Consider the following 177,298-nt stretch of genomic DNA (forward strand, 5'->3'; position numbering starts at 1 on the left):
ATAAAAAGCGGATGCAAGCGCTCGGCGGTGAAGTTTATACAAATTTAAAGGAAGAATCTTTACTCGTTTCAGTAAATGGACGTAATGTCTATGGTGTTCAAACAGCCGATGGAAAAGAGTGGCATGCTAATCATACTATGCTTGCTGTCTTTCTTCATGCTGCCAAAAAATTGCTGAAATCCTCTTTTCCCAGCCATGAAAGCTTCCAATCCATGTTTGCATTGCCAACCATGGATGCTGTCACCTTTCAAATTGACATGAAAACACCGCTCATGGAAAAAGATATCACAACGTTTGGTCCTGGCACCTGTTTAGCGAGTTTTACAGAACAATCACGAACAACTTTTCAACAGGCAAAGGGAAGACTGTCTATCATTATGACGCCGTCTGAGCGTTTTACTGCTTTGTCGGAAAACGAAATTCTTGACATCGTTCTTCAAATAAGGCTTCCATTAGATAAAGAAAATGTCGTAAAGTATCGTAAAATCGTTCACTTTCATGATTTTTATCATTTGGGTCCCGGACATCACATTATGAGACCTTCGCAAAAAACACCGATTCGAGGACTAACTCTTGCGTGATTACACGATGCAGCCTTTTTTGCAACAATGGAAGGGACTGTTTATTCAGGGAAAGCTGCGGCAGAACTCGTTCTTCACGAAGGCCAATCATAATTTCGTATTACGTCTCCTCTATTTGGGGGTACTTGCTAAGAGTTTCACATCCGTTTTTTGTCACAACAAAACTCTCACTAATTTCCACGCCCATTTCTTCAAGCCAAATGCCTGGTATTAAATGAAATGCCATGTTCGGACGAAGAACTGTTTTATCTCCTGGGCGCAGCGAAGCTGTGTGTTCTCCCCAGTCAGGCGGATAATTGATCCCGATTGAATAACCAATGCGAGAGTCTTTACAAAATCCATACCTGGCGATGACACTTTGCCACTTTTGTTCTACTTCTTCACAAGTAACACCAGGTTTAATATAATCAAGGACCGTTTCCACACCTTCAATCACAGCAGCCGATAACCGCTTGAATTCAGGCTCAGGTTTACCTGCGGTTACTGTGCGGGCTAAAGGAGCGTGATACCTGCTGCAGCAGCCGGCCAATTCAATGATAAGCGGATCCCCCGCTTTAATTTTTTCATCTGTCCATGTTACATGAGGAGCATAGGTAAGTGCTCCAGCTGGTATCAACGGTACAATCGACGGATAATCTCCTCCGAATTGATCTGTTCCTCGTATCTGAGCTTGTGAAACAGCTGCTGCTACATCACAAACCCTCGCACCCTCTTTCACAGCGTTTACCCCGGCCTCCATTGCAAGCGCCGCAATTTGTCCAGCCTTTTTCATATACCCTATTTCATTTTTAGATTTTATTAAACGGATTTCATTTACAAGTAAATTCGCATCAATAAATGTTATTCCTTTACACCCGGATTCTAAGCGTTCCAAAGCGCGAGGAGAAAAATAGTAAGCCTCCATCTCTACTCCAGCCCTTTTGACATTCTTTTTATGCTGAGTTAACCAAGCTGCTAGCACTTCCATTGGGTGTTTCGTAGTGGAATGTACATATTCATCACTATAGGAAAGCAGCCGGCACGGTGACAGCCAAGAAGTTGCCCGTGCCCCATTTACATCTTGGGCTCTGCCAAACCAATACGGTTCTTCATCCTCTAGAAAAATAATAACCATCTGGGGAACATAAAAGGACCAGCCATCATACCCGGTAAGATAATTCATATTTGCGGGGTCACTTAAAAAAAGAACGTCTATTCCGTTTTCGGCCATCTTATCTTTTACCTTTTTTAGTCTGCCCGCATACTCTTCTTTCGGAAACACCGTCAATGACCGCATAGTTCGAGCCTCCTTTATAATTATCTTACCTGGCAAGGCTGCTTGCGTTTTTTGTCCCTGACAAAAAGCTTTACGAATTAATTGGTAAACAGTTTAGCATGTTTGATAATATTATTCGGAAAATAGCATAGCGCCGCCACTGCCATCGCCTTTCAAAAGTAACAATTTTTTTACAAGGCGGAAAACTAGATTTTTCTAACAATAAAATGGATCGGCGTGCGTACAAATAATGGTAGACAATGGTTTTTTATCAATTTATTCTAACCATGAAGGAGTTCATAACCAGAAATTTTAACTTTTTATTGGGAAGCTGAAGACAGCAAGGAGGGGAAACCATGAAACAAATAACCGTGAAAGACATTTGGAAAGCCAAAAAAAGAATACGAACAACTGTCCAGCCTACACCGCTGATTTATTCAAAAACCCTTTCTCAACAAACGGGAGTACCTGTTTATTTAAAACTTGAGCAGCTGCAGCCTACAGGTTCTTTTAAACTTCGCGGAGCTTCCAATATGATCGCTTCTCTTACAAAAGATGAACAGCAAAATGGAGTTGTTACTTTTTCCACGGGAAATCACGGATTTGCGGTTGCCTATGCTGCTATTAATATGGGAATTAAGGCCGTAGTATGTGTTTCAAAAAATGTACCTCGGGAGAAAATAAACGCTTTACAGGAAAGTGGAGCTGAACTTCACATTGAAGGAGAAAGTCAAGACGAAGCGGCAGATGTGTGTTTGCGTCTTCAAGAAGAGAAAGGATTCACTCTTATCCCTCCATTTGACCACCCCGACATCATTACCGGTCAGGGAACAATTGGATTAGAAATACTCGAAGACCTTCCTGAAGTAGAGACCGTGTTAAGCGGATTATCAGGGGGCGGATTGCTATCAGGAATTGGTCTTGCCTTAAAAGAAACAGATCCTTCCATCCAAGTAATAGGCTTGTCTGTAGAAAAAGGCGCTGCTATGGACGACAGTATTAAAGCTGGAAAACCAGTCGCTGTTCCTGAGCACCCAACTTATGCAGACAGCTTGCTCGGAGGGATAGGAATGCAAAATCGGTATACCCTTCCAATGATCTCTCGTTACATTGATCAGCGTTTTCGTCTAACAGAAGAGGAAATTGCACGTGGAATGGCGTTTTTATATGAACATCATCGTTTTATCGTAGAAGGTGCAGCAGCAGTAGGAGCCGCAGCGTTACTTGAGAAACATATAAAGCCTAAGGGGCCGGCAGTGGTAGTTGTAACCGGGAATAGTATTGGTGCTTCTTCCCACTATAAAGCCGTTAAACCGTACTTGAAAGGCAGTTAGAAAAGACTCATTTTTTATTAAAAAACGTTACACCTATTGTATTAGTTTTGTTGGATTGACAGGGGTTTCAAGGTATGAAACATGCGAGAAGAGTGGTTAGTACAGCCAAGCGGCGAATGAGTCTCATTCCAAATTTGGAAAATTATGTTATAATAGAATAGCATGGCTTGTACATCCGCAGGGTGGGCGGTTGAGCCTCCAAAAAAGGGGGTGATGCCGTAATGATTACTACAGAGATAGCCGAAGTAATGATCGGTTTTGGAAGCTTTTTATTGGCTCTAATAATGACTGTAATCGCTATTGTGACTTTAAAACAGTAGACCACCCTGGACGTTTTTGGCGAACTTTCGAGGGTAGTCTACTCTCTTAACCTGCCAGCCGCTCCTCGTGTGGGCAACTGTGCGACGCTGGTGTTTCTACACCAGCGTCCTCTATTATAAAACATATTTTGTTTTTACTCAACATTCCTATTTTAACAAAAATAGGATTTTTTATACTTTAAGAAAGTTTAACATCATTAAAGGGTTAAAGTATAAGAAAAAATAAGGCTTTCGCCATTAAGGACTTGGCGACAAGCCAAGTTTTCCAATGTTTAGTTTATTAAGAAAATTGTTTAATAAACTGCTTGTCCATGCGTTTTTTTAGCTTCCAGGATGATTTATCTAACGAATATTTGCCGCCTTTAATATATAATCCTTTTTTATGCCCAAGATTTAACACTAATTCCCTTTTCTTTGGCGGCGTAAATGTTTTTAATTTCTTTTTTCCCTTTAATGTTTTAATAATATTGTCTTCCAGCACGGAAGCTTCTTTTCGCATATAAGAATTATTTTTAAGCATATCTGGATAATCGCTTAATGTAACACAAGCACCACTCGCAAAAATGGACGAATCATCAAGAGATTGCAGCGAAGAAGATACTAGCAAAAAGCCTTTCTCATCAACCGCAAGCTTCGCGTATTGAAAAATGAGAGGAGGAGTCGGACCTGTTATCCATAATACTTCTCCATAAGGAATGACATGATTTTCTGTGTAAAGAACGTCTTGATCGATGCGCTCTACTGATATATTTTCATAAATCATTATTCCCCGTTCATCCAATAATGTTAATACATTGTCTCGGATCTCTTCTTTTTCATTCTCTAAAACAGGACCATTGCTGATTAAGGTGACAGGAGTTTTCATGTGATGTTTTTTTCTCCACTCTTGAAGAGACAGCGCAATCTCTACTCCCTTATAATCTCCTCCTCTAATTACCGGGTATTCGGTTTGCTGCAGTTTCTCAGCAGCGGAAGGAAATTGCCCATTTGGTTCTAAAAATAGTGCATAATCTTTAACTCCTGGAACGTTAGGTTTTTCGTGAGTTGAGCCAATATTTGCAGAAAGAATGTCATAGGATAACGACTTACCGCTATCCGTTAGAACGTTCTTCTGTCGTTTATCAACCGCTGTCACTTTCCCCTTTAAAAACCGTCCTCCGTTTTCTTTACAGAATGACTTTAAGTCTATTCTTATATCTTCTATGCTGTAACGTCCTTCTGTATACCCGGAAAACATACCAGAATAATACTGATAACGAGAAGGAGAAACCAACGTCCAGGTGGTGTCTTTTAATTTTCTTTTTTTCCAGTTCTTCAAAACCGATAAATTACTATCACCCGCTCCTACAAAAACAACATGCTGGCTCAATGTCATTACCCTCCTTTGATTTTCACGAAGTATTTTTCTTCGCAGCTACTTTCTATTTTCCTTTTATTACGTAACTACAAACATAATAAAAGCGCAAGCGCCCTTGTCAGCCTCGACAGGTAAATGTTCTCCAGGCAATAAAGGCGCTCTTACTTCCACAGGATGTGGTGACTTCTGCGTTGCACACAGGACGTGTGCGTATTTAGCAGAAGGGTCCTTAAGGATGTTCGACTAAAAACGTCACGTCCTGTGACAACGTCGAACTGGCTTGCACAGGAGTGCTGACTTTTGCGCCCGGAACACGATGTTCGCGAATCTAGCAAAAGTTCCTTAAACCATCTAGGGCCCCGAGAGGCTGGGTGCTGAAGCTAGACATCTAAGCACAAAATTTTATACTCCCCTATCTTATTAGAAAAACTCGACTTGCCGCCGAGTCCTATGGCGGAAATCGTTGTTTTGCTTATACTTTGATCCTTTAATAAAATTAAACTTTCCTAAAGCACAAAAATATCTCGTGACTAGGCGGGGTCGTTCACCCTTTTACCAACGCAGAGAATGGAGAACTTCTAGTGCCGTCGATTTTTTCTCATCACTAATATCCCACGTTTTCACTTCCTCTTTCAGATCCTTAAAAGATCCCTTTCCTCTCACAAAACCATTCAAACGGGCCGTCATTGTTCCATTGATCAACTCATCATGAGTGGAATAAAGTTTTCCCAGTGAGGCTATTACATTTTTATAACGTTTTAACAAATATTTTTGGTGATAATTTTCTGCAATATAGAAAGCAGAATACGGTTGAAATTCTGTATAAATCGGTTTTTCTATATTGGCTTCCCATTTCTCTTTAGATCTGAGTGCTTTTTCCCTTTGGAAATGATTATAGTAAACAAGCAGAGACATGTATTGGCGATCACGATAAAAAAGCTTTTGTGACGGATTATGATTCCTCCAGAAGACATCTAATAATTGTTCATAAGATATCGTTTCTGGATCATAATCAATTTGAATAGATTCGGTATGATCTCCCATGTTTCGATACGTAGGATTTTCTGTTGTACCGCCTGTATAGCCAACACGGGTGCTGATAACTCCTTTTAACTGCCCAAACTGGGCGTCCGGTCCCCAAAATCATCCCATTCCAAATACAGCGGTTTCTGTTTTTTCCATTGTTTTTCACCATCCTCTCTTTTCTTCATAGTAGCTTGTCAGTTTTTTGTAAACAACTGTTTTCGCCTTTATATAATGTATTTTTTTTCTTGCTTTTGGTTTAAAAGCTAAAAAATATACCCAAAATGTAGAAAAAAGGTATTTCTCTTTTCGAAGGGGAGGTGAACAAGATGGATACAGTTATAAAAAGAAATCAAAAAACGAAAAAGCCCGGCTGGTTTCGGCTTTTTATAAGAGCTGCTCTTTTAGCCGGAATTCTGGGTTCTGGCGGAGCATTAACTATAATTACCAGTGCCCTTATCTTAGAACCTCCCCCGATTCAAGTTCAGCAATCTACTGTTTTTTATGGAGCGGATCATTCTGTTATTGGTGAACATCATAATGGCCAAAAGCGATATTGGAAAGAACTTGATGAAATTTCTCCAGAAATAATTAATGCTGTAATTGCCGTAGAAGACCGGGAATTCTATCAACATAATGGCTTTGATCTCCCAAGAATTGCTTCTGCTGTTGCTGCAAATATTAAATCTGGTTCAAAAGCACAGGGTGCGAGTACAATTACCCAGCAGTATGCCCGCAATTTATTTTTAACGCATGATAAAACGTGGTCTCGAAAATTGGAAGAAGCTTTCTATGCTCTGCGATTAGAATCTCATTATGAGAAAGAAGAAATCATAGAAGGCTATATAAATACAATATACTTTGGCCATGGCGCTTACGGTATTGAAGCAGCTTCCCGTTTGTATTTTGATAAATCTTCCAGTGACTTGTCTCTAGCTGAGGCATCCTTGCTCGCTGGTGTGCCGAAAGGACCTTCTTATTATTCTCCTTTTTCCTATCCCGAAAGAGCGAAGGACCGGCAGCAAATTGTGCTGGCAGCGATGGAGACAACAGGAATGATTACTTCTGAAGAACGTCAAGAAGCTAAAAATGCCTCCCTTTCTATTCAACCTCCTGGCCAGCTTGCAGATGACAGAATAGGGCCTTATTTTCAAGATTATATTGAACATATTCTGCAAGAAAATGAGGGAATTGATCCACAGTTAATAGATTATGGAGGATTGCATGTTTATACTACGCTCGACCCTGAACTTCAAGAAAAAGCAGAAAAATGGGTTAGACTTGAAATTCCAAAAGACTCTGAACTTCAGGGAGCCCTTGCAGCAATCGATCCTCACAGTGGCGACGTTCGAGCGCTCGTCGGAGGAAAGGATTATGATGAAAGTACCTTTAACCGGGTTACAAATGCTGCAAGACAACCAGGATCGGTGCTAAAACCGTTTTTATATTATGCAGCACTTGAAGATGGTTTTACGCCCCTTACTTCTTTTCGAAGTGAACCAACTGAATTTGAAACAGGGGAAAACGGAAAGACATATTCTCCAGGAAACTACGGGGATATCTATGCTGATGACTTTATAAATATGGCAGAAGCTCTTGCTGTTTCCGATAATATATTTGCTGTTAAAACCCACCTTTTTCTAGGACCAGACGCTCTGGTGGAAACTGTCAAAAAAGCAGGGATTCAAGCAAACCTGGACCCTATCCCCTCCCTTGCGTTAGGTACCCAAAACGTAAGAATTCTTGATCTTGCTGCTGGGTACAGTACCTTTGCCAATGGAGGCCAGGCCGTTGAACCACGGTTTATTCAAAAGATTACAGATGCAGAAGGAAATGTATTAATGGAACAGGAACAGGAAAAAAACCAAGTGTTTGACCCCCAAAAATCATACGTTATTACGGATATGATGAAAGGGATGTTTGATCTGTCATTGGATAGTTATACCTCTGTTACAGGCCGATCTATTTCACACTTAATCGACAGACCTCTTGCTGGGAAAAGCGGCTCTACGGATTACGACAGCTGGATGGTCGGATCTGCTCCTCAGCTGACAACAGCTGTTTGGGTTGGTTATGATGATAATAGAGAGATGGATCATTCAAACGAAGGGCAGATTTCAAAACGTATTTGGGCACAATTTATGAGTGAAGGATTGGAGAATGAATTAAAAATGGCCTTTCCTCCGCCCGAAGGTATTGTGAAAACGGAAATCGATCCTGAAACTGGTTTACTTGGTTCAGAAGAATGCGGTCCGGCAAGGACTGTTGCTTTTGAAAAAGGAACCGAACCTAAACGGTCATGTACTGATGAATTAGAAGAAGAGGCAAAAGACTCTAACACACGGGAAGATCAGAAAGAAGACGAACTTCCTGAACAAAAAGAAAAATTCTTCGATCGTTTAAAAAAATGGTTTCAATAGAAAAGCGTAAGCGCCCTTTGGCTACTGAATCTAAAAGCCATCTAAACCAAAACGTGCAAGAGGCTGTTTAGCACTCTTGCACGTTTTGGTGTCCTAGTTATGTGTGTGTATCTCTAGTGTATTGATATTTTTATTCAAGAACAATACGTCTACACATTGTTCAAAAATCGTTCATAATTTGTTTCATTTTCCATGCACATCTTCTATTCGTCTTCTATATTTAAAGCCTGATGCAATTCCTCGCTTGAGTTTTCCCACATTTCTTCATTGAAACCTTTTAAAAAGGCGCCAAGTATCTTTTTAGAGTGATCGTCCATATTATTAACCACGATACGGCCTTTTAGGGATTTATCCATATTGTTCACATGCTCTGGCATGCTTTTATAACCTTTACGAATTCGTTTTTCTCCTCTTTCAATGAGCATTTTACAAGCGGTAACTCCCGTATAAAAAGGCTTGCCTCCTTCTTTATGATCAACAGTAACCCAAACCATCCAATACAGCCTGCCATCTGGGACATCTTCCTTATTTTGAGAAAACTTCACCCGTTTTTCTACTTCTGAGCGAGCGTGCAAAGCTCCCATGTCTACATATGCATCATTATTTTCTGGGTCCACAATGATAGGCGACATATTGTCTAAACTTAATGCCCCGACACCGTAACCTCCATGGCCATCTGTTGAATCACCGCTTAATATGTTAAAACCGCCGCCTTTTCTTTTATTATCGCCTTTGTCAAAAAGATCCATTTGAATCGTCTCCTTTGAAAATAATCTCTAATTTTATCATACGTTTTTATTGCTTGTGTTTCAAAGAATCTATAAAACTCCAAGCTTCCTCAATGTCTGATTCGGAGTAATTCTGGCTTTTTTTCAAAGTAAATACTTTGTTTTTTACCTCGGCTTTTGGTAATTCGTCAAAGTAAAGCATAGTAGATACTAATTCAAGAAACTTAGAACTATGCTCATTTAGTTTCTTAACCAATCCAAGTGCATCCTCTTGCGGCCAGTCCATTGGAAACTTTTCTAAAAACGTTTTTCCATCATCAGTCACTTTATAACGATATTGGTAATATCCAGACTTCTTTTCTTTTAATTCGGTGACAAAGCCGAGACTGCAAAGTTCTTCTACTCTTAATGTTAACTCTTCTGAATATGGCCCGTACATATGAAACGTATATTTTTCTTGAAGAGGTAAATTCATTTTCTTGCCTATATATACAATCTTTTGTAATTTTTTTCGTCCGACTATTTCTTCAGCGTCGTTCAGCAAAGTCATAATTTTAGCATGATCCGGCAACACTGCTAGTCCTCCTTCACCTGAAACAATCCCCGTTTGTTTTATGTATTTCTTTTTATTTATTTCTCTATTTCTCTTTTCCCTTCATGGGCTTGCAATATGTCTCTAATTTGCTTTTTTTCACTTTCATTTCCAGGAGTATCGAGCCATTCTTTTGGATAATACAACTTGTGGTCCGTTCGCTTTTTCCCAGAAATAGCCTCTACAATATCCGATTCTCGCGATAGTTCACGCAATTTTTTATCTGGCATTAACAAGTGAATCGGCATTCGTTCTTCTTCCTCTTCACCTGGTCGATAAAAATCATACGGGAGATCAGAAGAAGAATCAATAACCAAATAATATTCAGGATCAATTTCCGCTTTTCTAAACAGTTCTTGCAATTTCATCCAGTCATTCATTACAAAATTCTGGTCAAATTCTACATATTTAAACAGACGGCGGTTCATAAAACGTTGACACAGATCTCTTAAAATACGGTCTTCTTCCTGCTGCCATATTTGAAAATAGTATAATATAACTGCTTCATCGAGCTGGAGATATTCTTCTAAGGGAAGTTCCCCTTTAAAAAAACCTTGAAAATGAAAAGGCTGTTGTTTAAATGAATACCCGCTTTCTTGGAGTGCTTTCACCCGCTGGAGAATCTTGCTTAATATAACTTCTGCACTTCTAGTAACAGGGTGAAAATATACTTGCCAATACATTTGATAACGGCTCATAATATAATCTTCGACGGCATGCATACCAGTATTTTTAATAACTACCTGGTCTTCTGTAGGCCGCATAACCCGTAAAATTCGTTCCATATCAAAGTGACCGTAGCTGACCCCTGTATAAAACGCATCACGCTGTAAATAATCCATTCTATCTGCATCTATTTGACTTGATATCATGCTTATTACAAGCTTATTTGGATATGTTTTCTCAATAACATCCGCAACTTTTTGAGGAAAATCCTCCCCCATACGGCGAAGTACTTGATTGACTTCTGTGTCTCCTGCAATGATTTTTCTCGTCCACCATTCGTGATCGGTTTGAAACACTTTTTCAAATGAATGAGAAAAAGGACCGTGCCCAATATCGTGCAATAGTGCTGCACTTAAACAGAGCAAGCGTTCTTTTTCCTGCCAATGCGGTTTGCCTTCAAAAACTTCAATAATCCGCCGCATTATTTCATATACGCCTAGTGAATGGTTAAATCGAGTGTGCTCGGCTCCATGAAAGGTTAAGAAAGTAGTACCAAGCTGGCGGATACGACGAAGACGCTGAAATTCTTTTGTTCCGATTAAGTCCCATATAAGTTCATCACGAACGTGAATATAACGATGTACCGGATCTTTAAATACTTTTTCCTCCTGCAGCTTGCGATTGCCTGTTTTCATGCCAGCTTTCGCTCCCTTTTGTCGTCCTCTTTCTATTTCGTCTATTTCTCTTTCTCCATTATACCAATCTGTTTGATTATTAATCAAAACGATTTGAAAAATCCCGAAGCTGTAAATCAGCCTCGGGATATGACATTATGTTGTTTCAGCTGCTTCATTTTTCTTCTGCTCCGAACGATCAACAATATAGGCACAGGTGGCATCACCCGTAATATTTAAAGCGGTTCTAAGCATATCCAGCAACCGGTCCACACCGAGAATTAATGCGATCCCTTCAACGGGAAGTCCAACTTGCTGCAATACCATAGAAAGCATGATTAACCCAACTCCAGGTACACCTGCTGTACCAATACTTGCAAGGGTTGCCGTTAAGACAACCATAACCAGCTGTGAAAAGGAAAGATCCATACCATAGACTTGAGCGATAAATACTGTCGCGACAGCCTGCATAATAGCCGTACCGTCCATATTTATCGTAGCTCCAAGCGGCTGCACAAAACTGCTGACTGATTTACTTATACCAAGCCGTTCCTGGGCAGTTCTCATAGAAACAGGAAGCGTTCCGCTAGAACTTGACGTACTGAATGCAACGGTCATAGCCGGGAAGAAATTTTTATAAAAGTGTATAGGACTTGCTTTTCCTATGCCTTTTATTGCAATGCTGTACGTGATGAGGGCATGAAATAAAAGTGCCAGAATGATGGTGATCATGTACATCAGCATTTGTTGAAGACCTTCTACCCCAGCATCTCCAATAGCAGAAGCAATTAAGGCAAATGCTCCGTATGGAGCAGTATACATGACTACATTGACAAGAAACATCATTACTTCATTTCCCTGTTCGAGAAGCTTATAGAGACCTGCGGTTTTATCACCGAGTTTAGCAAGAGCGATGCCAAAGAAAATGGCTATTGCAATAATTTGCAGCATATCAGCATTCGCCATAGCGCTGACTGGGTTATCCGGTATGATGTTTAGAAGCGTGTCCATAATAGGCGGTGCTTCCTCTGCTTCATAGTTTGCACTTTCTGTATTAAATGCCCCTTCTTGGCCCGGCTGAATCAAATAAGCAAGTCCAAGTCCGATCACAAGGGCAATAGTAGTGGTAATCAAATAAAACCCAATTGTTTTACCACCAATTCTTCCAAGCTGCACAGGATCTTTTAAACTAGCCGTCCCAAGTGCTATGGAAATAAAAACGATAGGTACAACAAGCATCGTTATAAGATTGAGAAAAATTTGACCTATAGGATTTAGAAAATACGTATCAAGTGCACCAAAGACATTATCTGGTACAAAATTTAAAATAAGACCAACAATTACCCCTAATACAAGAGCTATAAGTATTTTTTTCGTTAAATTTTGCATAAATGGCTGCTCCTCTCCGATGTTGTCTCAGCTGTTATGGAAAGCTCCCCTCCTTTTTTAAGATAACTTGGTTTATCGCCAAATCCTTATGGCAATATACTTTAAATCCTTTAACAAAGTTAAACATTCCGAAAGTACAAGAAAACAAAACCGCGTTCTTTGGCAACGGCGGCATAAGTTCGCCCTATACGGTTAATATAGTTTATACTTTTTTACTTTAAGCAAACGTTCTCATTCATTAGATTCCCTCTATGTTTATTTATATAAACCGCTAATTTTCTAAATTTTTTAACAGGTTTACTTGTTTACAAACAAAAACCGTTCAGTATTTGAACGGACTTCAAACCCTATATATATATAAAATTCTCACACAATTATTAACGTTGTAATCTTCGTTCCACTTTATTCATTAACTGATCTTCGTCGAATGCTGCAAGCGGGCGATTATTCACAAACACAAACACTTTTTTTCGTCCAGGGCCGCAATAAGACTGACATCCAATGTTAACAGCAGCGTGCGGATCCATATTCTCTAACTTAGGAAGCAGTGTTTTTAAATTGGTAGCCTGGCAATCATCACAAACACGAAATTCATTAGCCATGATTTGCGCCGTCCTTTTCCAGTTTCTTCTTTTCTTAACGAGCAAAAGCTGCTTTTAACGCATTTTACAGTATAACATATGATCGGAAGAACGCAACATTAGAAAGGGCTGTCCCATAAGTCAAATCGGCTAAGTATTTTAATTAACTTCAGCTGAAATACATTAAACCTACCTAAAAAAGGTGGTCATTTTTTCCCTATTTGGTTTCGTGCTATAATCATATAAGCTTCTTAAAATGGAATTTTATAAAAAGATCGGGGAAATGAAGATGAATGCAAAAGACATGCTGGCAAATAAAACATGGAGATGGCTGGACCAATCAAGTTCAGGCCTGCATTTCAATCCACTCCAATCCTTTGCACTTGATGATACACTATGTACAAGTGTTGGAGAAGGTTCTTCTGTCCCAGTTATGCGTGCTTGGGTACATTCTCCAACTGCAGTACTAGGTATTCAAGACAGCCGTCTTCCTTATGTCCAGGATGGTATACATTACTTAAAAGATAATGGCTATCACGTAATTGTTCGAAATTCAGGAGGGTTAGCGGTCCTTCTGGACAAAGGTATTTTTAACCTCTCATTCATTTTCAAGGAGAATAAAACATTTTCTATAAACGATGGCTACAATTTTATGTGGAACATCATCAAAATCATTTTCGATGATGCCCCTGGGTTAATAGAGGCTTACGAAATAAAGGGTTCGTATTGTCCTGGCAGCTATGATTTAAGTATAAACGGAAAAAAATTCGCCGGTATCTCGCAGCGCCGTATTCGCGGAGGAGCAGCTGTACAGATTTACCTGGCAGTTTCAGAAAGCGGTGCAGCTCGAGCTGAACTGCTTAAACAGTTTTACGAAAGAGCTGCCCGCGGTGAACCTGCCCGGTTTGAATGGCCCCGAATACAGCCTGATGTTATGGCGTCATTGACAGAGCTTTACGATCAACCCATTAACATAAACGATATTCTTCTTCGCCTGCTTACTTCTGTAAAAGAAAAAGGCGCCCTCATTCAACCGTCTTCTCTTACAAATGAAGAGCTCCACCGCTTCGATTATCTTTACCAGCGCGTGGTCGAGCGAAATAATAAAGCTTTACAAGTAGAACTAAAGTCATAAAAATGATTTAGAAATCCTTCTTGGAAAAATATGACAAAAACCGATCAGAACTGATCCGATCGGTTTTTTCTAGCTGTTTTTATGAATTAATGAGTTGAGTTTTTTTTTCAATAATTGCTTGTTTGGCTGTAATTAAGGCAAGCTTGTAGACATCGTCTGTGCTGCAGCCGCGTGATAAATCATTTACTGGCTTGTTCAACCCTTGCAGTATCGGCCCAATTGCATCGTACCCTCCGAGACGTTGAGCAATTTTATAACCAAGGTTTCCTGATTCTAGACTTGGAAAAATAAAAACGTTAGCTTCGCCATGCAGCGGAGAATCTGGAGCTTTTTTTTCAGCCACAGCCGGAACAAATGCAGCATCAAATTGGAACTCTCCATCTATAACAAGATCCGGACGGTTTTGTTGTGCTGATTTAGTTGCTTCCGACACTTTTTGTGTTTCCATGGATGAAGCTGATCCTTTTGTTGAAAAGCTCAACATAGCTACTTTTGGATCAATATCAAACGCTTTTGCTGTTTCTGCTGTAGAAATAGCTATTTCAGCTAATTCTTCTGCATTCGGAGAAATGTTGATCGCACAGTCTGCAAATACAAATTTCTTTTCTTCCTTTACCATAATGAAAACACCAGATGTTTTTTGAATGCCTGGTTTTGTTTTAATAATTTGTAGAGCTGGTCTAACGGTATCTCCCGTAGAATGAGCTGCCCCGCTAACTAAACCGTCTGCATAATCTAGATACACCAGCATTGTTCCAAAATAATTTGGATCTTGTAATTTTTCTTTCGCACTTTCCTCTGTCTCTTTTCCTTTTCTTCGCTCCACAAAAGCAGCAACGAGTTTATCAAAGTTTTTATAAGAAGAAGGATCATAAATGTCCACGTCTTCAAAAGAAACACCTAAAGAGTTTGCTTTTTCCTGCACCTTGTCTTTGTTTCCAACAACAATAGGTTTAAGCACTTTATCCTGTGACAGCTTGGCCGCTGCTTTTAAAATTCTATCATCTTCCCCTTCTGCAAAAACAATGGAAGGATAGTCTGCTTTTACCTGACCTTTAATTGTTTCAAATAGGTCGCTCACCGTAATTCCTCCTTGAAAATACTTCCTATATCATAAAGCGGGCTCATCAATTATTTCCATAAGTTCATGACCACTCAAACATTCGCCTATACGTTTATTTATACTTAGTACTTATTTTACCCCAAATAAAGCTGTATTTATCTATTTTGTAGAATATCGCATTTTTTCATAACTAAGGATACTCCTCTTTTCTAAAAAAATAAACCAACTTGTATAAAATAATAAAAATAGAAATTTTCTAAACGGTATTCGCTTACACAAGCCCATCACTTAAAGCGTTTACAATACAATGTATATTGATCAAGAATTTAGAAAAAAATATATAAATATAATATTTTCGCCGTTTCACGTGAAACATTTTTACTATTAACGACATTTTTTTATGAAGTCATTTTAAAAAGAAGGACTTGAAGGGTATGTATACCTAACAAATGTTTATGCTAGTAAAAAGTTTAAGCTCCGACAGTAATATCGAAATTTGTATTAGAAAAACTTGGCTTATCGCCAAGTTCTTATGGCGGAAGTCTTAAGTAAAAAATAGCAAGTGTCACAAGGGGGGTATTTTATGAATTATGAACATCTCTTTTCTCCAATCACCTTAAGAGATACAACATTTGAAACACGCATTTTTATGGATTCCATGCTTGACCATCCAACAGAAAAAGATTTGGAGAAATATACGGATCATTATGTACAAAAATGCATAGAAGGTATTGGTTTAATAATTATTGGAAGAGCTGCAGTTACTATGGAAGAAAGCAGTGGTTCCAATTTTATGTCTATCGCAGAAGAGAAAAATGTAGAGAATTTCAAAAAATTGATAGAGTCTGTCCATGAATCAGGTGGAAAAATTGCTCTTCAGCTTTTTCAACCAGGTCCTTCCCAAAGCATTGGTCAATATCAAATAATGCCTGAAAAAGATATATATCAAATGATAGAAGCATTTGCTGAAGGGGCAAGACGGACAAAAGAAGCAGGCTTTGATGCTGTAGAAATAGCAGGTTCAGACGGTTACCTTATCAATCAATTTTTATCTTCCTTATCGAACAAACGGAAGGATAAATGGGGAAGAACCTTTGAAAACCGGATGCATTTTCCTTTAGCAGTAGCTAGGCATGTAAGATCATACGTTGGCGAACATTTTCCAGTTATCTACCGAATCCCTGGCTTCACCCTTAGCAATGACAGCACAACAGAAAAAGATATCCTTCATCTTGCTAAACAACTTAAGTATTCAGGAACAGATCTATTAAATATTGGTATTGGATGGAATGAAAAAAACTTGGAAAAGTCCATCGAAGTGCCTGAACGTAAATTTTTACACCTTGCCGAGCAAATCAAATCTTATGTATCAATTTCTATTGGAATTACAAAACAAATGACTTCCATGAAATCTGCAGAAGAAGCGGCAGCGAAGGGAATCACTGACATGACATATTTGCCGAAATCGTTTACTAATCAACAAAAATCTAATGTCGGCGAAAGAAAGTCAAACAAGAATTCTTAAAATGTACAGGAAAAACCGTGGTTAATGGTGTATATTACTTATTAACAAACGTTTATGAGATTATTTCTTGTTTATGGACCTAGACTTGTATCAAGTTACCGGCCGGTTGCATTTTAATGTTTTCTTAACAGTTCGAGAAAGGAGTTAAATGATATGAAGCAAGAAACAGTATTATATGAAAAAGAAGAGAGTATTGCTCGTATTATTTTAAATAGACCACAAGTGAAAAACGCTTTAAACCTCCAAATGCACGAAGAATTGTTTGACTGTTTTAATGAGGCAAATAATGACGAGAGTGTAAATGTCATTATACTGCAAGGCGCTGGAGATGCTTTTTGTGCAGGTGCCGATTTGAAAAGCGTTGCGGTTAATGATAATGATGCAGAACATTTTGATTATGGTTTGTATTTAAGGGAAACGTATAATCGTTTAATTTTATTTATTGCAGATATTCAAAAGCCTGTTATAGCCTATTTAAATGGCATTGCTGTAGGAGCCGGGCTCAGCATTGCTCTAGCGTGTGATTTTCGAATAGCCGAGTATGACACAAAAATGGCATTAAGTTTTTTAAAAATAGGTCTCGTTCCTGACGCAGGAGCTTCTTATTTTCTTCCCCGCCTTGTCGGTCTAAGTAAAGCAATGGAGTTAGCACTCGGAGAAACGATTTCCGCAGAAGAAGCTTACCGAATTAATTTGATTACTAAAATTGGAAAACCAGATGAATTTGCACGTTCTCTTGCTTTTGTTCCGCCTCAAGCTTATGGACTCATGACACAAAACATGAAAGAAGGGTTTGAAAAAAGTCTTGCTGATGTACTTGAAATGGAAGTTGCGGCACAAAGTCAGGCTGGAGCTACAGAAGAACACAAACAAGCTTTAAAACAATTTTTACGTTAGATAGATTTGACCTTCAGCAAAAACATTATTTGCGGCATAGAATAATTTAATGTTTTCCAAATGAATAAAACAAGGATATCAGCCGCAGTCAGCTTTCTTTCAGTCGAAATAATGAATATGGTATAGTGGGTAACGAAGAGAAAGGTTTATTTAAAGGAGTGGTACATAGTGGGAGAAGCATCTCAAACACTTGATGGTTGGTTCTGTCTCCATGACTTGCGAAAAATAGACTGGGCTTCTTGGAAAAAAGTTCCCAGTGAAGAACGGCAAAGTATGATTCATGAGTTTTTAAACATGCTTGAATCCTGGCAGACCGTGGAAGATAATAAAACGGGCAGCCACGCTTTGTATACGATTGTTGGCCAAAAAGCTGATATTATTATGATGGTTCTTCGGCCTAATATGCAAGAATTAAATGATGTTGAAACAGCCTTTAACAAATTAAAACTTGCAGATTATACGATCCCTTCCTATTCTTACGTTTCCGTTGTAGAGCTTGGTAACTATATGCCGCCAAAAGACGGAAGCGATCCATTAGACAGCCCTGAAATTCGCGAACGTATTTTTCCTATTTTGCCAAAGTGGAACCATATTTGTTTTTACCCCATGGATAAAAAGCGTGAAGGCAGCGACAATTGGTATTCCCTTCCAATGAAAGAACGGCGTGAATTAATGAGAGCACATGGCATGACAGGGCGAAAGTATGCAGGTAAAATAAAGCAGATTATTACAGGCTCTACTGGTCTTGATGATTGGGAATGGGGTGTAACTCTGTTTGCACACGAAGCGCTTCAATTTAAAAAGCTAATTTATGAAATGCGCTTTGATGAAGTTTCAGCAAAATATGGAGATTTTGGCCAATTTTTCGTAGGTAATATTTTACCTCCTGAAAAAGTGGAAGCCTTCTTACATGTATAAACACCTCTATTTGATATGAAGAGTTGATTTTCAAACGAAAATCAGCTCTTTTTTTATAGCATATGCACCAATCGAGTGACATACATTGAAATAGTGTGAACCGCATTTAGTTAAGGCGGGTGATTGTATGGCCATAGTTCAAGCTTACACCTATGATAAATCAGCTTTTTGCTCTTTAATAAAAGCAGAAGCGAAAGGAGTCTTTTTTTACTGATTGATTATGTGAAACTTTATTGGTAAAAATAAGTAAATATGAAGGAGGATAAGTATGTATAGTTACTATCCATGGTATGGTTATCCAGTTCAAGGTTACGAAACTCCCTCCCCTTATGACATGATGCGGCAAGGAAACGGCAATGGCATGTACGGATATGGGATGAATGGCATGAATGGGATGAATGGCATGAACGGCATGAACGGCATGAATGGCATGAATGGGATGAATGGCACGAACGGCATGAATGGCATGAATGGTGCGGATATGCTTCCAATTGAACAATCTTACATCGAAAACATTTTGCGGCTGAATCGCGGGAAACCTGCAACAGTTTATATGACATTTGAAAATAATCCAGAATGGCAAGCAAGGGTTTTCCATGGAATTATAGATGAAGCCGGCCGAGACCATATTATATTAAGAGATGAACGAAATAATAAATGGTATTTACTATTAATGGTGTATTTAGACTATATCGTTTTTGATGAAGAAATTGAATACCAGTATCCATTTGAAGACGGCCCTGGTGCTTTTCAAGAATAACCTCACCTTGATCAATTTTATTAATGTTTATTTTTTTCCTCATTTAGGTTATTAGAAAATATAATGCAAGTTGTAAGAAGCAGCGTATCCCCCGTGGCGGCGCTGCTTTTTCGTTTATCCTAAAAATTTGATCATATCTCTTGAAAGTCAAAAAAGGTCAATGTATAATACAACTACAAGGTCAAAGATAGTCAAAGTCAAAGCAAATGATTTGATCTTTTTTGATTGTAGAAGTTATGATACCCATCCAAAGGATCTAAGAAAAGCGCAAACGCCCTTGTCAGCCTCGACAGGTAAATGTTCTCCAGGCAATGAAGGCGCTTTTTGCCTTTAATAACTGGAGGTTATTTAACCCCGAGAGGCTGGGAGCTGAAGCTAGACATCAAGCGCATACTTTCCTAACAGTGTAAAACAACAAAGAATTATTCTTTCTTTATAAAAATATTTACGTAAAAGTAAAGGAGGTACACGTATTATGAGACGATGTGAAAACTGCAAACAGCGTCAGGCACGCATTGAACTAAATATGAACGTTAATGGCCATCATCAAAAAATGCATCTATGCGACATTTGTTACCGTGAAGTCCGCAATGATATGAAACAGCCTTCTGGTTTCGGCGGCTTTGGAGGACAATCGTCCCCATTTGACCAAATGTTTAATGACATGATGAATTCTCAAATGGGTGTCATGCAGGGCAGTGAAGGACAAGCCCAACAAGGAAATGGACAAGGTGGAGGTTTATTGGATGACCTTGGCAAAAATTTGTCTGATGCAGCCCGTGCAGGAATGATTGATCCAGTTATCGGACGAGAAAAAGAAGTAGAACGAGTTATTGAAACATTAAATCGCCGTAATAAAAATAATCCAGTTCTTATCGGTGAACCTGGTGTAGGTAAAACTGCAATTGCTGAAGGGCTTGCGCTGCGGATTTCAGAAGGAAATGTCCCAAACAAACTCAAAAATAAGGACATTTACTTGCTTGATGTTTCTTCCTTAGTTGCAAACACCGGCGTTCGCGGTCAATTTGAAGAACGAATGAAGCAGCTTCTAAAAGAATTGCAAGAGCGTAAAAACGTAATCGTATTTATCGATGAAGTTCACCAGATTGTTGGAGCTGGATCAGCTGAAGGTTCTTCTGACGCCGGTAACATTATGAAACCAGCTCTTGCACGTGGAGAAATCCAAGTAATCGGTGCAACGACTCTTGCTGAATACCGCAAAATTGAAAAAGATGCGGCACTTGAACGCAGATTTCAACCGGTGATGGTGGATGAACCAAATCTTGAAGATGCTGTTGCCATCCTTCAAGGCCTGCAAGAAAACTACGAAAAATACCATCAAGTTTCTTTTACTGAGGATGCGTTAAATGCTTGTGTTCAGCTTTCTAATCGTTATATCCAGGATCGCTTTCTCCCCGATAAAGCCATTGATTTAATGGATGAAGCAGGTTCCAAAATCAACCTGGCTCATAGTGAGGACGACGAACACGAAGTGCAAAGCCGCCTCGAACAGATTGCAGTAGAAAAAGAAAAAGCCACACAGCAAGAAGATTATGAACGAGCAGCAAAACTGCGCGACGAAGAAGCAAAACTTCAGAAACAGCTGGAAGACTCCACACAAAACAGTGAGAAATCAAACGAAAAAGCAATAGTTGACGTAGAAACGATTGAAAAAATAGTTGAAAACAAAACAGGCATTCCTGTACGCCGACTTCAAAAAGATGAACAACAAAAAATGAAAGATCTTCCTGATCGCCTTCGAGCAAGCGTTATAGGTCAAGACGAAGCTGTCAGCAAAGTAGCACGCTCGATTCGCAGAAACCGTGCTGGTCTTAGAAAAGGAACCCGGCCTATTGGCTCCTTCCTCTTTATAGGTCCAACAGGGGTCGGAAAAACCGAGCTTTCCAAATCTCTAGCAGAAGAAATGTTTGGAGACAGTGAAGCAATGATACGTCTTGATATGAGTGAATATATGGAAAAACACTCTGTATCAAAACTAATCGGTTCCCCGCCAGGATATGTCGGACATGACGAAGCCGGACAGCTGACAGAACGAGTGCGTCGTAAGCCATACAGCATTATCCTTTTGGATGAAATTGAAAAAGCCCACCCTGATGTGCAGCATATGTTCCTGCAAATCATGGAAGACGGACGTTTAACAGACAGTCAAGGACGTACGGTAAGCTTTAAAGACACGGTATTAATTATGACTTCTAATGCAGGCTCAAGCATTAAGAAAGTAACCGTTGGCTTTGGTAATAAGGAAGATGTAGAGCCAAAAATTACAGAATCTCTGTCTGATTACTTCAAGCCAGAATTCTTGAACCGCTTTGACAGCATCGTTCCTTTCAATGAACTTGGAAAAGAAGACCTTGTAACTATCGTTGACCTTATGCTCTCTGAAATTATCGATGCAGCAGCAGAACAAAGTATGCATGTTACAGTGACAGACGAAGCTAAAGCACTACTAGCTGAACAAGGCTATGACCCTGCATTTGGTGCTAGACCGCTGCGCCGTGTTATTGAAGAAAAAGTAGAAGACGGTATTGCAGATCTTATGTTAGAAGAGGACAATCTCAAAGAAATAAAAGTAAGCGTTGAAAACAATACTATTGCTGTTGTTAAAGCGTAATAAAGAAAAGCAGAAGGGTGTCCCATAGACAAACGGGACACCCTCTTTTGTTTGCTTTTTTTTGCGTTTAAAGTTTCACCATGACCATTTAAAACGTCATAAAACGTACATTGTTGTCTATCACCTCGCATGCTATGCTATATGTTGTAATTAAAATATAAAGAGATATCTTAGATAAGACGATGAGGTGATGAAAGCCGTGATGTCTTCTGCCATAGGAAAATTACGGGTAATCGGCATGTTAGAGGGTATATCTTTTTTGCTTCTATTGTTTTTAGCGATGCCGCTTAAATACGGTTCGGGAATGGATATGGCCGTTACTATTGCCGGGTCGGTTCATGGAGCTTTGTTTATTTTATATATTGCAGCTGTTATTTTCGTCTGGATTCAGCGGCGCTGGACTTTTTTGAGAGCTATTATCGCAATGACTGTGTCTGTTATTCCATTTGGTCCGTTTGTGTTTGATAAAAGTTTGCGTCGTGAACAAGAAACAGGAATAGCTTCTGATTCTGTTACAGGGTAAAGAAAAGAAGTTATGGATAAAGACTGGTCAGTAAGAGGTATTGATCAGTCTTTTTTATACTGTTTAGAAAAACTCGGCATGCCGCCGGCTCCTCTGGCGAAAAACGCAGTTTTGCTTATACTTTGATCCTTTAGCAAGTTTAAACCAATTTATAAAAAATGATCGTAAATAGCACAGGCTGATGCTATTTTCCGTCCCAAGTTTTTCTAATAGCATACCTTGTCCTATGCTGCATATAAATCTGGTAAGATGAAAAATGAACAAACCATGCAAATAAGATCTATTAAAGATACTAAAGGTGATACTTAATGATGGAATGGAAAAATATTTTTAGAGGGATAGCAATGGGAGCGAGCGATCTTATCCCAGGAGTCAGCGGAGGTACGATTGCGTTAGTCCTTGGTATTTATCATCGCTTAATCGCAGCTATCAATAATTTTTTTAGCAGAAAATGGAAAGATCAGCTTGGTTTTTTTATTCCTCTTGGCATTGGCATAGGAATTGCTGTATTAAGTTTAAGTAATTTACTGGAGTGGCTGCTTTCCGTTCACCCTCAGCCAACTTATTTCTTTTTTATGGGACTTATTTTAGGAACAATTCCTTTGTTACTAAAAGAAGCCGACTACAAACAAAAGTTTAAACCTTATCATTTTTTTATTGTTGCTATTGCTGCTGTACTTATTATTTTATCAGGGGTTTATAAAGGAGAAGAAACAGGAGAAGTGGTCCATACATTAACTTCATCTGACTATATATATTTGTTTTTCTCTGGATGGCTGGCAAGCTCTGCAATGATATTGCCAGGGGTAAGCGGTTCGTTTATCCTTTTAATTCTTGGTGTTTATGAAACAATTATTAATGCCGTTACCTCTTTACAATTCCCCGTCATTTTCACTGTAGGGCTGGGCATTTTTATAGGCATTACTATTATGAGCAAATTTTTGCATTATCTTCTACGCCAGCATCGAACGGGGACCTACGCTGTTATGAGCGGACTATTGATAGGATCTTTATTTGTGATATTCCCTGGTTTAGGGACTAGCTGGCTTGTTACAGCAATCAGCCTATTAACCTTTCTATCAGGCTGGATCCTGACTATTATACTCGGAAAACTAGAAAGCACTTAAAATGCGTAAACAGTAAGAACAAAGTACAAAGTCTAGGCAGCTTTATACCTTCTTCACTAATGTTGCCAATGCCTCAGGACGTGGCATTTTTGGCACACGTCGTGTAAAAGTACGTCCTGTAGGTGTTGGAATTTCTTTAGCGGTGTTAAACTTTATAGAAGTATAAGAAAGAGGCGGAACCATTTAATTTGGAGCCGCCTTTTAGATATTTTTTATATTTTTAATACTGAAATAACAAGCATAATCCAGCCGGCAATGAATGCTGTCCCTCCTATCGGAGTAATAGCTCCAAGCCATGTCATCCCGGTAAAAGCCATGGTGTACAAGCTTCCGGAAAAAATAACAATTCCTGCAAACAAAAGCCAGCCAGCCCAGGATAAAGACGCAGAACTTCCTGCATAAGCAGCTGCTAAACCAATTGCGAGCAATCCTAAGGCGTGCATAATATGGTATTGAACTCCTGTTTGATAAACTTCCATCAGCTTGTCCGATAATTTTCCTTCCAAGCCGTGTGCTCCAAACGCTCCAAATCCTACCGCTGCAGCTGCATTAAGAGCACCTAATACAATAAATATTTTCCACACCGTTTTCACCCTCCATTTTAAGAAGACAATTAAAATTCAAGTAAATTTCCATCTGATGATGGTATCTCGCTTGTCGTTCTAGCAGCAGAGGATGAAGAAACTTGTTTTGTTTCTATGGAAGACTGTTTTATACCAGCAGTTTTAGAAGAAATCTTAGCTGTCTTCACGGTGTCTATGTTTCTTTTTCTTTTGCTTTCATCAGAGGCTAGTATAATATCGCAATAAGCCTTTAACACCCGAGCGTGTTCCTTAACCACTGCTTCTTCTTTTCGGTCCACTTGTTCAGCAAGCTGCATTAATTCCTCTTCCATTTTTTCCACAACTGTTCGAGCGGAAATATTCATCCCGTTCACCTGCTTTAATAAATTTTATTCTCCCGCATTATACCACAGCATGCCATTATGCTTCTAACCTTCCCTATACTAAGAAAAGCGCAAGCGCCCTTGTTTTAAATGACGTTCGGCTAAGTTCCTCACGTCCTGTAAGAACGCAGAACTGGCTTGCCCTGGATGGGCTGACTTCTGCGTTGCGAATTCGTCGCCAAAAACGTCACGTCCTGTGGCATTGGCGACATTAGTACGTCCTGTACGTTGACGTTCGCGATCTTAGCAGAAAGATCCTTCAATTTGCGAATCTAGCAAAAGTTCCTTAAACCATCTCGGGCCTCCGAGAGGCTGGGCGCTGAAGCTAGACATCAAAGCGCAAAATTTTATACTTTCCTTATAATAAAGACCAGGGCCATTTCTATCACAGCCCTGGCTTTCTTCTTTTCAATTGTTTATCACTTAATTATCGTGTAACCATATGCTTCAATTTTAGGATAATTCTCTTCATCTATAATCCAAAAATCTCCTTGATCGTCTTTTACAATTAATTCTTTATTTACAGCTTCTTCTTTGGCTTCTTTTTCTTTGTCAAACTTTTTGGCTGGAATTTGCATATCATCAACAATGATGAATGCCATACCTAACACCTCCATTTACCGAAAAATGTACCCGGCAGCATGGAAGTTTAAACAGGGGTGCGATCATTTGTCACAAAATTGTAAACAGAAGGCTCAGCCTTCTGTTTCGTTAAGGTACATTCGTAACTTTTTCATATCCTTCCTGTTTACGACACTTTTAGCAGATTGTACTTCTGATTCGGCCAATTGTTTTCTCGCTGATAGAACTGTTTTTACGCCTGCTATATTTAAACCTTGATCAATCAATTCTTTGATTTCTGCGCACCGGTCAATATCTTCTAAAGAAAACAGACGCTGATTACCTTCGTTTCGTTTCGGATGTATTAAACCTTGCTGTTCATAATATCGAATCTGACGAGCACTTAACGATGTTAATTCCTGTACAACACTTATGGGAAAACACGCTGTACGGCGAGGGATATGGTCTTTCACCTCACTCTCCTCCTTTTCCTTATCGCTGCTGTTGATTTAGATAAACATACACATCTTGCAACGTTTCATAACCTCGTTTCATTACTTCCTTTACAGAACAATTCCACAGCTCCGCAGCCATGATAGCATCTGCCAGCGCATGATGACGTTCATTAACCGGGATGTCATAATATCCACAGCAAGCTTCGAGTTCCGAAGAATTATATTCTGGAGCTGCAATTTGAAATAAAAAAGAGGTATCAAGCAATCGATGCTGAAATTGAATTCCCGTAGCTTGATAGGTGGCATGCTGAAGAAACCTTTGTTCGTGGCGAGCATGATGTGCCACCAAAATATCAGTCTGGATGAAAGCATAAAACTGTTGAAGTACTTCTGCTAAGGGGGGTGCAGCTTCTAATTCTTCTTTCTTCAGCCCGGTTAATTCAGAGACTTCCGGAGACAAAGACTCTGGCTCACTAACAGCAGTATAAAAGGATTCTTCTTTTTTTAGCTCGCCATTTTTTATTTTTACTGCCCCTACTGATAGTATTTTATCTCCCCCATCTGGATAAAACCCCGATGTTTCTAAATCAAGTACGGTAACATTCAATGAATCTAATGGTTTTTGGAGAGGCTCTTCTGCCTTTAAGTCTTTTTGAAGCTGTCGTAAAAAAGAAAGATGGTGCGGGTTGCTTTGATCCATAGAAGAAACAAAGGGGACACCTATTTTACCGGATACTTGACGTACCCATTGATACATTTGGTTCATTACCATAACCCTTCACCTGATTCCACTAATTTTCTCGTTTGTTGAAATAAATGTTTTCCCTCTTTAACTGCTGCTTTTAATGTTTTTTTCTGATCTTTTGTAAGTCGGTCCACTGGCACATAATGAACATCTTCATACGTTTGGTGGTACTTCCAAAAGGAAGCACGAAGATCAAGTAATGCTTTAAAATATTCGATTTTTCCATTCACAAATGAATATTTATCCACAGTTTTTTCCATTCTCTGGAGGGTAGAAGTATCATGCAGCCCTTCTTTAATAGCTAATAAACGCATAGCATGGACGTATGGAAAAAAACCAACATCTTTAATGTGAAGAGAACCAGTATAAGGCCCTTTTTCTTCCGGCAATAACTTGCCAAAGGCATTCGTCCCCTGATGTAAATAAGAAGTATTTTCTGCAAGTCGTTCTAACAAACGAGGATCACTGGAAACTTTAAGAAAGACATGCTCTTTAATATCAGCCAGTAGTTTTTCTTCTCCTATTAACACTCGTGAATCAATAAAGGTAAGCAAATGTCGAAATGTCTCCCATTTGTCTTTTTCTAACCATTCGTCCACTTGCTGCCTCCATTCATTAATACCGTGACACCAGCGTGGATGGGATGCCATTACTTTACCCTCGCAGCGAGGATAACCAACAATAGCCATTCCTTCACGAATTTCTTCACCGAGGCTTAAAAAATAATCTTGATACGATTCGTCTTTTCCATTGAAAATAATGCCATGATCCTGGTCGCTCCATAAGGCTTGTTCTTTTCTCCCAGAACTGCCCATAACAAAGAAAGTAAAGTGAGCAGGGACCTGCCCCCGCTCACTTTCTAAACGGTGTACAGCAAGAGCAGTAGTTTCCAGCACCCATCTATCATGTGCTTCATTTAATTGCTCAGGATCTTCTGCCACCTGGTTTGTTTCATTCTCTCTTGCTTTTTTAATCGCTTGATAACTATCAAAGGAAGGAGGGAGGAGAGCTCCCTCTTCAAAAGATGGTGAAAATTTCATGTCATCACGCACCTGTATTTACATTATTAGACTGGGTTTGAACGTTTTCTGGGTAACCATAGCTGCCATGTTCACTAATATCCAGTCCCATAATTTCTTCTTCCTCGGATACGCGAAGTCCTCCAATTAATGATTTAGTAATAAGCAGCAATACATAAGAAGCGATAAACGCGAACACACCGCAAGCTACAACACTTATCAACTGAACACCTAATTGTGCAAATCCACCGCCATAGAACAAGCCAGCTTGACCTCCATTCATCTCCGCAAGCCCTGGTGTAGCAAAGAAACCAGTAGAAAGAGTTCCCCATACACCGGCAGCGCCGTGGACAGATAAAGCGAATATTGGATCGTCAATACCCATCTTTTCAAAAAACTTCATGCTGTAAAATACGAGAAGTCCGCCAACAATACCAATCACAACTGCAGCCCATGGCTCAACGAATGCGCAAGATGCTGTGATGGCAACAAGCCCAGCAAGTGCTCCATTTAACATCGTCGGGACATCTGCTTTTCCAAGAGACGCCCAAGCTATAAGTAATGCAGCCACTGCCCCTGCTGCTGCAGCAAGCTGCGTGTTTAATGCGACAAAACCAAAGAATGCATCGGCTACTCCAAAAGTACTTCCGGCGTTAAAACCAAACCAGCCTACCCAAAGAAGTAATACACCAAGAGCTGTGAAAACCTGGTTATGCCCCGCTAACTCATTCGGTGAACCGTCTTTATTGTATTTACCAATACGAGGCTTTAACAGCAGTGTCGCTGCCATTGCAGCCATTGCACCTGTTAAGTGAACTACCGTTGAACCAGCGAAATCCTGTTTTCCAAGTTCGCCAATCCAGCCGCTTCCCCAAATCCAGTGAGCAACTACAGGGTAAACAAAAGCCGAAAATAATACTGCAAACACAATGTAAGCTGACAATTTAGCACGTTCTGCAAAACCTCCAAAAGCAACGGTTAGAGCAATAGCAGCAAATGCCAGCTGGAAAATAAAGTCGACAGAACCTGCAAGACCATCAAACATAGTCGTGAAATCACCAAAGAAAAAATCAGATAAACCTATAAATCCTCCTGCACTTTCTCCGTAAATAAATCCATAACCTACAGCCCAGAAAACGAGCGAAACAATTCCTAATGTGAAGATTGTTTTACCGGCTATATGGCCGGCGTTTTTCATCCGGGTTGACCCGGCCTCCAATAGAATAAATCCACCTTGCATAAGAATAACTAGAATAAATGCGATCATGATCCAAAGATTATTCATTAAAAATATCGGATCCATAATAAATTTCTCCCCTTCCTTTATATTAGGTGTAAACTTAGTTAACATCTTTCGTTAGTTTATATTTTACACATTATATTTCTCCTGCCCACCTTATTGTGAGAAAACCTAACATTGTTTTTAAAAGAAGAAAAAAAGCAGAACGATACTTGAGTATCATGTTCTGCTTTATGGCTTTAAGAAGATGATTCAATTAAGTAAATACGTGCTTCATAAGGATTTAATATGAGGCTTTCTTTTTGCTTGTTAAAAAGGCCCTGGTAATTGTTTAAGAGAAGTTGATGACTAGAATGGAGGATTCCAGCTCCATTCCACTTTGCTTCTTTTGCACTAAGATTTGTAACGATGAGAGCGTTTTGATTGTCTCCTTCTCTTAAATAAGCGTAGATTTGACTGTCTTCTTCATTTAGTAACGTATATTGGCCATAAGTGAAAAGATCATACTGCTTTTTTAGCTTTATCATCGTTTTATAATAGTTTAGGATAGAAAAGCTGTCTTTTAGCTGCTTTTCTACATTAACTTTCTTGTAATTTGGATTGATTTTTAACCAAGGTTCAGCGGTGGAAAAGCCTGCATTTTTTTCATCTGACCATTGCATAGGGGTACGGCTATTATCTCTTGAAGTTTGCCCTAGCAAGTCCAATATCTCTTTTTCTGGTACGTCTTGTGCCTTCTTTTCCCTATATAAATTTTTTGCTGCTACATCGTCATATTCTTCTATGGAAGAAAATCGAGCGTTTGTCATTCCAATCTCCTGGCCTTGATATATAAAAGGAGTGCCCTGCATGAAGAAGTACATGGTTGCTATAGCCGTAGCACTTTCCTTCCAATACTCTTTATCATCTCCCCACGTCGAAACAACTCTTGCTAAATCATGATTTTCAACAAATAATGCATTCCAGCCATTCTTTTCTAATCCTTTTTGCCAACGCGTTAATACTTTCTTTAAACCTCTCACATCTAAAGAATCTTTTGTCCCAGCATCCCATAAGTCAAGATGTTCAAATTGAAATATCATATTCATTTTTCCTTTGCTTCCTACCCAAAGGTCCGCTTCCTCGACATTTACACCGTTTGCTTCTCCAACAGTTACGACGTCATAATTTCCAAAGGTCTCCTCTTTAAACTCCTGCAAAAATTTGTGAATACCAGGTTGATTCATGTGCATATCAAATGAAGATACATATTTTTTCTTTTTCGAATTCGGCATATCTGGTAGTCCAGGGCACTTTTTAATGTGACTAATCGCATCAATCCTAAACCCGTCAATACCTTTATCAAGCCACCAATTTACGGTTTCATACAAAGCAGAACGTACTTCAGGATTTTCCCAATTTAAATCGGGCTGTTTTTTTGAAAAAACATGAAGAAAATATTGATCGGTGTTTTCATCATATTTCCATGCGGAGCCTCCAAAAATACTTTCCCAGTTGTTAGGTTCTTGTCCATTTTTACCGTCTCTCCAAATATACCAATTACGCTTCTCGCTTTCTTTTGAAGAACGAGATTCAATAAACCATGGATGCTCATCACTAGTATGGTTTAACACGAGATCAATGATTAATTTCATCCCGCGCTCGTGCACTTTTTGCAGTAGCTCATCAAAGTCTTTCATCGTACCAAACTCTTCAAGTATAGCTTTGTAGTCTGAAATATCGTACCCATTATCATCTTGAGGGGATTGATACATCGGACAAATCCAAATTAAATCAATTCCTAGATCCTGTAAGTAATCTAAGCGCTGAATCAGCCCCTGAATATCCCCAATACCATCACCGTTTGAATCTTGAAAGCTGCGGGGGTAGACTTGATAGCCTACTGCCTCTTTCCACCACACTCTTTCCATATAGACACCTCGACTTTCATGTTTATGTTGAGTTTCTTCTCATTCTAATTGAACATCTACACCAAAATGATCAGAAATGATTGGCTCGTTTTTGCCGTTACATATAATACGAGAATGAGAAACAACGGGTTTCCAGCTGGTAAAAATGTGGTCAATTTTTAATCCTTCTACATTTTCTTCCCAGCCTGCTATATTTCCTTTTATCGTCACGTCATTTCTATGCAGATGTGTATCAAATAAACCTTGTTTAATGACATAATCATATCCTTCTTCTTTAAACGTATCGGCTGCATTAAAATCGCCAAGAAGAACAAAAGGATGTTGATGATTGACTCCTTTGATTAGACGTTCTACTTGCTGCTCGTAAGGCTCTTCTTTATCCCCCCACCAACCAAGATGACAAGAATAAAAAGAAAAAGGAGAACCGTTGACAAGAAGAGTCCCCCCTGCAATTTTACGAGCTTTCCAATTGTCTTTCGATTTAGACTTGCTTACATAAAAGGAGTATTCTTTTTTCACTGGATGACGCGTTAGAAGAGCCAGCCCCTCCTCATACTCATCGTATCCATAGTGAGATACATCCCATAGTAATTGATATTGAGTGTTTCCTAGCTTTTGTAATTCTTGAATAACAAGAAGAGCATAATTATCTTTACGTATATTTTTATAGACGAGAGATGAATCGATGTGCTGGCTTACCTCTTGCAAAGCTATAACATCATAGTCGTTTCCCTGGATAACTCGGGCCAGCGTTTTAATTTTATCGAGCTGATCCTCTTCTTGCCAGGAATGAACATTAAGCGTTAATAGTCTCATGAAGGCTATGCTCCTAACCGGTCTTGTATTTCAGATTTTAGTACATCTGCTTTTGGACCATACACAGCTTGTACCCCTTTATCTTTTACAATCAAGCCCATAGCCCCGTTTTTCTTCCATTCTTCCTCACCTGAGACAGCTTCTAAGTCTTTCACTGTAACACGAAGTCTTGTCATGCAAGCATCTACCTCTGAGATATTTCCTCTACCTCCTAATAGTTCAATAACTTGAGAGGCTTGCGAGTCATCCTCTATCTGGCTGGTGCTTTCACTATTAGAAGGTATGTCACTTGTGTTGTTTTCAATATAATTTCCTTTACGCCCAGGCGTAGGCAGTTTGAACTTTTTAATCATAAAATGAGCAATTCCAAAATTCATTGTAAAAAATGCCAGACTAACAAATGCAAAATTCAATAAGTCCCGTCCAATTCCGGCATTTATCATGAGCGGAGTACGAGTTGCCAGCTCGATGATACCGAAAGAATGAACACGTAAATCAATGAAATCAACGACTGCAAAAGCTGCTCCAGTCATGATTGCATATACAACGTACAAAAGAGGTGCTGCAAACATAAACATAAACTCAATTGGCTCTGTAACACCAGTCAGAAACACAGCCAGTGCTGCGGATAAAAAGACAGACTTATAAATATGCTTTTTATCAGGGTCGACGTTACGATACATGGCTAATGCAATCCCAATAAGAGCAGCTGTTGAAGTAATAACTTGTCCAGCTTTAAATCTTGCTGGAGTGACTTCTTCTTTTAATTCCTCATAGGTTTCCATATCTCCTTGAGTAATGGAATTATATAAGTCAGTTGCCCATGCAAGCCAAAGAGGGTCTTGCCCGGCAACCGTCTGGCCAATGCTGCCTCCTGTTTGAATAACATACGTACCGCCAAGTTCCGTGTAGTTGATTGGTACGGTCAACATATGATGTAAGCCAAAGGGGAGCATCAATCGTTCCATCATCCCGAAAACAAAAGGGGCCACAACTGGAGCACTTTCACGAGAGGTAGCAATCCATTCTCCAAAATTGTTTAATACGGTCTGGATCGAAGGCCATACCAATGCAAGAGCCAATGAAACGACCACTGATCCAGCCATAACAGTAAATGGTACAAACCGTTTTCCATTGAAAAAAGATAATACTTCAGGGAGTTTATTAAAACTGTTATATTTATTAAATAAGCTGGCTCCAAGAAAACCAGAAATGATTCCGACAAAAACTCCCATATTTAAAGCGGGTGCCCCTAGTACACTAATAAAATAATCACTTACTGCAATTTCAGCACCTGTTAATGTTTGAACAGATGCCCCTCCTTCTTCAAGCATCCCCGAGTTAACCCCGAAGATCGAACCGGTTATACGGTTAATAAATATAAAAGCTAATAATGCTGCGAATGCCCCGCCAGCCCGTTCTTTAGCCCATGATCCTCCAATAGCCACTGCAAACAAAATATGCAGGTTTTCAATAACTGCCCACCCGATGCCTTCTATCATTTGCGCAACCGATTGCAAAAATGGGTAATCAGAAACCATCATCTCAAATGCTTTTCCTAATGAAATCATAATACCGGCCACGGGCATAACAGCCACAACTACCATTAAAGCTTTTCCGAATTTTTGCCAAAAATCAAAAGAAAACATTGGAAGTTTTTTTAGCATACTCATTTTTTCAACCACCTTTTTAAACGATTGGAATGTTAGCGATTTCATGTAAAAGAAAAATGCGCAATCGTTTTCATGATTTGTTTGTTAAAACATATACTACCGATTCAAGAGAAAATATACAATACTATGGTATAAAGTCAAAATATTCAGTCAACAAATAGCCTTAATCATAGGATGAGCAGGGAAACAATTTAATTCCCCTGCTCAGCAGCTCTTTTTAATAAATTAATACAAAACGGCAAAAAAATAAATAATGCAATCACCCGAATAATATGTAAGCTCGCAACAAGGGTAGGCTCCAAATGTAAAGCCATCGCTGTTGAACTCATTTCAGCTGCTCCTGCCGGAACCGTACTAAGTAAACTAGTCATATAAGGGAGACCGGTCATCCACTCAAAAATAGCCGCAAGTGTCAGACTAAATAAAAAGTAAATAGCAAGCAATACAGCACTTGGTTTTCCAATATCTTTTAACTTAAAAAAAGTCGGACGGTCAAAACGGATGCCAACCATCACTCCGATAAGCGCCTGTCCGATCCCTCCGATATAAGATGGCAGCGAAGCAGAACCAGCGAATACCCATTCACTTATAATAAATCCTGTAAATATTCCATAAAACAAGGTTCCAGCCGGCACTTTCCATAACCGAAACAATAATATAGTAACCAAAATTGCCGTAAAAAGTCCCGCTAATACCGATAACTCCATACCTTCTAAAGCGAAACCAGCAGACTTTCCTTGCAGTTCATCCGGGTAGAAAAACCCAGCTAAAAATGGAATCGTTAAAACAAAAAATGTGATTCTTGCTGTGTGAAATGCAGCAACTACCCGGTTGTCTGCTCCGTAATCCCCGCTCAATGCAATCACTTCAGATGCACCCCCGGGGACACAGCAAAAATAAGCGGTTAACGGATCTAGGTTAGTCCAGTGGTTCATTAACCAGCCAATGCCGACACCAGCCGCCAATGTTAAGGTAAGCGAGAGAAGGAGCGGTACAAAGTATTGAGCAATTAATTGAAATATTTCCGTTTGCATCATAAATCCGACATTTACTCCTACTAGAGCAAGCACAATCCGAAACGGCCAGCCTTCAAACGCAAGCCGTTTGATAAACAATCCATACCCAATCCCGGTTAAAAGCCCGCCCAAAAGCCATCCAGCCGGTATACGCAGGAAGGCAAGAATACATCCCAGCAGTAATGCAACGCCCACACAAATTACTTTTTCCCTTAACATATTCATTTACCTTCTTTCTTTGCTGCTCTTAATATTATACCATTTCTAGAAGAATGGACGGGGAAGTAGACAACTTGATATATTGATAGAAAAGACAATGGTATGACGGTCATCGTGATGAAAAAATATGTTTTTATCATTTTTCTCACCACTTTTTTTCTTGTATTTATGTATATAGGTTGGACGGGATACAATATTTGGTCTTTCAGCGGGAAAAATCAGCTTGAAAAAACAGATGCCGCGATTGTGTTGGGTGCTGCTGTACAAGATAGTGAACCTTCAGTGGTTTTCAAGAAAAGAATCGAACATGCCACTCCAGCTTTATGAAAACGACAAAGCAGCCAAACTGATATTTACTAGTGGTAAAGAGGAAAACATGAAGGAAGCTGAATCAGAAGTTGCCCGGAAGTATGCGTTGGAAAATGGAGCAAAACGAGAAGATATATTCATAGAAACCAAATCACATATTACAGAAGAAAACATTCGGTACGCCAAAGATATAATGCAGCAAAACAATATCGACAACGCAACGATTGTGAGTGAACCTTTGCATATGAAACGAGCCATGATGATTGCTGAAGATCAGGGTGTAAACGTTTATTCCTCCCCTGCTGCAGACACAGCATATCAAAGTCTATCTAAAGAGAGCTGTTTTACTATAGCAGCTATCAGCTTCTTTCACCCTTTCGATCATAATATACACGTCCAATGAAAGAAATGTATCCGTGGACAGCATCTGATTTCTAAATGGGTTTAGATATTATAGGTCGTGGATTAGGTCTCCATTGTAGGCCTAATTAAAAGGCTGCCTCGCTGTCATTCAGCGGCAAGCAGCCTTTTTTTCGACCTATTACATTTTATCATACGGGAAATCATCCGGATGATAACCATAACGCTGATTTTCGTTCATGCCGTCAATAGCCTGAATGTCTTCTGTATCGAGGGCAAAATCAAACACATCAGCATTTGATTTTATTCTCTCTGGCGTAACTGATTTAGGAATGGTAACCACTTTATTTTCCAAGCACCAGCGGATCAATACTTGAGCAGGCGTTTTTGCGTGCTTTTCTGCAATTCGTTTCACTACGTCCACTCCAAGCAGATCTCCTTTTCCAAGCGGCCGCCATGCCTCTAATTGAATATTATGGCTTTGACAATATTCTAGCAAGCCTTTTTGAAATAATCTTGGATGAAATTCTACTTGATTAACCATTGGCTTTACTTTTGCCTCTTTCATCAAGTTTTCCAGATGCTCTTCTGTAAAGTTGCTGACACCTATTGCTCGTACTTTTCCTTCTTCATATAACTTTTCTAGAGCACCCCATGTTTCTTTATATTTTCCTGGCACCGGCCAGTGAATTAAGTAAAGATCAATTTTATCCACACCGAGTTTTTGACGAGAGCGTTCAAATGCTTCTAATGTTTCATTAAAGCCTTGCTCATCATTCCAGACTTTTGTCGTTATAAATATATCTTCTTCCGCCACATTACTTTCTTTAATAGCTTCTCCAACACTTTCTTCATTATAATAAAACGATGCTGTATCAATGCTTCGATACCCGTTTTCCAGAGCAGTTTTCACTGCCTGTTTTACTTCTTCTCCAGCTTCTGCTTGATATACACCAAGGCCAACCCAAGGCATTTCTACCCCATTGTTTAATGTTATAGATGTTTCGATACTCATTAATTACTGCCTCCTTTAATATAATTAAGAAAGTACCAGATTTGGCATGTATTATTCTTTTTTGTTAGAAGAAATACTCCAATCAATCTCTGGCCGCCCAGCATTCCTTAAGAACTCGTTCGTTCGTGAAAATGGTCTGCTGCCAAAAAAACCTCTATGAGCAGAGAAGGGACTGGGATGGGGCGATTTAATTACCAAATGATGAGCCGAAGTAATTAATTCTTCTTTGGCCTGTGCGTTTTTTCCCCATAAAATAAATACTACGGGGTCTTCTTTTTCATTAACTTGTCTAATTACTTCATGTGTAAATTGTTCCCAGCCTATTCCCCGGTGTGAATTAGGCTGCCCGTTTCTTACCGTTAAGACAGCATTTAATAACAGGACACCTTCTTCTGCCCATTTTGTGAGACAACCGTGTTCAGGCATTTCATACCCAAGATCATCATAAAGTTCTTTAAATATGTTTTGCAATGATGGAGGCATTTTCACCTCTGGCTGAACAGAAAAACTTAATCCATGAGCTTGATTTGGGCCATGGTATGGATCTTGTCCAAGTATTACTGCTTTTGTATTTTCATACGTAGTATGATGCAAAGCATTAAAAATATCATACATATCTGGGTAAATGGTCGTTTCCCGATATTCTCTTTTTAAATACTCTCTTAGTTTTACATAATAGTCTTTTTGAAATTCTTGATCTAATCTAGGAGCCCAGTCATTCGTCAATATACTCAAAGTTTCCCCCTCCTCTCCATTGATTTTTCTCTTACACATGTTTTTCTTAGATGATGTAGAGCTATGATACAATGACTGACTTAGAAAGAGGTGAACTTGCATGGAAAAGGAAAGTATGTATAAAACCAGAAAATGAGCCTGCAACAGTAAATGGGAAAGCCATCACCTCCTTAGTTCTGAATTGTTTCTCTGGTGATGACATTTCTATTTGTTATTATAAGTCCTATCCTGGCTATTCGGCTATTCTCGGACTAATATTTGGTGTCTTAGGATTAAAAGAAATAAAACCATCTGGGCAAGGAGGACGCGGGTTGGCGATTGCTGGAAATACTTGCAGTGTCATCGGATTAATCATTTCTGTCATCTTCATTATTTTTCTTGTTATTGGAATAGTTACATTTATGCAAATGGATCACAGCCCGCCAATGTAAAGCTTCCGCAGGCATCAAGCAATGAGATTCCTGCTTATGTATTCCCTGTTCTAATACTTCAAAACCTTCCTTTTTGTTTCACGTGAAACATTAGTTGTTACCGCTTAATTAGTTCCTTTAATGTATTAAATAAATAAGGATTCGCTCCTAGAACGTACAGTCCTTTTTCTTCTTCACGCACGATCGTTTTTCCTCCTGCTTCTTCTACAAGAATTAAACCTGCTTCTACATCCCATGCATTTAATTTTATCTCCCAATATGCGTCCATTCTGCCGCAAGCAACTTGAGCAAGGTCGAGCGCTGCACTTCCTAGTCGCCGAATACCACCTATCCGGGGGACTAATTCTTGTACATAGGCAAGATTGTTATCTTCATCCGTTCCTTTATCATAAGGAAAACCAGTTCCTATAACGGCTTTATTCAACTGTGATGTCTCAGATACCTGGATAGGATGACCGTTTAAATAAGCTCCTTCTCCCTTAATCGCTTCATACGTTTCCTTTAGTTTTGGAGCATGTAATAAACCTGCTACCGTTTCCCCTTTATACCTAATACCAATAGATATGCAAAAAAACGGGATTCCCCGTGCATAATTGACCGTTCCGTCAATTGGATCAATAACCCATTCATAGTCCGAATCTCCTTCATGAAAGCCGCTTTCTTCTGTTCTCATTACGTGGCCAGGATAGTTTTCTTGAATTTTTCCTGTTAAAAATTTTTCTGTCCACACATCTAACTCTGTTACAAGATCAATAGGTGAAGATTTACTATCCATTTCCATCGGTCCTTCTACTCTTTTAACTTGTAACTCTCCAGCTTCTTTTGCCCAGCTTTTTGCTGAGGAAAGCATATTTTTCCATTCTTTCATAACGGACACAACCTTTCTGTTAACTTTATGATATCCAAGATTATTCTTTAACACAAAAATTTTGAATAGAAGCTTCTATATCCTGTATTGCCCGTGAAATTATGGTAAATTGTTAGTAACAAGGCGAAAAGCCTTTGTATACAACAAGGAGTTAGTTTATGCTGACATTTTTATTAGATACACTCGAACAACTTGGTATTATCGGCTTGTTTTTAGGAGTAGCCGTGGAAGCCATCTCTATACCGTTTCCTGCAGCTATTGTCATGCTGGTATATGGTTATATAATGGATCCTTCCAGTTTAGAGTGGGTGCTGCTTAGTTTTGGAGCTGCAGCTGTTTATACGGCCATTAGTTATATCCCTTATTGGCTTTCTCTTCGTTATGACCACCTTTTACAAAACCGTGTAAACAAATCAAGTTCCAAGCAAATGCTGAAATTCATGGACAAATACAGAGAATGGACAATATCCGCAGGAAGAGTACTTGGTATGGGGTACATTGTATACTTAGCTGCTTTTTATAAAATAACTCCTTTTCGTTACGGATTCTTTACCTTCCTTGGTATACTGCCTGTTGCTTTCCTTATGTTCTATTTAGGAAGCCTAGGAAATATTGAAGTAGTGTATACGTGGTTTCAAAACGTACAATACGGTATAGTAGTTTTGATTATTGTAGCGATTGGCTGGTATATCTTTTACCGTATGAAAACGAGAAAAAAATACCAACGAAAACAACAGTCGTGATTAGAAAACAATATAACTTCCTGGTCAGCAAGAAAGCATCAATTTGTAATGCTTTCTTTATTTATGATATGGAGATCATACCATAAGTAAATGAGGTTTTTGAAAAGGGTAAATTTATCAAATGATAATCTATAAAATAGTATGATCATATAATTGATTTAAACCGATAGCCCATTGACAAAACAAGAAAACAAAAGATACATTTTACTGTTTGTTTCTAGTAGGAAAATTGTAAGCGAACTAGCAATTTCTCCAATAGATCCCCAAAAACAATATCCATTGACCAATAACTTTTTTCAGTTATTGGTCAATGGATATTGTTTAGTATTTACTCTTAATCCAAATTCTCTTTAGGTTTTTCTATATGTTTTCTATTTTTAACCTCATTAAATATGTCATCTGACACATTTGTTTGAGTTATTGTGGTTTCATTAGGAGGGTTAGATTGATTTAATTCAATTATCGATTTCAGCATTTTAATATCTTCTTTAGTAGCGTATTGTTTATCGGGTTTTAACATATACCCTAACTGACCGTTCGATTCTATTGTAGCCCATTGTAAATCACTAAAACTTCTAATGTTTTGTTGTCTTAACCGTACCTCTAACATATCGACTGTTAACCGCAGCTTTTTTAAATTGCTTTTATTAATTTGGCCATTTTCGACTACTATAAGTGATTTTCCATAAATAAAAGTCTCAATAGCATTCGATTTTAAAACGATATACTCAATAAAAAGAAGTGTAATTACCATTAAAAATGTAATTATCATAGTAATCCAAATGTTCCTGTCGCCAACAGGTTGAATGATTAATGAACCAACAGCTATCATCATGACAGTCTGAGCAACCGTAAGCTGTGAGATTGATTTTCTTCCAGCTAACCGCAAGATAAGTACTCCTCCAAGGACAATGACAATAGCTTTCCATGTGAAGTGTAAATCCAAAAATATTCCCCCTTTTAAAAAAAATATTATGTTGCTGTACTAAAAATATATTTACGGTTGACATCTTCAATTTATTTATGGATTTCACCCTAATTATGGAATGCCTTTTATTTATTTATTATTGTAAATTATATCGTTCACTTTATTCTCTATTCTTTAAAAGATAACCATATTACGTTCATATTAGAAGATGGAATTAAATTTAGACATATACAATGTAATGATAAAAATTCTGATTCATTATTTTAAAATATAGTAAATTTTTAGTTAATTTCCTTTATATAAAGAGAGCAATTTTACGAAATAAAATGGCAGGGATATTTCCAATTTTTGTATTTGACTTTCTAAGGCTTTTTCTTTTTTTCATTAGCTGGGGGCTGGAAATGATCAAATAGGAGACGGTGAGATAGACGATAAGTAAATGTATGGTAAAAAGGTTTAGTAAAAGACTTATGTAGATGAAACCTGCCAACATCCTTAAAACACTTTAGGTTCCTCGCATAAATTCAAGATATTATTTTTTGGATTTTTTTAACCTGATTTAGGATATGATATATGGTTAATCCCTGGTTGATAAATATTCCCTAAATTATTTATTTAAAAATACAATAACTGCTAAATAAGTAGAAATGAGGTCACTAAGGTCGAGAAATTGACAATAGAGTGACCTTATTTGTTATAACGAAACAGAGTATTGTCTAGATAATCATTTACTAGTGAAATCTTAAATCTTTTTATTCTTTTCAACGTTTTCAATGGTTTCAGCGTTTCCTATATAATATAACCTGCTTTTGGGTTCATATATTTGTTGTGAAGGCCATAGTCCATGGTGACCTGAAAAGATATAACTAACGAGACAAGCAACAAAAAAGTACTCCAATCCTTTTCCATCAAACATCTCCATTGCTAATAGAAAAGCTGCTATAGGGGTGTTCGCACCACCACTAAAAGTAGCAATTAATCCTAATGCTGCGAGAAATGATATAGGTAAATCTATGAATGTGTGTAAGCTATTTCCTAATGTTGCTCCCATAAAAAATAAAGGGATGGCCTCTCCCCCAACAAAGCCAGTTCCAAGAGTTACCGCCGTAAACACTAGCTTTCCTAGAAAAGCAAAGGGGGGAACGTCTTCTGTGAAAGATTGCTCTAGCATTTGTAAGCCTCGGCCGTTGTAATCTTGTGAACCTATAATTAACGTTAATGCTGCAATGATTAATCCTCCAACAAAGGCTCTTTTCATATGGTTTTTATTAAAAAGCTTCTCAGAGAAATTTTGTATACAATGTCTCAACTGACAGTATAAAACACTTAATAGGCTAAAAATAACAGATATAATAATAACTTTTGTAAATGTAATAAAAGATAGTTCTGGTATATTTTGTATAATAAATTCTTCGTGTTTATGTCCCAAAACTGCTGTCGTCATAAAGTGACCAACAAAGCTTGCCACAAGACAAGGGACGAGTGCTTCAAATTTCATTTTCCCTAAAGCGGTCATTTCCATTCCAAAAACAGCACCTGTTATAGGTGCTCCAAAGGCAGCACCAAAGCCAGCACTTATGCCGCTCATGATCAAAATTTTTGTGTCGAGTAGGTTTACTTTAAAGAGCCTGTTTACTGCTTCAGCTACACTTCCCCCCATTTGGACAGCTGCACCTTCTCTTCCTGTAGAACCGCCGAAAAAGACTGTTAGAAAGGTTCCAAAATAGACAATAGGACCCATTCTTATTGGAATTTTCTTTTTCCCATGAACTGTGTCTATTACTAAATTATTTAGTTCAGCCGTGTCATTTAAAATATTATTTGAAAATACCTTGCCGTAATTCATATATATGTATCCCAAGAGAATTCCTACAAGAGGAAGAAGACCTATAAGCCATCCATTTTTTTCTCGCACATCCCCTAGGTAATCGTTTGTCTCTAAAAGGAAAGTCGTTGTAGAACCGACTACTATACCAATTACGCTTCCTAAAATAACCCATTTACCAAGAACTGAAAAAAAGTTTTTGTACTTTCGTTTTATATCCATATAGTAGTTCCCCTCATTTCAAAGGTTCGATATATATATTGCTAAAAATATTTATAAATATTCATGGGTTGTCCCATTTTCTTGACTAGATAAATAAAACAACAACCACACTAAGTTTTTCAAGCTATACGAAAGAATTAAAATATGGCTGCTTAATATAAAGATTTAATGAAAGGATTGGGATTTTTAATGGATTTTTGAAAAAATAAGGACGATGGGCTTGATTCTTTTTACCTTTACTCATAGAATGTTTAGTTAGGTTTTAAAAAATCCAACTGGAATTGGAGAGCGGAAATAACAAAAAGAGGTAAAGGAAGTGGTTGCCAAATTGTAAAAAACTGGGAACTCTCTGCTAAAGATTAAAGGAGAATTATTTACTCTTGATTCATTCTGAGCCCACGACGGATAGGGGTTCGAAATGATTCTAAAAAAACGCCACTTATATTTGAGCTCTTACCGATTGTCATATAAGAAAATAGTTAATTTTGAAAATATAGTGATTATAACCATATAACCCCCTTACAATATTGTAAGAGCTGATTACTCAACTAAAACAACAGATTGTAAATATATATTTACAATCTGTTTTTCATATAGTAAAATTTATTGTACTAGGTAAACATTTTAACCGATAACGCATATGATTAATTAGGAAAAATACCTATATGACTTTCAGTAAATTTTTTTGATCAAAAAGTTTCCCTAAGGAAAAATAAATGTATTTAGGAAAAAATGACTTGAGGAGAAAAGGTAAATGAAAATAATACAAAATGTAAGATTGTTTCCCTCTCTTATTGTTTTAATACGTGTTCTCTTTGGGATAGGTTGGTTATTGGCAGGCGTAACCAAAATTACAGAAAAATTATGGTTTAAAGAACCAGGAATATTTTTAAAGGGCTATTTAATAAATTCATTACAAAATTCCAATACCTCTACCTTTTATAAGACTTTCATAGAGAATATAGCTTTAGAACATTTGATGGTTTTAAACTATGTTATTCCAATTGTCCAAGTTTTACTTGGCCTATTTCTGATAGTAGGTTTATTAACCATACCTTCAATCTTAGTTTGTCTCTTTATGCACATTAATTTTATCCTTTCTGGAAATATGAATCTAATTAGTCTTATTCTTTATACAAGTGCATTTTCGTTATTGATTTTCAGGTCAAATATATATCATTTCAGTCTCGATAAATACTTTAATTTAGATATCCTTTTGGCAAGAAGGAATAGCAAAAGAAAAACAGGTAATTGCATGCCATTAAATAAAGGAAATTTATTTGGTAAGTCTTAAATAAATTATTTTATTATGTCTTTTACCATTGTAATAATCCAATAGATTAACCCTAAAATATTAAATAATACAAAAACGTATAAAAAAATTCTTGTAACCTTCAAATTTCATTCCCCTTTTACTTATTTGAGTTAAAGGTAACTATTGATAATTATATTCTAATTTTTCTTTTTAAATTTATTGTTAAAAACCATCATTATTATTGATGGTTTTTTATTGCTCTTCAAAACTTTGTACTATTTATGATACGGTGAACCACGATTAATTTGAAAAGCTCGATACAATTGCTCCATTAACATGACTCGCATCAGCTGGTGAGGAAAAGTTAGTTTAGAAAAAGACCATAAAAAATCTGCTCGCTGTAAAACGCTTTGATCTAATCCTAAAGAGCCTCCGATGATAAAAGCTAGTTTACTTTTTCCATGCAGTGCTAAATAACCCATTTTTTCAGCAGTTTTTTCCGAAGAAATCATTTCCCCCCGCGGATCCAGTGCAATCACATACATGTTGTCATGTAATTTTTTTAAAATTCTCTCCCCTTCTTTTTGTTTTGTTTGAAGCATTTCCTTTTCACTAGCCTGCTCCGGAGTTTTTTCATCAGGTAGTTCTATTATTGAAATGTTAGCCAAATTTTTCATTCGTTTTTCGTATTCCGCCACTGCTTGTTTTAAATATTTTTCTTTTAACTTTCCTACTGCTATGATGGAGATATTCACAAGTACCATTCCTCCCCTCCAAGTTATCCACAAATTTAATCCACATATTAACACCCTGCACCATCGCATTTATTCCACTTTATACACAGCTTTCTTTTCACAATATGAACAAGTTGTGGATAATGCATCATTTTCCATTTTTTCCATACGCGGCGGGTGTCCATCCTGTTCAATAGCATCTTCAATAGCACGGTCACTATGAGATTCACAAAAATAAATCACTGAATTTTTCCTCCTTTTCTTCCATATTGTATCGTTTTAAAACATAGTTATCCACAAGATATTAACAACGATGCATGTTTTTTTATCCACATTCAAAAAGAAAACCTTCGAAGGAGTATCTCCTCTTTCGAAGGTTTTCTTTTTTTTTAAAAGTCTTGTTGTGCATTTAATGTTAACTCGGTGGTTTGCTGCTCGCCTTCTCGGTAGAACGTAATTTCAATTGTATTTCCTATCTCGGCCTCTGTGTATAAATATTTACGTAAATCATGACCGTCTGTTATTTCTTCTCCATCTACGGAAGTAATCACATCGTATTCTTGCAATCCTGCTTCCTGTGCAGGTGTTCCTTGAGCTACATTAGTCACAAACACCCCGCTGTCTATATCAGAAGGAAGCTTTAACGTTTCCTGCCAGTGGTAACTCGGAATTTCAGAAAGGGATCTGATTCCGATGCCCATTTGCGGTCGTTCTACTTCTCCTTTTGTTTCAAGGTCTTCAATAACAGGAATCGCTACTGCTGATGGAATGGCAAAACCAATGCCTTCTACTGTAGATTGAGCAATTTTCATGGAATTGATCCCTATTAACTGGCCGCTAATATTAATGAGCGCTCCACCACTATTACCTGGATTGATAGCAGCATCCGTCTGCATGACTTCTGCGTTCCAATCAGGTTGTCCATTACCTGTTAAATCTACAGGAATACTTCGTTCCGTCGCACTTATAATTCCTTGTGTTACTGTTCGTGAAAGGTTCGTGCCAAGTGGATTACCAATAGCTATTGCAGGTTCTCCCACATTTAAGTTTTCCGAGTTGCCAAATTCAGCAACAGTATCTACACCTTCTGCATCGATTTGAAGAACAGCAAGATCTGTTAATACATCTGATCCGACCAGTTCTGCTTCTACTCTTTGTTCATCTGATAAACTGACTTCTACTTGACTGGCTCCTTCGATAACATGATGGTTTGTTACAATAAAAGCGGAATCTCCTTCTACTTTATATATAACACCCGAACCAGTCCCTTGGTTTTGTCCGCCTTCCTCTTCCTGCCAAAACTCCGACCTTTGAAGATTAAAGACCCCAACTACAGCATCGGAAACATTATTTACTGCTTCTGTAATATCAGAGTTCACGGATAAATTAACATTTTGCTGTTGTTCCGTAAAAATATCATCTTCAGAGGAATCATTTTCTGATGTAACAGATGAATCTTCCTGTCCTCCTGCCGACCCCGGCAAAAGGCCTGCTCCAGAAAGCAGCGGCATCGAAAAGACGACAAGCAGTGCGCCTATAACAGCACCGATAAAACCTGCCATTCCTGTTCTTTGCCGATTCTTTTTAGATCTTTTGTTTTCATCATCCATATGATTATTATAATAACCCATAACCTCCGACACCTTCCTGTTCATTAAAGTTCTGTGAAACAAAACAAGCTTCTCGCCCGATGGCGAAGTCATGGTTTTTTAACCGCAGTATCCTCTCCTCTTACCTTTTAGGTATTTTTCCCCAAGTAACAAGAAATTAAGCATGATTATGGTTGTATTCTTATTTTATTTATAACCTTGTAAATTCGTCCAGAAAGAAGCTTTGTTTTATATAATTTTCCACAATTTCGCTTTTAGAGTGTCCTAGTTAATAAGTTTTTAAACATCTTTACCGTTCGTATAGAAGGAGTCCATTCTCATTATAATGTGACTAATGACGTAGCTTTGTTTGGGTCCGTATCATAAAGGTAAAAATCATAACCAATTCCGCAGTCATTTTCTTCTAAAATCTGCTTTACTGTCATTCGAGCTAAATCTTTCATATTGTTATCTTGACTTAAATGAGCTAAATAAATACGTTTTGTCTTTTCACCTACCACTTCTGCTAAAGCAGAAGCAGCGTCTTCATTAGAAACATGACCGGTATCCCCTAAAATTCTCCGTTTAATATTCCAAGGATAGCGGCACATCCGCAGCATGTTCATGTCATGATTCGATTCAAATATAAACATATCAGCATTTTGTATAATACCCTTTGTATGTTCACTGACATAACCCATATCTGTAGCAAGGGCTAGTTTTTTTCCTTCATTATGAAAAACGAAAAACATAGGGTCAGCTGCATCATGAGAAACGCCAAACGATTCCACCTCAAGATCTCCAAACGTTTGATAGCAGCCGCGTTCAAAAATAAATTTTTGCTCCGAATGAATGGCACCTATGCTGTTTTCCATTGCCTGCCATGTTTTTTCATTCGCATAAATCGGTAAGTTATATTTTCTCGCTAAAATCCCTACACCTTTAATATGGTCACTATGTTCATGAGTAACTAGAATACCATCTAAATCTTTTGGGCTTCGTGACACTTGTTGAAACAGCCCTTCTAATTTTTTCCCACTTAATCCTGCATCAATGAGCAGGCGTTTTTCCTCTGTTTCTAAATAGACAGCATTTCCCGTGCTGCCGCTTGCTAGTACGCTAAAAGATAAAGCCATCTATTGTTTCACTCCACGTTATTAATCTCCCTCGGATTCTCCTGAATCTGTTTCATTCCCATCGTTTTGACTATTATCAGAATTTCCCGCTAATTCTTGGATTGAGCCGTCTATAGCATGCACAAGATAATTTTTATCTTCATTTATTTCTATTTGATACATTGGTGCAAAGACCTGTACCTCTCCTTCTGGACTAAAAAGGCTATGGTACCCTAATTCCACTTTATTAACTTGATCATTAAAAGAGATAATGCCATCGTTTAATAACACTTCAATAGCTTTATAAGGATCGAGCATATCCTTTTCTTTTCCTTCTTCCTCAAAATTAAGATAGCTCTGCACATAACTTTCTATTTCGTTGTCTTCATTAAAAAACAACACCAGCTGATCTTCTTCATAAGTGACAACTGTTTTTTCTTCATACGTTTGGTTAAAATACATCTGTCGATCATTGCTGTTCCAACTTTCATACCTGTACTCATCTGCATTCCAAACATTCTGGTCTAAAAAATTCGAAATAGATTCTTCCACATCAGAGGTAACTTCGTATGGTTCCTCTAACGTCACTTCTACAAACCTATTGTTTAAAATATTGACATTATCTTCTCCAACCTTGTTTATAACTTCCTCTTCCATTTGCACGGGCTGGCCGACAATGTGGTTAATTTCACTTCTTTCTTCTGGCAGCTCTTCTGTAATATGGATATTCATATCAGCTAATCGCTCCCTGACTGTTGCTTGAGCTCTTACATCAATCTCACTTGCGTTTTTCTTTTCTAGTAACTGGTAAAGTAAAAAAGCATTGAGGAGAAGAAATGTGATAATAAAAATCGTTTTTGTCCTATTCCAATCCACTTTCTTCCTCCCCCTCTTCTGTTACACCAGGATCTATAGGATACCATGCATCATCATATTTCACATACCAACTCGGTTCAAAACGAATGACGACATTGTCTGTTTTTTCCATTTTGTAGCCAACTCGAATGTTTTCAATTCGCTCTGGATCAAACTGCTCTTCCGCGAATTCTATAACGTCTTCTCCAGCTGGAAGTTCAATCGAACCTCTTGCGTCAATCGGACTCTCATCTAGATTAAACAAAGGGCGTGAGTATTGAGAAACTTGTCCACCCACTCGTGAAACGTTAATGGACGCAAGATCTAATCCTTGTGATTCAAATACAGGCAGACCTGAAACAATCATTCGATACGTAGCATTTTCTTCTTGGCTGCGTCGCTTCCAGTCATAGAGGCGGTAGGTATCAGTCCACCCCCCGCGAGAATTGATAAAATCAAAAGAAGCTTCCACCACATGGTGTTGAGAATCTGGAACGTTCTCACTATAAACCGGATTAACATAATTCAAATAATCTCCGTTATCTTCTAAGCTCATCATGCGGTTCCCATCCGTGAAGGATGCTTCCCGATTGTCTTGATGATACTGTTTTACGTAATCAGAATCATTAAATAACAACCTTAAGAAAGCATTGTAATTAATTTCTGAAGACGTATCAGAAAGAGTACTATACATAACAGGCTCTTCTGGTAAATAAATTGTTTTTGGTAAAACAGAACCGTTGTCCACCTCATAGGAGAAAACAGATGTAAATTCATCCATTTGACGAATATACTGCTCTCTAAAATCAGACATACTGAAGTTTGTCTCCCCTTCTAGAACGACTGGATCCTCATAGGACACAAACTTTACTTTCAGATTTTCACTATCGACTCCTTCATCGATCAGTAAAACTCGATCCACTGAATCAATAGATAAGTATGGAATATCGTCTTCAAAATTGAGTATCTCATCTAATATATCTCCAGGTATGGGAGCTGGAAATATCAATTCTGCTATTCTCTGGCCTTCGTATAACTCATCTACGTCAAAATCTTGATTTAACGTAATATTTTCAAAACGAGCTTCTAAAAGAGTATTGTAAAATCTCGAAAAAACTCGTTCGGTACCATTTAATGCAACTTGGCGCTCGCCATTACGAAAAACTAACTGATCCGGCCAGATTACATCTTGCAGGTCTAATTCTTCCCCAAAATTTTCACTAGGAAGGTAATCGGATTCATCTAAATAGGCCAAATCCGGCTGAAAGGTCCAAAGCTGCCACGTTAGTATAACGCTAAGAGCAACTAATATCGTTAAGGTCCAAGATTTTATGCGTTCCATCATTCAAAAACACCCGCTTTTTTATTAACGGTATAAGGAAGCGTTACCGATATCGTCGTCCCTTTTCTCCACTCACTATTAACAGTAATATATCCACCATGGGACTGAACCAGCTCTTTGGCAATAGCAAGTCCTAAACCTGTGCCGCCAAGATTACGAGCTCTTGCCTTATCGACTCTGTAGAAACGGTCAAAAATTTTAGCTTGATTTTCCTTTGGTATACCTACGCCTTCATCCGTAATTTCAATATCTACAGCTTTTGAACGAGTAATCATTTGAATGGTTATCATGCCGCCATCTGGTGAATATTTTACGGCGTTTGAAATAATATTATCGAAAACTTGGGTCATTTTATCTTTGTCCATATTTACATAAACAGAATGCATCGGGATTTCTTTAGAAAACTCTATGTTTTTATCCTTTGTTATCATTTCAAAACGTTCTGCTATCTGCCGTAAGAGCTCCCCAATATCTGTTGTTTCAAATGTGAGTTGAAGATCATTGCTATCCATTTTGGACAATTGCAGTAAATCGTTTACAAGCCGGATCATGCGCTCGGTTTCATTTTGCGTCACTTTTAAAAAGCGGGGTCCTAAATTTTCATCTTCCATTGCCCCGTCTTCTAATGCTTCTAGATAACTTCTCATCGTAGTTAACGGGGTACGAAGTTCATGAGAAACATTGGCTACAAATTCGCGCCGTTCTCTTTCTATTTTCTCCTGTTCGGTAACGTCGTGAAGCACCGTAATAAGACCATTTACTGGACCTTCTTCATTGCGAATAACAGAAAAATTAGCTTCTAGTATAAATTCTTCATTGTCCTCACTGAAATCAAGCAGGATGGAATCAGAATAATCATATAAATCACTTGGTGTTATGGTTTCAGATAGCCGCAGAACTTCTGGGAGCGACGTGCCCATGATGTGCTTGTTATCTACATTCAACAGCTGTTCCGCACGATTATTCATTAATATAATGCGTCCGAGCTCATCTGTTGCGATAACACCATCTGTCATGTGAGCTAAAACAGAACTTAATTTTTTCCGCTCACCTTCTGTAGTAGCCCTAGCATCTTTTAAACTGAGTGTAAGTGTATTAAAAGATTCAGCAAGCTGGCCAATTTCATCTTGTCCATACACTCGTACACGCCGGGAAAAATCACCTTCCCCCATCACTTTAGCTTGTTTTCTCATATCCACAATCGGTCGGGTTAATGTTTGTGACAGCAGTATTCCTAGCACTGCTGTGATAACCAAAGCTATAATCGTTCCATTGAAAAAGATGCCATTGATTTCTTCCATCTCTTGATAGATATTTTCCATGGAAGCCTCAATATAAATGGCACCTATAATTTCTCCATCAGCTTCAACCGGCTGAGAAATCACCTGGATTCTATCTCCGGTTTCCGGGTCTCTTAAAATGGGGCTGTCTTCTGTACCAATTAGAGCTCTTTTCACTCTAACTTCTGTACTTTGCTGTCCCACAATATTTTGATCATTCCAATTTGATGTCCCTAATACTTCCTGATTCGGACCAATAACCTGTACTTCCGAATCCTCTATAGAAAAAAACTCTTGTAAAAGATCTTCTATATCATCTTCAAGTGGTTCTTCTTCACTATCACGATCTCTTGTCATTTCTTGTCTAACATTATATTCGAGCAAATCAGCCCGCTCCACTAACATATCATAATGATTATCTTCAAGCTGCGATTCTAATTCTCTCGTAAAGTAAACACCAATCACCTGCATGGCAATAAATATCAGCAGCATAAAGATTACAATCATTTTGACATGAATCGATTTAAAAAAATCGATAATTTTCATTTTTACTTCTCCTGTTCAGGGTGTTTTAAATAATAGCCGACTCCTCGTCTTGTTACAATCCACATCGGATAACTTGGATTATCTTCCACTTTTTCACGAAGACGGCGTACAGTCACGTCTACGGTGCGGACATCACCAAAATAGTCATAACCCCATACGGCTTGGAGTAAATGTTCACGCGTCATGACTTGTCCAATGTGGCGTGCTAAATAATGAATAAGTTCAAACTCCCGGTGTGTTAAATCTACTGGATCTCCACGTTTAGAAACAAGATATGCATCGGGATCAATCGTTAAATCCCCAACTTCAATTTGTTTTTGTTTCGATTGGTTTTCTTCTGGAACAACCTGCAGTCTTCTTAAATTAGCTTTTACTCGTGCAATAAGTTCTCTCGTACTGAAAGGCTTTGTCACATAGTCATCCGCCCCCAGTTCCAAACCAAGCACCTTATCTATTTCTGCGTCTTTTGCGGTTAACATGATAATAGGCATATCAAAATATTTTCGGATTTCACGGCAAACTTCCATTCCATCTTTATGAGGGAGCATAATATCAAGCAGAACAATATCGGGTTTGAATTGGTGTACTTTTTCAATTGCTTCATTCCCGTCATAAGCTACCTCTACTTGAAACCCTTCTTTTTTTAAATTGAAGTCTAAAATATCAGCGATTGGCTGTTCATCATCAACCACTAAAATCTTTTCGTCCATCCAATACCCGCTCCATTTCTTTCATAGAATAAGTTGCTAGGATTACAATAAACTCACTAATTACATCCACAGGGTGGTTTTCACCTGTTTTTTTAATAGCCGTTAATAGTAAAAATAAGTATACTAGATTATTATCTTTAACAAACATGTTACCTGTTTTAACAGTATTAGAACAATTTATCTTTCCGTCAAGTTCTAATGGTAAGGGCGGAAGTCTTAGTCTTTTCTTGTACTATATTCCTTTAATAAAGTTACATTTTCTTAAAGTTTGAGAAAAAACTGCAACACAGTCCTCTTATATTGTAACATAGCCTGAAAGGGACAAGTTACAACGTTTATATGTAACATTTTGTATTTTAATGGTATACAAAAAACGCCTGGAATGTAATCCAGGCGTGTATTATCATTTTTTTAAATGGTGGCTCGAGACGGAATCGAACCGCCGACACGAGGATTTTCAGTCCACTGCTCTACCGACTGAGCTATCGAGCCATTTTAAACAAGTAGTTCTTCTTTTTATTTTTTCTTCTTGCTTTCTTATTTCCTCTGTCCCTTACTCTTGTAGCGTTGCTTCGAGGGGGAACTAGAGGTTTTTCGATGATTTTTTTCTCGTTTCTCCGAGCTTTTATTCTTGGTGCAATCTATCGTATGTAAGTAGTAGTAAATGGCGGGCCTGACGGGAATCGAACCCGCGATCTCCTGCGTGACAGGCAGGCATGTTAACCGCTACACCACAGGCCCTTTTTTGAATAATAATCTGCGAATCTCTTCGTCAGCTGCTCTCGTTCTGTCAGTCACGTACTAAGGTACGCTCCTTCCTTCTCTCCCTTGCTTCCTCGACCTTCTTGATTCTTATTCAAAAAAGACGATTCTTTTCAAGACGAATCTCTTCGTCAGCTGCTCTCGTTCTGTCAGTCACGTACTAATTGTACGCTTCTTCCTTCTCTCCTCCCCGGCCTTTTAAAAAGGCGGTTGGATTAAGAGGAAAAAAGTTGTACTTAACTGTAATAAATAATATGGTGACCCGTAGGGGATTCGAACCCCTGTTACCGCCGTGAAAGGGCGGTGTCTTAACCACTTGACCAACGGGCCGTTTTTAAATGGTGAGCCATGGAGGATTCGAACCTCCGACCCTCTGATTAAAAGTCAGATGCTCTACCAACTGAGCTAATGGCTCTTATTTATAAATGGTGTCATTTACTATACATACCTTTTGTTTATGAACCGCTTTTTATTTTTGTCCCTCACTTCGTGAAGAACCAAAATAAACATAGTTGATGCATTCGTCGATGTTTTGTGCTCGTCGCGTCATGCTTCGCATCACTGCTCCTCGCAAACCTGCATTGTTGATTACTCAGTGGGGTTTACGGTTCGCTAATGGCTCTTATTTATAAATGGTGCTCCTTTATTATGCATACCTTTTGTTTATGAGCCGTTTTTTATTTTTGTCCCTCACTGTGTAAAGAACTAAAATAAACATGGTTGTTGCTGTTTCCTTGACAGCGACAAGAATAATATTACCATGTTGATTTTTTATTTTCAAGGAGTTTTAAAAAAAATTTTCCCCGTCTGCTTTTCCATGTAAGAAGCTTGAAAAGCAGACGAAGAAAGAGGGATTATAAAGTGTTTTACACACCCCACACGCCCCTGACCATATTCGTTTGATTGCGATCCGGACCAACAGAGAAAATGCTAACAGGAATATTCGTCAGCTGCGAAACCCGCTCCAAATAATGGCGAGCGTTCTCAGGAAGATCTTCCAATGATTTTACTTCCGTGATGTTTTCGTTCCATCCAGGCATCTCTTCATAAACAGGCTCACATTCAGCTAGTACCTTGAGACTAGCTGGAAATTCTTCAATAATTTCTCCACGGTATTTATACGCCGTACAAATTTTCACCTTATCTATTCCAGTGAGAACATCAATAGAATTAAGAGATAAGTCAGTTATCCCGCTGACTCTTCGTGCATGACGCACAACTACGCTGTCAAACCAGCCTACTCGACGTGGCCGCCCCGTAGTCGTTCCATATTCATTACCTACTTCACGAATTTTGTCCCCTATTTCATCTGTAAGTTCAGTAGGAAACGGACCATCTCCTACTCGTGTGGTATAAGCTTTTGATACACCTACAACATGGTGGATTTTAGATGGACCCACACCAGACCCAATGGTCACTCCGCCTGCGATAGGATTAGAAGATGTAACAAACGGATATGTACCTTGATCGATGTCTAGCATAACCCCTTGTGCTCCTTCAAAAAGAACCCGGCGTCCTGCGTCAATGGCGTTATTTAACACCACGGACGTATCACAAACATAGTCAGCAAAAAACTGGCTATATTCATAATATTCGTCAAGAATATCTTCTTTTTTGAACCCTTCTACTTCGTATATTTTTTCAAGTAGACGATTTTTTTCTTGCAACGTTCTTTCTAATTTTTCACCAAATTCTTCTTTATCTAGTAAATCTGATATACGGATCCCTGTTCTAGCTGCTTTATCCATATAAGCAGGTCCAATTCCTTTTCGGGTTGTCCCGATTTTATTCGACCCCTTACTTTCTTCTTCAACAGCATCTAGTTTCACATGGTATGGCAAAATGACATGAGCACGGTTACTAATCCGTAAGTTGCTAGTATCCACACCGCGTTCATGCAAATATTTCAACTCTTCTACCAATGCTTTCGGATCAATTACCATGCCGTTTCCAATGACACAGGTCTTGTTATCATAAAAAATACCTGATGGAATAAGGTGCAGCTTATACTTTTTACCATTAAAAACAATGGTATGTCCTGCGTTATTTCCACCTTGATACCTTGCCACGACTTCTGCATTTTCTGAAAGATAATCCGTGATTTTTCCTTTTCCTTCGTCTCCCCACTGCGAACCAACAATTACTACTGACGACAAACCGTCCACCTCCGGCACCTGTTTTGACAGGCTACTTTGATAATTCATTATCTTTTATATGTAGTTAGTTACAATCAGAATAAAACCCTCAAATAGTGTATCAATTCTACGGAAAGAAGTCAATCAAACACGAACGTTATATATATAAATCCACCAATACGTTCGTGATACCTAGAATTATTGATTTTTATATATTTAAGATGCTATGAAAAAACCGAATTGGAATGTAACCAATCCGGGTTTTATTCATGCACCAGGCGGCGCTTGACTTTCATCATGGCGCCTGTCCAAATTCACAAATTTATTATACTCTTTTATAAAAGCAAGCTCTACGTTACCTACCGGGCCGTTACGCTGTTTGGCAATGATTATCTCGATGATATTTTGATTTTCTGCTTCTTGATCATAGTAGTCTTCTCGGTAAAGAAAAGAAACAATGTCAGCATCCTGTTCGATACTTCCAGATTCACGAAGATCCGACATCATAGGACGTTTATCTTGTCTGGATTCTACTCCACGTGAAAGCTGAGACAGGGCGATTACAGGAACATCAAGTTCACGAGCAATTCCTTTCAGGCTTCTTGAAATCTCTGAGACTTCTTGTTGACGATTCTCTCCGCTTTTTGAACCGGATCCTTGGATTAGCTGCAAATAATCAATCAAGATCATTCCGAGACCGCGCTCTTGTTTAAGTCGCCGGCATTTAGCTTGTATATCATTAACTTTAATCCCCGGAGAGTCATCAATGTATATGCCTGCCGAAGACAGACTGCCCATTGCCATTGTAAGTTTTTCCCAATCCTCTTCTTCCAGCGCTCCGGTTCTCATTTTGGTCGCATCAATATTGCCTTCTGCACAAAGCATCCGTTGGACAAGCTGTGATGCTCCCATTTCCAAACTAAATATAGCTACATTTTCCGAGGTTTTCGTGGCTACATTTTGAGCAATGTTTAAAGCAAAAGCTGTCTTCCCCATAGAAGGCCTTGCAGCTACTATAATTAAATCGCTCCGTTGAAAACCAGCTGTCATATGATCAAGCTCAGCAAACCCGCTTGATATACCAGTAATATCATTTTCGCGGTTTTGAAGCATTTCAATATTATCATAGGTTTCTATTAAAACATCTTTAATAGATACAAATGCTCCGGAACTTCGCTGCTGTGCAACTTCTAAAATAGACCGTTCGGCATCATTTAAAATATCTTCTACTTCTTCTTCGCTTTCATAACCTTCTGATGCAATATCAGTTGCAGCACGAATGAGCCGGCGCAGTATTGATTTTTCTTGAACAATTTTACTGTAGTATTCTACGTTTGCCGCAGTGGGCACGGCGTTAGTAAGATCCGTTAAGTAAGAGATACCTCCTACTTCTTCTAACCATTGATAATCTTGAAGAGCAGATGTGACTGTGACAAGGTCTACCGGACTTCCTTTCTCACCGATTTCAACCATTACACGGAAAATTCGCTGATGAGAGACACGATAAAAATCTTCAGGTGTGAGACGCTCTGTCGCTGTAACGAGTGCTTCTCCTTCAAGAAAAACAGCCCCTATAACGGCTTGCTCCGCTTCGATGTTTTGAGGCGGCTTCCGGTCTGTTAACACATCACTCATGACTGCCCCTCCTGCCTTTCATTTACTCTTCTTTGACGTGAACATCTACCGTTGCAGTTACCTGCGGATGAATTTTAATGGGAACCTTTGTGACTCCCAGAGTACGGATTGGATTATCAAGCTCAATTTTTCGTTTATCTACTTTCAAATTCATGCTTTTTAATGTCTCTGCAATTTGTTTTGTTGATACTGCCCCAAACAAGCGGCCGCCATCTCCAGCTTTTGCTTTTATTTCTACTTTGGTCTTTTCTAGTTTTTCTTTATATTCTTTTGCTTCTTCAAGCTGCTGCTGCGCTTTTTTATTTTCACTTTCCTGCTTGGCTTCTAGATTTTTAAGGTTTCCTTTAGTTGCTTCTACAGCCAGATTATTTGGAAACAAGTAATTTCTCGCATAACCCTCAGATACGTTTTTTACTTCCCCTTTTTTCCCTTTTCCTTTTACATCTTGATTAAAAATTACTTTCATTCTTTTGTTCCTCCTTCCAAGTAATCATCTATAGCTTGCATTAATTTGTCTTCTGCTTCTTCGATAGATACACCCTCAAATTGGGTAGCTGCATTGGTTAGATGGCCGCCGCCATCTAATGCTTCCATAATTAGCTGCACATTCACTTCCCCTAAAGAACGTGCACTGATACTTGTTTTTCCATCTTGTCTTTTAGAAATCACAAAAGATCCTTTTACATCATTCATCGTAAGAAGGGTGTCTGCTGCCTGAGCAATAAGTATTTGATCATACGTTTCTTCTCTAGAGGCTTTTGCAATCGCCATACCATCGCGATAAATGGATGCCTTTTCGATTAACCTTGAGCGTCTCACATATTGTTCAATATCTTCTTTTAGAAGCATTTGTACTAATGTTGTGTCTGCTCCATGTGACTTTAAGAACGAAGCAGCATCGAAAGTCCGCGAGCCTGTGCGAATCGCAAAACTTTTCGTATCCACGATAATACCAGCAAGCATAGCCGTTGCTTCTAACACATCCATGTTCAATTTCTGAGGCTGATATTCTAATAGTTCCGTTACTAATTCAGCAGTAGAAGAAGCATAGGGTTCCATGTATACCAGTACCGGGTCTTTTATAAATTCTTCTCCTCTGCGGTGATGATCGAGTACAACAACCCGGTCGACCGCATCAACTAACCGCGGTTCAATAACAAGAGATGGTTTATGCGTATCTACAACGACCAGCAAGGTATGGCGGGTCAGTTCATCTAATGCTTCATCCGGTGTAATAAATTGAGACCAAAGATGCTCATGTTCTCCCACTTCTTCCATGAGTTTTTGCACATCAGGATTTATATCATTAGGGTCAACGACAACATAAGCATCTGTATTATTAACGTCTGCAATCTTTAACACACCAATTGCTGCCCCGATCGCATCCATATCTGGATTTTTGTGTCCCATAATAATCACTTGATCGCTTTCTAAAACGAAATCACGAAGAGCATGTGAAATGACACGGGCACGTACACGGGTTCTTTTTTCCATGGCATTAGATTTCCCGCCGTAAAAACGGACTTTCCCATTTGTATCTTTAATTGCTACTTGATCTCCGCCTCTTCCAAGAGCAAGATCAAGACTCGATTGAGCAAGGTTTCCTAATTCTCTTAACGAAGATTCTCCACTGCCTACTCCAATGCTTAAAGTAATGGGAACTTTTTCTTTACCTGTTACTTCTCTAACTTCATCAAGCAGCTCAAACCTTGTTTTTTCAAGCTCATCTAACGCCTTTTTATTCATAACTGCTATAAAACGGTCTGAAGCAATGCTTCTAAGCAGAATTTGATACTCATTGGCCCAGTAATTTAATGACGATGTTACGTGACTCATTAGTTTACTGCGTATCTGGTCATCCATTCCTTGTGTTACTTCATCATAATTATCTAAATAAATAAGCCCAATCACTGTTTGCTCGTCTTGATACAGTGATCTTGTTTCTGCTGTGTCTGTCATATCAAAGAAGTACAAAAGGCGTTCCTCTTGCCTTATATAGACAAAGTAATGCCTTTCATTTAGGGTCAGTTCTGTTTCATAATCTCCTTTTTTGATCGCCGGAATAAGCCCGTCGGAAACCTTTTCCAGTGATTCTCCTAAGAACTCCCGCGACAGGAAATTCATCATAAACGGATTAGCCCATTGTACTTCATACTCTTCATTAAACAATAAAATCCCTATCGGAAGTTCTGTCACCGCTTCTTCCCCAGCTTTATTCACTCGGTGAGTAAGCGTTGATATATATTTCTCCAAGTCTTTTTCAAATGATTTTCTAGCCTGAATGATATATATCACTAAGAGGCTTAGCAAAAAGTAACCGAGTAAGCCAAGCTGCCATTGGTAAAAAGTCAAAATAGCGATAAAAAGCACTGCTACAAAAAACAGAGACACCACATGATAACCGTGCCACCGCCTCAATAAAAACCTAGGCATAATGTCAACCCCTACTTCGTGTCAGGTTTCAGACGTTTTTTCAATTGAAATCCTAAATCAATTATACCCAAAATACGAGCAAGAAGAAGAACAAAGGGTAAAAATAATCCAGAAATAAGCAATATTATAGGAAAAACTTTATGAATAGACTTAACATAACAATAATAAAACACAACCGTAAACCCCTGCAAAGCCATTGCTGTTTCCAATAACGGGAATAGGTTCCACATAACTACATATAACGCTGTTCCTTCTTCGGTTCCTATGAAAAAAATAATAGAAGTAATTAGATAATACCATAGCAAGGAACGTGGGAAATTCCACTCTCTAAGAGGAGGGAAAGGCTCTACATTCATTTTGAGCCGCTGCAAAACCATATGGGCAGCTAATTGTGTAATTAATCCATATATAACACCTGTAAATACAATCAATACCGGGCCCAGATACCCTATTTGATTAATCATATCCTCCCAAATTTCCAGGTTTTCAGAAGGCTCTTGGCCAAGTGCACCTAGCATAGATTCGGCCTGCTGTGTTGATTGCCGCATGACATCTTGCATGGCATTTATAGGATCTATATCTAATATAAGAATTGACCCGGCATACAGCAGTACAAGTACACCTATATAAGCAATACTGCTTCCTGCCAGCACCAATAAAGCTTCTTTCTGACGACGTATAAGTTCACCAGCAGTTAACCCGCCCGCTCCAGCTAGTAAAGCATGAGGCAAACCTATTACTCCTCCAATAATCCCTGAAAGTAAAATAGTTACTGCAAACATGATAAATCCAGATTTTAACCCATGCCGCGCCGCAAAAACGATAAATGGAAGAGGTAAAAACCACATCAAAATAGTAATAAGGAAAGGCACAAAAATAGAAAGAAGCAGCATAACAATAAACACACCACTTAATACTGCGCCTTCCGTTAGTCCTCTTGTTTGCCGCAACACCGTCACCTCATCTATATTTTCCGTAATTAACTTAAGAGACACTTTTTAATATAAATCCATTCGTCTATTGTAATTGATTCTTTTTAAAAAAGAAAGATAATATGAAATTGCTTAAGTACTCTGGTAAAAATACTGACTATGGACAGACTAGAAATACTTGGCTTGTCGGCCGAATCCTTATAGTATTAGAAAAACTCGTCTTACCGCCGAGTCCTTATGGCGGAAGACATAGTTTTGCTTATACCTTGATCTTTTAACAAATGTAAACTTTCTAAAGTACAAAAAACCCGAATCACAGACGACCATTTTTGCGTCTATCATTCGGGCTGATGCCGTTTTCTTTATAAATTTTTGCAATAATCAAACTTTTCATTTCGCAGTAGGAAGTTTAAAACTAAAGAATGTTGCAGGAAAAACCGAACGATCAAAATCTGCTTTTTCCTTCTCCTCTTTCTTTTTCAGCTCTTCTAATTGATCATTAATGCGAGTGATATATTCTTTTACATCCATTTTTCTCTTCCTCCTTAACAATGAAATTATATTATGAAGAAATAAACTATGTTTTTGTTAAATGTTTTGCTGTTATTCATATTCCTACCCATTACCCGCACTTCCTCAAACTTCTCCGCTGATAAATAAGACAAAAGGACTACCGCTGCCAGACAACAAAACCCTAAGTTTTTTACGCTTTCTTTAAGCATAGTTAAACTCCTAAAGTATTTAGAAAAACTTGGCTTTCCGCTTCCAAATGGAAGAAGTCGTAGTTTTGCTTATGCTTATACTTTGATCCTTTAACAATTCACACTTTCCTAAAGTACAAAAAACGTTCCCCAGAAGACGGCCGGGGAACGCTGAAAAGATTTACTGCTCTTTAACGTAAGGGAGCAGTGCTACATGACGAGAACGCTTAATTGCTTTTGTCAATTGACGTTGATACTTAGCGGAAGTACCAGTTACACGACGCGGCAAAATTTTACCACGTTCAGAAATAAATTTCTTCAACAAATCTACATCTTTATAGTCAATTTTTTCAATTTTATTGACTGTAAAGTAACAGACTTTTCTGCGCTTTCCTCTACGACGTGCCATCGTTTCAACCTCCTTTAAGAAAGATTATTATTTATAGACGCGGGAGAACGTTTCCTAGAATGGTAAATCGTCATCAGATATATCAATAGGCTGGCCATCGTTAGCAAAAGGATCATCATTAAGGTTAGAGGAGCCTCCTCCTTGGTTCTGTTGACCGTACCCTTGATTTCCTCCGCCTTGAGCACCTGCATAATCATTACGAGGGCCTCCGGTGCCGCCAGAAGCGTTGCGTGGTTCTAGAAATTGTACACTTTCCGCCTGAACTTCTACAACGTTTACACGACGGCCTTCCTGATTTTCATATCTGCGGCTTTGCAGTCGGCCATCAATACCGGCTAGGCTGCCTTTTTTCAAGTAATTTGCAACGTTTTCCGCCTGTTTTCTCCAAACGACACAGTTAAAAAAGTCAGCTTCTCTTTCCCCCTGCTGGTTTGTAAACGGACGGTTGACGGCAATCCCGAAATTTGCAACAGCCACACCATTTGGTGTATACCTTAATTCGGGGTCGCGGGTCAGACGGCCAACCAAAACGACACGATTTATCATCGGAACCCCTCCCATTTTAGGTCATTATTCTTCATCTTTTACAACAATATGACGGATGATATTGTCATCCATTTTCACGAGACGATCGAATTCGTTTGTAGCTTCCGGGCCGGCTTTTGTGTATACCACAACGTAATAACCGTCTTTCAAATCATTGATTTCATAAGCAAGACGGCGCTTTCCCATTTCTTCGACTTTCTCGATTTCAGCTCCATTGTTTGTTAAAACGTTGTTGTAACGTTCAATGGTTTCTTTTACACCATTTTCGTCAACGCTTGGAGCAATGATATAAAGCACTTCATATTTACGCATGCTGCGTCACCTCCTTTTGGTCTTACGGCTCTTTTTCAGAAAAGAGCAAGGAGCAAAATACGGTTAATGAATTTTACTCACAATTAATGATTATAGCAGAACGAGTATCCCATGACAATAATGGATAAGAAAAACTCTGCTTGCCGCCGAGTCCTATGGCGGAAGACGTAGTTTAACTTATACTTTGATCCTTTAACAAAGTTAAACATTCCTATAGTATAAAAGAAAAAGCTGGACATAACACTCGTTACCGTCCAGCTTATGGATACATATTATACATTAAATCGGAAATGAACTACATCTCCGTCTTTCACGATATAGTCTTTACCTTCTAACCGTACTTTACCTGCTTCTTTTGCAGCATTCATATTACCAGCAGCAACAAGGTCTTCGTAGCTTACTACCTCTGCACGAATAAATCCTCTTTCAAAGTCCGTATGAATCACACCAGCAGCCTGAGGTGCCTTTGTTCCACTGCGAATGGTCCACGCTCGTACTTCTTGTTCACCGGCAGTAAAATACGTTTCTAACCCAAGAAGAGTGTAGGCCGCTCTAATTAATTGATCTAATCCTGCTTCTTCTATACCGAGCTCCTCAAGAAATTCTTGTTTTTCCTCCCCTTCAAGTTCAGCAATTTCCGATTCTATTTTTGCGCAGACTGTTATTACCTCAGAACCTTCTTTAGAAGCATAATCTTTTACAGCTTTTAAATATTCATTGTCTTCATCACTGAGTAAGTCCTCTTCGCTCACGTTAGCTGCATATAGGACAGGCTTCATCGTAAGCAGCTGGAACCCATGCACAATTTTCTTTTCTTCCTCTGTTAAATCAAGGCTTCTGGCAGGTTTTTCTTCTTCGAAAGCAGCAATCAGCTTTTGCAGCACTTCATGTTCAGCTATAGCATCTTTATCTTTTGACTTAGCAAGCTTAGCTACTTTAGCTGCTCGTTTTTCTACTGTCTCCAAATCAGCAAGTATAAGTTCGAGATTAATAACTTCTATATCACGAATCGGGTCCACACTTCCCGAGACATGAGTAATACCCCCATCATTAAAACAACGGACAACATGAGAGATTGCATCTACTTGGCGTATATGAGATAAAAATTTATTTCCTAAACCTTCTCCTTTGCTGGCTCCTTCTACAATTCCTGCAATGTCGGTAAATTCAAACGCTGTTGGAACCGTCTTTTTAGGATTAACAAGTTCTGTTAGTTTTTGAAGACGATAATCAGGCACTTCCACAATACCGACATTAGGATCTATCGTACAAAACGGGTAGTTGGCAGATTCAGCCCCCGCTTGGGTAATGGCATTAAATAATGTAGACTTTCCGACATTTGGAAGGCCTACAATCCCTGTTGTTAAAGCCATATAAAGTCACTTCCTTTTCCATTACATTAACCAAAAATTGGTTTATTATAAAGACCGCTCTGTTCATTTTTATTGTGTTTATCCTTCCCAATTATAGAAAGAACTTTATAAAAAGACAAGGATATATCTTTTACTCCTTATGTAAGAAGGAGCAAGTCTTTTTAGACTGCTCCCTGCTGCATCATTTCTTATACATTTTTCTCTGCGCTCTCTAAGACTTTTTTTATCTTTTTTCTGAACTCTCGGCGGGGAAGCATGACACTATGGCCGCACCCCTGGCATTTGATTCGGATATCAGCGCCCATGCGAATAATTTTCCACCGGTTTTCACCGCATGGATGCGGTTTTTTCATTTCTACAATATCATTTAATGAAAACGGAATATCCGGCATTTCCGTCACCTCATTTCTACATACCTTCCTTTTCAATTAACCAGTACAAACTTCTGTAAAACCTGCAAAGGCAGAAGTTCCATGTCTATTTATTATCCTATCCTATCTCTTAAAAAGAAACAATCATTCCATTAGAAAAACTTGGCTTGCCGCCAAATCCAAATGGCGGAAGTCGTAGTTTTGCTTAATACTTTGATCCTTTAGCAAAGTTAAACAACTAAAGTATAAAATATAAATCATTTCCCAGGTAATTAGAACCCTCATATCGAAATGTACCCTTATATTTCTAAAAAATATTAAAAATAGGTTTAAGATCTTTTTTTTAGGTAAAAAGGATGAATTAAGACAACAATAAGCAAGTATAAATTTACAAAACCGTATAATGGATATAAAAATGCAATTAAACTTGAAAAACCAATTCGAGTCACTGGAATCATTAAACATAAAAGCACAAGAGCCAGTGCCCAAACAGGAAGACGGATAACAGAATGAAGCCTGCTTGATAATCCAAATAACCCCGAGGCTGCGGTTGTAAAGATTGCTGTCCACAAAAGAACGGCCATAAAGGCTGTCATATAATCTGGGTAAGATTTCAATAAAGCAAACAAAGGTATTTCATACAACATGATGTCTTCTGCTGCTGCAATTAATGACTCATTATATAGAAATGATATTCCTCCTAGAGTTACTCCGCTTCCAACACTAGCTATCCATATCTCACCATGATGCTTTATTTGTTTACCTGTAGCTGATAATACAGCAACAAGCGGAAGTAAGTTCAAAGAAGTAAAGGTAAATGCAGCTGGCCAATTATGTTGTGTTTTCCAATCTATTCCTTCAAAGTTAGCATTAAACCAAAAGAAGGATAAAAGTGTAACTGTTAAACTAATAATTAACACAGGCATCAAAAAACTATTAACCCCTGTCAATCCTTTAACACCACGAACAGCTACAATTAGAAGCAGCACACACATAAATATCACTCCGGCTGAAAAGGGAACATGGAAAAATTCAAGAGCTGCTCCACCTCCTGCTATCATGATGCCCGTCGTTGTAAATAAATAAAATACAATAATAACATCATATCCCTTTGAAAAACGTGGTCCCATCAATTCTAAGAGTACTTCTGCATAATCATCGGTTTGATGACGAAAACTTATGCTTAATACAACATGGCAGCTTGTAACAAAAAGAAGAGTAAATAAAATAATAGCCAGTCCACTTTCATGACCAAAAAATTGCCATATTTCACGTCCTGAAGCATATCCTGCACCAATAGTTGTACCAATAATTAAAAACATCCATTTTAATCCATTGACTATCATCTGCTCTCTCCCTTTGTCTAGGCTCACCTTCTACAGAGGCGAACGTATAGAAATTGAAAAAGGTCCCTATACTGGGACTAATATGAAAAAGGAGAGACCAATATGCTTGGAAAAAAACCCGCTTCCACTCGAATTCCCTTTTCTTATCAAGTTCATTCAGAAGAAACCGGGGCAGCTTCTAGTCTAGCTTCCCAGTTAGCAGAACAACTGGATAAGGTTCCATCCTACCGTGATATTGTTGTTGTTTGTATTGGGACGGATCGATCAACTGGTGATTCTTTAGGGCCTATTATCGGTTCTTCTTTAGAAAAAAGTTCTCTTAAACGGCTTTGTGTGTATGGAACATTAGCCAAACCTGTTCATGCAGTTAATTTAGAGGAAACCATAGAAATGATTCAACGTTATCATCACCGTCCATTCATAGTAGCTATTGACGCTTGTCTCGGCCGAGTTAAAAATGTTGGGAAAATAAATTTTTCCGAAGGTCCAGTCATCCCTGGAGCAGCTATGAAAAAGAAGCTTCCACACGTAGGAGAAATGCACGTGACAGGTATTGTCAATGTCAGTGGAATGATGGAATATTTTGTTTTACAAAATACTAGGTTATATACAGTAATGGCAATAGCAGATTGTATATCCCAAGGATTCATATTAGCTGATAATAAATTAAAATTTCCTTCTAGCTCTATTACAAAAAATAATGTTTCCCAAACACCAGTCCACACAAAAGGACTATCCAAAACAGAGTCAGCTTTTTCACTTCAGCAAATTCATCATAAAGAAAGCCCGCCAATTGACGAGTCTTAAGCATGAAAACAGAGGGGGGTAGCTATCCTTATACTGCCTTTAAAAATCACTTAAAATTCTGACTAATTATAATTTGCAAACCATAGATACTGCTGTCACTACTTCATTCACCTCTCCTGCCGACGACAGCAGATTTCAATCTATTTCATCAAGCCCCCCTCGCAAACATTGCATGGCAGCAGCAGAGATAAGCAAAAAAACAATCGAATTTACCCTGTTTAAAGATTTTGAACCTCTTCCACTACTAGCACTTATTGTCCTATTTGTTTTTGACGCAATTAGAAGAACTTGACTTGCCGCCATGTTTAACGGAGACCGCGAATATCTACTAAAAACTTACACAAAGCATTAGAAAAACTTGGCTTACCGCCAAGTCCAAATGGCGGAAGTCGTAGTTTTGCTTATACTTTGATCCTTTAACAAAGTTAAACAATCCTAATGTACCTTTTTGTGGGACTTAGCTATTGTTAGACAGAAAAATATTATTTTTTCTCTTCTTGCTCTAATAATTCAAGAATTCTTTCTAAATCATCCTCTGTTATAAATTCAATTTCAATTTTTCCTTTTCTCTTTCCTTTTTTTATAGAAACAGATGTCCCGAAATAAGAACGTAATTCTTCTTCTTTCGATTTGATAAATATGGAGGTATTGTCAGACGTTTTAACTTCTTTTTGTTTTGTTTCACGTGAAACATTATTTATTTGTTGAACTAATTCTTCCGTTTGACGGACATTTAAAGATTGTTTTTCGATTTTATATAATACTTCACTAGCCTTCGTTTTATCATTTAACCCTAAAAGCGTTCTGCCGTGCCCCATTGAAATTGTTTTATTTGCAAGTTTATGCTGGACATCTTTAGGAAGCTGCATTAAACGTAGATGATTCGCAATGTGAGGTCTGCTTTTTCCTAGTCTCTTCGATAATTCCTCTTGTGTAACCCCTAAATATTTCATTAACTTCTCATAAGCTCTAGCTTCTTCTAATGGGTTTAAATTTTCTCTTTGCAAATTTTCAATGAGAGCTACTTCCATCATTTTTTCGTCTGAGAATTCTTTTTCTACAGCTGGCACCGTCTTTAACCCTGCTGCACGAGCCGCTCTATACCTTCGTTCGCCGGCTACTATTTCGTACCCTTTAATACTTTTTCGGACAATAAGCGGTTGAAGTACCCCATGCTCTTCAATCGATTCTTTTAGCTCTGAGATTGCTTCTTCAGTGAAAGATTGTCGAGGCTGATAAGGGTTAGGACGCAAATCCTTTATTTTTACGTCTTTAACAACGTTATCTTGTCCCTTCGTTTCGTCAGGAAAAAAAGCATTTAATCCTCTGCCAAGTCCTTTACCCACCGGCCACCACTTCCTTTGCTAGATCTAAATATACTTCTGCTCCTCTTGATTTTACGTCATACAAAATAATCGGGAGTCCGTGACTAGGTGCTTCTCCTAAACGTACATTTCTTGGAATAATAGTATTAAACACTTTTTCTCTGAAGTATTTCTTCACTTCCTCAATCACTTGCAAACCTAAGTTGGTGCGTGCATCTAGCATTGTCAACACTACTCCTTCAATAGCAAGGTCTGTATTCAAGTGCTTCTGTACTAAACGAACGGTGTTTAGAAGTTGACTTAATCCTTCGAGGGCGTAGTATTCACATTGGACAGGAATTAACACAGAGTCTGAAGCTGTTAATGCGTTTATCGTCAATAAACCAAGCGACGGGGGACAATCTATAATCATATAATCATACTCCCCATCTACTTCACTCAGTGCTTTTTTTAAGCGAATTTCCCTGGAAATAGTCGGCACTAATTCTATTTCTGCTCCTGAGAGTTGAATAGTAGATGGAACAACATGCAAGTTTTCTACACTTGATTGTTTGATGACTTGATTAATTTTTGCATCCTCTACTAAAAGGTTATAAACACATTCATCAACATCCCCTTTTTCAATACCTGCACCGCTCGTTGCATTACCTTGCGGATCAATATCTACGAGAAGTACTTTTTTTCCTATGTATGCCAGGCATGCACTTATGTTTACGGCAGTTGTAGTCTTCCCTACTCCGCCTTTTTGGTTTGCGATAGCAACTACTTTTGCCATCGGGACACCTACTTTCCTTTCTAGCTGCTTATCTTTTTCACTTGATAATTTCATTAGCGTCAAGAAAATAATTATTTTTATTCATTGTCTTTTATTTTATCATGTTTTCTGAATAATTTCGCAAAGGTTTTTTCGACAACTTTTCCGGTTTATTTTTGAAAAAGTTCGATCAAAAATGGACGTGAAGTTCATAGCGTGATTTTAGTAAAAAATAATCTACCATTTACTTTGGTAGATTATTTCTTCGGGATTCGTATCGTAAATTGATAATATTCCTCGTTTTCTTCTTCATCCGTCTCAATATTCATTCCGCTTTTAGTCACCATATCTACTGATTGCCTTATGGTATTCATTGCAAGACGTGTATCTTTGGAATAATGTTTCCTAGTTGGTTTTTTCTTTTTAGGTTTTTGTTCTTTTCCTTGAAAGTTTTTTATTAGCTCTTCTGTTTGTTTAACATTTAATTCATTATTAATAATTTCTTTTAATATTTTTTCTTGTTTTTCTGCATCCTTAATAGGCAGGAGTGCCCGAGCATGTCTTTCGGTTATTTCTCTTTCTTTCAATGCGTTTTGGACGTTATCCGTTAGATGCAGAAGCCTTAGTTTATTTGCAACAGTAGACTGGCCTTTACCGAGGCGCTGTGCCAGACTTTCCTGTGTTAATCCGTGTAAATCCAGAAGCTTGGCGTATGCAGCAGCTTCTTCAATAGCAGTTAATTCTTCTCGTTGGAGATTTTCAATAAGAGCAACAGAAGCCGTCTGCGTATCATTAAAATCTTTAATTATTGCGGGAATCTCTTCCATGCCAATGCTTATTGCTGCACGCCACCGACGTTCTCCTGCTATTATTTCATAACGGCTTTCCCGCTGTCGTACAGTTATTGGCTGTAACAACCCATGAGTGCGAATCGATTGTGCAAGCTCCGCAATCTTTTCCTCTTGAAAAATCGTACGCGGCTGAAATGGATTGGCAATAATATTATCAACAGGAAGGTATTTCACTTCCTCTTGCGGACGTTCTTCTTGTTCCACTTTTTCTTCCTTGCCATCATCTTGGTCTCCAAGGCCAAACCACTTTTGAAGCGATTGCTTCATTGCCTGACACCACCTTACTAGAAACTACAATGTATCATTTTCGCCGCTGCCGTGCGAAAACCCTTCTTTTAACCTTCGACCTTTTCTGCATATATATTTTACCATGCTTGAATCCTTTGTCTACCATGTTAAGTGGCAGACATAACTTTAAACTAGCGGTTTTTTTGATGGCGTTCCAGGTTTTCGCGGATAAGTTTTAGGGGTAGAATCAATTTTTTCCATCCGAAGAATATATCTCTCGCTCTTTTCATTTGGAAGTTGTAACGAATAGGAATCCAGCCATTTTCCGCCAAGTGTCCGGCATGCTTTACCAGCTTCTTCTTTTTCCTCTAATCCAGTTGATCCTTTCATAGCCAAAAGTGTGCCGCCTCTTCTTACAAATGGGAGACAAAGTTCTGTTAGTACAGACATCCTCGCTACTGCACGAGCAATCGCGACGTCATACTTTTCACGGTGTGCAGGATTGTGTGCTAATTCTTCGGCACGTCCATGCAATAAATCAACATTTTGCAGTTGTAGTTCGCCTGCAAGTTGTTCGAGAAATCTCGTTCTTTTTTGCAGTGAATCGACAATAACGACTTTAAGGTGAGGGAAGCATATTTTTATTGGTATACTCGGAAAACCAGCACCTGCGCCAATGTCCACCATACCATTTACGTTATGGAAATTATGGGAGAATACAGCAGTTAATGAGTCATAAAAATGTTTTTCGTATACTTCATCTTCTTCTGTAATCCCGGTCAAATTCATCTTTTGGTTCCAATCTACCAGCATACGGTAATATACTTCAAATTGTTTCTCCTGCTTCTCTGTCAGTTGTATTCCTTCTTTTTGCAGCCAGCTTCCAAATTGATGCTTACTCATTAAAATAAGCCACCTTTACCTGTTAAAGTATAAAAGTCTCCATATTTCCCTTAGATTGTTGAAATTTTTATGTAAGATAAATAACTCCAGCGCCAACCCAAACTTTAAAGTAAATAGGGGCGCTGGAGCTGCTATTACGCTTCAGCTGTTTTTGCCAATCTTCCCTGCTCCAAATATACAAGTAAAATCGAGATGTCAGATGGATTCACACCTGAAACTCTAGAAGCCTGACCTACCGAAATAGGACGAACTTCAGCAAGTTTTTGCCTTGCTTCTGTTGCAATTCCAGAGATTTGTTCGTAATCCAGGTTTTCTGGAATTTTCTTTTTCTCCATCTTTTTCATACGCTCTACTTGTTCTAATTGTTTCGTGATATATCCTTCATATTTTGTCTGAATTTCTACCTGTTCAGCGACATCTGGAGAAACATTTTCTTCTCCTGAAGCAAACGGAATAATATCTTCATATCCAAGTTCCGGACGTTTAAGCAAATGAGCAGCTGATACTGCTTCCTTCATTGGTGAAGACTGTTTTTCTTCAAGTAATTGCTGCAATTCGTCACTTGGTTTAACAATCGTTTTTTCCAATCTAGCTTTTTCTTTTGCAATCGATTCTTTTTTATTGTTGAAGCGTTCATAACGCTCTTTTGGAATTAGACCAATATGATAACCAATATCCGTTAGACGAAGATCAGCATTATCATGACGCAATAGCAGACGATATTCTGCTCTTGATGTTAACAAACGATACGGTTCATTTGTTCCTTTTGTAACCAAGTCATCAATCAAGACGCCAATGTAAGCATCTGAACGATCTAGAATAACTTCATCTTTACCTTGCGCTTTGCAAGCTGCATTTATTCCTGCCATAATGCCTTGGCCGGCTGCTTCTTCATATCCGGAAGTGCCATTAATCTGTCCTGCTGTAAACAAATTTTCTACTTTTTTCGTTTCAAGAGTCGGCCAGAGCTGTGTCGGCACAATGGCATCATACTCAATTGCATACCCTGGACGCATCATTCTAACGTTTTCAAGCCCAGGAATTGTTTTTAACATTTTAAATTGTACATCCTCAGGTAAGCTGGTTGAAAGTCCTTGTACATATACTTCAGACGTATTTCTTCCTTCTGGCTCGAGGAAGATTTGATGCTTTGGTTTATCATGAAAACGAACTATTTTATCCTCAATCGAAGGACAATAGCGTGGTCCTGTGCCTTCAATCATACCACTATACATCGGGGAGCGTGTAAGATTTTCGTTAATAATAGAATGTGTTGTTTCGCCTGTATACGTTAACCAGCAAGGCAGCTGATCCGTAATATATTTTGTCGTTTCATAGGAAAAGGCACGCGGTTTGTCGTCTCCAGGTTGAATTTCTGTTTTATCATAATCAATACTGCTTCCATTTACACGAGGAGGGGTTCCTGTTTTAAATCTCACCATCTCAAAACCTAGCGATTTTAAACTATGAGAAAGGTTGACAGATGGCTGCATATTATTCGGTCCGCTTTCATAAGCTAAATCACCGAGAATAATTTTACCGCGCAAATACGTTCCTGTTGTAACGATAACCGTTTTCGCATAATAAGAGGCACCAGTATTGGTAATGACTCCCTTACAAACTCCATCTTCAACAATAAGTTCTTCTACAAGACCTTGCCGAAGAAGAAGGTTTTCTTCCTCTTCCAATGTTTTTTTCATTTCATGTTGATATAAAAATTTATCGGCCTGAGCACGTAATGCCCGCACAGCCGGACCTTTTCCTGTATTAAGCATTCTCATTTGAATATGAGTTTTATCTATATTTTTTGCCATTTCACCGCCTAGCGCATCAATTTCGCGCACGACAATACCTTTAGCCGGTCCGCCAACGGAAGGGTTACATGGCATAAACGCTACGGCGTCCAAGTTCAGTGTAAGCATTAAGGTCATTGAACCCATTCTAGCAGCAGCAAGACCAGCTTCTACCCCTGCATGGCCTGCACCGATAACAATGACATCAAATTCGCCGCCTTCATAATGCATTCTTATTACCTCCTTTTAAATTTTATATATTCTTATTTTCCTAAACAAAACTGTGAAAACAGCTGGTCGATAAGGCTGTCATGAACATTATCTCCTACAATTTCACCTAACTGTTCCCACGCTCTCGTAATATCTATCTGCACCATGTCTACCGGAACTTCCATATCTGCCGCTTCTAATGCTTCATCAATCGACCTTTTTGCTTGATTTAACAATCCAATATGGCGAGCATTTGAAATATAACTTAAATCCGCCGTTTCAACCCCTTCTTCAAAGAACATTTTTGAAATAGCTTGTTCTAACTCTTCAATTCCTTCATCTTTTAATAAGGAAGCAGCAATAATCGGCCTGCCAGATGCTAATTCTCGAACTTTGTCTTCATCGATTTTTTTATCGAGATCTGTTTTATTCATAATAACGACTGCATTTAAACCTTGAATCGCTTGAAAGAGAGCTTTGTCTTCTTCTGTCAGATCTTCTGCGCTGTTAATTACTAATAAAATAAGATCTGCTTCCGTCAAAACTTGCCTGGAACGCTCGACCCCAATTTTTTCAACAATATCCTCAGTCTCGCGAATACCAGCTGTATCAATAAGTCGAAGGGGCACACCGCGCACATTGACATACTCTTCTAGTACATCACGTGTAGTACCGGGTACATCCGTAACGATCGCTTTATTTTCATGGACCAGGCTGTTCATTAAAGACGACTTACCAACGTTTGGACGCCCTATAATGGCAGTGGCAAGCCCTTCACGTAATATTTTGCCTTGTTTGGCCGTTGCCAGAAGCTGATCTATTTCGTCACGTACTTCTACAGCGTGTGCCTTCAACCTTTCAAGAGTGACAGATTCTGCGTCATACTCTGGATAATCTATATTGACTTCAACATTTGCCACGGTTTCAAGGAGCTTCTGACGAAGACGTCTCACTTTATCAGATAAGCGTCCATTTACTTGTTTTAAGGCAACATTCATAGCACGATCCGTCTTGGCGCGGATAAGATCCATGACTCCCTCTGCTTGAGATAGGTCAATACGGCCATTTAAAAACGCACGCTTTGTGAATTCGCCTGGTTCAGCTAATCTTGCTCCATGACTAAGAACCAAATCCAGCACTTTATTTACAGATACTAGTCCGCCATGACAGTTTATTTCTACGACATCTTCTCTTGTGAATGTCTTAGGGGCCCGAAGGACGGATACCATCACTTCTTCTACTGCTTCCTCGATTTCAGGGTCAAAGAGATGCCCATAATGAATAGTGTGAGTCTGTGCTTCTATTAATCGACTCTTTCCTTTATATAATTTATCTGCAATTGCCAAGGCATCCTCTCCGCTTAATCGTACGATAGCGATAGCTCCTTCTCCTGATGGTGTCGAAATGGCAGCAATCGTATCAAATTCCATCCTTCTTCACCTCCTTTAATTTTATACTTTAGGAATAGTTAACTTTGATAAAGGATCAAAGTATAAGCAAATCTACGTCTTCCGCCATTTAGACTTGGCGGCAAGCCAAGGTTTTCTAATCGTTTAACAGTATACGAAAACCACTTTTTTCCTTGAATGCGGCTCTATGCATTCTAGCTTAATACTATATATTTAACAGTATGAACAATATTGGAATAATTTTATAATACAAAGGGATCTAATATATCCCCAACTTAATAGAATACCATATCGCAGCCATTTGAAAAAGACAAATAGTATCCACATGTGGATAACTTATTTTATAGCTTTTTGTCGCTTTTATCAACAGGCAGAAGAAAAAAGAAGTACTTTAGAAAAGGAAACTCTCCGCGTAGCCGTGACAGGTTTTGCAAAACATAGGATGTGTGATTTTGAGCCCGTTGTTTTTTCGTATTTAATAAAGTTCTATACTTTCTTAATTAAAAAAATGGGCTTACCGGCAAATCCAAATGCGAAAGGTCTTGGTATTTTTTATATCTTATTCCTTTAGCAATTTTAAAAAGAATAAAAAAAGCATTCGCTACTGGTATTAACCAGATGGCGAATGCTTTTATACATGTTATATCAGTAAAATTCGGGAAAATAATGTAACTAAGAAAGAGGAGTTATTACTACATGCCGACGAGGTTCTTTACCATCTGAGTGAGTCTCCACTCCTTCTTTTTCTTGAAGAGCAGCGTGAATGATTTTCCGCTCTCTGGCATTCATTGGTTCGAGTACTACTTTTTCACCAGTTCTAAAAGCTTTTGCAGCCAGACGTTCCGCAAGCTGCTCCAGTGCTTCCTGTCTTCGTTCTCTGTAGTTTTCTGCGTCTAATACAATTCGCGCATACCGATCAGAATGTCGATTTGCTACCAAATTTACTAGATATTGAAGAGAATCCAATGTTTTTCCGCGCTTTCCAATCATGACTCCAAGATCTTCTCCTATTAGTGAAAGTTCCGTTTCCCGGCCGCGCTTTTTCACTTCCACATCTACATTTACTTGCATATCTTGGATAACTTTTTGTAGAAACTGTATCGATTCATCAATCGGGTCGGGTTTTAACCACGCTTCTAATACTGCTGGTTTCGTCCCGATAAAACCTAAAAAGCCTTTAGAAGGTTCCTCAATTACTTTATAATCAATTTCATCTTTATTAGCTGCTTCAAGCTGCTCTAAAGCCTCATTTAATGCTTCCTCTATTGTTTTTCCCGAAACTTTTACTGTTTTCACTTTTTCTTCGCTCCCCCCGCTTTAGCTTCTGCTTTTTCATCTGCTCGTTTTCTTGCCCCAGGTCCAGTAATAAAGTAGGTTTGAGCAATCATAAACAAGTTACCAATTACCCAATACAAGGCCAGGGCAGAAGGGAAAAAGAAAGCAAATCCTGTAATCATAAAGGGCATCATATACATGAGAATTTTCATTTGGGGATTATCTGTAACCATCATCATTTTTTGTTGAATAAACGTGGTCACCCCGGCAATTAAAGGAAGAATATAATCCGGCTGCCCTAATTCAAACCATAAGAAAACGTGTCCTTCTATTTCCCTTGTCCGCATGATTGCATGATAAAAAGCAATTAATATCGGCATTTGTATGAATATAGGAAAACATCCGGCTAACGGATTAATACTTTGTTCCTGGAATAGCTTCATTGTTTCCTGCTGCAGTTTTTGCTGGGTTTGCTGATCCTTTGCACTGTACTTTTCTCTTAACTTCTGCATTTCCGGCTGAAGTTCCTGCATAGCACGGGCACTTTTTGTCTGTTTAATCATTAATGGCAAAATGATAATTCGCAATATTATAGTAACAACAACAATAGAAAGTCCATAATTTTCCCCAGCTGATTCTGCTACTTTGACAATCAACCAGTGAAGAGGATAAACAAAAAACGAATTCCAAATTCCTTCACTATCCTCAGTTATTGGGTCGTCAATATCTAGACAGCCCGTCAATAACGTCATTAGAAAAATCAGCATTACTGTCAGACCTATTTTCTTGTACACAAGAGTTTCCTCCTTGGCAATATTAGCAACCGAAAAAAGCGCATGATAGCGCTGACATTGGTTACACAAATTTTACTTTAACCACATTACATTTTATCGGAGAATAGACAAGAAATAAAGAAAACAATTGTAATTCTGCATAAGATAAGAGCGTTGAAAAAGTCCAAGCGTTGATGTTTTTACTTTTTATATGGTTTATTAATTACGCCAGCTACACCCATCACGTGCCGTAGACTTTTTTTAATTTCTTCATAGGACATATCAATAACTGGTTTTCTTGCAATAATAATATAGTCTTTTTCCTCTTTTAATTGATCTCCTATTTCTCTCAACGCTTCTCTTAAAAGTCGTTTAATTCGATTTCTTGTTACAGCATTCCCCATCTTCTTACTAACAGTCAACCCCGCTCTAAAATGAGGCTGGTCCTCTTTATTTAGCACATAAACGACAAATTGACGGTTCGCAAATGAGGTGCCTTTTTCAAAAACACGACTGAATTCGTGGTTTTTTTTAATTCTATACCCCTTTTTCAATCTTCTTGCCCCTCCGTTATCAAAAAATCTTTTATGTAAACCGCTCTAATAGTGGAAAAAAGACCACTGTAAAATCAGTGGTCTTAAGCGGATAATACTTTTCTTCCTTTACGGCGGCGGTTCTTAAGAACATGACGACCGTTTTTTGTACTCATACGAGCGCGAAAGCCATGGACTTTTTTACGCTTACGATTATTAGGCTTAAAAGTTGGTTTACCCATTTTATTTTTGCACCTCCCTGAGGACATTCAACTATTTATGACATTCCCGTAAATTATATAGATGTTTACTTCTTATTGTCAAGGTTCCGTTTAAAAATGAAATTATTACTCCGAGTTTCACTTTAAGTCATAATTCTCCTCTAATACACTTGTGGATAAATATAAACCCCCGAACAGTCATTTTTCGACAAGATTATCTACAACTTACACACATAATATAGTGGTGTGGAAAAAACTGATACACAAGTTATTGATTATGTGGATAACCTGTCCAAATGCCGTTGTCACTAGATTTTATTTTTGGTATGATGTATTTGTTTTTATTCTGGATAACTAATTATCACTCATCGCTTTTCCACAGCTGTTAATAACTATGTGGATAATTTTCCACACCCTTTGGACTGGTTTATCCACACGTTTGTTAATAATGTGCATACTCCGTAATTCTACTATATTATAAATAATTAGATAGTTATGCAGGATGCTGGGGATAAGTATGGAGTGTTCCCCTCTTAATTTCCTAACAGTGTAAAACATTTACTTAACCCGTAAATAGCTCATGAAGGCTTCCTTCTTCCCATCTAGAAAGAATTGGAGGCCTTTCTTGCCCTTTTAAGAGAAATAGGGGATCACAAATATAAAGAAAAGGAGGGTGCCGTTTATGGAGAATATTAAAGATTTATGGGATCAAACGTTAGAAGTTATTAGAAAAAAAGTTAGTAAACCTAGCTTTGAAACGTGGTTAAAGTCAACAAAAGCTTCAGAACTTCACGAAGATACCATAATCATTACAGCTCCTAATGAGTTTGCAAGAGATTGGCTGGAAAACCGTTATTCCAGTCTAATTTCAGATACATTGCAAGATATTACCGGAGCTGAGCTGCAAGTGAAATTTATTATCCCTGACACTGGAGAAGAAAACGACATTTCGATAGAGCAAGAAGTTAAAAAAATGCCAGCTGGATCTGATCCTCAAACAGATGAAATTCCAAAAAGCATGCTAAATGATAAATATACTTTTAATACGTTTGTTATTGGTTCAGGAAACCGTTTTGCTCATGCAGCATCGCTTGCTGTTGCAGAAGCACCAGCTAAAGCATATAACCCTCTATTCATTTATGGAGGGGTTGGACTAGGAAAGACCCATTTAATGCACGCTATCGGACATTATGTAATTGATCATAACCCTGAAGCCCGTGTCGTTTACCTATCTTCAGAGAAATTTACGAATGAATTCATTAATTCTATTAGAGATAATAAAGCTGTAAATTTTCGAAATAAATATCGCAGTGTTGATGTGCTTTTGATAGATGATATTCAATTTTTAGCTGGAAAAGAACAAACACAAGAAGAATTTTTCCACACATTTAATGCTCTCCACGAAGAAAGTAAGCAGATTGTCATCTCAAGCGACAGACCGCCAAAAGAAATACCAACATTAGAAGATAGACTGCGTTCTCGTTTTGAATGGGGATTAATTACAGATATTACTCCTCCAGATTTAGAAACAAGGATTGCTATATTACGGAAAAAAGCAAAAGCAGAAAAACTTGATATCCCAAATGAAGTGATGCTTTATATTGCAAATCAAATCGATACGAACATCAGGGAGCTAGAAGGAGCATTAATCAGGGTAGTAGCTTATTCGTCTCTTATTAATCAAGATATGAACGCTGACCTTGCCGCTGAAGCGTTAAAAGATATTATTCCTAGTTCCAAACCAAAAAAAATTACCATCCCTGATATTCAGGAAACAGTGGCAGAGCAATTCACCATTCAAGTTCAAGAACTAAAAGCAAAAAAACGCACCAAGACGATTGCTTTTCCTCGTCAGATCGCAATGTATTTATCAAGAGAAATGACAGAATCATCTTTGCCAAAAATTGGTGAAGAATTTGGCGGGCGCGATCATACCACTGTTATTCATGCTCATGAAAAAATATCAAAATTGCTGCAGGCTGATACCGAGCTGCAAAAAAGTCTACAGGAAATTATCGACAAGTTAAAAACATGATGTGTAAAAATACCACTAATTATACACAGTTTATCCACATGTTAATAAGTCTGCTGAACAGCAGATATTGTCAATTATCCACATAGTGCACAACCTCTATTACTATTACGACTATTATTTATTAATTATATATAAAGGGAGATGTAGTATGCATTTTGTCATTCAGCGTGAACATTTTGTTCATAGTGTACAGCACGTTAATAAAGCTGTATCTTCCAGAACAACCATTCCAATCCTTACAGGAATAAAAATAGAAGCTGCATCAGAAGGAGTGACACTGACAGGAAGTGACTCCGATATATCTATTGAATCGTTTATCCCGTCTGCTGATGAAGAAAGAGAATACGTAGAAATAAAAAAAGAGGGCAGTATTGTTTTACAAGCTCGATTTTTTGTTGATATTGTTAAAAAACTTCCTGGCAATGAAATCGAAATCATTGTCCAAGATCAATTTGCCACCACATTGCGTTCTGGCAGTGTTGTATTTAATTTAAATGGATTAGACCCAGAAGAATATCCACATCTTCCTAAGCTAGATGAAAATCGAACGTTCAGTCTGCCGCAAAATTTATTAAAAGATATGATTAAACAAACGGTATTTGCGGTGTCCACTCAGGAAACACGTCCAGTGTTGACAGGTGTAAACCTTGAGGGAGAAAACGGACAACTAACCTGTACTGCAACAGACAGTCATCGTTTAGCTATGCGAAAAGCTTTCATGGAAACGAACTCGGCAGATCTGGAACTTTCTAATATAGTGATTCCTGGAAAAAGTTTAAATGAATTAAGCAAAATTTTAGAAGACACAGATGAACTGGTAGAGGTTGTTGTGACAGACAGCCAGGTACTGTTTAAATTTAAATACTTGCTTTTCTTTTCCAGACTGCTAGATGGAAAATATCCAGTAACTAAAAATATGATTCCAGAGCAATCTAAAACACAAATGGAAATCCCTGCAAAAGAGTTGCTGCAATCTCTTGAAAGAGCATTGCTCCTTTCAAAAGAAGCGAAAAACAATGTCATTAACCTGAAAACATTAGAGGGAGAAGTGTTAGAAATCACGTCGATTTCATCAGAGGTAGGAAAAGTAACCGAAAAAATAAATTGCCGCAGTCTAGAAGGTGAAGAATTACGTATATCTTTTAACGGTAAAAACATTATAGACGCATTAAAAGTTATCGACAGCGAAATGGTTCACATTATGTTCACCGGTGCTATGAGTCCGTTTATTCTTCGTCCGACAGATCACGACCAAATGCTTCACTTGTTTTCACCCGTCCGCACCTATTAAACCTAAGCAGTCCCTGGGAATTCCTGGGGACTTTCTTACTCTTCTTAACAGGAATTTGATGGTACTTCACGTTTTCTTCTTTGTTCCTATTGGCGTTAGGCTTATATTTTAGTAAAATATATAATGTATTCATGTGTCGTTCGAATGGTATTATTTATTTTTAAAATGAGGAACGGAAATGAGCGTCGATGTAGTAAGCAAGCACAGGAGGGATAACATGAGTCAATCAATTGAGATAGAAACGGAGTATATTACATTAGGACAGTTTCTAAAAGAAGCAGGTGTTATTGATACTGGCGGTATGGCGAAATGGTTTTTGTCAGAGTATGAAGTCCTTGTAAATCAAGAAGTGGAACAACGGCGAGGAAAAAAGCTATACAGCGGTGATGAAATCAAAGTTGAAGGAGCCGGCACTTTCGTGGTTTCTTCCACTCAAAAGTAAGAGGGATTTTCTTGCATATTAATTCACTCTACCTTAAACAATTTCGCAATTACAGTCATATTGAACTAAATGCAGAGAACAAAGTAAATGTCATTCTTGGAGAAAATGCTCAAGGCAAAACAAATCTAATGGAAGCTATCTATGTGCTTGCTTTTGCTAAATCACATCGAACGTCCAAAGATAAAGAATTAATACAGTGGAATGAAGATTTTGCTCGTTTAGAAGCAGATATTTCCCGTAAAAATAGTTCTCTATCCTTAGAAGTCATTGTTTCTTCTAGAGGGAAAAAAACAAAGGTTAACGAACTGGAACAAAGAAAATTGAGCGAATTTGTTGGTTCTTGTAACGTGGTAATGTTTGCTCCTGAGGATCTAAGTCTTGTGAAAGGCGGACCGCGTATGCGGCGCCGCTTTATTGACATGGAATTAGGTCAGATTAGCACTGTATACCTTCATGACCTTACCATTTACCAGCGTATCTTAAAACAAAGAAATCAGCTGCTTAAAAGTATGTTTCCTGTTCCGGACCAAGAACAGGAAGTTATGCTCGATGTTTTGACAGATCAACTGTCTCAAGCTGCAGCTAAAGTGATAAAAAAAAGATTCTCTTTTCTGGAAATGCTCCAAACATGGGCTAAAGATATCCATTCACAAATTACAAGGGAAAAAGAAAACCTCATTCTCACGTATGTTCCTGCTGCACAGGTATCAGAAGACATGGATTTGTCGAAGATAGAAGAGAGAGTTAAATATAAATTAAAAGAGGATAAACAAAATGAAATTCGTCGAGGAATGACATTGAGCGGGCCTCATAGAGACGAATTATCACTTTTGATTAACAATAAAGAAGTGCAGACTTTTGGTTCTCAAGGACAACAGCGAACAGCAGCGCTATCTTTGAAACTTGCAGAGATCGAATTAATAAACGATAACATCGGGGAATACCCGATTTTATTATTGGATGACGTACTTTCTGAATTAGATCATTATAGACAGTCTCATTTGTTAAACACTATACAAGGGAAAGTCCAAACATTTGTAACTACGACCAGCGTAGATGGAATAGAACACGAAACATTAAAACAAGCCTCCACATTTTATGCAGAGGCAGGAACAGTGAAACAAATGAAATAATGAAATGAGGTGGAATCGATGTTTATTCATTTAGGCGGAGATACGGTTATACGGTCTAAAGACGTCGTAGCTATTCTAGATCAAGATACACATGACTCTTCAAGTATCACGAAACAATTTCTATCTTCGCATAAAAACCGGGATGTAATAGAAATTTCAAAAGAGCTTACAAAGTCCGTAGTTGTGACGATCGACAGAGTATATTTATCTCCCATTTCTTCTTTAACATTAAGACGTCGTGCTCAAGTGGTTTCAGAGTTTGACGATTATAGTGAAGATGTTGGGGAAAGTTCTCAGTCTTAACATGCTTTAAGATATTATGAATGAAGAAAATGAAATCTTGGTTTCTGCTCTTTTAGAAAAACTTTGCTTGCCGCTATGTTAAAGGAAACCGCTAAAAACGCCACGTCCTGTCGCAACGGCGGCATTAGTACGTCCCTGTATGTTGGAAGCCTTAGTCTTTACTTGTACTTTATTCTAGAAAGACAGCATCTATGGATTGGCCAAGGTACCTGTACTTTTAAAATGCAGATTCGGCGAAATGTCTAAGTCTTTCCAATACTGATAGGAAATTATTAAATATAATCTGTAAAAAATACAAGACAAACTACTTTCGCCTGATGACTCGGCGAAACGTCAGTTTGCCTAATAGTTTTGTTTATGTTCAAACGAACATGTATGGAAGTGAAGGTGAATAGAATTGTCAATAGAACAGCATTCATACGATGAAAGCCAAATCCAAGTACTTGAAGGTTTAGAAGCAGTGCGCAAGAGACCGGGAATGTATATCGGTTCAACAAGCGGACGGGGCCTTCATCACTTGGTTTGGGAAATCGTAGACAATAGCATTGACGAGGCCATGGGCGGTTATTGCGATCATATTTATATAACGGTTGAAAAAGATAACAGCATTACGGTTCAAGATAATGGCCGCGGTATCCCTGTCGGTATGCATGAGAAAATGGGAAGACCAGCTTTAGAGGTTATAATGACCGTATTACATGCTGGCGGTAAATTTGGCGGCGGAGGTTATAAAGTTTCCGGTGGTCTTCATGGTGTAGGGGCTTCTGTAGTAAACGCTCTATCACAAATGTTAGAAGTAGAAGTGCATAGGGATGGAGAAGTATACTATCAGAATTTTAAACGAGGAGTACCTCAACAAGATCTCCAGGTTATCGGAAAAACAGAGAAACACGGAACAAAGATTCATTTCAAACCAGACACCGAGATTTTTAAGGAAACAGGTGAATTTGATTACGATACACTTGCCACTCGTCTAAGAGAACTTGCTTTCTTAAATAAGGGATTACACATCGTATTTGAAGATAAACGTGATGAAGAAGTAGAGCCAGTCAAATATTATTACGAAGGCGGTATTGCTTCTTTTGTTGAGTATTTGAATCGTCAAAAAGAAGCTCTTCACGAGCCGCCGATATTTATTGAAAGTGAAAAAGACGAAATTCAAGTAGAAATAGCGGTGCAGTACAATTCCAGTTATACGAGCAATATATACTCCTTTGCTAATAATATTAATACGCATGAAGGCGGAACCCATGAATCTGGTTTCAAGACCGGATTAACACGTGCTATTAATGATTACGCTAGAAAGCATAATTTATTCAAAGAAAATGATCCTAATTTAGTTGGGGATGACGTGCGTGAAGGATTAACCGCTATTATTTCTGTGAAAATTCCGGATCCGCAATTTGAGGGTCAGACTAAAACGAAACTTGGAAATAGTGAAGCAAGAACAATAACAGACTCTTTATTCAGTGAAAACTTTTCAAGGTTTTTAGCAGAAAACCCTGATACGGCTAAAAATATTGTTGAAAAAGGTCTTATGGCTTCACGAGCAAGAGAAGCGGCAAAAAAAGCAAGAGAACTTACTCGCCGGAAAAATGCATTAGAAGTCAGTTCGCTGCCAGGGAAGCTAGCTGATTGTTCTTCAAGAGATGCTTCTATTAGTGAAATATATATTGTGGAGGGAGATTCTGCTGGAGGATCTGCTAAACAGGGAAGAGACCGGCACTTCCAAGCTATACTGCCGCTTAGAGGAAAAATTATCAACGTCGAAAAAGCAAGGTTGGATAAGATTCTCGCTAACAACGAAATTCGTTCCATCATTACCGCTTTAGGATCGGGTATTGGAGATGAATTTGATATAGCTAAAGCAAGGTACCATAAAATTATTATTATGACCGATGCAGATGTGGACGGGGCTCATATCCGCACATTGATTTTAACCTTCTTCTATCGGTATATGCGTCCATTGATCGAAAAAGGATATATTTATATTGCCCAGCCTCCTTTATATAAAATTCAGCAAGGCAAGTCGGTGCGTTATGCGTATGTAGAAAAGGATCTAGAAAAGGTTCTCGCAGAACTTCCTTCTCAGCCAAAACCCGGCTACCAGCGATATAAAGGGCTTGGAGAAATGAACCCTTCGCAGCTTTGGGAAACAACGATGAACCCGGAGACACGATCTGTCCTGCAGGTGACACTTGAAGATGCGATGAAAGCTGATGAGATCTTTGAAACGTTAATGGGAGACCGTGTAGAACCACGAAGAGATTTTATTCAAGAGAATGCTCACTACGTAAAGAATTTAGATGTTTAAGCAAGCAGGCGCCTGTAATAGCCATTCAGGGCGCTTGTCCTTTGCTTAAGAAGTATTGAAATGTAGATTACAGCGCGAGCCCCCGGTCGTTTAGAGGCCGAAAAGCGTACGGTTAATGATCAGCATCGAATGTTATTTTTAGGGCGCTTGCGCTTTTCTAATCAGATAAGAAAGTATAAAATTTTGCGCTTTGATGTCTAGCTTCAGCGCCCAGCCTCTCGGGGTTAAATAACCTCCAGTCATTAAAGGCAAAGAGCGCCTTTATTGCCTGGAGAACATTTACCTGTCGAGGCTGACAAGGGCGCGTGCGCTTTTCTTATCACAGCTCCAAAATTTTGGGAGGTTGCAGGAATGGCAGAGAACGAATCAAGAGTAACAGAAATAAATATTGGCCAGGAAATGCGGACATCTTTTTTAGACTATGCTATGAGTGTTATTGTCAGCCGTGCACTTCCGGATGTAAGAGATGGCCTTAAACCCGTCCACCGCCGCATATTATATGCGATGAATGAACTAGGTATGACACCGGATAAGCCATACCGAAAATCTGCTCGTATCGTCGGTGACGTGATTGGTAAGTATCACCCGCATGGTGATTCTGCCGTGTATGAAACGATGGTCAGAATGGCACAAGATTTTAGTTATCGTAACATGTTAGTGGATGGTCACGGAAATTTTGGTTCAGTTGATGGTGATGCAGCTGCAGCAATGCGTTATACTGAAGCGAAATTGGCCAAAATTTCCATGGAAATGGTACGTGACATTAATAAAGATACGATTGACTATCAAGACAACTATGACGGAAATGAAAAAGAACCGATTGTCCTTCCAGCCAGGTTTCCAAATTTACTTGTTAATGGTGCAGCAGGGATTGCTGTTGGGATGGCTACTAATATTCCCCCGCACCAGCTTGGTGAAGTTATTGATGGAGTGCTGGCACTCAGTAAAAATCCTGATATTACTGTACCTGAATTAATGGAATATATACCTGGACCTGATTTTCCAACCGGTGCTTCCATTCTTGGACGCTCTGGTATTAAAAAGGCGTACCAAACAGGCAGAGGCTCGATTATTATTCGAGCAAACGCTTATATTGACGAACAAAAGAGCGGTAAGCAATCGATTATTGTGGATGAATTACCGTACCAAGTCAATAAAGCGCGATTAATAGAAAAAATTGCTGAACTAGTAAGAGATAAAAAAATTGAAGGTATCACGGATTTGCGTGATGAATCGGACAGAAATGGAATGCGGATCGTTATTGAAGTCCGAAAAGACGCCAATGCAAATGTATTGTTGAATAATTTGTATAAGCAAACGGCCCTTCAAACAAGCTTCGGAATTAATATGCTTGCATTAGTAGACGGCCGTCCGCAAGTATTGAACCTAAAAGAGTGTTTGAGTTACTATCTTGAACACCAAAAAGAGGTAATTAAGCGCCGTACTGCTTTTGAATTAAGAAAAGCAGAAGCAAGAGCCCATATTTTAGAAGGTTTGCGAGTAGCTTTAGATCACTTGGATGAAGTAATTGAACTAATCCGCAGCTCGGAAACGACAGACATTGCACGAAACGGATTAATGGAGAAATTTTCTCTCAGTCACGATCAGGCCCAGGCTATTTTAGACATGCGTCTGCAGCGTTTGACAGGTTTAGAGAGAGATAAAATTGAACAAGAATACAAAGATCTTTTGGAAAAAATTAAAGAATTAAAAGCTATTTTAGCAAGTGAAGAACGTGTGCTCGAAATTATTCGAGATGAAATAGCTGACTTAAGAGAAAGGTTCAATGACGAACGCAGAACTGTCATTACCGCAGGGGAAAACCAAATTGAAGATGAGGACTTAATTCCTCGTCAAAATGTTGTTATTACAATTTCTCATTATGGTTATTTAAAACGTATGCCTATTGATACGTATCGCAGTCAAAGACGCGGCGGCCGCGGTATCCAAGGGATGGGAACAAACGACGATGATTTTGTCGAACATTTATTTACAACAAGTTCTCATCAAACGATTCTCTTTTTCACTAATAAGGGGAAAGTGTATCGGTTGAAAGGTTATGAAATTCCTGAATTAAAACGAACAGCTAAAGGGATTCCGATTATTAATCTCTTACAAATAGATAAAGATGAAGAAATTAGTACAGTGATTCCGGTTGAAGAGTACTCAGATGAAGCATATCTATTTTTCTTAACCAAAAAAGGGATCGCTAAACGGACGGCACTGTCTGCTTTTTCGAACATCCGCAAAGGCGGTTTATTTGCAATCAATGTCAGAGAGAACGATGAACTTCACGGTGTCCGTTTGACAAGGGGGAATGAAAACCTCATTATCGGGACAAAACTCGGTATGGCTATCCATTTTAATGAAAAAGACGTAAGGTTCATGGGGCGTACGGCGACTGGTGTTAAAGCTATTTCCTTAGTTCAAGATGATGAAGTAGTTGGCATGGATATTTCTTCTGAAGATAAAGACGTATTAATGGTTACAAACAAAGGGTATGGAAAACGAACTCCGATCGATGAATTTAAGATACAAAATCGTGGCGGAAAAGGTCTTAAAGCATGTAATTTGACAGAACGTAACGGTGATCTTGTTTCCATGAGATGTATATCAGAAGATCATGATATTATGGTTATGACTATTCATGGTGTTTTAATACGTATGGAAACCCAAGAAATTTCTCGACTTGGCCGTTATGCCCAAGGAGTAAAATTAATCCGTCTTGCTGATGGCGAAGAAGTCTCTACCGTGGCACCAGTTGAAACTCCCGAAGAAGAACCAACCGAACCAAGCGAAACAAACAGTCAAGAAACATTAAAAAATCAAACAGAAGAAGAATCGACTACTTCTTCTACAGATGAAACCAGTAATTCTAACGAATAAGAACAACCTTCGGCTCATAGCCGAGGGTTTTTTACGTTTTTAATAAAAGTTATTGGTTAAGCAAAACGACAGTATTTAACACAAATGAAGTTAAAATATCTTTCTAACACGACAAGAAAGATGTACTTTTTTTTAAACAAAGAAAGATTTAAAAAGAGAAGGAACTTTTTCACCAGCAATGGTTAAATATGTTTTAATCATGGGGAAATCCTCTGAAAACTGCTGTGAAATCACCTCTCCCCACCATTCTCCTTCATACCTGCAAATCATGCTTAAGTTATATAACAGTAAGTAATGTATACATAACTCAGGTAGATAGCAGTATTTAGATGGAAATGACGGTGGCAGGTAGAATTGATCATTGTGCTTTAAAAGAAGAGATTTTTGATCATTATTGATTGATTTCACTTTAAAAGTAATAGATGAATCACTTACGTTAGTGACGTGTTCGGTGGGTATGTTTATGTTTTCAAGCGCTTTAGAAAAGGATTCAACATCTTCTCTTTGAATTTGTTTGCTTGTTTGTATAGTGAAAAATGAATCTTGTACATACACTTCATACAAATCCTCTGTTCCCCTCACTTTAAAATAGAGGGAGGCCATACCTTCAATGAGCAAAAGCAATTCCTTCATTTTCCATTTTTCTCCTGGTGAATGTTCCACGTGAAACAGATAATTTGAAAAATGAGGGAAAAACCCTCTTTTTTGAATTTTGATTTCATCATCCATAAAGGTATACCCTTTCCTTTTTCTTTTTCTTGCCGTAACTCCATGCGCTAATACTTCAACAGATGCAGGGTAACAAGGATCTTCTATTAAAACAAGGCCTTTTAACAGGTGAGTAAGTCCATAAAAAAGAAGAAGAGGTTTTATCAATAAAGAAGAATTGATACCTTCCATCCAATAATTTCTTCCAATCAGCCATTCATAATGAAAAACAGAGGTATTTTGGTAACTCCAAGTATAGGCTTCCTCTTTAAAAGCAGGCCGAAGCTGATAGCTATGTAATAGCCAGCGGCGCAGTACTTCTTGTGATTCGAAAGGAGAGTAATAAGAAAAAAAATCTGTATGCATGGTTGTTTTAAATCCTCCTTTTATTGGCAAGTCTCTCCTTCCCAAGTATTTTTGTATTACAACATTCAAAGGATTGTTGGTTGCGTTTTCATTACTGTTATGATAATTGTTATGTTCCTTAATAAGCATTTTTGAATCTCATCATATTCCCTTCAGTTAATTTTTCGGAATGTTTAAACTTATTTCTTTTACTCGTGCCATCCCAAAAAAAATGATAAGATATTAGAAAATATCAGGAATAAAGACACACTAATTGTTTAAATTAAAAATCTTAAATAGTTATCATTTATTTTAGTTTGAACAACAGATGAGTTATTTATGACGGGTGGTTTTCTAGAAAAAAGCGCTTAGTCACGTACACCTATTCTGTCTAAGAAAACATAAAAGAAAGGATGAAATAACTGTGAGAGAAGACAAGTTTACTAAAGAAGGCTTGACGTTTGATGATGTACTGTTGGTTCCGGACCGTTCAGATATTCACCCGCGTGACGTATCAGTGAAAACCTCTCTTTCTGAGAAATTAAATTTGAATATCCCTATTATTAGTGCCGGGATGGATACCGTTACAGAAGCTTCATTAGCTATCGCGATTGCTCGAGAAGGTGGATTGGGTATTATTCATAAAAATATGTCTATTGAAGAGCAAGCTGAGATGGTAGATCAGGTAAAACGTTCGGAAAGCGGTGTAATTACAGATCCTTTCTTTTTAACACCAGAACGGCAAGTATTTGATGCAGAACATTTAATGGGTAAATACCGTATTTCAGGGGTACCTATTGTCAATGAAGATCAAAAACTAGTTGGTATTTTGACAAATCGAGACTTGCGTTTTATTGAAGATTATTCCATTAAAATAGAAGATGTCATGACAAGTTCCAATCTTGTCACAGCACCTGTTGGCACCACTTTAGAGGAAGCAGAAAAAATTCTTCAGGAACACAAAATAGAGAAACTTCCTCTTGTAGAAAAAGACCAAACGTTAAAAGGTCTTATTACTATTAAAGATATTGAAAAAGTTATTGAATTTCCTCATTCCGCAAAAGATGACCAAGGCCGTTTATTAGCAGGGGCAGCTGTCGGTGTAACGAATGACGCGTTAAAGCGTGTGGAAGCTCTAGTTACCGCAGAAGTTGATGTTATTGTCATTGATACAGCACACGGTCATTCGCAAGGCGTTTTAAATAAAGTGAAAGAAATTAGAGAAGCATATCCCAGCTTAACCATTATTGCAGGAAACGTAGCCACTGCAGAAGGAACGCAAGACCTTATTGAAGCAGGTGTTGATGTGGTGAAAGTTGGAATCGGTCCTGGTTCCATTTGTACTACACGTGTTGTAGCAGGCGTAGGAGTGCCGCAGATCACTGCTGTGTATGATTGCGCTCGTGAAGCGAGTAAATATGATACGCCAATCATCGCGGACGGCGGTATTAAATACTCTGGAGATATTGTTAAAGCATTGGCAGCGGGAGGCCATGCAGTGATGCTTGGCAGTATACTGGCTGGTGTAACGGAAAGCCCGGGGGAAACAGAAATTTATCAAGGCAGACAGTTTAAAGTGTATCGCGGCATGGGTTCTATGGGAGCGATGGAACAAGGGAGCAAAGATCGCTATTTCCAAGAGAATAATCAAAAATTAGTGCCTGAAGGTATTGAAGGGAGAATCCCTTATAAAGGGCCATTGTCTGATACCTTGCACCAATTAATTGGAGGTATCCGCGCGGGTATGGGTTACTGCGGAACTGAAACCCTAAATGATCTCAGAGAGAATGCTCGTTTTACCCGCATTACCAATGCTGGTTTAAGGGAAAGTCACCCCCACGATGTTCAAATAACTAAGGAAGCTCCTAACTATAACTTATAAGACCTGCCTATAATTAGTTGCTGCCTCAAAAAGATATTTCTGAATAACGAAATTGTTGTCTTTCTTAAAGAGAGAAAACTCCTCAGAAATATCTTCTTTTGAGGCAGTTTTTTTCTTTTCCCGGGAAATATTGGCGTAAGCAGGAAATAGGTCTCATGTCTATCTATTTTTTTACTTTTACCTATGATAAAATATCGTTTGTGCAAGAAGACCGTGGGGGTGCAAGATTTTGAAAAGAATGAATTGGATAAAAAAAAGTGTTATTTTTTCTGTATGTATAAGTATTCTATTTGATTCAGGGCATACAGTTTCAGCTGCAGAGCCTGAATTAGAAGCAGATTCAGCTATTTTAGTAGAAGCAGAAACTGGAAAAATTGTTTATCAAAACGATATAGATTTGGTTTTGCCGCCAGCGAGTATGACTAAAATTATGTCAGAGTATTTAGTACATGAAGCGGTTAATAATGGAGAAATTTCTTGGGATGAAGAAGTTGACATCAGCGATAAAGTACGGCAGCTGTCACTGGATACGGCACTTTCTAACGTTCCTTTGCGGCAGGATGAAACATATACAGTCCAAGAGTTATATGAAGCAATGGCCATTTATTCTGCGAATGGGGCTACGGTAGCTTTAGCTGAACACATTGCCGGTTCAGAAAGCAATTTTGTAAATACGATGAATGAAAAAGCAGAAGAATTAGATTTAGAAGAATATGAGTTCGTTAATTCAACTGGACTTAATAATAGATCAATGAACGGAGCTCATCCAGACGGGACAGAAGCTGATGCTGAAAATATGCTGTCTGCAAGAGCTACCGCCATCCTTACGTACCATTTATTAAATGATTACCCAGAAGTGCTGGACACGGTAAGTATTGTGGAAAAAACATTTAAAGAAGGTACAGAAGATTACATAGAAATGCAAAATTGGAATTGGATGCTTCCAGAGGGGCCGATGCCATACGAAGGTGTAGACGGGTTAAAAACTGGTTTTACTGACCTGGCTGGTAACGCTTTTACTGGAACGGCTGAAAGAAATGGACTTCGCTTTATATCTGTAGTGATGCGAACCGAATCAAGAGAAGCACGTTTTGAAGAAACGGCTAAATTACTTGATTATGGTTTTGATGATTTCACGTTTGAAGAGGTTGTGGCAGAAGGAGACCAGTTTGAAGAACAAGAAACAGTTCCTGTTACAAAAGGAAAAGAAGATGAAGTTACCGTGTCTGCAGGTGAATCTTTGTCTGTTTTAGTTGAAGAGGGAGAAACAGAAAACGTGAATACTGTAGTGTCATTAGATGAAGAATTACTCAATGAAGAGGGGCAGTTAGAAGCACCCATTGAGTCTGGGACAGTTATTGGCACTGTTACGGTGGAGGAAGAAGGAAATAATTACTTGAAAGATAACATGGCAGACAACAACCAAGTACCATTAGTCGCTGAAGAAGATGTTGAAAAAGCAGGATGGATAGCATTGACCTTTCGCGGTATTGGCAGTTTTTTTGGAAGTGTGTGGAGTAATGCAGCCAGTTTTGTCAGAGGTTTATTTTAATAATAAAGATTGGGTGACAGAATAACAGCAAAAACCGGAAAGAAGAGGATAGTACTTTATTCTCTGAAAAGGTAGTGTTACAATAATTATCATAATAAAATCGAATCTGTATGCTTGTGATTTATTGGTAAACAATACTAAATAAATATATTTTTCGATTATGCGGGAGGAATGAAAGATGGCAGATAGAGGTACAGATAGAGTTAAACGTGGAATGGCAGAAATGCAAAAAGGCGGCGTCATCATGGACGTTGTAAACGCTGAACAAGCAAAAATTGCAGAAGAAGCTGGAGCTGTAGCGGTTATGGCTTTAGAGCGGGTACCAGCAGATATTCGTGCTGCTGGAGGAGTAGCTCGTATGGCTGATCCTACAATCGTAGAAGAAGTGATGAGTGCTGTATCTATTCCAGTAATGGCTAAGGCACGCATTGGTCATATTGTTGAGGCGAGAGTTTTAGAAGCTCTTGGGGCAGATTATATTGATGAAAGTGAAGTATTAACTCCCGCCGATGAGGTATATCATCTAGATAAAAGCGAATATACTGTACCTTTCGTGTGCGGTGCCCGTGATTTAGGCGAAGCTCTTCGACGTGTCGGGGAAGGTGCTTCCATGCTTAGAACAAAAGGCGAGCCAGGGACAGGAAACATTGTAGAAGCTGTACGCCATATGAGAATGGTGCAGTCTCAAGTGAAAAAAGTTACTGGTTTATCAAAGGATGAATTAATGACAGAAGCGAAAAACTTGGGAGCTCCTTATGAATTGCTTTTGGAAATTAAAGAAAACGGAAGGCTGCCTGTTGTAAACTTTGCAGCTGGCGGTGTGGCTACTCCGTCAGATGCTGCGTTGATGATGCAGTTAGGAGCAGACGGTGTATTTGTTGGCTCCGGTATTTTTAAATCAGACCAGCCTGATAAATTTGCACGAGCTATCGTAGAAGCAACAACTCATTATGAAGATTATGAATTGATCGGACGTCTGTCTAAAGGTCTTGGAACGGCAATGAAAGGAATGGAGATTTCTAATCTTGAGCCTTCCGAACGTATGCAGGACCGCGGCTGGTAAATCCGCCCTCAATAAACAAATTTAACATGAAGGAGGGTTAACCATGTTAAAAATAGGAGTACTCGCGTTACAGGGTGCTGTTCGTGAACATGTTAACTGTTTACATGCACCTGATGTGGAAGTGAAGATAGTAAAACGTGTGGAAGAGCTGGAAAAACTTGATGGTTTAGTATTTCCCGGCGGAGAGAGTACAACTATGCGCCGTTTAGTTGATAAATATGGTTTTTTTGAACCGCTTCGACAGTTTTCCGAAGCGGGAAAACCGATTTTTGGTACTTGTGCAGGTTTAATTTTAATGGCTGAAGATATTAAAGATGAAACACAAAGCCACCTTCAATTAATGGATATGGAAGTGCAAAGAAATGCTTTTGGCCGGCAGCGGGAAAGTTTTGAAACAAAGATTTCTGTCAAAGATGTAGGGGTAGATGTCGAAGCAGTATTTATTCGTGCTCCACTTATTACCGGAGTAGGAAAAGAAGTAGAAATTCTTTCCGAGTTTGAAGGAGAAATTGTTGCTGCCAGACAGAATCATTTATTGGCTTGTTCGTTTCATCCTGAATTAACAGAGGACGCACGATTTCATCAATACTTTGTACAAATGGTAAGAGAATCAAAAGAAGCAGCTGCTGATTCAATGGCATTGACATAAAAAGCGTTGAGGGGCAATAGTAATTGCATTTCTGACACCCAGAGAGCCGGTGGTTGGTGCGAACCGGCTGCAGAATGTAATGAATCCTGCTCTGAGCGAGAGAGTGAAAATAAGTAGTTCTCTCCGTTTCATCCGCGTTACAGGATCCAAAGAGGCAGAGATTTTTCTTTGCAAATTGGGTGGTAACGCGGGTAATTCCCGTCCCTGCAAGAAAAGGGACGGGTTTTTTTTATACCTTAGGAAAGTTTAACTTTGTTAAAGGATCAAGGTATAAGCAAAACTACTGCTTCCGCCATTTGGACTTGGCAGTAAGCCGAGTTTTTTAATGCAACTATAGATAAAAGGAGGAACTTCCTATGCTTGATGTTAAAAGACTTCGTAATAACTTTAACGAGGTAAAACAAAAGCTGGATAAACGGGGAGAAAATATTAGTGAAATTGATAAATTTCAAGAACTAGATGAAAAACGAAGAACGCTTATCCAAAAAACAGAAGAGTTAAAACAGCGGAGAAATACAGTTTCACAGCAAGTAGCTCAGCTAAAAAGAGAAAAGAAAGACGCTGATCATTTGATAAAGGAAACAAAAAAAGTTTCAGCTGATATTAAAGCATTAGATGAAGAATTAAAGCAAGTTGAAGAAATGCTGAACCATCTCATGCTTCGTGTTCCAAATGTTCCTCATGAAAGTGTTCCATACGGGGAAGATGAGACAGATAATGAAGAAATTCGACAATGGGGTAAAGTCCCTTCCTTCCCGTTTGAAGCGAAAGCCCATTGGGAACTTGCAGATGAATTGCAAATGATGGATTTTGAAAGAGCTTCTAAAGTAACAGGAAGCAGATTTGTGTTTTATAAGGGCGCTGGAGCAAAATTAGAACGTGGATTAATTAACTTTATGATGGACTTACATGAGGAAGAGCACGAATATGAAGAATTGCTCCCTCCTTACTTGGTTAATCGTGATAGTATGACAGGTACGGGGCAGCTTCCAAAATTTGAAGAAGATGCATTTCAGATTAAAGAAGAAGATTACTTTTTAATACCTACAGCGGAAGTGCCAGTAACAAATTTGTATCGTGATGAAATTTTACAAGCAGATGATTTACCGATTGCATACGCTGCTTACAGCGCTTGTTTTCGCTCCGAAGCAGGTTCTGCAGGAAGAGATACGCGTGGTTTAATTCGTCAACATCAATTCAATAAAGTGGAGCTTGTTCGTTTCGTAAAACCAGAAGATTCGTATGAAGAATTAGAAACATTAACAGGCCATGCAGAAAAAGTTCTTCAGCTTCTAGAACTTCCATACCGTGTTATGAATATGTGCAGCGGAGATCTTGGTTTTACTGCAGCTAAAAAGTATGATATCGAAGTGTGGCTTCCAAGCTATGAAGACTTTAAAGAAATTTCTTCTTGCAGTAATTTTGAAGACTTTCAAGCGCGTCGTGCTAATATACGTTTTAAACGAGATCAAAAGTCTAAAACAGAATTTGTCCATACATTGAACGGTTCTGGTCTTGCCATTGGAAGAACAGTTGCAGCTATTATGGAAAATTATCAGCAAGAAGATGGCAGTATAAAAATTCCTCAAGTTTTGCGATCATATATGGGCGGCAAAGAATTTATCAAAAAGCAATAAAACGAACGAAAAAGAAGGCGGGTGTGTATAACAGCCTTCTTTTTATTTTTCCTGTACGTAAAGTATTTATAAACTTCAAGGGCACCCGATTTTGTGTAATAGGTTGAAATGATAGAATTCAATGGCAAAATATAAAGTATATAAAATAAAGATTCGAAAAAAACTGAAAACTGTATTGCAATATTTATTATAATTACTTATAATAACTTTGATTGCAGGTAATGTACGAATTTATTAACAAACAGATTAAGTATTTATTGTTTTCGTAAAGAACGAAAAGAGATTCTTTTAAAATAGTAAGGAAATGAAGTGAGGTATATGAAAACTTTAGACCAAACTGATCTCTTAATTCTAGGTTACCTTCAAGAAAATGGGAAACGTTCTTATAGTGAAATAGCTCGTTTTCTTGACGTTAGTGAAGGGACTGTGCGCTCACGTATAAATAAAATGTTGAAAAACAATGTGTTTGAATTTATTATCCATACAAATCCAAACAAAGTTGGACTGAAAGTTCAAGCGATTATAGGCTTATCGACAAAACTAGGAAAGCAAGAAGATATAGCTGAATACCTGAATTCCTATTCAGAAGTTCGATTTATTGGTGCTTTTTCAGGAAAACATGATTTAATTATACAAGCTTACTTCCGAAATAATGAGGATTTAGTCAAATTTGTCAATACGGAACTATCGCAGATTGACGGGATTTTAAATGCGGATGTAAATGTTGAATTAAAACAGTACAAAGATTCGTTTTCGTATATACTCCCCTAGAAAAGTGTGCGAAAACAGGAAACGATAAATATGCGGGGTGTGTATATGAGCAATGAGCCACGGCTTGAAGTGAATGGATTAAAAACATATATTACATTTGAAAACAAGAAACAAGCGAAAGCGGTCGATGGAGTGGACTTTGTCATACATAAAGGAGAAACAACAGCCTTAGTCGGAGAATCAGGAAGTGGAAAAAGTATGACTTCTATGTCGATTATACGACTTATTCCAGAACCGTCTGGCAAAATTATAGAAGGCTCCATTAAGCTTGAGGGAAAAGATTTACTTAAGCTTTCCGATAAGCAAATGGAAAAAGTGCGAGGGAACGAGATTGGAATGATATTTCAAGACCCTCATTCTTCTTTGAATCCTGTGTTTACAGTAGGTATGCAAATAGCTGAACCGTTAAGAAAACATAAAAAAATGAAGAAAAAAGAAGCATACAATAAAGCTGTCGATTTATTAGTAATGGCAGGTCTGCCCGATGCAGCCCAAATAGTAAATATGTATCCCCATCAATTATCAGGAGGAATGGTACAAAGGGTAGTCATTGCTATCGCTATGTCTTGTGATCCAAAACTGATTATTGCAGATGAACCGACAACTGCTCTAGATGTTACCATTCAATCCCAAATTCTTGATTTGATGAAAGACCTGAAGGATCAAACAAATTCGGCCGTTCTTATGATTACCCACGATCTTGGAGTCGTTTCCGAAGCGGCAGATAAAGTCATGGTGATGTATGGCGGCCAAATCGTAGAAAAAGCTTCAGTGAAAGAGTTGTTCTGTAATCCAAAGCATCCTTACACGATTGGACTTTTAGCAAGTATACCTAGGATAGAAGATGAAAAAAAAAGACTAGAATCTATTCAAGGAACGGTACCGCCTTCCCATGCTTTTCCGGAAGGGTGCCGATTTGCACCAAGGTGTAAGCATGCTATAGAAGCTTGTACAAAAACAGTACCAGAACTAATTGAAACTAACAATGATCATGAGGTTCGGTGTATTCTGTATAGAGGGGAGGAGACTAAGCCCCGTGACAATCATGAACAGCGAAACACAAACTAATTCTCTTACACCATCAGAGACAAAAGAAAAATTAGTAGAGGTAAAAAATCTCAAAAAATATTTTCCTGTGAAAGGCGGCATTTTAAAAAGAACAATTGGGCACGTAAAGGCAGTAGAAAACGTAACTTTAAGCATTTATCAAGGTGAAACGCTTGGTCTCGTTGGAGAGTCAGGATCTGGAAAGTCAACACTTGGTCACTTAATTTTAAAACTGCTTGATCCTACGGAAGGCAAAATAATTTTTAATGGCAAGGATATTACAAGCTATTCTCAACGAAAAATCCGTCCTTATCGAAAGAACATGCAAATGATATTTCAAGATCCATATAGTTCACTCAATCCTAGAATGAGCGTAGGAGATTTAATTGAAGAGCCGCTCATTCTGCATGATAGATTGACAAAAAAGGAACGACAAAACCGGATCATTGAGCTTCTGCACACTGTAGGGCTAGATGAAGAAACTCGGTTTAAATACCCGCATGAGTTTTCCGGAGGACAGCTCCAGAGAATTGGAATTGCCCGTGCCCTCTCCTCTCGCCCTTCATTAGTTATTGGAGATGAACCTGTCTCACTACTAGATGTTTCTGTACAGTCGCAAGTTCTTCATTTAATGAGTGATTTGCAAATAAAGTTTAACCTTACATATTTATTTATTTCTCATGATCTAAGTGTTGTAAAACACATGTGTGACAGGATAGCAGTCATGTATTTAGGCAGAATTGCAGAGGTTGCTCCTAAGCATTCATTGTACAAAGAGCCGCTTCATCCTTATACAAAAGCACTTATTGCAAGTGTCCCAGGTGTAGATAGAAAGCGAGAAAAGGTAAAGCTTGAAGGAAATATGCCTAGCCCGTCAAATCATCCTGCTGGCTGTCCTTTTCATACTAGATGTCCGGAATCACATAATCGTTGTACAGTAGAACGGCCTGAATTAATAAATATGGGCAATGATCATTATGTTGCCTGTCACCTATATACAGAATAAGACCAAAACGTTCAGCAATGAAACAGGAAAATCTTACGTCAAAAAGGGAGAAAAAGCCAAGTTCTTCTAATGAAAAGATTAAGGGGGGAATAAAATGAAAAAGCAAAGTTTGCAGTTAATTTTCATTGCACTGATTTCCTTTGGATTTATCCTTGCAGCTTGCAGCAGGGAAGATGAACCAATCGAAGAAGAAGTGACAGGTGCAGGCGAAGATCCGACAGAAATAAAAGAAGAAACGGTGGAAGAACCAACCGGGGAGCCCCAACAAGGCGGAACGATTACAGCCGCTATGTATTCAGCGCCAGGCGGACAATTTAATCCAATTTTTTATGAAGATGCATATGAAAATAATATATTGTCTTTTACACATGATTTTTTAGTAGCTCAGGACGAGAACCTGGAATTCACCCCAGAATTAGCTCATGATTGGAAGTTTAATGAGGATCAGACGGAAATTACTTATTTTCTTGAAGAAGACGTAACCTGGCATGATGGAGAACAATTTACCGCAGATGATGTCGTATTTACTTTTACCTCTATGGCAGACCCCGAGTACATTAATTCGGGCGGATTACGAACAGAATTTGTAAATAAGCTTGTAGGATATGAAGAATACGCAGCTGGCGAAGCTGATGAATTAGAAGGCGTTCAAGCCGAAGATGATTATACGGTCACCTTTACATTTAAAGAACCGAATGTAACTGCACTGTATAACACAAGTTTTCCGATTATTCCTGAACATGTTTTCTCTGATATAGCAGTCGAAGATATGGCTGAACATCCTGCCTCCACGGATGCTGGTGAAGTGATAGGTACAGGACCATTTAAATTGACCGAGATGCAGGATGGAGAGCAGTACATTTTAGAAAAACATGAGGAGTATTGGAAAGGAGAACCGTATCTTGATAGGATACAGTGGCAGGTAATTGATCAAGAAATTATGACTGGTATGCTTGAAAATGGAGAGCTTGACTTAGTGAAAGATCCTGGCGGTGTGCCAAAAGCAGACATAGAAACAGTAAAACAAATGGAACATATTACAATGTTTGAACAGCAAGACTTAGGGTATCAATATCTTGGCTTTCGACATCACCGTGGACCAAATGATTCTGTAACAGATAAAAGTACATGGGAACCAAACGAAAAAGTGCAGGATAAAGAACTTCGCCAAGCTATCGCACATGCCATTAATCGGGAAGGCATCATTGAAGGTTTGTTGTATGGAAGCGGTCAAGTTTTGAATGCTCCTTTCCCTGAAGCATCCTGGGCTTATGATCCGGAGGCTGTACATCAATATGAATACAGTGAAGACAAAGCAAATGAACTTCTTGATAATGCAGGATATAAAGACACAAACGATGACGGATTCCGTGAAAATCCGGAGGGAGAAGAGTTTGTATTAAACCTTGATTATCCTACGGGCAACAAAGTGCGTGAAGATGCTGCTCCGATAATTAAAGACAACCTGGAAAGTGTAGGATTAAAGGTTGACCTGCGCCACCCCCGTGATGCGTCTGCTCACTTTGTAGAGCTGGAAAAAAACAATACCGATTGGGACATGTATTTGGCAGGATGGGGGCTTGCTTCTGGTGATCCGGATCCAGATCCTCTTCATGGATCCGAATCAGCTTATAATTATTTACGTTGGGATAACGAAGAAAGCGATAAACTTATTCAAGAAGCAAAACAGGCACCTGAAGCTTTCGATTTGGAGTTTAGAGAAAAAAAGTACGCAGAATGGGCTGCGTTATTTTCTGAAGAGCTTCCAGAAATCCCGCTTTATTCCGAAAACAATGTATTTGCTCACAACAGCAGTTTACACGGTATTACAAAAAAACCTCACACGATCGTGGATAATTCCCACGAATGGTGGTTGGAACAATAATTTAAAACAAGGGGGGGTATGGCTGAAATGTGGCCATACGCCTATTACAAACAGCATATCTATGTGCTCAAAGAGGAGGAAAAGAAATTATGTATATCTATGTTATACGCAGGATCCTTCTTTTTATTCCTATGTTGATTGCTGTTTCATTTATTGTGTTCATGCTTGCTTTTATTGCCCCAGGTGATCCGCTCACAGGAGAACGTATAGACCCATCGGTGGATACTGAAGTGCTGGATCAACGACGTGAAGCTTTAGGGATAAATGATCCCTTTTATGTGCAATACTTTCATTGGCTCGGTTCTGTGGCAAAAGGGGAATTAGGAAACTCTATAAACTATAATGGCCGCACCGTAGAAGGGCTGATTCTATCTAGGATAGATAACACTCTATACTTATCTGTCTTTTCTTTACTTTTTACTATAATTGTTGCATTGCCTATCGGTATCTACTCGGCTAGAAAACCACATTCTCTTTTAGACTATGGAGCTACTGCATTTGCATTTTTAGGACTTGCGATACCTAATTTTTTTGCTGGTCTCCTACTTATCTATGTTTTTGCTTTTCAACTAGGGTGGTTTCCATCGCAGGGCTCTGTCTCAACGGCGGGATTGTCAGGATTTGATTATTTTTTTGATAAAATAAGACATTTAATTCTGCCTGGTACTACGCTTGGATTAGCCAGTACGGCTGTTTATATGAGGTACATACGAAGTGAAATGATGGATGTGATGACGAGCCATTTTATTCGAGCAGTAAAAGCTAAAGGAATGGGAAATAAAAGTGTATTGTACAAGCATACGCTCCGTAATGCCCTTATCCCTGTGATTACCCTGCTCGGATTTGAATTTGGCATGCTATTAAGCGGAGCAGTTATTACTGAAGCTGTATTTAATTATCCTGGTCTTGGTACATTGTTTCTAGATTCAATCATTAATCGGGACTATCCTGTCATCATGGGAATAAATCTTATTCTCTCGGTAACCATTTTAGTCGGAAATCTTCTAGCTGATATCTGTTATGCCGTGGTTGATCCGAGAATTCGGTACGATTAGGAGGGAGTTTATGGAACATACACAATCAACTGCTTCTTATAAATTGCAAAAGGGACACAGCCTGCTTACATTGGCCATGAAACGGTTCTTAAAAAATAAACTTGCTCTTACAGGTATTATTATTCTTGTTTTTTTTACATTCATTGCAATTTTCGCTCCGTTTTTAACGACACATGATCCTACGAAACATGATTTATTAAATGTAATGGCTCGGCCTAGTGCAGAAAATTGGTTAGGTACGGATGGTTCAGGAAGAGATAATTTTGCAAGGTTCGTTTACGGCTCACGCGTTACCCTTCTTATCGGTTTTTTGTCCATGCTCTGTGTCATTATTGTTGGGGTGATTCTAGGGTCGCTTGCTGGATACTATGGTGGAATAGTAGACGGAATTATTATGCGTACGGCAGATATTGTTTTAACTCTTCCTTTTCTATTATTTGTGTTAACCATCATTGCAATCATTCAAAATATAACGATCCCACTATTTGTACTGGTTATCGCTGCAACTAATTGGCCGAATATAACGAGAATATTACGTGGAACGTTTTTATCATTAAGGGAAAAGGAATTTATTTTAAGTGCACGAGCAGCTGGATGTTCAGATTGGCGCATCATTATGAAACACTTTTTACCAAACGCGATTGGTCCCATTATTGTTAACGCAACGATAATGATGGCTTCTATGATAATACTTGAATCAGCACTAAGCTTCGTTGGTTTTGGAATACCGCAGCCTACACCTACTTGGGGAAATATGATTAATGAAGCAAGGAGCATGAGAGTATTAACAGGCGCTCCGGAGGCATGGGTACCTCCAGGTCTGGCTATTTTATTGACTGTGCTGGCTATTAACTTTATTGGTGATGGTCTTCGTGATGCATTTGACCCGAAAAGCAGTAAATAATAAAATGGCAGCAGGGTTAACTTGTACTTTAGGAAAGTTTAACTTTGTAAAAGGGTCAAATTATAAGCAAAACTACGACTTCCTCCATTTGGACTTGGCGGTAAGCCAAGTTTTTCTTTGCTGCCTGAAAAATTTCTTGATTTTTTTTAAAAAGATACTTGCTTCGTTATGGGGGTTGTGCTATTATAGTCTTTGTCAGCGAAAAAATACATATTTCACACGGAGGAGTACCCAAGTCTGGCTGAAGGGAGCGGTCTTGAAAACCGCCAGGGGCTTCACGGCCCGCGGGGGTTCGAATCCCTCCTCCTCCGCCATACATATTATTCGGTAAACTTAATTTTCCAACATAAATCGATATGCAACACAGTTATGTATAAACGATCTCAGTCCCTCCTAGGAAATCTAGGAGGTTTTTTGTGTCGAGCTTGAGTACCCAGCCGCTTCGGGGCAGACTGTAAAGGATTTTTTCAAAACGTAAACGTCCTGTTTTTATCAAAAATCAGCACATCAGTGCAATCCAGTTTGTCATTGTCCAAGTGTACTAGATATCAAAGTACAGATTTTTGTTCTAAGCGGGACTTTTTTATACTTTAAGAAAGTCTAACTTCATTAAAGGATAAAAAAATAAGGCTTTCGCCATTAAGGACTTGGCGACAAGCCAAGTTTTTCTAAAGGTTTCATTAAGTAAAATGCTCTCATTTTTTTGTGAAAAGCAATATAATGGTGGAAGAGACATTTTATCGGTAGTTAGGAAGGTGCTTTGATGAAGATAAGTTATTATATTATGCTTCTTGGGGTTATTTTTGTTTTATGTGCTTGTGCTCCTACTGGTTTTCAAGACTCTAGCAAGGACTCAGCGGAAGAATTACATGTGGCTGCGGCTTCTGACTTGTATGATGCATTTACTGAAATGGGAGAAAAATTCAAAGGAGCAACCGGAATAGAAGTCACATTTAGTTTCGGTTCAACAGGGCAAATGACTCAGCAAATTGAACAGGGGGCATCCTCATATGATGTATTTGCTGCAGCTCATGAGTCATACATAGATCGTCTCATTAAAAACGATGTAATGAATAAAGAAACAAAAAAGAGGTATGCAACAGGAAGAATTGGATTAATGTATGATAGAGATACATATGAAGCGTTGACGCCAGAAGATTTGCTGGAAGACAAGGTACAGCGAATTGCGATCGCGAATCCGGATCACGCACCCTATGGAAAGGCTGCTAAACAAGCTCTTGAAACATGGGGTATTTGGGAAGAGGTCGAAGAAAAATTGGTCTTTGGAGAAAATATTCAACAAACGCTGCAATATGTCGAATCAGAGAATGTGGATGTTGGGTTTATTGCCTTATCGTTATCTAAGCAGTCCTCTCTTGCTTTTAAACCGATTAAGGCTGAAGACCATGAACCTATTTTACAGGCGTTAGGTATTCCGGATAGAAGTAACCAAAAAGCAGAAGCGAAACAGTTTATTGATTACATTTATTCAGATGAGGGACAAGCTGTTATGAATGAGTATGGTTTTTCACTCCCGGAGGAAGAGTGAATGTTAGAAGTGATTGGCTTTCCTCTTTTACTATCCTTGCAAGTAGCTGTAATTGCGACAAGTACGTCCTTTGTTTTTGGTATTATTTTGGCATGGATATTTACAGTCTACCATAATAAGTGGACGGAGCTTTTATCTTTAATGATGATGCTGCCGTTAGTACTTCCTCCTACCGTTTTAGGTTATTATATAATGCTTTTGCTTGGAAGCAACAGTTGGATTGGCAGATTTATTGAAGCAGTTTCAGGCAGTACAGTACTGTTTACTTGGCAAGCAGCTGTTATAGCAGCTGCTATTGCAGCCCTTCCGTTAATTATTCGTCCGATGCAAGCTGCATTTGAATCCATCAATACAAATACCTTAGAGGCTGCCCAGTTAGACGGAGCGAGTAAATGGCAAATCTTTATTCGAATTATGACTCCGCTTTCCTACAAAGGAATGATTGCTGGAGTGGTGCTAGGGTTTGCCCGGGCCATAGGAGAATTTGGTGCAACCTTAATGGTGGCAGGTAATATTCCTGGTAAAACGCAAACATTATCTATTGCTATTTACGATTCAGTTCAAGCAAATCGCATGAATGAAGCGCACCTTATGGTTATGGTGCTGAGTATCACTACTATTTTAATTTTATTGGTAACGACAAAGTTTTTAAAGCAATAATACAAAGTCAAATAGATGATTTTATTTCCGGGGTGACAAAATGATGGAGACTTCTCATGAAAAATGGATGCAGCTTGCAGTGGAACAAGCATACAAGGCTCAAGAAAAAGAGGAAGTCCCTATTGGCTGCGTCATTGTTCATGATGGAACTGTAATTGGGGCGGGATATAACCAAAGAGAAACGAAACAGCAGTCAGCAGCGCATGCGGAATTGATAGCTATTCAACAAGCATGTGAATACATAGGGAGCTGGCGTCTTGAAAATTGTACGCTGTACGTAACACTAGAACCATGTCCTATGTGTGCAGGGGCTATTGTTCAGTCGCGAATTCCACATGTTGTGTTCGGTGCTGCAGACCCAAAAGCAGGCTGCGCTGGTACCTTAATGAACTTACTAGAAGAAGAGCGTTTTAATCACCGTGCTGAAGTAACTCATGGAATATTAGATGAGGTATGTTCAAACCTTTTAACCAATTTCTTTCGACAAATACGTAAAAATAAAAAAAATAAACGACATAAAATGTTTAACCAAGAATAAACCTAGTGGATTGGATTCCTCCTTCGCCCATGATATATTGAATATAGTAATGTTAATAGTGGGAGGGGAAAACGTGCGTCCAAATCAATTTTCTGCTGAAACAGCTCAGAAACTGGCTGAAAAGCTGAATATGCCCATAGAACACATCGTTCATACACCACCTCATGTGATCATGGAAAAAATTGCTGAACTTGAAAAAAAAGAACAACAGCAAGAGCAAACTGCAGATAAAAAATAGGATGTGACATATACATCAGTCATATTTATGTTCTTTAGTTACAGAGACGGATAAGTAAAGCAAGATTTATAAATTTACTATTGCATTCTTTGTCCATAAAAGATATAATGAAAAGTGCGCTGAAAAAAGCGCCTTAAAAAGTTATCGAATTTGCCGTGCTAAGTGGGGAGGTAGCGGTGCCCTGTACTCGCAATCCGCTATAGCGGGACCGAATCCCTTCTTTAGGCTTTGTTTCCGTGAGGTCTGCCCTGAGTAAGTGGTGTAGACGTCCGGGTTCTGCGCAACGAAAACCCGTGAACCCTGTCAGGTCCGGAAGGAAGCAGCAGTAAGCGGACTCTTTCGTGTGCCGCAGAGTCGCCTGGGCCGAGCTAACTGCTCGGGTAACGCTCATGGAAGCATTGCCGACAGAAGGTGCACGGCTTTATACATACAATGATGAAGGACGGCTCCAGCTGGGGCTGTTCTTTTTTTACTCTCACAACATGTAATCCATATAAAATATGGACAGGGAGAATACTTTGTGCTTTGAAAAGTCACCGTTTAATCGGTATAATTAAGAATGAAAAAGCAAAGGAAGGAGGTCCCGGGAGTGAGCTATAAAGCACTTTATAGAGTGTGGAGACCCCGATTCCTGCAAGATGTGGTAGGACAAGAACATATAACGAAAACACTTCAAAATGCTCTAGAACAGCAAAAGTTTTCTCATGCATACTTATTCAGTGGTCCAAGAGGAACGGGGAAAACCAGCGCTGCAAAAATCATTGCTAAAGCTATAAATTGCGAACAAGCGCCTGTCAGAGAGCCTTGCAATGAATGCCGGGCTTGTCGGGGAATTGCAGATGGTTCTGTAGTAGACGTGATTGAAATTGATGCTGCTTCTAATAATGGTGTAGATGAGATAAGGTATATCCGTGAAAATGTAATGGCTGCTCCTAGGGACATTCAATATAAAGTATACATTATAGATGAAGTTCATATGCTCTCCACAGGTGCATTTAACGCTCTCTTAAAAACATTAGAAGAACCGCCAAAGCATGCCGTTTTTATTCTGGCCACCACGGAACCTCACAAGATACCATTGACCATCATTTCCCGTTGTCAACGTTTTGATTTCAAAAGAATTACCGCAAGAGATTTAGTTATGAGAATGAAATACATTATGCAAGAGCAAGGATGGGAAGCAGATGAAGAGGCTTTACATTTAATTGCTCGTTCAGCAGAAGGCGGTATGCGAGATGCTTTAAGTCTGCTCGATCAAGCTGTCTCTTTTTCAAAAGAAAAGGTAACAGCAGAAAATGTTTTAGCCATCACCGGAACCGTTTCACAGCAATTTTTAACGAAAGTGGTTTATTCTTTAAAAGAAAAAGATACGGCACCTGCTGTAGAAGCAGCCAATACACTGATCCAGGAAGGAAAAGATCCTCTTCAGTTTATGGAAGATTTGATATACTATTTTCGGGACATGCTTTTGTATAAAACCGCCCCTCGTCTTGATGAAGTTATGGACCGCGTTTCGGTTGATGAATCTTTTAAGGATTTAGCAGCTAACACTGAAATGTCATGGTTGTATGATGTGATCAACGGCTTAAATGAGTACCATCAAGAGATGAAGTGGGCAAGCCATCCTAAAATTTTTCTTGAGATGGCTCTAATTAATATATGTCATACGCCGAAAAGTTCATCTTCTGAAATTGCTGAAGACTCGGGAGAAGTGGTTGATCTTAGAGAGAAAATTGCTCAATTAGAGCGAGAGGTGAAAAAATGGCAACAGTCTCCGCCGGCTCAAGAGAGTACAGCTGCTACCGAGACGATTCAAAAGAGTAAAGCCGCACGTGAACAAACATCAAAAACGATAGCAACCGGGCTTGAAGGAGAAGGGAAAGTAAAAGCTATTCTTGAAGGGGCAACAAAGCAAGAACTTCAATTTGTTACTAGCAGCTGGCCTGACGTGATGAAACGAGTGAAACAGCAAAGTGTGCCAGCTCATGCGTGGTTAAGTGACGCAAAGCCTGTGGTCTCAGATGGAGAAACCGTCTTATTGTCCTTTCAAAATGAAATGCATAGAAATATGGTGGACACAAAGTTCCGATCTTTAGTACAAGAAGCTTTAGAAGGAGTATGTGGAAAAACGTTACAGCCTTTAACCATTATTTCTGGGCAGTGGGAGAAAATAAAAGAAGGCTTTAAGAAAAAACAGCAATCAACAGAGGAAACTTCTTCATCTGAGGAAGAAAGCAAAGACCCTGTTATCGATGAAGCCATTAAATTAGTCGGTCCTGAATTAGTGGAAATAAAAGAAAAGTAGTAATAAAGTGTAATTAATTCAAAATTGGAGGCTCTTAAAATGAAAAACATGGGTAATATGATGAAGCAAATGCAGAAAATGCAAAAGCAGATGCAAAAAGCACAGGAAGAATTAAAAGAAAAAACGGTTGAAGCTACAGCAGGTGGCGGTGCTGTTAAAGTTACAGCAGCTGGAGATAAACGTATTGTTGACATTGAAATTGATGAAGACGTAGTAGACCCAGAAGACGTGGAAATGCTCCAAGATCTTATTCTTGCTGCAACGAATGAAGCGTTGAAGAAAGTGGATGAGCTCGCAGAACAAGATTTAGGTAAGTTCACCAAAGGAATGAACATCCCAGGAATGTTTTAGGAGGAGGATACGGTGCAATATCCAACGCCTATATCAAAGTTAATAGAAGGATTTATGAAATTGCCGGGTATTGGCCCCAAAACGGCGAGCCGCCTGGCTTTTTACGTTCTTGATATGAAAGAAGAGGACGTTTTAGATTTTGCTAAATCACTAGTGAATGCTAAACGGGATTTAACATATTGTTCTATGTGTCATCATATAACAGACATTGATCCTTGCAGAATTTGTGAAGATCAACAGCGGGATCAGTCCGTGGTTTGTGTCGTACAGGACTCAAAAGATGTTATAGCTATGGAAAAAATGCGTGAATACTCTGGTTTATATCACGTACTGCATGGTGCTATATCACCAATGGATGGCGTTGGACCGGAAGATATTAAAATTCCTGAGTTAATTAAACGCCTTCAGAATGATGAGATTCAAGAAGTAATCGTTGCGACCAATCCTACGATTGATGGAGAAGCAACGGCCATGTACATTTCCCGTTTGATTAAACCCACCGGTATTAAAGTAACCCGTATAGCGCATGGTCTCCCAATTGGGGGAGATTTAGAGTATGCAGATGAAGTGACGCTCTCAAAAGCTATTGAGGGGAGAAGAGAACTTTAGGGTGGTGGAATAACTTGCTTTTTCGAAAAAAAACGATACAAAAGGCAGAAAACGAGCGATTGGCTCAAATTATTCATGCAGTAAAACAAGAACTCGACCGTTATGAATACATCGTAGCTAATAGTGTAGAGCCCTCACAAGAAATTCAAGCGGATTTAAAAAAGAAGAGGGCGAAATATATGTTTTTATTAAAAGAGGCTCGTTACCGCAAATTAAATAGTGAACAAAATACGTAATGGTTCAAGCTGCTTCGGAGATTCCGTAAGCAGTTTTTTTCTTAAGGATAAATTTTCAGCTTGTACATATATATGTGAGGAAAACAAATATTTAGTCTTAATCATGATGCAGGAGGGAAAACATGGATCCTATACTTTACATCTCAATAGCAGGTATCGGCGTTTGTTTGTTTTTGTTGCTAGGTGGCGGGGTGAAGGCGTTTAGATGGACCGGTGGAATTTTTGTTCGCTTAATTATAGGAGCGTTGGCTTTGTTTTTTCTAAATGCTTTTGGAAGTGCTGTTGGTTATCATCTTCCTATCAATGCCTTTACAGTAATGGTTTCAGGATTGCTTGGTATTCCAGGGGTAGTCATGCTTGTTGCCGTAGACCTTTTCATTCTTATGTGAAGTTCTATTATGAAAATTGTTATTGACATTTACCGTAAAGAAGTTACAATAGGAAATCCGTGATTATAAATAAACAAAAAACAAAAGCAATTATTTTTATTTTTTTTGTACTTTAGGAAAGTTTAAACTTGCTAAAGGATCCAAAGTATAAGCAAAACTACGACTTCCTCCATATGGATTTGGCGGTAAGCCAAGTTTTTATAAAATAAACTATTGCATTTTTTTATCACGGGTGTTATATTATTATTTGTCGCTTAAACAAGCGAAGAGATTCTAAAAAAACTTATAAAAAAATATCATGAAGTTGTTGACATCATTTTGGTAACTTGTTATGATATTACTTGTCGCTTTGAAAGAGAGCGCTAAGTTGTCCTTTGAAAATTGAATGAAAGTCAAGCGTCTGTTAATTTCTTTAATTGTTATGTCAGATACAGCTTGTATCAGACGAACCAATTTATTCGAGAGTTTGATCCTGGCTCAGGACGAACGCTGGCGGCGTGCCTAATACATGCAAGTCGAGCGCGGGAAGCAAGCAGATCCCTTCGGGGTGACGCATGTGGAACGAGCGGCGGACGGGTGAGTAACACGTGGGCAACCTGCCTTGCAGACTGGGATACCCCCGGGAAACCGGGGCTAATACCGGATGATCAGCCAAATCGCATGATTTGATTGTAAAAGTAGGGACTTGTTCCTTACACTGCAAGATGGGCCCGCGGCGCATCAGCTAGTTGGTGAGGTAAGAGCTTACCAAGGCAACGATGCGTAGCCGACCTGAGAGGGTGATCGGCCACACTGGGACTGAGCCACGGCCCAGACTCCCACGGGAGGCAGCAGTAGGGAATCATCCGCAATGGGCGAAAGCCTGACGGTGCCACGCCGCGTGAGTGAAGAAGGTTGTCGGATGGTAAAGCTCTGTTATCGGGGAAGAACAAGTACCGGTCGAAGAGGCCGGTACCTTGACGGTACCCGAGCAGAAAGCCCCGGCTAACTACGTGCCAGCAGCCGCGGTAATACGTAGGGGGCAAGCGTTGTCCGGAATTATTGGGCGTAAAGGGCGCGCAGGCGGTTTCCGAAGTCTGATGTGAAAGCCCACGGCTCAACCGTGGAGGGTCATTGGAAACTGGGGAACTTGAGTACAGGAGAGGAGAGCGGAATCCCACGTGTAGCGGTGAAATGCGTAGAGATGTGGAGGAACACCAGTGGCGAAGGCGGCTCTCTGGCCTGTAACTGACGCTGAGGCGCGAAAGCGTGGGGAGCGAACAGGATTAGATACCCTGGTAGTCCACGCCGTAAACGTTGAGTGCTAGGTGTTAGGGGGTTCGACGCCCTTAGTGCCGCAGCAAACGCATTAAGCACTCCGCCTGGGGAGTACGACCGCAAGGTTGAAACTCAAAGGAATTGACGGGGGCCCGCACAAGCGGTGGAGCATGTGGTTTAATTCGACGCAACGCGAAGAACCTTACCAGGTCTTGACATCTTCTGCCACTTCCAGAGATGGAAGGTTCCCCTTCGGGGGACAGAATGACAGGTGGTGCAGGGTTGTCGTCAGCTCGTGTCGGGAGATGTTGGGTGAAGTCCCGCAACGAGCGCAACCCTTAACCTTAGTTGCCAGCATTCAGTTGGGCACTCTAGGGTGACTGCCGGTGACAAACCGGAGGAAGGTGGGGATGACGGCAAATCATCATGCCCCTTATGACCTGGGCTACACACGTGCTACAATGGATGGTACAGAGGGACGCGATGCCGCGAGGTGAAGCGAATCTCAAAAAGCCATTCTCAGTTCGGATTGCAGGCTGCAACTCGCCTGCATGAAGCCGGAATCGCTAGTAATCGCGGATCAGCATGCCGCGGTGAATACGTTCCCGGGCCTTGTACACACCGCCCGTCACACCGCGAGCGCTTGCAACACCCGAAGTCGGTGAGGTAACCCTATGGGAGCCAGCCGCCGAAGGTGGGGCAGGTGATTGGGGTGAAGTCGTAACACGGTATCCCTACCGGAAGGTGGGGATGGATCACCTCCTTTCTACGGAGTATTTTCCGAGTCGAGCTCCACTGGAGCTCTTGATCCAGGGAGCGGACGCTGTGACTTTCATTCAATTTTGAGAGGAGAACTCTCAATGAATGATCTTCGGCTAAGTACGTCACGTCCTGTGACAACGCCGAAGGCAGGACATCCTGTCCGTTGTTCCTTGAAAACTGGATAACGAATGCAAGAGCCAAAGAATACACCGGAGTTTCATCAAGGTGGTCAGTACATGACCATGATTATGAGACTTTCGAGGCGTGTTTTAGAATAATACAACTACCTTTGTAAGGTTAAGCTAGAAAGGGCGCACGGTGAATGCCTTGGCACTAGGAGCCGAAGAAGGACGCGACGAACGGCGAAACGCCCCGTGAAGCTGTAAGTAAGCTTTGATCCGGGGATATCCGAATGGGGAAACCCACCATCCATAATGGGATGGTATCCGCACCTGAATCTATAGGGTGGGAGAAGGCAGACGCGGGGAACTGAAACATCTTAGTACCCGGAGGAAGAGAAAGCAAATGCGATTTCCTGAGGAGCGGCGAGCGAAACGGAATCAGCCCAAACCAGGGTGCTTGCACCCTGGGGTTGTAGGACACTCCATCGGAGGGACGAAGAAACAGCGTAGGCGAAGCGGCCTGGAACGGCCCGCGAGACACGGTAAGAGCCCGGTAGTCGAAACGCTGTTTCCTCCGGAGTGGATCCTGAGTACGGCGGGGCACGGGAACCCCCGCCGGAATCCGGGAGGACCATCTCCCAAGGCTAAATACTCCCTAGTGACCGATGGCGGGCCAGTACCGTGAGGGAAAGGTGAAAAGCACCCCGGAAGGGGGGTGAAAGAGATCCTGAAACCGTGTGCCTACAAGTAGTCGAAGCCCGTTTATGGGTGACGGCGTGCCTTTTGTATAATGAACCGGCGAGTTGCGCTCGTATGCAAGGTTAAGCGGAAGACGCGGAGCCGAAGCGAAAGCGAGTCTGAACAGGGCGTACAGGATGCGGTCGCAGACCCGCAACCGTGTGATCTACCCATGTCCAGGGTGAAGGCAGGGGAACAACTGCTGGAGGCCCGAACCCACGCAAGTTGAAAATTGCGGGGATGAGGTGTGGGTAGTGGTGAAATGCCAATCGAACTCGGAGATAGCTGGTTCGCACCGAAATAGCTTTAGGGCTAGCCTCGGATAAAAGAGTCCTGGAGGTAGAGCACTGATTGGACTAGGGGTCCCTACAGGATTACCGAATTCAGTCAAACTCCGAATGCCAGCGACTTGTTATCCGGGAGTCAGACTGCGAGTGCTAAGATCCGTAGTCGAGAGGGAAACAGCCCAGACCACCAGCTAAGGTCCCTAAGTATACGTTAAGTGGAAAAGGATGTGGAGGTGCTTAGACAACTAGGATGTCGGCTTAGAAGGAGCCATCATTGAAAGAGTGCGTAATAGCGCACTAGCCGAGTGACTCTGCGCCGAAAATGTACCGGGGCTAAACGTATCACCGAAGCTGTGGATGCACACCATCGGGTGTGCGTGGGAGGGGAGCGGTCGAAGGGCGGAGAAGCCGGATCGTGAGGACCGGTGGAGCGCTGTGAAGTGAGAATGCCGGTATGAGTAACGAGAAGACGGGTGAGAATCCCTTCCGTCGAAAACCCAAGGTTTCCTGAGGAAGGTTCGTCCGCTCAGGGTTAGTCGGGCCCTAAGCCGAGGCCGAAAGGCGTAGGCGATGGAAAACAGGGTGAAATTCCTGTACCACCTCCTTCCCGTTTGAGTGACGGGGGGACGCAGGAAGGTAGGGTAAGCGCGCTGCTGGAATAGCGCGTCCAAACCGTAAGGCCGATGAACAGGCAAATCCGTTCATCATTAGGCGAAGCGGTGATGGCGAAGGAAAGAATAGTACCGAAGTTCCTGATCCTACACTGCCAAGAAAAGCCTCTAGCAAGGGAAGAGGTGCCCGTACCGCACACCGACACCGGTAGGTGGGATGAGACTTCTAAGACGCTCGGGCGAACTCTCGTTAAGGAACTCGGCAAACTGACCCCGTAACTTCGGGAGCAGGGGTGCTCTCTAGGGTGAAGAGCCTTGGAGAGCCGCAGTGAATAGGCCCAAGCGACTGTTTATCAAAAACACAGGTCTCTGCGAAGCCGCAAGGCGAAGTATAGGGGCTGACACCTGCCCGGTGCTGGAAGGTTCAGAGGAGGGGTTATCCCTTTTGGGAGAAGCTCCGAATTGCAGCCCCAGTAAACGGCGGCCGTAACTATAACGGTCCTAAGGTAGCGAAATTCCTTGTCGGGTAAGTTCCGACCCGCACGAAAGGTGCAACGACTTGGGCACTGTCTCAACGAGAGACCCGGTGAAATTATAATACCTGTGAAGATGCAGGTTACCCGCGACAGGACGGAAAGACCCCATGGAGCGTTACTGCAGCTTGATATTGGATTTTGGTACAGCGTGTACAGGATAGGTAGGAGCCTTGGAAACCGGACCGCCAGGTTCGGTGAAGGCGTCGGTGGGATACTACCCTCGCTGTACGGAAATTCTAACCTCGGACCGTAACCCGGTCCAGGGACAGTGTCAGGTAGGCAGTTTGACTGGGGCGGTCGCCTCCCAAACAGTAACGGCGGCGCCCAAAGGTTCCCTCAGAATGGTTGGAAATCATTCGCAGAGTGCAAAGGCAAAAGGGAGCTTGACTGCGAGACCTACAAGTCGAGCAGGGACGAAAGTCGGGCTTAGTGATCCGGCGGTACCGTATGGGAGGGCCGTCGCTCAACGGATAAAAGCTACCCTGGGGATAACAGGCTTATCTCCCCCAAGAGTCCACATCGACGGGGAGGCTTGGCACCTCGATGTCGGCTCGTCGCATCCTGGGGCTGAAGTAGGTCCCAAGGGTTGGGCTGTTCGCCCATTAAAGCGGCACGCGAGCTGGGTTCAGAACGTCGTGAGACAGTTCGGTCCCTATCCGTCGCGGGCGCAGGAAATTTGAGAGGAGCTGTCCTTAGGACGAGAGGACCGGGATGGAGACACCGCTGGTGTACCAGTTGTTCCGCCAGGAGCATGGCTGGGTAGCTACGTGTGGCCGGGATAAGTGCTGAAAGCACCTAAGCATGAAGCCCCCCTCAAGATGAGATTTCCCATAGCGCCAAGCTAGTAAGACCCCTTGCAGATGACAAGGTTGATAGGTCTGAGGTGGAAGCGTGGTGACACGTGGAGCTGACAGATACTAATCGGTCGAGGGCTTATCCACAACAAAGGTAAGCGCCTCGTAGAACGGTTCAAATATTCGTTATGCAGTTTTGAGGGAGCAATTCCCTATCAAGAAAAGGATCGTTAAGATGTTGTCTCCTATGACGATGATCAAACGATTCCATCCAAAGTCTGGTGACGATAGCGAAGAGGTTCCACCCGTTCCCATGCCGAACACGGAAGTTAAGCTCTTCAGCGCCGATGATAATGAAGGGGCAACCCTTTGTGAAAGTAGGACGCTGCCAGGCCATAACGAAAGCTGTCAGAATAGAATTCTGGCAGCTTTTTTGCGTTAAGAAAATAAGTTCAAGGAAATAAAATACAGGATTTTTGATAGAGGTCTGCATTACGTACAAGATGTACATCAGTTGAGGTTTCATTTCTAGACGATATACGAGAAAATATTTTATGTTTATAAATAGAAACGTGGATAAAATCTCATAATTTAGGAGAAACTAAGATTCATAGGAGGTGTGTATGTTGACTTTTAAAAAGAAGGACAAATCATGGCGTGAACCTTGTATTCTATGTGAACGAGAAAAACAACATGGAATACACATTCTAGACTCATTTTTATGCAAAGAATGTGAAAGGGAAATAATACACTTAGAACCAGAGAATCCGGCCTATGAAGAAAAGGTTAAAAAATTAAGAAAATTAAAAGGTCAAACATTACTTTCATAGATAAATTGCAAGAAACAGATCAATACGTCATAATTCTAATAGAATGTATAAACGATGCATGATGAAAGATGTAGAATCTTATATGTCGAAATCGCTAAACTCCTGTTTTAACCTGATAATCAACACCTTATTGAGTGCGGGGCGATGAAATATGGAAGGTTTTTTGATGAACAAGTTTCCTATTTTTTTCTTCCGTAAGCCTTGCTCCGATAAAAGGCGATTCATTTTCTCATCACTCATTGGATTGCTCCCTTAACTTAAGAAAGAAACATTTTCGCCTTAAAACGATAAAAGAGGTACTAAGATGGACCAACAATCAATGCCTCTAGTAGAGGCTTTACTAAAACATGTAGATAAACAACCTGTTTCTTTTCATGTGCCAGGACATAAAAATGGCAGTGTTATGTCTTCTGGGATAAAAAATATATTTGCTTCTGTTTTACCATTTGATCTAACAGAGCTTACAAATTTAGATGATTTACATGACGCAGAAGGAGTTATTGCGTCAGCTCAAAAGTTAGCAGCTGAGCTTTATGGTGCCTCAGAGACATTGTTTCTTGTGGGTGGGTCCACGTCTGGAAATTTAGCAATGATTCTTGGTGCATTTAACCAAGGAGATATTGTATTGGTGCAGCGGGATTCCCACAAGTCTGTTATAAATGGCATAAGGCTTGCAGGGTTGAAGCCGGTCTTTCTATTTCCTGAATATGATGGTGAATCTCAGTTATCAGCAGGAATTTCGTTATCCACAGTAGAAAAAGCGTTTGCTATTTATCCAGAAGCTAAAGGTCTTATCCTAACATCTCCAACCTATTATGGCTGGGCTCCTCGTCTTGAGCCGATTGTTAGGCTTGCTCATACTAGAGGAGCAGCTGTGGTAGTTGATGAAGCACATGGTGCCCATTTTATGGCGGGCTCTATGTTTCCAGATTCTGCACTTGAGCAAGGTGCTGATGCCGTTGTTCATTCTGCTCATAAGACTTTGCCTGCATTGACTATGGGGGCTTTTTTACATTTAGGGAAAAATAGCAGCCTGTCCGCCGATGTTCTAAAACAAACAGCTTCTATGGTTCAATCAAGCAGCCCTTCTTATCCTGTAATGGCTTCCTTAGATGGGGCTAGGAAGTATCTTTTTGATATGAAGCAAAAAAGCGGCGAAGCTTTAACAAACCATTTCATTACGGTTAGAGACAAAATACAAAAAGCATCTGGCCTTTCTCTTGTTACTCCTAGAGGAATTTCGCATGATTTATTGAAATGTATAGTAAAAGCTCCAGAAGGTTATAGTGGCTGGGACCTGCAGGTTTATTTAGAAAACGAAAATATTTTCGTTGAATTAGCAGATCATAAACACGTTTTATTAGTACTGCCGCTTGCAGAAAAACCTCTTCCCACCGCAGTTTATGAAAAACTCCATTCTTCGGTAGAGAGGATGAAAGCTGAAGGAAAAGCTGACAAAAGCAAAATTCCATTTAACATGCCATCTTTTCACTCTAAAATAATACACACAGAAGAAGGAAAATCATTGTTTCATGTGAAACAATGGAAGGAGTCAATAGAAAAAGCCAATGGAAAAAAAGCCGGCACAGACATCATTCCTTATCCTCCAGGTGTTCCATTATTTTTAAAAGGGGAGATAATAAAGGGGGAGCGCTATATCTATTTACTGGATTGGTTAAAAAATGGAGGACGTGTACAAGGAGCAGAGTACTATCACCATGATTGGTACATAAGCATACAGGAAAAGGATGAAGAATAAATGAGAGCAGATAGCGGAGTATTTATTACGTTCGAAGGATGTGAAGGAGCAGGCAAATCCACAGTAATTGAACATATTTTAAATATATTAGATAGTGAGGGAAGACGGGTAATAAAAACTAGGGAGCCCGGGGGAATTGATATAGCAGAAAAAATAAGAACAATAATTCTGAACCCTGAACATATAAAGATGGAAGAACGAACCGAAGCGCTATTATACGCGGCTGCAAGAAGACAGCATCTAATGGAAAAGGTTGTGCCTGCCTTAGAACAAGGCTATATTGTTCTTTGTGATCGTTTTATCGACAGCAGCCTAGCATATCAAGGTTATGCACGCGGCATTGGTATGGAGGAGGTATATAATATTAATGAGTTTGCTATTGGAGAATATATGCCAGATAGAACGATTTATTTAGACATTGTACCTGAACGAGGGCTGTCACGTATTCACCAGAATAAGGAGCGGGAATTTAACCGGCTCGATCAAGAAACGATTGAATTTCATAAAAAGGTTTTCGAAGCCTATCATTTATTACTGGAAAGATTTCCAAACCGAATGTTTAAAATAGACGCAGATCAATCCGTAGAGCTAGTTGTCGATGAAGCTGTTACACATATTCAATCTCTGTTTAACGACTAATCAACAGTTTGCATCCTATCAACAATCCAAGGATAATACGGCATTTATCATAAGGAATATTTAATTAATATAAATTCAGTAGGATAATAAAAAACTCCGGGCAATACGAAAAGAAAGAGGGGGGTTTTGATGAAGCTTATTGTTGCTGTAGTCCAAGATAAGGACAGCAATCGTTTATCTAATGCATTGGTAGACCAAGACTATCGTGCCACAAAACTTGCAAGTACTGGCGGTTTTTTAAGAGCAGGAAATACAACGTTTTTAATAGGTGTGGAAGATGAGCATGTCAACAAAGTATTAGACATTATCCAAAATAACTGTAAATCAAGGGAGCAGCTCGTAGCCCCTGTTTCTCCTATGGGTGGAAATGCCGATTCTTATGTTCCTTATCCGGTAGAAGTACAAGTTGGCGGGGCTACTGTTTTTATTATGCAGGTAGAACAGTTTGAACAGTTTTAAAATTGAGGGATGGACATGAATTGGGAAGAATTAAAAAATGATCAGCCTACTGTAATGACAATGCTTGAAAGAAGTATGGAAAAAGAAAGGCTGGCTCATGCTTATATATTTGAAGGCATGAGAGGGGCAGGCAAGAAAGCAGCAGCTGTACTTCTCGCTAAAAGCCTTTTTTGCCAGCAGAAAACAAATGTTGCCCCGTGCGGAAATTGTACGCAGTGCCGCCGTATTGAGCATAGTAATCATCCAGATGTTATGGTCGTAGAGCCTGAAGGAGCTTCCATTAAAAAGGCGCAGGTGGAGAGTCTGCAAAAAGAATTCACGTACAAAGGAATGGAAGCGGGGCTGAAAGTATATATTGTAAATGAAGCGGACAAAATGACAGCTAGTGCTGCAAATAGTCTGTTAAAGTTTTTAGAAGAGCCAGAGAGCCCTACGCTGGCTCTTTTGTTGACAGAAAACACACATTTTATGCTTGATACCATTATATCCAGAGCCCAAAAAATTACGTTTGCTCCGCCGCCATTAAAGAAACGGGAGACTATCTTTAAAGAAACAGGGTTTAGTGAAGCTGCTGCTTCTCTATTAGCAAGATTCCCTGATAACATAGCAGAAGAATACGCTGAAGAGAAAAAAGACTGGATTGTACATGGAAGAAATCTAGTGATACAATTAATAGATGAGGTACAACATCGGCCTCAGCAGATGCTGTTAACATTACAAGAAAAGTGGCTAGCCCATTTTACGGATAGAAAAGAGCAGGACATCGGCTTGGATTTGCTGCTTTTCTGGTATCGCGACCTTTTGGCGGTCAAACATGAAAAAGATAATCTTGCTTATCCTGATAAAGCGGATAAATTAAAGCAGGATGCCCTTCGAATGTCAGAAAGAGAGGTTGCAAAGCAGCTGCAGCGGATCCTTGAAGCGAAACGCCGTCTTCGCGCCAATGTTAATGCGCAGCTTCTTATGGAGCAATTACTGCTCCGCTTACAGGAGGGATCGTAGCTTTGCATGATGTTGTTGGAGTTAGATTTAAGAAAGCAGGGAAAATTTATTATTTCTCCCCAGGCGATCTTGATATAGAAAAAGATGAGTGGGTAGTAGTTGAAACATCCCGCGGTCTTGAATTCGGCAAAGTGGTGATCGGAAAAAAACAAGTAGACGATGACGACGTTGTTCTTCCATTAAAACAAGTTCTTCGAATTGCTAATACGCAAGATAAGTTAACTATAGAAGAGAATAAAGAATTAGCAGATAAAGCATATGAAGTATGTGCAGCTAAAATTGAGGAACATAGTTTAGATATGAAGTTAGTTGATGTCGACTATACGTTTGATCGGAACAAGGTGCTTTTTTATTTTACAGCAGACGGAAGAATTGATTTTCGCGAGCTGGTAAAAGATCTTGCTTCCGTTTTTCGGACACGAATTGAATTACGCCAGATAGGCGTTCGAGATGAAGCTAAAATGCTCGGTGGTATTGGACCGTGCGGACGGGTACTTTGTTGTTCTTCTTTCTTGGGAGATTTTGAACCGGTTTCCATCAAAATGGCCAAAGATCAAAATCTTTCACTCAACCCCGCAAAAATTTCCGGATTATGCGGTCGGCTTATGTGCTGTCTAAAGTATGAAAATGATCATTACGAAACAGCCAAAAAAGAGCTGCCTGATATTGGGGAGAAGATCACTACTCCTCAAGGAGAAGGAAAAGTGGTAGGAATTAATATTCTTGAACGTCTCGTTGAGGTAGATCTTTCAGAACCTGAAAATGTATTAGAATATAGTCTTGATGAACTAATGGAAGCAGGATATATTGTGAGCTGAAGTCACACGGGTGATTGAGGTGGAAGGAACGTGGAGAAGAAAGAAATATTTTCTCAAGTTATTCATATGGAAGAGCGGATTGGTGCTCTTCATGATGAGTTGGGAGAATTAAAGGAACAACTTGCAATGCTGATTGAAGAAAATCAAGCTTTAGCCTTAGAAAATCAGCACTTACGTGAACGAATGGAAGAGAAAAACCAGCCGAACAAATCGACAAAACCCAAAAAAGCGATGAAAGACCGCCCCAGTGTAGGGGAAGGGTATGATAATCTTGCCCGCTTATATCACGAAGGGTTTCATATATGCAATTTGCATTACGGAAGTCTAAGAGTAGATGGAGATTGTTTATTTTGTCTATCTTTTCTCCATCAGAAATAAAATTCCTAGAAGCTGTCCCTTTTTATAGGGACAGCCCTTTTTATAGGGACAGCCCTTTTTATACTGTTAGAAGTGAACTGTAAAATTCAACGTAAAGGACGTGGCGTTTGTAGTCGATTTCCCCTTTATAGGGCGGCAATTTTCTATTATGAGAAAAAATACATAAACACGAATAGGCAATGTGTGTCGAAGAAAATATGTGATGGATGGTGATAAGGGTGCCTTACTTATCTGAAGGGGAAAGGCTTGATTATATAATGGAAGGGCTACATATTATTCAGAGTAAAGATGTGTTTGCCTTTTCTATTGATGCTGTCCTATTAGCCAGGTTTACATATATACCTATTACCAAAGGAAACATAATCGATTTATGCAGCGGAAATGGTATTATTCCATTAGTTCTTTCAACTCGCAGTTGTGTCCCTATAACAGGAATAGAGTTACAGCCAAGACTGGCTGATATGGCGAGGAGGAGCGCGCAATATAATAACCTGGATCATAAACTTAGATTTATAGAAGGAGATGTCAGGAGAAAAAACATAATAGAGAACATCGGGCAGGCCGACTTAGTGACTTGTAATCCACCGTATTTTGCCACTTCCGGAGAAAATGAATGGAACGATAACCCTTATTTCACCAATGCTCGTCATGAACGAAATGGAACGCTAACCGATATGGTGGAAGCAGCTTCACGGTTAGTGAAGCAAAAAGGGAAAGTGTCTATGGTACTAAGACCGGAGAGGCTTTCTGAATTAATGGAAGTATATCGTAAATATCGGCTGGAACCGAAACGTTTGAAATGTATTTATCCAAAAAAAGGAAAAGATTCAAATATTGTTTTATTAGAAGGGATAAAGGATGGCAAACCAGGATTGACATGTTTACCGCCGTTAACTGTTTATACAGACGATGGTAAATATACAGAGGAGTTTAGGAAATATTATGAAGGACGCTAAACATTATGTATATATGCTTCAATGTGGAGACGGTACTTTTTACATTGGGTATACCCCAGATATAGAGCGGAGACTGACAATGCATGAGAAAGGAAAAGGAGCAAAATACACAAGAGGCCGCGGACCATTTCGGTTAGTATACAAAAAAGCTTTTTCGACAAAAAAAGAAGCAATGCAAGCAGAATACATGATGAAAAAAATGGGGCGCAAAGAAAAAAAAGCATTGGTAGATGGTAATATTTAGCTGACTGGTCCGTGCTGCAGAAAGGGTGAGAAAATGAGACTGCAAAAGAGTTTTCAATCAACTGATACAGGAGTGTTGTATTTAGTTCCAACTCCTATCGGTAATTTAGAAGATATGACATTTCGGGCTGTAAGAACACTAAAAGAAGCTGATATCATTTTTGCGGAAGATACGAGGCAGACTCGTAAACTTCTTTCTCATTTTGATATTTCTTCCCCCCTTGATAGCTATCATGAACACAATAAAGAAAACAAAGGACAAAAAATACTAACGTTACTGCAAGAAGGAAAAATAATAGCATTAGTCAGCGACGCAGGTATGCCTCTTGTTTCAGATCCAGGCAAAGAAGCGGTGTATCAGTGTATTGATGCAGGATTTAAAGTTATTACCCTGCCAGGTGCCAACGCTGCAACAACAGCTATAACCGGGTCTGGACTCGGCGGTGGTCCCTTTTACTTTTATGGTTTTTTACCGCGGAAAAAAAAGGAACGAGAAAACGTACTTGAAGAGCTCACATATATTGAAGCTCCTCTCATCTTTTATGAATCTCCTTATCGTATAAAAGAAACCATCGAACATTTAGAAAGGAAATGGGGAGATCGAAAAGCAGTATTGGCACGGGAATTGACTAAAAAATTTGAAGAACTATGGAGAGGGACTTTAGGAAAAATAAGAGAGTATCTAGAAGAAGAGTCGGTAAAAGGGGAGTGCTGTCTCATTGTGGAAGGAGGAAATGCAAAAGAGAGAGAACAGGCACTTTGGTGGGAAACGTTAACTGTTTCTGAACATGTTAATAGTTATGTTGTAAAAGGAATGACGTCTAAAGATGCAATAAAGGAAACAGCAAAGGAAAGGAACCTGCCAAAACGAGAAGTGTATGCTATTTATCATCATTTATAAGAAAAAGGAAAGTTCGAAGTTCGGTTAAAACACTATGATGATTTACCGGCAATCATAGCTCCGACTCTTTTATCTAAAAAAGACGAATTCCTAAAAAAGGAATTCGTCTTTTTTACACTTTGGGAATGGTTAACTTTGTTTAAACTGCAGCTTCCCCATAAGCACGCGGAGATTAAGCATTTGACTTTTTATTTACAAAACCTTCGAGGTCGTTCATAATTTCCTTTGCACCGTCAGGAGAAAGAATGATTTTACCATCTGCTAGTGCGATGTTTTCCTCGGACACTTCACCTGTAACTTGACATGTCATGTTAGGCTTATACTTTTTTAAAACAATACGGTCATGATCGACATAAATTTCAAGAGCGTCTTTTTCCGCAATATCAAGTGTTCTTCTAAGTTCAATCGGAATAACAACCCTGCCTAACTCGTCCACTTTCCGTACAATACCAGTAGATTTCATACAAGCTCCTCCTCAAAATGTAAATAACAAAAGGAAACGTCGACAAAAATCGACAATATTCTCTATCTTTGTCTACTTAGAATACCAATCTTTCCAAAAAACGTCAATTATAAAAACTAATAAACTTTGAAAATTTTTACTATTTTTGTTTAATGGCTGACATAACAAGGGTTAAAAGAAATGTGTCACTTTAAACATACCTAAAAATTTTCCAAAATACAAGATATTTTCTATTTAATGAACAAAGTTATACTGCTAATAGAACAAGAGTTATGGTTCATTCGACATATACTAAAAAAATTGTCGAATGTATGAGCTTACTTATAAACAGAAATAATAGTATATGAAAGCGGCAAATAACCTTTCTGTTCAGCTTGACACAATAAAATTGCTTCGTTATAGTCTTAGTGGGAAATAGTCAAATGTGAACACTTATGAGGTCCGATGAAGGGATGAGTAAAGAGGAAATCTGTTACAGAGAGCCGGGTATGCTGGAAACCGGTACAGTATGAACTTTTGAAGATGGTCCCGGAGGAATTTCTTTTCGAGCCTTTGTGTAAGAAAGGAACGTACTTCTGCGTTAAAGAGAGCGCCTGAATATATATAATGGCGGCGCATAAAGCTTCGTACTTGCAAAAAGGCGGAGAAATTTGGGTGGTACCGCGTGAGTATAGCTCTCGTCCCTTTGCAGGACGAGGGTTTTTTTATACTTTAGGAAAGTTTAAATTGTTAAAAGTAAAACTACGACTTCCGCCATAATTACTCGGCGGTAAGCCAAGTTTTTCTAATATGCTAAGGCCAACATAAATCTTATGATACATCTCCGAAAGAATGAAAATAAAAAGTTTACCTTTGCTAAAAGAAGTATACTTTTTTATGACTAAACATTATAAGCAAAACTACTTCTGCAGCATCCACCTTTAAAATCTTTTTTATTGACTCTATGAAAAACAGTTTTTTAATATGTATGAATTTAAGCGTTCTGCTATTTTGGTTCTTAACTAAAGGAAGCACGCTTGGATTTTATTTAATAAAGAATGAATATAAATAAAGGAGGATTTATAATGGAAGAGGGACAAAAAACGTTTTATATTACAACACCTATTTATTATCCAAGTGATAAGCTCCATATCGGCCATGCATATACAACCGTAGCAGGGGATGCAATGGCAAGATACAAACGTCTGCGTGGGTATGATGTAAGATATTTAACTGGTACCGACGAACACGGACAGAAAATTGAACGAAAAGCGAAAGATAAAGGAGTATCTCCTCAAACGTTTGTTGATGAAGTGGTAGCAGGCATTAAAAATTTATGGGATAAATTGGATATATCTTATGATGATTTTATTAGAACGACAGAGGAACGCCATAAAAAAATGGTCCAGCAAATTTTTGAAAAATTAAAAGACAATGGCGACATTTATCTTGATGAGTATGAAGGATGGTATTCCGTACCAGATGAAACTTTTTATACAGAACTTCAACTTGAAGACCCTGAATATGATGAAAATGGAACAATAGTAGGTGGAAAAAGTCCAGAGAGTGGACACCCTGTTGAATGGGTACGGGAAAAGTCATATTTTTTCCGTATGAGTAAATATGCAGATCGTTTGTTGAAATTTTATGAAGAAAACCCTGAATTCATTCAGCCGGAGTCCCGTAAAAATGAAATGATTAATAATTTTATCAAACCTGGACTAGAGGATCTTGCAGTCTCACGTACAGCATTTGAGTGGGGGATCTCTGTAAAAAGCGACCCCGAGCATGTCGTCTATGTTTGGATTGATGCGTTGTCAAACTATATTACAGCACTCGGGTACGGAAGTGAAAATGAAGACGCTTATTTAAAATATTGGCCTGCTGATGTACATTTGGTTGGAAAAGAGATTGTACGTTTTCATACGATATACTGGCCTATCATGCTGATGGCTCTTGATCTGCCTTTACCTAAAAAAGTATTTGGTCACGGGTGGCTCTTAATGAAAGACGGAAAAATGTCAAAGTCAAAAGGTAATGTAGTAGATCCCATCCCGCTGATTAACCGATATGGACTTGATGCACTCCGTTATTATTTACTACGCGAAGTACCTTTTGGTTCAGATGGGGTTTTCACTCCCGAAGGCTTTGTCGACCGCTTAAATTATGATCTTGCTAATGATTTAGGAAATCTGTTAAACCGTACTGTAGCAATGGTAAATAAATATTTTGACGGAGAATTACCAGCCTACCTTAAAGACGGCACGCCTTACGATGCCTCTCTCGTTGATTTAGTGTATGCTACTGTAAATAAAGTAGAAAATGCGATGGAAGATATGGAGTTCTCCGTAGCTCTAACCGCCATTTGGCAGTTAGTCAGCAGAACAAATAAATATATCGACGAAACACAGCCATGGATGCTGGCAAAAAATGAAGAGCAAAAGGAACAATTAGGAGCGGTTATGTACCATTTATCGGAATCTCTCCGTTATATTTCCATTATGATTCAGCCGTTTATGACAGACACTCCTCAAAAGATGTGGGAACAAATAGGGGTGCCGTCTTCCTTAACGAAGTGGGAAACGATGCGTACTTTCGGTGAGCTGCATGAAGGAACCACTGTTGTTAAAAAAGGGAAACCGCTATTTCCTCGTCTGGAAGTAGAAGAGGAAGTAGCCAATATTATTAAAGACATGGGTGGAACAGTAAAAACAGAAGAAGACCAGGAAAGTGACAAGAAACAAGAATCAGAAAAAAATCATAAAATCAATATAGACGATTTTTCAAAAGTAGAATTAAAAGTAGCGGAAGTGTTAGAAGCTGAACCTGTAAAGAAGACAGACAAACTGTTGAAAATACAACTTGATTTAGGAGATGAAAGACGTCAAGTTGTGTCTGGCATCGCAGAACATTACACACCAGCCGACCTTAAAGGGAGAAAAGTAATCTGTGTATCAAACTTAAAACCAGTAAAATTACGGGGAGAGCTTTCACAAGGTATGATTCTTGCTGCCTCGAAAGGCAGTAAATTAACACTGGCAACTATTGATGCTAACCTTCCAAACGGTTCTGTTGTAAATTAATTAATGCAAGGAGTCGCCTCGGGAAATAATACCTCGGGGCGATTGTGTTATTAGACAGTTTCCTTGAAAAGGCGTTAAGCCAAGTTTTTCGAAAAAAAAAGTAGTTTTTGTTAATGTGAAAAGGAGGAAAATGATGTTATTTGATACCCATGTTCATTTAAATATAGACCAATTTGAGGAAGATGTAGAAGATACTATAAATAGAGCAAAATCAGAAGGGGTGGAATGGATGACTGTGGTTGGGTTTGACCGGGAAACCATCCCTAAAGCTATGGAATTAGCAGAAACATATGATTTTATTTATGCAGCAGTGGGCTGGCATCCTGTAGATGCTATTGATATGACGGAAGAAGACTTAAAGTGGTTAGAAGAATTGGCCGCTGACCCGAAGGTCGTTGCACTCGGAGAAATGGGACTTGATTATCATTGGGATAAGTCGCCAAAAGAAGTACAAAAAGAAGTGTTTCGCAAACAAATTCATTTGGCTAAAAAAGTAAATCTTCCTATTATTATTCATGACAGAGAAGCTCATCAAGATATAGTTGATATATTAAAAGAAGAAAATGCTGCGGAAACTGGGGGAATTATGCATTGCTTTGGCGGCAGCTTGGAAATTGCCAAAGAGTGTTTGAAAATGAATTTTTACATTTCATTTGGAGGGCCAGTAACGTTTAAAAATGCCAAAAAACCAAAAGAAGTTGCTAAAGAAATTCCAATGGATCGTCTTCTTGTAGAAACAGACAGTCCATTTTTGGCACCACATCCATACCGCGGCAAGCGTAATGAACCCGCTTATGTAAAATTAGTAGCGGAGAAAATTGCAGAATTGAAAGAGATTTCTTTTGAAACATTAGCAGAACAAACGACAGCAAATGCTAAAAAACTTTTCCGCATAAACTGACATTTTTCTTTGTCAGTTTATGCCAAATTGTATAAGACTTATTGTTTATTCGAAATCCTTCTATTCTTCTCTCCTTTTACATACAGTGCAGTGTCGATAAGTTTTTCTTCTCTTTTTTTCTGCTATGGCAGATAATGAGGTAGGAAAATATGTGGATTGACACGGGAGGTGGAAATCTCTATAATGCTTAGCTTGTAGAGGAGGATTAGACCATGAATTCAAAGCTGAATTCCTTTTTTTCAAGATTAACTACTGGAAAAAGGCTCGCCTTGGTCTTGGTAGCAATTCTTTTAATGATTACTGCTGCGGTTTATCAAACAACCAAAGCAACGGTCACGATTGTAAAGGATGCTAAAGAGAACATTACCGTCACTACCCACGCAAAAACAGTGGGTGAACTGCTAAACGAACAGGGGTTCAAAATGAAGGATGAAGATGATATAACTCCATCTCTTCAGGATCCTATTGCAGGAAATATGACAGTGGAATGGGCGCAGGCAAAGCAGATTTCCGTATCTAATAATGGGGAAGAAAAAGATGTATGGACGACAGCTGCCACTGTAGAAGAATTGGTAGATGAACAAGGTATTACACTAGATAAAAATGATTACTTAAGCAAACATATAGACACGCCAATAGAAGAAGGAATGCAGGTAACATATGAGTCTGCTTTTCCAGTAAATGTAAAATATGATGGGGAAAAAGAGGAAATAATGACAACTTCGACTACGGTCGCTGACCTTTTAGAAGATGCCGGTGTAGAAGTTTCTGATGAAGACCGGATAGAGCCTGGTGAAGATAAAGAAATCACCGGTAAAACAGATATTGAGGTCGTACGGGTGGAAAAGGTCACCGATGTAGTGGAAGAAGAAATAGATTATGCTACCGTTACCCGCCGTGATGATTCTCTGCCTAAGGGAGAAGAAGAGGTGGTGGAAGACGGTAAGAAAGGCATAATCGAGAAACGGTATGAAGTAGTCCTTGAAGATGGGGAAGAAGTTTCTCGGGAATTGATAGAAGAAAAACAAATTGAAGAAAGCGAAGATAAAGTAGTAGCTGTGGGGGCACGTGAACCTGCGGTTACAGCGTCTCGTGGTGGATCAGGGAATAATCCATCTTCAAATGGACGTACAATTTCTATGCAGGCAACAGCTTACACAGCTAATTGTTCAGGTTGTACGGGAGTTACTGCAACCGGAGTTAATTTGAACAACAGCCCTAACAAAAAAGTGGTTGCAGTTGATCCGTCTGTCATCCCGCTAGGTTCACGCGTATACGTGGAAGGCTATGGAGAAGCGGTAGCTGCTGATACAGGCGGGGCTATTAAAGGAAATAAAATCGATCTGCATGTTCCTAGTAAAGCAGAAGCAGGAAGATTTGGAAGGCAGACGGTAGAAGTAACTATTCTAGATTAACGAATAAAAAGAGTTTTAGGCGTGATACAGACTCGAAATCTGTATTACGCTTTTTAATTATATTGCAAATAGCGCGTCCCGCGTCCTGTGCGTCTTTATTAGAAGTTGCTTTATCTTAGCTGAATTTCCTCTTTCAAGGCGCTTGTGAGTAGTGCAGAAGTTTTCTTTTCTCAGGGAAAAAGAACTAGTATAATAAGGCAGAATAAGAAAAGAGCAAGCACTTTATTTGTTGCTTAATGTAACTTTCTTTCCAACCAACGTAATAAAAAAAAACGGTTTTTATACCGTTATACTCCTGCTGGGAGGCAGTATTTAAAATGAAAATACAAGAGTGTATTGTAGTAGAGGGAAAAGATGACACGACTGCGGTGAAACGCGCATTAGAGGCGGATACAATAGAGACGAACGGATCAGCCATTGGAGAATCTGTACTAAAACGTATTGCGCTTGCACAAGAACGGCGGGGAGTAATTATTTTTACAGATCCGGATGTACCTGGAGAGAGAATAAGAAGAATTGTAAGCAGAGAAGTACCGGGTTGTAAACATGCTTTTCTTACAAAAGAAAACGCACTTTCTGCCAAGAAAGATAATTTAGGCATTGAAAATGCTTCCGTTGAAGCGATAAGAAACGCTATTCTAAAGGTTAGAGAAGAGACGGTTTCAACGATAAAAAATAAACACCCCGTTACCCGGCAAGATTTGATTGATGCTGGAATGATGGGCGGACAGGGTTCACAACATAGAAGAGAGCGAGCTGGGGAAATCTTAAACATTGGATATGCCAATGCTAAACAATTTTTAAAACGTTTAGTAATGTTTAATGTGGGACGGGATGAATTTGCTAAAGCTGTAAAAGAGGTTTTGGAGGAGGAAAACACCCGTGATTAAAAATATCGCTACTCCGGGCCGAACAAAGGAAATTCTTGAAAAACACGGGTTTTCCTTTAAAAAGAGCCTGGGTCAAAATTTTTTAATTGACGTAAACATTTTAAATCAAATTGCTGAGGCTGCCGGAATGAGTGAACAAGACGGTGTCATAGAAGTCGGTCCTGGTATAGGAGCCTTGACGGAACAATTTGCAAAAAGAGTGAAACAAGTAGAAGCATTTGAAATCGATGGACGTTTAATCCCTATTTTAGAAGACACACTTTCTCCATACACCAATGTTTCTATTCACCACGAAGATGTCTTGAAGGCAGACGTAAAAAAAGTTCTAAAGGAGAAACTGCAGACAGTAAAGGAGACAGCCGTAGTGGGTAATTTACCTTATTATGTCACTACTCCGATACTAATGAAACTGCTAGAACAACGCTTGCCGGTCACTCGAATCGTCGTTATGATTCAAAAGGAAGTAGCAGATAGAATTGCTGCAAAACCTGGATCTAAAGAGTACGGTTCTTTATCGATAGCGGTGCAATATTATTCAAAAGCAGCTACAGTGATGACCGTACCGAAAACAGTGTTTGTGCCAAGGCCAAATGTCGATTCAGCTGTACTGCGCTTAGAAATACGAGATAAAGCGCCAGTGGATGTAAAAGACGAACAATTTTTCTTTCAAGTAGTACGTGCTTCCTTTGCTCAGCGCAGAAAAACGATTTGGAACAATCTGCAGCATAATTTGTTGGGTAAAGAGAGAAAAAATCTTTTGGCTGATGCTTTAGAGCAAGCCGATATTGACCCGAAAAGAAGGGGAGAAACCCTGTCCATGGAAGAATTTGCTCATCTTAGCAATCAGCTTTATGAACGCATAACCGACATTTCTTAGATCCATATGAAAGGGCAAGGCTGTCATCTTTATGACAGCTTTTTTGACTTTAGGAAAGTTTAACTTTGCTAAAGGATCAAAGTATAAGAAAAACTACGGTTTCCGCCATAGTTTTTCTAACGTTTTAAATGTTTAGTTTCTGCGCACAGCTCTCGGGCAGGAAAATCACCCTTTTTCAGAAAGTTATAATAAAATATATTCTGGTTGATATATTTACATTAATCAGCAAGAAAAAAGGCATAAATGACCATTACTTAGCTGCACAAAAGCCATCCTTATTTCATAATAAAAGTTTTTATACAAAAATGAGAATCCATTAAGCTGCATTTCTTTGCACACATTTTTATTATTGGGAATAGGCTGTGACGAGAGAAGGGGGAGAAGCAGGTGGAACTTAAAGTAGGTGACCTCGTCGCACGCTATTCCTATGACTGTGATATAGTTTTTCGAATAACAGCCATTGACCAGAATAAGGCAGAGCTTGCGGGAGAGGAGCTTCGCCTGGCCGCTGATGCACCTCTAGAAGATCTAAAAAAAGTTGATGATGAAGAAAGAAGAACACATGAAAAAAATGCTCGAGAAAAAGAAGAGTGCAGCTATAGACTATTTCGTCAGGAAGCTCGTTTAATGAAAGAAAGAAATGAACATGAAGCAACAGAAGGTTATAAAGAAAAAGCTTCATACTTTGAGATGCGAGGCCGTGTTCTTCACCTTGATGGTGATCCATACTATTTAGCAAAATGCACCGCCTTATATGAGCGGCTGGGAATTCCTGTATACGGTGTACACATACCTGAAAAGGAAATGCCCGATCAAATAGCGTCATTACTGCACATGGTACGTCCGGATATTTTGGTCATCACAGGCCATGATGCTTTTATTCCTTCTAGAGGTGCAGAAAACGATTTAAAGGCTTATAGACATTCGAAGGTTTTTGGACAGACGGTTAGAGAAGCAAGAAAGGTTGTCCCCCAGCTTGATCAGCTTATTATATTTGCTGGAGCTTGCCAGTCTTATTTTGAATGGCTGTTAAAAGCTGGTTCAAATTTTGCCAGTTCCCCAGAACGTGTAAATATACATGCTCTCGACCCTGTGTATATTGCGGCCAAAGTCAGCTTAACTCCTTTTATGGATCGCATAGGAGTGCTGCAATTGATTCGCCACACCCTAACTGGTCAAGAAGGCTTAGGAGGACTCGAAACCAAAGGTGTCTTACGTAAAGGGCTGCCATGGAAGGAAGACCATTCCTTCTCCAACGAAATCGATGAATAATACCAAAACAAGACCGGAAGCAGCCATTCCGGTCTTTTCGTTTACAATTGCATTTGCTTATAAGAAATTATTGTTTAAAGAAGGAATACGAAACCAAATTTAGCGTAAACTAAATATTGTGAGTTAAAATAATTTATGAATTCTTCAATAGTTATTGACAATAAAACCATATCATTGATATAATTAAAAATTTTATTTGACATTTAAGAGTTAGGATGCTACAATAAAATATGAGTGAGGTGGGTCCGAAACCATGGGAAAAACGCTGATAGAAATTAAAGAAGCACTGGATGCTAATGTCGGGAAAAAGGTTACAATCGTTGCTAATGGCGGACGTAAGAAAACAATTGAACGCTCCGGCTTGCTTGAAGAAACTTATCCTTCTGTCTTTATTGTTAAATTAGACAAGGACAAGCATTCTGTCGAACGAATTTCTTACAGTTACACAGATGTACTCACTAAGACAGTGCAGCTAACTATGTGTGAGGAAGAACTTCAAGCATAATAATCAATGGAAAATCGTTCATAAAGCAGTATAAATTGGCTTTCTGTTTATTGCGACAGGAAGCTATATTTATGTCTTTTAGAGAGCACTCTATACATATACCTGCGATGTTAGTACAATTCTTTCTTTTAAGGAGATGGACAATTTGAGCCCAAGACGAGGTATAATGTCTAATGATTTAAAAGTAGAGATTGCAAAAGAGCTTGGCTTTTATGATACAGTGCAGAAGGAAGGCTGGGGAGGCATTAAATCCCGGGATGCGGGTAACATGGTCAAACGAGCCGTTCAAATTGCTGAAGAGAGTCTAGCCGAAAATAAAAAGTAACAGCTGTAATCGCAGGTATTTAACGCTCCGGGGTTCCTACCCCGGAGTTTGCTTCTTTTATCTAATAGTTAGGAATCATCTAAGGATTTTACCAAAGGGACTTTTCAGCAAGTCAAGTTTTCTAATGTTCGAGCCTGTACATGAGAAGATATTTCGACTAAAATGTACAGAGATATTAACGACTTGAACGGTAAAAGAATGGTCGTGTAAGGAAGAGAAGGAGAATAAAAGGTGAAACGATCAATAAAAGCCCCAGCAAAAATTAATTTATCGCTTGATGTACTGCATAAAAGAGAAGACGGCTACCATGAAGTAAAAATGGTTATGAGTCAAGTCGATTTGGCGGACCGTCTTGACTTAGAGATTAGAGAAGATGGAAAAATAACAATAGAGTTATCTGAAGGGTTCTTACCTGTTGATCAACGTAATTTAGCTTATCAAGCAGCTTCTCTTTTGCAGTACCGTTATGATATTAAGCTGGGTGTTTCCATTTACATACATAAACATATTCCGGTGGCAGCTGGTTTGGCTGGTGGGAGCAGCGATGCTGCAGCTGTATTAAAAGGGTTAAATGAATTATGGGAGATAGGGCTTTCTACAGCTGATATAGCAACTCTAGGTTCAGAAATCGGCTCTGATGTTTCTTTTTGTGTTTATGGAGGGACGGCGCTTGCTACAGGCAGAGGAGAAATCATTAAACCGCTGCCTTCTCCTCCTCCGTGCTGGGTAATACTAGCTAAACCTCCAATTGGGGTATCTACTAGAGAAATTTATCAGCGTATGAAGATAGAGGATCCACCAAAAGAACAAGCTTCTGAAAAAATAATTAAGGCTATTGAAAGCAATGATTACCGTGCAATTTGCAATAATCTTTTCAATTCGTTAGAACAGGTAACCCTTCCTCTTTATCCAGAGGTAAAACGTATTAAGGAAAGAATGCTTGATTCCGGTGTAGATGCTGCTTTAATGAGCGGAAGCGGCCCAACCGTATTCGGATTGGTAAAGAAGGAATCAAGACTACATCGAGTTTACAATGCCTTGAGAGGGTTTTGTGATCAAGTATACGCTGTCCGTTTGATAAGTGATAAGGAAGCTTGATAAAATCCGGATAAAAATGATATATTTCAATTACAACATTCGGATTTTATGGAGGTACTCATGAAAAAACTGAAACGGAGCGGCCGGTTAGTGGATATGACCTATTATTTGTTACAGCATCCCCACCAGCTTGTATCACTAAGTTATTTTTCGGAAAGATATCAATCCGCCAAATCTTCTATAAGTGAAGATTTAACGATTGTGAAAGAAATATTCGAATCACAGGGAATTGGTTCCCTATTAACGATAGCAGGAGCAAGCGGCGGCGTAAAATATGTCCCTATGGTGGAAGAAGAAGAAGGAAAGCTGCTTGTGGAAAAATTAAATCAAAAACTAGAAGACAAAGAACGACTGCTGCCAGGTGGATACTTATATATGATGGATATTCTAGGGAGCCCTCGTTTGATGAATGAAATTGGCAGATTATTTGCTGCTGTGTTTTCAGATCAAAAGATTGATGCCGTTATGACAGTAGCGATGAAAGGAATACCTTTAGCCTATGCTATTGGGTCTTATTTAGATGTGCCAGTAAGTATTGTGCGCAGGGACCACCGTGTAACAGAGGGCTCTATGGTCAGCATTAATTATGTTTCAGGGTCTGCTAAACGTATTCAAACGATGTCCTTAGCTAGAAGAAGCCTCGAAGAAGGTGCTAATGTACTAATTGTTGATGATTTTATGAAAGCTGGCGGTACAGCACGAGGTATGATGGATTTATTAAAAGAGTTCAATGCCAATGTAGTTGGTATCGGTGTGCTAGTGGAAGCTGAAGATGTAGAAGAAAGACTTGTGGATGACTATGTGTCTATTGCACGACTTGAAGAAGTGAATGAGAGACAAAAATTGGTTAATGCGGTTCCGGGCAACTTTTTAAAGAAACTAAAAGAGGTGAATCAAAAATGAAAGAGATCTTTACCACAGAAGCCCCTGAAGCAATTGGTCCCTATTCCCAAGGCATTGTTGTGAACAATATGTTTTACAGCTCTGGTCAGATTCCTTTAACCCCTGAAGGAGAAATTGTTAAAGGCAGCATTGAGGAACAGACTCATCAGGTATTTAATAACTTAAAAGCAGTGCTTAAAGAAGCTGGTGCCTCTTTAGATACGGTAGTAAAGGCAACTGTTTTTATTAAAGATATGGACACTTTTCCGACTGTTAATGAGATTTATGGTTATTATTTTAATAAACATCAGCCTGCAAGATCTTGTGTTGAAGTTGCTCGTCTCCCCAAAGACGTGCTAGTAGAGATCGAAGTTATCGCTTTAGTAAAATAAAAGTTATAATGTACTTAAAAAACCGCTGTTTGGCGGTTTTTTTATTGCTTAAATTCAGCGGATGACATAAGGGATAAAAAAGAAAACTTTTATTAAATGGAAAGAGATCATTCATGTTAGGTACTAGTGTTTAGGGACTGTTTTCCTAATAAATTTAAAAATTTTAATATTTTTTAGTTTATCGAGAAGGAAAAGGGGGCTTTTTTATTGAATTATATGGCAGAAGTATTTTATTTGGAAAAAGGTGGTGAAAGAATGGAAGTAACAGACGTAAGGCTTCGTCGGGTGAACACCGAGGGACGCATGCGAGCCATTGCTTCAATTACGATGGATAGTGAGTTTGTAGTGCATGATATTAGAGTGATTGACGGTAATAACGGCTTGTTTGTAGCTATGCCAAGTAAGCGCACGCCTGACGGGGAATTTAGAGACATCGCCCACCCGATTTCATCGCATACTCGCGAAAAAATCCAAACAGCTGTTTTGGGTGAGTACAAACGCCAGGGAGAATTTGAAAATCCTGAATATGAAGAAGCCGGCGCTTCATAGTACTAGGTATAATATTGTATGATACTTACGCCATCAGGCGGCCTGATCTATATTAGGCCGCCTGATTTTTTTATACTTTAGGAATGTGTAACTTTGTTAAAGGATAAAAGTATATTGTCATAAGGACTCGGCGATAAGTCGAGTTTTTTCTAATGTCAGAAAGTATATTTTTTAAATTTCCAGGCAGTTATGCCTCTGCCATCATCTTTTTCTATTATAAGATGGCAAGTCGTAGTTTTTCTAAAAATATTATTTGGTCTGTTCTAGTTCCTATCAATAATTATAATAAAGCAAGGAAGAAACATGTATAGTTATACCCTGTATTGATCAATTGGAAGCGGAAAGTTTTGTAAAGTAATGATAATCTTTTGACTTTCCTTGAAATAAAGAGGGTTTTAGGATATATTCGTAAGGGAAAACCGGATACTTGGAGGATGAATAATGAGCAATCGTTACGCGGTTATTTTAGCCGCAGGACAAGGAAAACGAATGAAATCAGATTTGTATAAAGTGCTTCATCCTGTATGCGGAAAGCCTATGGTAGAACATGTGGCAGACCAAGTGAGTCAAGCTGGACTTCAGGAAGTGGTGACGGTAATAGGACACGGTGCCGATGCAGTAAAAGAGCATTTGGGTGATCGTGTTTCTTATGTGTTACAAGAAGAACAGCTGGGAACCGGACATGCTGTCATGCAGGCGGAGGAGCTGTTAGCCGATAAGGATGGGGTAACAGTCGTGCTTTGCGGAGATACACCTTTAATCCGTTCTGAAACGATGGAGTCGCTGATGGAACACCATGAGAGAACGGGGGCTAAAGCAACTGTCCTTACAGCAAGAGCAGAAGATCCAGCAGGTTACGGACGTGTCATTCGTGACAAAAGCGGTCAAGTGACTAGAATCGTTGAACATAAGGATGCAAATGAAGAAGAACGCACAGTAAAAGAAATTAATACAGGAACGTACTGTTTTGACAATAAAACCCTTTTTCAAGCTTTAAAACAAGTTGGGAATAATAATGCACAAGGGGAGTACTATCTTCCAGATGTTATAGAAATTCTAAAAAGAAAAGGCGAAACATTATCTGCTTGGCAAACACCTGATTTTTCCGAAACGATAGGGGTAAATGATCGAGCAGCTCTTGCTAAAGCTGAAAAAGCCTTAAAACAAAGAATTAATGAATATTGGATGAGGCAAGGCGTAACCATTATAGATCCGGACCACACCTATATTTCTGCTGATTCGATTCTTGACCAGGATACTGTATTGTACCCGGGTACGATGTTAAACGGTGTAGTGAAGATAGGCAGAAAGTGTGTAATTGGCCCACATACAGAAATTACAGAAAGTGTAATCGGATCCGAATGTGAAATAAAACAGTCAGTTATTGCACAAAGTGACATTGGAAACGATGTTAAAATTGGACCGTATGCTCATATTAGACCGGATTCTGTGATTGATGATGAAGTAAAAATAGGGAACTTCGTGGAAGTTAAAAAGTCCCGCTTTGGAAAAGCAAGCAAAGCTTCGCATCTTAGTTATATTGGAGACGCTGAAGTTGGAAACAGTGTCAATTTAGGCTGTGGTTCAATAACCGTCAACTATGATGGTGAAAATAAATTTCTTACAAAAATTGAAGACGGTGCCTTTGTAGGATGTAATGCCAATTTAATTGCCCCGGTCACAATAGGTGAGGGTGCCTATGTGGCAGCTGGTTCTACTATAACAGATGATGTTCCCGGAAGCGCTCTTTCAATTGCCCGTGCGAGACAAACGAATAAAGAAGGTTATGCAAAAAAAAAGGATTGATCACGTTTTTAAACTAATGTAACGGAGGGAATAATTGATGTCTATATATGACGATCCTTATTTGAAGGTGTTCACCTTAAACTCCAACCCTAACCTGGCCCATGAGGTTACCAAACAAATTGGAGTAGAGATGGGAAAAAGCTCAGTAAAGCGGTTTAGTGATGGGGAGATTCAAGTTAATATTGAAGAGAGCATCCGGGGTTGTGATGTATTTTTGGTTCAATCTACATCAGAACCAGCGAATGAACACCTGATGGAACTTCTTATTATGATCGATGCGATGAAAAGAGCCTCTGCAGAAACAATTAATGTGGTCATTCCTTATTATGGATATGCCCGTCAAGATCGAAAAGCAAGATCAAGAGAACCAATCACTTCAAAACTAGTTGCAAACTTACTTGAAACAGCTGGGGCAACTCGTGTATTAACGATTGACCTGCATGCTACGCAAATTCAAGGATTTTTTGACATACCAGTAGATCAGCTCTTAGCAGAGCCTATCTTGTCTAAACATTTTCAAGATAAAGGGGTAGAAGATACTGTTATTGTCTCTCCTGACCATGGCGGGGTTGTTAGAGCAAGAAAGATGGCAGACCGCTTAAAAGCACCCATTGCAATTATTGATAAACGCCGGCCAAAGCCTAATGTATCAGAAGTAATGAACATTGTCGGTAATGTCGAAGGAAAAACGGCGATTATTGTAGACGATATAATTGATACAGCCGGAACGATGACATTAGCTGCAGATGCTCTTTTAGAAGCAGGAGCTATGGAAGTGTATGCTTGCAGTACACACCCGGTCTTGTCTGGTCCTGCTATTGAACGCATTCAAAACTCAAACATTAAAGAGCTTGCTGTAACGAACACCATTGTTCTTCCAGAAGAGAAGAAAATAGATAAAATTACACAGCTTTCTTTAGCACCATTAATTGCAGAAGCTATTATTCGCGTGCATGAACAAACCTCTGTAAGCACGTTGTTTGAATAAAGAGTAACAATCAAAAATACCGTCCTGTGATTTTTGTCTTATAGGTCTGCTTAAGACAAAATACTTGATTTTTAGGAAATGGAATGGTAGAATCCCGTTTTAAGTGAGTTAAATAGAGAATTCAAGAAGATAAACTAAATGAGGTGAAACACTATGTCTGCAGTATTAGAAGCTAAGACACGCAAAAATCTGAAAAGATCAGAAACAAAACAATTACGTCTTGATGGATATGTACCTGCAGTACTTTATGGAAAAGAAATAGAAAGCACTGCTGTTTCTGTACCAAATATCACTTTCGTAAAAACCCTTCGCGAAGTTGGCAGAAATGGTATTATTGAATTGGATATTGAGGGAGAAAACAAAAAACATAAAGTCATTGTTCATGATCTTCAAGTTGATCCAATTAAAGACTATCTTGTTCACATCGATTTCTTCGAAGTTGATTTGAAATCAGAAATGGAAGCGGAAGTAGCTGTAAATCTTGTAGGCGACGCTCCTGGCGAAAAAGATGGAGGAGTTTTATCTCCACTTCTCTACAATGTAACTGTACGTGCCCTTCCTACAGACATTCCAGAAGAAATCACTGTTGATATTTCTGAGTTAAATATCGGGGATTCCATTCAAATAAGCGATCTAAAATCTGGAAAAGAATTTGAATTTACGAATGAACCAGAAGAAACCGTAGTAACTGTTCTTCCACCTGAACAACAACATGAACCTGAAGATGAAAGTGAAGGAGAAGAGCCTGAATTGGTTGAGACTACTAAGGACAACGGAGAAGAAGAGGAAAAATCTGAATAATATCTTATAAAGGGTATAGCCGTTTTACGGTTATGCCTTTTTATCGCATGCTGGAAATGCATATGAGGTGAGCCGCTGATGTCTCACGTCACCAGCGGATAGCCGGGCATTACTCTCAACTTACGCATTTCTTATTTATGGATTGTCGCAGACAGAAGAGGTTGTCTAAGTAAAGCGGGCAATGGCTCTCTTTTCTTTAAGGACAAGCCCCGGCTGTCTGCGTTCTTTATACATTTAAGAATGTTTATTTTTATACTTTAAGAAAGTTTAACTTCATTAAAAGATTAAAGTATACGACTTCTCCATAAGGACTTTGCGGCAAGCAGAGTTTTTCTAATCAAGATGTAAAAGTTTTAATGGAAGGGGAGCAAGTAAACGTGAAAGTTATCGCAGGACTTGGGAACCCCGGTCGAAAATATAAAGACACGCGTCATAATGTAGGATTTGCTGCATTAGATAAATTAGCCGATGATTTAGGTTTGTCTTGGAAAGAAGGAAAAAAAAGTCTCATTGCCGAATCAAGAGCAGGAGGAGAAAAGATTTTTCTCATCAAACCAATGACTTACATGAATTTATCAGGAGAAGCAATACGTCCGCTTATGACATTTTATGATGTGGAAGTAGAAAATCTTATGGTCGTTTATGATGACCTGGATTTAGAGCCTGGATCGCTGCGTCTGCGTTTAAAAGGAGGCCATGGCGGACATAACGGTATAAAGTCTATCATCAATCAACTTGGAGCAAAGGAATTTAAACGAGTTCGTATTGGAATTGGAAGGCCGCCAGAAGGTGATTCAGTGACATCTCATGTACTAGGAACGTTTGCTCCAGGTGATAAAAAAGCCGTGGAAGAAACCATTCATTTATCAGCAGAAGCAGCAGAAGCGTGGTTTACTAAACCATTTAATGAAGTGATGAATCACTACAACAGGAAAAATTAACCAAACGGAAGTATAGCTCCTATTTTTGCGGTTCATACTAAGACAACAGTTACAGTCTAATACCATGTACAATCGCAAAAGGAGCGGTAATATGGCTATTCGGTATTATTGCCGGCATTGCGGCACATCTATTGGGACACTTGAAGATGAAGAATTGTTGGTGTCTCCCCGTCTAGGTTTTGATCAGTTAACCGATGAAGAACAACAGCAAATTATTCACTATGGTTCAGATGGGAATGTCCATGTAAGAGTAACTTGTGAAGATTGTGAGGAAGCACTAGAAAATAATCCTCATTTTCATGAGTTGGATAGATGGATCCATTAGAAAATTGATCATATGTATAAAGTAAAATTGGGACTGGCACTTCATGAACAACTTCGCGTGAAGGAAGCCGGCCCATTTTTCTGCTTATCAAAAATGGAACAAGCAACTTTTATGGAGAGATTTAAACGGGTATAATAGCAATAAAATTTTCCGTTTTACTATTAAGTAATATTTTCTTATACTTTAGGAATGAATTTAACTTTATTAAAGGCTCAAAGTATAGCAAAACTACGACTTGCGCCATTTGAACTTGGCGGTAAGCTAAGCTTTTCTAGTCGTGTATTTTTTAGTAAGAGAAATACATGTAAAAATAATTTATATCATGCTGTCATACGAAGGGATTTTAGGGGAAGGAACGAAGGAGGAAAATGAGCCATGAAGGGATTGCAAAAAGCCCTGGCAGAGAATCATCATGTAAATGCAGTGTTAGAAGGTATAGAAAATAATTTAAACGAACAGTTAGTAGCAGGCCTTAGCGGTTCTGCCCGTACCTTTTTTGTGTCTCTAACTAAGTCTGAAGTAGATAGACCGCAGCTCGTGATTACCCATACGTTATATCAGGCTCAAAAGCTTTATGAAGATTTAATAGATTTAGTAGAGAATGATGTATATTTATACCCAGTAAATGAATTGATATCTTCTGAAATTGCCATTGCTAGTCCTGAAATGAGGTCGCAGAGGATTGAAGTGCTGGATAAGCTTGTGCAAGGGTTCAATGGAATCGTCATTGCACCGGTTGCAGGGGTAAGGCGGCTTCTTCCACCGGTGGAACTGTGGAAAGATTCCCAAATACATTTACAACAAGGAAGAGATATAGAACTAGATACGTTTTTGTCTGATTTATCGGCATTGGGTTACCAGCGGGCTGATATGGTGTCCGCTCCTGGAGAATTTAGTGTGCGAGGCGGAATTATTGATATTTATACTTTAACAGAAGAAAATCCTGTAAGGATAGAATTATTCGACACTGAAATTGATTCTTTACGATATTTTAGAGTAGATGACCAACGATCTTTAGATTCGCTCTCAGAAGCTGTAATCGGGCCAGCACAGGAGACTATATTATATCAAGAGCAATATGAAAAAGCCGCTGATCAACTCAACGAATCACTGTCTCAAACGCTAAAAAAAGTAAAGGACAGCAAAGTAAAAGAAAAACTACAGGAAAATCTGACGTATGAAAAAGAACTTTTGACAGAACAGACCCGTTTTCAGGGATTATATAAATATATGGAATATTTTTATGAAAAGCCGACAACCCTTTTGTCTTATTTTTCTGATAACACTGTCATCTTTCTCGATGAAGTAAGCCGCGTGCAGGAAATGGCAGAACGATTAGATAAAGAAGAAGCGGAATGGTCTACAACCGTTTTAGAACAAGGGGAAATACCAAATGATATTTCATTATCGGTGAGGTTTAACGATTTATTTGTAAAGTGTAAAAACCCCCGTATTTATTTCTCGTTATTTCTAAGGAACATACCTTCTATACAGCCTCAAAACGTAGCGAATATTCAATGTAAGGCCATGCAGCAATTTCATGGCCAAATGCCGGTTTTAAAAAGTGAAATGGAACGCTGGCACAAAAGCGGGTATACTGTCGTATTTGTTGCAGGGGATGATGATAGAGCCAAACGTCTTGAAAATATACTCGACGATTATGATATAGAGGCAGATCGGGTGCAACGAAGCGGTCCATTTTCTTCAGAACGTGCTACGATTGTTCGTGGTCAATTAAACAGCGGTTTCGAATTACCAATGGAGAAGATTGCTGTTGTTACTGAACAAGAGACGTTTACGAAAAAATTAAATAGAGTGAAACGGAGACAAAAACTTACTAATGCTGAACGAATAAAAAGTTATTCCGAGCTTCAAGTCGGAGATTTGGTTGTTCATATCAACCATGGCATTGGAAAGTATTTAGGCATTGAAACACTAGAAGTCGGCGGTATCCATAAGGACTTTTTAAATATTTCTTATGCAGGGAACGATAAATTGTATGTACCTGTCGAACAAATTGACCAAGTGCAAAAGTATGTCGGTTCTGAAGAAAAAGATCCAAAAATTTATGCACTAGGCGGCAACGACTGGAAAAAAGTTAAACGCAAAGTTCAATCTTCAGTTCAAGATATCGCAGATGACCTTATTAAAATATATGCTGAACGAGAAGCATCTAAAGGCTATGCTTTTTCTGATAATCAAGAAGAAGAGCAGGAATTTGCCTCTTCTTTTCCATATCAAGAGACCGAAGATCAACTAAAAGCCATACAAGAAATTAAAGAAGATATGGAAAAAGAACGTCCAATGGACCGTCTATTGTGCGGGGATGTTGGTTATGGAAAAACAGAAGTGGCGATCCGTGCTGTTTTTAAAGCAATTCTTGACGGGAAGCAGGTTGCTCTGCTTGTACCAACTACCATTTTAGCCCAACAGCATTTTGACACCATTTCTGAACGCTTTTCCGATTATCCTATAAACATAGGATTATTAAGTCGTTTTCGGACTCGTAAACAACAAACGGAGACAATCAATGGATTAAAAACGGGCGGTGTTGATATAGTTATTGGCACACACCGAATATTATCCAAGGATGTGAAATTTAAAGATTTAGGTCTCTTAATAGTTGATGAAGAACAGCGATTTGGTGTAACGCATAAAGAAAAAATTAAAAAATTAAAAGCAAATATTGATGTCTTGACATTAACTGCAACCCCAATACCAAGAACGCTGCATATGTCGATGCTTGGAGTCCGGGATTTGTCTGTTATTGAAACACCTCCAGAAAATCGATTTCCTGTACAAACGTATGTGCTTGATTATAACGCCTCCCTTATTAAAGAGGCAGTGGAAAGGGAGCTTAGCAGGGGCGGTCAAGTATACTTTTTGTATAATAGGGTGGATGACATCAGTCGAATGGCAGAACAAATGTCTATGCTTGTTCCAGAAGCAGAAGTAGCATACGCTCACGGCCAAATGAATGAGCAGGAACTTGAGTCTGTGATGATTGATTTTCTCGAAGGCAATAAAGATGTACTTGTCACGACCACCATCATCGAAACAGGCGTTGATATACCAAACGTAAATACATTAATTATTTATAATGCCGATAAAATGGGGCTTTCTCAGCTTTATCAAATCAGAGGAAGAGTTGGACGCTCTAATCGGGTAGCATATGCTTATTTCACTTATCAGCGTGACAAAGTATTAACCGAAATCGCAGAAAAACGTTTGCAAGCCATTAAGGAATTTACGGAACTTGGTTCTGGTTTTAAAATTGCGATGAGAGACTTATCCATCAGAGGGACAGGGAATCTTTTAGGTGCTGAACAACATGGCTTTATTGAATCAGTAGGTTTCGATTTATATTCACAAATGCTCAAAGATGCCATTGAAGAGCGAAAAGTTGATAAACCAAAAGTAAAAGTACCGGAAATAGAAATAGATGTGAAGGTTGATGCCTACATTCCTGCAAGTTATATCGATGATTCCAAGCAAAAAATTGAAATGTATAAGCGTTTTAAAGGGCTTGAAACACTAGAGGACCTCAGGGATTTGCAAGATGAAATGGTGGATCGGTTTGGTGACTATCCAGAAGAGACCAAGGACCTCTTTACATTGTCCAAAATTAAAATACAAGCAAGAGAAAATGGTATCGAATCGATTGTTCAAGAAAGTGGGAAAACCATACTTCTTATTGCAGAGGAGACAAGTAAAAATATTGATGGCTCTAAACTTTTTGAAGCAGTAAATGAATTTGGGAGAGAGGTAGGTTTAGGCACGAGCGGCCAGAAAATTAAACTTGTTCTCCATCAAAACAGAATGTCAGGTAAACGTCTTTTAGAAATCATGGAAGTGTTAGTAAACAAACTACCCGATACCAAAAAAGTAAAAGAAGAGACTGCTTCTTCCTAATAAAAAAGAAAATGGTAACTTTCTAAAAAAAAAATGAATAGTTATTTACCTGTGGTGGATAATAAAAACAATAAAAAGAAAGAGACGGGGGAACTTCCAACTCAGATAATTTACCTTGAACAAGGAAGCGACAGTATATTGAACTGATCCTTATGTCTCTGGACCATCTTTAGAAAAACATCTTTAGAAAGGGAGGCACACTTCCATGATGAAAGCAACAGGCATTGTCCGCCGCATTGACGATTTAGGAAGAGTTGTAATACCAAAAGAAATCCGCCGCACTTTACGTATCAGAGAAGGAGACCCTCTTGAGATTTTTGTGGACCGAGACGGAGAGGTTATTTTGAAAAAGTATTCACCTATCTCTGAACTTGGAGATTTTGCCAAAGAATATGCAGAGGCCTTATACGATACCCTTCATCACCCTGTATTAGTGGCAGATCGAGATACATTCATTGCTGTTTCTGGCGGTGTAAAGAAAGATTATGCAAACAAAAGTGTTGGTGGTGCAGTAGAAGAAGCAATCAATGAACGAAAAACTAAAGTAACTTCTAGTAAAGGAGATTACAACATCGTAAGCGATCATCAAGAAACAATGAGAGGGTATGCGGTAGCTCCTATCATAGCTAACGGTGATCCTATTGGAGCAGTTGTAATGATTGCAAAAGATGACAAGGTGGATGAAGCCATCTCTGGAAAACTGCTTGAAACAGCTGCCGGCTTTTTGGCAAGACAAATGGAGCAATAAGCGTTTTGGTTTTGGATATAACATGTAAAGAGTAAATGCAGCTGCCTTTAATCAAATAAAGGCAGCTTTTTCATCATCTGTTTTCTCTCTTTGCTGTGATATACTGGGAAAGCGAAAGGGAGATTGAGATGTGGCAACCTTACATAAAAAGCGAAAGCTTATGGAAAGGAGCTTTTCTAGTTACCGGTGCAGCGTTTCTTGGAAAAGTGCTGAGTGCTTTGTACCGCGTACCTTATCAAAACATTACTGGAGATTTAGGGTATTATGTATACCAACAAATATACCCTTTTTACGGGGCGGCTATGGTGGTTGCTATGTACGGGTTTCCGGTAATTATATCAAAGTTGGTGATGGAAACAAACGATGAAGAAGGAGCAAAAAAAGCAGAAGAAATGGCTTATGCTTCTTTTCTAATTTTGTTGTTCACGCATATACCAATATTTTTAATCCTGTTTTTTGGGGCAGATGCAATAGCTGCAGCAATGGGGGATAAAAGGCTGGATGTACCTCTTCGTATTATTTCTTCGGTTTGTTTATTTATTCCTGTGTTTTCTGCGTTTCGAGGTTATTTTCAAGGAATGGGAGAAATGAAACCTACTGCTGTTTCTCATGTGGTAGAGCAATGTATTCGGGTGGCTGTTATTTTAGGACTTGCTTTTCTTGTCGTTTTATTAGGAAAGGGAGCTTATGCGTCTGGTGTGGCTGCAGCTGTGGGCTCGATTGCAGGAAGTACTGCAGGAGCTGTTTTCCTTATAAAATTTTACTATTCTCTCCATTTTCAAAGGTATAATCGCGTGAATTGGACTGGTGTTTTCGATAAGATAAAACAAGTAAATACGAAAGTTTTAAGCAGAGGATTGCTTGTTTGTATGGGTGCCATGATATTTATTCTATATCAATTCATCGACGCTTTTTCTGTAGCTCGTATTTTGCAAATCTATGGAATGTCTTTCGAAGAAGCAAGGGCCGGCAAGGGGGTATTTGATAGAGGACAGCCGCTTTTGCAATTTGGCACTGTTATCGCCACGTCGTTTGCTATGGCGGTGGTTCCTCTTATAAGCAGTGAAAAGCTTAAAGGAAACGTAAAAGCCTCACAAAAGTATGCAGCATTTGCTGTACAAGTAAGTTTTTTAATCGGTGCTGCCGCTGCTTTAGGTCTATACATTATAGCGGAGCCTGTCAATATTATGTTGTTTGAAAACGCCAAAGGTACAGATATTCTTCAAATATTAGCAGTATCGCTTGTTTTTAGTGGGTTAATTATGGCTGCTTCTGCAGTACTGCAAGGCCACGATTATTTTGTAATCCCAGCTTGTTTTCTTGTGCTTGGTTTATTCATTAAAGCGGGCGGAAATGTATGGCTGATACCATTATTTAATGAAAAGGGAGCAGCTGCAGCAACAGTTATAGGGATGGCAGCAACTGCTCTTTGTAATATTCTTTTTATTTACAAAAAGCAATTAATGACGTTTCCCAATTGGCGCTGGATGATAAAAGCAATCATATCACTTGGCACGATGAGCCTGACAGCGTCTGTGCTGTATTTCATATGTTCTTATGTTTTTTCTATCACGACAAGACCAGGGGCTGCAGCAGTGTCTTTGATTATAGCACTGGCTTCTGCCCTGCTGTTTGTATGGCTTTTGGTTCGTTTATCTCTAATTACTCGAGAAGAACGTTTTCTGCTGCCTGGCATGGAAAAAATAGAAAAAGTTATAGACCGAAAGGAGAAGAAACATGAACAATAATTCTAGTAAAAACACAAATATACCGCAGATCACGGTAATCGGTCTTGGTATTGGTGAATTAGCCCAGCTTCCTCTTGGTGTATATCAAATATTGAAAAAAGCGGCACCTCTTTTTTTGCGTACAGCAAAGCATCCAGTTGTGAAAGAACTAGAGGAAGAAGAGATTTCTTATTTAAGTTTTGATCATTTGTATGAAGCAAATGATACATTTGAAATGGTTTATAAAAATATAATAAAGGAATTAATAGAAGCAGCATCGAATCATAACCATATCTATTACGCCGTGCCCGGTCATCCGATGACAGCAGAATTAACAGTGGAGCAGCTATTAGAGAAGGAAGGAAATGGGGAGCTTCAAGTTGAAATACTGGGCGGGCAAAGTTTTCTTGATCCGATGTTTTCAGCTCTTCGCATAGACCCAAATAATGGCTTTCAACTTTTGGATGCAACTGCTATTCAAACAAAAGATATAAAAATGACCCAGCACATTATAATTAGTCAGATTTATGACCAGATGATTGCTTCAGAAGTTAAACTGACGTTAATGGAAAAATATCCAGATGATTATGAAGTCACTCTAGTGACAGCTGCGGGAACATCTCAAGAAAAACTGCAAAACGTTCCCCTTTTTGCATTAGATCGGGAAATGACACAAAATAATTTAATGGCCCTCTATGTACCGCCTGTTCAAGAGGATAACGTGTTATACAGGGAATTTGAGACACTTCGAGAAGTGATTGCAAAACTTCGTGGTCCGGATGGATGTCCATGGGATAAAAAGCAGACACATCATTCTCTAAAAAGGTATCTTTTGGAAGAGGCTTATGAGGTGATTGATGCAATTGATCAAGAAGATGATGATCATTTACAGGAAGAACTGGGTGATGTATTGCTGCAGGTGATGCTTCATGCACAGATTGGGGAAGACGAAGGTTTTTTTAACGTTGAAGATATTATAGAGACATTGACTTCAAAAATGATTCGTCGTCACCCTCATGTATTTGGGGATACAACAGCTCATACAGAAGAGCAGGTAAATGAAAACTGGGAAGCCATCAAACGTTCTGAAAAAGAGACAAAAGACGCTGAAGATTCTCTTTTAACCGATATTCCTGCATCAATGCCAGCACTTATGCAAGCTTATGAACTGCAAAAAAAAGCTGCAAAAGTTGGATTTGACTGGAATGATGACGCACCGATGTGGAAAAAACTGCAAGAAGAAACCGCGGAATGGCTTTATGAGGTAAAACAAGGGAATAAAGAAGCCATGAAAAAAGAATTTGGAGATTTGTTGTTTGTACTCGTGAATTTGGGGCGTTTTTATAAGCTGCATCCTGAAGAATCTTTGCATATGACTAATGTAAAATTTAAAAAGAGATTTTCCTACATTGAAAAAGTATTAATTAATCAAGGACGTTCTTTAGAAGACACTACATTAGATGATATGGATGAGTTATGGGAAGAGGCAAAACGAAAATAATCGTTTCATTTGTTTAGGAGAGGAGAGTCTATATGCGAATTGATAAATTTTTAAAGGTTTCTAGATTAATTAAGAGAAGAACATTAGCCAAAGAAGTGGCTTCTCAAGGAAGAATTACAGTAAATGGAAACAAAGCCAAAGCGGGAACAGAAGTAGCACCTGGAGATGAAGTTTCTATAAGGTTTGGCTCTAAACTTGTTACGGTCCGCGTAGATGAAATAAAGGACACGACCAAAAAAGAAGTGTCAAACACGATGTATACCGTACTAAAAGAAGAACCAGTAAATGAATAATGGAAAAAGGCATATTTCTACTACTATCTCTTAGGAAAGGCACATATATATGTGACAAGCTATCGATAAGAGGAGTGTGTGGAATATGTCTTTTAGAGAAGATTCAATGGCACAACGTCCGCAGCCCCCGCACGAAGTAATATTAAAAGGCAGGAAAAGCCTTGATATTACCGGGGTTAAAGAAGTAGAGAGTTTTGATAATGAAGAATTTTTATTGGAGACGTCCCTCGGTTTTTTGTCAGTACGTGGTCATAACCTGCATATAAAAAACTTAGACGTAGATGAAGGTATTATTTCGATTGAAGGAAAAGTAGATGACCTCGTTTATGTGGATCAGGCTACTGGAAAATCTAAAGGGTTTATAGGGAAGTTATTTAAGTGAGTCTGGCAGTTCAATTCCAGACAATGTTTGCAATGATGGCAATGGGACTAGTCCTGGGAATGAATCTGGATTTTTACCATCGTTTAACGATCCGGTCTGTGAAGGCATTTTGGACTAGATTGGCATGGGATCTTTTGTTTTGGCTCGTTCAGGTGCTCCTCGTTTTTTATGTGCTATTGCATGTGAACGAAGGGGAGCTTAGAATTTATATATTTTTCTCCATAGCTGCAGGTTTTTTTATCTACCGTCGTTACGGGAGGAGCCCATTTATAAAAACAATGGAACTCGGTTTCTCTATTGTTCGGTGGACAAGAAGTACAATAGCCGCTCTCATTCGGATATTCATTATTTCTCCTATTAAATTTATATTGAAACTCATCACCTCGTCCGTTATGATAGGGATAACTATAAGTGGAAACGTTCTATTTTTTCTATTAAACCTCCTCATTTTTCCTTTAAAATTGGCAGCACGTATTCTTATTCCAGTTTTCCGACGTCTTCTTCCTCAGCCTATCATAACTTTTTTAGAAAAAACTTTTCAGTCCGTTCGAAAAAGGGTAAAAAAATGGAGGATATTTAAATAAGCCGGGGTGATTTTTATTGATATCTGAAAAGAAGAAAGTTACGGAAATTAACAAGCCCTATGTTAAAGAGCAAGCGAGAGAACAAGAACGTTTAAAAGCGGCTTCCACAAAAAGACGACGCGGTCTTGTCCGCCGCCTTACTGCCCTTTCTATTGCAGGTGTCGTTCTTGCTGTGGTATTTACCGTATTGTTAGTATCACAGTGGTCTACGCTTGAAGCTAAAAAAGCAGAACGGGCAGAGCTTGAAAACAAGCTTGAAGAACTGCATGCAGAAGAATCTCGCCTCAAACAAGACGTTAAAAACTACAATGATCTCGACTACATAGCAGAAGTGGCGAGAAGAGATTACTATTTGACAAAACCTGGTGAAACATTATTTAAAGTACCCAATGAATCAATAGATTGACACTTTTTTAATCATTCGAGTATAATAGTAATGATTTTAAGACTGTAAAGTCAGCTTTCTAAGGAAAGAAAATAAGGAGGAGCTTTTTTTAAATGTCAATCGAAGTAGGCAGCAAGTTGCAAGGGAAGGTCACAGGTATCACCCATTTTGGAGCATTTATAGAGCTGCCGGATGGAAAAACTGGGCTGGTTCATATTAGCGAAGTGGCCGACAAGTATGTAGATGATATCAATCAATTTTTAAGTGTTGGTGACGAGGTCACTGTAAAGGTTATGAAAGTGGAAGACGATGGTAAGATTGGTCTTTCCATTCGAAAAGCCCAGGAACGGCCAAAAGGAGATCGCCCCCGGGGAGGAGATCGTCCGAAAGGAGATCGTTCAAGAGGAGATCGCCGCAGTGGATCTGGAAAAGGACAGCGTTCCTTGTCTTTTGAAGAAAAGATGAACCGCTTTATGAAAGACAGTGAAGAAAGATTAGCTTCATTGCGTAAACAAACCGATTCCAAACGCGGCGGACGCTCCAAAAAATAAGCAGCTTGCTGCAGGCTTTACTGGATAAATCGCAGAAGACTGTTTGAAGAGCTACTCTTTTACGGAGCAGAGGTTCATAGCTGATCCTGTGTTGGTACTCTTTAGGCAGTCTTCATATATCTAAAAAAATTTAAAAGGATTGGTTGACTAAACCCGCCCTGTCATTATATAATCACTCATGTTGTGAAAAATTGGCGGTGTAGCTCAGCTGGCTAGAGCGTACGGTTCATACCCGTGAGGTCGGGGGTTCGATCCCCTCCGCCGCTACCATACATAGAAATCATAACGAGTCTTCTCTTTTGTGAGAGGCTCGTTTTTTTAATTGTCGAGGAAATTATATTTTCTATTAGATAACTATCTTTATCTGCGTCTCGCTTCAGCACCTAGCTGCTCGTACCCACAAGATAATAAAGATCTTTTGCTAAAACCGCAAACTAAACGATCGCAAACTTAGCAGAAGTTCCTATATCTTAGACGAATTTCCCTTTATAAAGATTTTTTTATAACATCATTCTGTTTGTTTTTACTCCATTTTCAAGCATTCTTTTTTATTTGCTGTAAGAAATTGTTAGTTGGTGTTTTGCTTTTTTTGAAAATACACTGCTAAAGCTTACAAACAGGGGTTTTTATAAAAAAAATAAATCGTCGAAGACTTTTTTTGTATCTGTTCGTGATTTTGACAAACATTTAACAAAATTGAATATATAATAAATCCACAAACTTTCTAGCAGGTGGTGGGTTATTATGTATCAACGGGATCTAACGAAACGAGCAGATGAAACAGAACCGATTTGGGAGCACGTATGGGCTTTAGTAAAGAATATCAGTAATCGCACGAAGCAGAAAACATTAAGATTGTTAGAAATGTTGTTTATTCAATGGGGCGGTCTTGTCTTTATTTTAGGAATTCTTTTAGGACGAGCTGTTTTGCTTGCAGAGCTGTTTCCTTTTGCACTGCCATTTTTTGCAGCGGTGTACTCATGGCGTAAAGAAAAAGGAATTATTGCAGCAGCAGGTATCATTGTTGGTACCTTTTCTGGTGCTATCTTTCACGGAGCATTTGTATTAGCAGCCATTGCTATCTTTTTAGGCATCTATGAATGGATTACCCGTTATGGATCGAGGACAGGATGGACGCTGCCGCTGTCTGTATTTTTAGCTACAGTGGGAGCCCGTGCAAGTACTGTATGGCTAGAAGAAGGGGCTCTATCGTCTTATTCTATGGTAATGGCTGGAGTGGAAGCAGGCCTTAGCTTTATTTTAACGATGATTTTTTTACAAAGTATGCCTCTATTGATAACGAAGAAAAGAAAACAACCATTAAAACAAGAAGAAATTGTTTGTTTTATTATATTACTAGCTTCTGTCATGACCGGAGCAATCGGCTGGGTGATCTATGGGATGGCTGCCGAACATACCCTGGCCAGATACCTCGTGCTGTTATTTGCGTATACGGGAGGAGCAGCACTTGGTGCGTCCGTAGGTGTCATTGTTGGGCTTGTTCTCAGTCTGGCTTCCGTTGCTAACTTATATCAGATGAGCTTGCTTGCATTTGCAGGCCTTCTTGGCGGGCTTTTAAAAGAAGGCAAAAAAGTCGGGGTTAGCATTGGAATGCTTTTAGGTACGGCTTTAATTGCATTATATGGAGATGGTATGAATGGAGCTACTTTGACGCTTGCCGAATCAGCGGCAGCTATTGCTTTATTTTTAATTACTCCTCGTATAATCACTTCCTTTATAGAAAAATATATTCCAGGGACTCCGGAATATGCCCGGGAACAACAAAAGCATATGAAAAAAATCAGGGATATTACGGCATTAAAAGTAGAGAGGTTTTCTAATCTGTTTCAAACCCTCTCCAAAAGCTTTATGTCCAGCCCTGACATGACAGATAAAGAAATGGAGGACAAAGAGAGAGATGAATTATTAAGTAAAATAACCGAAAAAACGTGTCAAACTTGTTTTCGTAAAGAAAGGTGCTGGGTCAACCAGTTTCACGAAACGTACGATGGCATGACAAGCATGCTCTATGAACTAGAACGAAACGGAAAAATAAGCGGTCCTATGAAAAACCAATGGAAGAAGCATTGTCACTATGAAACTAGGATAACCAAAGTAATGACAGAAGAGTTAAAGCAAGATCAAGCCAGAAGGGAACTGTCCAAACAAGTCCAGGAGAGCCGTCAGCTCGTAGCGGATCAGCTTAGAGGGGTATCTGAAGTCATGGATGATTTCGCTCGCGAAATACAAAGAGAAAAGGAAGCCCACCATTGGCAGGAAGAGCAAATCCATGAAGCTTTACAAGACGCAGGGCTTGATATTGGCCATGTAGATATATATAGGCTTGATGAAGGAAATGTAGAGATAGAAATGAGCGTGTTAAAGGGGGCGGGACTAGAACAGGCAGAAAAAATCATTGCACCAATGCTGTCTGATATTTTAAAAGAACACATTATTGTAGATAAAGAAGAGCCATACGAAAACATATCAGAATATTTAAACCTCACTTTCGTGTCGGCTCGAACATACACAGTGAATATTGGAACATCATCGGTGGCTAAAGGCGGAGGGTGGGTGTCAGGGGACAGTTATGCTTCTATGGATATTGGGGCAGGAAAACATGCCATTGCAATAAGTGATGGGATGGGAAGCGGAGAAAAGGCACATAGAGAAAGCAGTTCAGCGCTGCAAATTTTACAAACCATACTTGCTTCTGGAATGGATGAGAAAACAGCGATACGTTCTATTAATTCGATTTTAAGTTTACGTTCAACCGAAGAAATGTTTTCTACGCTTGATCTTGCGATGATTGATTTGCAAGAAGCAAAGAGCAGGTTTATAAAAATAGGTTCAATTCCTAGCTTTATTAGAAGGGAGGATAAAGTAAAGCAAATTGAAGCACGAAATCTGCCTATTGGCATGATGGAACATGCTGAATTAGATGTTGTCACTGAGCAAATGAAAGATGGAGATATGCTTATTATGATGAGCGACGGTATTCTAGATATTCCTGGTCCGATTGAAAATACGGAAATATGGATAAGGCGTATTATTTCACAGCTTGATACAGAGGACCCGCAGGAAATGGCAGACTTGTTATTAGAGAGGGTGATGAGGGTATCGCAAGGCAAAATAAATGATGACATGACCATTGTGACTGCAAAAATCGAGCGCAACCTACCGAAGTGGGCAGCAATACCGGTTCGTCAAACCGTCCCATTAAAACGAAAAAAAGCTTAATTTCAGCCGATCTGAAGTCTTTAAAACCCTTCGATAAGGTATATATTTTTCATACACCGTCAAAAATGAAAATAATACCAAAAACGGAGGGGAACATTATGAGTGGAGGAAAAATAAAACAAATTTTATTATTAACCGATGGCTGCTCTAATCAAGGTGAAGATCCAGCTGCAGTCGCAGCATTTGCAAAGGAAAAAGGAATAACTGTAAATGTGATAGGAATTCTTGAACATGGGGCAGCCCGGGAACATGGAATGAAAGAAGTGGAAGATATATCGATGGCAGGAGGGGGTGTTAGTCAGGTTGTATATGCTAACCAATTATCACAAACCGTACAGATGGTAACTAGACAAGCTATGACTCAAACCCTGCACGGAGTGGTGCACAATGAACTGCGCCATATTTTAGGTGAAGAACAGGAAATGGAAGATCTCCCGCCTGATAAAAGAGGAGAAGTTATGGAGGTGGTGGATGAATTAGGAGAGAATATTAGTTTAGAGGTTTTAATTTTAGTGGACACAAGCGCAAGCATGAAAGCTAAGCTTCCAATGGTGCAAGAGGCTTTGTCTGATCTATCCATCAGTTTGAATTCGAGAACCGGAGGAAATCATTTTTCTTTGTTTTTATTTCCCGGGAAAAGAAAAGAAGTGGAAAAAGTATTAGACTGGACTCCAAAAATTAACTCTCTTACAGGAACATTTAATCGCTTAACTACTGGAGGAGTCACACCTACAGGGCCTGCCTTAAAGGCTGCTTTATACCATTTTGAAAAACGTCAGGATAGAAGGAGTCTGATTGAGTATGGAGAGGAAGACGGTCCATTTGAAGAATCAGGCTTCTAATCTTGCTCCGGGCACAAAATGGCTCGGGAAATGGAACAGAAATCCATACCGCATTGTTAAAAAACTAGGTCATGGAGCAACAGGCTCTGTTTATTTAGTAGAAACAAGAACAGGTCAGGCCGCGGTGAAAATTGGAGAAAATAAAATGTCATTAACTTCGGAAATAAATGTATTAAAGCATTTTTCCAAAGTTAAAGGTAATGTACTAGGGCCTTCTTTATGGGATGTAGATGATATAGAAATTGGAAATGAAACGTATCCTTTTTTTTGTATGGAGTATTTAAAAGGGGAGTCATTATTAGAGTTTACGAAAAAAAAAGGAATAGAATGGGCACCGATACTCATGGTCCAGTTATTAGGAGATCTGGACCGTCTGCACAGAGAGGGGTGGATATTTGGAGATCTAAAACCTGAAAATTTAATTGTAACTGGCCCGCCTGCACGGGTTAGATGGTTTGATGTGGGGGGGACAACAAAAATAGGGAGATCAATCAAAGAATATACAGAATTTTATGATAGAGGATATTGGGGACTTGGTGATCGAAAGGCAGAACCGTCTTATGATTTGTTTTCTGCTGCTATGATATTTATTCAAACTGCTTATCGCGAGCGATTTAATAAACCGTCTGGTAATGAGAATAGTTTAGATTATTTATCAAGACGAATTTCAAACATGACCCCGCTTTCCCCTTATAAAAAAATTCTCCTTCATGCCTTAAAAGGGAAGTATACAGGAGCTCAATGGATGAAAAAAGATGTGATGGCAGCCATTGAAGCTCGTTCATATAAAAGATCGTATAAAGAGAAGCGAGCCCGTTCTGCTCACCCGGTTAATAAGAAAGCAAGAAACGGACCGAATCTAAGAAAAAATAAAAGAAAAAAAGAAAACTCTTCTTCCTATAGAGTAGAAATTATCCTTACAGCCTCTTTTCTCTTTTTATCATCTATTCTATACTTTATGGGACAATGGATGTAAAGTGGGAAAAGTGGGGAGTGCTTCATGGGTAAAGCAGAACAAACAATGGAATGCTGTTTACTTGGCGGCAAACTAATGCTTCGCTACGGAGCTGAAACATATAGAGTAGAGGATACAATGACACGTATGGCTCAATCTGCTGGTATGCTTCATGTTAGCAGTTTTGTAACAACAACCGGTATTTTTCTAGCATTTCGTACAAAAGAAGGCCAAGATCTAATGCAAATGATCCGTGTGCGAGAAAGATATCAGGATTTAAGCAAGGTAACATCTGTGAACCAGGTATCAAGAGAATTTACACACGGTGAGTTAACCATAGAAGATACAATCCATAAACTTATTGAAATTGAAAAAGCCCCTATGAATTACCCTTTGTGGCTGATTTATTTGGCATCGGGTATAGGAGGGGCAGCTTTCTCTTATTTAATAGGGGGAAGCTTATTCGATGTTTTGCCGGCTTTTATTGGTGGATTGATTACAACGGTTTCTTTAGTTTTGTACCAAAAATATTTGAAAGTTAGATTTTTTTCGGAATTTTTGGCGTCTCTAACAGGTGGAATGACAGCTATATTAATGATTCAATCAGGATTTGGCATAAGTATAGATCAAGTGATTATCGGTACACTCATTCCGCTAGTACCCGGTGTTCCGTTGACTAACTCTGTCAGAGATCTCATGTCAGGAGACCTTGTTGCCGGGGTTGCTCGCGGGGCGGAAGCTGGTGTCTCCTCGCTTTCTATAGCTGCAGGAGTTGCTGTCTCTCTTTCTATTCTATATATTTAATGCAAGCTAAGTACTGGAGTGTGCCTAATGATTTGGTTAGAATTATTACTTTGTTTTATCGCTACTGTAGCTTTTGGAATTATATTTAATATTCCGCTCCGTCTTGTGTGGTGGGGCGGGTTTATTGGTGTTATTACTTGGTTTATTTATAGTTTTCTTCCGGATTTTGGGTGGAGTAAAGTTTTCTCGGCCGCAGTTGCAGCGTTTGCCGCTGCTTTTGTATCGCACTGGCTGGCTCGTTTTAGACGTGTTCCAGTAACGACATTTACTATTCCAGGTATTATACCGCTTGTTCCAGGAGAGAGAGCTTATTCTACCATGCTTGCTTTCGTTGAAGAGGATTATTTTAATGGGTTGCAGCAGGGAATAGAAACGTTATTACAAGCAGGTGCCATAGCAGCAGGGTTAGTTTTTGCATTGTCTATTTTTTCTATTGGTAAAGGGGTAGGGCAGCGCTATGAAACAAATCGTTAAACAATGGATAAATGAACGGGAACTTCTAAAGAGTGGCAATAAACTATTAGCCGCTGTTTCTGGAGGCCCGGATTCCATGGCTCTTTTACATTTATTATTGGAATTTCAGCAAGAATGGAAATTGAAAGTCGCGGCTGCACATGTAAATCATGGGTTGAGAGAGGAAACGGCATCTGAAGATGAAAAATTTGTAAGAAATTGGTGCAGGGATAAAGGGGTTCCCTATTTCAGTAAACAGGTTGATGTTAAAGAAGCATTAGAAAAAGAAGGCGGTACCGTACAAGAACAAGCGCGCCGTCTTCGATATAATTACTTAGAGACATTGATGTCGGAATACAAATTAGATGTTTTAGCAACCGGCCACCATGCCGACGATCAAATGGAAACTATGCTTATGAAGCAGGCAACAGGCAGAGCTGTTTTAGGAGAAGCCGGGATAGCATCTTCGCGGCTTTTCGGAGATGGGAAATTAATAAGGCCATTACTTTGTGTAACAAAAGAAGAAATTCTACATTTCTGTCATGAAAACAACATTCCGTTTCGCACAGATGAAAGCAATAGTTCAGATAAATATACTCGGAACAGATTCAGGCAATCTGTGCTTCCATTTCTAAAAAAAGAAAATAAATTAGTCCATCAGCATTTTCAAGATTTTTTAGACTGGGAATCAGAAGAAAGGCATTATATTGAGTCTTTGGCAGAGGAAGAAATTCAACGACTTCTCTTAAACAAGAATGAACATTCCATGACTATTTCTGCAGACGGTTTGATAGCGCTTCCTGTCCCTTTACAAAGAAGAGGGATTCATCTAATATTAAAGTATCTTTGTTATTCAAAGGTTCCTGAATTATCCATTTTACATATTAAACAATTAGTTCATTTGTTACACCAGCAGCACCCCTCCTTTACGTTGGATTGGCCGGGAGGGGTTAAGGTGTCTCGTTCTTACAACTCCTTGCGTTTTACGATCAACAGTGAGGACAAGATGGAAAAAAATAGACCCACTCGTTATTTAAACATTTCCGAAAAGGTTTCTTATGATGATATCACCTTCACTGCGCAAAGGACCAAAAATATTAAGGAATGGGCACAACGAGAAAATGTGTTTATTTGTAAAGAGGAAGAAACAACGTTTCCGCTGATAATCCGTACATGGAAAGCCGGAGATAAAATTCACCCTTTAGGAATGAAGGGAACCAAAAAAGTGAATCGTATCTTTATAGACAAAAAAATCCCACAAGATAAACGAAACACTTGGCCGATTTTAACTGATGCAACAGGAGAGGTCCTTTGGATTCCTTATTTAAAAAGGTCTTCAAGCCATGTGAGAAATCTTGGATTGGAAACAGATTATGTTGCCATACAATGTAAAGGTCTCCCTCAATAGTGATTTTGCTTTCGTATAGACCATGTCAAGGTTTGAAGGGTGAAATTTATGAAGAACTCATGGTAAGATAGGGAACGGACAATATTAGCACCAATGCATGAATAATTAGATTGAAACAACGCTTGGGAGGGTATATAAATCCAGATGCATGATGATATTGAAAAAGTGTTGATCAGCGAAGAGGAATTACAAGAAAAAATCCGTGAAATCGGTAAATATATATCCGAAGAATATGACGGACGTTTTCCGTTAGTTATCGGGGTTCTTAAAGGAGCACTCCCTTTTATGGCCGATGTATCCAAGCGGATTGAAACTCATATTGAGATTGATTTTATGGATGTATCAAGCTATGGTAACAGTACCGTTTCATCTGGAGAAGTTAAAATTATAAAAGACCTGGATACAACAGTAGAAGGTAGAGACATAATAATTTTAGAAGACATTATCGACAGCGGCATTACATTGAACTATCTAGTCAGTTTAATTAAACACAGAGGGGCGAAATCATTAACAATTGTCACTTTGTTAGACAAACCCGACGGCAGGCAAGTAGACCTTGTTCCTGATTTAGCTGGGTTTATTGTGCCGGACGAGTTTGTGGTAGGATACGGGCTGGATTATGCTGAAAAGTACCGCAACCTCCCTTACATTGGTGTTTTAAAGCCTGAAATATACAAGGGGTCATGATTGTGAGAAACAATACAAATATGGTACTATTATTGAAGTTGTCAATGCCCGTGGGAGGAGGTCAGGAATGAACCGGATTTTTCGAAATACTGTTTTTTATTTGCTTTTATTCCTTGTCATTATAGGTATCATTAGTTTCCTGAGTAATGATCAAACGGAAACGAATGAAATGACAACGAATGAATTTTTATCAAAATTACAAAATAACGAAATAAGTTCCGTAACTTTACAGCCGGAAGGGGAAGTATATCTTGTTGAAGGCCAGGAGGTTGGAGACGAAGAAGGAGAGGCCTTCCAGACATATTTACCTATTTCCGAAGAAAATACGCAGACCATAATGACCGCTCAAGGTCCTGATGGAGAAGCTCTTAGTTTAGAAACAGAACCCGCTGAAGAGCCAAGCGCTTGGGTTACTTTCTTTACATCCATCATTCCTTTTGTGATTATTTTCATCTTATTCTTCTTCTTGCTCAGCCAGGCTCAAGGCGGCGGCAGCCGTGTCATGAACTTTGGCAAAAGCAAAGCCAAGCTGTATCAGGAAGACAAAAAGAAAGCCCGCTTTAAAGATGTTGCTGGTGCTGAAGAAGAAAAGCAAGAATTAATAGAAGTGGTTGATTTCTTAAAAGACCCTAGAAAATTCGCTAATATAGGTGCCAGGATTCCAAAAGGGGTACTCCTCGTAGGACCTCCAGGAACAGGTAAAACCTTAATTGCTAGAGCTGTTGCCGGGGAAGCTGGCGTTCCATTTTTCTCGATCAGCGGTTCTGATTTTGTGGAAATGTTTGTAGGTGTCGGTGCTTCCCGTGTACGTGATTTATTTGAAAATGCCAAGAAAAATGCACCATGTATCATTTTTATAGATGAAATAGATGCAGTCGGGAGACAGCGCGGTGCAGGTCTTGGCGGCGGACATGACGAGAGAGAACAAACATTAAACCAGCTGCTCGTTGAAATGGACGGTTTCAGCGCTAATGAAGGAATTATCATTATTGCAGCTACTAACCGTTCTGACGTCTTAGACCCAGCGCTTCTTCGTCCAGGTCGTTTCGACCGTCAAATCATGGTAGGGCGTCCGGATGTGAAGGGAAGAGAAGAAATCCTTCACGTTCATGCTCGAAATAAACCGATGGCAGACGACGTGGATCTTCAAGCTATTGCTCAACGAACACCAGGTTTCTCTGGTGCCGATTTAGAGAATTTATTAAATGAAGCGGCACTTGTAGCAGCTAGAGCCGATATGACCAAATTACGTATGACCCATGTAGAAGAAGCAATTGACCGTGTGATTGCCGGACCAGCCAAGAAGAGCCGTGTTATCTCAGAAAAAGAGAAAAACATTGTTGCTCATCACGAAGCTGGCCACACTGTAGTCGGTGTCAAGCTTAAAAACGCTGATATGGTTCATAAAGTTACGATTGTTCCACGCGGACAGGCAGGCGGTTATGCTGTTATGCTTCCAAAAGAAGACCGCTACTTTATGACTAAACCTGAACTCCTCGATAAGATTGTAGGGCTTTTAGGTGGACGCGTAGCAGAAGAAGTAATGTTTAATGAAGTTAGTACCGGAGCTCATAATGACTTTCAACGTGCAACAGACATCGCTCGTAAAATGGTTACCGAGTACGGGATGAGTGAGAAACTTGGACCGCTACAATTTGGGTCAAGTTCAGGCGGACAGGTTTTCTTAGGCCGCGATATACAAAATGAACAAAATTATAGTGATGCGATTGCACATGAAATTGACAAAGAAGTGCAGCGAATCATTAAAGAATCCTACGATCAATGTAAGCAAATTCTTACAGAATATAAAGATAGGCTTGAGCTTGTAGCGCAAACTTTATTGGAGTTAGAGACTCTCGATGCGCAGCAGATCAAATCATTAGTTGACGACGGAAAGCTTCCTGATGACCACCACTTAAACAAAAGTGATGATGAAGTTGGTGTTTCAAAGGAAAACGGCCCAAATGATGATGTGAAAGTAAATATCCAGTCTAAGTCTAATACGGAGGAACAACCGGAAACGCCGGAAGACGAAACTTCTAAAAAAGAAACCGACGTGACGGAAGGAAAAACGGAACCTGAAAAATTAGGTAATAATAATCCTCCTGCGGATGACGACGATGACCGGAAATAAAAGGCGATGTGAAAAGGGATGCCCTGATAAGGCATCCCTTTTTCAGCTAGATCAAGCTAATTAAGTTATATTTCTAGGTGGGGACAACGTATGATATTAGTTATGGATGTAGGGAATACGAACATAGTGCTAGGGTTATATAAAAAGAAAAAATTGGTTTCCTATTGGCGTTTATCAACGGATCAGAAAAAGACTGAAGATGAATACGGTTTACAGCTGCTAAATCTTCTTCACGTTCAAAAGGTGGAAGCACAAGAAGTAGAAGGTGTTATTATCTCCTCCGTTGTACCACATATTATTTATACGTTTGAACAAATGTGCCGAAAGTATCTTCGTCTTTACCCTATGGTTATTGGGCCTGGCATTAAAACGGGCCTTAATATTCGTTATGACAATCCAAGAGATGTAGGGGCGGATCGAATTGTTAATGCTGTAGCGGCCATTGAGGAGTATGACGGCCCGTTAATAATAGTAGATTTTGGAACCGCAGCCACGTTTTGTTATATTGACCATCACAATCAATATATCGGAGGCGCCATTGCTCCTGGAATGAATGTTGCAGCCGATGCATTATACCAGCAAGCATCTAAACTTCCTCGGATCGAAATTGGGAAACCTGACCATGTTATTGGGAAAAATACAGTACATGCTATGCAGTCAGGCGTTTACTATGGTTATGCCGGACAAGTAGATGGGATTGTGTCCAGAATGAAAGAAGAAGCTAAAGGAAATCCCTTTGTTATAGCAACCGGTGGTTTAGCTGAATTAATAAGCAAAGCTGCCAAGACGATTGACCGTGTTGATCCTTACCTAACCTTGAAAGGCTTGTGTTATATTTATGAGAAAAATAAACCGCATTATAGGAAAGGATGATTAAAAAGTGGAAGATTATCTAATAAAAGCAACAGCTTATGAAGGAAAAATACGGGCTTATGCTGTACGAACAACTTACATGATTAACGAAGCGGTGCGCCGCCATCAAGCCTGGCCGACAGCCTCCGCTGCTTTAGGACGTGCAATGACTGCGGGGTCAATGATGGGTGCGATGCTAAAAGGTGAGGACAAGTTAACTATTAAAATTGAAGGCAGAGGACCAATGGGACCAATTATCGTAGATAGTACGTCCAGCGGTGAGACACGAGGCTACGCTCATAACATGCAAGTGCATTTTGATTTGAATCAACAAGGTAAATTGGATGTGGCTCGTGCTGTAGGTACTGATGGAACTTTATCGGTAGTGAAGGACCTTGGAATGAGAGAACACTTTACCGGAAGCGTACCTATTGTGTCGGGAGAATTGGGGGAAGATTTCACCTATTATTTTGTTTCATCAGAACAGATTCCTTCTTCAGTAGGACTGGGGGTACTCGTAAACCCTGACAATTCGATACTAGCAGCTGGCGGATTCATTATTCAACTGCTGCCAGGGGCTAATGATGAACTGATCGATAAACTTGAAAATCAAATTAATAATATGCCGCCTGTTTCAAAATTAATAGAAAAAGGGAAAAGTCCGGAAGAAATGCTTCATGTTATTTTTGGGGATGATGTAAATATATTGGATCGGCATCCTGTCTCGTTTTCCTGCCAGTGCTCTAAAGAACGTGTAGCTAATGCTTTGATTTCTCTTGGGAGCGAAGAATTACAAGACATGATTGACAAAGACGGCGGAGCTGAAACACAGTGTCACTTTTGCAATGAAAAATATCATTTTTCCGCTGAAGATTTAAAGGAACTTCACCAACAAGCATGGAATATAGAAAATAAAGTGCAATAACTTCTCGATTGATTGACACCTTTATGAAAGGCTGGTACTATAATAACAATAAATCCAATAAAAATACTTGGTATTAACGAGGGGGATCTGATCCATGAAAGTGGCAAATAACATTACAGAACTAATAGGAAATACACCACTGGTAAAATTGAACCGCTTGACAGGTGAAAATGACGCTGATGTATACTTAAAGCTTGAATTTATGAATCCTGGCAGCAGTGTAAAAGATCGTATTGCTCTTGCGATGATTGAAGCGGCGGAACGAGATGGAAAGCTTAAGCCTGGAGACACAATAATTGAACCTACAAGTGGAAACACTGGTATTGGTCTTGCAATGGTTGCAGCAGCAAAAGGATACCGTGCTATTCTTGTAATGCCTGATACAATGAGTATGGAACGCCGTAACCTTCTTCGAGCGTATGGAGCGGAATTGATACTTACTCCAGGGCCAGACGGTATGGGAGGAGCTATCAGCAAAGCGAACGCATTAGCCAAAGAAAACGGCTATTTCGTCCCGCAGCAGTTTGAAAATGAAGCAAATCCTGAAATTCATCGTGAAACGACGGGAAGAGAATTATTGGAGCAAGTTGACGGCCAGATCGATGCATTTGTATCTGGCATTGGTACGGGCGGTACGATTACCGGAGCTGGTAAGCTGCTTAAAGAAAACTTCCCAAATCTCAAAATTATTGCTATCGAGCCGGCAGATTCTCCTGTATTAAGCGGAGGAAATAAAGGGCCGCATAAAATCCAAGGAATTGGTGCAGGGTTTGTTCCCGAGATTTTAGATACGGATATTTATGATGAAGTAGTAACAGCAACAACAGAGCAATCTTTTGAATATGCAAGACGAGCAGCGAAAGAAGAGGGAATTCTCGGTGGAATTTCTTCAGGCGCAGCAATTTATGCTGCTCTGGAAGAAGCTAAAAAACTTGGTAAAGGCAAGAAAGTAGTAGCGGTTATTCCAAGTAATGGAGAACGTTACCTAAGTACCCCTCTATATCAATTTGAAGAAGAATAATTAAAATGAGTAAAAGGCAGAGCTTTTAATGGAGCTCTGCTTTTTTAATTAGAGGATTTTAATAAACAGTACGAACAAAACTACGACATTGAACATAAGGCCTCGGTGACAAGCCGAGTTTTTTTAGAAAGCAGCCTAGTTTTTCTAATGATAAAATGTCTGTTTCGTGATAGGATAAGATCAATTGGAATGTTAATTGCAGGAGGGGAAGTCATGACTGAAGATCTGGCTCCATTACCGGATCATTCAAAATCTTATAAGGTAATGGTGTCTTCATTTAAATATCCAGAGAAAGAATTCTTCTCATCCTATCAAGCGCTAAGTGTGGACAAAAAGCAGCATATATTGTTAGAAAGTGGACAAAGAGGAAGATACAGCATTGCAGGTCTTGTCCCATTTGCGGTGATGAAAGGGAAAAATAACAACCTTTTGATTGAAACCCGTGAAGGGAACATTCGAAAAAGTGGAGAGCCTTTAGAAGAAATGAAAAAATGGCTGAGGCCTTATAAAACAGAATCAAACCCAAACCTCCCAGATTTTCAAGGGGGGATATTAGGCTTTGTCAGCTATGATTATATTCGTTATGTGGAAGAACTGCCGTTAGATACAAGTGATGATCTCAGCACAGATGACTTGTATTTTTTAGCTTTTCAACAGGTATTTATATATGACCATCATAATAAAAAGTTATGGATTATTGTCCATTATGCAAAGGGAGAAGAGGCTAAAGCAAAAGCTGACATCGAGCGGTTAAAAGCTTTGTGGCAGTACCCTCCATATTTTTCTTGGGGACGTTATTTAGAGCAGTATGACTTCTTAAGCTCTGCTAATAGGACTAGATGCCTCGATTCATCTTTTTCGGAACGAACGTTTGCACAGGCAGTAAAGAAAGTTCAAGAATATATACGTTCCGGTGATGTATTTCAAGTAAACTTGTCAGTTAGACAGGCTAAAAAATTGTTAACCCCTCCGTTTCATATTTATGAAAAACTAAGGGAATTAAATCCTTCACCTTACATGGGGTATATGCATACGCCTGATTTTCAGCTTGTCAGCGGTTCACCGGAACTTCTCGTTAAAAAAAGAGGTGACGAAGCATCTACAAGACCAATTGCTGGCACCAGACCGCGCGGGGAGACAGCAGAACAAGATGAAGGTTACGAACAAGAGTTAATAGCAACAGAAAAAGAACGGGCAGAGCATGTAATGTTAGTGGATCTTGAAAGAAATGACCTTGGCAAAGTATGTAAGTACGGTACTGTGTCCGTAGATGAACTAATGGTAATTGAACGTTATTCCCATGTCATGCATATTGTTTCCAATGTAAAAGGAAAACTTGCCGATGATGTAGATGAATATGATATGATAAAAGCAGCGTTTCCAGGAGGCACAATTACTGGTGCTCCGAAAATTCGGACCATGGAAATCATTGAAGAGTTAGAACGTGTCAGGCGCGGCGTCTATACAGGCTCCATTGGCTGGATTGGTTTTAATGGAGACATGGAATTAAATATTGCCATCCGCACTATGATTGCTAAAGACGGTATGGCATACGTACAGGCAGGTGCTGGCATTGTTATTGATTCGAGTCCAGAAGCAGAGTACCAGGAATCGTTAAAAAAAGCGAGAGCACTATGGAAAGCGCAAGAGATTAGTGAAGAAGAGATGGCTGTAAAGCAGAGCCGAGCAGAGGAGGAAAAAGTATATGATTTTAATGATTGATAATTACGACTCGTTTACCTACAATCTTGTTCAATATCTCGGAGAAATGGGTGAAGAGCTTGTTGTCCGAAGAAATGACAAGATAACAATTGAAGAAATAGAAGAACTGTCTCCAGATTTTCTCATGGTGTCACCGGGGCCTTGCAGTCCAGATGAAGCCGGCATCAGTATGGAAGCCATCAAGTACTTTGCTGGTAAAATTCCGGTATTTGGTGTATGCCTGGGCCATCAATCAATCGCTCAGGTATTTGGAGGAAAAGTTATTCGTTCGGACCGGCTGATGCACGGTAAAACGTCTGAAGTGCGCCATAACGAACAATCTGTTTATAAAGGACTGCCTAATCCATTTACAGCAACCCGTTATCATTCATTAATAGTAGAAAAACAATCCCTTCCTGAATGTTTTGAAATTACATCATGGACAGATGAAGGAGAAATAATGGGGATACGTCATCGGTCTCTTCCGGTAGAGGGAGTTCAATTTCATCCTGAGTCTATTATGACAGGAGAAGGGAAAAAACTACTTCGGAATTTTGTAGAAGCACACCGGGAGCAGCAAGGAGTTTAATAAATGTATATTTATATAAACGGGGAAATAAAAGAGGCGGGCGATGCTCGTCTTTCTGTTTTTGAACACGGCTTTATGTATGGTCTTGGCTTGTTTGAAACATTTAGAATATATAATGGCCACCCATTCTTACTGGACGACCACTTCCGAAGAATGGAAAAAGGTCTTTCGTTAATGAATATAGAGTGGAAATATAAACGTAAGGAAGTCATTCAGCAGTTAAATGATCTGCTAGAAGCAAATCAGTGGAAAAATGCGTATGTTCGTTATAATATTTCTGCAGGAACAGGAGAGCTTGGATTGACAACAAAGCCCTATCAATCGCCTGCTATTATTATTTATATGAAGCCCCTTCCAGAGGCTGGAGAAAGTCGATTTTCTGAGAAACAGGGGCAGTTGTTAACGGTGAGAAGAAATTCACCGGAAGCCTCTATGCGTTTAAAGTCCCATCATTACTTTAACAGTATTTTGGGTAAAAGAGAGGCAGGCGATGATTTCTCCATTGAAGGTCTTTTCGTGAATGAACAAGGAGACCTCGCGGAAGGAGTCGTTTCTAACCTTTTTTGGGTAAAGGGTACCACAATATATACCCCATCCGTTCAGACAGGAATCTTAAACGGCGTTACCCGAACCTTTGTGATTAAACTAGCAAGAAAACACTCTTATTATATACGAGAAGGCCGGTTTAAACCTGCTATGCTTTTTGATGCAGATGAAGCATTTATAACGAATTCAATTCAAGAGGTTATACGTCTTAAAGGTGTCGATCGGTACACCTTTAATAACCGTAAAAAAAACAATGGTCATTCTACAGTGGATTTTTTGCATAACGAGTATACTAAATACCGTCAACAATTATGGAATTCAGAAGAGATTTTTGTTGAGGAAAGGAAGAAGGAAAATGAGTAGTACTGCTATTACTTGGGGGCCTTGGACGTTGGATTTTTCTAAAAAAACATACGTGATGGGGATTTTAAATGTTACACCGGACTCTTTTTCTGACGGAGGACGATTTGATAATGTAACAAAAGCTGCAGAAAGAGCACATGAAATGATTGAACAAGGTGCTGATATTATTGATATTGGCGGTGAGTCGACCAGGCCAGGGCATGTCAAAGTGGAAGGCGAAGAAGAAAGAAGACGAGTTCTCCCGATAATAGAAGCTATTGCAAAGACAGTAAATGTCCCCATTTCCATTGATACGTATAAAGCAGAAACAGCAAGACAAGCTATCGAAGCAGGTGCTTCTATCATTAATGACGTCTGGGGTGCGAAAGCAGATCCGGAAATGGCTGATGTAGCAGCAGAGTATGATGTTCCGATTGTTATCATGCATAACCGGGAAGATTTAGGTTATCAAGATTTGATGCCAGATATTTTATCGGATATGAAGGAAAGTATTACGATATGTCAAAATGCCGGAGTAAAAGATAACCGCATTATTTTGGATCCAGGTATCGGTTTTGCCAAATCGTATGAACAAAACCTTGAAGTTATGAGAAGGCTTGAAGAATTTACATCGCTTGGGTATCCTGTATTATTAGGTACGTCAAGAAAATCTATTATTGCGCAAACCCTCAACCTTCCGGCCAATGACAGGATAGAAGGAACAGGTGCAACTGTGAGTCTAGGTATTGAAAGAGGGTGTGATATTGTAAGAGTCCATGATGTGCTTGAAATGAGCAGGACGGTAAAAATGATGGATGCCATGCTAGGTAAAGGTAAGGTGAAAACAATTGGATAAAATTTATCTAAAAGGCATGGAATTTTATGCTTATCATGGTGTGTTTCCTGAAGAAAATAAGCTAGGCCAACGTTTTCAAGTAGACCTTATCATGGAAGCGGATTTATCGGAAGCGGCTGCACAAGATGATCTTAAAAAAAGTGTCAACTATGCGGAGGCCCATCAAGCAGTGAAAGAAATAGTAGAAGGACAAACCTATGATTTAGTCGAATCAGTAGCTGAGTCCATTTCTGCTAATATTTTAAAACAATTTCCTATCGTATCAGAAGTTACAGTCAAAGTAATCAAACCAGACCCTCCCATACCTGGACATTACGAGTACGTAGCGATTGAAATAACGAGGAAAAGAACATGAAAAACCGAGTTTATCTAGCCCTTGGCTCTAATATAGGAGATCGATTTCATTATTTACAAAGAGCAGTAGAAAAATTAAACGAGAAAAAAGAAATAGAAGTTACCCAGCTGTCATCTATTTATGAAACAGAACCTGTAGGTGTCACTGAACAAGCAGCTTTTTTAAATATGGCGGTAGAGATGTACACCTCTTTAAAACCGGAAAGCTTATTAAAGACAACACAGTGGATAGAGCAAGAATTGAATCGTGTAAAAATAAAACGTTGGGGTCCTCGCACAATAGACCTTGACATTTTATTCTTCAATGATGAAAATATTAGAATGGACGATTTATCTATACCACACCCGCGGTTGGAAGAAAGAGCATTTGTTCTTATTCCTTTAAATGAAATAGCTTCATCTATTGTGGAGCCAACTAATCATAAAAACATCTATGAACTTGCCGAAAATCTATCTATTAAAGAAAAAGAAGGTGTCCGTATATGGAAGAACTGCTCTGGGCCAGCAGGATTCGGGCTTTTCGGAAGTTGAAAGGATATACACAGGAAAGCCTTGCCGATAAGATGGGGGTTTCTGTTTCTATTTTTGGACAGGTAGAGCGAGGCAGTCGTATTCCGGATGATAAATTTTTAGAAAATGTAGTGGAGGCATTAGGTATTACAAAAGAAGAACTCCATTCAGGATAACAGTATAGGAGGTGGAAAAAATGTTAAAAATCGGCGATATAGAAATGAAAAACCAGGTGGTGCTTGCGCCAATGGCAGGAGTGTGTAATCCAGCTTTCCGTTTGATAGCAAAAGAGTTTGGAGCAGGGCTTGTTTGTGCCGAAATGGTCAGTGATAAAGCCATTGTAAACAAAAATGAAAAATCGCTCCAAATGCTTTACGTCGATGAACGGGAGAAGCCTTTAAGCCTGCAGATTTTTGGCGGTGATAAAGAAACGATGGCAGAAGCTGCCAGGGTTGTTGATCAGCAAACGAATGCTGATATTATAGATATTAATATGGGATGTCCGGTACCGAAGATTACAAAATGTGATGCCGGAGCAAAGTGGCTTCTTAACCCTGACAAAATATATGAAATGGTCTCTGTAGCAGTGCAAGCTGTAGACAAACCAGTAACAGTCAAAATGAGAATGGGTTGGGATGATGAGAATATTTTGGCGGTTGAGAATGCAAAGGCAATTGAAGCAGCTGGAGGAAAGGCTGTTGCTGTTCATGGGCGTACTCGCCTGCAAATGTATGAAGGCGCTGCTGACTGGGATATATTGAAAGAAGTAAAAGAATCGGTAGACATTCCTGTTATTGGAAATGGGGATGTGAAAACGCCTCAAGACGCTAAACGTATGCTCGAAACCACTGGTGTGGATGGTGTTATGATTGGAAGAGCTGCACTTGGAAACCCTTGGATGCTGTATCGTACTATCCATTACCTAGAAACGGGAGAACCGGCAGCAGATCCTTCGCCTCATGAAAAAATTGACGTCTGCATGGTTCACATGGATAGATTGATCCAATTAAAGGGAGAAGTTGTCGCTGTCCGAGAAATGCGAAAACATGCTGCGTGGTATTTAAAAGGACTGCGAGGAAATAAAAAAGTCCGGGATCAAATTAATCAGCTAAATACGCGTGATGAAGTAGCAGCTGCTTTATATAACTTTGTCGATGAATTGGAAGCGGCACAGAAGGAAAAAGCGTCGGCAGTATAGTTTTTTACTAACAACAACGGGACTGCCCCTTTTGCGACTGAAGGGTCAGTCCCTTTACATGGGAGATAAGCGGATATCTACCGTGAGAAAGTAACAGCTTAATATTATAAGGGGTGGATACACTTGAGTCAGGAACAGGAATATAACGACCAAATAGAGGTTCGTAGAGAAAAACTTCTAGCTCTTCAAGAAGAAGGGAAAGATCCGTTCGGTCAGCGTTTTGACAGATCACATACAGCTTCTCTTATGACAGAAGAGTTTCAAGCTTTTAGTAAAGAAGAACTGCAAGAAAAAGAAGTGGAAGTTTCAATTGCAGGAAGAGTGATGACAAAGCGCGGAAAAGGAAAAGCAGGTTTTGCTCATATACAAGATTTAACAGGTCAAATACAAATATATGTAAGAAAAGATCAGGTAGGCGAAGAGGCTTATGAAATTTTCCAAGGTACTGATATTGGTGATTTTGTAGGTCTAAAAGGTACAGCTTTCAAAACAAAAGTAGGTGAACTTTCAGTAAAGGCTTCTGAGTTCGTACTGTTATCTAAATCACTGCGTCCTCTTCCTGATAAGTTTCATGGTTTAAAGGACGTAGAACAACGTTACCGTCAGCGTTATCTTGATTTAATAGTGAACCCTGAAGTACGCGATACTTTTGTGGTCCGCAGTAAAATCCTACAATCGATGCGGCGTTACTTAGATGGAAAAGGATATTTGGAAGTAGAAACGCCAATGCTTCACGCTATTCCAGGAGGAGCTGCTGCTCGTCCATTTATTACCCATCACAATGCCCTAGATATGGAGTTGTATATTCGTATAGCGATTGAACTGCATCTGAAACGGTTAATTGTCGGCGGGATGGAGAAAGTTTATGAAATCGGCCGTGTTTTCCGAAATGAAGGAATTTCGACCCGTCATAATCCTGAGTTCACCATGATGGAACTTTATGAAGCTTATTCAGATTATAAAGACGTAATGGTTTTAACAGAGAATTTAATCGCTCATATATCTCAAGAAGTGCTTGGTACAACTGCTATAACGTATGGAGAGCATGAAGTGGATTTAACCCCTGCGTGGCGCCGCGTGCATATGGTGGATGCAATTAAAGAAGAAGTTGGGGTTGATTTTTGGCAGGATATGAGCGATGAAGAGGCAAGGTCTCTTGCTAAAGAATATCGAGTACCAGTGAAAGAAACAATGCCTTTTGGACATGTTGTTAATGAATTTTTCGAGCATTTTGTCGAAGAAAAATTAATACAGCCGACTTTTGTATATGGACATCCGGTTGCTATATCACCACTTGCAAAAAAGAATGCGGAAGATCCTCGTTTCACTGATCGATTTGAATTATTTATAGTTGGAAGAGAACACGCAAATGCTTTCACAGAGCTTAATGACCCAATTGATCAACGTCAGCGCTTTGAAGCACAAGTCCAAGAAAGAGAACAGGGCGATGATGAAGCTCACATGATGGATACAGATTATTTGGAGGCAATGGAATACGGTCTTCCTCCTACTGGTGGTCTTGGAATTGGGATTGACCGCTTAGTTATGCTCTTAACTAATTCGGCATCCATACGTGATGTGTTATTATTTCCGCAAATGCGTAAACAATCCAATGAATAAATTTCTAGTGATACTGGCCCGTTTACGGGCCGGTTTTTTGCACTGTTACATAGTATTAAATGTTATGTTGTGAATAACCGAAACGAGGTATCCATCTTACATTACGTGACGGTCTTAACCAAACTTCGTTTTTTCAGGGCGTTTTCTAAGACGACTTCCTTTAATAAACGACCAGCCCATTTTTTAGGAGATATTATTTTAAAAGCCCTGTCCTTTTCCTCTAATAGGGGAATAGAAATAAATTTTTATTTATAAATTTAAATTTAAGGGTTGCATAAAATATGATAGGCTGATATATTATTATTTGTCGCTGAAAAGACAGCGCGAAATTGATTAAAAAAAGAAACAAAAAAACATATTGACACTGCATTGCGCAGGTGTTAATATAAAAAAGTCGCCAATTGAGGCGAACGAAATTGTCCTTTGAAAATTGAATGAAAGTCAAGCGTCTGTTAATTTCTTTAATTGTTATGTAAGATACAGCTTGTATCAGACGAACCAATTTATTGGAGAGTTTGATCCTGGCTCAGGACGAACGCTGGCGGCGTGCCTAATACATGCAAGTCGAGCGCGGGAAGCAGGCAGATCCCTTCGGGGTGACGCATGTGGAACGAGCGGCGGACGGGTGAGTAACACGTGGGCAACCTGCCTTGCAGACTGGGATAACCCCGGGAAACCGGGGCTAATACCGGATGATCAACCAAATCGCATGATTTGATTGTAAAAGTAGGGACTTGTTCCTTACACTGCAAGATGGGCCCGCGGCGCATTAGCTAGTTGGTGAGGTAAGAGCTTACCAAGGCAACGATGCGTAGCCGACCTGAGAGGGTGATCGGCCACACTGGGACTGAGACACGGCCCAGACTCCTACGGGAGGCAGCAGTAGGGAATCATCCGCAATGGGCGAAAGCCTGACGGTGCAACGCCGCGTGAGTGAAGAAGGTTTTCGGATCGTAAAGCTCTGTTATCTGGGAAGAACAAGTACCGGTCGAATAGGCCGGTACCTTGACGGTACCCGATCAGAAAGCCCCGGCTAACTACGTGCCAGCAGCCGCGGTAATACGTAGGGGGCAAGCGTTGTCCGGAATTATTGGGCGTAAAGGGCGCGCAGGCGGTTTCCTAAGTCTGATGTGAAAGCCCACGGCTCAACCGTGGAGGGTCATTGGAAACTGGGGAACTTGAGTACAGGAGAGGAGAGCGGAATTCCACGTGTAGCGGTGAAATGCGTAGAGATGTGGAGGAACACCAGTGGCGAAGGCGGCTCTCTGGCCTGTAACTGACGCTGAGGCGCGAAAGCGTGGGGAGCGAACAGGATTAGATACCCTGGTAGTCCACGCCGTAAACGTTGAGTGCTAGGTGTTAGGGGTTTCGACGCCCTTAGTGCCGCAGCAAACGCATTAAGCACTCCGCCTGGGGAGTACGACCGCAAGGTTGAAACTCAAAGGAATTGACGGGGGCCCGCACAAGCGGTGGAGCATGTGGTTTAATTCGACGCAACGCGAAGAACCTTACCAGGTCTTGACATCTTCTGCCACTTCCAGAGATGGAAGGTTCCCCTTCGGGGGACAGAATGACAGGTGGTGCATGGTTGTCGTCAGCTCGTGTCGTGAGATGTTGGGTTAAGTCCCGCAACGAGCGCAACCCTTAACCTTAGTTGCCAGCATTCAGTTGGGCACTCTAGGGTGACTGCCGGTGACAAACCGGAGGAAGGTGGGGATGACGTCAAATCATCATGCCCCTTATGACCTGGGCTACACACGTGCTACAATGGATGGTACAGAGGGACGCGAAGCCGCGAGGTGAAGCGAATCTCAAAAAGCCATTCTCAGTTCGGATTGCAGGCTGCAACTCGCCTGCATGAAGCCGGAATCGCTAGTAATCGCGGATCAGCATGCCGCGGTGAATACGTTCCCGGGCCTTGTACACACCGCCCGTCACACCACGAGAGCTTGCAACACCCGAAGTCGGTGAGGTAACCCTATGGGAGCCAGCCGCCGAAGGTGGGGCAGGTGATTGGGGTGAAGTCGTAACAAGGTATCCCTACCGGAAGGTGGGGATGGATCACCTCCTTTCTACGGAGTATTTTCCGAGTCGAGCTCCGCTGGATCTCATGATCCAGGGAGCGGACGCTGTGACTTTCATTCAATTTTGAGAGGGTAACTTCACATCGGTATAAGTTAAGTGATGGGCCTGTAGCTCAGTTGGTCAGAGCGCACGCCTGATAAGCGTGAGGTCGGTGGTTCAAGTCCACTCAGGCCCACCATCATCTCTCGAAATACATGGGGCCTTAGCTCAGCTGGGAGAGCGCCTGCCTTGCACGCAGGAGGTCAGCGGTTCGATCCCGCTAGGCTCCACCATAATTAATCTAAATTGTTCTTTGAAAACTGGATAACGAATGCAAGAGCCAAAGAATACACCGGAGTTTCATCAAGGTGGTCAGTACATGACCATGATTGTGAGACTTTCGAGGCGTGTTTTAGAATGATACAACTACCTTTGTAAGGTTAAGCTAGAAAGGGCGCACGGTGAATGCCTTGGCACTAGGAGCCGAAGAAGGACGCGACGAACGGCGAAACGCCCCGTGAAGCTGTAAGTAAGCTTTGATCCGGGGATATCCGAATGGGGAAACCCACCATCCATAATGGGATGGTATCCGCACCTGAATCTATAGGGTGTGAGAAGGCAGACCCGGGGAACTGAAACATCTTAGTACCCGGAGGAAGAGAAAGCAAATGCGATTTCCTGAGTAGCGGCGAGCGAAACGGAATCAGCCCAAACCAGGGTGCTTGCACCCTGGGGTTGTAGGACACTCCATCGGAGTTACCAAGAAACAGCGTAGGCGAAGCGGCCTGGAACGGCCCGCGAGACACGGTAAGAGCCCGGTAGTCGAAACGCTGTTTCCTCCGGAGTGGATCCTGAGTACGGCGGGGCACGGGAAACCCCGCCGGAATCCGGGAGGACCATCTCCCAAGGCTAAATACTCCCTAGTGACCGATAGCGAACCAGTACCGTGAGGGAAAGGTGAAAAGCACCCCGGAAGGGGAGTGAAAGAGATCCTGAAACCGTGTGCCTACAAGTAGTCGAAGCCCGTTTATGGGTGACGGCGTGCCTTTTGTATAATGAACCGGCGAGTTGCGATCGTATGCAAGGTTAAGCGGAAGACGCGGAGCCGAAGCGAAAGCGAGTCTGAACAGGGCGTACAGTATGCGGTCGCAGACCCGAAACCGTGTGATCTACCCATGTCCAGGGTGAAGGCAGGGTAACACCTGCTGGAGGCCCGAACCCACGCAAGTTGAAAATTGCGGGGATGAGGTGTGGGTAGTGGTGAAATGCCAATCGAACTCGGAGATAGCTGGTTCTCCCCGAAATAGCTTTAGGGCTAGCCTCGGATAAAAGAGTCCTGGAGGTAGAGCACTGATTGGACTAGGGGTCCCTACAGGATTACCGAATTCAGTCAAACTCCGAATGCCAGCGACTTGTTATCCGGGAGTCAGACTGCGAGTGCTAAGATCCGTAGTCGAGAGGGAAACAGCCCAGACCACCAGCTAAGGTCCCTAAGTATACGTTAAGTGGAAAAGGATGTGGAGTTGCTTAGACAACTAGGATGTTGGCTTAGAAGCAGCCATCATTGAAAGAGTGCGTAATAGCTCACTAGTCGAGTGACTCTGCGCCGAAAATGTACCGGGGCTAAACGTATCACCGAAGCTGTGGATGCACACCATCGGGTGTGCGTGGTAGGGGAGCGTTCAAAGGGCGGAGAAGCCGGATCGTGAGGACCGGTGGAGCGCTTTGAAGTGAGAATGCCGGTATGAGTAACGAAAAGAAGGGTGAGAATCCCTTCCGTCGAAAACCCAAGGTTTCCTGAGGAAGGTTCGTCCGCTCAGGGTTAGTCGGGCCCTAAGCCGAGGCCGAAAGGCGTAGGCGATGGAAAACAGGTTGAAATTCCTGTACCACCTCCTTCCCGTTTGAGTGACGGGGGGACGCAGGAAGGTAGGGTAAGCGCGCTGCTGGAATAGCGCGTCCAAACCGTAAGGCCGATGAACAGGCAAATCCGTTCATCATTAGGCGAAGCGGTGATGGCGAGGGAAATAATAGTACCGAAGTTCCTGATCCTACACTGCCAAGAAAAGCCTCTAGCAAGGGAAGAGGTGCCCGTACCGCAAACCGACACAGGTAGGTGGGATGAGAATTCTAAGACGCTCGGGAGAACTCTCGTTAAGGAACTCGGCAAAATGACCCCGTAACTTCGGGAGAAGGGGTGCTCTCTAGGGTGAATAGCCTTGGAGAGCCGCAGTGAATAGGCCCAAGCGACTGTTTATCAAAAACACAGGTCTCTGCGAAGCCGCAAGGCGAAGTATAGGGGCTGACACCTGCCCGGTGCTGGAAGGTTAAGAGGAGGGGTTATCCCTTTTGGGAGAAGCTCCGAATTGAAGCCCCAGTAAACGGCGGCCGTAACTATAACGGTCCTAAGGTAGCGAAATTCCTTGTCGGGTAAGTTCCGACCCGCACGAAAGGTGCAACGACTTGGGCACTGTCTCAACGAGAGACCCGGTGAAATTATAATACCTGTGAAGATGCAGGTTACCCGCGACAGGACGGAAAGACCCCATGGAGCTTTACTGCAGCTTGATATTGGATTTTGGTACAGCTTGTACAGGATAGGTAGGAGCCTTGGAAACCGGACCGCCAGGTTCGGTGAAGGCGTCGGTGGGATACTACCCTCGCTGTACGGAAATTCTAACCTCGGACCGTAACCCGGTCCAGGGACAGTGTCAGGTAGGCAGTTTGACTGGGGCGGTCGCCTCCCAAACAGTAACGGAGGCGCCCAAAGGTTCCCTCAGAATGGTTGGAAATCATTCGCAGAGTGCAAAGGCAAAAGGGAGCTTGACTGCGAGACCTACAAGTCGAGCAGGGACGAAAGTCGGGCTTAGTGATCCGGCGGTACCGTATGGAAGGGCCGTCGCTCAACGGATAAAAGCTACCCTGGGGATAACAGGCTTATCTCCCCCAAGAGTCCACATCGACGGGGAGGTTTGGCACCTCGATGTCGGCTCGTCGCATCCTGGGGCTGAAGTAGGTCCCAAGGGTTGGGCTGTTCGCCCATTAAAGCGGCACGCGAGCTGGGTTCAGAACGTCGTGAGACAGTTCGGTCCCTATCCGTCGCGGGCGCAGGAAATTTGAGAGGAGCTGTCCTTAGTACGAGAGGACCGGGATGGACACACCGCTGGTGTACCAGTTGTTCCGCCAGGAGCATGGCTGGGTAGCTACGTGTGGACGGGATAAGTGCTGAAAGCATCTAAGCATGAAGCCCCCCTCAAGATGAGATTTCCCATAGCGCCAAGCTAGTAAGACCCCTTGCAGATGACAAGGTTGATAGGTCTGAGGTGGAAGCGTGGTGACACGTGGAGCTGACAGATACTAATCGGTCGAGGGCTTATCCACAACAAAGGTAAGCGCCTCGTAGAACGGCTCAAATATTCGTTATGCAGTTTTGAGGGAGCAATTCCCTATCAAGAAAAGGATCGTTGAGATGTTGTCTCCTAAGACGATGATCAAACGATTCCATCCAAAGTCTGGTGACGATAGCGAAGAGGTTCCACCCGTTCCCATGCCGAACACGGAAGTTAAGCTCTTCAGCGCCGATGATAATGAAGGGGCAACCCTTTGTGAAAGTAGGACGCTGCCAGGCATATAGAGGAGGGTTAGCTCAGCTGGGAGAGCACCTGCCTTACAAGCAGGGGGTCGGCGGTTCGATCCCGTCACCCTCCACCATAATATGTGCCGGTCTAGCTCAATTGGTAGAGCAACTGACTTGTAATCAGTAGGTTGGGGGTTCAAGTCCTCTGGCCGGCACCATCTTGTCTTTTTTTGTTTTAGAGAGGTTTTTAAAACAAACTTAACTTTTTAGGAGCCATTAGCTCAGTTGGTAGAGCATCTGACTTTTAATCAGAGGGTCGGAGGTTCGAATCCTCCATGGCTCACCATTTTCAATTATGCGGAAGTAGTTCAGTGGTAGAACACCACCTTGCCAAGGTGGGGGTCGCGGGTTCGAATCCCGTCTTCCGCTCCACTTTTATGCGCCCGTAGCTCAATTGGATAGAGCGTCTGACTACGGATCAGAAGGTTAGGGGTTCGACTCCTCTCGGGCGCGCCATATTTATATATTAATAGGATGCACTCGACGTATTGTATCCAAATAGATGCAATACGGGAAGTAGCTCAGCTTGGCAGAGCACTTGGTTTGGGACCAAGGGGTCGCAGGTTCGAATCCTGTCTTCCCGACCACTTACTTCAAGGGGCCTTAGCTCAGCTGGGAGAGCGCCTGCCTTGCACGCAGGAGGTCAGCGGTTCGACCCCGCTAGGCTCCACCAAAAAAATCATAAAAAGTTGTTGACATCATTTTGGTAACTTGTTATGATATTACTTGTCGCTTTGAAAGAGAGCGCTAAGTTGTCCTTTGAAAATTGAATGAAAGTCAAGCGTCTGTTAATTTCTTTAATTGTTATGTAAGATACAGCTTGTATCAGACGAACCAATTTATTGGAGAGTTTGATCCTGGCTCAGGACGAACGCTGGCGGCGTGCCTAATACATGCAAGTCGAGCGCGGGAAGCAAGCAGATCCCTTCGGGGTGACGCATGTGGAACGAGCGGCGGACGGGTGAGTAACACGTGGGCAACCTGCCTTGCAGACTGGGATAACCCCGGGAAACCGGGGCTAATACCGGATGATCAGCCAAATCGCATGATTTGATTGTAAAAGTAGGGACTTGTTCCTTACACTGCAAGATGGGCCCGCGGCGCATTAGCTAGTTGGTGAGGTAAGAGCTTACCAAGGCAACGATGCGTAGCCGACCTGAGAGGGTGATCGGCCACACTGGGACTGAGACACGGCCCAGACTCCTACGGGAGGCAGCAGTAGGGAATCATCCGCAATGGGCGAAAGCCTGACGGTGCAACGCCGCGTGAGTGAAGAAGGTTTTCGGATCGTAAAGCTCTGTTATCTGGGAAGAACAAGTACCGGTCGAATAGGCCGGTACCTTGACGGTACCCGATCAGAAAGCCCCGGCTAACTACGTGCCAGCAGCCGCGGTAATACGTAGGGGGCAAGCGTTGTCCGGAATTATTGGGCGTAAAGGGCGCGCAGGCGGTTTCCTAAGTCTGATGTGAAAGCCCACGGCTCAACCGTGGAGGGTCATTGGAAACTGGGGAACTTGAGTACAGGAGAGGAGAGCGGAATTCCACGTGTAGCGGTGAAATGCGTAGAGATGTGGAGGAACACCAGTGGCGAAGGCGGCTCTCTGGCCTGTAACTGACGCTGAGGCGCGAAAGCGTGGGGAGCGAACAGGATTAGATACCCTGGTAGTCCACGCCGTAAACGTTGAGTGCTAGGTGTTAGGGGTTTCGACGCCCTTAGTGCCGCAGCAAACGCATTAAGCACTCCGCCTGGGGAGTACGACCGCAAGGTTGAAACTCAAAGGAATTGACGGGGGCCCGCACAAGCGGTGGAGCATGTGGTTTAATTCGACGCAACGCGAAGAACCTTACCAGGTCTTGACATCTTCTGCCACTTCCAGAGATGGAAGGTTCCCCTTCGGGGGACAGAATGACAGGTGGTGCATGGTTGTCGTCAGCTCGTGTCGTGAGATGTTGGGTTAAGTCCCGCAACGAGCGCAACCCTTAACCTTAGTTGCCAGCATTCAGTTGGGCACTCTAGGGTGACTGCCGGTGACAAACCGGAGGAAGGTGGGGATGACGTCAAATCATCATGCCCCTTATGACCTGGGCTACACACGTGCTACAATGGATGGTACAGAGGGACGCGAAGCCGCGAGGTGAAGCGAATCTCAAAAAGCCATTCTCAGTTCGGATTGCAGGCTGCAACTCGCCTGCATGAAGCCGGAATCGCTAGTAATCGCGGATCAGCATGCCGCGGTGAATACGTTCCCGGGCCTTGTACACACCGCCCGTCACACCACGAGAGCTTGCAACACCCGAAGTCGGTGAGGTAACCCTATGGGAGCCAGCCGCCGAAGGTGGGGCAGGTGATTGGGGTGAAGTCGTAACAAGGTATCCCTACCGGAAGGTGGGGATGGATCACCTCCTTTCTACGGAGTATTTTCCGAGTCGAGCTCCGCTGGATCTCATGATCCAGGGAGCGGACGCTGTGACTTTCATTCAATTTTGAGAGGGTAACTTCACATCGGTATAAGTTAAGTGATGGGCCTGTAGCTCAGTTGGTCAGAGCGCACGCCTGATAAGCGTGAGGTCGGTGGTTCAAGTCCACTCAGGCCCACCATCATCTCTCGAAATACATGGGGCCTTAGCTCAGCTGGGAGAGCGCCTGCCTTGCACGCAGGAGGTCAGCGGTTCGATCCCGCTAGGCTCCACCATAATTAATCTAAATTGTTCTTTGAAAACTGGATAACGAATGCAAGAGCCAAAGAATACACCGGAGTTTCATCAAGGTGGTCAGTACATGACCATGATTGTGAGACTTTCGAGGCGTGTTTTAGAATGATACAACTACCTTTGTAAGGTTAAGCTAGAAAGGGCGCACGGTGAATGCCTTGGCACTAGGAGCCGAAGAAGGACGCGACGAACGGCGAAACGCCCCGTGAAGCTGTAAGTAAGCTTTGATCCGGGGATATCCGAATGGGGAAACCCACCATCCATAATGGGATGGTATCCGCACCTGAATCTATAGGGTGTGAGAAGGCAGACCCGGGGAACTGAAACATCTTAGTACCCGGAGGAAGAGAAAGCAAATGCGATTTCCTGAGTAGCGGCGAGCGAAACGGAATCAGCCCAAAC

The 177,298-nt window shown here is 39.9% G+C and carries 157 protein-coding genes, 17 tRNA genes, 7 rRNA genes, 1 other RNA gene, 1 pseudogene and 3 other annotated features (2 of these 186 only partly in view); of the genes and pseudogenes, 122 read left to right on the forward strand and 61 right to left on the reverse strand.

The genetic code is table 11. The features are described from left to right. On the forward strand, window positions 1-581 hold the 3' portion of the coding sequence (locus tag CEF16_RS15620; protein ID WP_175488366.1) for an FAD-dependent oxidoreductase. The gene continues 22 nt to the left of window position 1, outside the view; only the last 581 of its 603 coding nucleotides appear in the window; its start codon lies beyond the left edge, outside the window; it ends in the stop codon at window positions 579-581. Between the two features lie 100 nt (window positions 582-681). Here the strand turns inward: CEF16_RS15620 and CEF16_RS15625 are convergent, their stop codons facing one another. Further along, window positions 682-1,857 (reverse strand): M24 family metallopeptidase, encoded by a 1,176-nt coding sequence (locus CEF16_RS15625; RefSeq protein ID WP_091586461.1) that lies wholly within the window; start codon window positions 1,855-1,857, stop codon window positions 682-684. Between the two features lie 335 nt (window positions 1,858-2,192). Here CEF16_RS15625 and eutB point away from each other — a divergent pair, with 335 nt between their 5' ends. Together eutB and CEF16_RS24540 are read left to right on the forward strand one after the other, a co-directional pair. Further along, entirely contained in the window at window positions 2,193-3,170 is a 978-nt protein-coding gene (eutB, locus tag CEF16_RS15630; RefSeq protein WP_091586459.1) for a hydroxyectoine utilization dehydratase EutB, read from the forward strand. Window positions 3,171-3,391: 221 nt separating this feature from the next. Further along, on the forward strand, window positions 3,392-3,490 hold the full coding sequence (locus tag CEF16_RS24540) for a putative holin-like toxin (RefSeq protein WP_233269498.1): 99 nt from the start codon (window positions 3,392-3,394) through the stop codon (window positions 3,488-3,490). Between the two features lie 280 nt (window positions 3,491-3,770). Here CEF16_RS24540 and CEF16_RS15635 read toward each other — a convergent pair whose 3' ends face one another. Together CEF16_RS15635 and CEF16_RS15640 are read right to left on the reverse strand one after the other, a co-directional pair. Continuing rightward, window positions 3,771-4,859: an FAD-dependent oxidoreductase gene (locus CEF16_RS15635; protein ID WP_170031990.1), complete on the reverse strand. Its 1,089-nt coding sequence runs from the start codon at window positions 4,857-4,859 to the stop codon at window positions 3,771-3,773. Between the two features lie 540 nt (window positions 4,860-5,399). Then, a pseudogene (locus CEF16_RS15640) lies at window positions 5,400-5,978 on the reverse strand (peptide-methionine (S)-S-oxide reductase); the annotation flags it as partial. 221 nt (window positions 5,979-6,199) lie between these two features. Between CEF16_RS15640 and CEF16_RS15645 the strand changes: the two are divergent. Continuing rightward, window positions 6,200-8,290: a transglycosylase domain-containing protein gene (locus CEF16_RS15645; protein ID WP_091586453.1), complete on the forward strand. Its 2,091-nt coding sequence runs from the start codon at window positions 6,200-6,202 to the stop codon at window positions 8,288-8,290. Window positions 8,291-8,493: 203 nt separating this feature from the next. Here the strand turns inward: CEF16_RS15645 and CEF16_RS15650 are convergent, their stop codons facing one another. The 5 genes from CEF16_RS15650 to CEF16_RS15670 all read right to left on the reverse strand — a co-directional run bounded on the left by CEF16_RS15650 (window position 8,494) and on the right by CEF16_RS15670 (window position 12,941). Further along, the gene (locus tag CEF16_RS15650) at window positions 8,494-9,039 is read right to left on the reverse strand and encodes a YwhD family protein (protein WP_091586451.1); all 546 of its coding nucleotides are present in this window, start codon (window positions 9,037-9,039) and stop codon (window positions 8,494-8,496) included. Window positions 9,040-9,085: 46 nt separating this feature from the next. Further along, window positions 9,086-9,592 (reverse strand): YwgA family protein, encoded by a 507-nt coding sequence (locus CEF16_RS15655; protein WP_091586449.1) that lies wholly within the window; start codon window positions 9,590-9,592, stop codon window positions 9,086-9,088. A gap of 56 nt (window positions 9,593-9,648) precedes the next feature. Beyond that, window positions 9,649-10,971, reverse strand: a complete 1,323-nt coding sequence (locus tag CEF16_RS15660) for an HD domain-containing protein (RefSeq protein ID WP_091586691.1) — start codon at window positions 10,969-10,971, stop codon at window positions 9,649-9,651. A 135-nt stretch (window positions 10,972-11,106) separates the two neighbouring features. Next, a complete protein-coding gene (locus tag CEF16_RS15665) occupies window positions 11,107-12,339 on the reverse strand; it encodes a dicarboxylate/amino acid:cation symporter (protein WP_091586447.1) in 1,233 nt (410 codons plus the stop codon). 377 nt (window positions 12,340-12,716) lie between these two features. Further along, window positions 12,717-12,941, reverse strand: a complete 225-nt coding sequence (locus tag CEF16_RS15670) for a YuzB family protein (RefSeq protein WP_091586445.1) — start codon at window positions 12,939-12,941, stop codon at window positions 12,717-12,719. A gap of 268 nt (window positions 12,942-13,209) precedes the next feature. Here CEF16_RS15670 and CEF16_RS15675 point away from each other — a divergent pair, with 268 nt between their 5' ends. Further along, entirely contained in the window at window positions 13,210-14,055 is an 846-nt protein-coding gene (locus CEF16_RS15675; protein WP_342750483.1) for a lipoate--protein ligase family protein, read from the forward strand. A gap of 79 nt (window positions 14,056-14,134) precedes the next feature. Here CEF16_RS15675 and pta read toward each other — a convergent pair whose 3' ends face one another. Next, on the reverse strand, window positions 14,135-15,136 hold the full coding sequence (gene pta, locus CEF16_RS15680) for a phosphate acetyltransferase (RefSeq protein ID WP_091586443.1): 1,002 nt from the start codon (window positions 15,134-15,136) through the stop codon (window positions 14,135-14,137). Between the two features lie 565 nt (window positions 15,137-15,701). On the opposite strand from pta, the gene CEF16_RS15685 reads away from it, so the two are divergent. The 7 genes from CEF16_RS15685 (at window position 15,702) to CEF16_RS15715 (ending at window position 23,500) form a co-directional block, all read left to right on the forward strand. After that, a complete protein-coding gene (locus CEF16_RS15685) occupies window positions 15,702-16,643 on the forward strand; it encodes an oxidoreductase (protein WP_091586441.1) in 942 nt (313 codons plus the stop codon). Window positions 16,644-16,796: 153 nt separating this feature from the next. After that, window positions 16,797-17,540 (forward strand): enoyl-CoA hydratase/isomerase family protein, encoded by a 744-nt coding sequence (locus CEF16_RS15690; RefSeq protein WP_091586439.1) that lies wholly within the window; start codon window positions 16,797-16,799, stop codon window positions 17,538-17,540. Window positions 17,541-17,708: 168 nt separating this feature from the next. Continuing rightward, entirely contained in the window at window positions 17,709-18,458 is a 750-nt protein-coding gene (gene hemQ / locus CEF16_RS15695; RefSeq protein ID WP_091586437.1) for a hydrogen peroxide-dependent heme synthase, read from the forward strand. A 268-nt stretch (window positions 18,459-18,726) separates the two neighbouring features. Then, a complete protein-coding gene (gene gerQ / locus CEF16_RS15700; RefSeq protein WP_245917899.1) occupies window positions 18,727-19,218 on the forward strand; it encodes a spore coat protein GerQ in 492 nt (163 codons plus the stop codon). A 475-nt stretch (window positions 19,219-19,693) separates the two neighbouring features. Next, window positions 19,694-21,850, forward strand: a complete 2,157-nt coding sequence (locus tag CEF16_RS15705; RefSeq protein WP_091586435.1) for an ATP-dependent Clp protease ATP-binding subunit — start codon at window positions 19,694-19,696, stop codon at window positions 21,848-21,850. A 199-nt stretch (window positions 21,851-22,049) separates the two neighbouring features. Further along, window positions 22,050-22,373: a DUF3817 domain-containing protein gene (locus CEF16_RS15710; protein ID WP_139185984.1), complete on the forward strand. Its 324-nt coding sequence runs from the start codon at window positions 22,050-22,052 to the stop codon at window positions 22,371-22,373. Between the two features lie 308 nt (window positions 22,374-22,681). Next, window positions 22,682-23,500 carry a DUF368 domain-containing protein gene (locus CEF16_RS15715; RefSeq protein WP_091586431.1) on the forward strand — a complete coding sequence of 273 codons (819 nt, stop codon included), beginning with the start codon at window positions 22,682-22,684 and terminating at the stop codon, window positions 23,498-23,500. A gap of 212 nt (window positions 23,501-23,712) precedes the next feature. On the opposite strand, the gene CEF16_RS15720 is transcribed toward CEF16_RS15715, so the two are convergent. The 11 genes from CEF16_RS15720 to CEF16_RS15770 all read right to left on the reverse strand — a co-directional run bounded on the left by CEF16_RS15720 (window position 23,713) and on the right by CEF16_RS15770 (window position 34,100). Next, entirely contained in the window at window positions 23,713-24,084 is a 372-nt protein-coding gene (locus CEF16_RS15720; protein ID WP_091586429.1) for a DUF423 domain-containing protein, read from the reverse strand. 29 nt (window positions 24,085-24,113) lie between these two features. Further along, the gene (locus tag CEF16_RS15725; RefSeq protein WP_091586427.1) at window positions 24,114-24,428 is read right to left on the reverse strand and encodes a DUF5327 family protein; all 315 of its coding nucleotides are present in this window, start codon (window positions 24,426-24,428) and stop codon (window positions 24,114-24,116) included. A 437-nt stretch (window positions 24,429-24,865) separates the two neighbouring features. After that, entirely contained in the window at window positions 24,866-25,048 is a 183-nt protein-coding gene (locus CEF16_RS15730; RefSeq protein WP_091586425.1) for a hypothetical protein, read from the reverse strand. Between the two features lie 93 nt (window positions 25,049-25,141). Then, window positions 25,142-25,480: a MerR family transcriptional regulator gene (locus CEF16_RS15735; protein WP_091586423.1), complete on the reverse strand. Its 339-nt coding sequence runs from the start codon at window positions 25,478-25,480 to the stop codon at window positions 25,142-25,144. Window positions 25,481-25,499: 19 nt separating this feature from the next. Beyond that, entirely contained in the window at window positions 25,500-26,234 is a 735-nt protein-coding gene (locus CEF16_RS15740; RefSeq protein ID WP_091586421.1) for an exonuclease domain-containing protein, read from the reverse strand. Then, complete coding sequence (locus tag CEF16_RS15745; protein ID WP_091586418.1) at window positions 26,228-27,247, reverse strand: DUF294 nucleotidyltransferase-like domain-containing protein; 1,020 nt, start codon at window positions 27,245-27,247, stop codon at window positions 26,228-26,230. The genes CEF16_RS15740 and CEF16_RS15745 overlap by 7 nt, the downstream gene beginning before the upstream one ends. 4 nt (window positions 27,248-27,251) lie before the next feature. After that, complete coding sequence (locus CEF16_RS15750; protein ID WP_091586416.1) at window positions 27,252-28,529, reverse strand: ammonium transporter; 1,278 nt, start codon at window positions 28,527-28,529, stop codon at window positions 27,252-27,254. 176 nt (window positions 28,530-28,705) lie between these two features. Next, window positions 28,706-30,376, reverse strand: coding sequence for a glycoside hydrolase family 13 protein (locus CEF16_RS15755; protein ID WP_091586414.1), 1,671 nt, complete (start codon window positions 30,374-30,376; stop codon window positions 28,706-28,708). A 39-nt stretch (window positions 30,377-30,415) separates the two neighbouring features. Continuing rightward, the gene (locus tag CEF16_RS15760; RefSeq protein ID WP_091586412.1) at window positions 30,416-31,192 is read right to left on the reverse strand and encodes an endonuclease/exonuclease/phosphatase family protein; all 777 of its coding nucleotides are present in this window, start codon (window positions 31,190-31,192) and stop codon (window positions 30,416-30,418) included. A 5-nt stretch (window positions 31,193-31,197) separates the two neighbouring features. Beyond that, window positions 31,198-32,841, reverse strand: a complete 1,644-nt coding sequence (locus CEF16_RS15765) for a PTS transporter subunit IIBC (RefSeq protein WP_425428030.1) — start codon at window positions 32,839-32,841, stop codon at window positions 31,198-31,200. 215 nt (window positions 32,842-33,056) lie between these two features. Continuing rightward, entirely contained in the window at window positions 33,057-34,100 is a 1,044-nt protein-coding gene (locus tag CEF16_RS15770) for an AbrB family transcriptional regulator (protein WP_170031993.1), read from the reverse strand. A 102-nt stretch (window positions 34,101-34,202) separates the two neighbouring features. On the opposite strand from CEF16_RS15770, the gene CEF16_RS23860 reads away from it, so the two are divergent. Then, entirely contained in the window at window positions 34,203-34,427 is a 225-nt protein-coding gene (locus CEF16_RS23860; protein ID WP_170031995.1) for a YdcF family protein, read from the forward strand. Beyond that, window positions 34,408-34,812, forward strand: a complete 405-nt coding sequence (locus tag CEF16_RS15775; RefSeq protein ID WP_170031998.1) for a YdcF family protein — start codon at window positions 34,408-34,410, stop codon at window positions 34,810-34,812. Before CEF16_RS23860 ends, CEF16_RS15775 begins: the two co-directional genes overlap by 20 nt. Window positions 34,813-34,950: 138 nt before the next feature. On the opposite strand, the gene CEF16_RS15780 is transcribed toward CEF16_RS15775, so the two are convergent. Further along, entirely contained in the window at window positions 34,951-35,784 is an 834-nt protein-coding gene (locus CEF16_RS15780) for an aldo/keto reductase (RefSeq protein ID WP_091586406.1), read from the reverse strand. 51 nt (window positions 35,785-35,835) lie between these two features. Next, window positions 35,836-36,519, reverse strand: a complete 684-nt coding sequence (locus CEF16_RS15785; protein WP_091586404.1) for a uracil-DNA glycosylase — start codon at window positions 36,517-36,519, stop codon at window positions 35,836-35,838. Between the two features lie 71 nt (window positions 36,520-36,590). On the opposite strand from CEF16_RS15785, the gene CEF16_RS15790 reads away from it, so the two are divergent. After that, window positions 36,591-36,950 (forward strand): DUF4190 domain-containing protein, encoded by a 360-nt coding sequence (locus CEF16_RS15790; protein ID WP_091586402.1) that lies wholly within the window; start codon window positions 36,591-36,593, stop codon window positions 36,948-36,950. 97 nt (window positions 36,951-37,047) lie between these two features. Here the strand turns inward: CEF16_RS15790 and CEF16_RS15795 are convergent, their stop codons facing one another. Beyond that, on the reverse strand, window positions 37,048-37,818 hold the full coding sequence (locus CEF16_RS15795) for an inositol monophosphatase family protein (protein ID WP_091586400.1): 771 nt from the start codon (window positions 37,816-37,818) through the stop codon (window positions 37,048-37,050). A 158-nt stretch (window positions 37,819-37,976) separates the two neighbouring features. Here CEF16_RS15795 and CEF16_RS15800 point away from each other — a divergent pair, with 158 nt between their 5' ends. Further along, window positions 37,977-38,561, forward strand: a complete 585-nt coding sequence (locus tag CEF16_RS15800; RefSeq protein WP_091586398.1) for a DedA family protein — start codon at window positions 37,977-37,979, stop codon at window positions 38,559-38,561. Window positions 38,562-38,895: 334 nt separating this feature from the next. Here the strand turns inward: CEF16_RS15800 and CEF16_RS15805 are convergent, their stop codons facing one another. Beyond that, on the reverse strand, window positions 38,896-39,507 hold the full coding sequence (locus tag CEF16_RS15805; protein ID WP_091586396.1) for a DUF421 domain-containing protein: 612 nt from the start codon (window positions 39,505-39,507) through the stop codon (window positions 38,896-38,898). 724 nt (window positions 39,508-40,231) lie between these two features. After that, window positions 40,232-41,536: a voltage-gated chloride channel family protein gene (locus CEF16_RS15810; protein ID WP_091586395.1), complete on the reverse strand. Its 1,305-nt coding sequence runs from the start codon at window positions 41,534-41,536 to the stop codon at window positions 40,232-40,234. A 754-nt stretch (window positions 41,537-42,290) separates the two neighbouring features. On the opposite strand from CEF16_RS15810, the gene CEF16_RS15815 reads away from it, so the two are divergent. Continuing rightward, entirely contained in the window at window positions 42,291-42,830 is a 540-nt protein-coding gene (locus CEF16_RS15815) for a DoxX family membrane protein (protein ID WP_091586393.1), read from the forward strand. Between the two features lie 236 nt (window positions 42,831-43,066). Here the strand turns inward: CEF16_RS15815 and rlmH are convergent, their stop codons facing one another. From rlmH to CEF16_RS15930, 24 genes are all read right to left on the reverse strand, one after another. Then, window positions 43,067-43,546: a 23S rRNA (pseudouridine(1915)-N(3))-methyltransferase RlmH gene (gene rlmH, locus CEF16_RS15820; protein WP_091586683.1), complete on the reverse strand. Its 480-nt coding sequence runs from the start codon at window positions 43,544-43,546 to the stop codon at window positions 43,067-43,069. A gap of 69 nt (window positions 43,547-43,615) precedes the next feature. Next, complete coding sequence (locus CEF16_RS15825; RefSeq protein WP_091586391.1) at window positions 43,616-43,768, reverse strand: CxxH/CxxC protein; 153 nt, start codon at window positions 43,766-43,768, stop codon at window positions 43,616-43,618. A 146-nt stretch (window positions 43,769-43,914) separates the two neighbouring features. Next, window positions 43,915-45,156, reverse strand: a complete 1,242-nt coding sequence (locus CEF16_RS15830; RefSeq protein ID WP_091586389.1) for a S1C family serine protease — start codon at window positions 45,154-45,156, stop codon at window positions 43,915-43,917. Window positions 45,157-45,455: 299 nt separating this feature from the next. Next, window positions 45,456-46,250, reverse strand: a complete 795-nt coding sequence (locus tag CEF16_RS15835; protein WP_091586387.1) for an MBL fold metallo-hydrolase — start codon at window positions 46,248-46,250, stop codon at window positions 45,456-45,458. Between the two features lie 21 nt (window positions 46,251-46,271). After that, the gene (locus tag CEF16_RS15840) at window positions 46,272-47,105 is read right to left on the reverse strand and encodes a two-component system regulatory protein YycI (RefSeq protein WP_091586385.1); all 834 of its coding nucleotides are present in this window, start codon (window positions 47,103-47,105) and stop codon (window positions 46,272-46,274) included. Continuing rightward, the gene (locus CEF16_RS15845; protein WP_091586383.1) at window positions 47,092-48,429 is read right to left on the reverse strand and encodes a YycH family regulatory protein; all 1,338 of its coding nucleotides are present in this window, start codon (window positions 48,427-48,429) and stop codon (window positions 47,092-47,094) included. Before CEF16_RS15845 ends, CEF16_RS15840 begins: the two co-directional genes overlap by 14 nt. Next, window positions 48,426-50,252 (reverse strand): cell wall metabolism sensor histidine kinase WalK, encoded by a 1,827-nt coding sequence (walK, locus tag CEF16_RS15850; RefSeq protein WP_091586381.1) that lies wholly within the window; start codon window positions 50,250-50,252, stop codon window positions 48,426-48,428. Before walK ends, CEF16_RS15845 begins: the two co-directional genes overlap by 4 nt. Window positions 50,253-50,254: 2 nt before the next feature. Next, window positions 50,255-50,962, reverse strand: a complete 708-nt coding sequence (yycF, locus tag CEF16_RS15855; protein WP_091586379.1) for a response regulator YycF — start codon at window positions 50,960-50,962, stop codon at window positions 50,255-50,257. 416 nt (window positions 50,963-51,378) lie between these two features. Then, window positions 51,379-51,454: transfer RNA gene (locus CEF16_RS15860), tRNA-Phe, on the reverse strand. A gap of 173 nt (window positions 51,455-51,627) precedes the next feature. Next, a tRNA-Asp gene (locus CEF16_RS15865) sits at window positions 51,628-51,703 on the reverse strand. 276 nt (window positions 51,704-51,979) lie between these two features. Continuing rightward, window positions 51,980-52,054 (reverse strand) — tRNA-Glu (locus CEF16_RS15870). Between the two features lie 9 nt (window positions 52,055-52,063). Then, a tRNA-Lys gene (locus tag CEF16_RS15875) sits at window positions 52,064-52,139 on the reverse strand. A gap of 451 nt (window positions 52,140-52,590) precedes the next feature. Further along, on the reverse strand, window positions 52,591-53,880 hold the full coding sequence (locus CEF16_RS15880) for an adenylosuccinate synthase (RefSeq protein WP_091586377.1): 1,290 nt from the start codon (window positions 53,878-53,880) through the stop codon (window positions 52,591-52,593). 246 nt (window positions 53,881-54,126) lie between these two features. After that, window positions 54,127-55,494, reverse strand: a complete 1,368-nt coding sequence (dnaB, locus tag CEF16_RS15885) for a replicative DNA helicase (RefSeq protein WP_091586375.1) — start codon at window positions 55,492-55,494, stop codon at window positions 54,127-54,129. A 22-nt stretch (window positions 55,495-55,516) separates the two neighbouring features. Further along, complete coding sequence (gene rplI, locus CEF16_RS15890) at window positions 55,517-55,960, reverse strand: 50S ribosomal protein L9 (RefSeq protein WP_091586373.1); 444 nt, start codon at window positions 55,958-55,960, stop codon at window positions 55,517-55,519. After that, a complete protein-coding gene (locus CEF16_RS15895; RefSeq protein WP_091586371.1) occupies window positions 55,957-57,927 on the reverse strand; it encodes a DHH family phosphoesterase in 1,971 nt (656 codons plus the stop codon). Before CEF16_RS15895 ends, rplI begins: the two co-directional genes overlap by 4 nt. A gap of 11 nt (window positions 57,928-57,938) precedes the next feature. Further along, window positions 57,939-58,877: a YybS family protein gene (locus CEF16_RS15900; protein WP_091586369.1), complete on the reverse strand. Its 939-nt coding sequence runs from the start codon at window positions 58,875-58,877 to the stop codon at window positions 57,939-57,941. 372 nt (window positions 58,878-59,249) lie between these two features. Continuing rightward, on the reverse strand, window positions 59,250-59,390 hold the full coding sequence (locus CEF16_RS23865) for a hypothetical protein (protein ID WP_170032001.1): 141 nt from the start codon (window positions 59,388-59,390) through the stop codon (window positions 59,250-59,252). A gap of 351 nt (window positions 59,391-59,741) precedes the next feature. Further along, window positions 59,742-59,969, reverse strand: coding sequence for a 30S ribosomal protein S18 (rpsR, locus tag CEF16_RS15905; protein ID WP_091586367.1), 228 nt, complete (start codon window positions 59,967-59,969; stop codon window positions 59,742-59,744). Window positions 59,970-60,023: 54 nt separating this feature from the next. Continuing rightward, window positions 60,024-60,515 (reverse strand): single-stranded DNA-binding protein, encoded by a 492-nt coding sequence (ssb, locus tag CEF16_RS15910; protein WP_091586366.1) that lies wholly within the window; start codon window positions 60,513-60,515, stop codon window positions 60,024-60,026. A gap of 24 nt (window positions 60,516-60,539) precedes the next feature. Further along, on the reverse strand, window positions 60,540-60,827 hold the full coding sequence (rpsF, locus tag CEF16_RS15915) for a 30S ribosomal protein S6 (protein WP_091586364.1): 288 nt from the start codon (window positions 60,825-60,827) through the stop codon (window positions 60,540-60,542). Window positions 60,828-61,099: 272 nt separating this feature from the next. Next, the gene (gene ychF / locus CEF16_RS15920; protein WP_091586362.1) at window positions 61,100-62,200 is read right to left on the reverse strand and encodes a redox-regulated ATPase YchF; all 1,101 of its coding nucleotides are present in this window, start codon (window positions 62,198-62,200) and stop codon (window positions 61,100-61,102) included. Window positions 62,201-62,388: 188 nt separating this feature from the next. After that, complete coding sequence (locus CEF16_RS15925; RefSeq protein ID WP_091586360.1) at window positions 62,389-62,592, reverse strand: DUF951 domain-containing protein; 204 nt, start codon at window positions 62,590-62,592, stop codon at window positions 62,389-62,391. 308 nt (window positions 62,593-62,900) lie between these two features. Next, entirely contained in the window at window positions 62,901-63,917 is a 1,017-nt protein-coding gene (locus tag CEF16_RS15930; protein WP_091586358.1) for a YkvI family membrane protein, read from the reverse strand. A 102-nt stretch (window positions 63,918-64,019) separates the two neighbouring features. Between CEF16_RS15930 and yyaC the strand changes: the two genes are divergently transcribed. Further along, a complete protein-coding gene (yyaC, locus tag CEF16_RS15935; RefSeq protein WP_091586356.1) occupies window positions 64,020-64,724 on the forward strand; it encodes a spore protease YyaC in 705 nt (234 codons plus the stop codon). Window positions 64,725-65,206: 482 nt separating this feature from the next. On the opposite strand, the gene CEF16_RS15940 is transcribed toward yyaC, so the two are convergent. The 10 genes from CEF16_RS15940 to rpmH all read right to left on the reverse strand — a co-directional run bounded on the left by CEF16_RS15940 (window position 65,207) and on the right by rpmH (window position 75,020). Continuing rightward, window positions 65,207-66,070 (reverse strand): ParB/RepB/Spo0J family partition protein, encoded by an 864-nt coding sequence (locus CEF16_RS15940; RefSeq protein ID WP_091586354.1) that lies wholly within the window; start codon window positions 66,068-66,070, stop codon window positions 65,207-65,209. Further along, window positions 66,063-66,824 (reverse strand): ParA family protein, encoded by a 762-nt coding sequence (locus tag CEF16_RS15945; RefSeq protein WP_091586352.1) that lies wholly within the window; start codon window positions 66,822-66,824, stop codon window positions 66,063-66,065. The genes CEF16_RS15940 and CEF16_RS15945 overlap by 8 nt, the downstream gene beginning before the upstream one ends. A 236-nt stretch (window positions 66,825-67,060) precedes the next feature. After that, window positions 67,061-67,921, reverse strand: coding sequence for a nucleoid occlusion protein (gene noc, locus CEF16_RS15950; protein WP_091586350.1), 861 nt, complete (start codon window positions 67,919-67,921; stop codon window positions 67,061-67,063). Between the two features lie 147 nt (window positions 67,922-68,068). Beyond that, entirely contained in the window at window positions 68,069-68,785 is a 717-nt protein-coding gene (gene rsmG / locus CEF16_RS15955; RefSeq protein ID WP_091586348.1) for a 16S rRNA (guanine(527)-N(7))-methyltransferase RsmG, read from the reverse strand. Between the two features lie 134 nt (window positions 68,786-68,919). Beyond that, window positions 68,920-70,809 (reverse strand): tRNA uridine-5-carboxymethylaminomethyl(34) synthesis enzyme MnmG, encoded by a 1,890-nt coding sequence (mnmG, locus tag CEF16_RS15960; RefSeq protein WP_091586347.1) that lies wholly within the window; start codon window positions 70,807-70,809, stop codon window positions 68,920-68,922. Window positions 70,810-70,841: 32 nt separating this feature from the next. After that, entirely contained in the window at window positions 70,842-72,218 is a 1,377-nt protein-coding gene (mnmE, locus tag CEF16_RS15965) for a tRNA uridine-5-carboxymethylaminomethyl(34) synthesis GTPase MnmE (protein ID WP_091586345.1), read from the reverse strand. Between the two features lie 651 nt (window positions 72,219-72,869). Next, entirely contained in the window at window positions 72,870-73,493 is a 624-nt protein-coding gene (jag, locus tag CEF16_RS15975; RefSeq protein WP_091586341.1) for an RNA-binding cell elongation regulator Jag/EloR, read from the reverse strand. Continuing rightward, window positions 73,490-74,266, reverse strand: coding sequence for a YidC family membrane integrase SpoIIIJ (spoIIIJ, locus tag CEF16_RS15980; RefSeq protein ID WP_091586339.1), 777 nt, complete (start codon window positions 74,264-74,266; stop codon window positions 73,490-73,492). Before spoIIIJ ends, jag begins: the two co-directional genes overlap by 4 nt. Window positions 74,267-74,445: 179 nt before the next feature. Further along, the gene (gene rnpA, locus CEF16_RS15985) at window positions 74,446-74,799 is read right to left on the reverse strand and encodes a ribonuclease P protein component (protein WP_091586338.1); all 354 of its coding nucleotides are present in this window, start codon (window positions 74,797-74,799) and stop codon (window positions 74,446-74,448) included. Window positions 74,800-74,882: 83 nt separating this feature from the next. After that, window positions 74,883-75,020 carry a 50S ribosomal protein L34 gene (rpmH, locus tag CEF16_RS15990; RefSeq protein ID WP_091586336.1) on the reverse strand — a complete coding sequence of 46 codons (138 nt, stop codon included), beginning with the start codon at window positions 75,018-75,020 and terminating at the stop codon, window positions 74,883-74,885. A gap of 661 nt (window positions 75,021-75,681) precedes the next feature. Between rpmH and dnaA the strand changes: the two genes are divergently transcribed. From dnaA to gyrA, 7 genes are all read left to right on the forward strand, one after another. Beyond that, entirely contained in the window at window positions 75,682-77,034 is a 1,353-nt protein-coding gene (gene dnaA, locus CEF16_RS15995) for a chromosomal replication initiator protein DnaA (protein WP_091586334.1), read from the forward strand. 148 nt (window positions 77,035-77,182) lie between these two features. Then, window positions 77,183-78,325, forward strand: coding sequence for a DNA polymerase III subunit beta (gene dnaN, locus CEF16_RS16000; RefSeq protein WP_091586332.1), 1,143 nt, complete (start codon window positions 77,183-77,185; stop codon window positions 78,323-78,325). 217 nt (window positions 78,326-78,542) lie between these two features. Then, window positions 78,543-78,767 (forward strand): S4 domain-containing protein YaaA, encoded by a 225-nt coding sequence (gene yaaA, locus CEF16_RS16005; protein ID WP_091586330.1) that lies wholly within the window; start codon window positions 78,543-78,545, stop codon window positions 78,765-78,767. 11 nt (window positions 78,768-78,778) lie between these two features. Further along, window positions 78,779-79,900, forward strand: a complete 1,122-nt coding sequence (gene recF, locus CEF16_RS16010; protein ID WP_091586328.1) for a DNA replication/repair protein RecF — start codon at window positions 78,779-78,781, stop codon at window positions 79,898-79,900. Between the two features lie 18 nt (window positions 79,901-79,918). Further along, on the forward strand, window positions 79,919-80,203 hold the full coding sequence (gene remB / locus CEF16_RS16015) for an extracellular matrix regulator RemB (RefSeq protein WP_091586326.1): 285 nt from the start codon (window positions 79,919-79,921) through the stop codon (window positions 80,201-80,203). 397 nt (window positions 80,204-80,600) lie between these two features. Further along, window positions 80,601-82,517 (forward strand): DNA topoisomerase (ATP-hydrolyzing) subunit B, encoded by a 1,917-nt coding sequence (gene gyrB, locus CEF16_RS16020; RefSeq protein WP_091586324.1) that lies wholly within the window; start codon window positions 80,601-80,603, stop codon window positions 82,515-82,517. Between the two features lie 351 nt (window positions 82,518-82,868). Next, the gene (gene gyrA / locus CEF16_RS16025) at window positions 82,869-85,403 is read left to right on the forward strand and encodes a DNA gyrase subunit A (protein WP_091586681.1); all 2,535 of its coding nucleotides are present in this window, start codon (window positions 82,869-82,871) and stop codon (window positions 85,401-85,403) included. Window positions 85,404-85,535: 132 nt separating this feature from the next. Here gyrA and CEF16_RS16030 read toward each other — a convergent pair whose 3' ends face one another. After that, complete coding sequence (locus CEF16_RS16030; RefSeq protein WP_170032004.1) at window positions 85,536-86,477, reverse strand: YaaC family protein; 942 nt, start codon at window positions 86,475-86,477, stop codon at window positions 85,536-85,538. Window positions 86,478-86,880: 403 nt separating this feature from the next. On the opposite strand from CEF16_RS16030, the gene guaB reads away from it, so the two are divergent. The 35 genes from guaB (at window position 86,881) to rsmI (ending at window position 119,874) form a co-directional block, all read left to right on the forward strand. Further along, complete coding sequence (gene guaB, locus CEF16_RS16035) at window positions 86,881-88,338, forward strand: IMP dehydrogenase (RefSeq protein WP_091586320.1); 1,458 nt, start codon at window positions 86,881-86,883, stop codon at window positions 88,336-88,338. A gap of 238 nt (window positions 88,339-88,576) precedes the next feature. Continuing rightward, complete coding sequence (locus tag CEF16_RS16040; protein ID WP_091586679.1) at window positions 88,577-89,890, forward strand: D-alanyl-D-alanine carboxypeptidase family protein; 1,314 nt, start codon at window positions 88,577-88,579, stop codon at window positions 89,888-89,890. Window positions 89,891-90,068: 178 nt separating this feature from the next. Beyond that, window positions 90,069-90,953 carry a pyridoxal 5'-phosphate synthase lyase subunit PdxS gene (pdxS, locus tag CEF16_RS16045; protein ID WP_091586318.1) on the forward strand — a complete coding sequence of 295 codons (885 nt, stop codon included), beginning with the start codon at window positions 90,069-90,071 and terminating at the stop codon, window positions 90,951-90,953. A 43-nt stretch (window positions 90,954-90,996) separates the two neighbouring features. Beyond that, on the forward strand, window positions 90,997-91,602 hold the full coding sequence (gene pdxT / locus CEF16_RS16050) for a pyridoxal 5'-phosphate synthase glutaminase subunit PdxT (protein WP_091586316.1): 606 nt from the start codon (window positions 90,997-90,999) through the stop codon (window positions 91,600-91,602). After that, window positions 91,600-91,811 (forward strand) — a binding site (T-box leader). (Overlaps the previous gene by 3 nt.) 147 nt (window positions 91,812-91,958) lie before the next feature. After that, on the forward strand, window positions 91,959-93,239 hold the full coding sequence (serS, locus tag CEF16_RS16055) for a serine--tRNA ligase (RefSeq protein ID WP_091586314.1): 1,281 nt from the start codon (window positions 91,959-91,961) through the stop codon (window positions 93,237-93,239). A gap of 318 nt (window positions 93,240-93,557) precedes the next feature. Beyond that, window positions 93,558-94,010, forward strand: a complete 453-nt coding sequence (locus CEF16_RS16060) for an Lrp/AsnC family transcriptional regulator (RefSeq protein WP_091586312.1) — start codon at window positions 93,558-93,560, stop codon at window positions 94,008-94,010. A 45-nt stretch (window positions 94,011-94,055) separates the two neighbouring features. After that, on the forward strand, window positions 94,056-95,078 hold the full coding sequence (locus CEF16_RS16065) for an ABC transporter ATP-binding protein (protein WP_091586677.1): 1,023 nt from the start codon (window positions 94,056-94,058) through the stop codon (window positions 95,076-95,078). Beyond that, window positions 95,056-96,063: an ABC transporter ATP-binding protein gene (locus tag CEF16_RS16070; RefSeq protein WP_091586675.1), complete on the forward strand. Its 1,008-nt coding sequence runs from the start codon at window positions 95,056-95,058 to the stop codon at window positions 96,061-96,063. Before CEF16_RS16065 ends, CEF16_RS16070 begins: the two co-directional genes overlap by 23 nt. A gap of 94 nt (window positions 96,064-96,157) precedes the next feature. Continuing rightward, window positions 96,158-97,948, forward strand: a complete 1,791-nt coding sequence (locus CEF16_RS16075) for a peptide-binding protein (RefSeq protein WP_091586310.1) — start codon at window positions 96,158-96,160, stop codon at window positions 97,946-97,948. Window positions 97,949-98,037: 89 nt separating this feature from the next. Continuing rightward, window positions 98,038-99,003 (forward strand): ABC transporter permease, encoded by a 966-nt coding sequence (locus CEF16_RS16080; protein WP_091586308.1) that lies wholly within the window; start codon window positions 98,038-98,040, stop codon window positions 99,001-99,003. A 10-nt stretch (window positions 99,004-99,013) separates the two neighbouring features. After that, window positions 99,014-99,907: an oligopeptide ABC transporter permease gene (opp4C, locus tag CEF16_RS16085; protein ID WP_091586306.1), complete on the forward strand. Its 894-nt coding sequence runs from the start codon at window positions 99,014-99,016 to the stop codon at window positions 99,905-99,907. A gap of 221 nt (window positions 99,908-100,128) precedes the next feature. After that, window positions 100,129-100,221: transfer RNA gene (locus CEF16_RS16090), tRNA-Ser, on the forward strand. A gap of 449 nt (window positions 100,222-100,670) precedes the next feature. Continuing rightward, window positions 100,671-101,456, forward strand: coding sequence for a molybdate ABC transporter substrate-binding protein (gene modA / locus CEF16_RS16095; RefSeq protein WP_091586304.1), 786 nt, complete (start codon window positions 100,671-100,673; stop codon window positions 101,454-101,456). Beyond that, on the forward strand, window positions 101,457-102,116 hold the full coding sequence (gene modB, locus CEF16_RS16100; RefSeq protein WP_091586302.1) for a molybdate ABC transporter permease subunit: 660 nt from the start codon (window positions 101,457-101,459) through the stop codon (window positions 102,114-102,116). It abuts the gene before it with no gap. A 40-nt stretch (window positions 102,117-102,156) separates the two neighbouring features. Then, entirely contained in the window at window positions 102,157-102,654 is a 498-nt protein-coding gene (gene tadA, locus CEF16_RS16105; RefSeq protein WP_425427995.1) for a tRNA adenosine(34) deaminase TadA, read from the forward strand. Between the two features lie 73 nt (window positions 102,655-102,727). After that, window positions 102,728-102,892 carry a YycC family protein gene (locus CEF16_RS16110; RefSeq protein WP_091586298.1) on the forward strand — a complete coding sequence of 55 codons (165 nt, stop codon included), beginning with the start codon at window positions 102,728-102,730 and terminating at the stop codon, window positions 102,890-102,892. A 153-nt stretch (window positions 102,893-103,045) separates the two neighbouring features. Then, an RNA gene (gene ffs, locus CEF16_RS16115) (signal recognition particle sRNA large type) lies at window positions 103,046-103,311 on the forward strand. A 170-nt stretch (window positions 103,312-103,481) separates the two neighbouring features. Beyond that, on the forward strand, window positions 103,482-105,197 hold the full coding sequence (gene dnaX / locus CEF16_RS16125; RefSeq protein WP_091586294.1) for a DNA polymerase III subunit gamma/tau: 1,716 nt from the start codon (window positions 103,482-103,484) through the stop codon (window positions 105,195-105,197). A 39-nt stretch (window positions 105,198-105,236) separates the two neighbouring features. Beyond that, window positions 105,237-105,548, forward strand: coding sequence for a YbaB/EbfC family nucleoid-associated protein (locus CEF16_RS16130; protein ID WP_091586292.1), 312 nt, complete (start codon window positions 105,237-105,239; stop codon window positions 105,546-105,548). Window positions 105,549-105,560: 12 nt separating this feature from the next. Then, the gene (recR, locus tag CEF16_RS16135; RefSeq protein WP_091586290.1) at window positions 105,561-106,157 is read left to right on the forward strand and encodes a recombination mediator RecR; all 597 of its coding nucleotides are present in this window, start codon (window positions 105,561-105,563) and stop codon (window positions 106,155-106,157) included. Window positions 106,158-106,171: 14 nt separating this feature from the next. After that, the gene (locus CEF16_RS16140) at window positions 106,172-106,393 is read left to right on the forward strand and encodes a YaaL family protein (protein ID WP_091586288.1); all 222 of its coding nucleotides are present in this window, start codon (window positions 106,172-106,174) and stop codon (window positions 106,391-106,393) included. Window positions 106,394-106,515: 122 nt separating this feature from the next. Further along, entirely contained in the window at window positions 106,516-106,782 is a 267-nt protein-coding gene (locus tag CEF16_RS16145) for a pro-sigmaK processing inhibitor BofA family protein (RefSeq protein ID WP_091586286.1), read from the forward strand. A 454-nt stretch (window positions 106,783-107,236) separates the two neighbouring features. After that, a 16S ribosomal RNA gene (locus CEF16_RS16150) occupies window positions 107,237-108,805 on the forward strand. Window positions 108,806-109,096: 291 nt separating this feature from the next. Next, window positions 109,097-112,036, forward strand: a 23S ribosomal RNA gene (locus CEF16_RS16155). Window positions 112,037-112,166: 130 nt separating this feature from the next. Then, window positions 112,167-112,283 (forward strand): 5S ribosomal RNA (gene rrf, locus CEF16_RS16160). The 16S, 23S and 5S rRNA genes sit together here, the layout of an rRNA operon. A gap of 229 nt (window positions 112,284-112,512) precedes the next feature. Beyond that, window positions 112,513-112,719 carry a sigma factor G inhibitor Gin gene (locus tag CEF16_RS16165; protein ID WP_091587551.1) on the forward strand — a complete coding sequence of 69 codons (207 nt, stop codon included), beginning with the start codon at window positions 112,513-112,515 and terminating at the stop codon, window positions 112,717-112,719. Window positions 112,720-113,023: 304 nt separating this feature from the next. Next, the gene (locus tag CEF16_RS16170; protein ID WP_091587549.1) at window positions 113,024-114,478 is read left to right on the forward strand and encodes an aminotransferase class I/II-fold pyridoxal phosphate-dependent enzyme; all 1,455 of its coding nucleotides are present in this window, start codon (window positions 113,024-113,026) and stop codon (window positions 114,476-114,478) included. Further along, window positions 114,479-115,117, forward strand: a complete 639-nt coding sequence (gene tmk, locus CEF16_RS16175; RefSeq protein WP_091587547.1) for a dTMP kinase — start codon at window positions 114,479-114,481, stop codon at window positions 115,115-115,117. A 129-nt stretch (window positions 115,118-115,246) separates the two neighbouring features. Beyond that, a complete protein-coding gene (locus tag CEF16_RS16180; RefSeq protein ID WP_091587546.1) occupies window positions 115,247-115,576 on the forward strand; it encodes a cyclic-di-AMP receptor in 330 nt (109 codons plus the stop codon). A 15-nt stretch (window positions 115,577-115,591) separates the two neighbouring features. Further along, window positions 115,592-116,578 carry a DNA polymerase III subunit delta' gene (gene holB / locus CEF16_RS16185; protein ID WP_091587544.1) on the forward strand — a complete coding sequence of 329 codons (987 nt, stop codon included), beginning with the start codon at window positions 115,592-115,594 and terminating at the stop codon, window positions 116,576-116,578. A 2-nt stretch (window positions 116,579-116,580) separates the two neighbouring features. Beyond that, window positions 116,581-117,396, forward strand: a complete 816-nt coding sequence (locus CEF16_RS16190) for a PSP1 domain-containing protein (protein WP_091587542.1) — start codon at window positions 116,581-116,583, stop codon at window positions 117,394-117,396. 30 nt (window positions 117,397-117,426) lie between these two features. Then, complete coding sequence (yabA, locus tag CEF16_RS16195; protein ID WP_091587541.1) at window positions 117,427-117,774, forward strand: DNA replication initiation control protein YabA; 348 nt, start codon at window positions 117,427-117,429, stop codon at window positions 117,772-117,774. Window positions 117,775-117,992: 218 nt separating this feature from the next. Then, on the forward strand, window positions 117,993-118,730 hold the full coding sequence (locus tag CEF16_RS16200; RefSeq protein ID WP_091587540.1) for a tRNA1(Val) (adenine(37)-N6)-methyltransferase: 738 nt from the start codon (window positions 117,993-117,995) through the stop codon (window positions 118,728-118,730). Next, a complete protein-coding gene (locus CEF16_RS16205) occupies window positions 118,717-118,974 on the forward strand; it encodes a GIY-YIG nuclease family protein (RefSeq protein ID WP_091587538.1) in 258 nt (85 codons plus the stop codon). The genes CEF16_RS16200 and CEF16_RS16205 overlap by 14 nt, the downstream gene beginning before the upstream one ends. A 33-nt stretch (window positions 118,975-119,007) precedes the next feature. After that, window positions 119,008-119,874: a 16S rRNA (cytidine(1402)-2'-O)-methyltransferase gene (rsmI, locus tag CEF16_RS16210; protein WP_091587537.1), complete on the forward strand. Its 867-nt coding sequence runs from the start codon at window positions 119,008-119,010 to the stop codon at window positions 119,872-119,874. A gap of 172 nt (window positions 119,875-120,046) precedes the next feature. On the opposite strand, the gene CEF16_RS16215 is transcribed toward rsmI, so the two are convergent. Continuing rightward, the gene (locus tag CEF16_RS16215; RefSeq protein WP_091587535.1) at window positions 120,047-120,337 is read right to left on the reverse strand and encodes a transition state genes transcriptional regulator AbrB; all 291 of its coding nucleotides are present in this window, start codon (window positions 120,335-120,337) and stop codon (window positions 120,047-120,049) included. A 435-nt stretch (window positions 120,338-120,772) separates the two neighbouring features. Continuing rightward, window positions 120,773-121,025: a binding site (T-box leader), on the forward strand. A gap of 376 nt (window positions 121,026-121,401) precedes the next feature. On the opposite strand from CEF16_RS16215, the gene metG reads away from it, so the two are divergent. From metG to CEF16_RS16525, 62 genes are all read left to right on the forward strand, one after another. After that, the gene (metG, locus tag CEF16_RS16220) at window positions 121,402-123,399 is read left to right on the forward strand and encodes a methionine--tRNA ligase (protein WP_091587533.1); all 1,998 of its coding nucleotides are present in this window, start codon (window positions 121,402-121,404) and stop codon (window positions 123,397-123,399) included. A gap of 133 nt (window positions 123,400-123,532) precedes the next feature. Then, window positions 123,533-124,300, forward strand: a complete 768-nt coding sequence (locus CEF16_RS16225; protein ID WP_091587531.1) for a TatD family hydrolase — start codon at window positions 123,533-123,535, stop codon at window positions 124,298-124,300. A gap of 212 nt (window positions 124,301-124,512) precedes the next feature. Then, entirely contained in the window at window positions 124,513-125,715 is a 1,203-nt protein-coding gene (locus tag CEF16_RS16230) for a G5 and 3D domain-containing protein (RefSeq protein ID WP_091587530.1), read from the forward strand. Window positions 125,716-126,032: 317 nt separating this feature from the next. Beyond that, on the forward strand, window positions 126,033-126,605 hold the full coding sequence (gene rnmV, locus CEF16_RS16235; RefSeq protein WP_091587528.1) for a ribonuclease M5: 573 nt from the start codon (window positions 126,033-126,035) through the stop codon (window positions 126,603-126,605). After that, a complete protein-coding gene (rsmA, locus tag CEF16_RS16240; protein WP_091587526.1) occupies window positions 126,598-127,482 on the forward strand; it encodes a 16S rRNA (adenine(1518)-N(6)/adenine(1519)-N(6))-dimethyltransferase RsmA in 885 nt (294 codons plus the stop codon). The genes rnmV and rsmA overlap by 8 nt, the downstream gene beginning before the upstream one ends. 387 nt (window positions 127,483-127,869) lie before the next feature. After that, window positions 127,870-128,754, forward strand: coding sequence for a sporulation peptidase YabG (gene yabG / locus CEF16_RS16245; RefSeq protein ID WP_091587525.1), 885 nt, complete (start codon window positions 127,870-127,872; stop codon window positions 128,752-128,754). A 253-nt stretch (window positions 128,755-129,007) separates the two neighbouring features. Continuing rightward, entirely contained in the window at window positions 129,008-129,259 is a 252-nt protein-coding gene (gene veg / locus CEF16_RS16250) for a biofilm formation stimulator Veg (protein ID WP_091587523.1), read from the forward strand. Window positions 129,260-129,404: 145 nt separating this feature from the next. Further along, window positions 129,405-129,584, forward strand: a complete 180-nt coding sequence (locus tag CEF16_RS16255) for a small, acid-soluble spore protein, alpha/beta type (RefSeq protein ID WP_091587522.1) — start codon at window positions 129,405-129,407, stop codon at window positions 129,582-129,584. Between the two features lie 231 nt (window positions 129,585-129,815). Further along, window positions 129,816-130,682, forward strand: a complete 867-nt coding sequence (gene ispE / locus CEF16_RS16260) for a 4-(cytidine 5'-diphospho)-2-C-methyl-D-erythritol kinase (protein ID WP_091587521.1) — start codon at window positions 129,816-129,818, stop codon at window positions 130,680-130,682. A gap of 60 nt (window positions 130,683-130,742) precedes the next feature. Continuing rightward, window positions 130,743-131,585 (forward strand): pur operon repressor, encoded by an 843-nt coding sequence (gene purR / locus CEF16_RS16265; protein WP_091587519.1) that lies wholly within the window; start codon window positions 130,743-130,745, stop codon window positions 131,583-131,585. Further along, complete coding sequence (locus CEF16_RS16270; RefSeq protein WP_091587518.1) at window positions 131,582-131,956, forward strand: RidA family protein; 375 nt, start codon at window positions 131,582-131,584, stop codon at window positions 131,954-131,956. Before purR ends, CEF16_RS16270 begins: the two co-directional genes overlap by 4 nt. Window positions 131,957-132,211: 255 nt before the next feature. Then, window positions 132,212-132,505, forward strand: a complete 294-nt coding sequence (spoVG, locus tag CEF16_RS16275) for a septation regulator SpoVG (RefSeq protein ID WP_091587557.1) — start codon at window positions 132,212-132,214, stop codon at window positions 132,503-132,505. Between the two features lie 441 nt (window positions 132,506-132,946). Next, entirely contained in the window at window positions 132,947-134,311 is a 1,365-nt protein-coding gene (gene glmU, locus CEF16_RS16280) for a bifunctional UDP-N-acetylglucosamine diphosphorylase/glucosamine-1-phosphate N-acetyltransferase GlmU (RefSeq protein ID WP_091587516.1), read from the forward strand. Between the two features lie 37 nt (window positions 134,312-134,348). After that, on the forward strand, window positions 134,349-135,299 hold the full coding sequence (locus tag CEF16_RS16285) for a ribose-phosphate diphosphokinase (RefSeq protein WP_091587515.1): 951 nt from the start codon (window positions 134,349-134,351) through the stop codon (window positions 135,297-135,299). 153 nt (window positions 135,300-135,452) lie between these two features. Next, on the forward strand, window positions 135,453-136,100 hold the full coding sequence (locus CEF16_RS16290; RefSeq protein WP_091587513.1) for a 50S ribosomal protein L25/general stress protein Ctc: 648 nt from the start codon (window positions 135,453-135,455) through the stop codon (window positions 136,098-136,100). Window positions 136,101-136,477: 377 nt separating this feature from the next. Beyond that, on the forward strand, window positions 136,478-137,041 hold the full coding sequence (pth, locus tag CEF16_RS16295; protein ID WP_091587556.1) for an aminoacyl-tRNA hydrolase: 564 nt from the start codon (window positions 136,478-136,480) through the stop codon (window positions 137,039-137,041). 91 nt (window positions 137,042-137,132) lie between these two features. Continuing rightward, window positions 137,133-137,366, forward strand: a complete 234-nt coding sequence (gene fin / locus CEF16_RS16300; protein ID WP_091587512.1) for an anti-sigma-F factor Fin — start codon at window positions 137,133-137,135, stop codon at window positions 137,364-137,366. Window positions 137,367-137,741: 375 nt separating this feature from the next. Continuing rightward, window positions 137,742-141,278, forward strand: a complete 3,537-nt coding sequence (gene mfd / locus CEF16_RS16305; RefSeq protein ID WP_091587510.1) for a transcription-repair coupling factor — start codon at window positions 137,742-137,744, stop codon at window positions 141,276-141,278. A 208-nt stretch (window positions 141,279-141,486) separates the two neighbouring features. Next, window positions 141,487-142,026 carry a stage V sporulation protein T gene (gene spoVT, locus CEF16_RS16310; protein WP_091587554.1) on the forward strand — a complete coding sequence of 180 codons (540 nt, stop codon included), beginning with the start codon at window positions 141,487-141,489 and terminating at the stop codon, window positions 142,024-142,026. Window positions 142,027-142,154: 128 nt separating this feature from the next. Continuing rightward, window positions 142,155-143,774: a putative polysaccharide biosynthesis protein gene (locus tag CEF16_RS16315; protein ID WP_091587509.1), complete on the forward strand. Its 1,620-nt coding sequence runs from the start codon at window positions 142,155-142,157 to the stop codon at window positions 143,772-143,774. Continuing rightward, window positions 143,764-145,254, forward strand: coding sequence for a bifunctional methyltransferase/pyrophosphohydrolase YabN (gene yabN / locus CEF16_RS16320; RefSeq protein WP_091587507.1), 1,491 nt, complete (start codon window positions 143,764-143,766; stop codon window positions 145,252-145,254). The genes CEF16_RS16315 and yabN overlap by 11 nt, the downstream gene beginning before the upstream one ends. A gap of 32 nt (window positions 145,255-145,286) precedes the next feature. Beyond that, window positions 145,287-145,547, forward strand: coding sequence for an RNA-binding S4 domain-containing protein (locus tag CEF16_RS16325; RefSeq protein ID WP_091587506.1), 261 nt, complete (start codon window positions 145,287-145,289; stop codon window positions 145,545-145,547). 85 nt (window positions 145,548-145,632) lie between these two features. After that, window positions 145,633-145,929 (forward strand): sporulation protein YabP, encoded by a 297-nt coding sequence (yabP, locus tag CEF16_RS16330; protein WP_091587504.1) that lies wholly within the window; start codon window positions 145,633-145,635, stop codon window positions 145,927-145,929. Beyond that, window positions 145,926-146,513, forward strand: coding sequence for a spore cortex biosynthesis protein YabQ (yabQ, locus tag CEF16_RS16335; RefSeq protein ID WP_091587502.1), 588 nt, complete (start codon window positions 145,926-145,928; stop codon window positions 146,511-146,513). Before yabP ends, yabQ begins: the two co-directional genes overlap by 4 nt. A gap of 16 nt (window positions 146,514-146,529) precedes the next feature. Continuing rightward, on the forward strand, window positions 146,530-146,919 hold the full coding sequence (locus CEF16_RS16340) for a septum formation initiator family protein (protein ID WP_091587500.1): 390 nt from the start codon (window positions 146,530-146,532) through the stop codon (window positions 146,917-146,919). A 92-nt stretch (window positions 146,920-147,011) separates the two neighbouring features. Beyond that, window positions 147,012-147,449 (forward strand): S1 domain-containing RNA-binding protein, encoded by a 438-nt coding sequence (locus CEF16_RS16345; RefSeq protein WP_091587498.1) that lies wholly within the window; start codon window positions 147,012-147,014, stop codon window positions 147,447-147,449. A 193-nt stretch (window positions 147,450-147,642) separates the two neighbouring features. Then, a tRNA-Met gene (locus CEF16_RS16350) sits at window positions 147,643-147,719 on the forward strand. Window positions 147,720-148,193: 474 nt separating this feature from the next. Next, window positions 148,194-150,689: a stage II sporulation protein E gene (gene spoIIE / locus CEF16_RS16355; protein ID WP_091587496.1), complete on the forward strand. Its 2,496-nt coding sequence runs from the start codon at window positions 148,194-148,196 to the stop codon at window positions 150,687-150,689. Between the two features lie 98 nt (window positions 150,690-150,787). After that, a complete protein-coding gene (locus CEF16_RS16360) occupies window positions 150,788-151,531 on the forward strand; it encodes a VWA domain-containing protein (protein WP_091587494.1) in 744 nt (247 codons plus the stop codon). Next, window positions 151,491-152,507 carry a protein kinase domain-containing protein gene (locus CEF16_RS16365; RefSeq protein ID WP_091587492.1) on the forward strand — a complete coding sequence of 339 codons (1,017 nt, stop codon included), beginning with the start codon at window positions 151,491-151,493 and terminating at the stop codon, window positions 152,505-152,507. Before CEF16_RS16360 ends, CEF16_RS16365 begins: the two co-directional genes overlap by 41 nt. A gap of 24 nt (window positions 152,508-152,531) precedes the next feature. Then, window positions 152,532-153,290 carry a threonine/serine exporter family protein gene (locus CEF16_RS16370; RefSeq protein WP_091587490.1) on the forward strand — a complete coding sequence of 253 codons (759 nt, stop codon included), beginning with the start codon at window positions 152,532-152,534 and terminating at the stop codon, window positions 153,288-153,290. Window positions 153,291-153,317: 27 nt separating this feature from the next. Next, window positions 153,318-153,764 (forward strand): threonine/serine exporter family protein, encoded by a 447-nt coding sequence (locus CEF16_RS16375; RefSeq protein WP_342750485.1) that lies wholly within the window; start codon window positions 153,318-153,320, stop codon window positions 153,762-153,764. Further along, complete coding sequence (tilS, locus tag CEF16_RS16380; protein WP_091587489.1) at window positions 153,748-155,151, forward strand: tRNA lysidine(34) synthetase TilS; 1,404 nt, start codon at window positions 153,748-153,750, stop codon at window positions 155,149-155,151. Before CEF16_RS16375 ends, tilS begins: the two co-directional genes overlap by 17 nt. Window positions 155,152-155,295: 144 nt before the next feature. Continuing rightward, the gene (gene hpt, locus CEF16_RS16385) at window positions 155,296-155,838 is read left to right on the forward strand and encodes a hypoxanthine phosphoribosyltransferase (protein ID WP_091587487.1); all 543 of its coding nucleotides are present in this window, start codon (window positions 155,296-155,298) and stop codon (window positions 155,836-155,838) included. 67 nt (window positions 155,839-155,905) lie between these two features. Then, on the forward strand, window positions 155,906-157,972 hold the full coding sequence (gene ftsH, locus CEF16_RS16390; protein ID WP_091587485.1) for an ATP-dependent zinc metalloprotease FtsH: 2,067 nt from the start codon (window positions 155,906-155,908) through the stop codon (window positions 157,970-157,972). 90 nt (window positions 157,973-158,062) lie between these two features. Then, complete coding sequence (locus tag CEF16_RS16395) at window positions 158,063-158,845, forward strand: type III pantothenate kinase (protein ID WP_091587484.1); 783 nt, start codon at window positions 158,063-158,065, stop codon at window positions 158,843-158,845. Window positions 158,846-158,852: 7 nt separating this feature from the next. Then, the gene (gene hslO, locus CEF16_RS16400; RefSeq protein WP_091587482.1) at window positions 158,853-159,749 is read left to right on the forward strand and encodes an Hsp33 family molecular chaperone HslO; all 897 of its coding nucleotides are present in this window, start codon (window positions 158,853-158,855) and stop codon (window positions 159,747-159,749) included. A gap of 94 nt (window positions 159,750-159,843) precedes the next feature. Continuing rightward, window positions 159,844-160,770, forward strand: a complete 927-nt coding sequence (cysK, locus tag CEF16_RS16405) for a cysteine synthase A (protein ID WP_091587481.1) — start codon at window positions 159,844-159,846, stop codon at window positions 160,768-160,770. Window positions 160,771-160,983: 213 nt separating this feature from the next. Further along, the gene (locus tag CEF16_RS16410) at window positions 160,984-162,492 is read left to right on the forward strand and encodes an anthranilate synthase component I family protein (protein ID WP_091587479.1); all 1,509 of its coding nucleotides are present in this window, start codon (window positions 160,984-160,986) and stop codon (window positions 162,490-162,492) included. Further along, window positions 162,476-163,060, forward strand: a complete 585-nt coding sequence (pabA, locus tag CEF16_RS16415; RefSeq protein ID WP_091587478.1) for an aminodeoxychorismate/anthranilate synthase component II — start codon at window positions 162,476-162,478, stop codon at window positions 163,058-163,060. Before CEF16_RS16410 ends, pabA begins: the two co-directional genes overlap by 17 nt. 3 nt (window positions 163,061-163,063) lie before the next feature. Beyond that, window positions 163,064-163,969: an aminodeoxychorismate lyase gene (pabC, locus tag CEF16_RS16420; RefSeq protein WP_091587476.1), complete on the forward strand. Its 906-nt coding sequence runs from the start codon at window positions 163,064-163,066 to the stop codon at window positions 163,967-163,969. Continuing rightward, window positions 163,962-164,804 carry a dihydropteroate synthase gene (folP, locus tag CEF16_RS16425; RefSeq protein ID WP_091587474.1) on the forward strand — a complete coding sequence of 281 codons (843 nt, stop codon included), beginning with the start codon at window positions 163,962-163,964 and terminating at the stop codon, window positions 164,802-164,804. Before pabC ends, folP begins: the two co-directional genes overlap by 8 nt. Continuing rightward, window positions 164,797-165,159: a dihydroneopterin aldolase gene (gene folB, locus CEF16_RS16430; RefSeq protein WP_091587473.1), complete on the forward strand. Its 363-nt coding sequence runs from the start codon at window positions 164,797-164,799 to the stop codon at window positions 165,157-165,159. The genes folP and folB overlap by 8 nt, the downstream gene beginning before the upstream one ends. Beyond that, on the forward strand, window positions 165,156-165,689 hold the full coding sequence (gene folK / locus CEF16_RS16435; protein WP_091587471.1) for a 2-amino-4-hydroxy-6-hydroxymethyldihydropteridine diphosphokinase: 534 nt from the start codon (window positions 165,156-165,158) through the stop codon (window positions 165,687-165,689). Before folB ends, folK begins: the two co-directional genes overlap by 4 nt. Continuing rightward, a complete protein-coding gene (locus CEF16_RS16440) occupies window positions 165,641-165,844 on the forward strand; it encodes a helix-turn-helix domain-containing protein (RefSeq protein WP_091587469.1) in 204 nt (67 codons plus the stop codon). The genes folK and CEF16_RS16440 overlap by 49 nt, the downstream gene beginning before the upstream one ends. A gap of 20 nt (window positions 165,845-165,864) precedes the next feature. Beyond that, complete coding sequence (gene dusB / locus CEF16_RS16445; protein WP_091587468.1) at window positions 165,865-166,866, forward strand: tRNA dihydrouridine synthase DusB; 1,002 nt, start codon at window positions 165,865-165,867, stop codon at window positions 166,864-166,866. A 123-nt stretch (window positions 166,867-166,989) separates the two neighbouring features. Next, window positions 166,990-168,486 (forward strand): lysine--tRNA ligase, encoded by a 1,497-nt coding sequence (gene lysS, locus CEF16_RS16450; RefSeq protein WP_091587466.1) that lies wholly within the window; start codon window positions 166,990-166,992, stop codon window positions 168,484-168,486. A gap of 503 nt (window positions 168,487-168,989) precedes the next feature. Beyond that, window positions 168,990-170,558, forward strand: a 16S ribosomal RNA gene (locus tag CEF16_RS16455). Window positions 170,559-170,672: 114 nt separating this feature from the next. Continuing rightward, window positions 170,673-170,749 (forward strand) — tRNA-Ile (locus CEF16_RS16460). An 18-nt stretch (window positions 170,750-170,767) separates the two neighbouring features. After that, a tRNA-Ala gene (locus CEF16_RS16465) sits at window positions 170,768-170,843 on the forward strand. A 145-nt stretch (window positions 170,844-170,988) separates the two neighbouring features. Further along, window positions 170,989-173,928: ribosomal RNA gene (locus tag CEF16_RS16470) — 23S ribosomal RNA — on the forward strand. 130 nt (window positions 173,929-174,058) lie between these two features. Then, a 5S ribosomal RNA gene (gene rrf, locus CEF16_RS16475) occupies window positions 174,059-174,175 on the forward strand. 7 nt (window positions 174,176-174,182) lie between these two features. Then, a tRNA-Val gene (locus CEF16_RS16480) sits at window positions 174,183-174,258 on the forward strand. Between the two features lie 8 nt (window positions 174,259-174,266). After that, window positions 174,267-174,342: transfer RNA gene (locus CEF16_RS16485), tRNA-Thr, on the forward strand. Window positions 174,343-174,394: 52 nt separating this feature from the next. Next, window positions 174,395-174,470, forward strand: a tRNA-Lys gene (locus tag CEF16_RS16490). Window positions 174,471-174,481: 11 nt separating this feature from the next. Continuing rightward, a tRNA-Gly gene (locus CEF16_RS16495) sits at window positions 174,482-174,556 on the forward strand. Between the two features lie 7 nt (window positions 174,557-174,563). Beyond that, window positions 174,564-174,640: transfer RNA gene (locus tag CEF16_RS16500), tRNA-Arg, on the forward strand. A 54-nt stretch (window positions 174,641-174,694) separates the two neighbouring features. Then, window positions 174,695-174,771 (forward strand) — tRNA-Pro (locus CEF16_RS16505). Between the two features lie 10 nt (window positions 174,772-174,781). Next, window positions 174,782-174,857, forward strand: a tRNA-Ala gene (locus CEF16_RS16510). Between the two features lie 166 nt (window positions 174,858-175,023). Next, window positions 175,024-176,592, forward strand: a 16S ribosomal RNA gene (locus tag CEF16_RS16515). A gap of 114 nt (window positions 176,593-176,706) precedes the next feature. Beyond that, window positions 176,707-176,783 (forward strand) — tRNA-Ile (locus CEF16_RS16520). An 18-nt stretch (window positions 176,784-176,801) separates the two neighbouring features. After that, a tRNA-Ala gene (locus CEF16_RS16525) sits at window positions 176,802-176,877 on the forward strand. 145 nt (window positions 176,878-177,022) lie between these two features. Then, window positions 177,023-177,298 (forward strand) — a sequence feature (mutual gap in cmsearch alignment for this rRNA model is longer than 100) (it continues 2,671 nt past the right edge of the window).

The sequence above is a fragment of the Alteribacillus bidgolensis genome, assembly GCF_002886255.1.
GTDB lineage: Bacteria > Bacillota > Bacilli > Bacillales > Marinococcaceae > Alteribacillus > Alteribacillus bidgolensis.

What these genes read in the sequence shown, in the direction of transcription:
- CEF16_RS16225 (WP_091587531.1), top strand. Translation starts at nt 123,533, where the DNA reads ATGTTATTTGATACCCATGTTCATTTAAATATAGACCAATTTGAGGAA.
- CEF16_RS15765 (WP_425428030.1), bottom strand. Translation starts at nt 32,841, where the DNA reads ATGTTTTCTTTTGATTTTTGGCAAAAATTCGGAAAAGCTTTAATGGTA.
- CEF16_RS16180 (WP_091587546.1), top strand. Translation starts at nt 115,247, where the DNA reads ATGAAGCTTATTGTTGCTGTAGTCCAAGATAAGGACAGCAATCGTTTA.
- tmk (WP_091587547.1), top strand. Translation starts at nt 114,479, where the DNA reads ATGAGAGCAGATAGCGGAGTATTTATTACGTTCGAAGGATGTGAAGGA.
- CEF16_RS15670 (WP_091586445.1), bottom strand. Translation starts at nt 12,941, where the DNA reads ATGGCTAATGAATTTCGTGTTTGTGATGATTGCCAGGCTACCAATTTA.
- rsmI (WP_091587537.1), top strand. Translation starts at nt 119,008, where the DNA reads ATGAGACTGCAAAAGAGTTTTCAATCAACTGATACAGGAGTGTTGTAT.
- CEF16_RS23860 (WP_170031995.1), top strand. Translation starts at nt 34,203, where the DNA reads ATGACGGTCATCGTGATGAAAAAATATGTTTTTATCATTTTTCTCACC.
- CEF16_RS16060 (WP_091586312.1), top strand. Translation starts at nt 93,558, where the DNA reads ATGAAAACTTTAGACCAAACTGATCTCTTAATTCTAGGTTACCTTCAA.
- rpsF (WP_091586364.1), bottom strand. Translation starts at nt 60,827, where the DNA reads ATGCGTAAATATGAAGTGCTTTATATCATTGCTCCAAGCGTTGACGAA.
- CEF16_RS15810 (WP_091586395.1), bottom strand. Translation starts at nt 41,536, where the DNA reads ATGGATATAAAACGAAAGTACAAAAACTTTTTTTCAGTTCTTGGTAAA.
- spoVT (WP_091587554.1), top strand. Translation starts at nt 141,487, where the DNA reads ATGAAAGCAACAGGCATTGTCCGCCGCATTGACGATTTAGGAAGAGTT.
- CEF16_RS15930 (WP_091586358.1), bottom strand. Translation starts at nt 63,917, where the DNA reads ATGATAGTCAATGGATTAAAATGGATGTTTTTAATTATTGGTACAACT.
- CEF16_RS15690 (WP_091586439.1), top strand. Translation starts at nt 16,797, where the DNA reads ATGAAGCAAGAAACAGTATTATATGAAAAAGAAGAGAGTATTGCTCGT.
- spoVG (WP_091587557.1), top strand. Translation starts at nt 132,212, where the DNA reads ATGGAAGTAACAGACGTAAGGCTTCGTCGGGTGAACACCGAGGGACGC.
- pdxT (WP_091586316.1), top strand. Translation starts at nt 90,997, where the DNA reads ATGTTAAAAATAGGAGTACTCGCGTTACAGGGTGCTGTTCGTGAACAT.
- walK (WP_091586381.1), bottom strand. Translation starts at nt 50,252, where the DNA reads ATGAAAATTATCGATTTTTTTAAATCGATTCATGTCAAAATGATTGTA.
- CEF16_RS16215 (WP_091587535.1), bottom strand. Translation starts at nt 120,337, where the DNA reads ATGAAATCTACTGGTATTGTACGGAAAGTGGACGAGTTAGGCAGGGTT.
- CEF16_RS16325 (WP_091587506.1), top strand. Translation starts at nt 145,287, where the DNA reads ATGCGAATTGATAAATTTTTAAAGGTTTCTAGATTAATTAAGAGAAGA.
- modB (WP_091586302.1), top strand. Translation starts at nt 101,457, where the DNA reads ATGTTAGAAGTGATTGGCTTTCCTCTTTTACTATCCTTGCAAGTAGCT.
- mnmG (WP_091586347.1), bottom strand. Translation starts at nt 70,809, where the DNA reads ATGCATTATGAAGGCGGCGAATTTGATGTCATTGTTATCGGTGCAGGC.
- CEF16_RS15835 (WP_091586387.1), bottom strand. Translation starts at nt 46,250, where the DNA reads ATGGCTTTATCTTTTAGCGTACTAGCAAGCGGCAGCACGGGAAATGCT.
- rplI (WP_091586373.1), bottom strand. Translation starts at nt 55,960, where the DNA reads ATGAAAGTAATTTTTAATCAAGATGTAAAAGGAAAAGGGAAAAAAGGG.
- CEF16_RS16040 (WP_091586679.1), top strand. Translation starts at nt 88,577, where the DNA reads ATGAATTGGATAAAAAAAAGTGTTATTTTTTCTGTATGTATAAGTATT.
- spoIIE (WP_091587496.1), top strand. Translation starts at nt 148,194, where the DNA reads ATGTATCAACGGGATCTAACGAAACGAGCAGATGAAACAGAACCGATT.
- CEF16_RS15725 (WP_091586427.1), bottom strand. Translation starts at nt 24,428, where the DNA reads ATGAATATTTCCGCTCGAACAGTTGTGGAAAAAATGGAAGAGGAATTA.
- CEF16_RS16440 (WP_091587469.1), top strand. Translation starts at nt 165,641, where the DNA reads ATGGAAGAACTGCTCTGGGCCAGCAGGATTCGGGCTTTTCGGAAGTTG.
- tilS (WP_091587489.1), top strand. Translation starts at nt 153,748, where the DNA reads ATGAAACAAATCGTTAAACAATGGATAAATGAACGGGAACTTCTAAAG.
- CEF16_RS16315 (WP_091587509.1), top strand. Translation starts at nt 142,155, where the DNA reads ATGTGGCAACCTTACATAAAAAGCGAAAGCTTATGGAAAGGAGCTTTT.
- CEF16_RS15830 (WP_091586389.1), bottom strand. Translation starts at nt 45,156, where the DNA reads ATGGGTTATTATAATAATCATATGGATGATGAAAACAAAAGATCTAAA.
- metG (WP_091587533.1), top strand. Translation starts at nt 121,402, where the DNA reads ATGGAAGAGGGACAAAAAACGTTTTATATTACAACACCTATTTATTAT.
- CEF16_RS15660 (WP_091586691.1), bottom strand. Translation starts at nt 10,971, where the DNA reads ATGAAAACAGGCAATCGCAAGCTGCAGGAGGAAAAAGTATTTAAAGAT.
- tadA (WP_425427995.1), top strand. Translation starts at nt 102,157, where the DNA reads ATGATGGAGACTTCTCATGAAAAATGGATGCAGCTTGCAGTGGAACAA.
- rpmH (WP_091586336.1), bottom strand. Translation starts at nt 75,020, where the DNA reads ATGGGTAAACCAACTTTTAAGCCTAATAATCGTAAGCGTAAAAAAGTC.
- CEF16_RS16375 (WP_342750485.1), top strand. Translation starts at nt 153,318, where the DNA reads ATGATTTGGTTAGAATTATTACTTTGTTTTATCGCTACTGTAGCTTTT.
- CEF16_RS15945 (WP_091586352.1), bottom strand. Translation starts at nt 66,824, where the DNA reads ATGGCAAAAGTAGTTGCTATCGCAAACCAAAAAGGCGGAGTAGGGAAG.
- CEF16_RS15715 (WP_091586431.1), top strand. Translation starts at nt 22,682, where the DNA reads ATGATGGAATGGAAAAATATTTTTAGAGGGATAGCAATGGGAGCGAGC.
- hpt (WP_091587487.1), top strand. Translation starts at nt 155,296, where the DNA reads ATGCATGATGATATTGAAAAAGTGTTGATCAGCGAAGAGGAATTACAA.
- CEF16_RS15650 (WP_091586451.1), bottom strand. Translation starts at nt 9,039, where the DNA reads ATGGATCTTTTTGACAAAGGCGATAATAAAAGAAAAGGCGGCGGTTTT.
- holB (WP_091587544.1), top strand. Translation starts at nt 115,592, where the DNA reads ATGAATTGGGAAGAATTAAAAAATGATCAGCCTACTGTAATGACAATG.
- CEF16_RS16365 (WP_091587492.1), top strand. Translation starts at nt 151,491, where the DNA reads ATGGAGAGGAAGACGGTCCATTTGAAGAATCAGGCTTCTAATCTTGCT.
- CEF16_RS16070 (WP_091586675.1), top strand. Translation starts at nt 95,056, where the DNA reads ATGAACAGCGAAACACAAACTAATTCTCTTACACCATCAGAGACAAAA.
- CEF16_RS16230 (WP_091587530.1), top strand. Translation starts at nt 124,513, where the DNA reads ATGAATTCAAAGCTGAATTCCTTTTTTTCAAGATTAACTACTGGAAAA.
- CEF16_RS16410 (WP_091587479.1), top strand. Translation starts at nt 160,984, where the DNA reads ATGACTGAAGATCTGGCTCCATTACCGGATCATTCAAAATCTTATAAG.
- glmU (WP_091587516.1), top strand. Translation starts at nt 132,947, where the DNA reads ATGAGCAATCGTTACGCGGTTATTTTAGCCGCAGGACAAGGAAAACGA.
- gyrA (WP_091586681.1), top strand. Translation starts at nt 82,869, where the DNA reads ATGGCAGAGAACGAATCAAGAGTAACAGAAATAAATATTGGCCAGGAA.
- CEF16_RS15775 (WP_170031998.1), top strand. Translation starts at nt 34,408, where the DNA reads ATGCCACTCCAGCTTTATGAAAACGACAAAGCAGCCAAACTGATATTT.
- CEF16_RS16030 (WP_170032004.1), bottom strand. Translation starts at nt 86,477, where the DNA reads ATGCATACAGATTTTTTTTCTTATTACTCTCCTTTCGAATCACAAGAA.
- CEF16_RS16290 (WP_091587513.1), top strand. Translation starts at nt 135,453, where the DNA reads ATGTCTGCAGTATTAGAAGCTAAGACACGCAAAAATCTGAAAAGATCA.
- CEF16_RS15745 (WP_091586418.1), bottom strand. Translation starts at nt 27,247, where the DNA reads ATGAAATTTTCACCATCTTTTGAAGAGGGAGCTCTCCTCCCTCCTTCC.
- CEF16_RS15800 (WP_091586398.1), top strand. Translation starts at nt 37,977, where the DNA reads ATGCTGACATTTTTATTAGATACACTCGAACAACTTGGTATTATCGGC.
- CEF16_RS15845 (WP_091586383.1), bottom strand. Translation starts at nt 48,429, where the DNA reads ATGATGGAACGCATAAAATCTTGGACCTTAACGATATTAGTTGCTCTT.
- CEF16_RS16370 (WP_091587490.1), top strand. Translation starts at nt 152,532, where the DNA reads ATGGGTAAAGCAGAACAAACAATGGAATGCTGTTTACTTGGCGGCAAA.
- CEF16_RS15730 (WP_091586425.1), bottom strand. Translation starts at nt 25,048, where the DNA reads ATGGCATTCATCATTGTTGATGATATGCAAATTCCAGCCAAAAAGTTT.
- noc (WP_091586350.1), bottom strand. Translation starts at nt 67,921, where the DNA reads ATGAAGCAATCGCTTCAAAAGTGGTTTGGCCTTGGAGACCAAGATGAT.
- CEF16_RS15780 (WP_091586406.1), bottom strand. Translation starts at nt 35,784, where the DNA reads ATGAGTATCGAAACATCTATAACATTAAACAATGGGGTAGAAATGCCT.
- fin (WP_091587512.1), top strand. Translation starts at nt 137,133, where the DNA reads ATGGCTATTCGGTATTATTGCCGGCATTGCGGCACATCTATTGGGACA.
- ychF (WP_091586362.1), bottom strand. Translation starts at nt 62,200, where the DNA reads ATGGCTTTAACAACAGGGATTGTAGGCCTTCCAAATGTCGGAAAGTCT.
- yycF (WP_091586379.1), bottom strand. Translation starts at nt 50,962, where the DNA reads ATGGACGAAAAGATTTTAGTGGTTGATGATGAACAGCCAATCGCTGAT.
- yabN (WP_091587507.1), top strand. Translation starts at nt 143,764, where the DNA reads ATGAACAATAATTCTAGTAAAAACACAAATATACCGCAGATCACGGTA.
- eutB (WP_091586459.1), top strand. Translation starts at nt 2,193, where the DNA reads ATGAAACAAATAACCGTGAAAGACATTTGGAAAGCCAAAAAAAGAATA.
- CEF16_RS16065 (WP_091586677.1), top strand. Translation starts at nt 94,056, where the DNA reads ATGAGCAATGAGCCACGGCTTGAAGTGAATGGATTAAAAACATATATT.
- folK (WP_091587471.1), top strand. Translation starts at nt 165,156, where the DNA reads ATGAAAAACCGAGTTTATCTAGCCCTTGGCTCTAATATAGGAGATCGA.
- yyaC (WP_091586356.1), top strand. Translation starts at nt 64,020, where the DNA reads ATGCTTGGAAAAAAACCCGCTTCCACTCGAATTCCCTTTTCTTATCAA.
- yabP (WP_091587504.1), top strand. Translation starts at nt 145,633, where the DNA reads ATGTCTTTTAGAGAAGATTCAATGGCACAACGTCCGCAGCCCCCGCAC.
- yaaA (WP_091586330.1), top strand. Translation starts at nt 78,543, where the DNA reads ATGAGTCAATCAATTGAGATAGAAACGGAGTATATTACATTAGGACAG.
- CEF16_RS16170 (WP_091587549.1), top strand. Translation starts at nt 113,024, where the DNA reads ATGGACCAACAATCAATGCCTCTAGTAGAGGCTTTACTAAAACATGTA.
- CEF16_RS16395 (WP_091587484.1), top strand. Translation starts at nt 158,063, where the DNA reads ATGATATTAGTTATGGATGTAGGGAATACGAACATAGTGCTAGGGTTA.
- CEF16_RS15925 (WP_091586360.1), bottom strand. Translation starts at nt 62,592, where the DNA reads ATGCCGGATATTCCGTTTTCATTAAATGATATTGTAGAAATGAAAAAA.
- CEF16_RS15895 (WP_091586371.1), bottom strand. Translation starts at nt 57,927, where the DNA reads ATGCCTAGGTTTTTATTGAGGCGGTGGCACGGTTATCATGTGGTGTCT.
- opp4C (WP_091586306.1), top strand. Translation starts at nt 99,014, where the DNA reads ATGGAACATACACAATCAACTGCTTCTTATAAATTGCAAAAGGGACAC.
- CEF16_RS16345 (WP_091587498.1), top strand. Translation starts at nt 147,012, where the DNA reads ATGTCAATCGAAGTAGGCAGCAAGTTGCAAGGGAAGGTCACAGGTATC.
- ftsH (WP_091587485.1), top strand. Translation starts at nt 155,906, where the DNA reads ATGAACCGGATTTTTCGAAATACTGTTTTTTATTTGCTTTTATTCCTT.
- CEF16_RS15685 (WP_091586441.1), top strand. Translation starts at nt 15,702, where the DNA reads ATGAATTATGAACATCTCTTTTCTCCAATCACCTTAAGAGATACAACA.
- CEF16_RS16205 (WP_091587538.1), top strand. Translation starts at nt 118,717, where the DNA reads ATGAAGGACGCTAAACATTATGTATATATGCTTCAATGTGGAGACGGT.
- rsmG (WP_091586348.1), bottom strand. Translation starts at nt 68,785, where the DNA reads ATGAGTAAGCATCAATTTGGAAGCTGGCTGCAAAAAGAAGGAATACAA.
- CEF16_RS16360 (WP_091587494.1), top strand. Translation starts at nt 150,788, where the DNA reads ATGAGTGGAGGAAAAATAAAACAAATTTTATTATTAACCGATGGCTGC.
- pabA (WP_091587478.1), top strand. Translation starts at nt 162,476, where the DNA reads ATGATTTTAATGATTGATAATTACGACTCGTTTACCTACAATCTTGTT.
- dnaB (WP_091586375.1), bottom strand. Translation starts at nt 55,494, where the DNA reads ATGAGTGATGTGTTAACAGACCGGAAGCCGCCTCAAAACATCGAAGCG.
- dusB (WP_091587468.1), top strand. Translation starts at nt 165,865, where the DNA reads ATGTTAAAAATCGGCGATATAGAAATGAAAAACCAGGTGGTGCTTGCG.
- CEF16_RS15770 (WP_170031993.1), bottom strand. Translation starts at nt 34,100, where the DNA reads ATGTTAAGGGAAAAAGTAATTTGTGTGGGCGTTGCATTACTGCTGGGA.
- CEF16_RS15675 (WP_342750483.1), top strand. Translation starts at nt 13,210, where the DNA reads ATGAATGCAAAAGACATGCTGGCAAATAAAACATGGAGATGGCTGGAC.
- CEF16_RS16145 (WP_091586286.1), top strand. Translation starts at nt 106,516, where the DNA reads ATGGATCCTATACTTTACATCTCAATAGCAGGTATCGGCGTTTGTTTG.
- purR (WP_091587519.1), top strand. Translation starts at nt 130,743, where the DNA reads ATGAAAAAACTGAAACGGAGCGGCCGGTTAGTGGATATGACCTATTAT.
- CEF16_RS15665 (WP_091586447.1), bottom strand. Translation starts at nt 12,339, where the DNA reads ATGCAAAATTTAACGAAAAAAATACTTATAGCTCTTGTATTAGGGGTA.
- CEF16_RS16130 (WP_091586292.1), top strand. Translation starts at nt 105,237, where the DNA reads ATGAAAAACATGGGTAATATGATGAAGCAAATGCAGAAAATGCAAAAG.
- CEF16_RS15705 (WP_091586435.1), top strand. Translation starts at nt 19,694, where the DNA reads ATGAGACGATGTGAAAACTGCAAACAGCGTCAGGCACGCATTGAACTA.
- dnaN (WP_091586332.1), top strand. Translation starts at nt 77,183, where the DNA reads ATGCATTTTGTCATTCAGCGTGAACATTTTGTTCATAGTGTACAGCAC.
- CEF16_RS16270 (WP_091587518.1), top strand. Translation starts at nt 131,582, where the DNA reads ATGAAAGAGATCTTTACCACAGAAGCCCCTGAAGCAATTGGTCCCTAT.
- CEF16_RS15625 (WP_091586461.1), bottom strand. Translation starts at nt 1,857, where the DNA reads ATGCGGTCATTGACGGTGTTTCCGAAAGAAGAGTATGCGGGCAGACTA.
- CEF16_RS16080 (WP_091586308.1), top strand. Translation starts at nt 98,038, where the DNA reads ATGTATATCTATGTTATACGCAGGATCCTTCTTTTTATTCCTATGTTG.
- dnaA (WP_091586334.1), top strand. Translation starts at nt 75,682, where the DNA reads ATGGAGAATATTAAAGATTTATGGGATCAAACGTTAGAAGTTATTAGA.
- CEF16_RS16165 (WP_091587551.1), top strand. Translation starts at nt 112,513, where the DNA reads ATGTTGACTTTTAAAAAGAAGGACAAATCATGGCGTGAACCTTGTATT.
- folP (WP_091587474.1), top strand. Translation starts at nt 163,962, where the DNA reads ATGAGTAGTACTGCTATTACTTGGGGGCCTTGGACGTTGGATTTTTCT.
- rpsR (WP_091586367.1), bottom strand. Translation starts at nt 59,969, where the DNA reads ATGGCACGTCGTAGAGGAAAGCGCAGAAAAGTCTGTTACTTTACAGTC.
- CEF16_RS15795 (WP_091586400.1), bottom strand. Translation starts at nt 37,818, where the DNA reads ATGAAAGAATGGAAAAATATGCTTTCCTCAGCAAAAAGCTGGGCAAAA.
- CEF16_RS15740 (WP_091586421.1), bottom strand. Translation starts at nt 26,234, where the DNA reads ATGGTAATGAACCAAATGTATCAATGGGTACGTCAAGTATCCGGTAAA.
- CEF16_RS24540 (WP_233269498.1), top strand. Translation starts at nt 3,392, where the DNA reads ATGATTACTACAGAGATAGCCGAAGTAATGATCGGTTTTGGAAGCTTT.
- veg (WP_091587523.1), top strand. Translation starts at nt 129,008, where the DNA reads ATGGGAAAAACGCTGATAGAAATTAAAGAAGCACTGGATGCTAATGTC.
- rnmV (WP_091587528.1), top strand. Translation starts at nt 126,033, where the DNA reads ATGAAAATACAAGAGTGTATTGTAGTAGAGGGAAAAGATGACACGACT.
- CEF16_RS15755 (WP_091586414.1), bottom strand. Translation starts at nt 30,376, where the DNA reads ATGGAAAGAGTGTGGTGGAAAGAGGCAGTAGGCTATCAAGTCTACCCC.
- serS (WP_091586314.1), top strand. Translation starts at nt 91,959, where the DNA reads ATGCTTGATGTTAAAAGACTTCGTAATAACTTTAACGAGGTAAAACAA.
- pdxS (WP_091586318.1), top strand. Translation starts at nt 90,069, where the DNA reads ATGGCAGATAGAGGTACAGATAGAGTTAAACGTGGAATGGCAGAAATG.
- CEF16_RS16075 (WP_091586310.1), top strand. Translation starts at nt 96,158, where the DNA reads ATGAAAAAGCAAAGTTTGCAGTTAATTTTCATTGCACTGATTTCCTTT.
- pabC (WP_091587476.1), top strand. Translation starts at nt 163,064, where the DNA reads ATGTATATTTATATAAACGGGGAAATAAAAGAGGCGGGCGATGCTCGT.
- cysK (WP_091587481.1), top strand. Translation starts at nt 159,844, where the DNA reads ATGAAAGTGGCAAATAACATTACAGAACTAATAGGAAATACACCACTG.
- CEF16_RS15750 (WP_091586416.1), bottom strand. Translation starts at nt 28,529, where the DNA reads ATGGATCCGATATTTTTAATGAATAATCTTTGGATCATGATCGCATTT.
- ssb (WP_091586366.1), bottom strand. Translation starts at nt 60,515, where the DNA reads ATGATAAATCGTGTCGTTTTGGTTGGCCGTCTGACCCGCGACCCCGAA.
- CEF16_RS16285 (WP_091587515.1), top strand. Translation starts at nt 134,349, where the DNA reads ATGTCTATATATGACGATCCTTATTTGAAGGTGTTCACCTTAAACTCC.
- CEF16_RS15790 (WP_091586402.1), top strand. Translation starts at nt 36,591, where the DNA reads ATGACTGACTTAGAAAGAGGTGAACTTGCATGGAAAAGGAAAGTATGT.
- modA (WP_091586304.1), top strand. Translation starts at nt 100,671, where the DNA reads ATGAAGATAAGTTATTATATTATGCTTCTTGGGGTTATTTTTGTTTTA.
- mnmE (WP_091586345.1), bottom strand. Translation starts at nt 72,218, where the DNA reads ATGGAATTTGATACGATTGCTGCCATTTCGACACCATCAGGAGAAGGA.
- CEF16_RS23865 (WP_170032001.1), bottom strand. Translation starts at nt 59,390, where the DNA reads ATGGATGTAAAAGAATATATCACTCGCATTAATGATCAATTAGAAGAG.
- gerQ (WP_245917899.1), top strand. Translation starts at nt 18,727, where the DNA reads ATGTATAGTTACTATCCATGGTATGGTTATCCAGTTCAAGGTTACGAA.
- mfd (WP_091587510.1), top strand. Translation starts at nt 137,742, where the DNA reads ATGAAGGGATTGCAAAAAGCCCTGGCAGAGAATCATCATGTAAATGCA.
- CEF16_RS15760 (WP_091586412.1), bottom strand. Translation starts at nt 31,192, where the DNA reads ATGAGACTATTAACGCTTAATGTTCATTCCTGGCAAGAAGAGGATCAG.
- CEF16_RS15815 (WP_091586393.1), top strand. Translation starts at nt 42,291, where the DNA reads ATGAAAATAATACAAAATGTAAGATTGTTTCCCTCTCTTATTGTTTTA.
- CEF16_RS15645 (WP_091586453.1), top strand. Translation starts at nt 6,200, where the DNA reads ATGGATACAGTTATAAAAAGAAATCAAAAAACGAAAAAGCCCGGCTGG.
- remB (WP_091586326.1), top strand. Translation starts at nt 79,919, where the DNA reads ATGTTTATTCATTTAGGCGGAGATACGGTTATACGGTCTAAAGACGTC.